Here is a 230,686-nt window from a genome sequence, read left to right as displayed (position 1 = left end):
GAAGGAAAAGATGATGTGTTTGTTGGACGTATTCGTAGAGATTTTACAAGAGATAATGCTGTTAATATGTGGATTGTTGCAGATAATCTTCGCAAGGGGGCAGCAACAAATACAATTCAAATTGCAGAATATCTTGTTGCTAATAAATTAGTATAAATTTATTTTACTTTATAAAAAAAAGACTCTTAGTGTTGTTCGCTAAGAGTCTTTTTTTGTTTTATTAGAATAAGTAGTTAAAAGTTTGTATTTTTAAGGTTAGATTTGCACTGTGTTCTTAATAGAATAAAATAAAAGCTGTAATAAATTTTACAATAAACGGTATTTTAAAAAACAAGTAAAATAATGAGTAGAATACTATTAGTTGACGACCATCCACTTATTGTTGAAGGGTATGTATTAGCTCTTTCTAAAGATTTGGAATATTGGGGAGATATTACTTTCGAGAAGTCTTTTGATTGTACAAGTGCTAAGGAGAATATTGATAAAGCTGTTGATATTGGACTTTTTTATGATTTAGCAATTATTGATTTTTCTTTGCCCAAAAATGAGGTTTCTAAGTGGGAAGATGGAGGAGATATAGTTAAGTACATTCAAAAAGTTATGCCTTCGTGTAAAACAATTATATTAACAGGACATACTGAAGTAATTACTCTTTATAATATTTTTAAAAATATAAAGCCCAATGGGTTGGTAAGTAAGCATGAAATTACACCAGAAAATTTGATTGATATTGTAAGAAAGGTTTGTAGTGGAGAGAGATATCAAAGTGAGATAGTCAAACATTGTTTAAGTGAGATAGTACGCAAAGAAATGATGTATGACGATTTTAATAGAGAAATATTAGTTTTGCTATCAAAAGGATACAAACTTCAAGAGTTAGACAATCATATTCCTCTTTCAAATCCTACTATAAAAAAGCGTTTAGCGAAAATGAAGCAAGTATTTGAAGTGGCAGATACAGCAACCTTAGTTCAAGAAGTTATTAAGCAAGGTTTTGTTTAGTTTATAAGGGGTATATCAAAAAAAAGCCTCCAATAGAATATTCTATTGGAGGCTTTTTTTTGATATAAAAGTTTAAGGATATGTCGTTTAATATAAATAGAAAAGTATTTAGTTAATTAAAAGAAGTGGTTGGTAATAAGGTGGTTATGTGTTGTTTAATATGATAGATATCATTTTATTTTCTTTTAAGGGAATGTAAATTTACTTTTCTAAAAACGACTTATTATGAAAATAGAACAGATTTATACTGGATGTATTGCTCACGCAGCTTATTATATTGAAAGTAATGGTGAAGCAGCGATTTTTGATCCTCTAAGAGATGTACAACCTTATATTGATAGAGCAAATAAAGATAATGCAAAGGTTAAGTATGTATTTGAAACACATTTTCATGCAGATTTTGTTAGTGGACATTTAGATTTAGTTGAAAAAACAGGAGCACAAATTGTTTTTGGGCCTACTGCACTGCCTAATTATCAGGCTATTATTGCTGAGGATAATCAAGTGTTTACTGTTGGTAATATTAAAGTACAAGTACTTCATACTCCTGGACATACAATGGAAAGTACAACTTATTTAATTATTGATGAGGAAGGGAGAAAGAGCGCTATTATGACAGGAGATACGTTGTTTATTGGTGATGTAGGAAGACCTGACTTAGTTCAATTAGTAAAGTCTGAAATTACGGAAGAAATACTTGCTCGTCATTTATTTCAATCTCTTAGAAATAAGATTATGCCATTGCCTGATGATTTAATTGTTTATCCAAACCATGGAGCAGGTAGTGCTTGTGGAAAAAATATGAGCAAAGAGACAACAGATACTTTAGGAAATCAAAAAGCAACGAATTATGCATTAAGAGCTGATATGACAGAGGATGAGTTTGTAAAGGAATTGTTGTCTGGTTTAGCAACGCCTCCACAGTATTTTCCTAAAAATGTTTTAATGAATATTCAAGGTTATGAGCATTTAGAAGATATTTTGAAAAGAGGGAATACTCCTTTTAATTTAGTTGAGTTTCAAAAAATTATTCAAAATGATGAGGTTTTGATATTAGATACACGTGATCCTCAAACTTTTTCAGAAGGATTTATTCCTAATAGTTTAAATATTGGATTAAATGGACCTTTTGCTATGTGGGTCGGTGAAATGATTAGTAATATTAAACAGCCAATAGTTTTAGTTACAGAAAAAGGAAAAGAAGAAGAAAGTATGATTCGTTTATCTCGCGTAGGGTATGATAATACAATCGGTTTCTTAGAAGGAGGATTGTTAGTTTGGAAAAATGCTGGTTTACCAGTAAATACTATTACTCGTATTACTCCAAAACAGATGGATGAGGCATTCTTTAAAAATGATGCCACACTTTTAGACGTAAGAAAAGTTAATGAGTTTAAATCAGAGCATTTAGAAGAGTCGATAAATATTCCATTAAATACTTTAAATACGCAGTCTGAAGATCTTGCAAAACAGAATAAATATATAATTTATTGTGCAGGAGGATATAGAAGTATGATTGCATCTTCTTTATTATATAAAAAAGGAGTAACTAACATTGTGGATGTTATAGGAGGATACAATGCAATTAGTAAAGAAACAACTTTAGATAAAACAGAATTTGTTTGTCCAAGTTCTTTGCTATAAAAGAGTAAAATAGTTATCAACATTGTTTAGCTATATGTTGATAACAAATAAAAAAGTATGTAATGACAAAAACAATAGGTTTTGTAGGAATTGGTTTGATTGGGGGATCAATGGCCTTAGACTTAAAAACAAAAGGTTTTGCTAACAAAGTAATTGGTTTTGATGCATCACCAACAAATGCAGAAAAAGCATTAGAACTAAGTATAATAGACGAAATAGTTTCATTAGATGAATTATTACAACAGTCAGATATTGTAGTAATGGCTACCCCTGTGAATGTAACAATTGAATTGATGGCTTATGCTTTGGACAATATTAGAGAGGGTACATATATTATGGATGTTGGATCTACAAAATCCTTATTATCTAAAAAGATAGATGAACATCCTAATAGGGGGGCTTTTGTAGCGACACACCCTATGGCAGGAACAGAGTATAGTGGGCCAGAGGCTGCTTTTAAGGGATTGTTTAAAGAAAGAGTAGCAATTATCTGTAATCCTGAGAAATCTTCTCCTAAAGCATTAAATCAGATTTCTGAGTTATATTATCATTTAGATACGCGTTTGATTTTAATGGATGCAAATTCACACGATGAACACGTTGGTTATGTGTCTCATTTATCACATGCAATATCTTATGCTTTGGCGGTAGCAGTATTAGATAAAGAAAAAGATGATACGGCTATATTTAATTTGGCAGCAGGAGGATTTGCTTCAACAGTCCGACTTGCTAAAAGTTCTGTTGATATGTGGTTACCTATTTTTGAACAAAATACAGAGCATATTTTACCTATTTTAGATATTTATTTAGAGAAGTTAAATATGTTTAAAACTTATTTAGAAAATAAAGATACAGCTCAATTAGCTGGGTTTATCAAAGAAGCTAATCGTATAAAAGATAAATTAAAAAAATAAAGGAAATACTTCCAGAAGCAAAGGTTTTTTAATAAATTGTTCAGGAAATAAAAAAAGGATATTATGTTAAAACACATCGTGATGTGGCGTCTTAAAGAAGAAAATAAAGAGGCTAATAAAATTGAAATGAAAAATCAATTAATGGCATTAAAAGATAAAATTGAGGCGTTGAAAGCTATTTCTGTAGAGTTTAATCATATAGATGCTACTCAAGCAAATTTTGATGTTATGCTTTATACTGAGTTTTTAAATTTTAATGATTTAGCAATATATGCAAATCATCCAGAACATTTAAAAGTTGTTGATTTTATTAAATCTGTAGTTACAGAAAGAGTAGCAATTGACTATTAGTTTTGTACTGTATTTAATTCAATATAAAATATTGTTATTTATTTATCGGTTTTGTAAAAGGTAGTATTTATAAAAGATGCTACCTTTTTTATTTTAAGAGTTTTTGGAAGAATTAAACGAATTGGACAAAAAAAATTAGTACTAAGTATAAGTATCCTTTTTTCTATAAGTAATAAAACAAAAGAAGATTTTAAATATAATGCATTGAATTCTGCTCGCGATAAAGAGTGTGTCATAGTGTAGTTTTAAACGTACTATGTTCGAGACATCTCCCACTCAAGTCCCACACACTTTCGAAAAAAAGCCTTTTTCCCGAAAGTGTGTGGGAGAAGTGTGGTACTTGTGTCGAACAAGTATCAAAGAAGTGTGTGATGACAATACTGTTTAACTTATATTGTGATAGTAAAAAGGCATATTATTTAGTTGAGGGTTTACGAATAATACATCATTAAAAATGTTGAAAAAAGTAGCAATTACAAAGCTTACTCACTGGTTTTAGAATATTCATATTGCTTCTCTAAAATCTTTTAATATCATTTAAAGACTTTTGAAATTATTAATTGCTTAAATGATAGAAATACGAACACTTATTTTTCCTTTTTAAATATATCTATTAACAATGAAATAACTGTTGTAATGTGAAAAAAGGCTGTCTCTATTTGGAGACAACCTTTTTTAGTTGTTTTATTTTTTATAAACAGGAATACCTTTGTATGCTGCTTTATATTTTTGAGTGTAATCCTGTTTTACCATATTGATATCTATTGTATATTCACTGTCTTTTTTAGTGATTACCATATCTCCATAATCAATATCTTTTATTGTTTCTCCCGTTTTTTTGTTTTTAATATAGAAATCAGATCCTATGCGTTCTACTGTTGGTTTTCCTGGATCTTTGTATGCTGGTAAGGTATATTTTCCTTCAGGAATAACATCGAGTATTGAACTAACATTAGCGATTTCAAACTTAGCTTCCCAATCAGCATTGCTTAATGAAAGCGTGTAGAATGAAATTTTACCCTGTGTAACAGGATCTTTTTCGCTTTGAAATGAAAGTGTAGTGAAGTTCATTATTCCATCTTCAGATGGCTTTTCAGGTAAAGCAGCAGTACGTACTTCTGCATATTTTAATACTTTTGCTCCTGTTGCAGATAATCCAGCTGCGTAAATAATATATTCTGTGTCAGCATCGAAACCTTTCGGTCTTAGATTTGAAGTTACTTTTACATTAAATAACTTGTTTCCTGTTTCTAAAACTTCGTCAGCAGTAAGTTTAGTTCCTTTTTTAACTATTTTGTAATTTGCTTGTACAGCGTCGATAGGTTGAATACTAAACAAGATTTGCTCATGCGTAGCACTTACATTTGATAATATAATAGAAACGTCAATTTTTTGTAATGTTGAAAATACTTCTGGCTTTTCAAGAACAGATATAACATTTTCTGTGTTTTTTGCAGCAGCTACAATAGCATATTCAGTTAGGTTCTCTAATTCAGTTACAATAATTTCTTTGTCAAGATCTTCTATTTTAGTTCCTTGTTTAACTATTTCTTCTCCATCGATTTTTGGAAGTTCACCTTTCACAGGATTTTTAAAAATATAATAGAATACTTCTGTTGCATTCGTAGCTTGAACAGTAAAAGAGACTGATGTATCATCAAATTCGTTAACTGTTAGTTTTACTGTTGCTTTTTCAGCAGGAGTAGTTGGTGTTCCTGGAGTTTCTGGTTTATCTGGAGCTACAGTTATTGGACTACTATCATCATTAGAGCAAGATATAGTTGACAATAATGAAGAGCCAATTAGCAAGCCTAAAAATAATTTTCTGGTTTTTTTTCTCATTTCTATAATTATTTAGTTTTTAGTAATAGTGTAAGTTGTATAATAATAGTTAATATTATGAAAAATTTTAGTATAAAAAAATAACTGATATTGAAATTTATTAATATTTATAGTTTTTGTTTTGATTAAATTTCGTTTTATGATTGTTTCTTGTGAAGATTAAAGGCGAATTAGTGTTGTTGTATTTTGTGAAATATGGTGGTTTAAATGTAATAAGTTGGATTAACTGCTCTCTTTTACCAATTTGAAACAGTATATATAAAAGGACAGAATCTTAAGATTGAGTTGTCTTATGATTAAAAGGATGAATTAGAAGGAATGATTAACGACAATGCAATAGAAGGAAAGCTGCGTAAAAGAGTTTCAGATGTGTATTTAGAGGTGCCTTTTATTGTGTATAAATCAAACGAATCAAGATTTACAGAAGTAGAAATCCTACCACTATTCCACCTGATGGGATATGGAGATTACAATATGATACTTTTAAAGCTTTGAAAAAAGTGATAGTGAAGTAACAGTAAAAAAGATAGACAATATTTTTATTACGCTTATTTTATTAGTTAAGGCATATTTTGAGCATTTATAGTTCTGTGAAAAATAAGTGTAATATAAAAAAAGCTACCTGTTACGGTAGCTTATACGATATGCAGAGGAGAAGGGATTCGAACCCTCGATACATTGCTGTATACACACTTTCCAGGCGTGCGCCTTCGACCGCTCGGCCACCCCTCTAATTCGCCTAATATAGTAATTTAAATCTCCATTTCTCCACAAATAGGAGTTTCAAATGCTTCTTTAAAGTCTACAACATTTTTTTGAGCCAATAAAAACATTAGTTTAGTAATGGCTGCTTCAGTAGTGATATCTTTTCCTGAGATTACACCAATTTCTTTTAATTCAGTACTCGTTTCGTATTTCCCCATATGAACACTACCACTTGAGCATTGTGTAACATTAATTACTTTTAGTCCTTTTGCGATAGCTTCTGCCAGAGTGTGTAAGAACCAAGACTCTGTAGGAGCATTACCAGAACCATAAGTTTCTAATACTATGCCCTCTAAATCTTCAATGTTTAAAATTGCTTTTAGCACTTTTTGTTGAATACCAGGGAAAACTTTTAAGATCATTACATTTCTCGACATTTCTTTATGAACAGTCAAAGGTAACGTCTCATTTTTGTATTCTAACAAAGCTTTGTTTACTCTCAAGTTTACACCCGACTCTGCCAAATGTGGAATATTTGGTGAGGTGAACGCATTAAATAATTCAGAACTCACTTTAGAGGTTCTATTTCCACGATATAATTTATATTCAAAATACAAGCATACTTCTTGAATAACAGGTTTGCTATTTTCTTGTAACGCTGCGATTTGAATAGCCGTAATTAAATTCTCTTTTGCATCAGTACGTAAATCTCCAATAGGCAATTGAGATCCTGTCAAGATAATTGGTTTTCGTGTGTTTTCTAACATAAAACTAAGAGCAGATGCAGAATATGACATCGTATCAGAACCATGTAGAATCACAAAACCGTCAAACTTTTTATAATTTTCTTCAATAACACTTGCCATTTGAACCCACATCTCAGGACGCATATCAGAAGAATCAATCGGCACCTCAAAAGAGTATGTTTCAATAGAACATTCTAATAAGTGTAATTCTGGAATACGTTCAACAAGTTGGTCGAAATTGAAGGCGCGTAATGCCCCTGTCTTAAAATCCTTAACCATACCAATGGTACCACCAGTATAGATAAGCAGAATTGCAGGTTTATTGTTCATTATTCAGTTTTAACTTATTAATTACAGGGTTAGCATACATTGCTAAGAAATTTTCAACCACTACTTTATTTGCTTTATCTACACGTAATTCTAAACGTCTTTCAAAAAGTTGTTTTTCTTTTTCAGTGTATTTATCAGCATATTCATTAGTTTGATTTAATAAATCGTAAGCAATATAATTCGTAGGCCACAGGTGATAATTTTTAATTACAGACTTGTCTATAATTGTAGCAACGGCTTGCATTTGTTTATTGACTTTTTCTGAGCTATTAATTAAACAATCTAATTCTTGGTCTAAAACTTCTCCAACATGAATGTGAATACCTCTCTTTTGGCCAATGATACCACTATATAGATTAATGAAATCTTCATTCTTATCTTTTACATAAACTTCATCATTAGCTTTTGCAAGGATTTGCGGCATTTTTAGTGCATCCGTAGGGTCATATTCATAAGAGATAGAAACTGGTACTATTTTAATCTTTTTTAGATACTCAATAGGATTCATTTCTCCACTTGCCATTGCAAGCATCTTTAAAACTCCTTGGTGAGTAGCATCATTACCGTCTTTAGTACGTCCTTCTCTTTGTGCAATCCACACAGAACGATTTTCTTCTGTTAGTAAGTGCTGAATATATTCAGACATTACTTTTGAACTCTCTAATAATTCACGAGGAGGTAATCCACGTTTTACTAAAAAGTTTCTATTTACTTTTGCTAATGCTAAAAGAAAGGATTTCTGTACGAGATTATCTCCAATAGCAGAAGCCGTCATAATCAAACCATTATCTTTCAGAGCTACGTTTAACAGAGACGTATCCATAAGAATATCACGGTGATTAGATATATATAAATAGGGTGTGTTTTTTTCTAATTTTTCAAAACCTGAAGTTGTCAAGCCACTTGAGCTTTTTTCCAGAATCTTTTGAATAGAATAATAAGCAAAGTTATCTTGAAATTGCTGTATAGATTTTATTTCCCTTAACCTTTCCATCCATTCTTCTTCAGTTTTATTAGGAAAAGTAAAACCCATTAACGCTTTTATCATTGGGTGTTTAGAAATCTGTTGTAAGACTTCGTTTACCTCAAGATCTTTGTAATGGCGTATTGAATCAAACTTAGACATTAGTGTACTTTATTATGTAAACAAATTAATGTTGCTTTCTGTTGTTAAATTCCAAAAACAGCTTGTGAATTGGCTGTTGTTTGTTTTGCTATTTCAGCTAATGAAAGTCCGTAAATATCAGCTAATTTTTCTGCAATATGGACAATGTAGGCACTTTCATTTCTTTTTCCTCTAAATGGAACCGGTGCAAGATACGGAGAATCAGTCTCTAATACGATATCCACAATTGAGATTTTATTTAAGAACTTATCAATTTGGCCATTCTTAAAAGTGGATACTCCACCTATTCCTAATTTAAGGTTGTATGAAATAGCTTTTTCTGCTTGTTCTTGTGTTCCTGTAAAACAATGGAAAATTCCTCTAAGGTCATCACCTTTTTCTTTTTCTAATACTTCAAAAACTTCATCAAAAGCATCTCGACAATGTATATTGATGGGTAGTTTATATTTTTTTGCTAATTGGATTTGGTATTGAAAAGCTTCTTGCTGAATCTGTAAAGTTGATTTATCCCAATATAAGTCAATTCCTATTTCTCCAACAGCATAAAATTTTCTTTTTTCGAATTCTTTTTCTACAAAAGCTAATTCTGATTTATAAGTTTCGGGTTTAACATCTGTAGGGTGTAGTCCCATCATTAAGAAAATATTATCAGGAAATTCTGATTCTAATTCATACATTGCATTTGTATAACTCGAATCAATAGCTGGTATAAAAAAACGCGTCACTCCATTCGCTATTGCGCGACTAATTGTTTCTTTGCGATCATCTGCAAAGGCGTCTGAATAAAGGTGTGTATGCGTATCTGTAAAAATCATTCTAAAGGTGTTTTTTGTATAAAATGCTATTTTAAGATACAAAAGTACCTTATAAAAAGAATTTAAACTATAATTGTTCAATGGAAAAAATAAAAGAAGTACTAAAAAAGGAAGGTTACAAGAGAATTCCTTTCAAAATTTCTAAAACACATCATCTGTTTGTGCGTGCAAAAGTAAATGGTGCAATCGGAGATTTTATTATAGATACAGGTGCTTCGAATAGTTGTATAGATTTTACTCATATTGATTTGTTCAATATTACACCTTTAGAGTCTACGACGAAAGCTTCTGGAGCAGGAGCGAATGGGATGTATACACAAGTAGCCTATAATAACCATTTACAACTGAGTCGTTGGCATAACAAAGAGTTTAATCTTGTGTTATTAGACCTTACTCACGTCAATGTAGCGTTAACTGAATACGGTACAAAAACGGTACATGGTATTATAGGCTCTGATGTATTATTACAAGGTGAAGCAGTTATTGATTATAAAGAAAAAGTACTTTATATCAAGTAGCTTATTTTTTAAATTTAGTATATTCGTCTGCAACTAATTCCAGTTCTTTATACCAATCTTCTCCGTATTTTCGAATTAAGGGGTCTTTTAGAAACTTATATACAGGTACGCCTAATTCTTGTCCTAATGTACAAGCATCTCCACAAATATGCCATTTATGATAGTTAACAGCTTCAAATGATGAGAATTCTTTGATTCTTATAGGGTATAAATGGCAAGAAATAGGTTTTTTCCAGTCAATTAAACCTTCATTATAAGCTTTTTCAATTCCACACAATGCCATTTCGTTTTCGTATATAACATAAGCACATTCTCCTCCTTCAATAAGGGGAGTCTCTAACTCACCATCTTCTCCAATTATTGAAGTACCTTGTGTTTCAATAGCCTCTATTCCTTCAGGACGTAAGAATGGCTTTACGTGTTCATATACCTTATTTAAAATATCAACTTCTCCTTTTTCAACGGGCGCACCAGCATCTCCATCAATACAACATTCACCTTTGCAAGCTGAAAGGTTACAAACAAATTCTTTTTCAAGAACATCCTCTGACACAATCGTTTTTCCTATCTGAAACATAATATTCATAAATTAATGTGTGCAAAACTACAAATCTTTAATCTAATAATTCTGTCTATAAAACTGTTATATGTTTTTTTATACTGATGCTAAATAAACTGATAGTCTTGTATACGTCTTTTTAAGGAAAATAGGAATATTACTTACGCTATTTATAATTGATAGTTTGTTGAAATATAAGCATTTGGAGTCTTTTTTTTTGATAAAAATTATATAGCTAAGTTAGATTAGAAGGAGAATTGTAATTATTAAAGAGAATAGACTTTTGTTTCTTATTAAATCATTAAGATGTAAGTTGTTAGTTTTTATGTATTTATGTAAAAAGTTTTTTTATTTATAGGCTAAAAGAACAAAAAAAAAGGATATTTTTATAGGTATTCTTTTTTAAAAGCCTTGTTATGGATGTAAATGTTAGAGACATTGTTAGTATAACAATGATATTGTTTGCTGTTATTGATATTATGGGGGCAATACCTATTATCGTAGATTTAAGAAATAGAGTAGGATATATAGAGTCTGAAAAGGCAACCTTAGTATCGGGTGTAATTATGATCGCTTTTTTATTTTTAGGAGAGCAAATGTTGAGGTTGATAGGTATTGATGTAAGTTCATTCGCTGTAGCAGGAGCTTTTGTATTATTTTTTTTAGCTTTAGAAATGATATTAGGAATTAGAATTTATCGAGACGATACACCGACAACTGCGTCTATTGTACCTTTAGCGTTCCCTTTAATTGCAGGTACAGGAGTTTTGACAACTATTTTATCGTTGCGTTCACAGTATTCAAATGCGAATATTATCATTGGTATAATTGTTAATCTTGTATTAGTGTTTTTTGTATTAAAGTCATCTGCTAAAATTGAAAAGCTATTAGGAGCTGGAGGATTGAGTGTTATACGTAAAATATTCGGAGTAGTACTACTTGCGATTGCTGTTAAATTATTTAGTACTAATGTTAAAGGCTTGTTTGACTAGGTAATATTTTTGTACTTTCGAAGAGTAAAATTAAATTCTTTATCATTCATAATGAAAATATTTAGCTACGTTATCATTGTATTTGCTGCGGCATTAATGATTTTAAACATAACGATGTTGGATTTTAGCAACTTGTTTCAAGGGGATAGTTTAATCGCTATTATAGGGATTGTTGCACTACTTTGTGCTGTATGTATCGTACTGATTTATCGTACTTCAAAAGTAATAGACGACAAAACTAAATAACAATCATGGCAATTTTTGACATACTTATTATTGGTGGCGGTGTAGCTGGAGTTTCTTGTGCTCAAGTTTTAGGGAGTGCTTTTAAAAAGGACTTTGTAAAAGATAAAAAGGTTGGAATTGTAATGCATCAGAAAGCTTCAATGTTGCAAGATGCTGTTTTTTTCAATGCTTACGGTATTAAATTAGGTACTTTAGGAAGAGATCTTTTAGAGCAATCACAAGAAGATTTAGCTTACTACCAAGAAATTGAACAAATAAAAGGAGAGAAGGTTGTTTCTGTTTATCTAAAAGAAGGGTATTTTGAAGTAACCACGAATAGGGCAAGTTATCAAGCGAAGGCTGTTGTAATTGCTACTAATTCAAGCCCCTCATTCGATATTGATGGTTTAATGGAATATGTAGAGCCTCATAAGAAGTCATTGCCAACTAAAAATCGCATTCAATTAAAGAATGAGGATCATTTAGTAAAAGAAGGATTATATGTAGCGGGAACTTTAGCAGGACACCGTAGTCAGTTAGCAATTGCTGCTGGTAGTGGAGCTGCTGTTGCTACAGATATTTTAACATTGTGGAATGGAGGCGTTGAGACTCATAGCCATGATAGTTTAAGGAAAAAGTAAAATAGAATTGATATAGTATTCATTGCTATTTTAAATAGATAAAAAAAGCGCGTTTAGACATAAACGCGCTTTTTCTTTATGTAGTTTTTTAATAAACTAAACCAACATTGTCAATCCATAATTTACTATCAGTATTTCCAATATAGGCACCTCCATTACTTGAAGAGAACTGAATAATTAAGTGCGTTACTTCATCATCTGCTGTTCCCCATCCTTCTTCTATGATAGGAACCATTTTTCCTTTGCTATTTCTTGTATAGTAAGCATCTTCTCCTTTGCGAAGTGCCATATGTGAACCATAGAATTTTTCTTTACTAATATCACCGTAGTTAACATTTAAACGATGTTTGTTCTGCCAAGTTTTAACGGATTTATCAAAGCGCTCCCATCCAGTACCAACTCTTTTAGCGTGTACATTTCCATTGCTGTCTTCCCATCTCTTTTGAAGTAAAATTTGAATTTCAGCCATGTCATTTCTATTCACTTCAGAACCTTTTCCCATTCCGTTTACTCGACGAGATGGACCTCCTGTAGTTACCTTATAGTCATATTGCATTGCTTTTGGCTTTTTAGTAAAAGGAATACCTGTTACTAATTTACTCTGAGGATTTTTAGTGTCTGTAATTGGTTCTATCATTTCCCCTAAGAAAATTGTACCACTTGCTAATACATTAATATTGATAACTCCAAGAACTTTTACTCGTTCAATACGTGTTTCTAAACGTGCAGCAAATCCCTTGTCTCTTTTTTCTGGATAAACGGTTACACTTCCTTTTGTAATACCACTTACTGTAGCTAATACAGAAGAGGTAGCCCAAGGTGATTTTATATTTTTATAAGGAGTATTGTCTTTTAAAGTGTCTTTCTTTTCTGTAATCTCATACAGGTATTGCGTGTTTCCTCCGATAATAAATGATTCTTTTATTTCGCGAACCATCCAATTATTCATATTTCCTAAAGGTAGTAATTCTACTTTTTCATTTTGTGCTTTGGCAACAAAAGCAAATAAGAAAAGTAATGATGATAAAAGCAATTGCTTATTAAATTTAAACATGATATTTCGTATTATTTTTTGATGTTATTTTTTTTCAACATATTGAAGTCTTGTTTCTTCAAATTCATTTTTACATATGGAATTGCAATGTCATGATCGTTTAAGTACATTCTATCTCTGATTGCAAAATCAGGATTTACTAACGACAAATCTTCTTCTAAATAAGGAGTATGTATCGTAGATGCATCAATCATTGTGTGGAAAACAGCATTTGTTGTGATTGGTTTTACTTTATTCACATTAGCCATTCTGACTTTTTCAGGAAACTCTTGCTTATATGGTTCAGAGAACCACATAACAATTGGAATTCTCAATTGATAGTAAGTTGGGCTTGGTGAAGCATGTAAGAAACGACCTCTTTCATCATCAAATAAATCTTCTCCATGATCAGAAGTATAAAGCATAGCAACTGATGCTTCTGTTCTTTTTAAAGCATCTATAGTCCCTGAAAGGAAGTAATCTGTATATAAGATTGAATTGTCATAAGCGTTTACTAAATGCTCTTTCTCAGATTTACTAACTCCTGCCACTGCATCTGGCATATACTTTTGGAAAGACTCAGGATATCGCTCCATATAATTAAAATGAGAACCATATGTGTGTAGTAAAATGAATAAATCTCCTTCTGTTTCAGCTATTTTATCTTCCATTAGAGCAATTAACTCTTCGTCATAATGATTCTCTGTCATTCCGGTTCCACTATGCGTTTTACGGATTGTTTGATAGATATCAGCTTCTTTGGTGAAGTACTCTATAAAAGAAGAGTTTTCAGCTTGGTTAGAGAGGCATATTGTTGTAAAACCTGCTTCTTTAAAAGCGTGAATAATTCCCTTTCTTTGATAGATTAAATTGTAGTTTTCAGCTTCAGCATCTGAAAGTATAATTGAAACACTTTTATGTGTGGTATTTGATTGAGTTAAAGCATCTTCAAATACCACAAGGTTTTCTTGTTGACTTAGATTAGGGTTAGTTTCTCTTTCATAACCATACAAAGACCAATTATCTGCTCTACTCGTTTCACCAACAATCAACACGTAGATTTGTCTGTTAGTAGTTGTAGTAGTGTCTTTTACAGCTTTGTAAGAGAAGTCTGCAGATGTTAATGGATAACGTTTTACTTTATCCCATTTATTTACGGCAAAACCAAGGTTGTGAATTGCATTTACAGGGTAAACATCTTGGTTAAAAGCAAAGGTGTTTGTATTGTTATTTGCACTGGCAAAAGAAAGAACTAATGAGGCAAGTAATAAAACTAAAGCAGGGAGAACTTTTCTTTTTCTGAATGTTACATCTAAAAAGTTTTTGCGCTTCCATTGTAAAATTGCGAAAATAGTTGGAGGAATGTATAAAACACAAACCAAAACAATTGAAGGAATTAAACTTCCTAATAGCTCGTTGATTTCAGAAGTATTTGTTGTAGCTACGTTTAAAAACATATCTGCAGCAATAACATCCTCTCCAAATAAGTAGAAAAGGACAATCTGAAAGGCGTGTAAAAATAATAAAGGGAAGAATAAGATTTGTAAGAACCCAGTATTCTTAACAACTGAAAATATCAGCATATAGAGTCCTAATGGAAAAATAATAACAACTAATTTTCCGATTATATTAACGGGTTGTGTAAAAGCAAAAAATATAGTTGGAGCCATATTAACTGCAATATAAAACCAGAATAAAATGATAGGATTATTGATGAGTCTTGTTATCAGACCTTTTTTAGCAACTTCATTTTCCATGCTATACAATTAGAATGATTCGTTAATATTAAAATAGAATCCGCTTTGACCTTTTCCTAATCCATAGTCAAGTCGAATATTTACTCTGTTTTTAAATTCCCATCTATAACCGATACCATAAGCTGGTAAGGTATGATTCCAATCAAAGTTTTTAAAGTTTTCGAAAACATTTCCTGCACCTCCCCAAACAGCTATACCGTGTCTGTTATATATTTTTTGACGTAATTCTACTTGAGAGTTAATTTGTTTTCTATCTCTATATTGACCTGTGTAATATCCTCTCATCTGACGTGAACCACCAATTTGAGATAACATTGACCAAGGTACTTCTCCATTGTTGAAAATTCCATTTAGGTCAAAAGCTAACGTTGCATTTGTCCATATTTCTTGGTATGCTCTCGCTGTAAAGTCAATACGTCCAAAATGTTTATTGCTTCCTAATGATTTAGGAAAGAATGTTTGTTCATATTTAAGATATAATCCTCGAGATGGATTTGGGATAAAGTCTCTTGAGTCATAGGTAGCCAAAAAACCACCACCAATAGCTGTGTTTTTAGGGTTTGCTTCTGGTCTCATACTTTCATCTTCAAAGTTTCTACTTTTTATATTCTGAGCAGAGAAAGTTAAACCAACATAAGTATTAGGTAATACTTTTCGCAATAAGTCAAACTTTAAGCCTAACTGGTAGTTGTCATATTTTGTAAAATCTCCTTTGTCTCCTGCTTCATATCCAATACCGTAGAATTTGCTTGGCATATACTGAAAAGCCATGTCATAAAAGATACGGTAGTCGTCATTAGGAAATATTGTTGTGTTTTCAATTCCCACAGAGAAGAAACCACTTGTAGTAAAATTAGTATAGATAGATACGTTAGAAGGATTAAGAGTCATATCTTCTTTGTCTAAACGGTATAAACCTGAAGCAACAATCCCAAGTCCGAGTTTAGTATCAACAGAGTAACTTGGTCCTCCAATAAAAGAAAGGTCAAATTTACTTTGAGATTTATCTTTTTTTGCTTCTTCAAAATAACTTACAATACGATCAAAAAACTTTTGTTTCTCAATGATTGTATCGTGCGGTGTTTCTGCTAATGAAATATTTGTGTTTTCTTGCGAAAAAGATATTGTGCTGAAAAACAGAAAGATAAATAAGGATTTTATTAGTAAGTAATTTTTTATCATATACGGAAAAAATAAGCCGCAAAGATACAAAAAATCTAAGTGTTCATATTTTCAATATTGGTAAATAACAGCCTTTAGAAGAATTGATTAACGTTATTTGGCAGTATTTTGGTTTATATTAAGAATTATTGGTTTTGAACCACGATTAGTTGTGCATATACAATGATCACAGAGAAAATAAAAATCATTGCCAATAAGATATATTGATACAATGGAATTTGAATTTTGTGAAATTTCATTGCCCTTAAATATAAAATGCTCGGTATGATTAGAGCTAAGATAACTCCTGCTATAGCTGCATAACCTAATGCTAAGATAAAACCTTCTGGGTAAAATAAGGCAAACATTAACGGTGGTACAAAAGTTAGTGCTCCTGAAAGAGGTTTGATGAATTGCTTCTGCTTATTTTTAAATAAATCCTTATAGTAATCGTAAAGACCGATACTAACTCCTAAGAATGAAGTTCCTAATGCTGCTGCTGCAAAAAAGCTAAATAAGGTTTCTACAGAAGAGGATTGTGCCATTTCACGAACACTTAATATTAAGCCTTTTAACCCTAAGTTGTCATTTAATATTTGCATAAATGAAGTTTGATCTAAACTTCCTAATACAACTGTTTGCCAGATTAAATAGATAACTAATGGCAATAAGCTTCCTAAGATAAAAGCTTTTTTAAGTAGTTTTTTATCTCCATCTAAATAGGTTACTATACTCGGAATACTTCCGTGAAAACCGAATGAAGTAAAAATAGCAGGGATAGCGGTAACGATTAGGCCTTGTGATAAAGGCATACTTAATAAATTGATTCCTTCGATTAAAGGAGTCATAAGTACCACAAGTAAGAATAAGAAAATAAGTTTTGCAACAAATAATCCTCTTGTAAATAAGTCAACCCATCGCGTTCCAATTAAAACAATACTACTGAAGAGAATAGAGAAAATAAGAATTGCGAATCTACTATCAATATTTGTATCAAAAAGTTGGTCGGCATTAGTTTTAAGAATTGTTCCTCCTCCTGTCATATAAGCAGCAGTTAGTCCATAAATTAAAAACATCAAGCTTAGTCCAGCAATTCGATTAACAGCCATACCAGCATATTTTTTTGTCAATGTGTCAAAACCATCTGTCGGTAAATTAAAATCATATATTCGAACCATTAACAAGGCTGTATAGCACATAGCAAACCAAATTACGAATAGCAATAATAGTGTGCCTAAAAAACCTACTCCTGCAGAAGTAATGGGCATTGCAAGCATTCCTCCTCCAATAGATGATCCTGCAATAATCAATATGCTACCTAAAAGTTTACTATTCATAATTAAATTCTTGTTTGCTTGCAAAGGTAAGAAAGGATTTGGCTTAATCAGAGAATCAATTACTTTCCTTTTTGTAAAAAATTTAGATAAAGTGTAAACTAATTAATTTTCTGTCTATATTTGCCATTATGCAAAGAAAGAAGAACATAGCAAGAATTTTGTTAATGGTGGCGTTTATGTTTACCATTGTTTTTCAATTTGTGCATAGTTATGAGCATATTTTTTCTTCTTCTACTTATGAAAAAGAACATAGTTCTCATGCTCACTTTCATGAAAAGAGAAGTGACAATGGACATACTTTACAATTAAAAGAACACCATGGTCAGCTTGAAAAATGTTTTGCTTGTGACGTAATTATTACGCCATATATACAAGCAGACATTATGGAAGTAGACTTTGTGAATTTTGAACTATCTCAAAAGGTTCAAGATTTAGCAATTCTTGAGTTTATTCCATTATCACATGTTTACTATTCTTTAAGGGCACCTCCTGCAAACGTTTAATTTTCGTTTGGTACGTCTTTGTAGACCTACCGTATTTTTTACGTTTAATTAAATTATTGCAATCAAATGAGAATGCTATTTATTGTGTTTTCACTAATGTTTTCAGTAGTTACTTTTGGCCAAACTTATACAGTTAAAGGTGACGTTTCTAATTTTAATGGAGAAGCATTAGTGGGAAGTACTATATCTTTTAAAGACCAGGCACTTATGTCTGATTTAAAAGGTAGATTTATCTTTAACCCTGTTGTCGAAGGAACTTATCGTTTAAATATATCTTATTTAGGGTATATGCCTATTGATACACTTTTGAATGTGAAGTCTGATGTTACGTTACACTTCCATTTGAAGGAAGACTCAACTCTTTTAGATCAAGTAGTGGTATCTACTGCTGGATTAAAAACAATTAGTAATACAGAAAAAGTGTCTAATGAGAAGTTGGTTGAGAATTTCTCAGGATCTTTTGCAAAGACATTAGCATCAGTGCCTGGTGTGAATGCTATGGAAATTGGAGCAGGAGCTTCTAAGCCAATTATCCGTGGACTTGGATTTAATAGAATTGCTGTTGCTGAAAATGGAGCAAAGCAAGAAGGACAACAATGGGGAGCAGATCACGGATTAGAGATTGATGCTTTTAGTACAGAAGAAGTTGAGATTATTAAAGGAGTTGGAGCTATTGAGTATGGTAGTGATGCAATTGGAGGTGTAATTAAAATTAATAATGAAAAGATACCTCAAGTACACTCATTTACAGGAAATGCTACTGTATTTGGTAAAACTGTCAACGATTCTTATGGAGCGTCTGTACAGCTAAAGGCAAGAGAGGATAAGTTTTTCTATAAGTTTAAAGCAACAGGACAAGAATATGGTGATTACCGTGTTCCGACAGATCGTATAAATTACTTAGATACAACCATTCCTATTTATGGTAGACGTATGAAAAATACGGCAGGAAAAGGGTTTGCGTTGTACGGACAAGTTGGTTATGTATCTAATGACTTTTCTAATATTTTAAGCGTTAGTGATGTTTATGATAAGAGTGGTTTCTTTCCTGGTTCACACGGATTGCCAAATATTGCTTCTGTAGTTGATGATGGAAACCATAGAAATATAGAATTACCAAATCAAAGTGTAAATCACTTTAAGATTGTAAATACATCAACGTTTAATTTATCTGATAGAGAGAAGTTGAGTTTTGTATTGGCTTTTCAAAATAATAAGCGCCAAGAGATGAGTAAATTTCATACTCACTTTGAAGATCAAGTTGCTCCAGAAAAGGACCCTGATTTAGAGTTACAGTTTACTTTAAATACATTTGATGCTTCTGCCAAGTATGAATATATTTCTCCAAACAATCACAAATCTACAATTGGTGTTCAGTATAATTATCAGAACAATGTAATTGATGGATACGGATTCTTACTTCCTAAATTTAATCGTTTTGGAGTAGGTGCTTTTGCAATGCACGAACATTTTGTAAATGATAGATTGTCTTGGGAAGCAGGAGCAAGAGTTGACTATGCAGAAATTCATATAAAACCTTTTTATGATAATGTGTTGTATGATTATTTAGTTGACTTAGGACATTCTCCTAATTTCGCTGGAGATTATGCACAACGCAGTAGTAAGTTAGATAAAAGCTTTACAAGTTTTAACGGAATGATTGGTGCTAAGTACGAACTTACTTCTAAAATTCAATTAGCAAGTACTTTCGGAACAAACTTTAGATTCCCAACTGCAATTGAGTTGGCTTCAAATGGTGTGCATCACGGAGCGTTTAGACACGAAAAGGGATATGCAAATTTAAAACCAGAACAAGGAGTTGCTTTTGATTTTAGAGCAAGTTATGAAACAGAAGGTTTTAATACTTCTGTAAGTCCTTATGCTTATTACTTTACAAATTATATTTTTTTAAGACCTACTGGTACTTTCTCTGTATTACCTGATAGTGGGCAAATTTATCAATATTCACAGTCTAAAGCATTAATTACTGGTTTTGAATGGAAGGTTGAAAAGCAATTCTTGAAGAACTTTACGTTTGAGGGAGTGTTTGAATATATTTATAATCGACAGTTGTCTAATGGTAAAAAAGGAGACTATCCATTGCCTTTTTCTCCTCCAATGAACTTTTATGGGGAGTTGAAATATGCCTTTAACGATTGGAGATTTTTAAAACAACCGGAAGTGCATTTTAATGGGAAGTGGTTTGGAAGACAAGAGAGAATTGCTCAAGGTGAAGCTATAACTCCAAGTTCACAAAGCTTTGGAGCAGGTATTTCTTCGACTTTATTATTCGGTAAGTTTGAAGCGAAAGCAAGCTTAACAGCAACAAATATCTTTGATACTAAGATATTAAATCATATGAGTTTCTATCGCCCATTAGAGATTCCGGAGTTAGGTAGATCAATTCAATTGATGATACAGATTCCGTTTTAATGACAAAAAGAAGCATACGTGTAATTTGGTTCGCCTTTATGTATGTGGTTTTTTTAGTTCCACATATAAGCAATCTTTTACACTATGTCATCATAGAGCACCAATATGGTGTTCGAACTAATAAAACGGAGTGGGTTGATGCAGATACTGTTCATTATTGTGATCAATATCTATATAAAATATCACCAGCTCTTGTTATCGACATTGTTGAATGGGAGCCTTTCTATGTACATCAGTATATTGAAAAAGTTGCCTTTAGAGAATGTCTTATCCTACTGAATACTATTAATTTCTATTGGTTAAGAGGACCTCCAAATGTATTTTACATTTAGGAAACTCAATTATCAAAACAAAGAAATTTTAATAGTAAAAAAGTAAAAAAATGAAAACAGTAAAAAATATATTCGTTTTATCAATTTTAAGTATAGTAGGTTTTAGTTCATGTACTACTGGTGATGACGGTATTGATACAGAAAAACCAGTAGTAATATTAAATGCACCCGTTGAAGGGGCAAAACTTGAAGCGGGAAAAGATATTCACTTTGATATGGAATTATCGGATAATATCGCTTTAGGAAGTTATAAAGTAGATATACATGTTAATGACGGACATGATCATGGAAGCCATAATCATTCTCATTCAATTGTAATATTACACGATGATCATAATCACGATCACGATGAGGAAAATGAAAATCGTAAGGCTTTTAAGTTTCTCCGCGTATGGGATGATATTTTTGGACAGAGAAATGCAAATGTTCATCATCACGAAATTGTTATTCCTGCAGACGTAAAACGTGGAGCATATCATTTTATGGTTCAGGTTCTTGATAAGGCAGGAAACCAAACAATGGTTTTTAGAAACATTGAAATTGTTGGACCAGGTGAAGGTAGTGGTGGACACGATCACGATCACGACCACGACCATGAAGAAGGAGATCACGACCATAATCATTAATAAAATAACAAAGAGCAAGGATATCCTTGCTTTTTGCTTTTGGTATAGTGCCATAAAGATGGGATTACTACCTATATTTATTTATATTTGTTTTATAACTAATTATTACCCTATTTATGAGAAAAACATTTATGACTCTGCTTGTTGCTACAATCGTTATATCGTGTAAACAAGGAGATAGTTCAACTGCTGAGGCATTGAAATACCCAGTAACGAATAAAGGTGAAGTAGTAGATACTTATTTTGGAGTTGATGTTGCTGATCCTTATCGTTGGTTAGAAGATGACCGCTCTGAAGAAACTGCAGCTTGGGTGAAAGCAGAGAATGAGGTTACTTACAATTATTTAGCTCAAATTCCTTTCCGAGATGATTTGAAAAAACAAATGGAGGAAGCGTGGAATTACGAGAAAATAGGTGCTCCTTTTAAAGAAGGAAAATATACTTATTTCTTTAAAAATGATGGTTTACAAAATCAATCTATCTTATATAGAAAAGATGAGGCTGGTAAGGAAGAGGTTTTCTTAGATCCAAATAAGTTTTCTAAAGATGGAACAACTTCTTTAGGTAGTGTTGATTTTTCTGAAGATGGTTCTAAAGTTGCATACGCAATTTCTGAAGGAGGAAGTGATTGGAGAAAGATTATTGTTTTAGATGCTGAAACAAAAAAGGTAATTGGAGATACACTTGTTGATGTAAAGTTTAGTGGTGTTTCTTGGTTTGGTAATGAAGGATTTTATTATTCAAGTTATGACAAGCCTGAAGGAAGTGAATTGTCTGCTAAGACTGACCAACATAAGTTGTATTACCACAAATTAGGTACTGCACAAAAAGAAGACGCACTAATTTTTGGAAAAGATAAAAAGAGAAGATATGTAGGTGGTTATGTTACAGGTGATAATAAATATTTAGTTATTACAGCTGCAAATTCTACTTATGGAAACGAATTGTATATTCAAGACTTAACTAAAACAAATAGCCCAATTATTAACATTGTTAATAACTTTGAGAGTAGTAGTGGTGTTTTAGATAGTAAAGATGGTAAGTTGTTTATAGCAACAGATTATAAAGCACCAAATACGCGTGTTGTAACAGTTGATGCTAATAATGCTGCTCAAGCAAATTGGGTTGACTTTATTCCAGAGACAAAAAATGTTTTAACGCCAACAAAAGGTGCTGGATATATCTTTGCTAACTATCTACAAGATGCTGTATCTGTTGTTAAGCAGTACGATTATACAGGAAAAGAAGTTAGAGTGGTAGAATTACCTGGAATAGGAACTGTAAGTGGTTTTGGAGGTAAAAAAGAGGATATTACGTTGTACTATTCTTTTACAAATTATATTACTCCTGGAACTATTTATGCTTTTGATGCAAAAGAAGGGGCTTCTAAAGTTTACGAGCAACCAAAAGTTAAGTTTGATTCTTCTCAGTATGAGTCTAAACAAGTATTCTATACTTCTAAAGATGGTACTAAAGTTCCGATGATTATTACACATAAGAAGGGTATTGAGTTAAATGGAAAGAATCCTACAATGCTTTATGCTTATGGTGGATTTAATATTAGCTTAACGCCGTCTTTCAGTATTGCTAATGCTATTTGGTTAGAAAACGGAGGTATTTATGCTGTTCCTAACTTAAGAGGTGGAGGAGAATATGGTAAAGAATGGCACGTAGCTGGTACTAAAATGCAGAAACAAAATGTATTTGATGACTTTATTGCTGCTGGACAGTATTTAATTGATAATAAGTATACTTCTTCTGATTTCCTTGCTATTAAAGGAGGTTCAAATGGAGGATTATTAGTTGGAGCTACAATGACTCAACGTCCTGATTTAATGAAAGTAGCTTTACCTGCAGTTGGAGTGTTAGATATGTTGCGTTACCATACATTTACAGCTGGAGCTGGATGGGCGTATGACTATGGAACATCTGAAGATAGCAAAGAAATGTTTGATTATTTAAAAGGATATTCTCCTCTTCATAATGTGAAAGAGATTGCTTATCCTGCAACGATGGTTACTACTGGAGATCACGATGATAGAGTTGTACCTGCACACAGTTTTAAATTTGCTGCTACGTTACAAGAGAAGAACAAAGGAACTAACCCTATGTTAATCCGTATCGAAACAAATGCTGGTCATGGTGCTGGTAAGTCGATAGCGCAACAAATACAAGAGAATGTTGATCTACAAGCGTTCACTTTGTATAGTATGGGAATTAAAAAATTAAAATAATAGTAGATTTATTATAAACAGAAAAGCCGAGTTAATTAACTCGGCTTTTTTTTATTCGTATTTGTAATCTTTTACTCCCGCATTAATATCTGCTTCAATGAAGTTCTGTTCTGGTGGAATAGGACAAGAAAATTTAGGATTATAAACACAATATGGGTTATATGCTAAATTAAAGTTGATGATAATTTTGTCCCCTTCAGGTATTTGTAAATCTATATATCTTCCGCCTCCGTAAGATGTAACTCCAGAAGTTAAGTCTGTAAAAGGAAGAAATAAGTGTTTAGCATATTCTTTCTTTTCACGTAATGCTACATCTTGAAAAACATCAAGCTTGAAATTTTTATTGTTTAATGAAAAGTTTATCTCCCCATATTTTACATAAACAGGTTTTCTGTGCGTTGTAGTTGGCATTTCAAAAGGTTGTTCATCAGGAGTTCTTACTAATGCTCCTTCAATGACGAAGTCTTCAGAGATAGGGAAGTAGTCTAACGATTTAAACTTTTTAAGTGCATCTTTAGGAAGTGGAGATGACTTAGCATCACTAAATTCCTTATTTAAGTTTTTTTGAAATTGTTCAGCACGTGCTTCTTCTGATTGTTCATTGTTTGAGCAAGCTACTCCAACTAAGGCTAACATTGCCATAGCGATGAATTTTTTCATATTACTTTAGTGTTTGTGATTTGTAAATATACTATACTTTATTGAAGTAGGTATAAAGTAAAAGACTTGCCTATATATAGGCAAGTCTTTTATCTTTTTCTTAAGCAATTGTTTATTTTATATGGGCACGTAACATCCACGCTGCTTTTTCGTGTTCTTCCATTAATCCAATTAAGAAGTCAGCTGTTCCAGCATCATTAAGTTCTTCAATTGTTTCAATATTCTCTCTGATAAAGATAATAATGGCCTCGTGGTCTTTCGTTAAGTCTTTTATCCAAGAAGCACTATCATTTCCTTCATTGTCTCTTTCTTCAGTTAAATGAGTCAATCTAAGGTAGTCTTTTAATGAAGAAGGTGCGTAATGACCTAAATGGCGAATTCTTTCTGCTACAGCATCAATTCTTTCTTCTAATTCGTCATATTGTGTTTCAAAGAATAAATGCATCGCGTGAAAGTCGATGCCTTCAACGTTGTAATGTGCATTTCTTGTTTTTGTAAATAGTACAAACTCGTCAGCTAATAATTGTGATAAAATGTCTGTAATTGATTGACGAGCTTCCGGTGTAATTCCAATATTTGTTTTCATAGTTATTCATTTTTTTTGTTGATGTAAAATTACTTATTCAACAAGAAAATAGAAAGTGGTTTTAATCGAATAAAATTATTTAGCTATTGATAATGAATATGATATGATACGTTTTTTGGCATATAAGCAAAAAAAAAGGAGCTAAAATAGCTCCTTTAATTTATAAGGTGTAAACTGATTACTTTTTGAAAGCGTCAGCAGCATTTTTCAATGACTTCTTAGCTTCGTTAGCAGCTTCTTTAGTTTCTTCTACTTTTTTAGCAGCAGCTTCTTTAGTTTCTTCTACAGCTTTTTTAGCGTCTTCTACTTTTTCAGCAGCAGCTTCTTTAGTTTCTTCTACAGCTTTTTTAGCATCTTCTACTTTTTCAGCAGCAGCATCTTTAACGTCTTCTACAGCTTGTTTAGCATCTTCAGTAGCTTCAGTAGCTTTGTTAGCTAATTTTTCAGCTTCTTCTTTTGCAGCTTTAGTAGCGTCTTCTAATTTAGCTTTAGCTTCGTCCCAAGTTTGTTGAGCAGCGTCTAATGCTTTTTGTGCTTCTTCTTTAGCTTTTTCGTCTCCAGCAGTAGCAGCAGCTTCTACAGCTTTTTTAGCTTCTTCTAATTTAGCTTCAGCTTCTTTAGTAGCGTTTTCAAAAGAACTTAAGTCAGCAGTAGCTTCAACTTGAGCTCCTTCTTCTGCTTTAGTGTCTTTACATGATGTAGCAAATAACATCCCAACAACGGCCAATGATAACAATAATTTTTTCATAGTAATTTATTTTAAAATATATATTTGTTCAAAGTTATTAAAAAATATAATTATTATAAAATTTGTATCAAAAAATAATTATACTTCTCTATTTCTCTATTTCTCTATTTTTTAGTGCTTTTCTCTACTTTTTTTAAATTGAGTGGGCCAAATCCATTGACATATCTTGTTATAATTTGTTTTCGTTTAGTGATATATGGCCCTGAATTTGTTGCCTTGTATTTTCGTGGGTTCGGTAAAATAACAGCAATTCCTGCGGCTTCAGTAGGTGTCAATTTGTTTGCATCTTTTTTATACCAGTGTTTAGCTGCTGCTTGTGCACCATAAACTCCATTTCCCATTTCTATGCTATTGAGGTATACCTCTAAGATACGTTCTTTAGACCATAAAAGCTCGATTAAAACTGTAAAATATGCTTCAAAGCCTTTTCTGATATAACTCCTCCCTGGCCATAGAAAAACATTTTTAGCTGTTTGTTGAGAAATAGTACTACCTCCTTTAATACGTTTGCCTTTCTCGTTATTTTTCATTGCTTTTTCAATGGCTTTAAAATCAAAACCATTGTGTTTTAAGAAATGACCATCTTCACTTGCAATTACTGCTTTTTGGAGGTTGACGCTTATTTTGTCAATTGAAACCCATTTGTGTTCAAGTTTAATTTCTTTGTCATCTTTCACTTGTTCATATACTCTAATAAACATTAATGGAGTAAATGGAATTGGAACAAACCTGAAAAAGATTACTGAAAAAATACTAAGTCCGAAAAAAAGAAGTAATATTTTGAAAATGAATCTTGTAAGTCTTCGTAGCATACCTAAATGGGCGTTTTAAAAATCGGACAAAAGTAATTAAAATTACAACTGTTTGATAAAAATACGAATAAAAAAAAACTCACTATAATTAGTGAGTTTTTTCTGTATTTAAAATAAGTAATAAGAGGGAAATAAATTCTCTTTTCTCTCTAAATTATTGAGGATTGGTAGTCCACAGCGATGCTGTTTTAACCATGGCTCTTCTTGGTAATCTCAATGTTGCAACAATTAATTCTGCAAAATCTTCTGGTTGTAAAATGTGGTCAGGATTACCATCTGTTAATCCTAATTCAATAGACATATCTGATGCAATTGTACTTGGTGTCAATGTACATACACGAATATTGTTTTTACGAACCTCTTTCATTAATGATTCAGATAAACCGATAACGGCAAACTTAGAAGCTGAATATGCAGATGTTGTTGCATTTCCATTTAACCCTGCTGTAGAAGCTACGTTAAAGATATCTCCTTCGTTTTTATCTATTAAATGTGGTAATACTTCTCTTGTAACGTTGTAAACTCCCATAACATTTGTTAATAAGATTTCTTCCCAACGTTCTGCTGGCATATCAGTAAATTTACCGAACTCAGAGATACCTGCATTGTTTACTAAAATATCTACACCACCTAATCTTTCGATTACTGCAGCGATTTCACTTTTTACTTTTGCTTTATCTGTTACATCAAAAACGGCATAAGTAGCTTTCACTCCTAATGCTTCAATTTCTTTTACAGTTGCTTGAAGAGTCTTTTCATTTCGTCCTGTAATTGCAACGTCAATTCCTTCTTGTGCAAATGCTATTGCTGTAGCTTTTCCTAGTCCTCTTCCTCCTCCAGTAATAATTGCTTTTTTTCCTTGTAAATTCTTCATATTCGTGCTTTTTGGTAAATATAAATAAAAACCGATGTTTAAAGTGTTTAATAAATGTTAACCTTATTGCAATTGGATAGCATTTTCAATCGCATTCCATAATTTGTAACGTTTTACTAATGCTTGTTTAGATACTCTAACTACATCTTCCCATTTCTGAGTGTCTGTACCACAAAGTTCTACAATCATTTGCATTGCCATTGGTCCGTGCTCATCACCATCAAGTTCAATGTGTCTTTCAAAGTAATAAACAAGTTTTGTTAAGTCTGTTTCTGGGAAGTTCGCTTGGAAACCACGTAAGATTTCAGTGAACATCGCAGGAATTAAATCTTCTCTCCCGAATGTAAAAGCAGCTGCAATTTCGTGTGTTTGCCCTCTTTCAATTACATCAAATGTAAAGTGTAAGAATTCTTTAATATTTTCGTCAAGTGCTGTATTGTCAATTGCCTCTGTGATTGGCATACCTTTTTTAAGAGTAGTAATCAATGCTTCAATAGCTGTTGTATCAGCTTTAGCTGCGTGCATTGAATCTAAATACATTTCAAAATGACTTAAACGACTTCCGTCCATTGCTAAGTCAGATTCTTCAGCAAGTACAATTTCATTAATTAGATAACGCGTTTGTGGATGCTCTGAAGCAAACCAAGGCGTTGTTGTGCAAGTCAACTTTTGTTGAAGTGCTTTTAATAATGACATAAAATCCCAAACTGCATATACGTGTCCTTCCATGAAAGCACATAAGTTCGGAATAGTTTTAATTTTACCATATAATGGATGTTGAAGAAGAGCATTTCTTTCCTCAGCAATCTGTGCGTTAATTTCTTGAATAGTCATTCTGATAATATTTTACGCAAAATTAAAAAAGCTTCTCCATTAAGAGAAGCTCTTTTGATAAACTTTATCTATTTTAATGTTTTTTATTTAAATGCAGGGAAACCAGTTACATCCATTCCTGTTATTAACAAGTGAATATCGTGTGTTCCTTCATAAGTAACTACTGATTCTAAATTCATCATATGACGCATAATTGAGTATTCACCAGTAATTCCCATTCCTCCTAACATCTGACGGGCATCACGTGCAATGTCTAATGCCATGGCTACGTTGTTTCTCTTAGCCATTGATATCTGAGCGGTAGTTGCTCTTCCTTCATTTCTAAGAACACCCAAACGCCAAGTTAGTAATTGTGCTTTTGTGATTTCAGTAATCATTTCAGCTAATTTTTTTTGTTGTAATTGTGTTGCTCCAATCGGTTTGTCAAATTGAACGCGTTCTTGTGAATATCTCAAGGCAGTGTCATAACAATCCATTGCAGCACCAATAGCTCCCCAAGCAATACCATAACGAGCTGAATCAAGACAACCAAGTGGTGCTCCTAATCCAGATTTATTTGGTAATAGGTTTTCTTTTGGAACTTTTACGTTGTCAAAAATTAACTCTCCTGTTGCAGAAGCTCTTAATGACCATTTATTGTGTGTTTCAGGAGTTGAAAAACCTTCCATTCCTCTTTCAACGATTAACCCGTGTATTCTTCCTTCTTCATTTTTAGCCCAAACTACTGCAATATCAGCGAAAGGAGCATTTGAGATCCACATTTTGGCTCCATTTAAAAGATAGTGGTCTCCCATATCTTTAAAATTAGTAATCATACCTCCTGGATTAGAACCATAATCTGGTTCTGTTAATCCAAAACATCCAATGAATTCTCCAGAAGCAAGTTTTGGTAAGTATTTATTGCGTTGGTCTTCATTACCATATTTCCAAATAGGATACATAACTAAAGAAGATTGCACAGATGAAGTTGAACGGATTCCAGAATCTCCTCTTTCAATTTCTTGCATAATTAAACCATAAGAAATTTGGTCTAACCCAGCACCTCCGTACTCTGTTGGTATATAGGGACCAAAACCACCTATTTCTGCTAATCCAGGTACAAGGTGTTTTGGAAATTCAGCTCTTTGAGCAAAGTCTTCTATAACAGGTGAAACTTCTTTTTTTACCCATGCTCTTGCTGTATCACGGATAAGTTTGTGTTCCTCTGTTAATAAATCGTCTAATAAGTAATAGTCAGGTGCTTGAAACAAGTCTGGTCTCATAATGTTTTTTGGTTTATTGGTTGAGAAACAAAAATAACTATATTTTGAATATATGCAACTTTTGTAACGATAACCTATGCTTATGATAAGGTGTTTAATTTGATTTTAGAAGACATTTATTTATTGAGAAATCAAAGGGGGTATATAAAACAACAAGTTTTATCTAAAGAAAAAGGCTGTTTCATTTCATATGAAATGAAACAGCCTAATTTTAATTATAGTTATAAACTTGATTGAATAATTTTTCTAATATTATCTGCTTTCCCCATAGAGTAATAGTGAATAATAGGCAAGCCTGCTTGTATGAGTTCTTTGGACTGTTGAACACACCATTCTATTCCTATTTGACGAATAGCTGCGTTATCTTTTGCTTTTAAAACTTCTGCTACCAACTCGTCTGGTAAGTCAACTTTAAAACGATGAGGTAATAAGTTCAATTGATTTAAAGTTGCCAATGGCTTTAATCCAGGAATGATAGGGGCGTCAATCCCAATTTCTCTACAACGCTTAACAAACTCAAAGAATTTAGCATTGTCAAAAAACATTTGAGTGACAATGTATTCAGCTCCATTGTCTATTTTTTGTTTTAAAAACTTTAAGTCCGTATCAAAGTTAGGTGCCTCCATATGTTTTTCAGGATATCCTGCAACACCAATACAGAAGTCTGTCTTACTTGTGTTTTCAAGCTCTGGGTCTAAGTAAATACCATTGTTCAAATCTGATATTTGAGAAACTAACTCGGAAGCATATTTGTTTCCTTTTGGTTCTGCTTTGAAATAGGTTTCATTTTTTACAGCATCTCCTCTTAACGCAACAACATTGTCAATTCCCAAAAAGTCTAAGTCAATTAAAAAGTTCTCTGTATCTTCTTTTGTAAAACCACCACAAAGAATATGTGGAACAGCATCTATCTTAAACTTATTTTGAATAGCTGAACAAATACCAACGGTACCGGGGCGTTTTCTAACAACTCTTTTTTCCCATAACCCATTGCCCGCATCTTTGTATTCGTACTCTTCTCTGTGATAAGTTACATCTATAAAAGGGGGATTAAACTCCATTAACGGCTCTATAGAATCAAAGATTCCTTTTATGTTTTGACCTTTTAATGGAGGCAATACTTCAAATGAAACTTGTGTTTTTCCTTTTGCGTTTTTTATGTGTTCTGTTACTTTCATAGTTAGTTTGGTATTAAATTCTTGTTTTGGGCTAAGTTGGGGGCAAGCCATTTTTCAGCATCTTCTACTGAGATATTTCTTCTATTTGCATAATCTTGCAATTGATCCTGTTCTATTTTTCCTAAACCAAAGTATCTACTTTGAGGGTGAGCAAAATAGTAACCCGAAACAGCTGCTGCAGGAAACATAGCGTAACTCTCGGTTAGCTTTACACCAATTTCTTGTTCTACTTGTAGCAGTTCCCAAATCGTTCCTTTCTCAAGGTGGTCCGGACAAGCTGGATATCCTGGAGCTGGTCTTATACCTTGGTAGTGTTCTTTGATTAGTTCTTCGTTAGATAACTCCTCTGTTTGAGCATATCCCCAAATTTCCTTTCTTACCTTGTGGTGTAGAAATTCAGCAAATCCTTCAACTAATCTATCGGCTAATGCTTTAACCATAATTGCATTGTAATCATCTAAGTCATTTTCATAAGCTTTGGCAATTTCATCTACTCCAAATCCAGTTGTTACACAAAAAAGACCGATATAATCTTGTAATCCTGTTTCTTTTGGAGCAATAAAGTCTGCTAAAGCAATATTGGGTGCTTTGACATTTTTTAATGACTGCTGGCGCAATGTTAATAGGGTGTTGATAACTTCTCCTTTTTCATTAGACACTTCTATATCATCGTCATTCACTTGGTTTGCTGGAAATATTCCAATAATTCCCTTGGCTTCAAACCAGCGTTCTTGGATGATTTTATCTAACATCACTAAGGCGTCTTCATAGAGTTGTGTGGCTGTTTCTCCAACGACTTCATCTTCTAAAATAGCTGGAAACTTTCCAAATAATTGCCAAGAACGAAAGAAGGGAGCCCAATCTATAAATGGCAATAGCTCATCTAATTCTACAGATACTTGTTGTGTACCTATAAAGTTTGGTTGAACAATATCTTCTTGTTTCCACTCAATTTTAAACTTATTAGCTCTTGCTTGCTTTAAGGTAACATAGCTCTTATCTCTTGCTCTGCCTAAGTAGTCTTGTCGTAGTTTATTATATTCTTCTTTTAAAGAGGATTTAAACTCTTCTTTTATTTCTTTTTGTAGTAATTGATTGACAGTTGTAACTGAACGAGAAGCGTCGTGAACGTGAACAACACAATTGTTATACTCAGGGGCAATCTTTACTGCTGTGTGTACTCTTGAAGTTGTTGCGCCTCCGATCATAATGGGCACGTTACAGTCTATTTTGTTTAATTCTTTTGCCAAGTGAACCATCTCGTCTAAAGAGGGGGTAATAAGGCCGCTTAACCCAATTACATCAACATTTTCTTTTATGGCTGTTTCAATGATTTTTTCTGGAGAGACCATTACACCTAAATCCACAATCTCATAATTGTTACAGGCTAAGACAACAGCTACTATATTCTTTCCAATATCGTGCACATCACCACGTACGGTTGCCATCAGTATTTTCCCTGCGTTACCCGTAGAGGCTGTAGCATTTAAACGTTTACTTTCTTCAATATAGGGAAGGAGGTAAGCCACTGCTTTTTTCATTACTCGAGCAGATTTGACAACTTGAGGTAAAAACATCTTTCCAGCTCCAAATAAATCACCTACTACATTCATTCCGGTCATTAAATAACCTTCAATAACCTTGATAGGTTGGTCAACACTTAATCTTGCTTCTTCAACATCCACTTCAATGTAGGTTTCAACACCTTTCACAAGAGAGTGTGTCAATCGCTCTTGAATAGTACCAGCGCGCCATTCTTCAATTTTTTGAGTTGAGGTATTACTTGTTACATCAGATTTGATGCTTTCTGCAAAGTCTAATAGTCTTTCAGTTGCGTCGTCTTTTCTGTTTAACAATACGTCTTCTACATATCTCATTAAATCAGGATCAACTTCATCGTATATCTCTAACATTTCAGGATTAACGATTCCCATATTCATTCCATTTTGAATAGCGTGGTATAGAAAGGCAGCGTGCATAGCTTCACGTACTTTATTATTACCACGAAAGGAAAAGGAAACGTTACTTACACCACCACTTACATTGGCATAAGGAAGGTTTTCCCGAATCCATTTCGTCGCATTAAAAAAGTCCAATGCATTGTTGTTGTGTTCCTCCATTCCTGTTGCAACCGGGAATATATTAGGGTCAAAGATTATATCCTGAGGGGGAAAGCCTACTTCATTAACCAAGATATCATACGAGCGTTTACAGATTTCAATTCTTCTTTCGTAAGAATCAGCTTGTCCATTTTCATCAAAAGCCATTACGACTGAGGCAGCACCATAACGTCTAATTAATTTAGCGTGTTCAATAAATAATGCTTCTCCTTCTTTTAAGCTAATAGAATTGACAATTGCTTTTCCTTGTACCACTCGCAATCCAGCCTCAATAATCTCCCATTTGGAACTATCAATCATAATTGGAACTTTTGCAATATCAGGTTCTGATGCTATTAAGTTTAGAAAGTTAGTCATACAGTGTACACCGTCTAACAAACCTTCATCCATATTTATGTCTATAATTTGTGCTCCACCTTCTACTTGTTCACGTGCAACAGCAAGTGCTTCGTCAAACTTCTCTTCTTTGATTAAACGAAGAAAACGTCGTGACCCCGTAACATTAGTACGTTCGCCAATATTGATAAAGTTAGCTTCAGCAGTTACGTAGAGTGGTTCAAGTCCAGATAACGCTAAAACTGGTTTAGAGGTGCTTTTAGGAAATGCCTTACGTGCACTTTGATTTTCTTCTACTGCCTCGGCAATTAACTTAATGTGATCTGGTGTAGTACCACAGCATCCACCAATAATTTGTACTAAGTTTTGACTTAGAAAACTATTGATTAACGCTCTCATTTCTTCCGGTGTTTCGTCGTATTCACCAAAAGCATTTGGCAATCCAGCATTTGGATGTGCAGAAATATTTACAGCCGTATGTTGTGATAATTGTTTGACATAGGGCTCTAATTGTTCTGCTCCCAAAGCACAGTTAAATCCGATACTTAATAAAGGAATATGCGAAATTGAGATTAAGAAAGCTTCTACTGTTTGTCCTGATAAAGTACGTCCAGAAGCATCAGTAATTGTTCCCGAAATCATAATCGGAATATCAATATTTCTTTCTGTACGTATCTCGTCTAAAGCAAATAAAGCTGCTTTTGCATTCAGAGTATCAAAGATTGTTTCTACTAATAATAAATCGCAACCTCCATCTAATAAAGCTTCTGCTTGTTGTTTGTAAGCTACACGCAATTCTTCAAAGGTAATTGCACGATAGCCCGGATTATTAACATCGGGTGATAAACTCGCTGTTTTGTTGGTTGGACCAATAGCTCCAGCTACAAAACGTGGTTTGTCAGGAGTTAATGCTTCAACTTCATCAGCAACTTCTCTTGCAATTTTTGCCGACTGATAGTTTAATTCATACACAAGGTCTTCCAAGTGATAATCGGCCATTGCAATGGTTGTGCCTGAGAAAGTATTAGTAGATAGTATGTCCGCTCCGGCTAAAAGATATTTTCGATGAACTTCTTTTACAGCTTCAGGTTGAGTTATAGACAACAAGTCATTGTTTCCTTTAAGAGAATGTGCAAAATCAGCAAAGCGCTCTCCTCTAAAGTCTTCTTCCGTAAACTGATATGCCTGCAACATTGTACCCATTGCTCCATCAAGTACCAATGTTCTTTCTTTTAGCAGTTCTCTAATATCCGTTTTGGTTAGTATTGTTGACATAATTCTTCTTTTTTTTCGTTCTTCATTTGTTCCTTTTTGATTTTACTTTGCACGAAGTGCTTGGTCTAAATCACTGATAATATCTTTTACATTTTCTAATCCCACAGACAGACGAATCAGGTTATCTGTAATACCTGTAGCAATTTTTTCTGCCGGAGGAACCTTACTATGGGTTGTAGAAGCGGGGTGGGTAACAATTGTTCTGCTATCTCCTAAGTTGGCAGAACAACTACATAACTTTACGGCATTGATGAAGTTTCGACCTGCATCTAATCCTCCTTTAATGCCGAAAGCAATAATATTACCTCCTTGTTTCATTTGCTTCTTAGCCATTTCATATTGTGGATGACTTGGAAGAAACGGGTATTTAATAAATTCTACGTTAGGGTTCTTTTCTAAAAATTGTGCAATAGCTAATGCATTTTCACAATGTCTATCTACGCGTACGGCAAGTGTTTCTAAGCTTTTTGATAGTATCCAAGCATTAAAAGGTGAGATTGCTGTTCCAATTGTACGGGCAAATAGATATATCTTTTGGATGAGGTCTTTATTGCCAACTGTTACCCCTCCACAAACTCTCCCTTGTCCATCAATTAACTTTGTTGTTGAATGAACCACAAGATCTGCACCAAAATCAATAGGATTCTGTAGATATGGTGTTGCAAAGGTGTTATCAACAATAAAGATTAAGTTGTGTTTTTTTGCAACTTCTCCTAATAAAGCTAAATCTAAAATATCTACACCAGGGTTAGTTGGACTCTCAGCAAATAGTATTTTAGTATTTGGTTGTATTAAGCTTTCTACAATTGCAACTTCACTGGTATCAAAGTAGCTTGTTGTTACTCCCCATTCTGGAAAAAGGTTACTTAGTAGTGACCTTGTAGAACCAAATATGTTTGAACAAGAAATAACGTGGTCTCCGGTTTTTAGTAAAGGAAACAAACTACAATAAATGGCCGCCATCCCTGTAGCGAAAGCATAACCTGCTTCTGCTTTTTCAAATAAACATATCTTATCTACTAATTCTGTTTGGTTGGGATTAGTAAATCGAGAGTAAGAGTGTTGCACAATTTCATCTGCAAATACGGCTCTCATATTTTCTGCATCATCAAAGACAAAGCTTGATGTCAAGTAAAGTGGGGCAGAGTGCTCGTTAAATTGACTTCTCTCTATTTGGGTCCGGATGGCTTGTGTTTCAAAACAAAACTCATTGTTGGGGGTAGTTGTACTCATTTTTTAGTTTTTGGGGTATGGGGTAGTTTATGAAAAAGGTTTACAGCTGTTAACTATAAACCGTTAGCCGTCTTTTTATTTGTCAGCAAGTCTTAGTATATCTCCAAATACTCCTCTTGCTGTAACTGATGCACCAGCACCAGCACCTTGAATAATAATTGGATTCTCTCCGTAGCTTTCTGTGTAGATTTCAAACAAACTGTCAGAACCTTTTAACTGACCTAAGGCTGAATTAGTAGGTACTTCTACCAATTTAGTTTCTAAAATGCCTTTGTCTTTTTGTAAATCTCCTGATAGTTCTCCTACATATCTCAACACAGTGTTTGGCTTTAGACCTTCTTTTATTTTGTCGAAATAAGGGTTTAGCTTTTCTAAACTTTGTAAGAATGTTGGCGTATCTATTGTTTGTAAATCTGTAGGAATTAGGTTCTGAATGTTTATTTCTTCAAATTCATTTTGTAAGTCTAATTCTCTGGCTAAGATTAATAGTTTACGACCTACATCGTTTCCAGATAAATCTTCTCTTGGATCAGGTTCTGTAAAGCCTTTGTCAATAGCTTCTTTTAATACAGCACTAAAAGGGCGGTCTTCTACAGAATATGTGTTGAATATGTAACTTAAACTACCTGAGAATACACCTTTTATCTTTGTTATGTTTTCGCCTGATAGGTGTAATAACTTAATTGTATCGATTAACGGTAATCCTGCGCCTACGTTGGTTTCGTATAAATACTCTTTGTGATTTGCTTTTAAGGTATCTCGCAATTGTTTGTAAAAATCATAAGAGATGGTATTTCCAATTTTATTAGAAGAGATAAGGTCAAAGCCATTTTCAACTAATGGAATATAGTTTTTTACAAATTCGCCAGAAGCCGTATTGTCAATAGCAATTAAATTCTCTAAGTGATTTTGATTTGCAAAGTCAACAACATCTTTAATTGTGTAAGGAATGCTATTGCTTACAAGTTGATCTCTCCAATTTTCCGTAATTCCATTGTCTGATAATAAGACTTTCTTAGAGTTTCCAATCGCAAAGATGTTCAAGGCAATATTCTTTTTAGCAGCAATTGACTCAGCAGATTGTAGTACTTGGTCAATTAAAGTACCACCTACAAGTCCGTGTCCAAATACAGCAATGTTTATTTTTTTAGCGATACCAAATATTTGTCCGTGAATTACATTGAGTGCTTTCTTAGCTTCTTCTTTTCGAACTACTAAACTCACGTTTTTACCTGTTACTGTATTGTTGAAAAGAATAGGAACAATTTTATTTTTAACTAAGGCTGCATAGGGTTTGTCAAAGGTGCTTAAGTCTTGTCCGATGATTGAAATAACAGCAATGTCTTTTAGGATAGAAATACGGTTTACGTCTTTTGTGTAGAAGTCATTTTGAAACTCTTTCTGTAGTGCTTCAGCTGCTAATTCAGCGTCTTGTGCTTCAACAATAAAACCTAATCCTCTTTCAGAAGAACCTTGTGAAATAACACCAACGCTTATTTCTTCATTAGCTAAGGCTGTAAATACTCTTGCATCTACTCCTGCAATTCCTAATAATCCTCTTCCTTCAAATTGAATTAATGCTACATCAGATTGTACGGAAAGAGATTTAATTCCTTGTATTGTTTGTTTACCAGAAATTAATGTACCTGTACTTTGAGGGTTTAATGTGTTTAATATTCTTAACGGAATATTGTTTTCAACAAGAGGCAATATTGTTTTTGCGTGTAAAATGGAAGCACCAAAATTGGCTAACTCATTAGCTTCATCAAAGTGTAATTCTTCAATTTTCTGAGCACTCTTTACCCAATCTGGATTAGCAGTGTAAATTCCATCTACGTGAGTGTAGTTTTGCAATTCATCAGCGTTAGTGAAATTGGCTAATAATGCAGCAGAGTAATTACTTCCATTTCGTCCTAATGTTACTGTTTCTCCTTTTTCGGTAGAACCAATAAAACCAGTTACAACAGCAATAGTATTTTGATCTAACGATTTAAAATAAGCTTGTGTTTTTTCTTTTGATAGTTCTTCATTGGCTTGTGCGCTTCCGAAATTGTTATCTGTTATAAAAAATTGGCGACTATCAACAGCCAGTGCTTTGAAGCCTCTGTCGATCAATTGTTTCGCCAATATTTTACTTGAAATAACTTCTCCTTGTGCAAGTACTTGGTCTTTAATTTTTAAGTTGTAATCTTCAATTAAAGAAACCCCTTCATATAATTTGTTCAATACATCAAGCTCTGTTTTAATATCTGCTAATTGGTGATAGCTTCTATTTTTAAAAGCTTCAAAGACAGTATTGTAGTCTTGTTGTGTTTTGGCTAATTCTAATATATTTTCCAATGTATCTGTTGTATCTCCAATAGCAGAAACAACAATAGTGATACGTCCTTGGTTTGCTTTGTCTGTAATGATGTTAATTACATTGTCAAAAGCTTGTCCTGATGCAAGGGATTTCCCTCCAAACTTTAATACTTTCATTTTATGCTGATTTAAAATATGTCTGTTAATAAATGGTTTAATTGTTCGTATTCTATCAAAAAGGCATCGTGTCCGTGTATTGATTGAATCTCTTTGAACGCTATATTCTTTTTATGTTTTTTAATGCGTTCTACAATTTGTTTTTGTTCTGTATTGGTGAACATATAGTCACTGTCAACTGCTATACTTAGAATGTTTGTGGAGCTTTGTTTTGCAAACTGTTCTAACGTTTCTTCTGTTAAGTGATGTCCTATTGTTTTTAATAGGTGATTCATTAACTTATAAGAAGACAGAGCAAAGCGATTATTCAATGTTTTTCCGTGGTACTTTAACCAACTTTCTATTGCGTATTGTTCTTCTTGTTCTTTAATCTGATTGTTGAACTTCAACTGAAGAGAAGCAGGTGTACGATATAAAAGCATAGCGTGCATTCTGGCATCTTCAATAGGATTTGCTGAGTTAGTTAGAATACTGTCTTGCACTAAAGCATTGCCAATAAGCCAATCCGATGCTCGTATACTTGTAGCAATAGGAATTAAATGTTGTATTGCATTTGGCTTTTGCAATGCCATTTCCCAAGCGATACTACCACCTAAACTACCACCAACTACAGCGTATAAGTTATCAACACCTATTATTTGTAAACCTTTCCAAAACAGATCAGCTATTAGCTGGGTTGTGATTATTTTATAATCAGTGATTAGATGGGATGGATTTTGATTATAACCATTACCAGGTATGTCAAAAGCAATAACAGTATAGCGGTTTAGGTCAATTACTTGATTTGTTCCCACTAAGCTTTTCCACCAGCCATTTTCACCACTCACATCACTATTTCCTGTCAAAGCGTGGTTTATCACTACAATTGGAGCTGTATGTAGTGGTTGCCCAAAAACTTGGTAGGTTAACGTAAAGTCTTGTGTTCTGGCGTTTGGTAAAACGTAGTTGGTTAATGTTATTTCTTTTAAGCTATTCATTGTAAATGGTCTTTATAGTTTTGCTAATGCTTGCTCTATATCTTTTAATAAGTCTTCTGTTTCTTCTAAGCCGATGGATAATCGGATTAAACTTTTTGATATTCCTGCTTTCTCTTTAATGGCTGTAGGAACAGATCCGTGAGACATTTTATAGGGATAATTACTTAAGCTTTTAATTCCTCCTAAGCCCTCTGTTAAGGTGAATTGTTGTAGGCTTTTAATCAATTTAAACGCAGCTTTTTCTGTGTTTTCTTTTAAATCAAAACTTATAACACCTCCGAAGTATTTCTGTTGTTTTTTAGCTAATTCGTGTCCTTCGTGTGTTGGTAAACCTGGATAATAAATGTTGTTTATTTTTGGATGTGTGCTGAGGTATTCTGCTATTTTTTGAGCATTTTCAGAATATCCTTTGTATCGCAATAGCAAGGTTTCAATGCCGCGAATCGTTAGAAAGCTATCAAATGGACTTAGGATTGCACCTGTGGCGTTTTGGTGAAACTTGATTGTTCTTCCCAACTCTTCTGTTTTGGTTATTACTAATCCTGCAACTACGTCTGAATGTCCTGCGATGTATTTTGTAGCACTGTGAATTACTATGTCAGCTCCTAAGTCAAGAGGCTTCTGTGCGATTGGTGTTGCAAACGTATTGTCAACGCATAGTAACACTTTTGCTTCTGTTGCTATTTTAGCAATTGCCTGAATATCTGAAATGCGCAATGTTGGATTTGTGGGACTTTCAATCCAAATGATTTTGGTATTAGCTGTAATAGCATCTTTTACATTTTGTGCATTTGTCGTATCAACGTAAGTTGTTTTAATCCCAAACTTGGCATATACATCATTTAATAATCTATAAGTGCCCCCATAAATATTAGCTACTGCAATTACTTCGTCATTGGTAGAAAGCGTTTTAAATATGGCATCAATTGCCGCTAAACCACTTCCGAAAGCAAATCCATTTGTACCATTTTCTAAGGATGCAACTAAGTTCTCAAGCACTTGTCTTGTCGGATTATTAGTACGAGAGTAATCAAAACCTTTGTTTACTCCAGGAGCTTCTTGAGCAAATGTTGTTGTTTGATAAATTGGAACCGCAATAGCACCGGTATGAGGATCAATAGGAATATTATTTAATATGTCAGTTTGGGTACTCATAAATTATAGTTTTTTAAATACGTTTTTCAAATCAGTTTTCAGGTCTTCAATATTTTCAATACCAACAGAAAGTCTAATTAAATCAGGAGAAACACCTGTTGCTTTTTGTTCGTTTACGCTTAGTTGTTGGTGAGTAGTAGAAGCAGGGTGAATAATCAATGACTTAGTATCTCCGATATTAGCAAGCAAAGAGAAAAGAACCGTTTCATTTGCTACTTTTTTAGCGGCTTCAAATCCTTTTTTCAATCCGAAAGTAACCACACCACTTTGTCCTTCTGGAAGATATTTCTTTGCTAAGTCGTAATAAGGACTTGATTTTAAACCAGGGTAATTAACCCAAGCTACTTCTTCTTGTTTTTCTAACCATTCAGCTAATTCAAGTGCATTTTCACTGTGTTTTTTAATTCTGATAGGTAAGGTTTCTAATCCTTGAATGATTTGAAAAGCATTGAAAGGACTTAATGCAGCACCCAAATCTCTTAATCCCTCAACTCTTACTTTAGCAATGAATGCGGCATTTCCAAGTGCTTCGTGGTAGATTAATCCGTGGTATCCTGGTGAAGGTTCTGTAAATTCGGGGAATTTACCACTGCTCCAGTCGAATGTTCCAGCGTCAATGATTGCGCCTCCTAAAGATGTCCCGTTTCCAGTAATGTATTTTGTAAGAGAGTGAATCACAATGTTTGCTCCGTGTTCAATAGGTCTAAGTAGAGAAGGTGAAGCAACTGTATTATCAACGATTAACGGAATTTTAAACTCTTTTGCAATTTTAGAAACTGCCTGTATATCGATAATGTCAAGTTTTGGGTTTCCTAAGCTTTCAATGAATATTGCCTTTGTATTTGGCAAAATATTTTTCTTGAAGTTTTCAATGTCAGAAGAATCTACGAAAGTTGTATTGATTCCAAAGCGTGGTAATGTAACATTGAAAAGGTTGTAAGTTCCACCATATAAACTGCTTGATGATACAATGTGGTCGCCTGCTTTTAATAATGTAAGTAGAGCAGTTGAAATTGCCGCTGCTCCCGATGAGGTTACTACAGCTCCGATCCCACCTTCTAAAGCGGCTAATCTTTTTTCAAGAATATCATTCGTCGGATTGTTTAATCTTGTATAGATATAAGCAGGGATTGACAAGTTAAATGCTCCTGCTGCGTGATCTGCGTTTTCAAATACGTAAGATGATGTTTGGTAAATCGGTACAGCTCTTGTTCCTGCTGTTGCTTGTACATCGTGTCCTGCGTGTAATGCCTGTGTTGAAAAATTGAAGTTGCTCATAATTTTGTGTTTTATATGTTTTTTAAAAAAAGTTGTTGTAAAAAAAAAGTCCTTTCAGCAATTGCCGAAAGGACTCAAAGTTTTAGTTATCTATTTGAACGATACTAACTCGGTGACTTTAGGCAATAGGAGGGCGTGAACATCATCATGTTCATCATCATCATTGCCATCATCATTGTGTTAGTATTGAAAATCATTGTATTATATTTATTCTAATTATATACTGTTTGGATTAAATCAAAAAAAAAGCCCTTGTAATTTACAAGGGCTTTTTAATGTTATTATATATTTTGGATTATGCAAATAACAAGCCCTGCGGATTTCTCCACATCATCATCATAGCTTGCATATTTGTTAATCTTAAATTCATATCTTTTTATCTCTATTTGATGGAACAAATATCAAAAAAATAAATTAATAAAAGCAAAGTTTTTTTGTTTTTTTTTACATTTTTAAATAAAAATCTTTCACAAGTGCCGTAAATTCAGGGGTATACACGTGTCTGTCAATTTCGATTATTAACTCATCTAAAGGGATTTTATCAATAAATGTTCTTGAAAAAGCAATAAGACTACGTTTAATTTCGGCGTCTTTATGTCCTCTTACACGCGTAACTTTCATTGGATAAATACCAAACTCTGCTGCTAAGTGTATTAATTTATCTTCTTCTTTAGCAGGAATAATTACACTGAAGATACCTTTTTCAGATAAGAAAAATTCTACTGCCTCTATTAGTAAATCAAAAGGGAGAGCATCTTGAAAACGAGCAGTATCTCTTTGAGCATCGTTAGAAAGTACATCTTCACTAAAGAAAGGAGGATTGGAAATAATTAAATCGTATTCTTCGTCAATTTCAGTAGCGAATTGCTCTAATCCTGCGTGGTAACAGAAAAGTCTATCTCCCCAAGGGCTATTTTCGAAGTTGTTAATAGCTTGTTCGTGAGCAGCTTCATCTATTTCAACACCGTCTATTTGTTCTGCATCCGTACGTTGTGCCATCATTAAAGCAAGTAAGCCTGTACCTGAACCAATATCTAAAATAGCGTAAGGATTATTGTCAACAGGAGTCCATGCGCCAAGTAAAACACCGTCAGTGCCTACTTTCATAGCACATTTATCTTGTTCAATAGTAAATTGTTTGAATTTAAACATTTAGAAGTGATTATAATTATAGTGTCAAAAGTACGAAAAAGGAAGAGGGTATCAATAAAAAAAGCGTCTGTAAAGTACACTTTACAGACGCTTTAGGTATTTTATATCTTTAAAGAAAAGAATATTATTTATTCAAATATAAGTCTAATAATCCATCAGGGATATTAAGTACTAATTTCTTATTCTCACGATCAACAAGTTTGATGAACTGATCAATCATAGGAACTAAAACTTGAGTTCCGAAGTGATCTATTTCAAAAAGAGCTTGATAGTTACTATCGTTAACTCTAATAAGTTTTCCTACATTACCAAGCTTAGTATCTTCTACATCAAACCCTGTAATTTCGTGGTAGTAAAACTTATTTCCTTCAAGTTTTGGCAACATTGAAAGAGGAAGATATAGTTCAGAATTAATTAATTGATCTGCATCCTCTTCAGAATTACAGTCTTCAAATTTAACTCTTAAAAAATCGCTTTTATGCAATGAAGCTTCTTTAATAAAAAAAGGAATCAGTTGTCCGTCGAAGTCGACGAAAACTGATTCCAAATTTTGATATAACTCTGGTTCATCGGTATCCAGGTATGCCAGAACCTCCCCTTTGAAGCTAAATTTTTTCGCGATTTTGCCTAAATAGAAACAATCTTTTTTACGCATATCGCTGAAAAATTATGCTTGAGTTTCTTCGTTGTTTTCTTCAGTTGCTTCAACAGCAGCTTCAGCAGTTGCAGCCTCAGCAGCAGCTTTAGCTTCAGCAGCAGCAGCAGCGCGTTTAGCGTTTACTTCTTTCTCTGCAGCTAATCTTGTTGCTTTGTCAGCAGCTTTAGAAGAAGATAATCCTTCTTTCTTAGCGTTGATTTTGTTTTCTTTCTCTTCTAACCAAGCAGTAAATTTAGCGTCAGCTTGCTCTTGAGTAAGCGCACCTTTTCTAACTCCACCTTGTAAGTGATGTTTCAACATAACTCCTTTGTAAGAAAGTAAAGTTCTTGCAGTATCTGTTGGTTGAGCACCGTTGAATAACCATTGAACAGCAGCATCAACATTGATATCTACAGTTGCAGGGTTAGTGTTAGGATTGTAAGTACCAATTTTTTGTAAGTATTTACCATCTCTTTTCGCGCGTGCATCAGCAGCTACTACCCAGTAAAAAGGTTTCCCTTTTTTACCGTGTCTTTGTAATCTAATTTTTACAGACATAATTAATTTAATTAGTTTGAGGTACCCGACCTCGGTTTTAAAATTTTTGCAAATATAGGGCTTTTTTGTTTAGTATGATTATTTTTTATTAAATAAGATTTTTTGTAAATGCTTAATAAATAGATTAGTAGTTGCCTCCGTTGCTCTTTCATTTTATTAGTCCTTGTAAAAAAGGTCTTTAGATTGTTATCTGAATTAAAGGTGTATTTATTTGTAGACAAATAGGTTTAGTATTAGTGGGGCAATTAAGAATTAATCATAGTAAAATTTTAGTTGTAGTGTATGTATATAGTTTGTAGATCAAATGTATACTGTTTGTATATTTTTACATAGAAAGTATACAACGGGTATACAAGGACTATACATACAGTATACAAACATTCATTATAAAACTGCTAAAATACAGCTGTAGAATGCTATTTTAATCTCTGCGTTTGAATAGTTAATTAACAAGATGTAAAGAGGGGTATTTTTTAAGAAGCTTAATAAATAAAAAAAGAAGTCTTTGCAGTTTTTTAAAGTGTTGATATATAGTAATTTATTATTGTTGTGTTTTGTTGTTAAAAGTTAAAATTTTATTAATTAAAAGCTTTTTTTCTATTTATAAATACTATAATTTTGTGCCTTAGGTTATAATACAAGTTATAAAGAAGAATATGAGAAAGGTTTTAGGGATATTATTGTTAGCAGTTGGATTTTTTTCTTGTGAAAATGAATCAACTACAAGCGATCCAGGTATACAAGCAATGGCAAATAATGAAGAGTTTACAACAGGAGTGAAGTTTGAAACTTGGAGGCCACAATATAATAGAGCAAGCGTTAATCAAGATAATATACTAAGTTTAGTGGCAGAAACAGATTCAACAAGATTTGTACTTCGTGTGCCTTATACTTTATTTAGTAGTGATTCTAAAGAGAAGTTATACTTGGGTGATGTTGGAAAACTTGGAAAACAAGAAGGAATCGAAGGTTTAGCTGGTTATGCTCAATATTATCTTTTAGATAATAATGATAGAAAAGTTTTAGGGAAATATGTTACTCAAGATAGTAATAAAGAAATTACAGATGTTGGAATAGTTGTTTTTGATTCTGAAGAGAAGCAAGTTCCTGGTACTATCTCTGGTACTTTCTATGCTAATTTAAAGAAGATTGAAATGTCTGATGAGGATAAAAGTAAATTAACTCCTGCTCAAAAGATAAGAGTGGAGAAGTTGAGAGATAAAAAGTCATTTCACGATGGAGTATTTTTCAGAATTAAGCTTGAGGCTGCAAAATAATAAAACATCCATTTATTGGTTTAACATACTTAAAAGACTGCTTTGATTTAAAAGCAGTCTTTTTTTTATAACTTTGTTTATCGTACTATAAAGCCTTATTTAAAGGCTACATTTCTTAAAATCAACTATGTATTTAATTTTTGATACCGAAACTACTGGTCTTCCTAAGAGTTGGTCAGCTCCTATTACTGATGTAGATAACTGGCCTCGCTGTGTTCAGATTGCTTGGCAATTGCACGATGAGTATGGGAATTTGATTGAACATCAAGATTATTTAGTAAAGCCTGAGGGGTATAATATTCCTTATGATGCTGAGCGTATTCACGGAATTTCTACTGAGTTGGCAGAAGCGGAAGGAATTCCGTTGAAAGAGGTTTTAGAGAAATTCAATATAGCTCTTTCAAAAACGAAATTTATCGTCGGTCAAAACTTAGGGTTTGATGTTAACATTATGGGGTGTGAATTTCACCGTATGGGTGTTGACAGTATTATGGCTGACCTTCCTGTTTTAGATACTTGTACAGAGGTTACAGCTGAGTTATTGAAATTACCAGGAGGTAGAGGAGGTAGATTTAAACTTCCTACACTGACTGAATTGCATACATATTTGTTTGGAGTTCCTTTTGGTGAAGCGCATAACGCAACTGCCGATGTGGAAGCAACGACTCGTTGTTTCTTAGAGTTGATCAAGTTAGGTGTTTTCTCTAAAGAGGAATTACAGTGTGACGATACTTATATTCAACGCTATAAGGAAGTAAATCCAGAGCCTTTTAAGTTAATTGGATTAAAGCATATTAACTTACAGAAGGCTTCTGAAAATATTCGTAAAAAGTTAGCTAAACTACAAGGGGATACGTCAGAAACGATTTCTGATGAAGCTTTGGAGCGCTTTAACAAAGCTAAGTTTGCCCATTTACACGTACATACACAATTTTCTATTTTACAATCTACTATTTCTATCAAGTCGTTAGTTAAGAAAACAGCGGAGTATAATATGCCTGCTGTTGCAATGACTGACCACGGAAATATGATGGGAGCTTTCTTATTTGTAAAGGAGGTTAGTGATTACAATAAGGGAATTCAAGCTAAGAACAAAGAGTTAGTAGAGCAAGGACAAGAGCCATTAGAACTAATGACTCCAATTGTTGGTTGTGAATTTTTTATTTGTGAGAACCATCAGGATAAAAGTAAAAAGGATAATGGGTATCAGGTTGTGATGCTTGCAAAGAATAAGGAAGGTTATCACAACTTAGCTAAAATGGCATCTATAGCCTATACGGATGGTTTCTATTATGTTCCTCGTATTGATAAAGAAGTTGTAAAACAATATAAAGAAGATGTGATTGTCTTAACGGGTAACTTACAGGGTGAGGTTCCGTCTAAGATATTGAATGTTGGTGAACGCCAAGCAGAGGAGGCTTTGCTCTGGTGGAAAGAACAGTTTGGAGAGGATCTTTATATTGAGATAATGCGACATAATCAGGAAGATGAGAATCGCGTTAACCAAGGTTTAGTTGAATTGTCAAGAAAACACGATGTTAAGTTGATTGCAACGAATAACTCGTATTATCTTGATAAAAAAGATGCAAATGCACACGATATTTTATTGTGTGTGAAAGATGGTGAAAAACAAACTACGCCTATTGGTAGGGGTAGAGGTTATAGATATGGTCTGCCTAATCAGGAATATTATTATAAGTCTGGAGATGAGATGAAAGCTCTTTTTGAGGATTATCCGGATGCAATTTATAATATTCAGGAGATTGTAGATAAGGTGGAGCCTTTTGTGTTACACCGCGATGTATTACTTCCTAAGTTCGATATTCCTGAAGAGTTTCAGGATGCAAGAGATTTGGAAGGAGATGGTACAGGAAAGATAGGAGAGAATAATTTCTTAAAATATCTGACTTATGAGGGAGCGAAGAGAAGGTATCCTGAAGTTACAGAAGAAATAAAGGAGCGATTAGACTTTGAGTTGGCTACAATTGAAAGAACTGGGTATCCTGGTTATTTCTTGATTGTTCAGGATTTCATTGCCGCTGCCAGAGAAATGGGAGTTTCTGTTGGACCAGGTCGTGGATCTGCAGCAGGATCTGCTGTAGCCTATTGTTTAGGGATTACAAACTTAGATCCTATTGAATATGACTTGCTTTTTGAGCGTTTCCTTAATCCTGACCGTGTATCGATGCCCGATATTGATATTGACTTTGATGATGAGGGAAGAAGTAAGGTTATGGATTACGTAATTAATAAGTACGGGTCTAATCAAGTAGCGCAAATTATTACGTATGGTAAGATGGCGACGAAGTCTGCTATTCGTGATACAGCAAGGGTGTTAGATTTACCATTATTTGACGCGGATAGAATTGCTAAGATGATTCCTGCAATGATGCCTTCTAAGTGGAACTTAGCTCGCTTTTTATCGGAAGATGAAAATACAGTAAAGGCTGCTTTGAGAGGAGAGGAGTTTGAAAAAGTGAAGGAGCTTATTGCTGTTGCACAAGAGGATTCGTTGGCAGGACAGACTATTCAGCAAGCAAAAATATTGGAGGGATCAATGCGTAATACAGGGATTCACGCTTGTGGTGTGATTATTACGCCTGATGATATTACGAAATTCGTACCTGTTACTTTAGCCAAAGATTCTGATTTATATGTGACTCAATTTGATAACTCCGTAGCTGAAAGTGCTGGGTTATTGAAGATGGACTTCTTGGGGTTAAAAACGTTAACCCTGATTAAGGATACAATTAAGTTAGTTAAGTATAGAACGGGAATTGAGATAAATCCGGATGAAATTCCGATTGATGATGTCAAGACATATGAGCTTTTCCAACGAGGAGAGACTATTGGGGTGTTCCAGTATGAGTCTGCTGGTATGCAGAAGTATATGCGTGAGCTAAAACCAACTGTCTTTGCCGATTTAATTGCGATGAATGCCTTGTATAGACCTGGTCCGTTGGAGTATATTCCTTCGTTTATTCGCCGTAAGAATGGAGAAGAACCAATTGTATATGATTTAGATGCTTGTGAGGAGTACTTGAATGAGACGTATGGTATTACTGTTTATCAAGAGCAGGTAATGCTACTTTCTCAGAAGTTAGCTGGTTTTACAAAGGGTGAGGCCGACGTTCTGCGTAAAGCAATGGGTAAGAAACAAAAGGATGTACTTGATAAAATGAAGCCAAAGTTTGTTCAACAGGCTTCTGAAAAAGGTCACGATGCAACTGTTTTAGAGAAGATATGGAAAGACTGGGAGGCGTTTGCTTCTTATGCGTTTAACAAATCTCACTCAACGTGTTATGCTTGGATTGCTTATCAAACAGCTTTCTTAAAGGCACATTACCCTGCAGAATATATGGCGGCTGTACTGTCTAATAATATGAATGATATCAAACAGGTTACTTTCTTTATGGAAGAATGTAAGCGTATGGGGTTACAAGTATTAGGACCTGATGTAAACGAGTCGTTTTATAAGTTTACTGTAAACGAGAATTATGAGATTCGCTTTGGTATGGGGGCGATTAAAGGAGTTGGTCAAGGAGCAGTTAATACGATTGTTGAAAATAGAGAAAGCGGACGTTATACATCTATTTTTGATATGGCAAAACGCGTTGATTTGCGTGCAGCTAATAAAAAGGCATTTGAGAATCTTGCATTAGCAGGAGGTTTCGATTGTTTTGAAAATACACACCGCGCTCAGTACTTCCATATGGATCCAAGTGATACAATGTTGTTTTTTGAAAAAGCAATTAAGTATGGCGCTAAGTCTCAAGAGAACGATAATTCTTCTCAATTTAGTTTATTTGGCGATAGTAGTGAAGTTCAAATTCCAGAGCCAGTAATGCCTATTTGTGAAGAGTGGAGCACAATGGTGAAGTTAGCAAAAGAGAAAGAGGTAGTTGGGATTTATATTTCAGGACATCCTTTAGATGACTTTAGGTTTGAAATGAAGTATTTCTGTAATATAACGTTAGACCAATTAAGCAATTTAGAGAAGTTGACAGGACGTACGGTTACATTTGGAGGTATGATAAGTGATGTTCAATTTAGAACCTCTGCAAAGGGGAAAGATTGGGCTATGTTTACTATTGAAGGATATGACGAGAGTTATGAGTTTAGAATGTTTAATGAAGAGTTTTTAAAACTTAGACATTTCTTGTTGGCTAATACTTTTGTTTATGTGAAGCTGATGATTAAAGAAGGGTGGATTAGAAAAGATACAGGAGAAAAGTCAGAGCCACGAATTCAGTTTTTAGAAATGAAGTTGTTGCACGAGGTAATTCCAACATTTGCTAAAGATCTTACTATTTTAATGAATATACGTGATATATATAAAGAGCAAATAGAGCGTTTAAAAGGTGTTTTAGACAAACACCCTGGAGATAAGTTTGTAAATTTTGAAGTGGTTGAATTAGAAAAGGTAATTGTAGCGGCAGAGACACCAATAGTGCCAGTAGCATTACCTAATATTAGTGATGATGATTTAGATGTTGAAATGGATATGGACGCAATAGAAATAGTGCCAGAGCGAGAAGAATATCGCATCGTTAATAAAGTAGAGATGAATAGTAGAAATTCGCGTGTAGATATCACTGCGGAGTTATTAGAGGATTTAGAAAGAATACAAGTAAAATTTCAATTGAATTAGTTTTAGTAATTGATTGATAGAGAAAAATAATTACAGACACTTATATAAGTATAATTATTTTATTAAGTTTGTTGATATAACATAAAAAGAAAAGAAATGGCATTAGAGATAACAGATGCTACTTTTGAAGAAGTAGTATTAAAATCAGAGAAACCAGTAATGGTTGACTTTTGGGCAGTATGGTGTGGACCTTGTAAAATGTTAGGACCAGTTGTAGAAGAAATTAGTACAGAAATGGAAGGGAAAGCTGTAGTAGGAAAAGTGGACGTTGATGCAAATCAAGAGTTCGCTGCTAAATACGGAATTAGAAATATCCCTACTGTATTAATCTTTAAAGATGGTGAAGTAGTAGGTCGCCAAGTAGGAGTTGCTCCTAAAAAGACATATGTTGATGCAATTGAAGCATTATTTTAGTCAGATAATGAACTATAAAATTAAAAGCCCTCGTATTTCGAGGGCTTTTTTTTTGAAAAAGGGTGTCTGTAACCCTTGATGTTTATTGAGTTTTTGTGTTTTTTAGAGTTGTTGCAAGTTTTGTAATAAAAAAAAACAAAAAAAGTTTCGTTTTTATCTTACTGATATTCAGATTGGTTCGCTTTTTGTAAGAAAAAAAACGATTTTTTTTGTTTCCAGGATTTGCAAGTGTAGAAAATGGTTGTATATTTGCATCGCATTACAGCAATAACGACAAAGGTTTGGTAGTTCAGTTGGTTAGAATACATGCCTGTCACGCATGGGGTCGCGGGTTCGAGTCCCGTCCAGACCGCAAAAGGAGAGAGTAAGTGTCTCTTTAAAAAGAGACACTTTTCAATCCACTCTTTAAAAAAAGAGACTTCAAAAAAAAATTAAAAAAAAGTTTTGAAGTTTAAAAAAAAGAGTTATCTTTGTCACCGTTAAGAAAGCAATGCTTTAAAACATTAAATAACTGGTTTGGTAGTTCAGTTGGTTAGAATACATGCCTGTCACGCATGGGGTCGCGGGTTCGAGTCCCGTCCAGACCGCCAGTAAAAAAGGAGCCTCTCACGTAGTTGAGAGGCTTTTTTTGCCCTCTAATAATTACTTATTTGAGGACTTAAAATTTAGTTGTGTTGTTAAGTGCGTAAGCACTAAGGTTTAGTAGTTAGACCAATGAAAAGCTTTCCTAGTGCGGGAGAGCTTTTTTTATGTGGTATAATTATTTTATTTAGTAATAGAGAAGCATTAATCCGTTTGGATTGATGCTTTTTTTGTTTGTAAGAATTAAAAAAGGGTATTCAATTAGAATACCCTTTTGTTTATTATTTATCGATCTTGTTTACGATTAGATTGTCCATTGTAAAGTATAAAGCGGTATTAGGACCATTTTTACCTTTATCGGTTGTTTCTAAGAAGAATACTAAGTATTTTACTTTTCCTAAAGGAGAAAGGTCTACAGTGTTCCAATTTGTATTAATTTCATTTATACCGTCTCTGAAGTCTACAAAGTAATGCGTTACTGGTTGTTCAGATGTAAGCTTTTTATTTTCATCTGCACCATAGATATGAATAGCAAAGAAATCACCTTTTTTGAAAGCACTTGCATAAGCGTCTCCTTCTAAGATACCATAGTATGGCCAAGGACTAATAGCGAAGTCTGCACTAACAGCGTTGTATTCATTGTTGTCATCTTCTAATGTAACAACAGAAGAGAATCTATCAACAGCAAAGGGTTTGCTTGGATCTAACAGTTTTACATTGGGTTTATGATCTGCATAAGATACTAAGAAAGGCGTTCCTTTTCCTGCTACACCACCTTGTGGCATAGTTCCCCATTGGTTTTCTAACCAGCCATCTCCTTTTAATTGATTGCTATTATCAGTACTGTTCGATACTGTGAACCCCATCCAAGTGTAGTAATCAGGGAAACCAAGGTGTTTAAAGTTAAAGATTCCACTTTTTAAAACAGCATCTTCTGTATAGGTGTCCTTCCATATTTTACCCCCTGTAGTTACTTGTCCATCGGATAAGTTAAAATCAGATAGATCTAATTTTACATAATTGTAATCATAGCTTTTAGTAACTACTACCTCATAAGTATAATATTTATACGAATTACCATTTTGTTCAGATAACACTAAGTTATAAGTACCTGGTTTATTAAAGGTATGTTTAAGTACTTGTTGTGATGACAGTACTTGTTGCGTTGTATTATTAGTCCATTTGTAAATAGCATTTACATTATTAACTTCAGGATTAATGGTTACCTCTTCAAAAGTTATTGCTTGAACACTTCCATTAAAGGTTGGTGTTGAATAAGGAGCACTATCATCGTTAGAGCAACTTGTAAATGTTGTAGATGTTAATAAAGTTAATCCTATGAAAAGGAAAGAACTTAGTTTTAAAAAATGTTTTTTCACGTTTGTTGAATAATTTATTGTTTGTTGGCTATCATATTTAGAGTGATAGTTTTTTTGTTATATGACAGAATAGAACTAATGCTATTATAGGTCATTGCGCAAATATATTATTTTATCAACAAGTTTTTTACTTAGTAAATTAAATTATAAACATCTTGAATATGGGGTATAAGTAAAGTGATAGAGGAGTATAGAAATGAAAAAAGCAATCTATAATAGATTGCTTTTTTATTTTGATTGTTGCTTAAATTATTTTTTAGGTAATTTATGAGCTACTAATTTGTTTATTGTAAAGTAAGCAGGGGTATTGATTCCGTAATCTCCTTTATCAGAAGAATCAGCGTAGAATACTAAATATTTAGCTTCTCCAAGTTCTGCAAGATCAATTGATTGCCAAGTTGTATCAATTGCTTCTACTTTTTTAGTGAAATCAACTAAGTATTTTACGATTGGTTTTTCATTAATCACTTCTTTATTTTCATTTAAAGCAAAAATATGAATGTTGTAAAAGTCACCTTCTTTAAATTTCTTACCAAATCCATCACCTTTAGTTACTGAGTAATAAGTATAAGGATTAATTGCAATAAACATTTCCTCTGGTATAAATTTTTGAGCTAAATCTTTAGCATCTGTTAATTCAATTACTGTTAGTGTATTATCAATGTCAATTACAGTTCCTTTTTTAATATCAGCAGGTACTGTTTGAGTATTTGCAACGATAAAAGGATTGTTGATTGTTTTTCCCTCTTTATTTCTACTTACAGTTTCAGCCATTGTACCATACATATTAGTAGCAAAAGCTTCTTTTTGATTTTTCTTATCTGTACTATTAGAAACAGTAAATCCTGACCAATAGTTTACTCCGTCATAATTAGAAACTAAGTGGTTGAAAATAAAAGGAGAAGTTTCAAGTTTTGTATTTGCTGTAAATGTATTACTCCAAATAGAGCCATCTACTGTAGGAAGTGTTAATTCTATTTTTGATAAATCTAAAGTACTATGTAGTTCTTTAGTATAAGCTACTGTTGTTGTATAAGAATACATTTCAACCACACCCGCTTTAGTTGTTTTAAGTGCAATTCTATGAGTTCCAGCTTTGTTAATTTGATATTCTAAAACTGGAGCATTAGAGATTACCTTTTGAGTAGTATTATCAAACCAAGAAAATTGTGTATTTGTAGGATCAATTTTAGGATCAATTGTAAAAGGCTTTCTTGCGTCTTGTTTTAATTTAGTGTCATGAATTTCAATAGTAGTATTCGCTGAATCATCGTTAGAACAACTTGTTACAAGTGGTGCAGTTAAGCTTAGTCCTAAAAAGAATAAGAAACTCGTGCGTAAGAATCTGTTTTTCATCGTAAATAAATTTTGTATGTGTATTTTAATGGTGCAAAATTAGTAATTTTTTTGGTTAATATTTTTAAAATTTAGTATTTAAAACAAAAATACAATACGTGTCATTTCATTTTTATTAAAAATAGTGACATTTTTTAACAAAAAAGCCTTAGTGTAAATACTAAGGCTTTTTGTTTTATTTGTTTGGGATAAATTCTTTGGTAGAATGTAAGTTTACTATTCCACCAAATTCGGTAGACACTTCTCCTAACCATCCTGCTTGTTGACTTACTCCAGTATATACTTTTATAAAATTTATATGTGGTAATTTTACAGGATTACCTTTTTTATCAACAGCCCAACTAATATCTATGGTGCTATTTTTATTATCATTAGGTAGATTATCTGCATATCCGTACTCATAAGAAGGTAATTTCCAGTGACTATTAGTTCCTTGAATCGCGTGATCGGGAAGTTTAGTCCCTTTAAAAGATATAGATTGTTCCTTTACCCATTCAGGGAAATAACTTTGTGTATGATAGTTTAGTTTTGGTTTCCACCCCTTATTTCCTTGGTTGTCCGACCATTCTACATATTCCTCGAAGTCCCCTGTTTTATTATCTTTATCTTTTTCAGGTTTATAGTATGTAATTTCGTAATTCTGGATCGTACCCATTAATGAATGTCCACTTCCTTTAATTTCATACCACTCATCTTCATTAGGAATTCCATCTCCATTTTTGTCATAAGCTACCATAATTATTCCTGGTTCAGCGTTATTTTCAAAAGCGTTTCCTAAAACTCTAAAATCGCGAAAGCCTTCTACATTTAAGATAGGAGAATCAAACCCTACAACAATATAACCACCGAATGCACCTAAGCTTACTACAGAAGGGTTTTTACCTGAGACATAATTCAATGCCTTTTTTATCATATCCTGCTCTGTATCTCCAGGTTCATATTTAGGTAATTTGTTTGTAAATTGCCCGTAAGCAGGTTTAAATTCAAACACTTTAGTAACGTGACTAAAGTTTGTGACAGGAGCTGTAGGATTAATTGGTACAGAAGGATCTGTTGGAGGAAGAATAGTGTTGTTTGAATCATCACTACTTGAGCAACCACTTGTTGCAAGGACAACAAGTGATAAGCTAAGTATTATTTTACTTTTTAATAACATAAATTAGTTTGTTTTTGTTTTTCTATCTTGTAGGAATAGAAGTTCCTTCTAAATGTAAGTCAATAGCACCACTTACTTCAGTAGAAGTTTCTCCTAACCAGCCAGCTTCTTGATTTAATCCAGTGTAAACTTTAATAAAATCAATTCCTGGTAAGTTTACTTTTTTACCATCTTTATCTACTGCCCAAGAAATATCAATTGCTGATTCGTCATCTTTATTCGGAGCATTATCAGCATATCCATAATCAAAGCTATATAATACCCAATAATTTCCTTGACCACTCTCATCAATTGCATTATTTGGCAATAAGGTCCCTTTAAAAGTGATCTTATCATCTTTTACCCATTCTGGGAAATAGCTTTGCTGATGGAAAGTATTCTTGGGTTTATACCCTTTGTTCCCTTGATTATCTTCCCATCTCATATACTCTAAATCTGTAGCCCAAGTAAGAGCCGGATCTTTTACAGGTTCTTTATTCGCTTCAGGTCTATAGAAAGTGATTTCATAATCCTTTACTGTTTTTGGTTTTGAGTGCTCACTTCCTGCGATTTCATACCATTCATCTTCATCAGGAACACCATTACCATTTTTATCATAAGCAACCATTATCACACCTGGTTCACAACTACCACCTCTTCCACTTGCACCTGCATTAGGGTTTGCATTTGCCCAAAAAGCATTTCCTAAAACTCTAAAATCTCGTTTTCCTGGTACATTTACAACTGTGTGATCAAAACCAAATACAACATAACCACCAAAACCACCTAAGCTAATCATACTTGGTTTTGGTACAGCGATTGCTTTTTCCGCTTTTTCAATCATTATTTCTTTAGTATCTCCCTCTTCGTATTTAGGTAATTTATTTGTAAACTGCCCATATGAAGGTAAGAAATCATATATTTTAAAAATATGATTTTTATAAGCTTCTTTTTCTTTCTCTATTTTAATATCAAAACTGTGAGTTATTTGGTTATTATCGTCTTGTACTTGTACGATTAGATTATAACGTCCTTCTTTTAAAGTAACAAAATATAAGTCATTATCATTACTGATAACTGAGTCTTTAGCTATATTATTGAAACCAATAACTTTCCACGTTACTTTTGGTGAAGTGAATTTTTCAAGATTAGGAATAATCGCAATTGATTGACTTCGGTCTGTGGCATATTCTCCAGATAGTTTTAAATCAGAAGATTCTACTGGAATAACTGGTTTTTCTGGAGCTACTGTAAAAGGAGTTCCATCGTCATTTGAACAACTAAAAAAGAATAAACCTCCAAGGCATATTGCAGCTAATGAGGATAATCTTAAATACTTTTTTTTCATAATTTATATAAGTTGGTTTATTTTTTAATAAAGGCAAAGTGTGCAGGTATATTACCTCCAGTAGTTCGCCATTTTAGTTTTCCTTCAGGGGAATAACAATATACAAATCCAGTACCCACATAATCTTGGGCATCTGTCATATATATATCCTTAGTTTCTGGGTTTACTGCAATTCCATAAGGGATTAATATTTGTCTATCTGTCCCATCCGTTATAATGTTATCTGTGATAATTTGCTTCGTATTTGTATTTAAAATACCATATGAAATAGTATTCTGACCCGTATTGTGTTTATATGACGTTGCGTAATAATACAATTTATCATCATCAATTGTCATATTAGAAATAGGGATGTCTAACTTTTGTTTGACTTTGTCTGTATTAGAGTCAATTACATATAAACTTGGTTCTTCATTGTAGTAATCACCACGTGAGCTTACGTATATATCACCATTGCGGTCCATTTGCATACGGTGTAAGTTAATTCCTACATCTATTTTTTTGATTTCAGTAAACGTAGTTAAATCTACTACAGATACAGTAGTGTCATAGTTTGGTACTCTATATCCACCAGAGTTAGCTACATATAGTTTATTGCCTTTTATAACCATTTCCTCAGGTTGGTAACCTACCACTACTTTACGTGTAACCTCTAAGGATAAAGTGTCTATTTCAGCAACAAAGCCAATTTCTGCATTCGGGTTGATTTCAACTTTTCCCGAATAAGAACTCACGTAAGCCTTACCGTCTTTAAATTTTAAATAACGACAATTTGGAACGTGAATTTGTTTGATATGTTTTCCTGTTTCAACATCAAATACTTCTACAAAGTTTGAAACGTTTATCGTAGCATAAACCTTCTTACCATAGATTTGGATGTCATTTCCAACATCTCCTAATTCTTTAGTAATGTTAGGGTTTCTCTCAGAAAATATATCTCGTGTATAAACTCCACTATCATATTCAAATAAGTCAATTGAAGCTCTATTCATCCCCATATTCCCTTCGTTTAACAGATAGAAACCTCTGTATTGGTCTGAAGGAGTAGGGATAGAAACAGTAGAGCTGTCCGATAAGAATATCATTTCATCTTTTCTACAACTCGTTAATAGAATCAAAGAAAAAAGGAGTAAGTATATATTTTTTAATCTCATAATTCAAAGTTTAAAGTAAAACGAAAGTTGCGCCCTGGCATAGGGAAGTTAGTTACAACTTCATAATATTGATTCGCTATATTGTTAGCTTCTATAGATGCTTTAAAACGGTAGTTATTCCATTTAAAGCTTTTTTGCAATGATAAATCGTGTGTGTACCAAGGTTGTATCTCATTGCGTTTAATATTGTTTTTATTACCGTTATAACGTTTTCCAACATAGATAAAGCTATAGTTAAATGCCCAATCTTTATAGTCTAATGACACAATTGAAGACCCTGAATGCCAAGGAGCATAAGGAATTTGGTCACCATAATACGAAGGTTGTCCAAATAGGGTAGTACTTTTGTCTTTAGCAACGGTATATTCGTACGTTAGATTTACACCAAGTGTTAGGTCGTCTATAATATTAACTGTTGTTCCTGCCGAAGATTCAATACCGTAGTTTTCAACCTTACCTAAGTTTGTCATCATCCAACGCATCATACTTGAGGTAGGAGAAGCAATGATTTTATCTGTGATATTCGCATAATAAGACTCTACAGATAAATGTACTTCATCAAAGAAACGTGTGTTTAATGGTTTGCTATAAGTAAAACCTACGTTGAATTGTCTTGATACTTCAGGTCGTAAATTAGACGTTCCCAATTGTGTATAATACAAATCGTTGAAAGTAGGTAGCCTAAAGATGTATTTATAGAAAGCGTGAACTATAAAGTCTTCACTATCCCAAGGTTTGTAGCTCAAGAATAGAGAAGGAGCCCACACAGAACGGTCAGGAGCTTGTAGGTTATGGCGTACTTTTTCTTTAGTGAATGTTCCAAGAATATTCCCTTGAGCTTTTACCTTTCCAAGATTAACAGATGTGGCTAATGATGTCAAGAAAGTATATCTCTCAGGATAAGAAAACAATGTTCCTTGTCCTTTTCGCGTAGCATTTAGTTTGTTGTATTGAATGTCAGTAGCCAAAGATACCTCCCAAATATCGGTTATTTTGTAAAGGTGAGCTGCCGATATATACCAGTCTTGTTGGTAAAAAGTATTGTCGAATTGTGGGTTATACGTAACCTCTTCCCCTTCAAAACCTACTGTTTTACGAGATTTATAATGCATCAAATCATAAGCAAACTTCCCTTTTAATAAAAAAGAGTATTTATCAGTTACAAAGCGTGTCCACTCTGCTTGTGCCATAAAGTTTTTGTCTCCTTGGCGTTCATTGATGTTTTCTGTTTCAATAGTAGTATCACTCTTTTTAATCACAGCACCAGGTAATCCTCTGTCTGATTGGTAGTAATACACATTTGCTTGCCAAGTATTCTTATCGTTTTTACCATACCAAGCGTTTTCAATTCGATAGGCTTCAATGTCACTATTAAGTCTGTGTCCAATTGTATCATAAGCAACCGAACCATCTATGTTGAGTTTTTTTTGTCTGAATTTATAATCCCCATTAGAGTAAATGTACTCAGCACTAATACTGGTACTCACATTGTCATTTACCTTGTATTCCGTTCTAACAGAAGGATTCACTAACTGAATAGACCCTGCTTTGTACTTAGCAGAAAAGTTATAATCTTTTCCCTCTTTAAAGACCGGTTTTTTAGTTTGAATATAGACAGTAGAAGCAGAAGCGTATTCCTTTGCAGATTGAAAAATAGCACTGCGTTGTCCGTTGTATAGTTTTACAGCTTCTACATTATCTAAAGAGAATTTACCTAAATCTACAATACCATTTTGTGCATTTCCAATTTGAACACCATTGTAAAACACACCTACGTGATGCGTACCCATATTGCGGACATCCACTGTTTTTAGTCCACCCATTCCTCCATAGTCTTTGATTTTGATACCCGCAAAATAGCGTAAAGCATCAGCAACACTATGGCTGTTTAATCTTTCAAGTTGTTCTCCTTGTAAAGTTTGTACAGGAATAAGGTCTTTAAAAACTTCTTTTTCAATTACAATCTCATTTAGAGAAGTAATCGTATCTTGTTTTTGTTGTGCGAATAGGGAAGTTCCTATCAAACAACATATTCCTAAAGGGAGTAGTTTTAAGTTCATAGTTTAGTCAGCTAACAAAGTTGATGGAAAAGGGAAGAAAGAAACGCATCTAACCTATCGTTAGCAATAAACGAAGAAGTGCGTTCGCTGTTTTATACCCGAAAACATCAAACAATTAAGATAAAACGGCAGGTATTCTGACTTACTCAAAAACAAACATCCTTCCCATTATACAGAGACAACAGTGGATAACGCGGTTTGTTTTCTGGACGAGTTTACAGCAGCGGGTCTGTTTAGGATTTACACCTAATTCCCTTTTAATATCTCGAAAGACAACCATAGTATCGGTTACAAATATATATAAAATAATATCTTAAAAAAGTAATTTAAACAGCATAGTATCAGAATGCTATACTTTTATTAGGGATATCTCGGAATAATTATAGAATTGTAAAAAAGTCTTTATGTTTTTTCTGTGTGTTAATCGCTTGTTTATTGGTCGGAATATCCCAAGTTGGGTATACGCGCATACCTCTTTTACCTTCCTTATTGGCTGAAGAAATAATGTTTAAGGTGGCCAATACATCTTTTGGGAAGATAAAATAACCTTTGTTGTTGTTTTCAACACAAGAGATAATCATAAAATCAAAGTCGTCAGCAATGTGATAAGGTTCTGTAATCCCGTGTTCATTCCTTTTCCAGATAGCTACAAAAAGTCCTGTTTTCTTGGGTGTAACCTTAGCTTCTCGGTAAATTATCTTGTAGTTATTGATTGAAAAAGAACAAGCATTATACTCATTACTTTCAGGGAATAAACAATAATTGGTTACAAAAGAAGCTGTTTGTAATTCTGAAAAATTATTTAATAAAGGAATAAATTGTTCCAACATTTTGATTTTTGTGTAAATATATTTCAAATGAATTGTTTTCTTTACAAAATCAAATAAATTAAAATCACGCCAATGTTATCAAAACCAAGATTAGCATTATTAATAGGAATCGTGTGTATTTCGATTTTTCCTGTTATCGTAAAATTAGACTTGACACCGCCTCTAATTTCAGCATTTTATCGAATGGCTATTGCAGCTGTATTTGTAGTGCCTTACGCCTTATTTACAAAGCAAATGAAGCTGTACGATTTAAAAACGATGATGCTAATTGTGTTATGTGGTTTTTTCTTTGGTGCAGATATAGGCGTTTGGAACTTTGCTATTCAAGGGTCAACAGCTACTCAAGCTACTTTGCTAACTAATCTTGCACCCGTTTGGGTAGGAATAGGGAGTTATTTCTTCTTGAGTTCAAAACCAAGTATCAATTTTTGGATAGGAACCGTATTCGCTATCACAGGAATGGTTGTTTTAGTTGGTGTAGATGTGTTTATGGATTTGTCTTTTGACTTGCCATTTGCCTTTGGAATTTTGTCAGGTATCTTATATGCGTGTTATATTTTATTCAGTAAAAAGGTTTTAGAAAAAGTAGAGATTATACCATTTATGTCATACAGTTTATTGGTTTCTTCAATCTTTTTAGGAATCACAAACTTTGCAATGGGGTCAGAGTTTTCTGGGTTCAGTAGTATGGGATGGTTAACATTAGTTGTGCAAGGAATTGTATGTCAGTTAATCGCTTGGTTCCTGTTAAGCTTTGCAACAAAGCATATGCGAGCAACGAGAGTTTCACTAAGTTTATTGAGTCAAGCTTTATTAGCAGCCTTTTTAGCTTGGATGTTCTTAAATGAAGAGATTACAATGCAGATGATTTATGGAGGAGCAATTATTCTATTTGGAATTGGGATAACATTTGTTGAAAAGCCAATTATTGGAGGAAAAAAAGAAGTGAGTTTGAAATAGTAAATCACCTGTTAAGAATAAAAAAAACGTCGTATTAGTGATAATACGACGTTTTTTTTTAGAACCATATACTGGCATTCTTCCAAATTATGCTAATTCCAAGGGCTACAAATACAATAGAAACAACTATTTTCATAAAAGTTGATACTAAAAAACCAAGGAAAGAACCAGAAGCAGCTTTCAGTGCTCGGTTGATATTTTTATAGTCAAATAATAACTCGCCTAAAAGTGCCCCAACAAAAGGTCCGATTATAAAACCAAAAGGAATTGGAGCAATTAAACCAACAACCAAACCGATGTTAGTGCCCCATATTCCGTAGTATGAGCCACCAAAACGCTTTGTCCCCTGTGCAGGAATAACGTAGTCTAAAATTGAAATTGCGATGGTAATAACACAAGTAATCCACAAGATATAGTGATTTATTTCAACACCTGTTGTTAGATATAAACACAGTATTCCAAACCAACTTAGGGGTAATCCAGGTAGGGCAGGAAGCACACTTCCGACCACTCCGCCTGCTAATAAAACAAGTGCAACGATTAATAGTAAATATTCCATTCGTATTTTTTGTATTTTTGAGAAATAAAGGTACAATAATCCAAGCTATGAAAAAATCACTGATGTTTATCTTTTTACTGGTTTTAACTGTTTCCTGTCAATTGAAATACAATCAATTGCCAGATGAGGAAGTGTTGCTAAAAGAAGAATTAGATAAAATTGATTGGACTAAAGTTGATACATATCCGACAGTAGATTTGTGTGATTCTTTGTTAGATGACAAGTCTAAAAGGGATTGTTTCTTTTCTTTTATTACCCAGAATTTGCAAGTTCGTTTTAATGCAGATACTATTGAGGGTAATTTTACTCAGCTTGATACCTTAAAAATATTAGTAACAGTTAAGACAGATTCACAGGTAGACTTTGAATTATATGATTTGCCGGAAACGCTAATAGAACAGACAAAAACAATTAATAAGTTCTTACACGAACAAGGGCAAGTATTTTCAGTAGTTCATCCAGCTGTAAAAAGAGGCGTACCAGTTACAAGTCAATTTATTATTCCTGTTGTTTTAAATAAACGATAGTTGTCTTTAAAATAATCTTGGAACTGCTTGTTACGTTATAAATCAGCTTCTTCTTTTTGCTTTACTCTATAAGTCATCACAAATATACTACCGATGCTGATAGGCAATACAATGTTTAGTAACCAAATTAATGTTGCGACCAACGCTACTACCCATTGATTAACTCCCAAAGCGGTGAAAATAAACATAGCAATACTACCTTTTACAGCAAACTCTAAAAACTGAAAGTTAGGAAGTGATGATGCCATTAAATAGATAGCAGAAACTGCACATAACAATTCAAAATAAGGAATGTCAACACCTAATAAGTAGTATAAAATCACATATTGGTGGGTAAAAGAAGCATAGCGAAAGAATGCTAAGATTAAGTTTTTACGATGTTTCTGACGAGGGATTTCATTTATCATTTCGATAAGTGATTTAATAGAATACCCTTTTATCGTAAAATGACGCAGTGAAAACAAGATTAAAATTACAGTTGCAATTACAGCATAGGCAATAAACAAATAGTAATTCGGAATTATTTCGTGGAATTGATTAAGAATACTTAGTCCTATCAATCCAAATACAATGGCATAAATGACTTGAACGCCATTACAGATCATATTTAAAAAGATAACTCTACTTGCGTCTTTTTTCTCAAAATACAATGCCTTTCCTGCATATTCACCAATACCATTAGGGGTAAATATACCCAAAGTAAGCGCACTTAACACTTGCTTAGTTGCCTGCCAAACGCTAACTGGTTTGATTAATGACGAGAGATTCTGCCATTTTAAAATTTCAATAAAGCGATTAGAAAAAGTCAAACACGCTAAAATAAAAAGAGCAAAGTAGTTTTCTTTTTTAGCGATTACCTCTAACAACACTTTAAAATCAAGGGTTTTATCATTTGATAATTGGTTGTAGATATAATAAAAAGCAGAAGCAACAACTAATATTTTAATTAGAAGTACGAGATATTGCTTAGTTTTGTCTGATAGAATTTTCATCACTGCAAAATAAGATAATATTTTGTTGGGCAGGGATATAAAAGTGTAAAAAAATATTAAATTGACAGTAGATAGAATCATATTAGGTATTGACCCTGGAACCACGATTATGGGGTTTGGGTTGATTAGAGTGGTAAATAAGAAGATGGAGTTTATACAGTTGAATGAGTTGCTATTATCCAAATATGAGGATCGCTATACGCGTTTGAAGCTTATTTTTGAACGTACAATTGAATTAATAGAAACACATTTGCCAGATGAAATTGCTATTGAAGCACCCTTCTTAGGAAAAAACCCACAATCGATGTTGAAGTTAGGTAGAGCACAAGGTGTTGCAATGGCAGCTGCTTTGTCTCGCAATATTCCAGTTACAGAATACGAGCCTAAGAAAATCAAGATGGCTATTACTGGAAATGGTAACGCAAGTAAAGAGCAAGTGGCAAAAATGTTACAACAGTTGTTGGGTTTAAAAGAGTTGCCTAAAAATTTAGATAGTACAGATGGTCTTGCCGCTGCGGTTTGTCATTTCTATAATTCAAATAAGATTGTAACTGGAAAAAGTTATTCTGGATGGGATGCATTCATCAAACAAAATCAAGACCGAGTTAAAAAGTAATGGCAGGTATATATATTCACATTCCCTTTTGCAAGCAAGCTTGTCACTATTGTGACTTTCACTTTTCTACTTCCTTAAAGAAGAAAGAAGAGATGTTGCAAAGTTTGAAACAGGAGTTAGTACTTCGAAAAGAGGAATTGCACAATGAGGTGGTAGAAACCATTTACTTTGGAGGAGGAACCCCAAGTATTTTGGAGGTAGATGAAATAAACGATTTGATACAAGCAGTTTATAACTTGTTTCCCGTTTCAGATAATCCCGAAATAACATTAGAGGCAAATCCTGACGATTTAGACTATACTACAATTCACAAGTTGGCAGAGTCTAAAGTAAATCGCTTAAGCATCGGTATTCAGTCTTTTGGAGAAGAAGACCTGAAAATGATGAATCGTGCACACAATTCTTCAGAGGCTATAAGCTGTTTAGAAGAAGCAGTTAAGCATTTTGACAATATTTCAATTGATCTTATTTATGGTATTCCTAATATGAGCAATGAACGTTGGTTAGCTAATGTTCAGCGTATTCTTGATTTGGGAATTCCACATATTTCTTGTTATGCGTTAACAGTTGAGGAACGTACAGCATTGAATAAATTAATCAAAAAAGGTGTAATTCCAAGTCCGAAAGAAGAAGTAGCACATAATCACTTTATGTTGCTAATTGAGACGTTGCGCAAGAATGGCTATATTCATTATGAACTATCCAATTTTGCTAAGCCAGGGTATTATTCAAAGAATAACTCTGCTTATTGGTTAGGTAAAAAGTATTTAGGGATAGGACCGTCTGCTCATAGTTTTGACGGCGTACACCGCAGTTGGAATATCGCTAACAATCCGTTGTACATAAAAGATATTCAATCAGGAAAACTTCCTTTAGAAATAGAAGAGTTGTCTCTTTCTGATCGCTATAATGAGTATATTATGACTGGATTACGCACGATATGGGGTGTTGATGTTAACCGCGTACACCGTGATTTTGGTCAAGATTTCTATGATTACCTAATACAAGAATCAACTCATTTTGTTGCAGATGGCCTAATGCGTCGCGAGGGAGATGTGCTGACGATTACTGATAAAGGAAAATTCTTAAGTGACGGTATTGCATCTGATTTATTTTGGTTAGATTTGAAATAAAACCGTGATAGCAAGTATAACCTTATCCGATTGTGTGTATCAAATTGACTTATCAAAGCCAATAGATATATCTATTCCTCTTGTTAATACAGAAAGCAATCCAATTGCGTGGTATTTAGATAAACCTGATATTTCTCCAGTTGAAATGGGAGATTGGATCGGAAAGGTGAGCGAGGGTAATTCGTCTACTAACTTTAATAATATTACTTTTAATCCTCACGCACACGGTACGCATACAGAATGTTTAGGACATATTACTAAAGCTTTTTACAGTGTAAACGACAGTTTAAAGGAGTTTTTCTTTTTGGGACAGTTGGTTACAATTGAGCCTGAATTACAAGCAAACGGCGACTTTGTAATTACGTTAGAGCAAGTAAAAAAAGTGTGGTTTGAACAAGGTCAGAAAGCAATTGTTTTTAGAACATTCCCCAATTTAAAAGAAAAAAAATCAGCGAAATATTCACATACGAATCCGCCTTACTTATCGTGGGAAGTATGTGTTTTTTTAAGAGCGAAAGGTGTTGAACATTTATTAATTGATTTGCCAAGTGTGGACAAGGAAAAGGATGAAGGAAAATTACTTGCACACAAAGCATTTTGGAATGTAACGAATGTAAGTCAATTAAATGATGATGCTCGTTTAAATGCAACTATTACAGAGATGATTTATGTAGCTAATGAGGTAGAAGATGGCTTTTACTTTTTGAACCTGCAAATAGCTTCTTTTGTCAATGATGCCTCACCAAGTAAGCCTGTTTTATACCAACTAATCAAGTAATTTATGGATATTGGAGTTATTTATGACTACTGTTTACACAAAAAAGGGGTAACAGAGGACTTTCCGTTTGATGAAGAAGTACTTACTTTTAAGGTAGGAGGTAAAATATTCTTATTGCTTAATCTTAAGAAGTGGGAGGAAGGAGAGCACAGTTTAAATCTTAAGTGTAATCCTGATCGTGCGGAAGAACTAAGAGGCGAATATGCTGAGATTACACCAGGTTACCATATGAGTAAGAAACATTGGAATACTATCGCAGTTAGAGGAGCGGTTAATTGGGTGTTTTTAAAAGAGTTGATAGACCATTCGTATGACTTGGTATTTCAGGGACTAACAAAGAAATTGAAAGAAGAGATTTTAAAGTAAATAAAAAAAGAGAAACTAATCATTAGTTTCTCTTTTTTTATGTGAGAAAAATGGAGTGATTTTTACTTTTTTTGACTCTTTTTTTAGTAAAATAGTGGTTAATAATTACGGTTTTTGTTTAAAAAAGCTTTTTTGTCGCTGTTTTTCCCTTTGAAAAAATGTAATTATTAGTGATGTGTAAACCTGTGGTAGGCCTTATGTTTATTGAGGTTATAGTGTTTTTTTTGTTGTAATTTTGATGTAGATATCATTTACTTTTATAAAGAGATTCTCTGACTTATGTGGGACAATCCTCCGAGAATACTGGGATATAGGGTGTTTTGTCGGAGGATTGTCGGAGAATCCTCAGATTAGTGTCTATGTATTCTGATTTTAAGCTATTGTTTGAAAATAAGAAAGTCTTTGTTTTATTAGGATAAGAGAGAGCTTTTATAAGTTTTACATATCTTTTTAATATGTTAATGTTTCTTGATGTTAGTAATGCTTTATTTTTTATTACTTAAACAGTTATAGCTAACAAAAAACGCCTTGAGAACTCTCAAAGCGTTTTAGTATAGATAGTTAAGGCTATTATCTATTAGTTTTCTTTGTCAATTTCTACTTGAAATTTAATTGGTAATGTGTATTGCGATCTAACTTTTCTACCCTTTAGCTCAGCAGGAGACCATTTAGGCATTGTTTTTAAAATTTGGATTACTTGTTGTCCAATTCCATGACCTGGATCTCTGACAACACTTGCATCATAAATAGAACCATCTGCTTCTACAACGAATTGTACGATAGTCGATATAGTTGAATGTGTCAGTCCGTCTGGAACAATAAATCGAGTTATGAAGTGATTCATAAATGCATTCATACCTCCAGGATATTCTGCGGTTTTTTCTACTGCTACATATATTTGATTGCTATACTCTTGTGCTATAGGAGGTGTTTCTTTTACTTCTTGTGCTTGTACTGTATTAATACCTGCTGTTAGAAAAAGTGTAGTCGCAATAATAGAAAAAGCATTTTTATATGGGTTGTTTTTCTTTGTAATCATAATAAAACGTTTTTTGGTTCGAATATCAAGTAATTACCCGTGTATTTGTTCACTGTTTCCGTAGCTTTGAATAAGTTCTCCTTCAAAGTCTAACCATTCTTTCCAACGTTTATCAACATCAACTTTTTCAGTATATTTTTTCGCAAACTTCAGGAAAGTAGTGTAATGATTTGCTTCAGATACCATTAAGTCGTAGTAAAACTTTGCTAACTCTTGGTCTTCGATGTTCTGAGATAATGTTCTAAAACGTTCACAACTTCTCGCTTCAATCATCGCAGCAAATAATAATCTGTCTATAAAAGCGTCATTGCGACTACCATCTTTTTTACAGAACTTACTTAGTTTGTTGACATAGTCATCTTTGCGTTCTCGACCTAAAGTATAACCACGTTTTTTAATGATATCGTGTACCATTTTGAAATGTTCCATTTCTTCAATAGCAATATCAGTCATAGCGGTTACTAAATCCTCATGTTCTGAATTATAAGCAATAATCGTAATTGCATTGCTTGCAGCTTTTTGTTCACACCAGCAGTGGTCTGTTAAAATTTCTTCTAAATTACCTTCTGCAATATTAGCCCAACGAGGGTCCGTTAATAATTTTAATCCAAGCATAATTCCTTTTCGTTTTATGCAAAAATAACAATAATTAGATAGATTAAAAATGAGTCTATTACATTTGTGAGAATGCTTATTTTTGTGGTATGGAAAAGGTATTTCAAAATAAACGAATCGTTGTTATTGGTCAGGTTTGGCCTGAATCTAAATCATCTGCTGCAGGAAAGCGAATGTTGCAATTATTAGCTTGTTTTAACCAGTGGGGTATGGATATTTACTTTAGTAGTGCTGCTAAGAAGAGTAACTATAGTGATGATCTGTCTGCGTTGGGAGTTACAGAGTTTGAGATATGGTTGAATGATGAACGTACAGATGAAGCTTTGAAATCTTTGAATCCTGATATTGTTATGTTCGACCGGTTTATGATTGAAGAGCAGTTCGGTTGGCGTGTTGCAGAGCAATTTCCTTCTGCAATGACTGTGTTGGATACAGAAGACCTACATTTCTTGCGCTATGCGAGACAAGAGTTGATTAAGAAAGCGGTTGGAAGTTTAGATGATTATCTTTATTCAGAGCGTACAAAAAGGGAGTTAGCGAGTATAATGCGTTGTGATTTGACTTTGTTGATTTCTAACTATGAAGAGGAGTTGTTAACACAAACATTTGGCATAAGCGATAAATTATTATTGACGTTACCTTTTTTAGAAGATGAGATTACAGCAGAAGAAAAGTCGAATTGGAAAACTTTTGACAACAGAGAGGGCTTTGTTTTTATTGGTAATTTTATTCATGAACCCAATTGGCAGACGGTACTTCGGTTGAAGAAAGAAGTATGGCCTTTGTTGCGCAAGCGATTACCTAAGGTAAATATGCATATTTATGGAGCCTATCCTTCTCCCAAAGTATTACAATTACACAATGAAAAGGAGCGTTTTCTTGTTCACGGTAGAGCAGAAGATGCTTTGGAGGTAATTAGTGATGCAAGAGTTATGTTGGCTCCGATTACATTTGGAGCGGGAATAAAAGGGAAGTTTGTAGATGCTATTCAAGTGGGAACACCTTCTATTACCACTTCTGTAGGAGTGGAATCAATGAAAGGAGAATTGCCTTGGTGTGGTTTTATCTGTGATGAGGTTGAGGAAATGGTTGAAAAAGCTGTTTTATTGTATTCAGATGAGTCGGTGTGGAAGGACAAGCAGAATTTAGGTGAATCAATCTTACTAACGAATTACGACAAGATACAGTACGGTGAGCTGTTTTTAAAGCGATTAGTAGATTGCTATACGAATCTTGAGATGCATAGACGTAGTAATTTTTTAGGACAAGTATTTAAGCACCATAGTGCACAAAGTTCTAAGTTTTTTGGTATGTGGATAGAGGCAAAGAATAAAAAATAAAAAAAGGCGAGTTAATTAACTAACTCGCCTTTTGTATTGTAGTGAACTACTATTTTACCATTTCAGTGTAATATTTGTAGAACAAAGGAATAGTTTCAATACCTTTTAAGTAGTTGAATACTCCGAAGTGCTCGTCTGGAGAGTGGATAGCATCTGTATCTAATCCGAATCCCATCATAATAGACTTAGAACCTAATTCTTCTTCAAACAAAGCTACAATTGGAATAGAACCTCCTGAACGCACTGGAATTGGTGTAACACCAAAAGTGTGTTCATAAGCTTTAGCAGCAGCTTTATATCCAACAGAGTCGATAGGAGTTACATATCCTTGTCCTCCGTGGTGAGGTTTAACCTCTACACGTACACCAGCAGGAGCAATGCTCTCGAAGTGTTTTTTGAACAATTCAGTGATTTCTTCCCATTCTTGGTTAGGTACTAAACGCATTGATATTTTTGCGAATGCTTTACTTGCGATAACAGTTTTAGCTCCTTCACCAGTATAACCTCCCCAAATACCGTTTACGTCTAAAGTAGGACGGATAGAGTTACGTTCGTTTGTAGTATATCCTGCTTCACCATAAACATCCTCGATGTCTAATTTCTTTTTGTAGTCATCTAAAGAGAAAGGACGTTTAGCCATTTCATCTCTTTCTTCGCGAGAAAGTTCTTCTACTTTGTCATAGAAACCAGGAACTGTGATATGGTTGTTTTCATCGTGTAATGAAGCAATCATCTTAGTTAATACGTTGATTGGGTTTGCAACCGCACCACCATATAAACCAGAGTGAAGATCTCTATTAGGACCAGTTACTTCTACTTCTACATAGCTTAAACCTCTTAAACCTGTAGTAATAGAAGGTTGCTCGTTAGAAATCATTCCAGTATCAGAGATTAAGATAACGTCGTTTTTAAGTTTCTCTTGATTTCTTTTCACAAACCAGCTTAAACTTACAGAACCAACTTCTTCTTCTCCTTCAATCATGAATTTCACGTTACAAGGTAAAGCATTGTTAGCGATCATATATTCAAACGCTTTTACGTGCATAAACATTTGACCTTTGTCATCACAAGCTCCACGAGCGAAGATAGCTCCTTCTGGGTGTATGTCTGTTTTTTTGATTACTGGTTCGAATGGAGGAGATGTCCATAATTCGATTGGATCTGCCGGTTGTACGTCGTAGTGACCGTAAACTAATACCGTTGGTAAGGCAGGATCAATGATTTTTTCTGCATAAACAATAGGGTAACCAGGTGTTTCACATAATTCAACAAGGTCACATCCTGCTTCTTCTAAACTTTTTTTTACGTGTTCTGCAGTATTAATTACATCCTGTGAGAAGGCACTGTCAGCACTGATAGAAGGTTTTTTTAATAGTTCAATTAGCTCATCTAAAAGACGTTGCTTGTTTTCTTGAACAAATTGTTTTGAATCTTTCATAGTATATAGGATACATTTACATTATTCCTTACAAACATAAGAATAAAAAAAAAATAAATTTTTTCTTGCACATTAAAAAATGCGTTGTATATTTGCAACGTCTTAAAGGAACAACAGTGACTAACACTGGTTCCAGCCAACAAGCGGGTATGGTGAAATTGGTAGACACGCCAGACTTAGGATCTGGTGCCGCAAGGTGTGAAGGTTCGAGTCCTTTTACCCGCACAACAAAAACCTCTTCATATTTTTGAAGAGGTTTTTTTATTTCTACTACTTTCCTAATCTTCCTTTTTCGTACTTTTTAATTTGGTATATTTAGGTGATCTTTTGCAAGACAAGTGACTTTTGGTTTGGTTATTGTCTTAAGATAGACTGTTAATCCAATTTTTGAGTTAATAATGAATTTAAGAACAATACTTTCTACACTTTTAGAATACGAATTATACGCAAGTAAATCGCTTACAATAACAATTGGAACAATCTTGTTTATTGTATTCACTTTAATGATTACTAAGTATGGATTACGCTTTTTGAAGAAGACGTTTATCAATATGGCTACACCAGATGTAGCTGCACGCTTAAGTAGTGTGTTTAACTTTGTAAATTACTTTATTTACGTCATTATGTTTTTCTTTATCTTAAATGCGATAGGGATCAATATTAGTATGTTTTTGACTACTTCTGCTGCTTTATTTGTTGGTTTAGGTTTAGCGCTTCAATCGATTTTTAGAGACTTAATAGCTGGTATTTATATTTTGTTAGATAAAACGCTAAACGTTGGTGATGTGATTGAAACAGGAGGACACGTTGCAAGAGTTAAGACAATCAGCTTGCGTTGTACCGTTGTAGAGACACGTAATAGAAAGGATTTAGTTATACCAAATAGAAAGTTAATAGATGATGTAGTTTATAACTGGACACACGAAGATCCGGTTATCCGTGCACGAATTGATGTTGGGGCATATATTGGTACTGATGTAGAATTGGTAAAGGCAGTTTTGTTAACTACTGTTGAAAACAATGTTGATGTGTTGAAACATCCACAACCAATTGTTTTTATTGATGAGTTTGGCGAGTCGTCAGTTCGTTTTATTTTATACTACTTTATAGATAATGCTTTTGATAACGATCGTATAGCAAGTGAAATTCGCTTTGAAATAGACAAGAAGTTTAAACTAAATAATATTCAGTTACCAGTACCTGTTTTACGCTTGGATAATACAGTAAGTAGTTTGTAATTTACTTATATTAAATATCTTTGCCGAACTTTTGAAAGTGCTATGGAACGAACATCAACTAAAAAAAATACATCTAACCCTCGTGAAACCTTAAAACGGTTAAATAAACAACCGAGAAAGGCAACAACATCGAGTAAAAAGAAGAAAGCAAAGAGTTCTTCTTCAAATTGGGCAGGGATTAAATGGATAATCATAATCAATGTTTTATTGGGTGGTGGGATATGGTTAGGTATTCACTTTCAAGATGGATTTAAGTACTTTTTTAGTCAAGATAGAAAGAATGCTCCTGAGAAGTCATTATTTGATTTTAGAACGGCTGAGGTGTTAGCACGACACGATAGTAAAATGATTGGATTTGACGTGTCACATTATCAAGGAGTCATTGATTGGGGGAGAGTAGATTCTGTTGCAAGTAAGTCTGCTTTGGAGTTTGTATTTGTACGTGCAACTATGGGCGTTGATGGCGTTGATAGGGCTTATAAGTTAAACTGGAAAGGGGCAGGAGCAAATCATTTTATCAGAGGCGCATATCACTACTATCGACCAGATGAGAATTCAGTTGAGCAAGCGAATAATTTTATAAAAACAGTAAAATTAGCACCTGGAGATTTACCTCCAGTTTTAGATATTGAAGATTTGCCTAAAAAGCAATCAGTAGAAAGTCTTCGTTTAGGATTAAAACGATGGATTGAATTGGTGGAAGAGCACTACAAGGTTAAGCCAATTTTATATTCAGGAGAACATTATTATACGAATCATTTGAAGCAATGGTTTCCGGATCATATATTGTGGATTGCAAACTATAATTTCTTTGTAGAAGAAATAAAGCCTGAATGGCACTTTTGGCAGTTTACAGAAAAAGGAATTGTTAATGGTATTGAGGGAAAAGTAGATTTGAATATCTATAACGGTAATAAAACAGAAATGCGAAAACTACTATTAAAGTAGTCTTCGCATTTTTTTTATGGAATTAAGTTTGAATACTTATTTTTTAACGTCTAAGGCGTCTCGTAAGGCGTTACCGATTAGCATAAAGCTTATCACAAGGATAAACATAGCAAAGCCTGGTAAAAGGGCTAAATAAGGTTTTCCAAGTAAGATGTAATTATAATTCTCTTTAATCATTGCTCCCCAGCTTGGTGTCGGTACTTGTGTTCCCAATCCTAAAAAGCTTAAACCACTTTCCACTAAGATGGCAGAAGCAAAGTTAGCTGCTGAAATTACAATAACAGGTGCCATACAGTTTGGCAAGATGTGTTTAGTAATGATTCTGTAATTATTGTAACCTAATGCTCTGGCAGCTGTTACATATTGTTGTTCTTTAACACTGATAACTTGTCCTCTCACTACACGAGCTACTTCAACCCACATAGTTAGCCCTACGGCTATAAATACTTGCCAAAAACCCTTTCCTAAAGCCAAGGTAATTGCAATTACTAATAACAAAGTAGGGATAGACCAAAATACATTGATTAACCACAGGATTAGAGCATCTATTTTTCCACCGTAATATCCCGCGATTGCTCCTAAAGTAATTCCGATGACTAAAGAGATTAGAACAGCTACAAAACCGATTGACAGAGATACCCTTGCTCCGATTACTAATCTGCTGAGGTAATCTCTACCTTGGTTATCTGTTCCGAGCCAGTATGTTTTTGTTTGTACAATATCTTTCTCATTAGCACTTTTAAAAAGAGATAGTGGAAGCGCTTTGAATTCTTCTAATTCTGGTTGATTGCTATAAGGTTTATAAAAGATAGAGTCTTGTTGTATATGAAACTCGTTAATTGCGATATGCTGTGTTGCCTGTTCACGTCCAAACCACAATTCACTAAACTTAATCCCTTCGTTTGTAGGAATAACGATAGTTTGTACTTTAAACCCTGGGGATTCAGAACGAAGAGCTAAGTCTCCAGCATTAGCATTTTTTGAATTATCAGGTATAATGAAATAAGCGAAAGCCGCTATAAGAGCAATTACTATAATTATCCAAAAACAGAAAACGCCCCAAAAATCTTTTTTAAATCTTTGGAGCGCAATCTGTGTATATGATTTACTTTTTTGATACATCTTAGTGTTTAGATGATATTCTGTTTTTACTGTCAATTTGTTTATTTGCCGACTTGTTGCCTAAATCTTTAAGGATGTTTACACCTTCTTCGATATACACATCAGAGTTAAGCATTTCGTGCCATCTTTCACGTTTGTTTTCTAAGATAGTATCTTTCTTAATTCTTTCTAATTCACTTGGAAGAGAGCTGAATTTTAAAGTGTTTTTATATTTAGAAATTGCTTTAAATTTCTTAGCCTTTTCCTCCGTTTCTTTTTGTTTGACTTTGTATTTGTCAATATTTAGAGAGAACGTCTTTTCATCTTTTCTTTCGTTAATCCACTTCGCGTTTTCATCAATCAAATTGAATTGCTCATTGTTTACAATACGCTTTTTACTCAATTCAATTACGTTAGAGAAATCGTAAGGATAAGCAACATAAGAAGCTCTGTCAATTTTGTCCCAAGGCATTGCATTGTCCATATCTCTTTCTCCCATATCAATATAAGAATAGCGATCTGGTAAAACGATATCACTTAAAACACCTTCTCTTTGTGTAGATCCACCATTGATACGATAGAACTTTTGAAGTGTAATTTTAAGCGCACCTAAATCTCCAAAAGGCTGTTTTCTCAATAACTCGTTTAAGTCAACAAGGTTTTGAACAGTACCTTTACCATACGTATGTTTACTACCAATAATTACCCCTCTTTTGTAATCTTGAATTGCCGCAGCAAAGATTTCAGAAGCAGAAGCAGAGAAGTTATTAACAAGTACAACAAGTGGACCTTCCCAAACGATAGGAGTACCTTTGTCATCTAATACTTGTTGTTTTCCTCTTGACGATTTTACTTGAACAACAGGTCCTTCTTTAGAGAATAGACCAACCATTTCAACAACAGTTTGCAATGAACCACCACCGTTGTTACGCAAGTCCATTATAATACCGTCAATATTTTGTTTTTTAAGTTCTATAATTTCTTTTTCAACATCTGTAAAAGCATTTCTCTTGTCTTTGTTTTCAAAGTCAATGTAGAACTTAGGTAAATGAATTAATCCGTATTTTTTATCTCCGTTTTGGATAACACTTGATTTAGCATACGTTTCTTCCATCTCAATCACTTCACGTGTAAGAGGAGTAACTTTTATCGTACCATCAATCTTTTTAAGTGTTAAGTAAACAGTAGTTCCTTTTTTACCTTTGATAAGTTTAACTACGTTATCTAAACGCATTCCAACGATATCAACCGGATCTTCATCTTTTGTTTGTCCAACTTTAAGAATGATATCTCCAACTTCGATTTCTTTACCTCTCCAAGCAGGACCACCAGGTACTAATTCATTGATTTCAACCCCTTCAGATTTCTTTCTTAAAACAGCACCGATTCCTTCAAAACTACCACTCATACTTGCATCAAACTTTTCTTTGTCTTCAGGAGCAAAGTAGAATGTATGTGGGTCAAAGCGTTCAACAATAGAGTTGATGTAAATAGAGAACCAATCTTTACGTTCTAAATCCGTTAATAATTCGAAATATTCATCTAAAGATTTACCAGCACTTTCACGAGCTTCTTTCTCTAATTGTTCAAAAGTTTTCTTTTCAACAGGTTTTTTGTCGTTAGCTTTTTTCTTTTTAGTCGAATTTTCAATTGGATCACCAAACTCGTCTAACTCTCCCTCATCTTCAGTAACTTCTTTGCCCTCTTGGATTTTTTGGTTATCTGTAATTGTTGAAAGTACATTAAGTTTTAATTGTTTTCTCCAACGGTCTCTCAATTCGTCCTCATCTTTAGCATATCCTAATTTGTCATAATCAGCATCGAAAATTTCATCTGAATTAAACTCAAAAGGAGTGCTAAGTACATCTGTATAGATTCCTTTAGCTTCTTCCATACGTTTAGTAATACGCTCATAAGTCAAATCAAAGAAAGATAATTCCTTTAACTCGATCATATCGTCGATTAAGTACTCGTATTTAGAAAACTCATCAATATCAGATTGTAAGAAGTATCTTTTCATCGGGTCTAATGCCTTTAGATATTCTTTATAAACTGTAGCTGAGAATTTATCATCAATTTTAGCTGGGTCATAGTGAGTACGTTCCAACAAATAAGTAACCAACTCAAGAAGTAATTGGTCTTTTTCAGGAGTCTCTTTTTCCTTCTTAGGGATAAAGCTCCATAGCAGAGCAGATACTCCGATTAGAAGAAGTATAACCTTATAATTTCTTTTCATAAATAACTTAAAAGTATTCATTAATTAGTTTTCATCTAAAGTAGTTAAAAAAGTGAAGATTTAGATGGTGCCTTCGATAATAATTTGTTAAAACCCTTTTATATAGGGGGTAATGTGTCTTTTTTAGGGTGAAATTGATATTCGAGTATTAATAGAGTTCCCCGAATATTTGTTACTTTAGCGAATGTAAATAAAAAAACGAAATGATGCAAAAACCCTTAATATTAGTTACAAACGATGATGGAATAACTGCTCCAGGTATGAGAGCTTTAATCGCTGTAATGAAAGAAATTGGAGATGTTGTTGTAGTAGCACCAGACAGTGCACAATCAGGAATGGGACACGCTGTAACAATTAATAATACATTGACTTTAGAAAAGGTTACAATAGATAGCGAAATTGAAATGGAATATGCTTGTTCAGGAACACCGGTTGATTGTGTAAAAATAGCGTTAGGCCAAATCTTAGACCGCAAACCAGACTTATGTGTTTCTGGTGTAAATCACGGATCTAATTCATCTATTAATGTTATTTATTCAGGTACGATGAGTGCTGCATTAGAAGCAGGGATGAGTGGAATTCCATCAATTGGTTTTTCATTATTAGACTTTAGTTGGAATGCAGATTTTGAACAAATAAAACCGTTTATAAAGAAAATTACTTTAGAAGCATTAAAGAATGGTATTCCTACTGACGTGGTGTTGAATGTTAACTTCCCAAAATTGGCGACAAAAGACATCAAGGGAATTAGAGTGTGTAGACAGGCAAAAGCTACTTGGATTGAGAATTTTGATAAACGAGTAAGTCCACACGGTAAAGAGTACTATTGGTTAAAAGGAGAGTTTGTTAATCAAGATAAAGGAGAAGATACAGATGAGTGGGCATTACACAATGGATATGTGTCATTAGTACCAGTTCACTTTGATATGACAGCACATCAAGTTATAAAAAGAATTAATAGTTGGGATCTGTAATGGGTGAGAGGTTAAAACATATATTACTCGGTTTCTTATGTGGGGCTATTGTTACTGTAATAGGTACAGAGCTTTATTTAAGGCTGTTTACAAATTATGATTTATTTGTAGACTTTGACTTTATTCGACGAGCGGGAATGTTTGGCAGGGTTACTGCTATAGGTAGTTTACTAAATCTGTTATTGTTCACATTTTTTATTAATCGCAAGTTAGATTTTTTAGCGAGAGGTTGTATTTTAGCCGTAATTATTTTAACAGTGGTAACATATTTGTTGTAGATGAAGTATTATATCATAGCAGGAGAAGCATCAGGAGATTTGCACGGATCTAATTTAATGAAGTCGATTTATAAAAAAGATCCAGAGGCAGATATACGTTTTTGGGGAGGTGAATTGATGCAAAACGTAGGAGGGAAGTTGGTGAAACATTATAAAGACTTAGCTTTTATGGGCTTTGTTGAGGTTTTACAAAACCTTCGTACAATTCTTCGAAATATATCTTTTTGTAAAAATGACATTGAAGCCTTTAATCCAGATATGTTGATTTTTATTGACTACCCTGGATTTAATATGCGTATAGCTGAATGGGCAAAGAAAAAAGGTATATCAACACACTATTATATTTCTCCACAGATTTGGGCATGGAAAGAGAATCGTATTAAAGCGATTAAACGCGATGTTGATTTTATGTATGTAATTCTTCCATTTGAGAAGGACTTTTATGAGAAGAAACATCAGTTTCCTGTAACGTTTGTTGGCCATCCTTTAATTGATGCAATTGAAGCATATAGAGCAGAAGAGCACGTTGACTTTCGCGCTAAGCACAATTTAGATGACCGACCTGTTATAGCACTATTGCCAGGAAGTAGAAAACAAGAAATTAGTAGATTGCTAAATGAGATGTTGTCTGTAATACATCACTATCCACAGTATCAATTTGTGATAGCTGGTGCACCAGGACAAGAAGCGTCTTTTTATGAGCAGTTTATACAAGATAAAAATATATCGTTTGTATTCAACGAAACTTATGCGTTGTTGAATATAGCACACGCAGCATTAGTTACGTCAGGTACAGCAACGTTGGAAACAGCCTTGTTTAGAGTTCCTCAAGTTGTATTGTACAAAGGGAACCAGATTTCTTATGAAATTGCGAAGCGAATTATCAAGTTAAAATACATTTCATTAGTTAATTTAATTATGGATGATGATGTAGTTGTAGAGCTAATTCAGAGCGATTGTAATGCAAAAAGAATCGAGTCAGAATTCAGTAAAATAATAAATGGTAAAAAACGCGAAGAAATTTTATTGAAATATGACAAATTAATTTGTACTTTAGGGGGCGGAGGAGCGAGTGATTATGCAGCAGAAGAAATGATTAAGAATTTTATGAGAAAAAGCAGCTAAAATATTTTGAGTATGAGAAAGTTTACGGTTATACTATTCAGTTTTGTAACGTTTATTAGTTTTAATAAAGTAGAAGGAAAGAACACTAATGTAAAGAACAATAGTGTACTTAATTTGAAGGTGGAAGAAACTTCACCTATTAAAAAGAAAAAAACAGCAGTTATAAACGAAAGTAAAAAAGTAGACGATCAAGTTCAAAATGAATTAGATGCCTTGTTAGACGATTTCATGAAAGAAATGGATAACAACAAATTAGAATTCGATAATTTGACAAGTCAAGTAATCAATACTGCTTTTGATTATGAAGGTGTTAGATATAGATTTGGAGGGATGTCTCGTAAAGGGATGGATTGTTCAGGTTTAGTTCAAACTGCTTTTGGAGATACTGAAATTAGCTTACCTCGTAGTTCAAGTGAAATGGCTCAAGTTGGTGAACGTGTGAAACAGAGAGATGCTCAGAAAGGAGATTTAATATTCTTCAAAACACGAGGAAACAGAATTAGTCATGTTGGAATAGTAACTGAAGTATTTGATGATGAAATCAAATTTATTCATTCTTCAACAAGTAGAGGTGTAATTGTATCTTCAACGAAAGAGAATTATTACCAAAGAACTTTTGCTCAAATCAATAGAGTAGTACAATAAAAAGAAACTTTTTCAAAAATATAGTAAAGAATTTTATTCTTTGGAGAGAATTTTGATGCATTCATTTATAAATGAAGACATTAAAATTCTCTTTTTTGTTTTATACCTTATTCCTAATTATCGGAATATTCCTTTATGACTATATACCATTTGTAATAGCACTCCTGTGTATGGGAGGTGCTATTTTTTTTATAGCGTTAAGCTACAAGAATAAGTTTACGTTTTATCCTACTAAATTTTCTTTTATAAGTGATGTTATTGCAATTGGACTGCTTTTTATTTCATTAGGAGTCAGTATTAAGAAAGGACAAGAGTTTGTTTTTAACAAAGTAAATACGAATGAATTTGTAGCAGGTTTTGTAAAACAATCTGTAAAAGCAGATGTGAGAATAGAAGAGGAAGTGTCTTCAAGTTCAGGAAAGCGTTATATTGTCCAATTACTGCGAATAAACGATTCTGTTGTTCATACAAAAGCGTATTTGACTTTAAAAGAACAGGAGACTTCTTTTATTCCAGGAGATATTATTTCAACCTATACTTTTATTCGTACTATTGAAGCTCCAAGAAATATTGGTCAATTTGATTATCAAAGCTATTCTAAACAGCAAGGTATATACTTTCAACTATATGGGAGTGAGTTTGTACGTGTTGCCCGAGCGAATGGTTTGAAGTATGAGATATTGCGCTGGAGGTTTTATTTAACAGAACAAGTAAAGAATAGTGATGTTTTAAGTAACAATGCTAAAGGTTTGTTGAATGCCTTAATATTAGGAAAGCGGAGTGATATTGATAAAGTTGTTTTAGCCCAGTTTAAAGAACTTGGTGTAATGCATATCTTAGCTATTTCCGGATTACACGTTGGTCTAATCTATCTGATGTTATTAACGGCTTTCGGTTTTCTTAAACCTATTAGTAAACAAGTGGTCGTAGTTTTGTTATTATGGCTTTTCGTCTTTTTATCCGGTTTTTCTCCTTCTGTATTTAGAGCGGTGTTTATGTTTACTATTTTTTCAGTGGCTCGTATAATTCGCAGAGAACAATCGTTAGAGCACAACGTAGGTCTTGCGTTGTTTTTTAGTTTGTTCTTTTATCCTAATTGGGTTACTGATATTGGTTTTCAATTGAGTTATTTAGCTGTAGTAAGCATCGTTTATATCTTGCCTTTGTTTGCAAATTGGTATAGTACTAATCGCATAGTAAAATACATACAAGGCATTGTGTATGTGTCATTAAGTGTTCAAGTAGGTTTAATGGCAATACAACTCTATTATTTTAAGCAGTTTTCTTTGCTTTTTTTAATTGGAAACTTAATCGTGATTCCTTTTGTAACGGTTTTGATTGTTTTAGGCGTTCTTTATTTTATGACGCTTTTTATACCGTTTTTAAATCAGTTGATAGGGATTGTATTTAATTTATTGACAGATATGATGTACAAGAGTGTTTCCCTTTTAGCTCAGTTTGATGAAATGGTTATTAAGAATGTACAGTTTAGTAAAACACAAGTATTTGTTTTGTTAACCTTGCTTACCTGCTTGTTATTATTTTATTATCGAAAATCGCGTGTGTGGGTATTGAGTAGCTTTGTATTGTTTTTTACGTTACAAGTTGTGCCATATCTAACAAGGTATTCAGAAGATAAAAGAAGTGAACTTATTATTCCATATTCACAAAATAGAGAACAAATTAGTTTGTGGTATAAAAAGGGGAGTCACTTGTTGAATGGTGAAAGCGAGCCTCAAGGAAATGGTAGTTACTCAACAGAATTGACTGCTCTGAATAATACAATAAGTAATATGACTATGCAGAGTATAGAATTAAAACCGCTTATGCCTATAGGGGAGCAGTTTTTATTAGTTTTAAGCGACTCACTTACGATTTACGACATTGGGTTTCAAGCGGACGTTATATTGCTTACAAAGCATCCTAAAGTCAATATAGCACGTGTATTGAGTTATCATCAACCTAAAGAAGTAGTGTTACATAATTCAATGCCATTGTGGTTTAAAGAGAAGTGCATTGAAACTTGTATAAAAAACAATATCCCTTTTCACGATATATCAGAAAAGGGATATTGGTCTAAATTATTTAAAAGCGATTAAAGCTGTTCTAACAATTGTTGAGGAGTTTTATATCCAACGATTACATTAGAAACTTCACCTTTAGCATCGAAGATAACCATAGAAGGATATCCTGGGATTCTCAAAAACATAGTAAAGTCGTGTGTAGCATTTCTACCTTTTCTATTGCTATTGTATCCAGGGTTAGTATATTTTTTCCCTTTATAGCTGATTTCTTCATTACCTTCAGAATCAAACTTAACAGCATAATAATTCTTGTTGATATGTTCAATCACCTTACTATCTGTAAAAGTGTTTTTATCTAACATTTTACAAGGACCACACCAATCAGTGAATGCGTCCATAAAGATAGGTTTAGCCTCTTTTTTTTGCGCAGCTACTGCTTCATTAAAAGTCATCCATTTAATTTCTTGAGCATTCATAGAAAAGCTCAATAAAGCGATAGTGAATAAGAAAAACAGTTTTTTCATGTATAAAGTTGTAATTAGATTTTATAAATTATTTTACTCCGTGCATTAATTTCTTCATCAGCGGATTAAGCGCAATAACTAAAATACCTGCAATAATTGGTACAATAGTGAAGATTAAGAAGAAAGTAGACAATGAATACTTCTCTGTAATTACTTCAATTTGTCCTCCAAGTTTTGCAGCTAAGTTGTTACCAATAGCGATTGCAAGATACCACATTCCAAACATAAGTGCAATCATTCTTGCAGGCACTAATTTAGAAACATAAGAAAGTCCCACTGGAGAAGAGAACAACTCTCCGAGTGTATGGAATAAGTAACCAAATACTAACCACATCATAGAAACTCTTGTTCCTTCTGTGATACCGTGTGCTCCATAAGCTAATACTCCAAATCCGATAGCCATAATAATAAGACCTAAACCGTATTTAATAGCAGCAGGAGGATTGTATTTAGAATCCCATAGTTTAGAAACAACAGAAGCAAAAGCAATGATGAAGAAAGAGTTTAAGATTGAGAACCAAGAAGCAGTAATCTCCACTTGATTATCTTTAATTTCTTTTACTTCAGCGTGTACAACGTGAATTTCTTTTTGACTTTCAATGTCTGTAATTTGATTGTATGCTTGTAATTCTCCTTTTAACTTTTCTTCAGCTTTAGCATCAAGGATATTGTATTTACCAAGTTCTTCGTATATTTTTAGTTTAGAACCTTTTTCTAAACTAACCAATTCAGAAATAATAGTTGTTTGTTCCACCACTACATCTCCATCTTTAGCAGGAGCTGATTCTGATACAGGAACGTAAGTAAACATTAAATTATTGTTGTTGTCTTTCTTTTGAGCGCCAGTTTCATCTAATACTGGTTTTTCAATAGCACTATAACGAACCTCATACGCGTGAGAAGACCAGTCTCTGTTTAACATCCAGATAGCAGCTCCCCAAACTCCAATAAACGTAATAGCTAAAACGATATTAGAAACCAATGCCTTTTTATATGTTCTTTTTGCCAATAAAATAAGTACCCAAGAAACAATAAGTAAAGGAATAACAGTCAACAATAAGTTGAATATATTAAACAATAAAGCCTTGTTTCCAGACAAAATTCTTTGCGTATTATCTCTTGCAAAAATCACTAAAGAAGTAGCTCCTTGTTCAAAAGACATCCAGAAGAAAATAGTGAAGAAAGCAAAAATGATTACCGCAATCATTCTATCTCTTACAATCTTCGTATATCTCATAATACGAGAAATAACTAAGTATAAGAAAATAAGAAGACCACCTACAATAACAACAGTTTTACCATCCATTCCAAAAAGAGTAGTTGGGAATAACTGCATATTTCCGATGATTCTAAACGGATCATCAAAAGCATATAAGAATCCAACGATAGTAGAAATAACGATTAAGATATAGTCAACTTTCGTAAAAGGATTAGGTTTTAAAGAATCTTTTTCTTCTTGAGTTAATGTTTGAGCATTTACAATATCCTCAGGTTTAATCTCAATACTCTTGTTAGGAACGTCACCAATATTTCCAAAGATTGGCTTTGCTAACCAGAATTGTAACGTACCTAAAAGCATAAAAATACCAGCTAAACCAAAACCATAGTGCCATCCAATACGCTCACCAATGTAACCACAAAGCATCATTCCAAAGAAAGCACCAGTGTTTACACCCATATAGAAAATAGTATAAGCACCATCTTTCTTTTCAGGGAAAGCCTTGTACATTTCAGATAAGATAGAAGTCATATTAGGTTTAAAGAAACCAGTACCTACAACAAGACAAACAAGTCCTAAGTACATAAAGAATTCGGTTTCAAAAGTCATCGCAGCGTGTCCCAACGTCATAATTAAGGAACCTACTACAACAGCCCATCGGTAACCGATATATTTATCAGCTATGATACCACCGAAGATTGGTGTAATGTAAAGTAGCATAGCATAAGTTGCAAAAATTGCCCCTGCGTTAGCAGTAGTCATCTCCCAGCCTGGGTTTAGTCCAATTACAGACATTGTTAAGAACTGAATTAAAAGAACACGCATTCCGTAAAAAGAGAAGCGTTCCCACATTTCAGTAAAGAACAGAACAAATAACCCCGCCGGGTGTCCCAGGACCTTTGTGTCAAAGAAATTCGGCTGCGCCGTAGTGTCAGTTTTCATTATATTTATAAAGTTTGGTGTTGTCAGTTTATTAATGTTGTGTTTACATAAGCGTTAAAAGTAATAAAATAAAGTCATAAATAATTCCCTTTGAAAAAAAATACTATATATCTGTAGAATGTTTTATCTCTTTGGTTGATTATTAGTAATAATCTAAACCGTGAATTAACTTTAGAATACACGATAAAAAAAGCACTATGGTTTTCTCCATAGTGCTTTTTTGTAATTTATAATTTAATATCAATTATGCTTTTTTATTCTCTAAAGGACGAATAACTAAACGGTCATAAATCACTAAAGTAATAACAGAAAAGATTCCGATACCACATACTACGTACCATATCTTATTAGGATTATATGTGCTCCAAAGCATATCTACCATTTCCCAATGAGACATTCCTAACTTTTGCTCTGCTAAAGTAAAATACTCATTCTTAGAGAAAGGGAAGTGAACTTGGCTAATATCTATATTTTTTGATGTAGCGAAGTCAACAAATGATTGCTTAACAACTGCCCAGTCAACAGAATCTGCTTTTAGATTAAATTGTTTCTCAAAAGCAGACAAAGACATATTTAAGGTCTTAGAACCTTGTTCAATGAACTGTTCGTGACTTACTACTTCAGGCATCGCTATATCTCGTGTAGACATTTCTGTTTTTAACAATGATAATTTGTCTGACCACGCTTGGTATAAGTCTCCAGAGATGTATTTCGTAACAAAGTAACTCGCTGCTACAGGTAAGAAGTATGTACCTTGATAAAGCCCTTCTTTTCCTTTAGGAGTAATTAATGCGATAAAAGATGAAACTGTTGGACTTGACATCATTTCTCCAATAGAGAAAATCATTGTTCCAATAATAGTAAATATTGGGTTATGTGTATAGAAAGTTAATCCAACCCCAATACTTGCAATTACAGCACCTCTAATTACAGCATTGATATGACGCATTTTGGTTACGAAGTACGAGATAGATACTTGACATAAGATAATCATCAAAGAGTCAATATTGGTAAACCACTCTGGTTTTACTTGTCCATCTTGTGTTAGTAAAGGACCTAAAAACGATACGTTTTCATTAATCCAATTACTCAAGACAGAAGAGTTTACCCAATCTTCAATAAAGTTAGGCAAGGTGTTGAACAGCTGATTAAACATTGTCCAGAATCCGATCATTAATAACAACAAAATTCCTAAACGAACATCTTTCAAGGCTTCAAAAATTCCTAATACAGAATCTTTGATTGCTTTTCCAATCGAGTCTTTTGGCTTTTCTACTTTTGGTTCTTTGTAAAACAACAATAAGATTAACAGGTTGATACCAATAACAATTGCTGCTTGTATGAAAATGATTTTCCATCCATAAGTTGTACGTAATCCTGACGACATAGCAGGTCCGATAAACCCACCAATATTCACCATCATATAGAAAATACCGAAACCAAGAGTTCCTGTCGATTCATCTGTATTACGTGCGATTATAGCAGAAGCAACAGGTTTAAAGAAAGCAGCTCCAATAGCTACTAACAAGAATACCGCGTATACATTGTTGTAAGCAGTTACTTCTCCCAACAAATAATATCCGGTAATCATTATGATAAACGCGATAATCAAGGATAGTTTATAACCAATACGGTCAGCAATAACACCAAAGAAAAGCGGTAAGAAGTATAAAATCCCTACAATACCTCCCATGATACTCCCTTTCTGTATGTGATCAAAGCCCAGACCTCCAGTGTCCGTTGAGCCTACTAAGTATAGTCCTAACAGCGTGTAGATACCATACCACGCCCACCGTTCCATAAGCTCCATAAAACTGGCTATCCAAAAGTTTTTATTGAACGATTTTATCGTTTGTCCAAAAGTTTTATTGTTCTGCGACATGGTAATTGGTTATTTATATATTTAAGGAGGTTAAGTTAAGCTGTAAATTTTATTTAGCAATGAATAACAGAAAAATATTTGCAGAAACAGTGTAAATATACTGTTGTTTAACTGCAAGAATCCCTTGTTTAAGTTTAAAGCAAAAAAAAGCGCCTTAGAATCCTAAGGCGCTTTATATTATAATAAGAAGATGAAATTATCTTACATCTTGCATTAACTTTTTAATTACTGGAGAAAGTGCCATTAACACAATACCAGCTACTACAGCATAAAGACCTAAATCTTTGTACCCATCAGTATAAGAAATCAAGGCGTCGTAGTTTGTTGCATTTGCTGTATCAGTAGTTGACATACCAGCACCGATAATACCAGCAACATACTGTCCGTATGCACTTGCTAAGAACCAAAGTCCCATCATCATTCCTTGTAAATTAGGCGTTGCTAATTTTGTCATAATTGAAAGACCAATAGGTGACAAACACAACTCTCCTAATGTGATTATTAATAGGGCAAATGTGAAGAAGTCTAACGAAGTCATCCCTTGTAAGTCAGCGAATAATCTTGTAGCAAATAATGCGTAATATCCAGCACCTAAAAGTACAAACCCTAAACCAAATTTAATAATTGTGTTTGGCTCAATACCTTTTTTAGCTAACCAAATCCAAAGTAACCCTAATACAGGAGCAATGAAGATGATAAAGAAAGCCCCTCCAGAGTTGTTCACTCCATTAGGATCTAAGTGCATACCTAAAAGGTCTGAGTTCAAGTTTTTCGCAGCGAAAATACTCAATGATCCTCCAGCTTGTTCGTAGATACCAAAGAATAGAATAGAGAACAAGATAAAGATTAATGCAGCAATAATTTTCTTACGTTCAGACGAGTTCAATTTAGACATTTCGTAGAACAAGTAAATTAAAGCTAACGGACCAACAGTCATCATGAAATAATCAGTATAAGCTGTATTGTCAATCATTAATACGATCAAAGGAATCATTGCAAAAGTACCTACATACGTAAGGATCTCTTTCCAAAGAGCCATTCTTTTTTCAGTACCATCAGCAGCAACTTCAGTTGGTTGAATACCAATTGGACCTAAGTGTCTTTTTGTAAATGTAAAGTTGATTAAACTCACAAGCATTACAAAAGCAGCAAGACCAAAAGCAACATTCCAACGGTGTGCTTGATCAATCGTTTCAGCGAAGATGTGTCCTTTACCAATAGCAATACATAAGTAACCTCCAATTAAGGCACCTAAGTTAATACCAGCATAGAATAAAGAGAAACCAGCATCCGTACGACTATCTCCTTTTTTGTATAAGTATCCTACCATAGTAGAGATATTTGGTTTAAAGAAACCAGTACCAATTACTGTAAAAGCAATCCCTTCAAAAAAGTAAGTATGAGGTTCGTATGCTAAGATTAAACTTCCCACGATCATCATGGAGCCACCCCAGAATAGAGATTTTCGGAAACCTAAAATTTTATCTGCAAAAATACCTCCTAAGAAAGTGAATGCATAAACGAAAGCTTGAGTAGCTCCGTATTGTAAGTTAGCTTGTGCTTCCGCAAAGTTAAGTTGGTCAATCATAAAGAATACCAACATCCCTCTCATTCCGTAGAAACTGAAACGTTCCCACATTTCTGAGAAGAATAAACTCCAGATTTGTTTCGGGTATTTACCCGAGAAACTCTGAATCTCTTCTAATGTCTGTGTCTGACTCATTTTAATTAAAAATTTTTATTATCGTATAATGCACGATACCTAACGGATACCGTGCATAAATTTTTTCAATATTGGGTTTATTAACATTACCAGTATTCCGGCTGCTGCAGGAATTAATGTGAATAGGAAGAAGAAGTGACTTAATGAGTAGTCATTTTTGATAACTTCAATTTGACCTCCTAAAATAGCAGCGAATTTCTGTGCAATTGCAAGTGCCAAGTACCACATACCAAACATAAATGCAAGCATTTTTCCTGGTACAAGTTTAGATACATAAGACAGACCTACTGGCGAAATAAATAATTCACCTAAGGTATGGAATAAGTATGTTAATATTAGGAATATCATCGACATTTTTACGCCTTCAGAACTTCCCATTGATCCAAGACCAAGAATTAAGAAACCGATAGCTACTAAAATAAGTCCAATTCCGTACTTAAATGCAGCAGGTGGGTTGTATTTAGAATCCCATAGTTTTGACACAGATGAAGCAAAAGAAATGATAAAGAAAGAATTTAAGATTGAGAACCAAGAAACTGTAATTTCTGATGATTCTTTTGAAAATTCATTTGATAACATCCAGATAGCTGCTGCCCAAATTGCCGCAAAACAGATGAATAACATTAAGTTAGATAAAGCAATTTTTTTCCAAGTAGCTTTAGCTAACATAATTAATACTCCAGTAATAATGATTAAAGGAATAATTGTCAAACAAGTATTTACGATATTAAAAATCAATAATGATGTTCCCTCTAAAGATCTATCTACGTAGTCTCTCGCTACCAATACAAGTGAAGTAGCTCCTTGTTCAAAACTCATAAAGAAGAACATTAAGAAGAAAGCTAATAGAATTACAGCAAACATTCTGTCTCTAATAATCTTTCCATAACGTAAAATTCTTGAGATTACTAAGTATAAGAAAGCGATTAAAGCAACAATAGCCATAATGTTTTGACCTCTTAATGCGTCAGTATCTAAGAATTTGAACATATCATAAACCCCATTTTTAGATAAAGGGTCATTGAATGCGTACAATAAACCGATGATAGAAACAAATGCAATTAACACATAGTCGATAGAAGTATAAGGATTTCTTGTTTCCTCTTCTTCTTTAACCTCTTCTTGTGTTTTTTGTACTGCTGTATCAACTTTTTTAAGTTCTCCTACATTACCAAATAAAGGTTTCGCTAACCAGAATTGTACAGTTCCTAAGAACATAAAGATTCCAGCTAAAGTAAATCCAAAATGCCATCCTTGTGTTTCAGCAATATATCCACAAAGCATCATACCAAAGAAAGCTCCTGAGTTTACTCCCATATAGAAGATTGTATATGCAGCATCTTTTTTCTCTGGAAGATATTTGTACATCTCACCAAGCATAGAAGGCATATTAGGTTTAAAGAAACCAGTACCAATAACTAAACAAGCAAGTCCCATAAAGAACATCGCTTTAGAGTCAAATCCCATTGCAGCGTGTCCTATTGTCATGATAATAGCACCAACAATAACCGCCCAACGCGATCCGATATATTTATCAGCGATAACTCCACCAAGAATAGGAGTTAAATAAAGCAACATTGCGTAAGTACCATATAAAGCACCAGCTTGTTCTGCGGACCATCCCCAGCCTGAGAAAGGATCATCAAATAAGACTTTTGCAGTCAAGAATTGAATTAACAATACTCTCATTCCGTAGAAAGAGAATCGTTCCCACATTTCAGTAAAGAATAGAACGAAAAGACCTGCAGGGTGTCCGAGCACCTTTGATTTAAAGAGGTCTGAATTAGTAGCTGTTTCTGCTGCCATTGTAATTTTATTAGTTTGTTTTAAGTTAGTACGTGATTGTATACTGTTGTTTGGTGTAGGTATTATAAATTGTTTAAAATGAAGTTTGTCATTTTAGTGTACAATTGTAATCTTGTGTTTCCGCCGTAAATACCGTGGTTTCTATCTGGATAGATAAGCCAATCAAAATCTTTGTTCTTTTGAACTAAAGTTTCAATCATTGCCATAGCATTTTGTACGTGAACGTTGTCATCTGCCGTACCGTGGATTAATAAGTAACGCCCTTTAAGCTTGTCAGCGTGAGTAAAAGGAGAGTTATCATCATACCCTGTAGGGTTTTCTTGCGGTGTTGTCATATATCTTTCTGTGTAGATACTATCGTAATATCTCCAGTTGATAACTGGGGCAACAGCAATTGCCATTTTGAAAACGTCATTTCCTTTAAGCAATGAATTAGACGACATAAAGCCTCCATAACTCCATCCCCAAATACCAATTCTACTTGCGTCAACATAACTTTGTGCGCCTAAGTATTTAGCAGCAATAATTTGGTCTTCTACCTCGTATTTACCTAATTGAAGTTGGGTTGTTTTCTTAAACTCCGCTCCTCTAAATCCAGTTCCTCTACCGTCAACTGTTACTACAATGTATCCTTTTTGAGTAAGCATTGCGTGCCAGTAATCATTAGAGTCAAACCATTTGTCAGCTACTTGTTGTGAACCTGGTCCGCTGTATTGATACATAAAAACAGGGTATTGTTTATTAGCGTCAAAATCAGCTGGTTTCATCATCCAAGCGTTTAGTTGTAAACCGTTTACTGTAGGAATTTGAATAAACTCTTTTGTCGGTAGTTGGTAAGCTGTTAGTTTTTGTTCTAACTCTTTATTGTTTAAAATCTCTTTTACCACTTTACCATTCTTAGAATTATTTAAAGTGTATGTAGGAGCATTTTTACTTGAAGAGTAGATATTGATAAACAAGTCAAATTGAGGACTAAACACAGCTGTATTAGTTCCTAAATTGTCAGTTAATCTCGTTTTGTTTTTTCCGTTTAAATCAATTGCGTATATATCGCGGTAGATAGATCCTCGTTCTACAGACTGATAAAATAGCTTTTTCGCTTTTGTATCAATTCCGTAATAATCCGTTACTTCCCAGTTACCTTTAGTTACTTGGTTAATTAACTTCCCGTCTTTGTTATAGTAGTATAAGTGATTGAAACCATCGCGTTCGCTTAACCAAACAAAACTATTGTCTTGTAAAAAGTTAACCGTAGCTACATCAACATAAGCTTTATCCGTTTCGTTTAAGATTAGTTTTTTAGTCAATGTTTTACCATCGATAAAGAATAATTTTAAATCATTTTGGTGTCTGTTGATAACCTGAGCACTTAAAAGATTGTTGTCGTTTGTCCACTTAATTCTCGGAATATAGAAATCGTTGAATTCAGACAAATCAACTTGTGCTGTAGAATTTTGTTTTAAATCGTAGATGTGAATAGAAACTAAAGAGTTGTTTTCACCTGCCTTAGGATATTTGAATTTATCTTGCGTAGGGTATAAACCTGTTCCGTAAACATCCATTGAATATTCAGGAACGTCAGTTTCGTCAAACTTAACATAAGCTAATTTATCACCATCTTTATTCCAGTCGAACATACGAACAATGCTGAACTCTTCTTCATAAACCCAATCAGAAATACCATTAATAACGTGATTTTTTTCTCCGTCATTTGTTATTTGCTGTGTTTTTTGAGAAGTGATGTCGTAAATAAACAAGTTGTTTTTGTATGCATAAGCAATTTTAGACCCATCGTTAGAAAAAGTAGGTTCTAAGATTTTGTGGTCTGCAATTTTGACAAGTGTATTTTTTGTAGGATTAAACAAATAATAATCAGCCAAAGCCGAACGGCGATAGATTGGCGTAGAATTCGTTCCGATTAACAATTGTTCCTCTTTATGGTCAAACACATAAGTATCAATAGAAGTTATGTCTTTAAAATCACTTGTAGAGAAGATTGTCTTAACCTTTTGTAGTGTTTGGAAACTGTATAGGTTAATTTCTTGCATATCTTTATTAACGTGCTCAATACGTGAGTATTGGTTGGAGTTTTCCATGGCGTTGACGGATTGCATTACTTTTGTTTTGAAAGAACCGTTCCAAATTTCTTCCTGTTCAATTTGTTTTTGAGCAAACCCAAATTGTGATGCAATAATGCAAAATAGTAGGGTAATCTTAAGGTGTTTCATTATATATTTAATCGAAAAAACTTCCAATTTTAATGAAAAAATATGATTTACACCAATTTATTTTTCGGAATAGGCAATAAAAGCTTAAATCTATTGACGCAATTTTGCCAAAGAAAGTCATAATAAATTAAACAAAAATGAGTGTTTGTTGATTTTTTAGTTTTTTTAACCTTGTAAGAATGAGTTATCTTTGTCGCTTAAATAAAAATTATGAAGGCAGGTAATATTAATGGTTTTTCTAAGTTAAGTAAACGTGACAAAATCAATTGGATAGCTCAGACGTATTTTTCAAACCCTGAAGATGTAGTTGAATTAATCGAGCAATATTGGAATTCAGACGAGGAGTTACAAAAACTTCACGATGAGTTTATCGAGAATACAATTACGAATTTTTATTTACCATTTGGTGTAGCTCCTAACTTTCTTATCAATGACAAGTGGTACACAATTCCTATGGTAATTGAGGAGAGCTCGGTTGTTGCCGCTGCATCTAAAGCTGCAAAGTTTTGGTCTGAAAGAGGTGGGTTTAAAACGACTATTTTAGGTACAGAAAAAATAGGTCAAGTACACTTTATCTACAAAGGAGATAAACAAAAACTGGAAGCATTTATTGCAAATACACAACAAGCATTTTTAGACGATACTTTTTCAATTACTCAGAATATGCAAAAGCGTGGAGGAGGAATTCAAAAAATCGAATTAAGAGATAAGACTTCTGATATTCCGAATTACTATCAACTACACGTTACTTTTGAAACGAAAGATAGTATGGGGGCTAATTTTATCAACTCGTGTTTAGAGCAAATAGCTTCTACTTTAAAAGCAAAAGCAATTGCTAATACAACTTTTACAGAAGAGGAAAAGCAAATAGATGTAGTGATGAGTATTTTATCTAACTACGTTCCTAATTGTGTTGTTCGCGCTGAGGTTAGTTGTCCGGTTGAAGATTTGAAATCGGCGGATATTAAAGACCCTATTTTATTTGCAGAGAAGTTTGTACAAGCTGTTCGCATTGCAGAAGTAGAGCCTTTTAGAGCAGTAACGCATAATAAAGGAGTGATGAATGGTGTAGATGCAGTTGTTGTTGCTACGGGTAATGATTTCCGCGCTATTGAAGCAGGAGTTCACGCCTATGCAGCTCGCAGCGGACAATATAGTAGTTTATCACACGCTTCCTTAGAGAATGGTATTTTTAAATTTTGGATTGATTTACCATTAGCTTTGGGAACAGTAGGAGGATTGACTTCATTACACCCAATGGTGAAAGTTGCTTTACAAATGTTGCAAAAACCTTCAGCTACTGAGTTAATGCAAGTAATTGCAGTTGCCGGAATAGCACAGAACTTTGCAGCTGTTAAATCGCTTACAACTACGGGAATTCAACAAGGACATATGAAAATGCACTTGATGAATATCTTAAATCAATTTAAAGCAACAGATGCTGAGCGTGTAAAAGTAGTAGCACATTTTGAAAAGAATGTTGTTTCACATAGCGCAGTAGTTGAATTATTAGAAAGCCTTAGAAAATAATGCAGACACAAAAGTTTTATAGTAACGGAAAATTACTTCTAACAGGAGAGTACTTGGTTTTAGATGGTGTACGTGCATTCGCTGTGCCTACTCGTTTTGGACAATCTATGGAAGTAACAGAAACATCAACAGGACTAATTCGTTGGACTAATTTTGATGCAGATGGATCAATGTGGATGCAAGAGGAAGTTACTATTAACGAAATAATTAATGCTAATAAACCGGATACTTCCACATTTCGAGGCGTATTGATAGATGTTTTAAGCGCAGCACATAAACAAAATGAGGTGTTGTTAAATAAGGCACAAGGCTTTGATGTTACTTGTGAATTAACTTTTCCTCGTATTTGGGGATTGGGAACATCATCAACGTGGATTAACAATGTTGCACAATGGTTTGGAATTAACGGTTTTCAATTGTTAGAAGAATCGTTTGGAGGTAGTGGCTATGACATAGCGTGTGCACAATATGACAAACCAATTTTTTATAGAAGACAAGGCAACTCGCCAGAAATTACAGCGGTTACTTTTTCGCCAAACTTTACAGAACACTTGTATTTTGTTTACTTAAATCAAAAGAAGAGTAGTAAAGAAGCAATTGCCAATTACCGCAAAAAGAAAAACGCTTTAGGAGATATCGGGAATCGCATTGAAGAATTAGGAAAAGAAATGCAAGCGTGTGTAAGTTTTGAATCTTTTTGCGATTTGATCAAAGAACACGAGTCATTGATGAGTGCTGTACTTGAACAAGAAACCGTGAAACAGCGCTTGTTTGCTGATTTTAATGGAGAAGTTAAAAGTCTTGGTGCTTGGGGAGGAGATTTTGTCTTAGTAGCATCAAAAGAAAACCCATCTACCTATTTTGAAACAAAAGGGTATACGACTATCGTACCATATAAAAAAATGATTGCTTTTTAGTAGATAAAATTCTATTTGTAATCATAATAGAGTATATTGCTTCCGATTAAGAATAACATAGTGCTATGTTATCAAAGTTTTGATAGTTTAGTTTTTTATGAGCAAATTGGGAGATTAAACTATTGTAAAAGGGTGTCCGTAAAGGACACCCTTTTTTGTTTGATGACACGTACTGTTTTTTTACAAATTGAGAACTAATAGTAGTTTCTTTTCAATTGAGTTAAACGTTGGGATAGGGATGTTAAAACAAGGTCATTACACTATTGACCCGTCCTGAAATAACTGTACAGTTTTAAAACAGTTAAAAATGGAAAATAGTAATCAAACAAGACAAAAAAAGACAGAACGTTATCACTTAAAATTTATTGAAAAAGTAATTCAAGAAATAGAAAATGGCGCTACCCAAAGTTCAGTTACTCTCAAGTATGATTTAAGACAACCAACGGTGAGTCGGTGGATTAAGAAATATGGAAGTATAGAATTTGATCAAACACGCAGGAATAAAATTTATTCAGAAAGCTTAAAACGTCAAGTAGTTCATAGTATTACAGAACACAAAATGACTATAAAAGAAGCTTGTATAACGTATGGAATCGAAAGTAAAAGTACAATAACAAATTGGTTATTAGTTAATTACAACAAAAACAAAGATCTTTGTAAAGAAATTAACATTCCAATTCTTATGGAAGAAAAAACAACCAATTTAGAATCTTTAGAAGTAAAAGCTTTAAAAAAGGCTTTAGCTGAAGCACAATTTAAGATAGTAGCATTAAATACTTTGATTGATGTAGCAGAAAAAAAATTGGATATTGATATTAGAAAAAAGTCTGGTTCCAAGCAGTTGAAGAAGTAAAACTCTTATATCCTACCAAGGGAATAGACAAAATATGTAAACTGTTTGGGAAAACACGAAGTGCTTATTATCAGTCAATTAATAAATATGAGCGGCAATCAATAAAAGATGATATCATCTTACAAGAAGTATTGAAAATCAGAACCAGCCTTCCTAAGGTAGGTACTCGAAAACTTCAGTATATGCTCCAAGAACGCTTAGCTACACATAAGATAAGCATAGGCAGAGATTATTTATTTGATTTATTAGATAGTCAAAAAATGTTGATTAGGCAGCGCAAACGAAAAGCATACACAACAGATTCTAGAGCATGGAGAGGTCAATATTTGGACTTGTATAATGGTGTAAAGGTTATTAGACCAGAGCAATTTTGGGTAAGTGATATTACATATATACGACTAAATAATGCTTGGGGATATCTGAGTTTAATCACAGATGCTTATTCACATAAAATAATGGGATATAGTTTTAATCTAGATTTGACTACAAAAGGGTGTTTGAAAGCCTTAACAATGGCGTTAAAAAATAGAATGTATACAGAAAAACTTATTCATCATTCTGATAGAGGATGCCAATACTGTAGCGCTACTTACACTCAGTTATTAATAGATAACGATATATCAATAAGTACTACACAAAGTGGAGAGCCAAGAGATAACGCAGTAGCAGAGCGAGTAAATGGTATAATTAAAGGAGAGTTTAATCTAAACTACTCAAGTTTAGGGTATCAAAAAACTAAGGAAAAAATAGGTAATAGCATAGAAGCTTATAATCAAATTAGACCTCACGATAGTTGTGATAGATTAACTCCTAATCAAGCGCACCTAAAAACAGGGGTGCTTCCTAAAAGATGGAAGAATTATTACAAGAATAAAACAGAGAAAAAAGAACTTGTACAGCAGTAATAGGATTACTGAAATAACTGTACAGTACAAAACAGGATTATCAACTATAGCTGTACAGCTATAGTAGGACGAGACATATTTTTTACAATTCATTTAAAGAGTGCTTGTATACTGTATGTATAGTGTATGTATACCCGTTGTATACTTTTTATGTAAAAATATACAAGCATCCTACATACATTACACATAAAATATACAAACAGACAGCATAAAACTTGTCTATTTCTTCTATAGCTGTACGGTTATAGTTGATAATCCTGTTTTGTATAGAGGAGATGAAGTTGTCGTTGTCAAAAGGGAAGGGAAACTTGATAAAGGAACTTTGAGTAAGCCTATTATAAAGCAAGATGAAGATACTAAACGTGTTTTCGTAAAAGCAGCAGAAGAGGTTTAGAAGACCAATGCAAAAAGATTTTAATAGTAATAGACGTGTCTGCTGTTACGAATTATTTCGTTTTGAAGATAATTAAGTAAAGTGGCTATTAATGTTTGTGTATCTTTAAAGTAAAAAGTTAGTTTTATGAGTAAGACAGAAGAGATAATAGCTCATCAATCGCATCGCCCTTGGGATATGCCAGAAGGTGACTGGGTTTATTATCAAGAGTGGAATAGGTTAATATTTTTACATTTTGAAGTTTCTTTTGAAGAGTTACGTGTCCTTGTACCCAGTTCTATGGAGCTTGATACTTTTGAAGGGAAGTGTTATATTTCTGTTGTGCCTTTCACGATGGAGAAGATTCGACCAAGGATCTTACCTGCAGTTGGTTTTGTTTCTAATTTTGAAGAATTAAATGTACGAACGTATGTAAAAGTAGATGGAAAACCAGGTGTTTATTTTTTAAATATTGAAGCAGGAAATAGCTTGTCAGCTTTTGTATCGCGTACTTTATCAGGATTGCCTTATGAAAAAGCAAGAATGAAGAGAGAGCAGGGATTGTACTATTCATTGAATAAGAAGAAAAAGTTTTTCTTAAAAGCGGAGTTTCAAGTTGGAGCGATAGTTCAGGAGAAAACGGAATTACAAAAATGGTTGACTGAGCGCTACTGCTTATATGTTGACTTAGACGAAGACTTATATCGCTATGAAATTCACCACAAAGAATGGGAGGTTAGAGAGATTTCATTTGACGTGTTAGAATTGGATTATCGCTTTGGAAATATTCATTTGACAGAGGATAAGGTAATATGCCCGAATTACTCGATAGGAATAGAAGTAGTTTCTTGGGGAAGGGAAATAGTAAATAGGTAGTTAGTACGAGTTGTATCATTTTAGTTGGAAATAGATACTTATCATAATAAGATTAATGTACTAAAGTGATGAAGTGAAAAGGGACAAATAATTTATCAAAAGAGAATATAGTTAAAATAAAAAGCCTTTATATTCGATATAAAGGCTTTTATTTATTTGATCAATTCTTCTTTTAGTTGATTTATCTTTTGGATTCTATTCCAGTCAAAGGTTTTTGATTCTTCCGATACGTAGCTAAGTAAGAGGAAAGCTTTTTGTTTGTAGGCTAAGTGTTTTTCTGGATTTATCTTAACGATTTTATTGCTTGTTGTAGTAAGAATATCAGCTAATAATTCCAAGTTATCCAGGTCAAAGTTTTTGGTTTCTTTGAGATACTCAATGGCAGCTTTATCATCTGTCATAGCAATAAAATCATCCAATTGGAGAAGGTTTTCTTCAGAAAGTTTTTTGCTCATTGCTTGGAGCTCATCTTCTGATTCAAACTCTTCAAGAGGGAGTGAATTAAAAACGGCTCTTAGTAACAGAGCCGCTTGTTGTATCATTCGAAGGACCATATCCCTTTTTTCCACTATTTAACAGGTCTTAATGTGTTGCTGAAAGTAACTTTAAAAGGAATTTCTTTATTCGCATTGTTTTTCATTACATAAATGAATTTAAACATTTTAGCGTGATCTGCCTCAATTGTTAACTCACCTCCTGTAAAGCTATCTGCTATAATAACATCTTGTTCGTTTTCAATACGAATAGATTTAGCGATTCCAGATTTCAGGTCACTCATTGTCATTCCTCTAAAAAATGATTTGCTGTCATTCTTGACTGTGATATTCTCTCCTTTGAATCCTTTTGTTAGGATAATAACAGAATATTTATCTTCAGAAGCTCTCATTCCTTTTAGATAGTTGTCTCTTGTTTGGTCAGATACAGAGCGAAAATCATCTCTCACTTGTGCGTATTCTGGTAAGTCAACAACATCTTTTTCGATAGGAAGCCTTTCTTCCTCTTTGATTTTTTCTATCTTTTCTTCAATAGTAAGTTCCTTTTTAGGTGTAAAAACAGACGAACCTGATTTACACATTGAGAACAAAACGATTAATGCTAAGAAGGGTAATTTTTTCATATTCTTAATTTAACGATGATAAGTATGCGATCGTAAGTAAGTATCTTTGTGGCGGTAAAGATAATTTTTTACAATAGAATAAAAAAATTGTAAAAGTTGCGAATAATGTTAAAACTGTATTTTTAAATGAATTACGACGTCATATTAGTAGGAGGAGGAGCCGCTGGATTTTTTACAGCAATCAATCTTGCAGAGAGAAAAAAAGGGCTTAAAATAGCAATATTAGAAAGAGGGAAAGAGGTTCTTTCAAAAGTTAGAATTTCAGGTGGAGGACGTTGTAATGTAACACACGCTTGCTTTGATCCTAAAGAGCTTACACAGTTTTATCCGAGAGGAGCAAAAGAGTTATTAGGACCATTTCACCAGTTTTGTGCAGGAGATACAATAGCTTGGTTTGAAGATCACGGTGTAACTTTAAAGATTGAAGAAGACGGTAGAATGTTTCCTGATACAGATTCATCACAGACTATTATTGACTGTTTTTTAAAGGCAGCAAAACAATTGAAAATTGATGTTTTAACAGGAACAAGTGTACAAAGTGTGTTTAAAAAAGAGAATTCTTGGAAGTTAGATACGACAAATGGAGGGTATGAGTGCTCTCATTTAGTGATGACAACAGGAAGTAATCCAAAAATATGGGGATTAATCAATGAGCTTGGACATAAAATTGTAGAGCCTGTGCCGTCATTGTTTACATTTAATATCAAAGATAAACGCATTAAAGATTTAATGGGAGTAGCAACTCCTGCTGAGGTAAAGGTAAAAGGAACAAAGTTAGAAGCAAGTGGTCCGTTATTGATTACACATTGGGGAATGAGTGGTCCTGGTATTTTGCGTTTGTCAGCTTGGGGAGCTCGTATTTTAGCAGATAAAAATTATCAGTTTCAGATTAATGTGAATTGGTTGCCAAATCACGATTTGGAGTCTGTGATGGAATTATTGCAAACAATACGCAAAGAGCACGCTAAGAAAACTGTAATCAAAAGGGTAGAAATTGATTTGCCTAATCGTTTATGGGAAAGAATTGTTGAGGTATCTGGATTTGCAAACGACGTAAAGTGGGCGGATGTTACTAATAAGCAATTAGAAGTATTAGCTGCTGAACTAACTAAGGCAGAAATGCAGGTTAATGGAAAGAGTACATTTAAAGACGAATTTGTAACCGCTGGAGGAATTGATTTAAAGGAAATTAATTTTAAAACAATGGAGAGTAAAATCAATACAGATTTGTATTTTGCAGGAGAAGTTGTAAACATAGACGCTATTACAGGAGGGTTCAACTTTCAGAATGCGTGGACAACAGGATTTATAGCTGCAAATGCTATTTGTGATAAAATAGAAAACCAATAAGTATGAAGTTTAACTACTACAACGTATCCAGTAGGATATTGCTATTTCTAATTTGTATAGGACCCTTTTTAGGTTCGGCTCTTTTCTTTTTGAGTATAGGAAATGTGTTGACGATTATTTTGAGTGTGGTAATGCTATTCTTATTTGTCGTGTTTTTATACAAAAGTAGCTTTATGAATGTGACTATTGATGAAAAAGGAGTCTTATATAAAAGCTTATTTCAAGAAAAAGCACTGCAATGGGAAGAAATAAAAGATGTTTTAATCGTTGTACGAGAGCGACGTTCTATTCCTGATTACTATAAGTTAGACGAGTGGTTGGAAGCAGGTAAGTTAGGTAAAAGTTATTTTATTTTATTTAGAACAACAGAAGGTTTTCCTGAAAACCCAATGTTTATGTTTAGTGCGCCGGTTGGAAGAGAGTATATAAGTGTACAGTTTAGAAAAGGAGTAGAGCAGGCTATTAGAAAGAATTATTTGAAGCTATAATGTGGGTTTTTATAGGTTGATAATTTAGGAGTTATCTGTAAATTAGAAAAAGGTCTTTTAGATGAAAATTCCTATGATAAGGACATTTAAGATAAAAGATAGTATTTTTGTTTAAAGAAGAAGAAGTAAAAATGACAATAAAAGATTTTATATTTGATAGAGAAGTTGACTTGACAAGTGTTGTTCAAGGAACTTTTTCGTGGAGTTCGCCAAGTAATATTGCTTTGGTGAAATATTGGGGAAAGAAGGATAATCAGATTCCTGCTAATCCATCGTTGAGTTTTACATTGAGTAATTGTAAAACAATTACTTCTTTGGAATATAAAGTAAAGACAAAAAAGGGAATAAGCTTTGATTTGTTGTTTGAAGGAAAACCAAAAGAAGACTTTAAACCGAAAGTGCAAAAGTTCTTTGAGCGAATTTTGTCTTATTGTCCTTATATAGAAGATTATCACTTTGTAATAGATACAGAAAATACTTTTCCGCATAGTTCAGGAATTGCATCATCAGCATCAGGAATGGCGGCTATGGCAGTAAATGTAATGTCGTTAGAGAAAGCATTATTTCCAGAGATGACAGACGAATATTTTGATAAGAAGGCATCTTTCTTAGCCAGATTAGGTTCGGGAAGTGCTTGTAGAAGTATTGTCGGAAGTGTAGTTGTTTGGGGAGAACACAAGGATATTGCAGATAGTTCAGATTTATACGGGGTTGCTTTTCCAGAAGAAGTACACGAAGTATTTAAAGATTACTGTGATGTGATTTTATTAGTTGACAAAGGAGAGAAGAAGGTATCAAGTACAGTAGGACACGATTTGATGCACAATCATCCCTTTGCCAAAGAGAGATTTGCACAAGCTCATACAAACTTAGCTAAGTTGAAAAATATTTTAGTTGAGGGTAATTTAGAAGAATTTATTTCGTTAGTAGAAAGTGAAGCTTTGACATTGCACGCAATGATGATGACTTCAATGCCTTATTTTATTTTAATGAAGCCTAAGACTTTGAAAATTATCGAGAAGATTTGGAACTTTAGAGAGCAGACAAAAATCCCCGTGTGTTTTACATTAGATGCTGGGGCAAATGTCCACTTATTGTTTCCAAAACAAGATAAAGACTTTGTTATGACATTTATTCGTCAAGAATTAGCAGAGCATTGTCAGGGAAAACACTTCATCGAAGATCAAATAGGCTTTGGTTCTGAGAGAATTAAATAAAAAGTTGTAAATTTATAGTATGGTATGCATATTGCATGTTAAACACTTAAAATTTGTAAATATGAAAAAGTTATTATCAATTTTGGGATTAGTATTAAGTAGTTTGTTTGGATTTCAAAGTGCTTATGCTCAAGAATTAGTTGAAGATCAAAACCCTAATTATAAAGCGAGTTTGTCTAAGTATATGGCTGCGAAAGATTCGTTGACTGCAACACTTAGTACAACAGTACAAGACACGTACAAAGCATATGATTGGTATGAAGCAAAACAAGAGCGCAAAGCTCAGAAAAGAGAATATCGCCACGAAGAGCGAATGGCTCGCGCTAAAAACCGTTCATATAATAATGGGTATTACAACAATGGTTACTATGGTAATGGATATTATGGTAGTAGCTATTACAACAACAGTTGGAATTGGTTACCGCGAATTGGATACCGCACAGGAAACTGGATGTTTTCTATCTAATTGATCGCAAAGTAAAATAGAACAAAGTAAAAATAATAAGAGGAAGATTATGCAAATTAAACGTATTGCGTTAGCTACAATATTGGCTGCATCAGGAATATTTATCACGTCATGTGGACGTCAAGTAACAAGAGTAGGAATTGAAGAAACTATTGATATTAGCGGTAGATGGAACAATACAGACTCAAGAGAAGTTGCTGAGCAAATGACAAGCCAAATCTTAAGCGGATCTTGGATTGGAGATCACCAAGAAAGCAATGCTGGAAAAAAACCAGTTGTAATTGTTGGTATGGTTCAAAATAAAAGTCACGAGCATATTGATGCAGAAACATTCGTAAAAGATGTTGAAAGATCTTTTATTCAGTCACAAAGAGTACGTTTAGTTCAAGGAGGTGCAAAAAGAGAAGAATTGAGAGCTGAAAGAGCTGATCAACAAACAAACTCTTCTGTTTCTACGATGAAGAAATTCGGATTAGAGAACGGAGCAGATTACATTCTTCAAGGTTCTATCAACTCAATTGTTGACTCTCACAAAAAGAAAAAAGTAGTTTACTACCAAGTGAATTTAGAATTAACAAACATTCAATCTGGAGAAGTTGTTTGGATTGGAGAGAAGAAAATTGCTAAATACGTAAAGAACTAATTTAAAATATTATAGATGGTTTCATACAAAACCATATATTCTTTCACAAAAACATCAGTGCTATTTGCACTGATGTTTTTCGTGTTTGGATGTGCTTCTTATCACGATAGGATAACAGATTATTATCAGAAACTTGGTTCGTCTCAATTTGAAGAGGCTGAGAAAGCTTTGGACAAAAATGCATTGTTGCAAAAGTCGAGAAACAAGTTGTTGTTTTATATGGAGAAAGGCCGTGTAGCTCATTTGAAAGGAGATTATGCGAGTAGTAATAAGTACCTTAATGAAGCCGATCTATTAGTTGAAGATGGTTTAAAAAGTACTGGTGATGTGGCAGTAGGATTGTTTTTAAACTCAATGTCTCAAAATTACAAAGGAGAGGAGTTTGAAATTTTTATGTTGCATTATTACAAAGCTTTAAACTATTTGTACTTAGGTCAGTTTGATGAAGCTATTGTTGAGGCTCGTCGTATTACACTACAGAATTATGCACAAGGCGACAAGTATAAAGAGAAAAGTACTCGTTATTCAAAAGATGCGTTTTCATTGACCTTACAAGGGTTGATTTATGAAGCAAGTGGAAATTATAACGATGCGTTTATCGCTTATCGAAATGCAGTTGAGGTATATCAGAATGCAAAAGGCGGACTTTACTATGGAGTAGCAATGCCTGAGAATCTTAAATACGATGTTATGAGAATGGCTTCGCGTATGGGATTCAAAAGTGAGTTGGATAAGTTTGAACGCGATTTTAAAATGAAGTTCAAAGATTATCAACCTACTGCAGGAGGAGAATTAGTTGTCTTTTGGGAGAATGGTAGAGCACCAATTAAAGAACAAGAAAACGTATTTTTCTCTTTAGTAAAAGGAGAAGATGGAGGTGTGTTCTTTACGAATGCTTTAGGGATTATGATTCCGATAGATTTTGGAATAGCAGGAAAGACAAGCTTGAATGATGTTCATAGTTTGAATATTGCTTACCCGAAATACATTGTTCAGAAACCACCCTATACCTTTGCGACAATAAAAACAAGTTCAGCTGATAAATATAGATTTGAAAAAGTAGAAGATATTGATGTTTTAGCTGTGAAAACATTAGATGAACGCGCAGGTAAAGAATTAAGTAAGATATTAACTCGTGTAGCTGTAAAGAAATCAGCTGAGTATGCGTTAAAATCAGCTGCTCGTTCAAATGGTAAAAACGGAGATAATAATGCTTTGTTAGAGGGACTTGGTTTAGGAGTGCAATTATTTAATATGTTCTCAGAAAAAGCAGACACTCGTAACTGGCAGACATTACCAGCTCAGATTAACTATGTTCGTGTTCCTCTTCAAACAGGTATGAATAAATTGACAATTGAACTTGAGCGTCCAACAGGTCAACGTACAGAACAAACGATTGAAGTGGAGGCAAACGGTAAGATGAGGTTTTATAATTTTGCAACAATGCGATAAGTTATGACTAAGAACAAAGTATGTACACATTGTAAAGCACCTATTGATTGTAAAACAGAAGATATTGCTCATTGTGCGTGTAGTGAAGTAACAATTTCTAATGCTACAAGAGCTTTTTTGGGAAGTTCATATCATAAATGTCTTTGTAATGATTGTTTAGTTAAGTTTAACGAGATGATTGAACTTGCTAAAGGCAAAGAATTTCCAAAGCGAAGAAGTGAGATGGAGGAAGGAGTGCATTATTATATGGAAAATGAGTATTTTGTATTTACAGAATTGTATCATTTGATGAAAGGACAATGTTGTCAGAATGGTTGTAGACATTGTGTTTATGGCTTTAAAAACAGGTATTTATAAAAAAATATATAGGAAAGAAAGGCCTGTGAGGATATAATATGTATTTTTGCAGGGTGAATTCACTTTTATAGCTATGAAAGGACCATTATTTTATTCGAAGATTCTTCTTTTTGGAGAATATGGAATCATTAGAGATTCAAAAGGTTTATCGATTCCTTATAATTTTTATAAGGGAGCTTTGAAAATTGCAGACAAATTAGAGGGTGTTGCATTAAAATCAAATGAGAGTTTGAGAAATTTTGCTGCTTATTTAAGAGATTTGCAAGAGACAGAACCAACATTAGTACAATTTGATTTAGATCGTTTAAATAACGAGATTGAGGAAGGGTTGTATTTTGACTCGAGTATTCCACAAGGATATGGTGTGGGAAGTAGTGGTGCATTAGTTGCTGCTATTTATGACCAATATGCTTTTGAGAAGATAACAGTATTGGAAAACTTGACAAAAGACAAGTTACTTGTGTTAAAAGGTATCTTTGGAAAGATGGAAGCATTTTTTCACGGTACAAGTTCAGGGTTAGATCCATTAAACAGTTATTTAAGCCTGCCAATATTGATTAATTCAAAAGACAATATTGAACCAGCAGGTATTCCTTCACAAAGTGTAGATGGTAAAGGAGGAGTTTTCTTGATTGATTCAGGTATTGTTGGAGAAACAGCTCCAATGATTACTATATTTATGGAGAACTTAAAAGACCAAGGTTTCCGTCAGATGTTGAAAGAGCAGTTTGTAAAACATACAGATGCTTGTGTTGAAAACTTCTTGAAAGGAGATGTTAAGTCTTTATTTAGTAATACAAAACAATTATCTAAAGTAGTATTGAATCATTTTAAACCAATGATTCCGGAGCAATTCCACAATGTTTGGCAAAAGGGAATTGAGACAAATGATTACTATTTGAAGCTATGTGGATCTGGAGGTGGAGGATACATCTTAGGTTTTACAGCAGATATTGAAAAAGCGAAAGAATCTCTTAAAGATTATAAATTAGAAGTTGTATATCAATTCTAATTAGATAGTAGAAATGTTATAACCTTTCGCTTAGGCGAATAAATTTAGATACAAGAAAGAAATGTTATCTAGGAAAAATAAATTACTCTTAGCTAAGATATTCAGCTTGTTCTCTGTAGTGAGAGGTTATAATATTTTTATCATTGTAATGGCGCAATACTTAGCGTCTATATTTATATTTGCCCCTCAGAAAAGAGCACTTGATGTCGTATTAGATTGGCGTTTGTTTTTGATTATATTCGCTTCTTCGTTAGCCATTGCAGGAGGTTATATTATTAATAACTTCTACGATGCTGAAAAAGATTTGATAAATCGACCTGCGAAGTCTATGTTGGATAAGTTGGTTAGTCAAGCGACAAAGTTACGTGTGTATTTTGCACTTAACTTCTTGTCTGTATTGATTGTACTACCTGTATCTTTCCATGTTTCTTTATTCTTTTCGGGTTATATATTTTTGTTGTGGTTCTATTCACACAAACTAAAGAAATATCCAATTATTGGTAATTTAACAGCATCGTTACTTGCCATATTGCCCTTCTTTAGTATCCTTATGCATTTTAAATTTTTCTACTCAACAATATTTTTGCATGCTTCTTTTTTGTATTTGATTATTCTAATACGCGAGTTGATTAAAGACATGGAAAATATTAAGGGAGATTTTGCTAATAATTACCAAACTATTCCGGTTCGGTTTGGAGAACAGAAAGCAAAACAAATAATCACAGCAGTTACTGTATTAACGCTTGTACCAATCTATTTGATCGTGAGTGATCACGCTTTAGAAGTTGGATATATGGTCTATTACTTTTATATGAGTATAGGTGTATTGATCTTATTTTTGTACAAGTTATGGAAATCAGGTGCCATCAGTGAATACCATAGCCTGCATGTGAGTTTAAAGTTGCTAATACTATTAGGTGTGTTTTCAATTATATTGATTAATCCAGAGGTAGTAGTAAGCGGTAAGATTCTACTTAAAGAATCTTTATAGTAATAAAAGTTTTGTAAACTTTTATTGTAATGTTAATTAAAGCAGAGAATATCTATCTTTGCAAAAATCTTTTTGATATGAATAACGGTAAGTCGAATTCAAGAAATAATAATTCAAGTCGCTCAGGGAGTAAGAGTGGAGCGGGTAAAAAGCCTTTTGGGAAAAGTGGTAATGGTGCTAAGAAATCTTTTAGTAAGAGTGGAGATGGTGCTAAAAAGTCTTTTGCGAAAAGCAATGATGGAAAAAGTACAGATTTAAAGAGAATTCAAGCGAATACTACTGCTTCAAAAGCTTTTGATAAAAAGCCAAAAGCAAAGTCTTCTTCTAAAGATTCTGATGAAATTCGTCTAAATAAATATATTGGTAATTCGGGAGCTTGTTCTCGTCGTGATGCAGATTTATACATTGTGTCTGGTAACGTAAAAGTAAACGGAGAAGTGGTAACTGAATTAGGGTATAGAGTTAAACCTACTGATGTTGTAAACTTTGATGGAACTGTTCTTACACCAGAGAAAAAAATCTATGTGTTATTGAATAAACCTAAAGGTTTTTCAAGTATTAACGAGCCAGTAATTAGTCCAGAAAACATTTTGAGTTTAATTAAAGGATCGTCAAAGTATCCATTAACTCCGATTGGACGTATGGATAAAACAACGATGGGATTAATGTTATTTACAAATGACAGTGATTTAATTCAGAAGTTGAATAAAACAGAACAACGTTCTTCTAAATTATACCACGTTTCTTTAGATAAGAATTTAAAGTATGAAGATTTAGAGAAAATTAAAAAAGGTGTGTACATTGACGAGCGTCGTGTATTTGCAGAAGATGTTGCTTATGTTGATGACCAACCAAAAACAGAGGTGGGTATTAAATTAAAAGCATCAAACGTGAAGTTAGTACGTGCTATTTTTGAGTCATTAAAATACAATGTAATCAAATTAGACCGTGTAATGTACGGAGGATTGACTAAATGGAATTTACCAAGAGGTAAATGGAGATTCTTAACAGAAGAAGAAGTACGTAATTTAAAAAACGGAAATTAATATAAAAGGCTCATCAATTGATGAGCCTTTTTTTTATTGTAAATATTCAGGTAATTCCATCGGAACTTCCATTACTAAGATGTGACTATTTTCGTGTGCGTGAACCGTAAAGTTAGGTTGATTCCAAAAACCGATTGCATCTCTTTTGTCAAGCGTAATATCGTCGATTGTAATTTGTCCTTCTAAGACAAAAAGGAAGATACCATTGCTTTTATCTTTAAGATCATACGTTAATTCTTTTCCAGTATCTAAATCAGCCATGTGAAACCAAGCGTTTTGATTAATCCAAACTCCTTTGTCCTCTTGGTTAGGAGATAAGATTTGGTCCCATTTGTTATGACGATCCTCTTTGTTTATTTGGATCTGGTCATATCTTGGTTTAACGTTTAATTTATTAGGAAATAACCATATTTGTAAGAATTTACTCTCCTCTGTTTCGCTTGGGTTAAACTCACTGTGATGTACACCCGTTCCTGCACTCATTGCTTGTATTTCTCCTTGGCGAATTATAGTGCCATTTCCCATACTATCTTTATGTTCTAAGCTTCCTGATAGCGGAATAGAGATAATCTCCATATTGTCGTGAGGATGCGTTCCAAAGCCCATACCAGCTGCAACATTGTCGTCATTTAAAACGCGTAGTACACCAAAGTGTATTCTATCATTGTTTCTGTAGTTTGCAAAACTAAAAGTATGATGAGATTTTAACCAACCGTTGTTAGCGTATCCTCTTGTATCTGCTTTGTATAAAATTTTATTTTCCATAGTTGTTTCATTTTGATAGTACAAAGATACAACTGAGTAAAGGCGTTATTGCTTAACGTAGGTTAAGAAACACTATAGGTTATTTACCTGTCAGCAAACGTTTTTTCATTTTGCTGAAAAATTCCGGAGTAATGCCTAAATACGAGGCAATTTGTTTTTGAGGTAGATTGTACTTAATCTCAGGGAAACGATTGCAAAAGCGTTCATATCGTTCTTCCGCTGTCAATCTCATATTGTCCATTAATCGTTGTTGGTTAGCAACAAGCGAGCGTTCAATTAAGATTCTAAAATATCGTTCAATTTTAGGTACGCGATCAAATAGCGCTAATTGATGATCTCTGCTAATTGTCATAACAATAGCATCTTCGACCACTTCAATGTATGACTCCCCTGGTTTTTGAGAAAGGAAACTATACATATCAGCAATCCACCAATTGGTCGTTGCAAAACTCATAGTGTGTTCTGTTGTTTGATCATCTAAACAATAGTTTCTCAAGATACCAGAAAGGACAAAACAAGAGTTTACACAAACATCTCCCGCTAAAAGTAATTTAGTCTTTGCTGGATATCGTGTTGTGGTAAAAGATTCTAAAACAATTTGTTGTTCTTCTTTAGTAAGAGAAACGTGCTTAGCGATACTTGAGAGTAATAAGTCCAAAATGTGATATTTTATTGTTGATTTAAAAGTACTTAATTTCAGTAGTGGAAACAAAAAAAGGTTCTATAATTATAGAACCTTTAATATATTTAATGAGTATTAGGCTTATTTTAAAGCTTCTTTTACTCTTCTTAATGCTTCGATTAATTGGTCTTCACTTGTAGCATAAGACATACGAATACAGTTAGGATTACCAAAAGCATCACCTGTTACAGTAGCAACGTGAGCTTTTTCAAGTAGATACATTGATAAATCATCAGCATTGTTTACTTGAACACCTTGGTATGTTTTTCCGAATAAGGCAGATACATCTGGGAAAACGTAAAAAGCACCTTCAGGAACATTAATCTTCATACCAGGAATCTCTTTGATTAATCCAACAACTAAGTCTCTACGTCTTTGGAAAGCTTGAACCATATCTTTTAAAACACTTGGATCAGCTTCAACCGCTGTAATAGTTGCTCTTTGAGCTATACTATTAGCACCAGAAGTTACTTGTCCTTGCATTTTAGTACACGCTTTAGCAATGAACTCAGGAGCACCGATGTATCCAATACGGTAACCAGTCATAGCAAAAGCTTTTGCGATACCATTTACAGTAATAGTACGGTTTTGTAAACTACCAATTGTACCAATACTACAATGAGAACCAGTGAAGTTGATATGTTCGTAAATCTCATCTGATAAGATGAAGATATTAGGGTATTTTTCTAATACAGCTGCAATTGTTTCAAATTCTGATTGACTGTACACAGAACCACTTGGGTTACAAGGTGAACAGAACCATATCATTTTAGTTTTAGGAGTAATTGCGCTTTCAAGTTGCTCAGGAGTAATTTTGAAATCAGTGTCAATAGACGTTGGAACTTCCACAGGAATACCACCAGCTATTTTTACAATTTCAGCATAACTAACCCAATAAGGAGCAGGAATTACTACTTCATCACCAGGATTAATCATTACTTGTGCAACATTATAAAGAGATTGTTTTGCACCTGTAGAAACTACAATTTGGTTTGGAGCATAATTAAGATTGTTATCTCTTTTAAACTTTTTGCTTATAGCCTCTTTTAACTCCATGTATCCGTCTACAGGAGGGTATTTACTGAAGTTATCTTTGATTGCTTGTATAGCAGCTTCTTTGATAAACTCAGGAGCATTAAAGTCAGGTTCTCCTAAACTTAAACTAATCACATCGATTCCTTGAGATTTTAGTTCTCTTGCTTTAGCCGCCATTGCTAAAGTTTGTGATGTTGTTAAACTGTTAATTCTATCAGATAAAAATTGAGAATTCATATTAAAATAATGGTTTACTAATCGGTTATCTCAAAGGTAATTATTAATTGTGGTTTAATCGTTATGAGTTTTCTGTTTTTACCAATAAAAAGGCTACTTTTGTCAAAATTTTAGACATGGAAGAAATCTTAAAATATTTTCCTGATTTGACACCTTTACAGATTAGTCAGTTCGAAAAATTAGAAGAGGTTTATATTGAGTGGAATGCAAAGATTAATGTTATTTCACGTAAGGACATACAAGAGTTATATACAAAACACGTATTGCATTCATTAGGAATAGCTAAGGTAATGGAGTTTTTACCAGGAGCAAAGATTATGGATGTTGGTACAGGTGGTGGTTTTCCTGGAATTCCATTGGCTATTTTGTATCCGGAAACACAGTTTTACTTAATTGACATTATTGCTAAGAAGATTAGAGTAGTTAATGAAGTAGTTCAAGCGTTAGAATTGAAAAATGTTGTAGCAGAACAAAAACGTGCTGAAACAGTAGATGAGAAGTTTGATTTTATTGTAAGCCGTGCCGTTACAAATATGTCTGATTTTGTGAAATGGATAAGACATAAAACAGCGAAAGAAAATAAACACGAGTTTGAGAATGGAATTCTTTATTTAAAAGGAGGAGATTTGACAGAGGAGTTGAAAGATTTTCCAAAGGCAGTTGAATTTGATTTAACGAACATTTTCGACAACGAGTTTTTTGAAACAAAAAAGGTAGTTTATTTACCTTTAAAATATAAAGGTTAATCTCTGTGATTGCCTTCAAGGCCACCTATTTTAGGTGGCCTTTTTTTATTGGTATGTTTTCTGATTTGAGTGAAGAGTATGGCAGAGTAGTTTGTTTTTCATTATTTAAAAATCTACCATATTTATGGTATTTCAGTTTTTAAGGATTCAAAATACATTTGTAACAGGAAAGTAGAGGAAAGATAATCTTTATATGTTAAGTGAATTAGTTGTTTTGGTTCGGGGCCTTTAAACAATTGTAAGGTTATCTGCCTTCTGCTTTTAAAGAATGTGAATCTAAAAATAAATAGTATGAACTCAAATTACTTACAACGGAATGGTGTTTTTCGTATAGTTACTGTTACCGACTCTTTTATTTCTTTGGAAGCATCATCTTTGATGTGTATGTGCTGCTGTATGTAGCCAATCTTTTTATGGGCATTCTTTTCTTCGCCCAATCATTTTTTTAATACCATTAATCTTTAATAATACACAATAGCAGTTAATTGTTGTTGTGAGGATATTTATATGCAAAAAATCTACACTATTTTATTTGTATTTGCGAGTATAATTACGTTGCAAGCACAAGAAAGACTTGTATCCGGTAATGTTAGTGATACAGGAGGAACGCTACCTGGAGTAAGCGTAATAATTCAAGGAACCAATCAAGGTACAATGACTGATCTTGATGGAGGATATTCGATCAAAGTAAATGAAGGACAAGTTTTAGAGTTTTCATTTATTGGTTATCAAACTCAGAAAGTAACTTATAAAGGACAAGATGTAATCAATGTCACATTACAATATGAGTCAAGTGAGTTGTCTGAGGTTGTCATTCAAGTTCCTTATGGTACAGCAAACAAAAAGACTTATACAGGTTCGGTTGGTTTAATTCAAGCGAAGACAATTGAAAAGTCACAAGTGAGCAATGTATCAAAAGCATTAGAAGGTTCTGTTGCAGGGTTACAATCTTTTTCAGCAAGTGGCCAGCCAGGGTCAGAAGCAACAATTCGCATTAGAGGTGTTGGTTCTATCAATGCCAAAAGTGATCCGTTATATGTAGTGGATGGTGTTCCCTATGAAGGAGGATTATCTGCAATTGCAGCATCAGATATTGAGTCTATCTCTGTATTGAAAGACGCAACAGCAGCAACATTATATGGGTCTCGTGCAGCTAATGGGGTGATTATGATTACAACAAAGCAAGGGAAAAGAGAAACAGAACCACAGATTGAAATTACTGCAAAACACGGTATAAGTAATCGTGCCAGAAGTGATTATAAGCAGTTAAGTACAAATCAGTATATGGAGTTGCAATGGGAGGCAATTCGAAACGGACAAATGGACAATTCAAAGATGTCTGCTTCAGAGGCTGCCGCTTATGCTTCAACGAATTTAGTAAACTCTATTGGTATTAATCCTTACGGATTAGATAATCCACGTCCAGTAGGCTTAGACGGAAAACTATTGCCAGGATTGAAACCATTGTGGAATGACGATTGGAGTGATGCATTGTCACAAAATGCAAGATATACAGATGTGAACCTAAGAGTAAGTGGAGGAAGTGCAAAATCACGATACTATGTTTCTGGGGGCTATTTGAATGATCAAGGATATGTTTTAGAATCAGGTTTTAAGCGTTTTAACCTTCGATCTAATATCATTATGGATGCGAAAGATTGGTTAGAAATAGGAATGAATGTTTCAGCTTCTCACTCGATTCAAGATTATCCTAAGCAAGATGATAGCGCGATTACGAATGTAATTGGATTTGCACGTGGTTTACCTTCTTTTTATCCTATCTATGAACGCAATTTGACAACAGGAGAGTATCTGATAGATCCTTCAACAGGAGAGCGTATTTTTGATTATGGGAATTATAGAAAAACCTCTTATAACAAGTATAATTTAGTAGCAACGTTGCCACAAGATAAAAGTGAGATTAAGAAAGACGTGGCTACTTTCCGTACTTATGGTCAGATTAAGTTTTTAGAGAATTTAAAGTTTAAGTCTTCTTTGAACATTGATTACAATAGTACATATAATCACAATGTATCAAATCCAGATTTTGGTCCATCATCGGCCAATGGAGGAAGTGTGTCTCGCAGAAATACACGTACTGTTAGTATGACCTTTAATAACGTTTTGAATTATAACTTAGATATTGATGATAAGAATTCATTGTCATTAATGGCAGGACAAGAATACTATCAGTATGATTCAAATTATTTTGGAGGTGTTCGTCAGCAAATTATTAAGGCAGGGTTTGAAGAGCCTGATGCAGCATCGAGGTTAGTAGATTTTTACGGTAAAGCAGATGCATACAAGATGATGAGTTTCTTTGGTAATGCACAGTATTCATACGATAAGAAATATTATTTATCAGCTTCATATCGTAGAGATGGTTCTTCTCGTTTCTCACCAAAAAATAGATGGGGAGATTTTTGGTCAGTAGGTGCATCTTGGAGAATTATTGATGAAGATTTTATGAGTAACTACCGAGACACTTGGTTGTCAAATGCATTGTTTAAAGCAAGTTATGGGGCGCAAGGGAACGATAATATAGGTTATTATGCTTATCAGTCGTTGTTTTCTATCTATAATAATTTAGGAGAATCGGGATTAGTTGCTTCACGTTTAGAAACTCCAGAATTGTCTTGGGAAACTAATATGAATTTAAACATTGGATTAGATCTTAGTTTCTTTAATAATCGTTTAAATACTTCGATTGAATATTTTGAGCGCAGATCAAAAGATTTATTGTTTGATAAAGCATTAGCACCCTCATTAGGTTTTTCATCAATACAAGAAAATGTAGGAGCTGTTAATAATTATGGATGGGAATTTACAGTAGATGGTTCGCCAATACAAACAGATGACTGGAGATTGCATTTAGGTTTGAATTTAACAACTTATAAAAATAAGATTACTTCACTTCCAACAAAAGAGATGTGGAGTGGTTCTAAGAAGTGGGTAGAAGGAGGATCAATTTACGATTTCTATATGGTAGAATGGGCAGGAGTTAATTCGGCAAATGGAAATCCACAATGGTATATTCAGAATACAGATGGTACAAAAAGGATTACAGAAGACTATTCAGAATTAGACGTAAAGGATAAGGTTTATAAAGGTAATTCACTACCAGATGTAACAGGTGGTTTTCAAGCAGAGTTGGCTTATAAGAATTGGGAATTATCAGCTAATTTCACTTATACTATTGGAGGGAAGATTTACAATAGAGATAAATTAAGTCTATACAGTGAAAGTGGAGATGGAGGTACTTGGAGTCGTGATATGTTAGACCGTTGGACCCCTGAAAATCCGAATACTGATGTTGTAAGATTAACGACAGATCCTAAAAGTTCTTGGACAAGAGAATCAGATCGTTTCTTGGTAGATAGATCATTTTTAAAGTTAAAAAATATAACGCTGACCTATAACTTACCACAAGAGTGGTTAAGAAAAATAAAACTAAATTCAGCGAGCTTGTTCTTTCAAGCAGAAAACTTGTTTACGTTGACAAAAGAGCAAGGTTTAGATCCTGAACAAACTTTTGCAGGAACAACATATTTTCGTTACCCTTCTATGAGAACAATTTCATTAGGGTTGAATGTTAAACTATAATTTACTAAAAGATGAAGAATAGAATTTTTAAATATATAATTGGTGCTTTTGTAATTTCAACGTCTTTGGTGTCTTGTAGTTTAGATACTTCACCAACGGATGCAGTTGAAGAGTCAAAAGTGTTTACAACTACCGCTGATAATGAGAAGGTGTTGATAGGAGCTTGGGGACAATTAATGGAGTCTTTTTACTCTTTTGCTAATCCAGGTTATGGCGCTTTTTTAAGAGCAGGAGATGCTATGGGGAGTGATGTCGTATTGAATGGGAGATATGGTTTTCGCGATCATTATGCTTTTAAGGCTTTATATGGTAGAGGAGGAACGAATACACATAGTTGGGAGTTGACTTATAATACGATTAATAATGTCAACCACGTTATAACAAAAGTAGATGCTTCTGAAGGGAGTGTAAGTGATAAGAAAAGAATAAAAGGGCAAGCGTTAGCATTAAGAGGATTTATGTATTTGCATTTAGCTTCAAATTATTCTTTTGCAATAGACGTAAATCCAAATGCATTAACAGCTCCGATTTATTTAGAACCTACAAGTATAAATAGTAGTCCGAAAGCCTTAGCAAGTGTTAGAGAGCTGTATAATCAAGCTGTACAAGATTTAGAAGAAGCATTGTCTTTAATTCCAGACACACAGACGTACCGACGTGGTAATGCTAAAGGTAAAATAGACCAGGAAGTTGTATTAGGGCTATTGTCAAGAGCAACTTTGTATGCAAGGGATTGGGAGAAAGCTAAAAAATATTCAGATGCTTTGTTAGCGATAAATGATTATTTGATGACAGAGGAGGAGTATAAAAGTGGTTTTAATGACGCTTCAAATAAAGAGTGGATTTGGGGACATCAACAAACGCCGAATCAAAGTGATGCTTCTTATCAGTTTAATTTTTTAGACGTTACTTCAAAAGAGAGTTTTTATTTTAGCTTTAATGCAGATCCTTATTTTAGAGAAATGTTTGATGAAGGAGATTATAGAAAGAAGATGATATATTGGGCTCCAGATCCAGCAAATGACAAACCAAAAGAAGGAGATGAGGCTTATATGCGTTATGCAAAGTTTAAGTTCAAGGCAGGACAAATTGCTGATATTGTTTTAATGCGTACTTCGGAGATTTATTTGATTAATGCAGAGGCAAAAGCACAATTAGGAGATGGGGATGCGTTAAATAGATTGAATGCCCTAAAAGTAGCTCGTGGTGGAAGTCAGATGAATGGATTACAAGGCAAGGCTTTGTTGGAGGCTATTTGGGTAGAGCGTAGGAAAGAACTTTTTGGAGAAGGATTTAGTCTTGTTGATATAATACGCAATCAACAAAGTGTAGTTAGGAAAAGTTATCCACAGACAAAGCTGGTTCCTTTTTCATATGAGGTATTAGATTCAAATGGGAAAGTGAATGTAGTAACAGTAAATCTATTGCCATTAGGTCATCGTATTTTAAACTTTCCAGATCAGAGTGATTTTGCGCCTAATAGTAAATATTATTTGTTTAGAGTGCCATTAGTTGAAGAAAGAGAAAATGGAAATATCTAATATTTTATAGATTAGAGATTGAATTAATTAGCTTTAAATTAGAAGAAGGTTGTTATGTAGAAGAAATGCTACAGACAACCTTTTTCGCTTATATTTGATAGAAATAACGTTGTTAATTTAGATGTCTTATCTTTGTTGACGAAAATAATTACGAGGAAAGATGTTGTATATTGGGGTTTTAGACGGTCAAGATATTATGAGATATGCATTAAAGCATATCATAAGTGAGCTTACAAATTCAGCATTTGAGATTAGCGAATTAGGGGATTTGGCAGAATTACGTCAGTTTTTAGTTTCACATTCAAATGGAGTAGTAATCTTAGATCCTTATTGTTCTACTGTTGATAGTCAAATAGAGCAAGTTGTAAGTATGCGAAATCAATTTGTAACTTCTTCGTGGTTGTTGTGTTTTAAAGAATTGAATGAATCTTGGTTAAGGCAATTTTTAGGAAATAGAAAACCACAATTTAATATTCTTTTTAAAGATGATAGATTAACTGTTATTCAAGAAGGATTATTGAAAACACTTTGTGCAGAGAAATACGTGTCTCCACGAATAACTAATAAAATTTTGGAGCACGAGGAGAGTATTAAAAAAGTTGAGCAAATATTAACTAACTCTGAAAGAGAAATTTTGAAAGAGATTGCATCAGGAAAGATGACAAAAGAGATTGCTTCTGATAGAAGTATAAGTGTACATACTGTAATTACTCATAGAAAAAATATCTTTAAGAAATTAGGAGTAAATAATGTGCACGATGCAACACGCTATGCTATTAGAGCGGGGATAATAACTGTAAATGAATATTACATTTAATTTTTGGTATACATAAAAAAAACTGCTGATTAGCAGTTTTTTTTTATAGAGGTCCTTGATTTTTAAATATATCTTGATTTATCTCATCAATATAGTTTAGCACTTCATCTCTACCTGTTTTGTCTTCAGATGAGGTAACGAAGTAAGGAGGCATTTCTGCCCAATTATTCGCTAACATTTGTTTTTGATATTTGGCAACAAGTTGAGGCACTTTCTGTCTACCTACTTTATCCGCTTTAGTAAAGATAATACTGAAAGGAATTTCAGATTCTCCAAGATACTGCATGAATTCTAAGTCGATTTTTTGAGCATCATGTCTAATATCAATTAAAACAAAAGCACTTACAAGTTGTTGTCTTGTTTCAAAATAGTCAGTAATGAATTTTTGAAAAGTAGACTTTGTTTTTTTAGAAACTTTAGCATATCCATATCCAGGTAAGTCAACTAAGAACCAATTAGAGTTAATCTTAAAGTGGTTTATCAATTGTGTTTTTCCTGGACGAGAAGATGTTTTTGCTAAATATTTTTGATTTGTAAGCATGTTGATAAGTGAAGATTTACCAACGTTCGATCTACCGATAAAAGCATATTCCGGTATTGGTTCGTTAGGACACTTCTTAGATTCAGAATTACTTACAACAAATTCAGCAGTGTTTATTTTCATTATTATTTGATATTTCTTTCATTAAACCAAGCGAACAAAAGTTCGTTGAATTGATCTGGATGTTCCATCATTGCAGCATGACCACATTTTTCTATCCAGAATAAACTTGCATCTGGAAGAAGTTCGTTAAATTCAATAGCAACTTCAGGTGGAGTTACTTTATCATTTTTACCCCAAATTAGACAAGTTGGAATTTGAATATTAGGTAAGTCTTTAGACATATTGTGTCTAATAGCACTTTTAGCAATTGTAATTGTTTTGATAACTTTCATTCGATCATTAACAGTCGAAAAAACTTCATCAACTAATTCTTTTGTTGCTATAGTAGGGTCGTAAAAAACATCTTCTGCTTTTTTCTTGATGTATTCGTAATTTCCTCTTTTAGGGTAGCTATCTCCCATAGCGCTTTCATATAATCCAGAGCTTCCTGTTAAAACCATAGCTTTAAGATATTCAGGATACATTTTCGAAAAATATAACGCAATATGCCCGCCAAGAGAATTTCCAAGCAGGATAACTTTTTCATAGCCTTTTGTATCAATAAAATCTTTTACAAATTTTGCAAAAGCTTTTACGTTTGTTTTCAAAATGCTATTTGTATAAAGAGGAAGTTCTGGTAGAACTACCTTATAACCTTGTTTAGGGAAAAAATTTGTAACACCGTCAAAGTTGCTTAGACCTCCCATTAATCCGTGTAGAATGATAATCGGTGTTCCTTCACCAATTTCAACATAACGGAATTTACCATCTTCTTTTAAAGTTCGCTCCATGTAGTTTCTAAATGCGATTTTTAAATTCCCACAAATATACGCTTTTATAAGTGACAATATTTGTAAATAAAGTAATAATTTATAGCGAGATATGCATTTTACTTGATTTAACTATTTTAAACATAAAATTTGTGAAGAACTTTTGGTAGTAAAAAAGTGTTGAAATACTCTTAAAAAGATATGTAAAACGATTTGTAAGTTGGTAATTAAGGGCTAATTGTCAATAGATTATCATTGCAATCTCAATAAATACAATGCATACGAAAAACTTATCAACAAAGTGGGTAAAAGTGGTAAATTGTGGTAAAAAAATGAGTACATTTGCTAAGATTACAATTATAAGTATGCTTTGACGTCAATAATAGGGACATATGAATGCAAAATAGACACTAAGGGAAGAGTGTTGGTTCCTGCTTCTTTAAAGAAGCAGTTGCCTGCTATTGCCGATGGTTTTGTGTTAAAAAGATCTGTTTTTGAGACCTGTTTAGAGCTTTGGCCTATGCAAGAATGGAATGTTATGATGGGTAAACTAAAAAAGTTAAATCCATTTGATAAGAAAAACGATAAATTTATTCGTCGTTTTATGGCAGGGGTTAAAAATGTAGAAATTGATGATGCTGGACGTTTATTAATAGCAAAAGATTTAATAGAATTTGCTGGTATAAACAAAGAATTGGTCTTCTCGTCGAAGATAGGAATAATTGAAATTTGGGATAAAAAGTTATACGAAGTTAGTTTGATAGATGAAGAAGATGATGATTTTGGAGAATTAGCACAGGATGTAATGAGTAATATTAATTTTGATGAGTAAAGAAGAAGAATACGGATATCACAGACCAGTTTTATTGGCTGAAAGTATAGATGGTTTAATAGTTGATCCGAATGGGATTTATGTAGATGTGACTTTTGGAGGTGGAGGTCATTCGAGAGAAATTATGAAGCGTTTGGGGCCTGATGGAAAACTTTTTGCTTTTGATCAAGATGAGGATGCATTAGAAAACGCAATTGATGATCCGAGATTTACATTGATTAATCAAAACTTTAGACATCTTAAAAGATATTTAAGATTTTATGGAGTTAAAGAGGTTGATGGAGTATTGGGAGATTTAGGAGTTTCGTCTCATCAGTTTGATGTTGCAGAAAGAGGTTTCTCTACAAGATTTGATGCGGAATTAGATATGCGTATGAATCAGTCAGGAGAATTATCTGCTTATCATGTTGTTAATGATTACGATGAAGCAAGCTTGAGACAAATGTTCTTCATGTATGGTGAATTAAAAAATGCAGGATCGATTGCAAATACAATTGTAAATGCAAGACAAGATAATCCAATAAAAAATACGGATGAACTAAAAATTGTATTAGCAAGGTTTTTACCAGCTCATAGAAGTGCAAAGATATTAGCACAAATATATCAAGCGATTCGAATTGAGGTCAACCAAGAAATGGATGTTTTAAAGGAAATGTTAGAACAAAGTTTAGAGGTCTTAAAGCCAGGAGGTCGTTTGAGTATTATTTCATACCATTCTTTAGAGGATCGTTTAGTTAAGCGTTTTATGAAGAACGGAATGTTTGAAGGGGAGCCTGAAAAGGATTTTTATGGAAGATTTGAAGTTCCTATGAAACAATTAGGGAAATTAATAATTCCAACAGATGAAGAGATCGCGATTAATAATAGAGCGCGTTCTGCTAAACTTAGAATTGCTGAAAAGAAATAAGAAATGAAAATAACAAGTCCAAAAGATATAATCAAAGCTAAGATCCTTGTAAATGAAGGTTCTGCTAAGACTTGGGCTTTTATTATCTATGTTATTGTTCTGAGTTTATTGTTAATTGGAAATACGCAATCTTATGAGTCAAAAGTTTTTAAGATAGCTAAGCTTACACACGATGTGAAAATGTTGCGTGCAGAATTTGTTGATACACGATCAGAATTGATGGAATTGAAGATGGAGTCAACAATTACAAAGAATTTGGAAGAGGATGGGATTTTTCCATCAGAAACGCCTCCAATGAAAATTAAAGTTTCAATTGAAAAAGTAAAAAAAAGTTTTTGGAGTAAGCTATGGCAGTAAAAGGTAAAAATATTTACATCAATATTTATCTTGTTTCTGCATTTGTATTACTGATGGCAGGAGGAATTGTCTATCGCTTAGTTCAAATTCAAGGAATTGAAGGAAAAGAATTAAGAGCGAAAGCACAAGATAAAACAAGAATTAAAGAAGTGGATATTCCGGCAAATAGAGGGAATGTTTATTCTTCTGATGGAAGTTTGCTTGCAACTTCTGTACCGGTCTTTGAAATTCGTTTTGATGCTGTAGCACCAGCGGAAAAGGATTTTTATGATAATGTAAAGCCATTATCAGATTCTTTATCTGTAATGTTTAAGAAGCCTTCGAGCTATTATGAAAATATGCTTAGAAAGGCGCGTAAGAATGGAAGCCGATATGTTTTTATAGCAAAAGGGTTGAGTTATACGCAATATGTAAGAGTAAAGGATTTTCCTTTGTTAAGAAGAGGACCTTATAAAGGAGGTTTTATCTCATTACAAAAAACAGTGAGACAACATCCGATAGGGAAGATTGCGCAACGTACGATTGGGTATGAGCGTAAGTTTGAAGACAATACTTTTAGTAGAGTTGGGATCGAAGGAGCATTTACATCTTATTTGAGTGGAGTTGATGGTAGACGTAAGATGCAGAGTTTGGGTAAAGATCAATGGAAGCCTATTAATGATGAAAATGAGATTGAACCAATTGATGGACAAGATATAGTATCGACTATAGATGTATATATACAAGATATTGCGCACCACGCTTTGTTAAAGCAATTGGAATATTACAGTGCAGACCACGGTTGTGTTGTAGTAATGGAAGTGAAGACAGGAGCAATTAGGGCTATTTCTAATTTAGGACGTTCTGAAAGTGGAGATTATTATGAGACAGTGAATTATGCTGTTGGAGAAAAGCACGAACCTGGTTCTACTTTTAAGTTAGCATCATTGTTAGCTTTATTAGAAAAAGGAAAGTCAGATACAGCGCGTATTTATGATACTTATGATGGTGTTGTGAAATTTTATAATGCCCGTGTAAGAGATTCTAAATGGGGTGGATATGGAAAGATATCTTTAGCAAGAGGTATTGAAGTGTCTTCAAATACAGTGATTACACAAGCTGTAAATGAAGGATTTAAAAATAAGCCAAGCGAGTTTACTGATTATATCAGTTCTATTTGGATGGATAGAGCTTTGGATATATCAATAAAAGGAGGAGGAGTACCTTATGTTCCTAAACCAGGAGTTAAGGGATGGAGTGGATTAGCTTTACCGTGGATGGCATTTGGTTATGGATTATCTATTACTCCATTGCATACATTGACATTGTATAATGCTGTTGCAAATAATGGAGAGATGGTTAGACCACAATTTGTCTCTGAAGTAAAAGAGTTCAATAAGACGGTAGTCCAATTTGACAAGGAGGTGTTAAACCCACAAATAGCTTCTCCAGAGGTAATAAAACAAGTGCAGAATGTTTTAGCTAACGTTGTTGTAAAAGGTACAGGACGAAAATTAAGTTCTCCCAACTTTTCAATGGCGGGAAAAACTGGTACAGCACAGGTTAATTATGGAAAAGGAAAAGGGAAGGATATGTATTATTCATCTTCTTTTGCAGGATATTTTCCAGTAGATGATCCTAAGTATTCGTGTATTGTAGTAATTCATAAACCGGATAGAACTAAGAGTTATTATGGAGCAGACGTTTCTGGGCCAGTATTTAAAAGAATTGCTCAAAAGATCTATACGGATGTGCCTACTACAAAGCAATTGAAAAACATCGATGCAGTACCAAATGTGATCGATGCAACATATGAGGATTATTATACTCAAATTAACGACCCTAATGGTGTAATGCCAAATGTACAAGGAATGTATGTTATGGACGCTGTTCCTTTATTAGAGAATTTAGGATTAGAAGTGGTTGTAAAAGGAATTGGAAAAGTGAAAAAGCAATCAATAATTGCTGGAGAAAAAATAAATAAAAAACAAAAAGTAGTATTAGAACTATCGTGAAAAAATTAAAAGATTTACTATATAAAGCAGAATTAAAACTTGTATCAGGATCAGTGGATCTTGAGATAGAAGCAGTTGAATTTGATTCACGTAAGGTGAGCAGTAACTGTTTGTTTGTTGCTATTTCTGGTTCTGTAGTTGATGGACACGAGTTTATTGAACAAGCAATTTCACAAGGGGCTAAGGCTATTGTTTGTGAAGTAATGCCAGAGGAGAAACAAGAAGATATTACTTATATAGTTGTAGAAGATAGCAATAAGGCTTTAGCTGTAATTGCGAGTAATTTATATGATAACCCTTCTACAAAAATAAAATTAGTTGGTGTTACGGGAACTAATGGAAAAACAACAATCGCTACGTTATTATATGACTTATTTAGAAATTTAGGTTATGAAGCAGGGTTGTTATCAACTGTTGTTATCAAGGTAGGTAGTGTTGCACATAAAGCTACACATACTACACCAGACTCATTGACTATTAATAAGTATTTGAATGAGATGGTTAAGGCAGGGTGTGATTATTGTTTCATGGAAGTTAGTTCACATGGAATAGTTCAAATGCGAACATTCGGTCTTGATTTTGATGGAGGGATTTTTACAAACCTGACACATGATCATTTAGATTATCATAAAACATTTGCAGAATATAGAAATGCGAAACAAGCTTTTTTTGACCAATTGTCGAAAAAGGCTTTTGCGATTACAAACGTTGATGATAAGAACGGGTTAGTAATGACTCAGAATTCAAAAGCAAAGTTGAAAACATATGCTTTAAAAACAGTTGCTGATTATAAGGGACTGATTTTAGAAAGTCAGTTTTCAGGAATGTTGATGAAAGTGAATCAGCGAGAAATATGGGTTCAATTGATAGGAGCATTTAATGCATATAACCTATTAGCTGTTTACGCAGCAGCTGTTGAATTAGGGATCTCTGAAGATGATGCTTTGCTTGAAGTAAGTAAATTACACAGTGTAGCAGGTAGATTTCAGTTTATTGTTTCTTCTAAGAAAGTAACAGCAATTGTAGATTATGCTCATACGCCAGATGCGTTGAAAAATGTAATTGAAACAATTAATTCTATCCGAACTTTCAATGAAAAGTTAATTACAGTCGTTGGCTGTGGTGGAAATAGAGATAAAACAAAGCGTCCTGAAATGGCGCAAATAGCATCTGAAATGAGTAACAAAGTGATATTCACTTCAGATAACCCTCGTTTTGAAGATCCTTATATGATTTTAGAGGATATGGAAAAAGGGGTAGAGCCACAAAATACGATGAAGACGATTGTTGTTGAAGATAGAAAGCAAGCCATAAAGCTTGCTTGTCAACAAGCTGAACCTGGAGATATAATTTTAATTGCAGGTAAGGGACATGAGTCTTATCAAGAGATTAAAGGTGTGAGAAGTCATTTTGATGACTTAGAGACGGTAACTGATTTTTTAGAACAATAGATTAGAAGAAGTATTAGGTTATGTTATATTATTTATTTCAGTATTTAGAAGAGTTTTTTAAGATTCCTGGAACAGGGGTGTTTCAGTATATCACATTCCGTTCAGGAATGGCATTGATTATATCTTTATTAATCTCTATTATATACGGAAAGAAGATTATCAAGTTTTTACATAATATGCAGGTTGGAGAAACTGTGCGTGAGTTAGGACTTGAAGGACAAAAAGAAAAAGCTGGTACACCAACAATGGGAGGTGTTATCATTATTATAGCGACACTTATTCCTGTATTATTATTTGCTAAGTTAGATAATATCTATGTGCTATTGTTGATATTAACAACAGTGTGGATGGGGGTTATAGGTTTCTTAGATGATTACATTAAGGTTTTCAAAAAGGATAAAGAAGGATTAAAAGGAAGGTTTAAAGTTATAGGTCAAGTAGGATTAGGTCTAATCGTGGGTGCTGTACTTTATTTTAGTCCAAGTGTTACTGTACGTGAAATGCCAGCCAATAGAACATTAGTGGAAACAGTCGTTAGTAAGTATGATGTTAAATCTACAGCTACAACAATCCCGTTCTTAAAGGATAATGAATTTGACTATAGTGTATTGCTTTCGTGGTTAGGTGATGGATATGAAAAATATGCTTGGTTAATTTTTATACCAATTGTAATTTTTATTGTTACAGCTGTTTCAAATGGAGCAAACTTAACGGATGGTATCGATGGTTTGGCCGCTGGTACTTCCGCAATCTCAACATTAGTATTGGGAATTTTTGCATTTATATCTGGTAACGTTGTATTGTCAACTTATCTAAATGTAATGTACATTCCTAACTCAGGAGAGATGACTGTGTTTATCTCCGCCTTTGTTGGTGCCCTCATAGGTTTCTTGTGGTATAATACTTATCCAGCACAAGTATTTATGGGAGACACAGGAAGTTTAACTATTGGTGGAATTATTGCTGTAATGGCTATTGCTGTTAGAAAAGAATTATTGATTCCTGTACTATGTGGTGTTTTCTTAGCAGAGAACTTATCAGTTGTTTTACAGGTTTCATATTTTAAATATACAAAGAAGAAATATGGTGAGGGACGTAGGATTTTCTTAATGTCACCATTACATCACCATTTTCAAAAGAAAGGGTATCACGAAAGTAAAATAGTTACTCGTTTTTGGATTATAGCAATCCTTTTAGGGGTATTCTGTGTAGTATCTTTAAAACTTAGATAGTATGAAAGTAGTTGTTTTAGGAGCTGGAGAAAGCGGCGTTGGTACAGCTATATTAGCCTTGAGTAAAGGGTATGAAGTGTTTGTTTCAGATTTCGGAAAAATAGCTGATAAATATAAACAGTTATTAGAGGAAAATAAGATTCAATGGGAAGAAGGAAAGCATAGTGAAGATATTATTTTAAATAGTAATATAGTAGTTAAGAGTCCTGGGATACCTGATAAAGTAGCTATTATTCAAAAAATAAAGCAAGCAGATATTGAGATTGTTTCTGAGATTGAGTTTGCTTATGCTTTTAATCCAGAATTATCGGTTGCAATTACTGGTAGTAACGGAAAAACAACAACAACAATGTTGACTTACCATTTGTTAAGTAATGGAGGAGTAAATGTTGGTCTTGCTGGAAATATAGGAGACAGTTATGCTAAACAAGTAGCTGTTGACCCAAATAAATGCTATGTGTTAGAATTGAGTAGCTTCCAATTAGATGGAATTAAGCAATTCAGACCACATATAGCAGTGATCACGAATATTAGTCCTGACCACTTAGATAGATATGATTATAAGTATGAGAATTATATCGATGCTAAGTTTAGGATTACAATGAATCAAACCACCGATGATTATTTGATTTATGATTATGACGATATAGAGATTCAGCGCTGGTTATCAAATCATAAAACTGCTGCTAAAAAAGTGCCATTTTCTATTACAAAGAAATTAGAATATGGAGCTTATTTAGAGGGGCAAAATATTATTGTAGCTATGGATAAGGAAACTATTGTATTGCCTATTAATGAGCTTGGTATTGAAGGGAAGCACAACGTAAAGAATGCTATGGCTGCTACGACTGTTGCACAGTTGAAACGCATAAGAAAGCAAAGTATTCGCGAAAGTTTGTCTGATTTTCAAGGGGTAGAACATAGATTGGAAAAAGTCCAAAAGATTGATAATGTTCAATACATCAATGACTCAAAGGCGACAAATATTAATGCAACTTTTTTTGCTCTTGAAAGTATGAAAACTCCAACTGTTTGGATAGTGGGAGGTGTAGACAAGGGGAATGATTACGATGAGCTTATGCCATTAGTAAGAGAGAAAGTAAAAAGCATTGTTTGTTTAGGTGTAGATAATGAAAAAATTAGAACTGCTTATGCAAATGTAGTTGATGCATTTGTAGAAGTACAAAGTATGAATGATGCTGTAAAAATGGCACAAAGTTTTTCAGAAAGTGGCGATACAGTGTTATTGTCACCAGCTTGTGCAAGTTTTGATTTATTCGCTAACTACGAAGATAGAGGAAGACAATTTAAAGAGGAAGTTAATAATTTATAGAAAAGTAAAATGAAAAAGTTTCTCCCAACATTATATGGAGATAGATACATTTGGACAATATTATTACTATTGGCCTTATTCTCGTTTGTACCTGTATATAGTGCAAGTACTAACTTGGTGTATACCATTGGTACAGGGAAGTCTACTTTTTCATATTTATTAAAACACTTTACTTTTTTAAGTATTGGTTTCGGAGTAATGTGGTTTATACATACTCGTGATTATAGATATTTTAGAGCAGTATCGATTTTTGGTATACCAATTATTATAATTCTTTTACTCGTTACATTATTAAAAGGGCAAACAATTAATGGAGCCAATGCCAGTAGATGGTTAAATCTTGGTTTTGTACAGTTTCAGCCTTCAGCTTTGGCAGCTATTATATTGATTATGTATGTTGCCCAATATTTAGTAAGTATAAAGGATAAAGTTGTTGAGTTTTGGCCATCTGTGTTAGAGTTGTGGGTTCCTGTAATGATAGTTGTAGGACTTATTTTACCAGCCAACTTTTCTACTGCTGGATTGATATTTGGTATGGCAGCCTTGCTTGTGTTTGTAGGACCTTATCCTAAGAAGTATTTGGTAGTTATTTTGATGACTGGATTATTAATGCTTGGGTTATTCGTTTTAGCAGCTAAAGCATTTCCAGGTGCAATGCCTAATAGGGTAGATACATGGATTAGCCGTATCGATAGATTTGCAGGACCAGATGATGGAACAAAAGATTTATATCAAGTTGATAATGCAAAAATAGCTATTGCATCAGGAGGTTTATTTGGAGTTGGTCCAGGAAAGAGTATCCAGAAGAATTTCTTGCCACAATCTTCTTCCGATTTTATTTATGCAATTATTGTTGAAGAATTAGGGTTGGTAGCAGGACTTACGATATTAGGATTGTATTTATGGTTGTTTTATAGATTTTTAATAGCATCACATAAAGCACCTACAATGTTTGGAAAATTATTAGTTATTGGTCTTGGATTTTATATCATCTTTCAAGCCTTAATTAATATGGGAGTGGCAGTATCATTTTTACCCACAACAGGTCAAACATTGCCTTTGATAAGTAGTGGAGGAACTTCTTCAATTATGTTGTGTTTTGCTTTTGGAATTATCTTAAGTGTAACTAAGAAAGAGCAAGAAGTAAAGGCACAGGAGGAAGAGAGGAAAGAAAGAGATGCAGCTATTCAAAAGGAGTTAGAACGATTAGATCTTGAGCGACAAGAATTAGAAAAAAGAGAATTAATATAATTAGATATTACAATGAAAAAAGCACCGAGAGTCATATTGAGTGGTGGTGGAACAGGAGGACATATTTATCCTGCTTTAGCTATCGCAAATGAGATTAAGGCGAGATATGCAGATGCGGAAATATTATTTGTTGGTGCAAAGGGTAAAATGGAAATGCAGAAGATTCCTCAAGCTGGATATAAGATTGAAGGTCTTTGGATTTCTGGAATACAACGTAAGCTAACTTTAGACAATCTTGCTTTTCCTTTCAAATTACTTAGTAGTATTTGGAAGTCTAAAAAGATTATAAAGGAGTTTAAACCAGATGTTGTTATTGGAACAGGTGGTTTCGCAAGTGGAGCAGTCGTAAAAGTTGCTGCTGATAAAGGAATACCTACTGTAGTACAAGAGCAAAACTCTTTTCCAGGAATAACTAATAAGTTATTAGGGAAAAAAGCAAAAGCAATCTGTGTCGCTTATGATAAGTTAGAACGTTTTTTTCCAAGTGATAAAATCTTTAAAACAGGAAATCCTGTTCGAATGGATTTAATTGATGTTAATGCAAAACGTGAAGAAGGTATTTCTTTTTTAGGTTTAGACAACAATAAGAAGACACTATTAGTTCTTGGTGGAAGTTTAGGTGCAAGAAGAATAAATCAACTGATAGAAAAGAATCTTGATTCTTTTAAACAGAGTAATATTCAAGTTATTTGGCAGTGTGGTAAACTATACTTTGAAGAGTATAAAAAATATGAAGGAGATAATATTCAGGTAAAGGCGTTTATTGATAGAATGGATTTAGCATATGCTTCAGCAGATTTTGTTATTTCAAGAGCAGGAGCATCATCAATATCAGAACTTGCTTTAATAGGAAAGCCAGTAATATTTATTCCTTCTCCTAATGTAGCAGAAGACCATCAGACAAAGAATGCAAATAGCATTGTGGAGAAAGATGGAGCGATAATGATAAAAGAAAGTGAGCTTGATGATAAGTTTACTAAAGTTTTTAGTAACTTAATTATTGATGAAGAATACCAAGGAGTATTGGGTAAGAATTTTAAAAAATTAGCCTTACCAAATGCAACTAAAGATATAGTAGACCGAATAGAGTCTTTAATGAAATAAGATTATGGAAATAAGTAAGATAAAGAGCGTTTTTTTTATAGGTATAGGAGGTATTGGAATGAGTGCCTTAGCTCGTTATTTTAAATTCTTAGGAAAGAATGTTGCAGGATATGATCGTACACCAACTCAGTTAACAGATGAGTTAGAAGAAGCGGGAATCGACATTCATTTTGAAGACAATGTTGAATTATTAGAAGAAGAGTATAAAGACAAGGAGAGTACGTTAGTTGTTATAACACCAGCGATTCCTTCAAGTCATAAGCAGTGGGCTTATTTTAAAGATAATGGTTTCGATATCCGCAAGCGTGCAGAGGTATTAGGGTTGATAACAAAAGACACTTATTGCTTTGCTGTAGCAGGTACACACGGAAAAACTACGACAACAAGTATTTTGGGACACTTGTTGTTTCAAGCAAATATTGATGTAACAGCATTTGTGGGAGGAGTAGTAGAGAATTATCAAACGAATCTAATTGGTAGCGGTACAACAGTTACTGTTGTTGAAGCAGATGAGTTTGATAGATCTTTCTTAAAGCTATATCCGAACACTGCATGTATTACATCGACTGAGGCAGACCATTTAGATATTTTTGGTACAGCAGATGAGATGCTAACTGCATTTCAAGATTTTGCTGACAAAGTTGAAGATAAGACAAAAGTTTTTACTGCTGATGGCGTAAGTTTAGAAGGAGTAAGAGTTGGTTTTGCAGAAGATGCTAAATTTAGAGTAGCAAATATTAAAATTGTTGATGGATGGTATGTATTTGATATTATTACACCAACAGAAGAAATAAAAGATGTACGTTTTGGATTACCAGGACATCATAATTTATCAAATGCATTAGTTGCTTTTGCTATGGCATATACTTATGGAGTTGATAAAGATTTATTGGTAAAAGGACTTGAAAGTTTTCAAGGGGTTAGACGTAGATTCTCGTATAAATTGCGTTCAGAGAAATTGATTTATATAGATGATTACGCACATCATCCAACAGAGATTTTAGCCGTTAGTCAAGCAGTGCACGAATTATACGGAGACAAAAAGATAGTGGCAGTATTTCAACCACATTTATTCTCAAGAACAAGAGATTTTATGGGGGAGTTTGCTAAAGCGTTATCAACATTTGACAATATTGTTTTATTAGATATTTATCCTGCAAGAGAGGAGCCTATTGAAGGAATTACATCTGCTGCATTATTAGAAGATATTACTTCAAGTAATAAGGAATTAGTGGCTAAAGAATCATTAATTAATTATTTGAAAGGAATAGATGCAGACGTAATTTTAACTATAGGAGCCGGAGATATTGGTGAGATGGTTAGTGAAATAAAGAGAGAATTAGAAAATTAAGATTAGTTTATAGTGAAAAAGTGGGTAAAAAATATTAAATGGTCAGATATTCGCATATTGTTATTGTGTTTAGTCTTATTATTTATATATTCATTCACGAATAAACGCAATGATTCTCGTGTGATTACGGACATTGAGGTTTTATTTAAGGGAGGAGAAGAACATTTTGTTACAGCTACAGAAGTTCGCGATTTGGTTAAAAATAATTTTCCAAAAATTTCCGAGATAAATAGAACTGTTTTAGATTTGAATAATCTGGAAAAAGGGGTGCTAAATAATGACTTGATCAAGGATGCTGATGTATATTTAACAGTTGATGGAAGGTTATTTGTTGATGTTTGGCAAAAGAAAGCGATAGGTAGAATCATTGAAGATTCTAAAAACTATTACTTAGATGAATATGGACAGAGAATGCCTTTGTCAATTCATTATTCGGATCGAGTTCCTATGGTGCAAGGAAAAGTAAACCAGAGTAATGAAAAAGACCTTAAAGAGATGTTGGAATTGATAAACGAAGACGAATTTTTAAGAAAGGACATTACGGGGATTATTGTAGAATCAGATAGGTCACTTAAGTTGATGAGTCGAACAAATAATTTCGATATTCAGTTTGGGGGATTTGATGAGAAAGAAAAAAAATTGAAGAATTATAAAGCTTTTGTGCAGTATATGGTAAATGAAGATATTGAACAAAATAAGTACAAAGTAGTAAACCTGAAGTTTACCCAGCAAGTGATATGCACTAAATAGTAAAAAGGAGTATGGAAAAAGAAAATATAGCTGTAGGTTTAGACATTGGAACAACTAAGATTGTTGCAATGATTGGTAAAAAGAATGAATATGGCAAACTTGAGATTTTAGGTTTAGGGAAAGCTAAAAGTCTTGGTGTAAAACGTGGGGTTGTAAATAACATTTTACAAACTATTCAGTCTATTTTACACGCAGTTGCTGATGCGGAAGCAGCAGCAGGATATAAAATTAAGAATGTTGTTGTTGGTATCGCAGGACAACATATTAGAAGTATACAACACAGTGACTACATCAGTAGAGAAAATCCTGATGAAGTTATTGGTGACAAAGATATTGAACAGTTAATTAATCAAGTTCAAAAATTAAGTATGTTACCTGGAGAGGAAATAATACATGTTTTACCACAAGAATTTAAAATTGATGGTGAGCCAGGTATTAAAGAGCCGATAGGAATGTATGGAAGTCGTTTAGAAGCAACATTTCATGTTGTTGTAGGACAAGCGGCATTGATTAAAAATGCAGGTAGATGTATTAAAGATGCAGGTTTAGAACTAAGTGGTATCACTTTAGAACCATTAGCATCTGCAGAAGCTGTATTAAGTCAAGAAGAAAAAGAAGCTGGTGTTGCATTAATTGATATAGGTGGTGGTACAACTGACCTTGCAATTTTTAAAGATGGTATCATTCGTCATACAGCTGTAGTTCCATTTGGAGGAAATGTTATTACAGAAGATATAAAAGAAGGATGTGCTATTATTGAACGTCAAGCTGAGATTTTAAAAGTAAGATTTGGATCTGCTTGGCCAGGTGAAAATAAAGACAATGAAATTGTTTCTATTCCTGGATTAAGAGGTAAAGAACCGAAAGAAATCTCTTTAAAGAATTTATCGAAAATTATTCACGCACGTGTAGAGGAAATAATTCAATTGGTATTTTCTGAGATTAAAAGTTATGGATATGAAAATCCACAGAAGAAATTAATTGCTGGTATTGTTTTAACAGGTGGAGGATCTGAATTAAAACACATCAAGCAATTAGTTGAATATATAACAGGAATAGATACTCGTATTGGATATCCAAACGAACATTTAGCAGGAGATTCAAATCCCGAGATATCAAGTCCGTTGTATGCTACTGCTGTTGGTTTAGTGATGGAGAGTAACCGCAATCAGATTAAGGGAGCAATTTCTTTAGTTGAAGAACAAGAAGAGGTTAAAAAAGAAGAAGTGAAACAAGAGGTTGTAGAGCCGATTGTTGTGAAGCCAGTGGCAAGCAATAGAGAACAAACAGAAACAGTTCAGTATAATGAACCAGAAAGAGTTTCTGTAGAATCAAAAGAGCCAAGAGAAATAAAAGATGAGTCTTTAAATAGTCCGATTGCGGAGAAATTTGAAAGCAGTTTCTTTGGTAATTTTTTTAGAAAGATTAAAGAGTTTATTGAAAAGCAAGAATAAAAGCGCTACGTATATGGAGAATACAGATTTTGGAGGAATAAAGTTTGATTTACCAAAAAACCAATCAAACGTTATTAAAGTAATTGGTGTTGGAGGTGGTGGAAGTAACGCCATTAACCACATGTTTAAGCAAGGTATTAAGGGTGTAGATTTTATAGTTTGTAATACTGACTCACAAGCTTTAGAAAATAGTACAGTACCTAATAAAATTCAATTAGGTGTTAACTTGACTGAAGGACTTGGGGCTGGAGCTAATCCAGAAGTAGGACAGCAATCTGCTCTTGAAAGTATAGAAGAAATTGAAAAGATGCTTGATGTAAATACTAAAATGGTATTTATTACAGCAGGTATGGGTGGAGGTACCGGAACAGGTGCAGCTCCAGTAATTGCTCAATTGTCTAAAGAGAGAGATATTCTTACGGTAGGAATTGTAACGATTCCTTTCCAATTTGAAGGAAAAGTAAGACAAGAACAAGCCTTAAAAGGTGTTGAGCGTTTACGTAAGCAAGTAGATTCATTAGTTGTTATCAATAATAATAAATTACGTGAAGTATATGGAAACTTAGGTTTCAAGGCTGGTTTCTCCAAAGCTGATGAAGTCTTATCTACTGCTGCGCGTGGTATTGCTGAAGTTATTACACATCACTATACACAGAATATTGACTTAAAAGATGCTAAGACAGTATTGTCTGATAGTGGTACTGCAATAATGGGATCAGCAACTGCTTCAGGTGAAACAAGAGCTAAAGACGCTATTGTAGATGCTTTAGATTCTCCTTTATTAAATGATAATAAAATTACAGGAGCTAAAAACGTATTATTATTAATCGTTTCTGGTTCAAATGAGATTACTATTGATGAAATTGGAGAAATTAATGATCACATCCAAACTGAAGCTGGTCATAATGCTAATATCATTATGGGAGTTGGTGAAGATGATACATTAGGAGAAGCTATTTCTGTAACAATTATTGCTACAGGTTTCAATATAGAGCAACAAAAGAACATTGTTACTACATCTGAACCAAAGATGATTATTCATACTTTAGATGATGAGCAAAAAGCAGTAAGAAATTTATCTTCAGCTGCGCCATTAAGTTCTTTTAGTTTTTCTACACCAAATGAACCTTTATCAGCTTTAAGTAGTACTGATATCGCTAATACTTTTGGTCAAACAGAAGAAGCAGAAGAGCCTAAAGAAGAAAAAATCACTATCTATAATTTAGAAGATGATTTTGATGAAGACGATAATGACGATGATTATTTAGACGGTGGTGATGATCCTGAAGATGGAGATCCAGTTTTACCAACAGGAGAGAATGATTTTACTATCATTGACAGAACAAATGAAGCTTCAAATTTAGACGTGTTTTTTGAAAATGTAACACCGAAAGAAGAGGTTAAAAAGAATGTTAACTTATCAGTAGAGCAAGTTTCTAATAAAGCTAAGGACATTCGTGATATTAAAGTTGTGGATCCTGAGTTTGTTATAGTAGCTCCAAAAGCTGAACCTTTAACAGTTATTAATACAACTCAAAAGAGAGTGGTTGAGCCAATTGGTTTATCTGTAGAAGAAAAAAACACACAACCTTTTGCGTCACATTTATCTGCAAATGAAGTAACAGTAGGAAATACTCTTGCTCCAAAAGAAGAAGTTATTCGTTTTACTTTAGAAGATTATACTGAAAAAGAAAGTGAATTATCTGCTGCTAAACCTGTAAATAAACATCAAGAAGATATTGCAGAAGAATTCAAATTTTCTGTAAAGTCAGAAGTAAAAGCTGAGCCAATTGTAAACGAAACAGAAATTGTTTTAGATGAAGAATTGGATGAAGTAAACCCAATGGAAATGAGTATTGAAGAGTTTACTTTAAGAAGTCGTGCTGCTGAAAGAAGAAAAAAGATGAAAGACTTTAATTATAAGTTTAATAACACAAATAATCAGTTAACTGAATTAGAGCGTGAACCAGCTTATAAAAGAAGTGGAGTAGATTTGAAAGATACAGATGATGTAACTGGAAAGTCAAGAGTTAGCTTCGGTGTTGATAGTAATAACGATGCTAAATTAAGATCGAATAATTCTTTTTTACATGACAATGTAGATTAATATTAGGACAGACCTTATATATAGAGCCCGAAAAAGTTATACTTTTTTCGGGCTTTTTTATATATTTGCACTTAAATAAAATATTTGATATGAGTTTACAATCTAAGATTATGGATGCAATGAAAAGTGCAATGAAAGCTAAAGATACAGTAGCTTTAGAGGCACTTAGAGCAATTAAGTCTGAGTTATTATTAGCCCAAACTCAATCAGGGGCACAAACTGAGCTAACTGAAGAAGAAGAAATTAAAATTTTACAGAAATTAGTTAAGCAACGAAAGGATAGTGCAAACATATTTTCAGAACAAGGACGTATGGATTTGGTAGAACCAGAGTTAGCACAAGTAGCTGTTATCGAGCAATTCTTACCAGAGCAAATGTCAGAAGAAGATGTGAAGAAAGTTATTAGTGAGATTATTTCTACAGGAGGTTTTAGTGGAATGGCTTCAATGGGACAAGTTATGGGACTTGCATCAAAAGAGTTAGCAGGTAAAGCTGATGGAAAAACAATTTCAACTATAGTAAAGTCTTTATTGACAAACTAAATTATATAGTGTCCGTGTAGTTCAACTGGATAGAATATCAGATTTCGGCTCTGAGGGTTGGGGGTTCGAAACCTCCCACGGACGCAAAATTATATAGATTGAGAAGCGAAGTATTTACTTCGCTTTTTTTATTTGACCAAATATCACAAAGTATGATAAAAATCATATTTTAATGACTAAATGTGAAGTAGTTTTGGGCTATTCTAAAAAGGTGCTGATATGAAACAGAGAGTTCCAGTTTCGAGTATTATGGCTTCTGATATTGTTAAGTTGAATATTACAGATTCGCTTACTTATGCAGAAGGATTGTTTAAAAAACATAAAATCCGCCACTTACCTGTTGTTTCTGGAAACAAACTTGTAGGGATTTTAAGTTATACTGATTTGTTGAAAATTAGTTTAGCAGAAACAGTTGGTGAGAATGATGAAATAATTGATATGACTGTTTATAATATGTTTACTATTGAACAAGTAATGGTGAAGGATGTTATTACAATACAAGCTGATGAAAACGTCAGAGAAGCGGCAGAAATATTAGTTGAAAAAGATTTTAGATCCTTACCTGTTATGGAAGGAGATATGTTAGTAGGGATTTTAACTACAACAGATTTAATTAAGTATTTGCTGAAGCAATACATTTAAGAAAAATAAAATTGCTATAAAAAATAAATAGATTTTGTAGTTTGTGAGTTTGGCTACAAAATTGCATATTGTTGTTTGAGAAAAGCACTAATGTATTTGCATTAGTGCTTTTTTGTTTTTAATACCCCTACAAATAAATCTTCATAATAATATATCAGGCGCCAAAGTTGTGGATTAAGCGTAGACAACTCTTTTTGTCAGAAATAAAATAAACGAAGATTTAAAGTATAATATATTGATATGTTCTTGTGATATAGAACATATCAAAGTGTAGTTTTAAACGTATTATGTTCGAGACATCTCCCACTCAAGTCCCACAGAAGTTCGGAAAAATAGCCTTTTTTCCGAAGGTGTCTGGTACTTGTGTGGTATTTGTGTGAAACAAGTATCAAAGAAGCTTATGATAATAGAGCTTTTATACTGTTTTAAAGACTTTCGAAATACATTCTTAGAAATTATTTACAACTTTAATTATAGAAGTATGTAAACTTCTTCTGAGTTCTTCAATGTGTAAATAAAGTACTTTAGAACGGGCAGAGATAAGGTCTTTTCTCTTTTAGATTAACCAAGTTTTATTTTCAACTTTTGTTGTTGCTCTTGTAGGAGACTTTTTTTATGGAGTATAAAACAGAATTAGATAAAAAATACTTTTGTTAAAAAAACTTTACTAATCTTGTTTTTCTATATTTTTAGAATTCAAAAGTAATTTTAATTGTAGTATGGATTATAAAGTATTATTAGAACAAGCAAAAGATATTATTGTAGATAGTGAGAAAAATAAAGAGCAAAAACTATTGGGGATTTGTCAGTTGTTATTTGACTCTATACCTTATTATGATTGGGTAGGGTTTTATTTTGCAGATCACAATAAAAAGGTATTAGAGTTAGGTCCTTATGTTGGAGATGAAACAGATCACGTTATAATACCTTTTGGAAAAGGAATCTGTGGTCAAGTGGCTAATAGTAATGCAACTTTTTTAGTAGATGATGTTACAGCACAAGATAATTATATAGCTTGTAGTATTACTGTGAAGTCAGAAATTGTGGTGCCTTTATTTGTAAAGGGGGTAAATATTGGTCAGATAGATATTGATTCTCATACCATAGCTGCTTTTACACCTAAAGACCAAGAGTTTTTGGAAAACCTGAATTTAGAAGTAGCCAGTATGTTTTAATTTGATTTGCTGAAAAGTATTTGAGGAGCAATAAAAATCTTTTTAAAAAAAGTCTTCACATAATGCTTTAAATTAAAAAATAAAATTACCTTTGCAATCGAAATATAGATCGTCTATAGTTCATGCATAAAAATCATTTAAAAAGAATATTGGCATGTATTTATCAAAAGAAAAAAAAGCTGAAATCTTCGCTAAACACGGAGGACAAGCTGCAAACACGGGATCAGCTGAAGGACAAATCGCTTTGTTTACTTTCAGAATCTCTCACTTAACTGAGCACTTAAAAAGAAATCGTAAAGATTACAATACTGAGCGTTCATTAGTTCTTTTAGTAGGTAAAAGAAGAAGACTTCTTGACTACTTAAAGAAAACTGAGATCAACAGATATCGTGAGATTATTAAAGAATTGAATATTAGAAAATAATCAATAGTGAAGAGGTGCCCTTGTGCGCCTCTTTTTCTTTTTAGCCTTTTGGCAAAAAAAGACTGGTTTTTCATTGGGTTTCATACAACTACACAACAACACACAACACAACACACAATTATTAATGTCTCTCTTCGGAGAGACAGAAACCCTAAAGTATTAAATTATTATGATTCCTAAGGTAACCAAAGAAATTATCGATCTTGGAGATGGAAGAACTATTTCTATCGAAACAGGAAAATTAGCGAAACAAGCGGATGGATCTGTAGTTGTTCGTATGGGAGACTGTATGCTTTTAGCTACAGCAGTTTCTGCACGTACTTCTAATCCAGGAGTTGATTTTCTACCATTAACTGTAGATTACAGAGAAAAATTTGCTGCTGCTGGACGTTTTCCAGGAGGTTTTTTCAAACGTGAAGCTCGTCCAAGTGACCAAGAAATCTTAACTATGCGTCTTGTTGACCGTGTATTAAGACCATTGTTCCCAGATGACTACCACGCTGAAACACAAGTTATGATTCAGATGATGTCTCATGACGAAAATGTTATGCCTGATGCATTAGCTGGTTTAGCTGCTTCTGCAGCATTAGCTGTGTCTGACATTCCATTTTATAACTACATTTCAGAAGTAAGAGTTGCTCGTATTAACGGACAATTTATCGTTAACCCAAGTAAAGCTCAATTAGAAGAGTCTGACATCGATATGATGATTGGTGCTTCTAAAGATTCTGTTGCTATGGTTGAAGGTGAGATGAAAGAAATTTCTGAAGCTGAAATGGTAGAGGCTATTAAATTTGCACATGAGGCTATCAAATTGCAAATTGAAGCTCAAGAAAAAATGCGTGCTGCATTAAACTTAGAGTATAGAGAATATGAAGGAGAAGAGGAAGATGAAAACATCCAGTCTGCTGTTCATAATGCTGCTTATACTAAGTTATATGAAATCGCATCTCATGCAAGTGCTAAACACGAAAGAAGCGAGAAATTTGCTGAAGTAAAAGAAGAAGTTTTAGCTTTATTTTCTGAAGAAGAAAGAGAAGAGAAAGCTGATTTAATTAGTAAATACTTCAACAAAACTCAAAAAGAGGCTGTTCGTAACTTAATTTTAGATCAAGGTATTCGTTTAGATGGTCGTAAGACTACTGAAATTAGACCTATTTGGTGTGAAGTTGATTACTTACCATCAGCACATGGTTCTTCAATCTTTACTCGTGGTGAAACACAAGCATTGGCAACTGTAACATTAGGTACTTCAAGAGAAGCTAACGTTATTGACTTGCCAAGTGAACAAGGAGAAGAGAAATTCTACTTACACTATAACTTCCCTCCATTCTCAACAGGAGAAGCTAAACCTTTAAGAGGTGTTTCTCGTCGTGAAGTTGGACACGGAAACTTAGCACAACGTGCATTGAAAACTATGATTCCTGCTGATTGTCCTTATACAATTCGTTTGGTTTCTGAGGTTTTAGAATCTAATGGTTCTTCTTCAATGGCAACTGTATGTGCTGGTACATTAGCTTTAATGGATGCTGGTATTCAAATTGAAAAACCAGTTTCTGGTATTGCAATGGGATTAATTTCTGATAGCAAAACTGGACGTTGGGCTGTATTGTCTGATATTTTAGGTGATGAAGATCACTTAGGAGATATGGACTTTAAAGTTACAGGTACTAAAGATGGTATCACTGCTTGTCAGATGGATATCAAAATCGAAGGGTTAGCTTATGATATTATGGTTCAAGCTTTGAAACAAGCTCATGACGGTCGTATCCATATCCTTGGAAAATTAACTGATACAATTGCTACTCCAAATGAAACAGTTAAACCTAAAGCTCCAAAAATTGTTACTGTTAGTATTCCTAAAGAATTTATCGGTGCAATGATCGGACCTGGAGGTAAAAACATTCAAGCTTTACAAGCTGAAACTGGTACTACAATCGTTATTAATGAAGAAGGTGACTTCGGAATTATTGAAGTATTAGGTACAAGCCAAGAAGGTATGGATAAAGCATTATCTTCTATTAGTAATATTACATTCTCTCCAGTAGAAAATGAGGTATATACTGTAAAAGTTGTAAAAATGTTAGACTTCGGTGCTGTTGTAGAATTTGTACCAGGTAAAGAAACTTTATTACACGTATCAGAATTAGATTGGAAACGTGTTGAAAATGTTTCTGATGTATTGAAAATGGGAGAAGAGTTAGAGATTAAATACTTAGGTATTGATCCAAAAACTAAAAAAGCTAAAGTTTCAAGAAAAGCTTTAATGCCTCGTCCACCTCGTGCAGAGAAAAAAGACGAAACTCCAAATAAAGATAACCAAGCGAAATAATTTATATTTCACTTTATCATAAAAAGTAGGGTACCTTGATAAAAGGTACCCTTTTTTTGTTTTAGACCTATTTTTATGGTTTCTATAATTTTATAGGGTGTCAGTTGGGTTATTAATGTTAATTACAGTTTGTGATTTTTTAATTACTAATACTGAGCATTTTTTAATAAAATATCGCCATAGTGTAAAATTGAAAAATCGCTGTGTATTTTTTTAATTGGTTAATATTTAATATATTAGCTATGTTACTAAAGGTAGCGAATACTTTTTTAAAAGGTATTTATGCTTATTTAAGCACCTTTTTTGCTACCTATCTCAAATTGGATTATTATGTAAATCCACCTAATAAGGGCATAAGACGTTATCCCTTTCTGTTTTAACATCCATAGTTTTTTGGATGTCCTATGTAGGATGCTATTTCTGTTAGTATTCTATCTCGGCTGAGTAATCAGTAACAATCTAATTTATTAATTTCTTCGTTTATTGAAAACGAGGACAAACTTATTATGTATTTATGTCAAATTTTAAAGTAGGAATTATTGGTGCTGGTCCGAGTGGATTAGCTATGTTAAGAGCTTTTGAATCAGAACAAAAAAAAGGAAATCCCATACCAGAGATTAAATGTTATGAAAAACAAGATAACTGGGGTGGAATGTGGAACTATACTTGGAGAACTGGTGTAGGGAAATATGGTGAGCCTTTACACGGGAGTATGTACAAGTACTTGTGGTCAAACGGACCAAAAGAGTGTTTAGAGTTTGCTGATTATACTTTTATGGATCACTTCAAGACTCCAATTTCTTCTTACCCTCCAAGAGAGGTTTTGTTTGACTATATAGAAGGAAGAATTAAACAGAGTAAAGCGCGTGATTTTATTAAGTTTAATACGGTTGCAAGATGGGTTGACTATTTAGAAGATAAAAAGCAGTTCAGAGTTGTTTTTGACGATTTAGTTAAGAATGAAACTTTTGAAGAGTTTTTTGATTATTTAGTTGTTGGTACAGGACATTTCTCTACGCCAAACATGCCTTATTTTAAAGGTATTGATAATTTCCCTGGAACAGTAATGCACGCGCACGATTTTAGAGGGGCAGATCAGTTTATAGATAAAGATGTATTGTTAATAGGAAGTAGTTATTCTGCCGAGGATATAGGTGTACAATGTTTTAAACATGGTAGTAAATCAGTAACGATTGCTTATCGTACCAATGCTATTGGAGCTAAGTGGCCAAAAGGAATAGAAGAGAGGTCTTTAGTTACACATTTTGAAGATAATGTAGCTTATTTTAAAGATGGTTCTTCTAAGGCTTTTGATGCGGTTATTTTATGTACAGGTTATCAACATAAATTCCCTTTCTTGCCTGATGAATTACGATTAAAAACAAAGAATAGTTTGTATCCTGATAATTTATATAAAGGAGTTATTTTCAATGAAAATGAAAGATTGTTGTTCTTAGGGATGCAAGACCAATATTATACATTCAATATGTTTGACTCTCAGGCTTGGTTCGCCCGTGATTATATGTTAGGAAGAATTGCATTGCCTGCAAAAGAGAAACGTGATGAAGATATTAATAATTGGTTGAAAGCTGTAAAAGCTGCGAGTACAGGACCAGAGCACGTTGATTTTCAAACAGCATATATTAAAGAGTTAATTGACTTAACTGATTATCCTACATTCGATTTAGACAAAGTAGCAGAGATGTTTAAAAGCTGGATGAATGACAAAGAGGTGAATATTTTACATTACCGTGATAAAGTTTACACTTCAGTTATGACAGGTGTAACAGCTGAAGAACATCACACGCCTTGGATGAAAGAGTTGGATGATAGTTTAGAAAGATACTTAGATGAAGTGGAAGTAGATGAAGAAGAGTTAAGTAAAACAAATAATTACTAAGCTTATTTATTGTAATATAGCATAGTTATTGTAACAAAAAGCTCCAGTTTAGAGTATCTAAATTGGGGCTTTTTTCTTAATTGAGTGTTAAATGTAGGAAAAGAGTAAAACTTTTGTAACCTTTTGTAACGTTTGTACGTATAACAAATGTGACACAAGGATATTAATCGGAAAATAAGGATAGAAATAATATGAGACAACTTAAAATTACCAAGCAGGTAACGAATCGTGAGACGGCATCTCTTGATAAATACTTGCAAGAAATTGGTAAAGTAGATTTGATTACTGCTGATGAGGAAGTAGAATTAGCACAGCGAATTAAAGCTGGTGACCAAAGAGCTCTTGAGAAATTAACGAAAGCGAATTTACGTTTCGTTGTATCTGTTGCAAAACAGTATCAAAATCAAGGTTTAACACTTCCCGATTTGATTAATGAAGGAAACTTAGGATTAATCAAAGCTGCACAACGTTTCGATGAGACGAGAGGTTTTAAGTTCATTTCATATGCTGTATGGTGGATTCGTCAATCAATTTTGTCTGCTCTTGCTGAGCAATCAAGAATTGTACGTCTTCCATTGAACAAGATTGGTTCTATTAATAAAATTAATAAGATGTACGCTTTATTAGAGCAATCTAACGAACGTCCACCTTCTGCAGAAGAAATTGCAGTAGAATTAGATATGACTGTAAATGACGTTAAGGAGAGTATGAAAAACTCTGGGCGTCACTTATCAATGGATGCACCATTAGTAGAAGGAGAAGATTCTAACTTATATGACGTATTGCGTTCTGGTGAATCTCCAAATCCGGATAGAGAGTTGATTCACGAATCTTTAAGAACAGAGATTGAAAGAGCGTTAGATACATTAACTCCACGTGAGGCTGATGTTGTTCGTTTATACTTTGGATTAGGTGATCAACACCCAATGACATTAGAAGAAATAGGAGAAACTTTTGATTTAACAAGAGAGCGTGTTCGTCAAATTAAAGAGAAAGCAATTCGCAGATTAAAACATACATCAAGAAGTAAAATCTTGAAAACTTATTTAGGATAAGAAATTATCAAAGGCGTTACTTCTTTAGTAGCGCCTTTTTTTATGCTTTGTTTCTATCCTTTAGGTATGTATATTTGTGATGTGAAACAGTTTTTATTTATAATCATAACATTAGTTGTCTTTCGTCCGATAGTTCCCTTAATGAACTATTTAGTGGACTATGATTATATTGCTACTGTTTTGTGTATAAATAAAGATAAGCCTGAAATGCAGTGTAACGGAAAATGTTATTTAATGCAGGAGATGGCTAAAGTAGCGGAAGAGCAAAAAGAAAAGGACACAAAGAAGTTGTGTTCAATAGCTTTTTCTTTATTATTTTTTGATACCAATGAAGTTCAACAAAACTCTAAGGTTGATTTTACTTCAGATTGTTTAGCAATAGATGGTTATAAGAATCTATATGCTGGACTTTTTTCTAATGGCGTACTTCGTCCTCCCCTCTACGTTTAATATTATTTTATCGGACTAATTTCATTGCTAAAATTTTAGTGATGAGTACTATTGTATAATATTAAACCAAAATTTCTTATGTCAAGTAAGATAGTAAAGTCTTGTGCTTTAAATTATTTTACTCAAGATCAGTCTTCTTTTTACATGAAAAGTATGAATGCGTTGTTAGTAGATCACCCTATTTTGTGTGAGTACTTCCGCGCTAATAGTTATATGTTGTTAGTGTTGAAAGAAGGAGAGTATAGTTTAAGTGTAAATGACTTTTTGTTAGCAGGTACTTCTTCAAAAGTAATTGTTATTAAACCTGGAGACATTGTAAAATTCAATGTTTTAAAAGATTGTAAGGGAAGTTTTATTTGTTTTGAGGAGTCATTCTTTTCTTTGAGGTATCATGAAAATGTACTTCGTTTTTTTGATTTCTTTCAAGCAGATAGTTCGCCTTCACAACAAATAGAGCCAAGCGTTTTAGGGAAGTTGTCTGTTTTGTTGGAATTGATGGATGTTGAACATGCTTCAGAAAGACCGGATCGCGAAAAGGTTTTGCGTTCTTACTTAAATATTCTTTTGTGCGAATTACAAACTCTAAACAAGGAATGTGTGGTAGATAATTATAAGCAGATAAAGACTGCAGTTAATAATCGTATACTAATGTTTCAAGATTTAGTTGAGCAACACTTTAAAGAAGCAAAAACACCTGCTTTTTACGCAGAAAAACTTTGTGTAACCCCAAATTACCTAAATAAACTTTGCAAGCAGGAAAAGGGCGTTACTGCAGGTCATATAGTAAGACAACGCATAGTAGTAGAAGCAAAACGATTATTGCAGTTTAGTAGTTTCAATATTAATGAGATTGCAAGGGAGTTGTGTTTTGATAGTACTTCTTATTTTGTGACTTTCTTTAAGAAGCAAGAGGGGATAACACCGGAAAACTATCGCAAGAGTTTTACTTAAATTTCAATATTTATTCCTTTTGTTTCACTATTGGTGAATTTCAATAGATTTAAGAGGGATAACTTTAGTATAAGATTTTATACTTAAATATTTTTGGCACGTGAAAAAATTATATATCATCATAGTACTCGTATTTATATTCCGTCCGGTAATGCCGGTAGTGGAGTATATGGTCAATTATGATTATATATCAACCGTTTTATGTGAGAATGTGGATAAACCACAATTAGAGTGTAACGGGAAGTGTCACTTAGCGAAGGAACTTGATAAAACATTAGAAACAAAAGCCCCAGTTCATTTAGAAAAGGCAACTGTTCTTTTAGATTTTATTCCTGTTTTTACTTATAAAACAGAGTTTGACTTCGTTGATTATTCTTTTAAAAAGGATTTTGAACACAGTGGTTATTTAAACTTGTATAACTACTTATATAGTTCATTTGTATTACAACCTCCAATCGTATAAGTTTTAATATTAGCTTTTTAAGGTAGTTCGAGTATATCGAACAGGATACCTATTGACTTTTTTAAACTTATAAATACAATTAAAATGAACAAATTTTTATCATATATCACATTATTTTTATGCGCTTCAATTACTTTAACTTCTTGTACAAGTGATGATGCAACAGATGAAGTATTAGACAGAAAACTTGAAGTATTAGAAGGGAAGAATACTGTTACTTTCAATTTTGATCACAAAATGTTTGGAGAAGCTTTGAAATACGATACTTTTTATAAATCAAATGGAAATAAGGAAGAGTTAAACATTACATTTTTAAAATACATCATTGGTAATTTTCAGCTGACAGATGATAAAGGTGAAGTGTTTACATATCCTAAAAATGAGAGTTACTTTTTTGTAGATTCAGAATCTAACGATTTTAAAGTAGTTCTTAAAGATGTTCCTGCAGGGCGTTATACTGGTATTAAATTTGGTATGGGAGTTGACCAAGAAAAATATCTTAGAGGTTTAGAAGATCAACAAGAGTTCTGGGATTTATGTAGAGAACACAACCTTATTTGGGGATGGCTTACAGGGTATAAATTTATTAACTGCCAAGGTTTCTTCACAAGCGCTGGATCTGAAGCAGATGATTTCCAATTACACATTGGTAGTCACGGAAGTAAGTTAGATAATTATAGAGAAGTTGTATTGACAACAAAAGACGTTGTTAAAGTAAGTGATAAATATGCTGCAACGGTTGAGTTAGATGTAGAGGTGTCTAAGTTGTTAGATGACAAAAACAAAATTTCTTTAGTAGAGAAACAATATATCATGGTGGACAAAGTGCGTGCTCCAAAGATTATGGAGAATGCAGTGAATATGTTCAGTGTGAAAGAAGTAAAAATTACTGAATAGTTGATTATTTGATTTTATCAAGAAGGGAAGATTAGTCAGTCTTCCCTTCACTTATTTCTATGAAAAAGATTATTTTAAGTTTAATAGGAGGTTTTTTGTTGATTAGTTGTTCATCAGATAATTATGAAGAACTTATAGAAGTAGACAATGATATTTTACATTGGGAAAAGCCAAGTAATTTTCCCGCGTTAAAATATACTTTTAAAAACAACGAATTACGACAATCAAGATTTGAATTAGGTAAAAAGTTATTTCATGATGTACGTTTGTCAGAAGATAATACAATATCATGTGCCTCTTGTCATATAAGAGAACTTGCGTTTTCAGATGCAGGCAAGGCATTAAGTATTGGAATAGATGGACTGATAGGAAAGAGGAATGCTCCAGCTATTCAGAATATGGCTTTTTTTGAAGAATACTTTTATGATGGTGCATCAAATAATTTAGAGATGGTTCCAATTGTACCGATTCACAATGAAGTTGAAATGCGTGAAACATTGCCTACCATTTTACAGAAATTGCGTTTAGATTCTGAATACATTGCTATGTTTGCTAAGGCATATAATGATACTAAAATGACTTCTACGAGTATGATGAAAGCATTAGCACAGTATATGACTTTATTAGTGTCTAGTAATTCTAAGTACGATAAGTTCGTTAGAAAAGAAGCTGGTGGTAACTTAACAGTATTAGAAGAAAAGGGATTGTCGTTATTTAAAGAGAATTGTGCTTCTTGTCATAGTACCGATTTATTCTCAGATAGCAGTTTTAGAAACAATGGATTACCATGGGATCCTGTATTACAAGATCAAGGAAGAGTTGATGTATCAGGAGAACCAGAAGATATAGGCAAGTTTAAAGTAAGCTCGCTGCGCAATGTTGCACTTACAGCTCCTTATATGCATGATGGGCGATTTGAAACACTTGATGAAGTGCTTAATTTTTATGTGAATGGAGTAGAAGATAGTGAAACTTTAGATCCATTATTAAAAAGTAACAATGGAAAAGTGGGGATACTGTTATCTAAAGAAGAACAAAGAGCTATTATAGCATTTTTACAAACATTGACGGACTTTGAGTTTATCAATAATTTGAATTTATAAAGAGATATAAAAATAACAAAGGGGCTTTAAAGCCCCTTTGTTTGTATTTGATTAGTGTTGGTACACTACGAATTTTTTGTCATCTTCAGTAACTACTTTTGTTAAGTTATGAGCAGCAAGACCTTTCATTGCCTTATCCCATTTCTTACCACTTAAAGCAGCTTGCTCTTTAAGAGAAGCAATTTCTACTTTGTTTTCATTATTCTCAAGAATTTGAACAATGATTTTTTCTTCATCTGTTAACTCTACAGTAGGAGCAGTTTTCTCTGGTCTCATTTGAGGGAAGAAAAGAACTTCTTGGATAGATGCGTTATTAGTTAAGAACATAATTAATCTGTCCATACCAATACCTAAACCAGATGTAGGAGGCATACCATATTCTAATGCACGTAAGAAGTCTTGGTCAATAAACATAGCTTCATCATCTCCACGATCAGCTAAGTCCATTTGTGCTTCAAAACGCTCTCTTTGATCGATAGGATCATTTAACTCAGAGTAAGCATTAGCAATCTCTTTACCACAAACCATTAATTCGAAACGCTCAGTAAGCTCAGGATTATCTCTATGAGCTTTAGTTAAAGGAGACATCTCTTTTGGATAATCAGTAATGAAAGTAGGTTGGATGTAGTTACCCTCACATTTCTCACCAAAGATTTCATCAATAAGTTTTCCTTTCCCCATAGTTTCATCAACAGGAATACCCATACCTAAAGCAGCTTGACGAATTTCGTCTTCTGATTTACCTGTGATATCAAAACCTGTAAACTCTTTAATAGAGTCTGCCATTGTGATACGTTTGTAAGGAGCTTTAAAGTTGATAGCATGTTCTCCGAAAGTAGCTTCTGTCGTACCATTAACAGCAATAGCACAATGTTCTAATAAACGTTCAGTGAAGTCCATCATCCAGTTATAGTCTTTATAAGCAACGTAAATTTCCATTGCAGTAAACTCTGGGTTGTGCGTTCTGTCCATACCTTCATTACGGAAGTTTTTAGAGAATTCGTAAACTCCGTCAAAACCACCAACGATTAAACGTTTTAAGTACAATTCATTAGCAATTCTCAAGTATAATGGAATATCTAAAGCATTGTGGTGTGTAATAAATGGACGAGCAGCAGCTCCACCAGGGATAGACTGTAATACAGGAGTTTCTACTTCCATATAACCAGAATCGTTAAAGAAATTACGCATTGCACTAAATAATTTAGTACGTTTTACGAAAATATCTTTGTTTAATGGATTAACCACTAAATCAACATAACGCATTCTGTAACGCAATTCTGGATCAGTAAAAGCATCGAAAGTATTTCCTTCAGCATCTGTTTTTGGAAGAGGAAGAGGGCGTAAAGACTTACTTAATAAAGATAAGTTTTTAACACGTACTGTTTTTTCACCAACTTGCGTAGTGAATAACTCTCCTTCAATTCCTATAATATCACCTAAGTCGATTAACTTTTTATAAATCTCGTTATATAAAGTTTTATCTTCTCCAGGACAAAGTTCATCTCTGTTAATGTACAATTGGATTTTTCCTTCACTATCTTGAATAGTAGCAAAAGAAGCCTTTCCTTGAATTCTTGAAGACATAAGTCTTCCAGCCACAACTACCTTCTTACCTTCTTCAAAATCGTTCTTTATCTGCTTAGACGTATGATCCACAGGGAATAGGTTTGCAGGATAGGGATTTACACCAAGCTCTTGTAATTTACTCAGCTTTTCTCTTCTTATGATTTCTTGTTCTGAAAGTTGCATAATAATTGTGAATTAATTTTAAAAGGCAAATATAGCCAATCTTTGAAAATGCGACAATTACTAAGAGTCTTAAAACGCATTATTTTGCTTTTAAATGCTTGTTTTAAAGAAACAAGCAATCAAATTTTGGGGCAGATGACTTTATGTGATAAAAAATCACGAAATTTGTATAACTTTTAATCAATTAGAAATGAGTTTTTGGCGCGTATTATTATCGATTTTTTTACCACCTTTAGCTGTATATGATAAAGGATGTGGGTCTATATTGATTGTTTTGCTATTAACCCTGATGGGGTGGGTTCCTGGTGTAATTGGAGCTTTAGTAATATTGAACAATCCAAAATATAATAACTAAGAATTTAGTGAAATGAACAAAACAGTTAAGCTTATTGATTTAGGCGAAAAGGATTATAAAGATACTTGGGACTACCAAGAAGAGATTTTTCAATCTATATTAGCTACAAAAGTTAAGAATAGAAGAGAAGAAGCTACAGAACCTACTGATAACTATTTTATTTTTGTAGAGCACCCTCACGTTTATACGTTAGGAAAGAGTGGAGATGTTCACAATATGCTTTTGAATGATGAGCAATTAAAAGCAAAAGGAGCTACTTTTTATAAAATTAATAGAGGTGGAGATATTACTTATCACGGGCCAGGTCAGATAGTTGGATACCCAATTATTGATTTAGAAAACTTCTTTACAGATATTCATAAATACCTTCGTTTATTAGAGGAGACTATTATTTTAGTTTTAAAGGATTACGGAATTGAAGCAGGTAGAAGTGAAGGAGAAACAGGTGTGTGGCTTGGAGTAGGAACGCCATTTCCGCGTAAAATATGTGCAATGGGAGTTAGAGCATCACGTTGGGTAACTATGCACGGATTTGCATTAAATGTAAATTCAGACCTTGGTTATTTTGACAATATCATTCCTTGTGGAATCAAAGGAAAAGGAGTTACTTCTTTGAATGTTGAACTTGGAGTTGATTACGTAGATGAAGATGAAATAAGAAATAAGATTATAAAATATTTTTCTGAATTATTTGAAGCAACAGTTGTTGTCGCTGAGTAATTGAAAACAACATAAGAAAACCTAATGGCGTGTGCTGTTAGGTTTTTTTTTATCTTTGTACAAACAACACAATATAATGAAAAACACAATTATTGCGCCGTCTGTATTAGCGGCTGATTTTGGAAATTTACAACGCGACGTTGAAATGATTAATAATAGTGAGGCAGATTGGTTTCATATTGATATTATGGATGGAGTATTTGTTCCTAATATTTCTTATGGGATGCCTGTTTTAGATGCTATTAATAAACACGCTAAAAAAACATTAGACGTACATTTAATGATTGTTGATCCTGATCGTTATATCAAAACATTTAAAGATTTAGGAACTGATATCTTGACAGTGCACTATGAAGCGTGTACACATTTACACAGAACAATTCAAGCTATAAAAGCTGAAGGAATGAAGGCAGGAGTGGCGTTAAATCCACATACGAATGTAAATGTATTAGAAGATGTAATACAAGATTTAGACTTAGTGTTGATTATGAGTGTTAATCCTGGTTTTGGAGGACAAAGTTTTATTGAAAACACTTATGATAAGGTACGCAAGGTAAAAGTAATGATTGAGGCAAAAGGAGCTTCTACAATCATTGAAATTGATGGAGGAGTAACAAGCAAAAATGCAAAAGCTTTAGTAGATGCTGGAGCAGACGCATTAGTAGCAGGAAGTTTCGTATTTAAATCAGAGAATCCTACAGCAACAATAGCAGAATTAAAAGAGATTACTAAATAGTATTCCTTTTATAAATATAAAAAAGGCTGTTCTATCACGATAGAGCAGCCTTTCTTTTTGTATAAAGTTTCTTATACAGATAAAAAAAACATTGAAAAACAAAGGGGTTGTCCAATAAGACAACCCCTTTGTTTTTTCAGACGAGATGTTTATTACATCATTCCAGGCATACCTCCGCCCATTGGCATAGCAGCAGCACTTTCGTCTTTTATTTCAACTAATGCACACTCAGTGATCAAAATCATTCCAGAAACAGAAGCAGCATTTTCTAATGCAACTCTTGTTACTTTCTTAGGATCAATAACCCCAGCTTGTAACATATCAACGTATTCGTTTGTTTTAGCATTGTATCCGAAGTTATCTTTACCTTCTAATACTTTAGCAACAATAACAGATCCTTCAGATCCAGCATTTTCAACAATAGTTCTCAAAGGAGCTTCAATTGCTTTTGCTACGATTTGGATACCTGTTTCTTCGTCAGCGTTTTCAGCTTTAATATTCACTAAAGCCTCTTTAGCTCTTAATAAAGCAACACCACCACCAGCAACGATACCTTCTTCAACAGCAGCTCTTGTTGCGTGTAATGCATCATCAACTCTATCTTTTTTCTCTTTCATTTCTACTTCAGAAGCAGCACCAACATAAAGAACAGCAACACCACCAGCTAATTTAGCTAAACGCTCTTGTAACTTCTCTCTGTCATAGTCAGAAGTAGTAGCTTCCATTTGCGCTTTAATCTGGTTTACTCTGTTTTTGATCATATCAGCTTCACCACTTCCACTAACAATAGTTGTGTTGTCTTTATCAATGCTTACACGTTTACAAGTACCAAGCATTTCTAAAGTAGTGTTTTCTAAAGTATATCCTTGCTCTTCAGAGATAACCACACCACCAGTTAAGATAGCGATATCTTCTAACATTGCTTTTCTTCTATCTCCAAAACCAGGAGCTTTAACAGCAGCAATTTTTAAAGCACCTCTTAATTTATTAACTACTAAAGTAGATAATGCTTCACCATCAACATCTTCAGCGATAATTAATAAAGGTTTACCAGATTGAGCAACTGGTTCTAATACAGGTAAAAGTTCTTTTAAAGAAGAAACTTTTTTGTCATATAATAAGATGTAAGGAGAATCTAATTCTACCTCCATTTTTTCAGAATTAGTCACAAAGTAAGGAGATAAGTAACCTCTATCAAACTGCATACCTTCAACAACGTCAACGAATGTTTCAGTTCCTTTAGCTTCTTCAACAGTGATAACACCTTCTTTTCCTACTTTTTCAAAAGCTTGAGCAATTAATTCACCGATAAAATCATCATTATTAGCAGAGATAGAAGCAACTTGTTTGATTTTGTCCATAGACCCACCAACTTCTTGTGCTTGTTTTTTTAACTCTTCAACGATAATTTCAACAGCTTTATCGATACCACGTTTTAAATCCATTGGATTAGCACCAGCAGCAACGTTTTTAAGACCTTCTTTAACGATAGCTTGAGCTAAAACAGTAGCAGTAGTAGTACCATCACCAGCTAAGTCATTTGTTTTAGACGCAACTTCTTTTACCATTTGCGCCCCCATGTTTTCTAAAGTATCTTCTAACTCAACTTCTTTAGCTACAGAAACACCATCTTTAGTAACTGTTGGAGCACCAAAAGATTTTCCAATAATTACGTTTCTTCCTTTAGGACCTAATGTTACTTTAACTGCATTTGCTAAAGCGTCAACTCCACGTTTCAAACCTTCACGTGCAGCTATGTCGAATTTAATATCTTTTGCCATTTTAAAATTTCTGATTTAGTTGTTAATGATTCAATTTTTTAAACAATTGCAAGAATGTCGTCTTCACGCATGATAAGGTAATCTTTACCTTCAAACTTTAATTCCGTTCCAGCATATTTCCCATAAAGAACAGTATCGCCTACTTTTACAGTCATCTCGTGATCTTTAGTTCCGTTTCCTGCTGCAACTACAATACCTCTTTGAGGTTTTTCTTTTGCTGTGTCTGGAATGAATATACCTGAAGCAGTTTTAGTTTCTGCTGGTAGAGGTTCAATAAGAACTCTGTCTGCAAGTGGTTTAATGTTTAATGCCATAGTCTTATAGTTTATAAATTGAATTTAATTATTTTTAATTAATACAGATAACAAATAGTCATAAAGTATGCCAAAGCAAAAAAGTGACACTCTTAGCAAAAAAAAATGCCAGCTTGACAGCTGGCATTTTTAATATATAAATAATATGTAATTATTATTCTTGAGTTTCAGTCTCTTGAGTAGGTGTCACTGGTTGTTCAGCCGGTGTTTCGTTCTCTTGAGAGATTGGCGCTAATGGCGCTGTAACTGCATTTGGATCTAATAATTTAGAATCTCCTGTAGCACCTCCACTAAAACTAGTAGTAGATAATAAAATTAAGATAATTAATACTGCACCTAAAGTCCAAGTACTTTTATCTAAGAAATCGTTTGTATTTTTAACACCACCAACTACTGTAGATCCTCCGAAAGATGAATCTAAACCTCCTCCTTTTGGATTCTGTACCATAATTACTACGATAAGTAAAAAACATACAATGGCGATTAATACTAAAAATATTGTAAATGTGTTCATGGTGATTAACTATTATGTTGTTGTAACGCTTTTATATCTAATATTTGGTCTGCAAAGAAACTACTTTTTTCTGGATATTTCAAAATTAATATCTCATAAGCTTGTATTGCTTTTTGATATTTTTTTTGCTCTAAGTAAATCTTTGCTAATGTTTCAGTCATTAAACTATTGTTCTCTTGTACTGAGTTCTCAATGTTTACAGGGGCTGAGGTAGGTTTTTTTGTTGGCAAAATTTTAGGATTTGTTTCGATAAATTTATCTATTAAATCTAATTTTTTTTGCTTATCGGTATCAATTATTACCTCAGGATCTGTTAAAACATCCTCTTTTTCTCTATCAATAGGCTTAACTTTGGCTAATTGCAACCACTCTTGGAATGAGAATTTCTCACTCTCAGAGAAAGCAAGTGGTTTTCCTATTTCTAATTTTTCTTCTAATTTTTGATGATTCTCTTTTTCATCAATATTTTCCTGTATTTCTATCACTTCAGACTGTTCTGGTGTTTCTATACAAGTTGTCTCGTCTATAATATTTTCCTCTATCAACTGTTGTTCTTCTACTTGTACACTCTCTTGTTCTTCCTCCTTTTCGTTTTCAAGAAGTGTTATTGATTGAAGTAAGCTTTTAATAGCCGTAGAAGTTTCTTTAGGAGTATTTGGTAATACTTCCTCTTCTATACTTTGATCTTCTGTTTCTTCTTGTGGTATATCAGCTATTTCACTTAGTAGATCAATAGGCTTATAACTAACAAAATCAGGTGAAATGATAAACTCAAAAAGTATATCCCGGTCTAAGGTATATGCAGCTGTTTTTTTTAGCGCTTGATTGTAATCACTACTTTTTTGCAAAAAGAGACTTTTAAGATATAAACTTCTTACCGACTGAAAATAAGGGTAGTCGTGAAGTATATCTTTTAGTTCACTTGCGTCATTAGCAGCAATGCTTTCAGGCTTGTGCAACAATATATCTAAGTTATCTAAATTCACGAGTTCTAAAATTTTTAAATTACCACTTAGCTAAAGATTCATTGAATACGTCTTGTGTTATTCTTTCATAAATAGCATCAAGAGCAGTACTTAAACTTGCGCCCATTAATTGAACGTTAGCATCATAGTCATAGTAGAAAGAGAATCTTTTTTCGAAGTCATCCTCTGGTTTATTCTTGTTAAAGAAACGAACATTGATTGCAATATACAAACGGTTTTGTGCAGCTCTTTGATCTGCTGTTGCAGTCATTGGGCTAATTCTGTAATCTACAATTTCACCTTCATAGATTAGATCACCATCATTATTAGTTAAGCTTAAGCTTGTTTGATTCTGAATCAAATCTTGCAACGCCATTGTAAATGTTCTGTCAATTCCCGGTTCTACTAAACTTGCATTATTCTGAAACGTATTAACCTGAAACGTATTAGCATCTATTTTACCAGTACCAGTAAAGTTATAATATTTACAACTATGAAGTACTATAGAACATAGTAAAATAGAAAATAAGTATTTGATTTTCATAATTATAGGTTGTATTGCTTGATTTTTCTATATAGTGTTCTTTCAGAGATTCCCAGTTCTTCTGCGGCAGCTTTTCTTTTACCTTTGTTTCTTTCCAATGCTTTTTTAATCAACTCTAACTCTTGATCAACTAAATTTAAAGGAATATCCTCTACCGTTTCAGCTAAAAGATAATTGTTGTCGTCTTCATCATCATCAACATGTTCATGAAAAGAATTGTTTTGTGTTTGATGATTCTCCATTGGTAAGATATTAAAACTGCTCGTAGGAGCTGTTTGTATATCTTGAATTTCATTATTTTTTTGGCCGTAGATACGTTGAATTAAATTCTTATTTGATTCTTGAACTTGTCCCTTGTCGTTCTGTAATAACTCCAAAGTTAGTTTTTTAAGATCCGTAAGATCTCCTTTCATATCAAAAAGTACTTTATACAAAATTTCTCTTTCACTACTAAAATCAGAATCTGCTTTTTTAGTATTCACTAAAGACGGTAATTGTCTGTCGTGATTCGGTAGATAAGTTTGAAGAACAGGTAGCGTAATAATTCTATTTGTCTCCAATACAGATATTTGTTCAGCTACATTTCGCAATTGACGAATATTTCCGTCCCAGCGGTATCTCATTAAATAATTAGCAGCTTCCGGTTCAAGTTTGATAGGAGGCATTTTATATTTATGCGAGAAGTCAGAAGCAAATTTTCTAAAGATTAGATGAATATCTTCACCTCTTTCGCGAAGAGGAGGAAGGTTTATTTCTACCGTACTTAAACGGTAATACAAATCTTCTCTAAATTTTCCCTTGTCAATAGCTTCCATCATGTTAACATTCGTAGCAGCGATAATACGGATGTCAGATTTTTGAACTTTAGAAGAACCAACTTTAATAAATTCACCATTTTCAAGTACACGTAATAATCTTACCTGTGTTGTTAGAGGTAACTCTCCAACTTCATCTAAAAAAATAGTTCCTCCATCAGCTTCTTCAAAGTAACCTTCACGAGAGCCAATAGCTCCCGTAAAAGCACCTTTTTCATGTCCGAATAATTCACTGTCAATTGTACCTTCTGGAATAGCTCCACAGTTTACGGCAATATATTTACCGTGTTTTCTGTGTGATAATGAATGTATGATTTTAGGGATACTCTCTTTACCAACCCCGCTTTCTCCTGTCACTAAAACCGAAATGTCAGTAGGAGCTACTTGAATAGCCTTTTCTAACGCACGGTTTAGCTTAATATCGTTTCCGATAATTTCGAAGCGTTGTTTTATAACTTGAAGGTTTTCCATCGTTTGACGTGATAATTATAATAAACTATTCTTGCATAGGAGAATATCCTACAGCTTTTCCAATTAATGTAGCAGAAGTACAATCAGTAACTTCTACCATTACAAAATCTCCTACTTTATAGTTTTCTTTAGGGAAAACAGCAGTAGTATTTTGAGAGTTTCTTCCAGACCATTCTTGTTCAGAACGCTTAGATGTTTTTTCAATCAAGACCTCTACAGTTTGACCAACAAAACGTTGTGTTCTTTCCAAGCTGATTTTATTTTGAACAGCAATAATTTCTGAAAGGCGACGTTTTTTAACCTCTTCAGGTACATCATCTTCTAATTTTCTTGCTGCAAGTGTGCCTGGTCTTTCAGAATAAGCAAACATAAAACCGAAGTCATATCTTACGTGTTCCATTAGTGACAAAGTATCTTTATGATCCTCTTCTGTCTCAGTAGGGAAACCTGTAATCATATCTTGAGAAAGAGAAATACCAGGGATGATTTCGTAAATCTTATCTACCAAGGCAATATATTCTTCTCTTGTATGTTGACGGTTCATTTCTTCTAAAATACGAGTACTTCCTGATTGCACAGGTAAGTGAATGTATTTACAAACATTGTGGTATTTTGCAATTACGTGAAGAACCTCTTCGTGCATATCTTGTGGATTAGACGTTGAGAATCTAAAACGCATTTTAGGGAAAGAAATCGCACATTGCTCTAATAATTGAGCAAAGTCCATTGCTGTTGCCTTTTGCATTTCAGTAGCTTTGTCAAAGTCTTTTTTAAGACCACCACCATACCATAAATAGCTATCAACATTCTGACCTAAAAGAGTAATCTCTTTAAAGCCTCTTTCTTGTAAGTCTTTAATTTCCGTTAAGATACTTTGAGGGTCACGACTTCTTTCTCTACCTCTTGTAAAAGGAACAACACAGAATGTACACATATTGTCACATCCTCTTGTGATTGATACAAAAGCGGTAACACCATTACTTTGTAAACGAACAGGAGAAATATCACCATACGTTTCTTCTTTAGAAAGAATAACGTTAATAGCGTCTCTACCTTCTTCTACATCTCTTAGTAAGTTTGGAATATCTTTGTAAGCATCTGGTCCAACAACCATATCTACAATTTTTTCCTCTTCTAAGAATTTACTTTTTAAACGTTCAGCCATACAACCAAGAACCCCAACTTTCATTCCTGGGTTTTTCTTTTTAATACGGTTGTATTGATCAAGACGTTTACGAACAGTTTGTTCTGCCTTATCTCTAATTGAGCAAGTGTTTACTAACACTAAATCCGCTTCTTCTAAATTATCTGTTGTATTATATCCTTCTTCAGAAAGGATTGAAGCTACAATTTCACTATCTGAAAAGTTCATTTGACAACCATAGCTTTCAATAAAAAGCTTCTTACCGTTGTTCTCTTTTTTCTCTAATTGTAGGCTTGTACCTTGTTTATTTTCGTCAATTACCTTTTCCATAAGATTGCTCTAAGGGTGTTTTACTTATATGGGGCAAAGATACTTTTTTTTAGATAACTGACAAGATGACAGCTATATATTTGACACTATTTTAAAGGAGTGATAGCTGACATATAAATAAGGTGCTTTTAAAGCGAGATTTCGTTAAGTACAAGTGTTCTAAGAGGTTTTGAAGTTTATTTAGTAAGTGATTTTTTCGTTAAAGAAGCGTTTACAAAGTGAGTTGTAGGAGTTTCTATTGTATTATGTTCGAGATAACTTCGAGACAAGTACCAGATTCCTTCGGAAAACAGGGCCTTTTTCCGAAGGAGTGTCGAATTAGTGTCGAATTTGACTGGAACGAGGTCTGATTAAACCTATTCTAAGTGGTTATCTGTAGTAAAGGAATTCTCTTCTTTTGTAAAGAGAAGAAGTGGTTCATTTTTATTAAAAACTACGTTTTAAGAGATTGTGTTTTTAAGGTAAAGTATTAATGGATATCTTATACAGAAAGTAAAATTAAGGATAATATTTAGAACAAAAGAGAGCTATGTTAATATACAAGAATATTGTACCTTTATATAAAGGGGATAAATAATTGTCGTTTTAAGGATGTGAGTGTTATTTAAGATTGAAAAAGAGAGATAAATATTGAAATTTAGAACTTTTTAGGATATAGTTGAAATTTATAAGATTTACTTTGTTTGTTTAGAAAAATATTAAATTTGTTTATATCTCCGTGTAAAGTTGGGGTATTTATAGCAAAATGATCAAGTTATACCGAAATTAGTATGCGCGCATATTACTTAAAAGGACTATTAATAAAGGAGAGAGCAGATATATTCAAAAAAATCATATATTTTTGCTCTACAAAATAATGAAGTATGGCAAAGAATTTAGTGATTGTTGAGTCACCTGCAAAGGCAAAAACCATTGAAAAATTTTTAGGACAAGATTACCAAGTTGAGTCAAGTTATGGACACATAGCTGATTTACCGTCAAAAGAGATAGGAGTAGATGTAGATAATAACTTTAAACCGAAGTATGAGGTTTCAAGTGATAAGAAGGCGGTAGTTAAAAAACTAAAAGATCTTGCAAAGAGAGCAGAGATGGTTTGGTTAGCATCCGATGAGGACCGTGAGGGAGAAGCTATTGCATGGCACTTAGCAGAGGAGCTAAATTTGAAGAATGAGAATACAAAACGTATTGTTTTTCATGAGATTACCAAGACGGCTATTTTAAAAGCAATTGATAATCCGAGACAAATTGATTATAATTTAGTAAATGCACAACAAGCAAGACGTGTACTTGATAGACTTGTTGGGTATGAATTATCTCCTGTTTTATGGAAAAAAGTAAAAGGAGGTTTATCAGCAGGTAGGGTTCAGTCTGTAGCTGTAAGGTTGATAGTAGAACGCGAACGCGATATTAATGAATTCAATGTGAATTCATCTTACCACATTTCTGCCGAGTTTAAAACAGCAGAAGGAAAGGTGTTAAAAGCAAAGTTACCTAAGAACTTTGCAACAGAAAAAGAAGCACACGACTTTTTAGCTCTAAATATTGGAGCAGAATATAGAGTAGGAGATTTAGAGACTAAACCAGCTAAAAAATCTCCAGCGGCTCCCTTTACAACGTCTACGTTACAACAAGAGGCAGCAAGAAAATTGCATTATTCAGTAGGACAAACAATGATGTTAGCACAGCGCTTATATGAAAGTGGATTAATCACTTATATGAGAACGGATAGTGTGAACTTGTCTAATGATGCAATGAGTGCTGCTGCTGCTGAGATTACTAAATCATACGGAGCAGAGTATTCAAAACCTCGTACCTATACTACAAAAAGTAAAGGAGCACAAGAAGCCCACGAAGCAATTCGTCCTACTAATATGGCTTTGCATACTGCACCAGTAGATAGAGATCAAGCAAGATTATACGATTTGATTTGGAAGCGTACTTTAGCTTCTCAAATGAGTGATGCGAAATTAGAACGTACAAACGTGAAAATTGAAGCAAATAAGTTTAAAGATTATTTTGCTGCTTCAGGAGAGGTATTACTTTTTGAAGGATTCTTAAAAGTATATTTAGAAGGACACGATGATGAAGATGAAGAAGTAGAAGGTATTTTACCAGCATTACGCGTAGGTGAGTATTTACAGCAAAATTCTTTGGTTGCTACACAACGTTTTACAAAGCCAGCTGCTCGTTATACAGAAGCTTCTTTAGTTAAGAAGTTAGAAGAGCTTGGTATTGGTCGTCCATCTACTTATGCACCGACAATCTCTACGATTATGGCACGTAATTATGTAGAAAAAGGAGAGACAGAAGGAAAAGAGCGTCCTTATAAAATGATGGTATTAAGAGGTGGAGAAATTAAGCAAAAAGAGTTAGTTGAAAAGACAGGTTCTGATAAAGGGAAGTTAGTACCTACTGATATCGGAATCATTGTAAACGATTTTTTAGTAAAGAATTTCAAAACTATTTTAGATTATAACTTTACAGCAAAAGTAGAGCAAGACTTTGATGAGATTGCTGCAGGGAATGAAGATTGGGCTAAAATGATGAAAGAATTTTATGACCATTTCCACCCAACTGTAAAAGATGTAGAAGAAAATGCAGAACGTGAATCAGGAGAGCGTATTTTAGGAATACACCCTGTGAGTGGAAAAACGGTATTAGTTCGTTTAGCTAAGTTCGGTCCAGTTGCACAAATTGGAGATCCTGAAGATGAGGAAAAACAGTTTGCAAGTTTAGCACCAGACCAAAATATTGGTACAATTACTTTAGAAGAGGCATTAACTCTTTTCTTATTGCCTAAAGTTTTAGGACAGTATAAAGAAGAGGAAGTAGAGGTGAACAATGGGCGTTTTGGTCCGTATGTTCGATTTGGTAAAGTGTTTATTTCATTGCCAAAAGGAGAAGAACCTTTGGATGTTACTTACGAAAGAGCAGTTGAATTAATCAAAGAAAAAGAGCAAGCAGATGCTCCAATTGCAAGCTACCAAGGATTGCCAGTTCAAAAGGGTGTAGGTCGTTTTGGTCCTTACTTAAAGTGGAATGGTATTTTTATTAATGTTAATAAGAAGTATAATTTTGACAATCTTTCAAATGACGATATCAACGAATTAATCGAGGATAAAATCAAAAAAGAGAAGGAAAAAGTTTTACATGATTGGGCAGAAGAAGGAATTCGCGTTGAAAAAGCACGTTGGGGACGTTCGGTGATTCTAAAAGGAAAAGTAAAAATAGAATTAGGCAAGGAAGTTGATGCTGCAGCTTTGACGTTAGATGAAGTAAAAGCAATGATTGAGGCTAAAACACCAGCGAAGAAAACACCAGCGAAGAAAACTGCTGCTAAAAAAACAACAGCTACGAAAAAAGCAACAACGACAAAAAAGGCAACAACAACAAAAACTACCAAAACGAAGTAGAATATGTTATATGAGTTATTAAGACCTATCGGAGATGAGTTAATAAACTATATTGACGGATTGCCAAGTCAATCTTTAGGTAAGAAAATTACTTTTTTTTCTGGTGGTAATTTTGAAAACTACAATAGATATCGAATTGCGATTATAGGAGTAGTAGATAATCGTGGTTTTAATAACGATGATGATATTGTTGATATATCTAAAATTAGAAAAGCCTTTTATGCTTTGTTTCCTGGAAACTGGAGTACAAATATGATTGACTTAGGTGATATTTTGCCTGGAGAACAATTGCAAGACACTTATTTTTTATTAAAAACCTTAGTTGGTGACTTGGTTAAAAATGGTGTTATTCCAATTGTGATTGGAGGTTCACAAGATATGACCTATGCTATTTATAGAGGATATGACAAATTAGAGCAAATGGTCAACTTAGTATCCATTGATGCCAAGTTGGATTTAGCTAAAGAAGGAAGTTTTCCTGCAGAGAGTTTTTTGTCTCGCATTATTATGGAAGAACCTGTTAATTTGTTTAATTTTTCTAATATAGGATATCAGACTTATTTTAATGCCCAAGAAGAAATCGACTTGATAGAAAGTTTATATTTTGAGGCATATAGAGTAGGAGAGATAACAAAGAATATAAAATTAGCAGAGCCTGTTTTGAGAGATGCAGATATCATTAGTATTGATATGGGTGTTGTAAAATCAGGTGATTCAGGTAATTTTGATTTTTTTAATCCCAATGGATTCGACGGAAAAGAGATTTGTTCTTTAGCTCGTTATTCAGGATTAAGTGATAGAGTTTCGTCTTTTGGTATTTTTAATTATAATAATAACAAAAATGAGACGTTATTAATAGCACAGATATTGTGGTATTTTGTTGAAGGTGTAAATTTTAGATCTAACGAATACCCGTTTGTGAGTAAAGAAAGTTACTTAAAATACATTGTGCCTGTTGAAGGTTATGATGATTTGATTTTCTTTAAAAGTGATGTATCAGAGAGATGGTGGGTAGAAGCACCTGTATTCTTTAATAATACGGAGCGAAAGGTATTGTTACCTTGTAGTTATGAAGATTATGAATTGGCTATAAGTCAAAATGTACCCGAAAGATGGTGGCGTACATTGAAAAAAAGTTTGCTATAATTAAAATTTTAACTTTTTTAAGTAATTTAGTTAAATTAATTTTTAGCTTTGTTTTGTGAAAAATAATAAAAGAAATACTCATTAGTTTTTTAAGAGTAATATATAAAAAACCTAAAATTATATGAAGAAGATCATTACATTAGGAGCTATGTTAACCTTGTTAGCCAGTTGTGGAACTGGAGATCGTGGTGAATTGTTAGGCGGAGATCCTGGAAAGAGATGGGATGTTCAAAAACCACAAGGAATGTCAAGAATTCCTGGGGGAACATTTACAATGGGACAAGCAAATGAAGATATCTTGGGTGTTCAAGATGCTCCTATAAAAACAGTAACTGTTGGTTCGTTCTATATGGATGAGACAGAAGTGTCTAATAATCAATATAGAAAATTTGTTAACTGGGTAAAAGATTCTATCATTCGTACAAAATTAGCAATTGCTGCAGATGAAATGGGGATGACAAAAGAATCTGGAGGAATAGGTGCTTATGCATTTGTTGATGCAGAAGAAAATTTAGATAAGATGACTGCTTACCAAAGATATATGTATGAAAACTACTATAGCTTACAAGCATCTGATGATATTTATGCAGGTCGTTTATTAAATAAGAAAGTTAATTTGGTAAATGATGTTAATAGATATCCAGACGAGCATTATGTTGAGGTAATGGATTCATTATATATTTCTGCAAGAGATACATATAATGGATTAACTACTTTTGATGTGTCTAAATTAAAGTTTAAATATACTTACATTGATGTTGATGCTGCGATTAGTGATCGTTCTGCAGACACAAGAGGAAAAAGACAAAGACACCTTAAAACAGAGAATTTATTAATTTATCCTGATACTACACGTTGGATTAAAGAATTTAAGTACTCTTATAATGAGCCAATGCACAACGATTATTTTTGGCACGAAGCTTTTGGAGAGTATCCTGTTGTAGGTGTGAATTGGCACCAAGCTAAAGCATTTGCTGCTTGGAGAACAATGTATAAAAACACACATTTAAAACAAAATAAGCAAGCAGTTGATATTCAAGAATACCGTTTACCAATGGAAAGCGAGTGGGAATATGCTGCAAGAGGAGGTCTTGAAGGAGCTATGTATCCTTGGGGAGGTCCTTATACTGTAGATGAAAAAGGATGTTTTATGGCAAACTTTAAACCTACAAGAAATGATTACGCCGCTGATGGTGCTTTATACACTGCAGATGTACGTGCATATCCTCCAAACGGATATAACTTATATAATATGGCTGGTAACGTGTCTGAGTGGACAAGTTCTACATATGATGTTTCAAGCTATGATTATATGTCAACTTTAAAACCAAGAAATAGAAGAAGTGATAGTCCTTTAAAAGTAGTTAGAGGTGGTTCATGGAGAGATCCTGCTTATTTCTTACAAGTTGCTAAACGTGATAAAGAATATGCTGACTCAGCAAGAAGTTATGTTGGATTCAGAACGGTTCAATCTGTTTCTGGTTCTTTATCAAAAGTGAATGCTGCAAGAATGGCTCGTTAATTATAAGGGAAAAAATAAAAAAAAAGAAAAAAATAGCTATGGCAATACCTAAAAAAGTGATGAACTTCTGTTATGGAATGGGGGCGTCAGTTGTAATCATTGGTGCATTATTTAAAATTACTCATATGGAGTTTGGTCCATTGAATGGTAATAATATGTTAACTGTAGGTTTATTAGTAGAGGCATTTATTTTTGCTATCTCTGCATTTGAACCAGTAGATGACGATTTAGATTGGGCAAAAGTTTTCCCAGAATTAAATGAAGGGGAGTCAAAAGAAATAAGAAAATTTAAAAATGAACAAACTCAAGCAGTAAATCCTGAAGCTACTGAAGTATCACTTTCTAAGAAATTAGATGATATGTTGAAAGAAGCTAAGATTGATGGTGAGTTAATGAAAAGTTTAGGTACAAGCATTCGCAATTTTGAAGCTGCTTCAAGAGAAATGGGACCTGCTGTAGATTCTGTTGCTTCTACTAAGAAATATGCTGAAGAAATGAATTTAGCTGCCAAACAGTTAGAGTCATTAAACGCGATGTATAAAGTACAATTAGACAGTGCAAGTAAAAATGCAGAGATCAATCAAGCAGTTGCAGAAAATAACGTTAAGTTAAAAGAGCAAATGCAAGCATTAACAAATAACTTATCATCTCTTAATACTGTTTATGGTGGAATGCTTTCTGCTATGGGTGGAAATAGAAATGCTAATTAGTTTATAATTCGTAAAAATATTATAAGGTAATGGCAAAACAAAAATTGACTCCAAGGCAGAAGATGATTAACTTGATGTATCTGGTGTTTATCGCAATGATGGCACTTCAGATGTCGAAGGAGGTTCTTTCTGCTTTTGGTATGGTTAACGAGAAGTTTGAGTCTGCTAATAGCGCTGCTATTCTAAGCAATGATGAATTGTTGAATGGTTTGGGTGAAAAAGCAACAGATGATCCAACTCGTTTTAAGGGGCCTTATGAAATTGCCAAGAAAGTTTCTGGTATTACTAAGGAGTTTTATGCATACGTTGATCAGTTGAAATCTGGAATAACTGAAGGTTTTGAAGGAGAAAGAACAGCTGATGGTAAGTTACCAGCTGAGCGTATGGATAAAGGAGATTTGATTGATGCTGCTTGGTTCGCAGGGGATAATTACTCTGAAGAAGGACAAGCTTTTATCAATGCAATAGAAAAGTATAAAACTGATATTAAAACTGTTTTAGCTGATACTAAGTTTCAACCAATCGTTATTGATCTTGATAATAGATTTGATATTAACGATGTGAAAGATAGTCAGGGTATCACTAAACCATATTTGAATTATAATTTCCAAGGTTTCCCTGCAATTGCGACATTGACAAAATTGTCAACAATGCAAAATGATGCAAAGGTAATTGAGCATGAAATTTATAATAGTTTGTTAGGTAATACACTTACACAAGCTGCGTCAATGCGTAACTATGAAGCATTTGTTATTTCTGACAAGTCTACATATTTTGCAGGTGAAGCATTCAAAGGTAAAGTAGTATTAGGTAGATACGATAAATCAACAGTACCTACTAAAGTTACAGTAAACGGACAGACAATCGACTTGAATAAGTCTTTAAGTGAAGGTCAAGTTAACTTAAACTTTAATACAGGAAATGTAGGAGAACACGACATCAAAGGATTGTTTACTTTTATGGAAGAAGGTAGTCCAGTGGAGATTCCAATTAAAGGAAATTACGTTGTTGTACCAAAACCTAACTCTGCTAATATTTCTGCAGATAAAATGAACGTAGTGTATCGTGGTGTTGCTAACCCATTGACTATTTCATTTGCTGGAATTAGTGATGATAAGGTTGTAGCGTCAGCTCCTGGTTTATCTAAAGCTGGAAGAGTTGGAGCGTACATCTTAAATCCTCAAGCAGGACGTGAAGTATCTATTAATGTTTCTGGAACTTTACCTGATGGACAAAGAGTTTCTGATAGCAAAGTTTTCCGTATTAAAGATATTCCTTCTCCAAGAGGAACTGTACGTGGAGAGTATGCAGCTAAGGGACCTAAGTCAAACTTAGAGATAGTTACTGTAGGAGCTAAACTTGATGATTTTGATTTTGATGTGAACTTAACTGTAACAAGTTTTGTACTTCAAGTGCCAGGAGAACCAAGTGTAGTAGTTGCTGGTAATAGAATGAATGATAGAGCTAAAGCAGCGATTAGAAGAGCAAGAATAGGAGATGTTGTTGTGATATCTGATATTAAGGTACGTTTAGAAGGAGCAGGAAATTATGCTTTGAAAAAAACAGCCCCTTGTACTTTCGAAATCAATTAATTTAGCCGAATTTTATACGAATAAATATTAAGAATATGAATTTGAAAAACTTTTCACTATATGCAGTTCTTTCATTGTTTTCAATTGGAAGTTTTGCGCAGACAAACATTTTGAACGCAAAATCTGCCAGTGAGATTGGTATCAAACCAATTGAAGAGATTTTAATCACAGCTGAGGGACCAATTCCTTACGGACATGTTAAGGAAAGTGATATCTTATTTGGTATTAAGGTTTGGGAAAATATTTCTTTAGCTGAAAAATCAAACGAAGCTTACTTATACCCTATTGACGAGTATGATAGTGATGGTAGAAAACCGTTGTTTCAAGTTTTACTTGATGGTATTAAATCAGGGACTATTACAGAAGTTTATGACGATAGTGAATTTAAAGTACACAGAGCTTTAAAAGACATTGAGTCATCATTTGTTAAGGTTGATACTACTGATGTTGGTATTGAGTATTACAACGCAGGAGAAGCTATTCCTGATGAGTACATTCAAAAGGTTGAATTACGTGCTTCAGATGTAAAAGAATATCACATTATGGGTATGTGGTATTTCGATAGAAATGAAGGACAATTAAAATATAGATTATTGGGTATTGCTCCAGTAGTTGCGGATTTATATACTAAAGGGTCAGCAAATGAGAATTATGTAGAGTTATTCTGGATTCTTTTTGCTGATGCTCGTGAAGTATTATTCCAGAATTATGCATTTAATCCTAAGAATCCAATGAATCCGATTAACTTCGACCATTTGTTGAATTCAAGAAGATTTAGTTCTACTATTTATAAGTCTGATAATGTATACGGAAACCGTCGTGTAGATGAATACATTAAAAACAATGAGTTAAAATCACTTATGGAAGGTGAAAGAATCAAAGAATTGATTCGAAACCTTGAAGATGATATGTGGAATTAGTAATTTTGTAATTCTAATTTAGAAAGCTCTTATCTATTAAATTAGATAAGAGCTTTTTTAATGCTTTATGTTATGGTAGATTATATTGTAGTTGGAACTGGTTTAGCTGGTATCTGTTTTACAGAGAAGTTAGCAAGCGAGGGAAAGAGTTTTATTGTTATAGATAACGAAAAACGTTCTTCGTCATTGCAAGCAGGAGGGATGTACAATCCTGTAGTGCTAAAACGCTTTACAGAAGTTTGGAAAGTAGGTGAGCAATTAGCTATAGCAAAGCCTTTCTATGCTAAATTAGAGGAGAAATTGGGTGCTAAATTTATGCACGAAATACCATTGTATCGTAGACTTGTTTCTATTGAGGAACAAAATAATTGGTTTCAAGCAGCAGATCGACCTAATTTAGAGAGTTATTTGTCATCTAATTTAGATCGTCAAGAAATCAAAGGAGTACTTTCTCCTTATGGTTTTGGTGTCGTAAATGAAACTGGTTATGTTGATACAAAAGTATTAATAAGTAAGTATAGGGCTTTATTGCATCAAGAAGGAGTCTATCGTGTAGAAGCTTTTGATTTTGATCAACTAAGTTTTGATAATGAAAAGGTAGTTTATAAGGACATAGAAGCAAAACATATTGTGTTTGCAGAAGGATTTGGAATGTTGAATAACCCATTCTTTAAAGAGTTGCCTTTAGATGGAACTAAGGGGGAGGTTATGGTCGTAAAGATTCCAGATTTGAATATCGATTTTATCTTAAAAGCAAATGTCTTTTTAATTCCTTTGGGAGATAATCACTATAAAGTAGGTGCTACTTATAATTGGGAAGATAAAACAGATGACGTTAGTAAAGAAGGTTTAGAAGAACTTATTGCTGGGTTAAAAGAAGTAGTGGACTTAGATTTTGAAGTAGTACAGCATAGTGCAGGTGTAAGACCAACGGTTAAAGATAGACGACCACTTTTAGGAAGAAGTTTGCAGTCAGATAGAATTCATGTGATGAATGGTCTGGGCACAAGAGGTGTACTTTTAGGACCATTTTTAGCAGATAAATTATATAATAATATTGAAAATAAAATGCCTTTAGAAGAGAATTTGTCAATTCATAGGTATAAAAAATTTAAACTTAAGTAGAATCATAGTATGTTAAATATACATAATCTTTCAGTTTCTTTTTCTGGAGAATTTTTATTCGAGAATGTAACATTCCGTATTGGAGCTGGTGACCGTGTTGGTCTTGTAGGTAAAAACGGAGCTGGAAAATCAACAATGATGAAGTTGTTATCAGGGGATATGGAACCTGATACAGGAAGTTTGGCGATGGAAAAGGATCTTCGCATTGGATTCCTAAGACAGGATATTGAATTTACGCCAGGTCGTACGGTATTAGACGAAGCATATCAGGCATTCGTTGAAATTAAAAAAGTTGAGGCGGAATTAGAGAAAGTGAACAAAGCTTTAGTTGAGCGTACGGATTATGAGTCTGATTCTTATTCTGAATTAATAGAAAAGTTAAGTGACTTAACGCATCGTTTTGAATTAATCGGAGGATATAATTACGTTGGAAATACGGAGCGTATTCTTCAAGGACTTGGATTTAAAAGAGAAGAGTTTAATAATCTTACAGATACTTTTTCTGGAGGTTGGCGTATGCGTATTGAGTTAGCTAAGTTATTACTTCAAAATAATGATGTATTATTACTGGATGAGCCTACTAACCACTTGGATATTGAAAGTATTATTTGGTTAGAACAATTCCTTAGAACTTACCCAGGCGCAGTAGTTATTATTTCTCACGATAAGATGTTCTTAGACAATGTAACGAATCGTACGATTGAGATTTCATTAGGGAAGATATATGATTTTAATAAGCCTTATTCAGAGTATTTAGTATTAAGAGAAGAGCTTAGAGAGATGCAATTGGCAGCTCAGAAGAATCAAGCTAAGAAGATCGAGGAAACAGAGAAGTTAATTGAGAAGTTTCGTTATAAAGCGACTAAAGCATCAATGGCACAATCTTTAATTAAGAAATTAGATAAGGTAGAGCGTATTGAAGTGGATGAAGATGATAATGCTGTAATGAATATTTCTTTCCCTGTAAGTATTGAGCCAGGAAGAGTAGTTCTTGAGATAGATAAGGTTACTAAGAAGTATGGAGAGAAAGTAATCTTTAAAGATATTTCATTGCTTGTTGAACGTGGTTCTAAGATTGCTTTTGTAGGACAAAATGGGCAAGGTAAGTCAACGTTGATAAAAGCTATTATTAACGAGTTTGAGTATGATGGAAGTATTAAGTTAGGTCACAACGTTCAAATAGGATATTTTGCACAAAATCAAGCTGATTATCTTGATGGGGAAAAGACTATTTTGGATACAATGTTAGATGCTGCAACTGATAGCAACCGTGTTAAGGTACGTGATATGCTTGGTTCTTTCTTGTTTAGAGGAGATGACGTTGAGAAAAAAGTAAAAGTATTGTCTGGAGGTGAAAGAAACCGTCTTGCACTATGTAAAATGTTGTTGTCGCCAATTAACGTACTTTTAATGGATGAGCCGACCAATCACTTGGATATTAAATCTAAGAATGTGTTGAAGAATGCTCTTTTAAACTTTAAAGGGACATTAGTGCTTGTATCTCACGACCGTGATTTCTTACAAGGTTTAACGGAATTTGTTTATGAGTTCAAAGATCAACGTATTAGAGAGTATTTAGGAGATATTAATTATTTCTTAGAAGAGAGAAATGCTCAAGATATGCGTGAAATTGAGAAGCGAACAGATGCTCCAGTTAAAGAGAGTAAAGGTGAGGTTAAGAAAGAAAAAACACTTAGCTATGATGAGCAAAAGAAACAGAAGTCTTTGCAAAATAGAATTAGCAAAATAGAGAGTGAGATTAACGAGCTTGAAAAGAAAGTTGCTAAAGATGACGAGCGTTTGGCTGTTGACTATGAAAAGTTAATACAAGACACTGCTTTCTTCAGTGATTATGAGAAAAAGAAAAAAAGAATTAACGATTTAATGGAAGAGTGGGAACAAATCCAAGAAGAGTTAATGTAATAGCATAAGAGTAAAAATAACAAAGGGAGTACTTGTAAAGTACTCCCTTTTGTTGTTAGTAGGCGTTATAAAGCTATTTATTAAAAATAAAAAAGACCACTTCTTTTGAAAGTGGTCTTGCTTAGTAGCGGGAACAGGACTCGAACCTGTGACCTTCGGGTTATGAGCCCGACGAGCTGCCTACTGCTCTATCCCGCGCTATTGTGGTGCAAATGTAGAATAATTATTTGAATTGACAAAATAGGGCTATGCCTGAAGACGGTGTATTGTTCTTGTTGAGTAGTACTTTTAAGAGGTAATGTTGAGTTTAAATTGAAGTAAAGTGTATTGAATCAGATAGATGCTTTTGTACTTGTACTTTTATCTTTTTAAAAATAAAATATAGAATTAGTGTATTTATTTTTAAAAAGGATGAGTATTAATGAGAGCAGTGCAGTTTATTTTGATCTTGAAGCAGGAAGAAAGTAGGTGATATTGTATCAGTCTTTACAATGTATACAAGAAAAGTATAAGCATAAAAAAAGCCACTTCATTTGAAGTGGCTTACTTAGTAGCGGGAACAGGACTCGAACCTGTGACCTTCGGGTTATGAGCCCGACGAGCTGCCTACTGCTCTATCCCGCGATATAGTGGTGCAAATATAGTACGAATAATTGAATTGGCAAGAATTGATAGGAAATATTTTACTTTTTTTTGAGTCGTGTTGTTTTTGAATCAGAGAAAGCTCTTGTTTAAAATGAGTAATTTGTCTTATTTTTAAAAAGGATAGAATTATGTGTTGTTGATTTTTAATTAGTTAAGGTTTGTGAATTTCAAGTTTTGTATTAGAATAGAAAAGATTTGTACTATTTAGTAAGTAGGTTTGCATTGTAACTTGCGCCAAAATAATTTGAATGAGATATTACAGTAAGAAGTTACAAGTAGCACTATCAGTGCTTTTTTTATTTATAGGGTATGTTAGTATTGCTCAAGAAGCAAAAGATAGTCTAAGCGGAGAAAAGAAGTTACTACCTAAAGTTGAACACGCAGAGCCTTTGTTTAATGATTTGATGAGAGATTTAGGTGCTCGAAAGGGAGAGGCAGAGTTCAATATGGGGTTTGGTGTTGCAGATCATAAACATTATAACGAGTATTTTGGATTTATTGAATATGAATGGGCTGTTGCTAATAGGTTAGGAGTAGAAGTAGAGATTCCATTTTCTTTTAATAGTAAAGAAAAGGGGATAGGAAATCAAATGATTCCTAATAATCGAATAGAAGGGATAAAATTAGCTACTCAATATACTTTCTTGGTAAATGAAAAAGCTCAGACTTCGATGGCAGTAGCTTATATTCACGAATTTGAAATGAACTACTTGAAGAAATTAGATGGTGATGGGAAGTTTTTTACAGGAATGCGAATGAATCCTATTTTAGTTGTTGCTAAGAAGTTTAATAATTTCAATGCAATGGTATTTGGTGGACCAGTATTTGAGAATACATTTGATACAGGAGAGACACGTGTGTTAGGTACAATTAATGCGAGTTTACTTTATGTTTTACCTAATTCTAAGAACTTTATTGGTATTGAGAATAATATTGATTTCAGACAAGATAGATTCCAATATGTATTACACCCACAGATAAAAGTTGCTTTATTGCATAATCTTGCGGTAGGTTTTGTTACAGGGATACCATTGTCAAGTTATAAAGAAATGAAGATGGATTTCTTAACTCGTATTATTTGGGAACCGTAGAAAGAAGATAAAGGATATATCCTTTTTGTGTATATAGTTTTAAGTAAAAGCTGTTGTATTTTATATAACAGCTTTTTTTATGGTATATGGTAAAATAAAAAAAGCCACTTCGAATGAAGTGGCTTGCTTAGTAGCGGGAACAGGACTCGAACCTGTGACCTTCGGGTTATGAGCCCGACGAGCTGCCTACTGCTCTATCCCGCGCTATTGTGGTACAAATATAGAATGAATTATTCTAAAAAGAGCAACTAAAGGGGATTAATATTCTGTAATAGTTGAAGTTTAACATTTTTGGTTTTATAAGTTGTTGTATTGTAGTTTGTAAGAGTAATTTTGTTTTTAAATGTTAAAGCTTGTTTTATAAGCTATAGCTGTTCATAAATTGATTTGACGTATAATATTGAATTAGAAGTGATATAAAGTAAGGATAAATGAAGTGATATAAAATCGATAATTTGTAGGGAATACACTTGTATATCTCAGTACGTGATGTAAAGTTTACGCTGTTTTTGAAAAAGTGCGAATTAAGAAAGATGATTTTACTAAGTATAAAAGTATAAGCATAAAAAAAGCCACTTCATTTGAAGTGGCTTACTTAGTAGCGGGAACAGGACTCGAACCTGTGACCTTCGGGTTATGAGCCCGACGAGCTGCCTACTGCTCTATCCCGCGATATAGTGGTGCAAATATAAGATGATTATTTAGAATGACAAATTTATTCTGCTTTTATATTTTTATTTTTCCTATGTCGTTGATATAAACTACCTTTGCGCCAGAAAATAAATTAAATATGACGCATAAAGCAGGTTTTGTAAACATTATAGGTAATCCTAATGTAGGAAAATCAACGTTAATGAACGCATTAGTAGGTGAAAGACTTTCAATTATCACCTCTAAGGCACAGACAACTAGACACAGAATTTTAGGAATTGTAAATGGAGATGATCATCAAATTGTGTTTTCTGATACACCTGGTATAATTAAACCTGCATACGAATTGCAACAGTCTATGATGGACTTTGTGAAGTCTGCATTTGAAGATGCCGATCTATTAATTTATATGGTAGAGATAGGTGAGAAGGAATTGAAAGATGAAGAGTTCTTTAATCGTATCACTAAAACAAGTACGCCAATTCTGTTGTTATTAAACAAAATTGATAGATCTAACCAAGAACAGTTAGAAGAACAAATGCAAATGTGGCAAACTAAGGTTCCTAACGCTGAGATTATTCCAATTTCTGCTTTAGAGAAATTCAATACGCAAACTGTGTTTGATCGTATTGTAGAATTGTTGCCAGTTTCACCTCCTTATTATCCTAAAGATTCATTAACAGATAAATCTGAGCGTTTCTTTGTAAGTGAGATTATCAGAGAGAAAATACTTTTAAACTATGACAAAGAGGTTCCTTATGCTGTAGAAGTAGAAGTGGAAGAGTTTAAAGAAGAGGAAAATATCATCCGCATTAAGTCTGTTATTATGGTTGAACGTGATAGTCAGAAAGGGATTATCATTGGACATAAAGGATCTGCACTTAAAAAAGTAGGTATTGCCGCAAGAGAAGAAATGGAAAAATTCTTTTTGAAAAAGGTACACTTAGAGTTGTTTGTGAAAGTGAATAAAGATTGGAGAACAAACGATTTTCAGTTGCGTCGTTTCGGATACAATCAAAAGAAATAAGGAATAGTAAAATTATAATTAAAATATCGCATTGAAATACTAACTTTGCGACATATTTAGATATTTATGAGTAGTATAGTAGCCATAGTTGGTAGACCAAACGTAGGGAAGTCAACTTTTTTTAATCGTTTGATTCAAAGAAGAGATGCTATCGTAGATTCGGTTAGTGGTGTAACACGTGATAGAAACTACGGCAAGTCAGAATGGAATGGACGTGAATTCTCTGTTATTGATACAGGAGGATACGTAAAAGGTTCTGAGGATATTTTCGAAGGAGAAATTAGACGTCAGGTAAGTCTTGCAATTGACGAGGCAGACGTAATTATATTTGTGGTAGACGTGGAGCAAGGAATTACTCCAATGGATGAAGAAGTTGCACGTTTATTACGTAAAGAAACAAAGCCTATTCTTGTTGCAGTAAACAAAGTTGATAGTGCTAAACGTATGGATGATACTTTCGAATTCTACAATTTAGGATTAGGAGAAATTTATCCATTTGCAAGTATTAGTGGTAGTGGGACAGGAGATTTATTAGATGCTGTTGTTGAGGCATTACCAGTAGAAGAGGAAGTTGAAGCAGAAGAAGATGAGTTACCAAGATTTGCAGTGGTTGGAAGACCTAATGCTGGTAAGTCAAGTTTTATTAATGCTTTAATCGGGGAGGATAGATATATCGTTACAGATATTGCTGGTACTACTCGTGATTCAATTGACACTCGTTTTACACAATTTGGTTTCGATTTTAATATTGTAGATACTGCAGGTATTAGAAGAAAAGCAAAAGTAAAAGAAGATTTAGAGTTTTATTCTGTTATGAGATCTGTACGTGCTATTGAACATAGTGACGTTTGTATCTTAATGATTGATGCTACTCGTGGATTTGAAGGACAAGATCAAAGTATTTTTTGGTTAGCTGAGAAGAATAGAAAAGGAGTTGTTATTTTAGTGAATAAGTGGGATCTTATTGACAAGGATACAATGACTGCTAAACAGTTTGAAGAGAAAATTCGCGAAGAGATTGCTCCATTTACAGATGTGCCAATTATCTTTACTTCTACAATTACAAAACAACGTTTATTAAAAGCGTTGGAAGCAGCTGTTGAGGTTTTTGAAAATAGAAAACAACGTATTTCTACTTCGAAATTTAACGAAGCGATGTTGCCAATTATTGAGCATACTCCACCTCCAGCAATTAAAGGAAAGTATATCAAGATTAAATACTGTATGCAATTGCCTACAGATACGCCTCAGTTCGTATTTTTTGCTAACTTGCCTCAATATATCAAAGATCCTTATAAGAGATATATTGAAAACAAGTTAAGAGAAATGTACAACTTTAGTGGTGTGCCAATCGATATTTATTTCCGTCAGAAATAATAAGTTTCAACTTGAACAATATTCTAAGCGGTCTTTGTGTTAATACAAAGACCGCTTTTTTATTATGAAAAATATATTTTGTTTACTGTTTATACTTACATCTGTAAGTTTATTAGCTCAGAATACTACGTCTATTAAAGGGAGAGTAGTTGATTCGTTAAATAATCCTATTGAAGCCGTTACAATTTTCTTATCTAAGGAGAAGGATTCAACTTTGGTTGAATATACTGTAAGTGATTTAAAAGGCTATTTTGATTTGAAGTTTAATAAGGTAAATACACCTGTTGTATTTAAAGCCTCAATGATTGGTTTTAAAGAGTTCTCTAAAACGTTTAAAGAAGGAATAGAGCAAGAAGTTGATTTAAAAAATATCATCTTAAAAGAGTATGGTCAGAATTTAGATGAGCTTGTAATTGTTGCTGAAGCACCACCAATTCGCATTAAGAAAGACACTTTGGAGTTTAATGCTTCTTCATTTAAGGTAAGACCAGATGCTAATTTAGAGGAGCTATTAAAACAGTTGCCAGGAGTTCAGATAGATGAGAATAAAAAAATCACAGTAAATGGAAAGGCTGTCAACGAAATACTAGTGAATGGGAAACCTTTTTTTAATGAAGATGGGCAGATTGCTCTTGAAAACTTACCATCTGATATCATTAAAAAAGTACAAGTAACAGATAAAAAGTCTAAAAAAGAACGTTTTACAAAAGAAAGAAGTAAGACAAATGATGCGAGTATTAATATCACCATTGACGAGGATAAAAATAAAGGGTATTTTGGGCGAGTATCTGCAGGATATGGGTCAAATGATCGTTATGAAAGTGCTTTGTTCTTAAATAGCTTCAATAAGCGTCGACAAGTAAGTGTCGTAGGATCTGCAAATAACATAAACGCAAGTGGTTTCTCTATGAATGAAGTCTTTGATAATATGCGTACCGGTAGGTCTTCAGGAGGCATTACAGAGTCAAGGATGCTTGGAGTCAATTTTGTTGAGAATGTTTCTGATAAGTTAAATGTAAACGGTAGTTATAATTATAATTTTGCTGAAGTAGAGAATTGGAATAAGTCTATAATTACGAAGTTTCTTCCTTCAGGAGAGTTTACGAATAAATCAAATTCATCAAGCAATAGTGGGAGTGAAGGGCATAGAGGAAATGTGTCTGTAGATTACACAGGTGATAAAGATGCGTTTTATTTTAGTCCTACTTTTAATAAAAGTCATAATTATTCAAATAGTATAAGCGATCAAGTGTCTTTTGATGAAAAGGGAGAATTGTTGAATGAAAGCAATTCACGTTCTTATACTGTAGGAGATTCTTATAATTTTGGAAGTTCTGTACGTTATATTAGAAACTTTAAAAAAACAGGGCAGTTTTTAAGTATTGAATTAACTAATTCTAATAGTAATAGCAACAATGATATTTTGTCAGAATCTGATACGAAGTTTTATCAATCAGAGAAAGAAGATGATGAGCGTAAACAATATCAAAAAAGCATTAATTCCTCAGATAATTATGGAATATCTGTAGAGTATAGTCAACCGATTACAGATTCATTGGTTGTGTCATTCGGTTCTAATTGGAATCGAAATCAATCTATTTCAGATTTAAAGGTTTATGATTTTAGTGAACTTACTGGTGGGTATAGCGAATTAAATACATTACAGACAAATCATTATAATACAGTACAAAATGAGGTTGTACCTTTTGTAAATTTCACTCTTGTTAAGAGTAAGTTTAATGCAAATTTAATGACGCGAACAAAGATTGTGAAGAATTCAGCAAGTGCTTTATATAATGCTAAGACGTATAGTTTAGATAAGTATTATATTGATCCTAATATTAATGCATTGTTTAATTATCAACTTAGTAAAAAGAACAATATTTTTGGATTTTATAATTACAATGTAACATATCAAAGTGCAGCTCAACTGTTAGATATTACAGATATTTCGAATCCCCTTAATACGTCTATAGGTAATCCTGATTTAAAACCAACTGGGACTCATAATATTAATATGAGTTATCGTTCGTATGATTTTCAAACTCGAGCAGGTTATACAATTTCGGCAAGTACAACAATTTATAATAATAGTATTGTAAGTGCTGTAGAGTATGATGAAGATAGAAAGAGTATATCTACTTTTAAAAATATATCAGGTAATTATCAATGGTCTGTTTCAGGTGATTGGTATCGAAGTAATAAGTGGGAAGAGCATAGTTTACGATATGGAGTAGGAGTGCGTTTTAATCAATCAATAAGTAAAGGATATATAGATGGCGAAACTTACGATGCAACTTCAAATACTATTTCGCCAAGAGTCTATTTGACTTATGATTATGGTGATTTTCTTACTTTAAGACCTTCTTATACTTACAATCACTATTCAAGTAGTTATACTAACTTCTCTGTAGATAAAGCAAGTAATTTTACGCACAGGTTTAACTTACAGACGACTTCTTATTGGCCTAAGAGTATTATTTTCGGAAATGATTTTGCATACACTTATAATTCACAAATAGCTAAGGGGTTTAAACGTGATTTCTATATGTGGAATGTAAGTTTAGCTTATGAATTCTTTAAAAAGAAATTTAGAGCAAAAGTTAAAGTGTATGATTTATTAAATCAAAATACTAGTTCAAGAAGAACAATTGATCCGATGCAAATCGTAGATTCAGAGAGTTTAGTATTAAAGAGATATGTAATGTTTTCTTTGACTTATAAATTAAATGAATTTGCAGGTAAAGGAGGAAAAGGAAGAGGAGGTATGCGTTCGATGCGCTCAATGAGAATGTAGTGAAATGATAGATATACTAATATATAAAACAACAAAGGGCAGAATTATCTGCCCTTTGTTGTTTTATATATTGTTTGCAATAATATTATTTGTGTTAGGTTACCAGCTTCCGCTTGATCCTCCACCAGAGAATCCTCCTCCGCCAAAACCACCGAAGCCACCGCCTCCACCACCGCCGAAGCCGCCTCCGCCACCGAAGCCTCCACCCCAGCTACTTCCGCCACTACGTCGGCCCATATTGCTTAATATGATAATATCAGCTAAGTCACTTCCAAAGCTTCTTTTTCCACGACCGCCACCGCCATTTCCTCCCCCATTATTTTTACTGAATATAATGGTTAAGAATATGATAATGATAATTAAAAATAAACAGCCTAATCCACCAACTTCGTTATCACCTTCTAACCGAGTAGGATTGTCATTAGTATATGTTCCTAATAGCATCTCACTTACCCCATCAACGGTCTCATTGATACCTCCGTAGTAATCTCCAGCTTTAAAATTTGGAATTACTCTACTTCTAATAAGGTCTCCTCCTTGACCTGCAGTAATTTTCTCTTCTGCTCCATAACCAGGGTAAATACCGATTTGGCGATCTTTTACTGCCATTAGAATAACTACCCCATTATCTTTTCCTTTTTGACCAACTCCCCATTCATGTCCCCAACGTGGACCAAGCAAACCTATGTTTTCTCCTTGTAGAGATGGGATGACAATAACAAGAATTTGTGTTGAGGTTTCATTGCTATAATCAATTAGTTTTCGCTCAAGTTGTTTTCTTTGTCCTCCATCTAATAAATTAGCATAGTCATAGACTAAAGTTTGTTCAGAGCGAGAAGGCTTAGCAGGGATATCAAATTGAGCATAGTTTACTTGCGATAGTAATAAGAATACTGCCGTAAAAAAGAAATGATATACTTTTTTTGTTAGTTGCATCATAAGTGCTATGCTTTTGAAATTTCGTTTGGTAATTCGTTTTTGTTATCTCCTTGTGAAGGGAAATACACTTTTAATTTACTACCTGCTTTAAGGATGCCATATATAAGTCCTTGTTTATATAATCCCTGTTTAAAGTGATTAATAACAAGTTCTTTAGTTCCTTCCCAAAAGTTTTCGTTTTTGACTTTCTCGTCTATTGCTTTATCTCCTAAGATTACGAAAGCTTTTGAGTTGATACAGATATAAAACAAAACACCATTTTGTTGTGATGTTTTATTCATGTCTAATTCAAAAAATACTTCCTGCGCTCTTTGCATAGCTTCTTTTTTAGTAGAAGTTTCTATGTGAACTCTTATTTCGCCTGAAGTATTTTTTTCTGCTTGCTCTATAGCTTTTATGATTTCATTTTCATCTGCAGTAGATAAAAAATCAGAGATCGTAGCCATAATTAAAATTCAAAGTTAACTTCTACTGGTTTCTCAGCACCTTCAACAGCATTAAAGAAAGATTTTTCTTTATAGCCAAACATACCAGCGAAAACAGAATTAGGGAATCTTAATACATAGTTATTGTAATTCATTACTGCATCGTTAAAACGTATTCTTTGAGTTTGAATAGTATTTTCTGTACTTGCAATTTCATCTTGTAATTTCAAGAAGTTAGTATTTGACTTTAATTCAGGATAGTTTTCAGAAACCACTAATAACTTTGAAAGACTTGAAGATAACTGACTTTGTGCTTTATTGAATTGCTCAAAGTTTTCAGGAGTCATATTTGTTGGGTCAATAGTTACTTTAGTAGCATTAGCACGAGCATTAATAACGCTTTCTAAAGTGCTTTTTTCAAAATTAGCTGCCCCTTGTACAGTTTTCACAAGGTTACCGATAAGGTCGTTTCTTCTTTGGTAAGCTGTTTGAACATCAGCCCATTGTTTTTGTTCTGTTTGTGTTAATTCTAAAGCGTTGTTTTTGATACCAACTCCATAACTAAATAGACCGATAAAGATTACAACTAATACGACGATAGGTACTAAAGCTTTTTTCATTTGTTTTTACTGTTTAAAGTTCATTTTTAATATTAATAAGGGCATTCTTAATTCCCTCTAACTTTTTTATAATTTCGAAATTGTCTGCAATTTCTTTTGGTTTGCTTTTAAGGTAATCTTTTGCACCATCAAGAGTAAATCCTCTTTCTTTCACAAGGTGATAGATTAATTGTAAGTTCTCAACATCTTGAGGAGTGAACATACGGTTTCCCTTAGCATTTTTCTTTGGCTTGATTATATCAAATTCTTTTTCCCAAAAGCGCAATAAGGAAGCATTTACATTAAAAGCTTTTGCAAGCTCTCCAATGCTGTAATAACGTTTGTCAGGTAAATTTAATTCCATTAGTCAAGTGATTGATTTTCTTGGTTAGCCTCTTGTGCCATAAGCTCAAATTCTTTAGCTGAAATTTCGCCGTAATAGTAATTAAGAGGGTTTACTACATTTCCTAAATAATGTACTTCATAGTGTAAGTGTGGTCCTGAACTACGACCACTACTACCTACGTATCCGATTATGTCTCCACGTTTAACGGTTTGTCCAGCTCTTGCATTATATTTGCTTAAGTGGGCATATCTTGTTAAGTATCCATAACCGTGGTCTATTTCAATAAGATTACCATATCCTGATAATTCATTATTAGCTCTAATTATTTTTCCATTTCCTGTTGCGAAAATAGGAGTGCCTATTTCTGCAGAAAAATCCATACCAGCGTGGAATTTTTTAATCTTTGTAAAAGGGTCACTTCGGTATCCATAACCTGAAGCCATTCTTTTCAAATCTTCATTTTTTACAGGTTGAATTGCAGGAATAGAAGCGAGAAATTCTTCTTTCTTTTTAGCTAACTCGATGATGTCATCTAACGATTCAGATTGAATAGCAACTTGTTTTGTTAGCTGATCAATCTTCATATTTGTTTCTGTTAAGAGTTTTTCATTATTTAAGCCAACAAAAGAACGATATCTGTTTATTCCTCCTAAGCCCGATTTTCGTTGTTCTTCAGGAATTGGTGAAGTATTAAAATAAGCACGGTAAATATCGTTGTCTCTAACTTCTAATTCATCAAGAACTTCAGCTACAAGGTCTAATTTTTTATTTAGTAGAACATAATTTGTTTTAAACTCAGCAAGTTCTCTTTCTTGCTTTTTTTCTTTAGGCGTTTGTAATATGTTTGTATTGATCATGACAAATAGGCCTAAAACACCAAAAATAGCTGCAGACAAGATAAATAAGAAAATATTACTTATTTGTTTGAACTTTTTTGGGCGTATTTTTAGGAACGCTAATTTTTCGGGGTCGTAATAATATTTTACCTTAGCCATATTTTAAAAAAACACTATTTTTGCACTAAAATTTTTTAATCCTTCAGTTTTTAAATATCGTTAGCTAACAAATTTAAAAAATGTTTTTGGTTTATTGATGTTTTAAGTCAACAAGGATAGATAAAAGAAAAAGGTTATTCACTAATTTACAAAATGTTTAACAAGTAAAAGAATAGCTTTATATTAACAATAGAATAGATAAATTTAGTTTCCATAGGATATGAAATCACAAGAAATTCGTCAGAAGTTTTTAAGCTTTTTTGAAGAAAGAGAACATTTAATTGTTCCTTCTGCTCCGATCGTTTTGAAAGACGATCCAACTTTAATGTTTAATAACTCTGGGATGGCCCAGTTTAAAGAATATTTCTTAGGGAACGCCAAGCCAAAAAGTAATCGTATCACTGATACTCAAAAATGTTTACGTGTATCAGGAAAACACAATGACTTAGAAGAGGTAGGTATTGATACTTATCACCATACTATGTTTGAGATGTTAGGGAACTGGAGTTTTGGTGATTATTTCAAGAAAGAAGCTATTAATTGGGCATGGGAATTGTTAACAGAGGTATATAAAATACCGAAAGACATTCTTTATGTTACTGTTTTTGAAGGTAGCAAGGAAGAGAATGTTCCATTTGACCAAGAAGCTTATGATATTTGGAAAGGATTAATTTCTGAAGATAGAATTCTTTTGGGTAACAAGAAAGATAATTTCTGGGAAATGGGAGATCAAGGGCCTTGTGGACCATGTTCTGAAATTCACGTAGATATTCGTTCAGCTGAAGAGAAAGCAAAAATAGCAGGTAAAGATTTAGTAAATGCAGACCATCCTCAAGTAGTTGAGATTTGGAATAATGTATTTATGGAGTTTAATCGTAAAGCAGATGGTTCTTTAGAGAAATTACCAGCACAACACGTAGATACAGGTATGGGGTTTGAACGTCTTTGTATGGTTTTACAAGGAGTTCAATCAAACTATGATACAGATGTGTTCACGCCATTAATTGCTAAGGTTTCTGAATTAACTGGAGCTAAATACACTATAAAGGCTGCTAATGAGGAAGAAGATAAGGTAAATATTGCAATTCGTGTTATCGTTGACCACGTAAGAGCAGTTGCTTTTGCAATTGCAGATGGGCAGTTGCCGTCAAATAATGGTGCAGGATATGTAATCCGTCGTATTTTACGTCGTGCTATTCGTTATGCATTCACTTTCTTAAATAAGAAAGAACCATTTATTTACCAATTAGTTGATGTGTTGAGTACTCAAATGGGAGATTTCTTCCCTGAGATTACAAGCCAAAGAGACTTAGTTAAGAATGTAATTAAAGAAGAAGAAGCTTCTTTCTTAAGAACATTAGAACAAGGATTACACTTATTAGACAATGTAATTGCACAAACAGAAGGTAAAGTTGTTTCTGGAGCTAAAGCTTTTGAATTATACGATACTTTTGGTTTTCCAATTGACTTAACAGCATTAATCTTACGTGAAAAAGGATTAGAACTTGATGAAGCTGGTTTTGATGCTGCAATGACAGAACAAAAGAATCGTTCTCGTGCTGCTTCAGAAGTATCTACAGATGACTGGACAATGTTAGTGTCTGGAAATGTTGAGCAGTTCGTTGGATATGATCAATTAGAGAATGACGTTAAGATTACTCGTTATAGAAAAATTGATAGTAAAAAAGATGGTAAGTTATTCCAAATCGTATTAGATGCTACTCCGTTCTATCCAGAAGGAGGAGGACAAGTAGGTGATTGCGGAGTTTTAGTTTCAGCTAATGAAACTATTAAAGTGATTGACACGAAAAAAGAGAATAACTTAATTCTACATATAGTAAAAGAATTACCAAGTAATGTAAATGCAAGTTTAGTAGCAAAAGTTGATGTAGAGGCAAGAAAGCTTTCAATGGCAAATCACTCTGCAACACACTTGTTACACCAGGCATTGCGTACAATATTAGGTACTCACGTTGAGCAAAAAGGTTCGTTAGTATCTCCTTCTCACTTGCGTTTTGACTTTTCACATTTCGCTAAAGTTACAGAAGAAGAGTTACAACAAGTTGAAGATTTTGTAAATGATCGCATTCATGAGCAATTGCCTTTAGTTGAACGTAGAAGTATTCCAATGGCTCAAGCTATTGCAGAAGGAGCTATGGCATTATTTGGAGAGAAATATGGAGATGAGGTTCGTGCTATTCGTTTTGGAGAGAGTATGGAATTATGTGGAGGAACACACGTAAATAATACAGCAGACATTTGGCAGTTTAAAATTGTTAGTGAAGGAGCTGTTGCAGCGGGTATTCGTCGTATTGAAGCTATAACTAACAAGGCAGCACGTAATTTCTATACAGAACAAGAAGATACGTTAAAAGAGCTTAAAATAGTTTTAAAGAATCCACAAGATACTTTGAAAGCAGTAGTTTCTTTGCAAGATGAAAATGCTAAGTTGAAAAAACAAGTAGAGCAGTTGTTGAAAGAAAAAGCTAAAAACCTTAAAGGAGAATTGAAAGGACAAATTCAAGAAGTTGATGGAGTTTCTTTCTTAGCTGTTGAGGTAGATTTAGATGCATCTGGAGCAAAAGATTTAGCTTATGAATTAGGTAATGAATTCACTAATCTGTTTGTGTTATTTGGAAGTGTTAGTAATGATAAACCAATGTTGACTTGTTATGTTTCAAAAGAGATTGTAGAAACAAAAGGATTAAATGCTGGTCAAATAGTACGAGAACTTGGTAAGTATATCCAAGGTGGAGGTGGAGGTCAAGCCTTCTTTGCTACTGCAGGTGGTAAGAATCCAGCAGGAATAGCGGAGGCTGTTTTACATGCTAAAGATTATTTAAAATAAAAACTGATTAAAAAAAGATTCTCATTGAGAATCTTTTTTTATACTTAATTATTTCAACTTATGAAGTTTAGTACAGTAGTTCCTATAAAATCAGTAAAGAAGCCAATAACATATAATGATAAAATAGTGTCATTAGGTTCTTGTTTTGCTGTGAATATGAGTGAGAAGTTTAAATCATTTCAATTTCAAAGTATAGTAAATCCTTTTGGGATCTTATTCCATCCTATTGCTATTGAGCGTATTTTAGAATATGCCAGCAATGGATACGAGTTTACTGAAGATGATGTGTTTTGTCATAATGAAGTTTGGAGTTCTTTTATTGCTCATTCAGATATGAATGAATTAGAACAAGAAGATATTGTTACTAAGTTAAATGTAAAGTTATTTGATTTACAAGTAGCCTTAAAAGAGTCTTCTGTTATAGCTATTACTTTTGGAACCGCTTGGGTTTATGAACATAATGAAACAGGTGTAGTGGTAGCTAATTGTCATAAAATACCACAATCTAATTTTACTAAAAGGTTATTGACTTACCAAGAGTTACTAAATAGTTACTTGAAAATCATTAAATTAGTAAAAGAAATTAATCCAGGGATAGAAATAATCTTTACAATTTCTCCAGTACGTCATTTTAAAGATGGTATTGTTGAAAACCAAAGAAGCAAATCTTTATTGTTTACAGCATTACATGATGCTATAGAACAGGTTGGAGTTAATAGTATTAATTATTTTCCATCTTATGAAATTATGATGGATGAGTTGAGAGATTATCGTTTTTATAAAGCTGATATGTTGCATCCAAATGAACAAGCTGTTGATTACATTTGGGAGCGCTTTGTTAGTACATACATACATCCTGATATGATTACTATTATGCAAAAGGTTCAGGAGGTTCAAAAAGGACTTAATCATAGACCTTTTAATCCTACTGCTGAGCAACATTTAGCTTTTTTAGATACGTTGATTGCTAAGATTGATTATTTGTTAGAAAAATATCCCTTTATGAGTTTTAGATAGTTATGAGAAAAGTACTAAGAGTTATTTATGCACTATTTATAGTGTTGTTTTTTATGTTTTCAGGTGCAATATTATACAATTCTTTTTTTAAAAAGGACAGTGATAATATGCAGTACAATTCTATGTTGATTCAAGAACAATTGAAAAACGTAAGTAAATTAGTTGTTACAGAAGCCCACTACTCTCAAGTAATGACGTACAAAGATCAGCAGAAATATTTTTTAAACTTACTCTCTTTTGATAAGAAAGCTGTAGTCATAGTGAATGCAAAAGCAACAGTAGCATACGATTTAAGTCAATTAAAATATCAAATAGACGAGAAAAGGAAAGTAGTTCAATTGTTATATATTCCAGAAGCAGAAGTTCAAATTTATCCTGATTATAAGATTTACGATGTAGAACAAAGTACATTCAATCCTTTTATAGGAGATGATTACAACAAAATAAACCAAAAGATAAAAAAAGATATTGCAACTAAAATAGAAAAGTCCACTTTAAAAACGAATGCAGAGAATCGTTTAATAAGTGAACTTTCCAAGATATTAATTTTGACTAATACATTAGGTTGGACTTTAGAGTATCAAGGTAATGTAATAAGTACAGATAATGATTTAATGATGGATTTAGCTTTATAAATTATTTAAAATAATATACATACCATCTTTTATTAAGTGAGCTACCTCAGGTCTTTTTAATTGTAAAGACTTCAGGTGGCTCATTGCTTTTTCCGTTAATTCGTTATTGTTGTTAGTATGAGCAAGCTCTAATATTTCTATTGACAATAACCAATCATTAGCATATTCGTTGATAACTATATCTAAAACATTGTTTAAATCACAAGAAGCTTGTTTCTCTCTATATTCTCGAATTGAGGCATACAAGCTTTCTAATTTTATTCTTTGTTCATCTCGTTTAGCTTTAATAGTATGAGATGATGGTACGTGGTTTATTAAATCGAAACTGTGGTAGTCAGCAGGACCTGAGAAAGCTGAGATAATATTGGCTCCTACGGCCATATCGTAAGTTCCCCATTCAGGTTGGAATAATACTTCATCGTAATGTTTAACAGTACAGTCTTTAAAACTAATTAAGATGATTTTACCATGAATATTTCTAATACCTGTAATATTTGTTCCAGAAACAGTAATTCCTCCTTCAAATTCTAAGGTTACAGGTTTGTTTTCATATAGGTTATAAGCTTTTAAGTCACGAGGACTCATATCTTCAATAGCAAGGTTGATTCCTTTTAGTCTACCTAAAGCTGTTCCAAAGCCGTGAGGATGTGTTTCTGTACCGTGGCCTACTAATTCTTTTTCTCTATATGCTAATGCCGTTTTACCTGTTGTTTGTACGTATGCAGGTTTCCCTTCATCCTCTATAACTCTTGTGAAAACTCCAGAAATTTGTATACCAGTATTTAATTCAATAGTCCCTAAAGCTTTAGAATCAATTAGCTTTTTAATTCCCATTAAACCTCCTTTTCTCAAAGCCATTTTATTAGCAAACTCTTCCAAAACTTCACTTAAATAAGCAAAATCAGGTGTAACATATAATTGAGGTTGAGGTTTTGTAATATCAAACCCTTGTTGAGCAGCTTCAATTGAATAAGGGAGCTTTTTTACATTATCTGTCATACACCAAGCGCTCTCTCCAATAGAAGAAAGTAATCCAGCACCATATATTTTAGGGTTGTTAACCTCACCGATTAAACCATATTCAACAGTCCACCAATGAAGATTTCGCACTAAAGCCATTTCAGAAGGTTCTCCTGCATTATTTTGTAAGTACTCAACTCTTTCTTCAGCAGCATCAATTTCTTTTTGATCAACACCTTCTGCTTCCTTTAAAATAGATAATAGACGTATTGCTTCATATATTTCATAGTCGCGACCAGAAGAAATGGCTTTACAACCAATTTCTCCGAAACGTCTTAAATATTCGGCATATTCTGGATTTGCAATAATAGGAGCGTGACCAGCACCTTCATGAATAATATCAGGAGCAGGAGTATATTCTATATTTTCAAGTTGTCTAATGTCTGATGCAATTACAAGAACTTTATATGCTTGAAACTCCATAAATGCATTGGGTGGAATAAAACCGTCAACTGCCACAGCAGCCCATCCTATTTCTTTTAGGATACGATTCATCCCATACATACTTGGAATACTTTCAACTGAAATACCAGTTTTTTCTAAACCTTCAAGATATGATTCGTGAGCAACTTTAGAAAGATAATCAACATTTTTACGCATCACATATCGCCATACAGCTTGATTAATCGGATTATAATCTTCATAATTCTGTGGTTTGATAAATTGCTTTAAATGATTAGGTAATCTTTCAATTAATTCATTGCTTTCATATTCTTGAGGTTTCATATGTGATATTTATTAATGTTAATTGTAAATATAGTAAAAAACAATAGTTAGTACTTTTATTGGTTATTTTTTTTGGCTTGTTGTTAGAATTTAAATTTTTGATTTGCAATAGTTACCAATGATACTATTTTAATATTTTTTGTAATTAAGTTTGTTTGAGACTTTTGAAATGTATTAACTTTAATTAATGAGTTAATTTTTTAATTATATCTTTTATTTAGTGTGTTTATTTTAATGTTTTTACTTTTAATAATGTTTTCTAAAAACTTAATTAAGATATTTTTTAACTTAATATTTTGTAAAAGAAAAAAAGTTTATATCTTGTGATCGAATTAATTAACTAATAAACTAATACTTATGAAGAAATTATTTATGTTTTTAGCTGTAGCAGGGTTAGCTACATTTGGAGCATCTTGTAGTAGTGATGACAATTCAGATGAACCAGTTAAAGTAGAAGCAGGTCAATTAGCGGTTAAAGCTGATAAGACTGAAATTAATGCAGGAGAGTCTGTAAAGTTCTCAGTTACTTTAGATGGTAAAGAAGAAAAAGGATCGGAGCTTTTTATTGGAGATGAGCAAATTTACACACCTCACAAATTTGAGAAAGCTGGTGAATTTGAAGTTGTAGCTAAGAAAAAGGGTGCTAAAGACAGTGCTGCTGTAAAAATTACTGTTAAAGGAGAAGGAGAAGAAGTTCCTGGAGATAAAAAAACGTTGGTATTGACACCAGATAAATTAGAGGTTTTTGTTGGAGGTGAAGTTAAATTTAGTGTAACTGATGGTGAAGCTGCTGTTTCTGGAGTAAAAATTACTCAAGTAGGAGGGGCTGCATTAACATCTGATGTTTGGAAAGCTGACAAAGTTGGTACAGTTAAATTCGTTGCTGAGAAAGAAGGTTATGGAAAAAGTAATGAAGTTAGTGTTGTAGTTGCTGAGGACAAAGCTCCAAACAAATTAGTATTGACAATTGTAAATCTTAATGATTTGAACGAAGGAAATCCAATCATCGTTGAGGTGAAAGATCAAAATGGAAATTTAGTAGAGAATTCTGTTTTTCATATCTTAGGTCAAACTTTTAAAATGAAAACAGGAAGATTAAATCTTAATGGAGCTGGACCAGGTGAATATGAAGTTTATGCAACTTTTGAGGAATTAAAATCTGATGTACAGAAAATCGTTGTTAAGTCTGGAGGAAAACCTGTAGGTAGTGGTAAATTTACGTATGGAGATGTTTCTGAATCTGTTGTTTCTGAGGTGTATGGATTAGAAGAAATTAAAAATATAAATGGACAAAATTTTGCAATTTGGATTTCTCAAACTAAGACTGCTACTTATGTTATTCAACAAAGTTTTGCATCTATGGTAACATTAGACGCGAATGGAAATATCATAAATGACGGATTACAAGATGAAGTAATCAAGTTAGAAATAGGATATTTCTTAGGTGCGGGTGGTGCATTTGATAAATTAGAGAGAGATGAGAAAGGTGTTGTGGACAGTGCTCAGCTGAAAATAAGCTATAAAGTGTTAGGTGCAGGTACATCTAAAGCATATAAAAAAGTTGCTATAAATAGCTCTGCAATCACTGCAAAAGGCAAGGCGACTAGCTTAGTTTTTAACGGAGATGCTAAAGAAGTTAACTGGGAAAAAGGTAGTTCTAAAGGAAATACATTAAGATCTATGAAATCTGCAGTTGTTAAGTTGACTGTAGTAGAATAATTTTTAGGCTTACTATATAAACAAAAAAAACAGTAATGAGCTTTAATGGTTCATTACTGTTTTTTAAGATTTATTTCATTATGTTTTTATAGATGTAATTGAGTATATTATATAAAGAGGGCAATGTAAAAGCTTACATTGCCCTCTTTTGTTGTTTTATTTGGTGACTTTTGTTTTTTATGAGATGAATTTTTTTACAGATTAAATATTTTGGCTGTTGAGAAAGAATAACGCTTTAATTTTAAGTTGTTTTATTGTATAATTAGTTGTGTTTGTTTTAAAATATAATTAACCTTATAAAGCAAAAAGGTCGGTGTAATTATTACACCGACCTTTTTTATTTTAATAGATTACTTCCCTTTAGTTGGAGGGAAATTTTCTAAGATTTTTTGAGCAAACTCTTTAATCTTAGCTTCTTTTTTTTCAGTATTGTAATTTTTACCTAATACCCCGGTACCTATTCCTTGCCAAACAAGGGATTTTTTCTTTGTATCTAAAATATCAATATAAAGTATTCCTTGCGTTGATGTACTTACTGTTGTATTGTTAGGTCCCCAATAAGGTCCCCATCCATAGTAACCCCATGGTGAATAAAAATTGTTGTTATTTGTAATATCAACTCGTTTTTGAGCCTTAGTGAAAATATTGATTAAGAAGTCAGGATTTGCATCTGATTTTTGTAACCCTTTTTCAGTTAAAGTTTGATCTATAGCATTTAGAATACGTTTCTTATCAATGTCGTTTAATTCAACATGATCAATTCCTTCTTTAAAAAAAGCGTAAGTCTTCAAATTATTAAAGTTTACGTCTTTGTCATAATCAGAAGTAACCTGTATACTACTACAAGCGGTTACAAACAGCATTATGAAAGCAACGGGTAATAATTTCAATGTTTTCATAAGATTTATTTTTTTGATATTATAAAAGTTTTTCGTCTACTATATTTGGTAAAGTAACTTTTAATAATGGTTCAGCTTCCATTGCTCTTTTAATAGCAAATATAGCCTCGTCATTTCGTGCCCAACTTCTACGTGCTATACCATTATTAACATCCCAAAACAGCATTGATTTTAATCTGTTCTCAGCATCTTTAGTACCGTCAAGTACCATACCAAAACCTCCGTTAATAACTTCTCCCCAGCCTACACCACCACCATTGTGGATAGAAACCCAGGTAGCACCTCTAAAGCTATCTCCAATTACATTATGGATTGCCATGTCAGCAGTAAATTTAGAACCATCATAGATATTCGAAGTCTCTCTGTAAGGAGAATCTGTTCCTGATACATCATGGTGGTCACGTCCTAAAACAACTGGTCCGATTTTACCTGCCTCAATAGCATCATTAAAAGCCTTTGCAATTTTAATTCTACCTTCAGCGTCGGCATATAATATTCTTGCTTGAGAACCTACAACTAATTTATTTTCTTGAGCTCCTTTTATCCATCGAATATTGTCTGCCATTTGTTGTTGAATCTCTAAAGGAGAGTTAGCCATCATTTCTTCTAAAACTTGACAAGCAATTTCATCTGTTTTAGCTAAATCTTCCGGATTTCCAGATGCACATACCCAACGGAAAGGACCAAAACCATAGTCAAAACACATTGGCCCCATAATATCCTGTACATAACTTGGATATTTAAAGTCAATTCCATTTTCTGCCATTATATCTGCCCCAGCTCTTGAAGCTTCTAATAAAAAGGCATTTCCATAATCAAAGAAGTACGTTCCTTTAGCTGTATGTTTATTAATTGCTGTAGCTTGTCTTCTAAGAGATTCTTGTACGTGTTCTTTAAACTCAACAGGATTGTTTGCCATCATATCATTAGCCTCTTCAAATGACAATCCAACAGGATAATAACCACCTGCCCAAGGGTTGTGTAAAGAAGTTTGGTCAGAACCTAAATCTACATATAAGCCAACTTCATCAAATTTCTCCCATACTTCTACAATATTTCCTTGGTAAGCAATAGAAACAATTTCTTTTGCATCTTGTGCTTTCTTAACTCTTGTTACTAATTCATCAAGATCTGTAATCACTTCATCAACCCATCCTTGAGAATGTCTTGTATGAACTGCTTTAGGATTTACTTCAGCACAAACAGTAATACAGCCAGCAATATTTCCTGCTTTAGGTTGAGCTCCACTCATTCCTCCTAAACCAGAAGTAATAAATAATTTACCAGCTAAGCTTTCGCCATTTTTCGCTATTTTTCTACCTCCGTTTAACACTGTAATGGTTGTTCCGTGTACGATACCTTGAGGTCCAATATACATATAACTACCAGCAGTCATTTGTCCATATTGTGTAACTCCTAATGCATTAAATTTTTCCCAGTCATCTGGTTTTGAATAATTAGGAATCATCATACCATTTGTAACCACAACACGTGGTGCATTTTTATGAGAAGGGAATAATCCCATAGGGTGACCAGAATACATTACTAATGTTTGTTCATCTGTCATTTCAGATAAATATTTCATTGTTAGTAAATATTGAGCCCAGTTTGAGAATACACCTCCATTACCACCATAAGTGATTAATTCGTGTGGATGTTGTGCTACAGCGTAGTCCAAATTATTTTGGATCATTAGCATAATAGCTTTTGCTTGCAATGACTTTCCTGGATATTCATCAATAGGTCTTGCATATATTTTATAGTCAGGACGAAATCTATACATATAAATACGTCCATACTTTTCTAATTCTTCTTTGAACTCTGGCAATAAAGTTGCGTGATGTTCAGGTTCAAAATAACGCAATGCATTTTTTAATGCTAATTTTTTCTCTTCATCAGAAAGAATTTCCTTGCGTTTAGGAGCGTGGTTTATTGTGGCGTCATAATCTTTCTTCGCAGGAAGTACTGTTGGGATGCCCTGCTGAATAAGCTCTTTAAATGTCATTTTATATGTTTTTTGTTCGTTTATGTATTTTATTTGGTAAGTACGCCTATTACAGCAAATCATTAAGTATTTTTGTGTACAAATTTACTGATGTGATTTACTTCATATTTGTGATGGTAATATAGTAATAAAGTTAGAAAAAAAAGCAAGGAGAATTCTTAAATCTAAATTAAAGAAGATGGTTGTTGTATGTCGATTTATGGTGCCTAAGAATTATGATGGAATAACGCTTTTTCCATTTATATTTTTGCGTTCTCAAGAGATGAAGCAGGATGCGGTGTTGTTAAATCACGAGAGGATACATTTAAAACAACAAATAGAACTTTTAGTTGTGTTTTTTTACCTTTGGTATATCCTATCTTTTTTTTGGAACTTAATTAATAAAAAAGATGTCAGAGAAGCTTATAAAGCTATTTGTTTTGAAAAAGAAGCATATAGTTTTGAAAGTGATTTTACATATCTGCAAAGCAGAAAATCATTTGCTTTTTTAAATAAAAATAGAAACAATGTTTGATAATGAAAATGTGTATAACCAACATATAGCAATAGAATTGCCATATGATATTGAGTTATATATTAAGAGAGAAGACTTATTGCATAAAGAGGTTTCTGGAAATAAATTTAGAAAGTTAAAATACAATATAGCTAAAGCAAAAGAGTTAGGATATAATAAACTATTGACATTTGGCGGTGCTTATTCAAATCATATTGCTGCTACAGCTGCAGCAGGTAGAATTTGCGGTATTGATACAATAGGGATTATTAGAGGTGAAGAGTTGGCAACGAAGTACAAGGATAATCATACTTTAAGTAAAGCTGTAGATGACGGAATGGAACTCGGTTTCTTATCGCGTTCAGATTACAGATTAAAAAGCGAAGAAGAAGTGATTAATCGTTTACGTATTCAATATGGCGACTTTTATTTAGTGCCTGAGGGAGGTACAAATAGTGAAGCTATAAGAGGCACCGAAGAAATTTTAAAACCAACAGATTGTGATTTTGATTATGTTTGTACTGCCGTAGGAACAGGGGGTACTATAGCAGGAATTATTAATAGTTCACAAGCACATCAAACTGTATTAGGGTTTCCTGCTTTGAAAGGAGATTTCTTATATAACGATATAAAACTGTATACCGATAGAACAAATTGGGACTTAATATTAGACTATCACTTTGGAGGCTATGCTAAATATACAGATGAGTTAATCAATTTTATAAAGCATTTTCAAGAAGAAACAGGAGTCCTTTTAGATCCTATTTATACTGGGAAAATGATGTTTGGAGTGATTCAGAAAATTAAAGAAGGTTACTTTAAAGAAGGAAGTAAAATACTTGCAATTCACACAGGTGGATTACAAGGGTGGAGTAGTAAAATTAAAAATTAGCAACATTTATTTATGTTAAGAAAAATCGGCTTTTTATTTTGTATTGTTTTATTTGTTAACTGTGGAAGCAAAAAGAGCACATTAACAGGGAAAAAAATTAAAGAGAAGGAATTAGTGTCTAAGACACAGTATAGAACACAACTGAAAAAAGTTGAGGTAGAGCGCAAAAAAGAGGAACGTGAGATTTTAGAAGCTACTTCGAGATTGAGTGTAACAACTGATATGATTAGAGATTATATCATTAAATATAAAGATGTAGCTAAATCAAATATGACTGATCATGGTATTCCAGCGAGTATTACTTTAGCTCAAGGGGTTTTAGAATCAGGATCAGGACAAGGAACATTAAGTAGAAATGCAAATAACCACTTTGGAATTAAATGCCACCAAGGTTGGGAAGGTGAGTCAGTACGTCATACAGACGATGCTCCTGACGAATGTTTTAGAAAATATGCTAATCCAGAAGAATCATATCGAGACCATTCGCTTTTTTTAGTTGGTCGTTCACGTTATAATGATTTATTCAGATTAGAGAAAGATGATTATAAAGGTTGGGCGCATGGACTTAAAAAGGCTGGTTACGCTACTGATCCACGTTATGCAGATAAGTTAATTAGTATAATAGAACGTTATTCTTTATATGATTACGATATTGAAGTGGTTGGTAAAAGATCAACTGCTGCTGCTGTAGTTTCAGAATCAACTACTCCAGTAAAAGAAACAAAGAAACCTACGGTTGCGTCTAAGAGAAACCAACACGTAGTACAAAAAGGAGAAACGTTATATTCTATTTCTAAAAAATATAATATGACAGTAGCTCAAGTACAAAAGATAAATAAGTTATCAAGTACATCACTTTCAATCGGACAAATTTTAAAATTAAAATAATATGTTATACCAAAGAAGTAGTAAGCTTTTTGCAGAGGCTGAAAAAGTAATTCCAGGAGGGGTGAATTCACCTGTAAGAGCTTTTAAATCTGTAGGAGGAACTCCAATTTTTGTAAAAGAAGCTAAAGGTGCTTATTTATACGATGAAGATGGTAACAGGTTAATTGATTATATAAATTCTTGGGGACCTATGATTTTAGGTCATGCTTATGCTCCTGTAGTAGAAGCAGTAATAGAAAAAGCTAAATTGGGTACTTCTTTTGGAATGCCAACAGAAATCGAAACAAAGATTGCTGAGTTAGCTGTTTCTATGGTTCCTAATATTGATAAAATTAGATTTGTGAACTCTGGGACAGAGGCTTGTATGAGTGCTGTTCGTTTAGCAAGAGGATATACAGATCGTGAGAAGATTATTAAGTTTAAAGGATGTTATCACGGACACTCTGATTCTTTTTTGATTTCAGCAGGTAGTGGTGCTGTTACTTTTGGTTCTCCGAATAGTCCTGGTGTAACAGCAGGAACGGCTAAAGATACATTATTAGCTAATTATAACGATTTAGCAAATGTAGAGTCAATCTTAAAAGCTAATGAAGGGGAAGTAGCAGCAATCATTGTAGAACCAGTTGCTGGAAATATGGGGTGTGTGCCTCCTCAAAAAGGATTTTTAGAAGGATTAAGAGCATTATGTAATACATATGGAGCTCTTTTGATTTTTGATGAGGTAATGACAGGATTCCGTTTATCTAAAGGAGGAGCTCAGGAGTTATTTGGTGTAAATGCAGATATTGTTACTTTCGGAAAAGTTATTGGAGGAGGACTTCCAGTAGGTGCTTTTGCGGCAAGAAATGAAATTATGGATTACTTAGCACCAGTAGGACCAGTTTATCAAGCAGGTACATTGTCAGGAAACCCATTAGCTATGGCTGCAGGATTAACAATGTTGCAAGAGATAAATAAAGATGCAGAGTTGTTTAATCGTTTAGAAGAAAAAACAGCTTATCTTGAAAAAGGAATGCGAAAAGTACTTACTGATAATAATGTACCATTTACAATCAACAGAGTAGGATCAATGATTTCTGTTTTCTTTGATGAAAAAGAAGTAGTCGATTTTGAAACAGCAGGTTTTGGAAATAATGACACATTTAAAAAGTTCTTCCATGGCTTATTAGCTGAAGGAGTATATATTGCTCCATCATCATACGAAACTTGGTTTATTACTGATGCATTAACGTATGAAGATTTAGATTATACAATTAATGCTGTAAATAAGATTTTTTCATAATCCTTACAGTTATAAAATACAAAAGCTCCTCTTAATTTAAAGAGGAGCTTTTTTTTTGATATTTATTTTATACAAAGAGTAACATATAGTTGACATAGCTTTATGTGTGATTGGGATTAAGCTCGAGATAAGTTCGACATTCGTTCGGGATATCTTCGGAAAAAAGGCTTATTTCCGAAGGTCTGTGGGAAGAATGTCGAAGGAATGTCGAATTTGGTCTTAATAAAGCTTTTATAATTCTAATTTTAATTGTTCAGGTAGAAGTTTAAAAGACATTCTATGGTATTTACAAGGACCATATTTTCTAATAGCGTCTCTGTGTTCTTTTGTAGGATATCCTTTGTTCTTTTTCCAATTGTACATTGGAAATTCTTCGTGTATTTTATCCATATAATCGTCTCTATATGTTTTAGCAAGAATAGAAGCAGCAGCTAAGCTTAGATACTTCATATCTCCTTTAACAATTGTTTCGTGAGGAATATTTGGAATAGCTGTAAACTTATTTCCATCTACAATTAAGAACTCTGGTTGTGGGTCTAAAGCCAATACAGAATCTTGCATTCCCTTAATTGAAGCGTGTAAAATATTTAGATCTTCAATAATCGCTTCAGAAATATGTGTTACCTTATAGGTAAGTGCTTTTTCTTCAATCAGCTCTCTAAGAGAATAGCGAAGTTTAGCTGTGATTTTTTTAGAGTCATTTACAAATTCATTCTCAAAATCCTTTGGTAATATAACAGCAGCAGCTGTAACTGGACCTGCAATACATCCACGGCCAGCTTCATCGGTTCCGGCTTCAAGTATAAGTCCAGAAAAATTCTTTAATAACATATCTGTAATTTGGAAGAGCAAAGATAAAAGTCTTTATGAAATGTTGTGTAAGGGTACTCGAAGCTTTTGTTGTTAAAATTAAAGGTTGTTTTAGTTTTTTTTATCTTAATGTTAAAAATTGCAACATGAGATTTTTTTTGTTTAGATAAAATTAATTTTTTCATTTGATGAATTGTTTGTTTTAGAATGAGAATATTATATAAAGTGTAACAATTTGTCATTATTTGTATTTTAGTTGGTATTTAGTTATGCTTTGAAAAGTGTCTTAAAGTTAATAAACATAAGGGTTTGTTAGTTTTTAGATTACTTTTTTAAGTTTGTGTACTAACTAATTCAATTTAATAATGATATCAAAGTTTAAGTGGACTTTAGCACTAATCCTGGTGCTATTTGTGCAGATTTCTTTTGCACAAACGAAAACACTATCTGGTGTTGTTACTGACGGTGATTTTCCCTTACCAGGAGTTACTGTTGTAATTAAAGGAACACAAGATGGGTTACAAACAGATTTCGATGGAAAATATTCCATTGTTGTAAAACAAGGACAAATTGTAACATTCTCATTTATTGGAATGGCAGATATTGAGTATAAAGTAGGAGCATCTACTACTCATAATGTTGTTATGAAATCAGATGAAGAGATGTTAGAAGAGGTTGTAGTATTGGCTTATGGTCAAACTAAAACTAAAAATGAAGTTACAGGTAACGTTGTTGCTGTTAAGGGAGATGTAGTAGCTCAAACTCCAGTAGCATCTGTTGACCAAGCTTTACAAGGACGTGTAGCAGGACTTCAAATTGCTACTACTTCTGGTTCTCCAGGAGCGCAACAAAATATTAGAATTCGTGGTCGTAACTCTATGTCTGCGACAAACGAACCATTATATGTAATTGATGGAATGCCTATTATCACTGAGAACTTATCAGGAGATTCTAAAGGAACAAGTTTATCTGCATTATCTGGAATCAACAGTGATGATATTGAGTCTATGACTGTATTGAAAGATGCTGCTGCTACTGCTGCTTATGGTGCACGTGGTGGTAATGGTGTAATTTTAATTACTACTAAAAAAGGAAAAAGAGGTGAACCTTCTTATACTTTTAAATCATCTATCGGTATTCAAAATTTTGCTCGTAAGGGGCCTAAATTTTTAAGTGGTGAACAGAAAAAAGAATTATGGTTAGAGGCTAACTATAATGCTTATGGTGAAGAAGATGGATTTACTAAAGATGAAGCTTTAGACTGGTATGTGGGCGAAAATGGTTATGGACCAAATAACGTTTTGTCTAAATGGGTTGCTAATGGATCTCAAAATTACGATTGGAGAGATGCAGTACAGAATAAAAATGCAATTATGTCTTCAATTAGCTTAGGTGTTAATGGAGGAGATGAGAGAGGTTCTTATTACGCAAGTTTAGGACACGATAAATACGAAGGTGTTGTTATCGGTTCTGATTTTAGAAAAGTAACTGGATCATTTACTATGAATCGTAAATTAAACGAAAAACTTGATTTAACGGTTGGTGCAAATGTTTCTAATATTAAACAAAATGGTATTCCAGAAGGAGGGGCATATTTTTCTAACCCTAACTTAACAGGTATGTTTATGAGTCCTTGGACTGCAATTTATAATGCAGATGGAACACCAAATTTAAGTACTTCAGCAGGTTTACATAACTCAATTTACACTATGGCAAATAATGTAAATGAGAATGATGTAACTCGTGTTATTTCAAACAATAGTTTAGGATATAAAATTTTAGATAACTTAAAGTTCGAGTCAAAAATTGGATTGGATTATACGTTAGCTAACTATAAAACATTTAGTAATCCAGTACACGGAGACGGGAAAGCTTATAAAGGTTCTTCAAGTCAAAACGAAAGAAGAATTTTCAACTACGTTTGGCAAAACTCTTTAGATTATAAATTTTATTTAGGAGATTCTCATCGTTTTAATGTAAAAGCGTTAGTAGAATACCAAAAAAATAAGTTGAACGAATTAGAAGGTCGTGGTGAGGTTCTTCCTCCAGGTATGATTAGTTTAGGTACTGCAGCTGCAAACTATACTGCTCATGCTGATTTCTATGATTGGTCACAGTTTAGTTACTTAGGTATGTTAAACTATGATTACCAAAATCGTTATTTATTAGATGTTACTTTCCGTAGAGAAGGTTCTTCAAGATTCTCTGAAGATGACAGATGGGGTAATTTCTATGCAGTAGGTGGGGCTTGGAATATTAGCTCTGAAACATTTATGCAAAATGCTTTTGCTGTAAGTTTATTGCGTTTAAGAGCTTCTTACGGTACAACTGGTAACTCATCTATCAGCCCTAACTTATTTATGCAACAAATTGCTGCAGGTACCTACAATAATGAGTCAGCTTTATTAGCATCTCGTTACGGAGGACCATTAGGTTGGGAGAAACAAGAGAAATTTGACGCAGGTGTTGAATTCGGATTCTTTAATAATAGATTATCAGGAAGTTTAACTTACTATAAAAGTAAGAGTAAAGACTTATTATATGCAGTACCATTATCTCTAACTTCAGGTTATGATTCACAATGGACTAACATTGGAGATTTATCAAACAGTGGTTTTGAGGCTGAATTAAACGTTGATATTTTCAGAGGAGATGATTTTAACTGGTCTGTAGGTGCAAACGTTGGTACTGTTAAGAACAAAGTTACTCGTATGCCTATCGTTAAAGGTGAGCGTTTAGAAGTGTTATCAAGTTTCACTGGAACTGTTGAAGGAAAACCTTACGGAACTTGGTATTTGCCTGAGTATGCTGGTGTAGATCTTCAATCAGGAAATCCTTTGTGGTATACTGCTGATGGAGGTACAACTTCTACTCATTCAGATGCTGAAAAACGTTTCCAAAATACAAGTGCTTTACCTAAAGTAACTGGAGGTTTTAATACTCACGTTGATTTCAAAGGTTTCTATTTAGATGCTTTATTCTCATTTGCAACTGGATATTCAGTTTATGATTCTTGGGCTGAATTTACAAATTCAAATGCTAAGAACTCAATTTATACTTACAACGGTACAACTGAGTTAATGGATAGATGGCAAAAACCTGGTGATATTACAGATGTACCTAAGTTAAGTACATCGAATTCTTCTACATATACAGCACCAAGTACAAGATGGTTGTATAAAGGAGATCATATCAGATTGAGACAAGTAACATTTGGTTACAATTTAAGCAAACAAGCTGTTAAATCTATCGGAGTTGATGCTATTAATATTTCTATGGCAGCAATGAATCCATTTGTATGGGTTAAAGATAATAGATTGAAATGGGATCCAGAGGTTGATTCATCAGGTTACATTGAGTTAGCTACTCCTCCATTAAAATCAGTAGTGTTTACTTTAAACGTTAAATTTTAAGAAATGAAAAGATTATTTAGAATATTATATATTGCTGGTTTTCTTACGCTTGGAGTAACATCTTTTACTTCTTGTTCGTTAGATCCGAAGCAATCGAATTATCAAGATGGTGAGGAGCCAATTAAGACTGCTGATCAATTATTGGCTACTTTGAATGGTGCTTATGCACGTATGACTAATTCTGCTTATTACGGAAGAGATATTATTGCTTTTTCTGAGGCAAGATCACAGTACATGTATTCAACAAATGCTACAGGACGTTTTGGTTCTGTTTCTGGTGCTACTGTACAGCCAACTCATAACTACTCTGTAGATACTTGGAAACAGATTTACAAAACTATTACTAATGCTAACAGAGTACTTGAAGCAAATCAAGTAGTTGTAGCTAAAAATGGTGATGCTGATTTAATTAACTTCTATAAAGGTCAAGCTTATATTTTAAGAGCTTTAGGACATTTTGATTTGGTTAAAGTTTATGGACAACAATATGTTGAAGATAAAGGACTAAATGGAATGGGAGTTCCTTATAAAACTACAACGAGAGATGCTAATGAATCTATTAGTCGTCCTACAGTTAAGGAAAACTTAGAATTAATTTTTGCTGATTTAGAAAAAGGTATCGCTTTATTAGAAGAAAGTACGCCTAAAGTTAGTGGGAATACTTCATCTGTTCGTGCTCGTATTAATTTAGCATCAGCTTATGGTTTTAAATCTCGTATAGCATTATTTGCATCTCAGTTTGATAAAGGTTATTATGATGTAGTAATTACTGCTTCTGAAAAAGCTATTGATAGTTCAAAAAGACAAGTTGCAACACGTGCTGGATTTATCGACGGATATAAAAGTGAAGAGGTTATGACAAACTCATTGTTTGAATTGACTCAAACAGGAAGTGATAACCAATTTACTGCGAGTTTATTCTATGTATATTTCACAGATGGTTCTTTAGGATATGGAGACTTAATTTGTATGCCTGCAAAGGTTGATGCAATTTTCGATGCTAAAGCTGTTGCTGATGGTAAAAAAGTAGAAGATATTCGTAGAACTGTAATGGAAGAAGACGTTACGAGTGATAAAAGTTTACGTAATATGAAAAAGTATACTGCTCGTACATCTAACATTAGAATTATGCGTATTGAAGAGATTATGCTTAATTACGCAGAAGCTGCTTTAGAAGCGTCTAATGGAGATAAAGCAAAGGCATTAGCTTATGTTAATGAAATTGCTGCAAAACGTTATTTGATTGATGATAAACAAGATGATCAAATCTTCAAAACATTAGATTTAAAAACAGTTCGTTCTGAGCGTACTAAGGAGTTGATGTTTGAAGGATTTAACTTTGAAGACATAATGCGTTGGAGAGGAGCTGTATCAAATCCTGCAATTAAAGGTAATGATGATATAGACGGAGATACTATTTCTTTTGGAAATCCATTGTTGGCATTACCGATTCCTCAAAAGGAAATCAATGTAACAGGTATTGATCAAAATAAAGGTTACTAAACTATAGTATAATTTAGAAAACTGTACAATTATTTATCCCCTTGTAGTAGACGTGAGTCTATTACAAGGGGATTTTTTTTGCCCTATATTTTGTAGAAATAGATTCGTTCAAGTACAGTTTTGTAGTATGTTATAAGTAGTTTATGAGTATTATCACTTGTAATGTGTAAAATTGCTTAGCTTGATTAAGAGCCTTTTGGCAATTTTTCTTAAATATTAATCTATCGCTTCAATAATTAGAACAATTTTAAATAATGTGCTTTATGCGATTATGTAAAGTGAATAGTTTCTTTTTTATTCGCTAATTATGCTTTTATGTTTGTGTAATTATGTATAATGAGATTTATTTTCTGTAATTATGATTTTATTTTTAATTTAATTTAAGATTTTAACTATTTTAATTATTAACATATTGAATGGCTTTGTGATGTTGTTATTTGGTAATGTTTTAAAATATTATTTGTTGTTATTGTAGTGTTTCGGTTGTTTTAATTGTGTTATTTATTGTTTTTTAACTTTTTTGTTTTGCTTGTTGTTGATTTATTGGTATAGTTTTTTCTGTTAATCAGTTTTACTAACTAATCAATTTATATGATGAAATCAAGACTTAATTGGTTTTTGACTATCCTATTTGTACTAAGCCTTCAAATGGGATTTGCTCAAAACAAAACACTTACAGGAGTTGTGAGTGAGGATGGATTGCCATTGCCAGGTGTTTCTGTTGTAATTCAGGGTACGCAAGAGGGTACGCAAACAGATTTGGATGGTAAGTATTCTTTAAATGTTAAAGCAGGAGATGTTCTTGTATTTTCATTTATTGGAATGAATGATGTTACGTATAAAGTAGGCGCTACACCTATTCACAACGTGACAATGATGTCTGAAGACAATATGTTGGACGAAGTAATTGTAGTAGGATATGGTACAGCTACAAAGGAATCATTTACAGGTTCTGCTTCACAAGTAGAAGCAAAGCAAATTGAAAAAAAGAATGTTTCTAATGCTGTTGCTGCATTAGCCGGTGAAGCAGCAGGTGTGCGTGTTATTGCCTCAACAGGACAGCCAGGTGCCGAACCTACTGTTCGTATTCGTGGATTTGGTTCTGTGAATGGTAATAGAAGTCCTCTTTATATTGTAGATGGTGTTCCATACTTTGGAAATATTAGCTCTATTAATCCTGCTGATATTGGTTCTATGACTGTATTGAAAGATGCTACTGCAACTGCAATTTATGGTTCTCGTGGAGCTAATGGTGTTGTTATTATTAATACTAAAACAGGTAAAGGAACTTCAGGTTCATTTATTGAAGTTGACATGAAAACAGGTGTTAACTGGAGAGCATTACCGGATTATGATGTGATAACTTCTCCTGAACAGTATATGGAGTATTCTTATGAAGGATTAACAAACTATGGTAAAATCAAAGGGAATTTTACAGATGATCAAGCTAATGTTTGGGCAGGTAATAATTTATTTGGACAACGTTACGGTATAGATCCTCGATATAATATGTGGAATGTAGCAGATGGAGGGGAATTAATCGATCCTGCTACTGGAAAAATACGTGAAGGAGTTACAAGAAAATATAATCCTGAAAACTGGAGAGACTATGCTTTTCAATCTTCAAGACGTATTGAAGCTAATGTTAATATGGGTGGATCTGCAGAAAAGACATCTTATTTTTCTTCTTTAGGGTATTTAAAAGATGAGGGGTATTCAGTAAATTCTGATTATGAAAGATTAACTGCTCGTTTAAATTTACAGCATAAACCAAAAGAATGGTTAGATGCAAAGATGAACATTGGTTATACACACTCACAAAGTAACAATGCAGGGCAGTCAAGTGATTCAGGAAGTGTATTCTGGTTTACCAATAATATTCCTTCTATATATCCTTTATTCTTACGCGATGAAGATGGAAATTTTGTAAAAGACGTTTATGGAGGTAATCAGTATGATTATGGTACAGACGTGGTTTTGGTGCTTTAACTAACGCTGTAGGAGATGCAACTTATGGTAAAGATAGAACCACGCGAGATGAAGTAAGTGCTAATGCTGCTTTTACTGTAAGTATTGCAGATGGATTAACATTTGAAACTAATGTAGGAGGACAATATTATAATAATACAAGAGATCGATTAAATAATAGATATTATGGTTCTGCTGCTACAATGGGAGGATCAATCTTTAAGGTTAAAACAGAACTATTTACTTATAACTGGTTAAAGTTATTACGTTATAAAAAATCTTTTGGTGCACATGGATTTGAAGTTCTTGCTGCTCATGAAAATAGCTATTACGAGTCAAGATATAACGATATAAGTAAAAATAATTTGGCTGATCCAAATAGTACTGAAATTAATAATGGATCAAGTTCAAGCCCTTCTTCAGGTTACAAAAATAGATATGCTATTGAAAGTTATTTCGGGCAATTGAATTACGATTATGCAGGAAAGTATTTCTTATCAGGAACAATTAGACGTGATGGTTCTTCAAGATTTAAAAATGATAAATGGGGAACTTTTGGTTCTGTCGGTTTGTCTTGGGTTGTTTCAAGGGAAGAGTTTATGCTTAATCAAGATTTGATAAGTAATTTGAAATTGAAAACAAGTTATGGTCTAATAGGAGATCAAGGTGTTGGGAGTAATCATCCAGGAGAGAATTTATGGCAAGTTGGTACTTATGGAGGTGATTTAGCAATTTATGAATCTGTTGTTGGGAATCCTGATTTAACTTGGGAAAAATCAAAAATGTTTCAGACAGGTGTTGAAGTTAGTTTGAAAAAATATTTAGATGTATCGGTTGATTATTATTTAAAAGATACTGATGATTTAATTTTTACCCGTAGAGTAGGTCCATCGGCTGGTTATGCATTGATGACAGTAAATGATGGTAAATTGAGAAATCAGGGGGTAGAATTTAATGTAGTTGGACACGTATTACAAACTAAGGATGCTTATTTTGATATTGCGATCAATGGTGAGTATTTAAAAAATAAGTTAATCAATATGCCAATAGACCCTTCTACAGGACAAGAAAAAGTGCTTGATATTGATGGCTTGTATGGACGTTCAGCGGGACATTCAATTGCTGATTTTTATATGAGAGAATGGGCTGGAGTTGACAGTGAGTCTGGAAGAGCACAATGGTATACATATACTTATACTGACGGAAATGGGAAAAACAATATGTTGCTTCATTAACTGATTTCTTAGTAGCTAATCCAGATAAAGAGGGTCAGTTAACTAAAGAAAAAACTTTTAACTATGCTGAAGGTACACAACAGTATGTTGGTAAATCTGCTATTCCAAAAGTGCGTGGTGGGATAAACTTGAGTGGTGGATTAAAAGGATGGGAGTTATCTGTTCAAATGCTTTATAGTTTAGGAGGTTATTCTTATGATAGTGCTTATGCAAGTTTGATGCATAATGATAAAGTAGGTGGAAATAATTGGCATAAAGACATTGATAATAGATGGCAAAAACCTGGAGATATTACTGATGTACCTCGAATTTCAAGTGATGCTGATGCAAGTGTAAATGGTACCTCTACTCGTTTCTTAACTAAATCTGATTTCTTGAGCATTAATAATATTCGTTTAGGTTATACATTACCTAAATTATTTGTAAAACAATTGGGGTTAGCAGACTTAAGTTTTTATGTTTCAGGAGACAACCTATTCTTATTTGCTAAACGTGATGGATTCAACCCTGCTACATCTGAATTTGGACAATCTTCAACATATCAGTATGCTCCTTTAACTACAATCACAGGGGGAGTGAAAGTTAAATTTTAATCACTAATTAATCGAAAAGACATGAAAAAAATAATATTATTAGCTTTAAGCGTAGGACTTATGTTTGGAGCTTGTTCAAAAGATTTCTTAGAATTGTCAGCAACTGATACTATTTCAAAATCAGATATAGATAAAGTTTCTGAGAACTCACCTCACTTAGGAGCGGCTACTTTAAATGGTTTGTACGCTTATAATGTTAGAGCTTTTTCTGGTGGAACAACTGGACACGATGATTTTGGACAAAAAGGTTTTGACATTTATACAGATATGCTTGCTGGAGATGTAAATCTTAATAGTGCAATTTATGGTTGGTATAGCAGAATTGCTAATTTGCAAAATATAACCAACTTTACAAGTAATGAAAATTATAAGCCTTGGAGGTTTTATTATTATATGGTACGAGGTACAAATAATGTAATTGCACCATATGATGGAAAGGAACTTAAAAATACAGAAAAAAAGGTTTTAGCTGAAGCAAAAGCTTTAAGAGCATATATGTATTATAATCTTGCTGTAATGTATACAAAAGGTTATGATGCAAATGAAAAACTACTTCCTATTTATGAAGCTCCTGTATTAGAAAATTTGGCAGCAAAGACTACTCAAGAAGTTTTTGATTTTATGATTAAAGATTTAAATGAATCGATTCAATTGTTTGAGGAGGCTGGTGCAGTTGGAAAAGAAAAGAACGTAAATTACTTGGTTACAAAAGGAATACTTGCCTATGTTTATGCAGCTAAGGGAACAAACGATGCTTTAATTGAAGCTGGGAAATTAACTGATGACATTATTCTAAGTGGTGCTTATCCTCTTGCTTCTAAAAATGGACTATTAGCAGGTTTTAATAAAATGTCAAGTAACCCTAACTGGATGTGGGGAGCTGTTTTGACTTCAGAGAACAATTTGGATTTGGTTTCTTGGTGGGGCCAAATGGATGTTTATACATACAGCTATGCATATGTTGGTGACACAAAAGGTATGTCAACAGAATTGTATAAAGCAATATCAGATAAAGATGTTCGTAAACAACAATTTGTTAGCAATATTGTAACAGATGTAACAGGAGAAGAAATGAAAATTGGAAAAGAGAATACTGTTCCTGCAAATAAATTTTATTCTGCTAAAGGGAAACTTTTTGGAGGACAACGTATCATTGAATCTGATTATGTATTTATGAGAGTTGAAGAAATGTACTTGTTAAATGCTGAAGTAAAAGCAAGACTTGGACAGGAAGCAGCAGCAAAAGAAATATTAAAAGAATTTTTAGCTGTAAGAGTTGCAGATGTAACATTCGTTGATAATTTAAGTGGTAATAACTTAAAAGAACAGATTTTATTACAAACACGTATTGAACTATGGGGTGAAGGGAAAGCTTATGCTGCTATTAAACGAAATAAGGCAGATTTTAACTATGGAAGCAATCACCTTTATTTTGCAAACACTAATTTTAGTTATGATGATTCAAAGATGACTTTTATGGTTCCGCAAAATGAAATATTGAATAATCCTGTTTATAATAATTAGATATTGAATTAATAATAAAGAAGCCACTCAATTGAGTGGCTTCTTTTGTTTTAGAGGGATTGATTTATTTAATATCAATTTTGTAATGTTTTTTATGTTAAAACCCAATGCTTGTAAGGGATTGGTGTGATTCTCGGTATTGTGTAATTTATATATTTATGATTGTATTATTGTTTTTTTGATACATATGGGTGTTTATCTTTAAACTATATTTATTCTGATTGCTAAAAAAATCTAACAAAAGTTAATGTTATTTAAAATCTTTTGTTAGATTTGTTATACTAACTAATCAAAATAATTATAATGAAATCAAAGTTTACTTGGATCTTTATGTGTATTCTGACCCTATTTGTACAGGTTGGTTTCGCACAAGAAAAGACTCTTAGCGGAGTTGTAAGCGAAGAGGGGCTTCCTCTTCCTGGGGTTTCTGTTGTAATCAGTGGTACTACAAATGGTACACAAACTGATTTAGATGGGAAGTATTCTCTTAAAACAAAAGCAGGAGATGTTCTTGTTTTTTCTTTTGTGGGAATGAAAGACGTTAAACACACTGTCGGTGCTGCATCAATTTTTAATGTTGCAATGGCAAGTGATGAAGAAATGCTTGATGAAGTTGTAGTAACAGCTTTGGGTATTAAGCGTGACAAAAAGAAACTTGGTTATTCTTCTCAAGAAGTTAAAGGAGATGAATTATCAGGAGCTGGACAAACAAATGCTGTAAATGCATTGTCTGGTAATGTTGCTGGTTTACAAGTAACTTCTCCATCTTCAATGGGAGGTTCTGCTCGTATCGTTTTACGTGGTATTAAATCTGTAACAGGAAACAACCAACCTTTAATCGTTGTTGATGGGGTACCTTTGGATAATAGTAACTTTGGGGATACTAATATGCAAAGAGGTGCTGGTGGACGTGATTATGGTGATACTTCTGCGGATATAAATCCAGATGAAATCGAATCTGTAACTGTATTAAAAGGAGGACCTGCTTCTGCTTTATATGGAAATAGAGGAGGTAATGGTGTAATCATTTATACTACTAAGTCTGCAAAGAATGGTCGTACAGATATTGAGGTTAACACTGGAATTACTTTTGAGAGTGTAAACATTATGCCGAAAATGCAAAACTCTTATGGAGGTGGTTCTTCTCCAGAGTGGTCACAAGTTGAGATTGACGGGAAAATGTATAACATCCCAGAATATTCTACTGATGAAAGCTGGGGACCTAAGTTAGATGGTACTATGTATTTACCATGGTATGCTTTTGATCCTGAATTTTCTAACGATTATATGAAAGAAGTACCTTGGGTAAAATCTAAAAATGATGTAAGATCTTTCTTTAGAACAGGTATTACACATAATCAATCTGTAGCTGTAGGTAAGTCTTATAAAGATAGTAATGTAAGAATGTCTTTTAGTAATAATGTTACTGAGGGGGTTGTTCCTAATTCTAAATTACAGAAAAATAACTTTACTGTAAATGCTTCTACTCAGTTAACGGATAAGTTAAAAGCAGAAACAAACATTAGTTATGTTTATACTAAAGGATTTAATAGACCTGAAGTTGGGTATGGAGATAACTCTGTTGCTCAGAAATTCTTCCAGTGGTCTCAAAGACAATTAGACTTTAAAAAGCTTAAAGACTATAAATTAGAAAATGGTAATCAAAGATCTTGGAATAGAAATGATTGGAATGATGCAAGACCTGCATATTCTGATAACCCTTATTGGGTAGTTCATGAAAATACTTCTCAAGATGTTCGTAATAGAACTTATGGAAATGTGAAGTTGACTTATAACTTTAGTGATAAATTATATGCTGTAGGTACTGTGTATGGAGATCGCTATAGTTTTACAGTAGAAGAGCAAGTTGCTGTTGGTTCTCAAGCTACTTCAAGTTATAGTATATTGAAACGTAATATTTCTGAATATAACTATGAAGGTCGTTTACATTATGATGATCATTTTGGTGATTTTGGGTTAAACGCTTTTGTTGGAGTTAATAGAAGTGAGAAAAGAAGAGATTATTTATATGGAACTACAGTAGGAGGTTTAGACTTACCTAACTTGTATAATTTAAGTAATAGTAACTCTCCTGCACAATCTTCAAATGATAAAACTCATATGAGAACAAACAGTGTGTTTGGTTCTGTTAGCTTAAACTATAAGGAGTTTTTATTCTTAGAAGGTACAACACGTACAGATTGGTTCTCTACTGTGAAAAAGTCAGTTACTTATCCTTCTGTAACAGGTACATTTATTTTCTCAACTTTATTACCAGAAGTTGATTGGTTATCGTTTGGTAAATTGAGATTAGGATGGGCACAAGTTGGTAATGATACTGATGCTTATAGAACAAATGATTACTTTAATTTAGATGGGCCTTTCTTAGGTTCTCCTACGTATTCATTAAGTGCTACGGCTAACAATCCTGACTTAAAACCAGAGATGATGACTACTAAAGAAATCGGTTTAGAGGCTGCATTCTTAAATAATAGAGTAGGTTTCGAGGTTTCTTATTACCAAATTGACACTAAGGATCTTATTACAAGAGTACAGTATGACCCAGCTACAGGATTTGCTTATAAATGGTTGAATGCTGGAGATATGAAAAACAAAGGGCTTGAGGCTACAGTTAATTTAGCTCCAATTAGAACACCTGATTTTTCATGGGATATTTCTTGGAACTTCTCTAAAAATAAAAATGAGTTAACAAGATTAGCTGATGGAGTTGAGTCAGTTGAAATAACAAGAGCTCCATTTAACGTTTCTTTACAAGGAAAAGTAGGTGAGGCTTATGGACAAATTTATGGTAAAGATTATGTAAGAGATGCAAATGGTAATAAAGTAGTAGGAGCGAATGGTTTATATAAATCAACAGGAGTACAAGCTTTAGGTTCATATTTACCTGATTATAATATGGGTATTCGTAACAGCTTCCAATACAAAAATTTCCGTTTAGGAGTTTTACTTGATATTCAAAAAGGAGGTAAATATTACTCTACTTCTCATATGTTCGGAATGTACTCTGGTATGTTAGAAGAAACTGCAGTTGATGGTATCCGTGAGAAAGGTGTGATTTTAGATGGTGTTAAAGAAGATGGAACTAAAAATGATAAAGTTGTAGATGCAATTGATTGGGCTAAAGCTCATCAAACTACAGTTGATGCACAGAACATTTTTGATGCAGACTATGTGAAATTACGTGAGATATCTTTAGGATATGATTTACCTACTAAGTGGGTTGGGCCTTTTAAAGGAATTACTATTTCTATGTTTGGTCGTAACTTATTTACTTGGAATCTTGCTTGGAAAGGTATGGATCCTGAAATGGCTTCATACGGAAGTGGAAACATCCAAGCTATTGAAGGAGCTTCTTTACCTTCTACAAGAACATACGGAATGAATGTTAAATTTAAATTCTAAAGAGTATTATGAAAAAGCTTATATATAAATTGTCTTTCATTGCTTGTGTACTTACTTTAGTAAGTTGTGATAAGGATTTAGAAGACATAAATGTAAACCCAAATAAACCAACAGAGGTTCGTACAACGGGAATTTTTAATGGTGCTAACAAGGCTTTAATGACTAATACAAGAGGAGGTTTCCCTTCTGCTCGTATGGCTCTACCTTGGGTGCAGTATTCAGCACAAAGAAACTATACAGCAGAAGATAGATATCAGTTTAGAGTTGGTGTAAATAATAGTTTATACCGTGATATCTTTTTAGCAGTAAAGAAATATAAAACAATTATTGATATTTTAGAAGATCCAGCAAACGAAGCAAAGATTGCAGCATATGGAGATCCAAAAAATCAATTAGCAGCAGCACGTGTTATGATTGCGTATGCTCAGTTACAAGCTTTAGAAATTTATGGAGATATTCCTTACTATTCTTATGGTAGTGATGATCCAGATTTCGAAGGAATGACTATTGGAACTGAAAATGAAAAAGCTACACCAAAGTTTGCTCCTCAAGAAAAAATTTATAAAGATTTGATGAAGGAGTTGAAAGAGGCTGCTGAATCTGTGAATTTACAAGCAAATAATGTGTTCTCAAGTGGAGATAACTTGTTTAGAAGACCAATCGTTTTAAAACGTTTTGCTAATTCATTAAGATTAAAGATTGCTAACCGCGTGAAAAATGTTATTCCAGAAGCTCAGGCTCATATTAATGAGGCTATAGCAAGTGGAGTGATGGAATCAAACGATGATAACGTAATCCAAGTATTTCAAAATGATAAGATAAATCCTGCACCATTCTATACAGCAGCATTTATTGATAATCGTAATGACTTTGCACCGACGAATACATTTGTTGAATTATTGAAAGGAGAGACTAATGTTTTTGCAGGAAAAGTTGATCCACGTTTATTTAGAATGGTTGCTCCTAAAACTAATCTGAAAAAAGATGATGATGGTGTAGAAAATGAAGTAAGAGTATTATTTTATTCTGATCCTGAAGATACAAGTGCTCCAAGCGTTGAGGTTGGAAACTATGTTGATCGTGAAGCAAGTTTCTATACAGGATTCCCTATCGGATTACAAGATAACTTTACTGGATCACAAAGAGGAGCTGCTTCTCAATTTGGTGCAGCAGTTTATAAAGCTGATTATGGTGAAGTTTTAATGGAGTATGCTGAGGTTGCATTTTTAGTTTCTGAAAATAAAAACTGGGATGATGCAGAGTATAAAAAAGGAGTTTCTGCTTCTATGGCTCGTTGGGGTGTGGCTCAAGCTGATATTGATGCTTATGTAAACACATTACCTGCAGCAAGTGAAGAGACGGTTTTAACACAAAAGTACATTGCACTTTATTTACAACCTTACGAAGCTTGGGCAGAGTATAGAAGAACAAAGTATCCTAAAACGCTACTTTTACCAGGTCAATCTCATGATTTGATTGCTAAAGGGCCTAATGGAGAAACGTCTTATACTTTTGTACCTTTAGAAAACTTAACTGATTTACCAGAGAGAATTACTTATCCAAGTGATTTAGATCTTGTGAATAAAGCTAATAAAGATGCTGCTGCTGCTCGAATGGGTGGTGACAAAATGAATTCTAAATTAATATGGGCTAAAAATTAATTAGTCAAAATGAAATAAGAAAGCCATCTTCGGATGGCTTTTTTTATTTAATTAAAAAATAAAATTACCTTTGTCCAAATTTAGTTTGTATGCGAAAGTACTTAGGTGTTTTTCTGTTTCTATTCTGTTTTATAACTTCTTATGGGCAATTCCAAAACTTGGGAGAACAAAGTAGTTATCGTCCAGACGAAGAACAAGATAACAATGGTAAAAAAGAAATAGGGAGTCTAAGAAAGAAAGTCAAGAAAGACTCTGTTGCGCCTATTCGAGATTATAAAATCATTTCAATTAAAAATGATACAATTGCTGTTGACACTGCATTAAGTGTAAAGAAATATTATACGTTTAATTATTTAAGAAAAGATATTTTTGGCTTGTTGCCTTTTGCAAATGAAGGTCAAACTTATAATGTCTTAAAGTATAATTATAAGGAGAACAATGTACTTCCTGGTTTTGGTTTTGAAGCAAAACAATTTGCATACTTAGATGCGGATGATATTAACTATTATTCCTCTCCTACGCCATATACTGATTTGTATTATAGAAGTGTTATGAAACAAGGCCAAAACCTTGATGCATTTATTACTCTAAATACAAGTGAGAATTTAAATTTATTTGTAGGGTACAAAGGATTGAGATCTTTAGGAAAGTATATTAATCAATTGTCTTCTACAGGTAATTTTAGAATAGGGTCAAGTTATATTTCTCCAAATAAAAAATATTTGCTTAGAACGCACTTTACTTTCCAAGATATAATGAATCAAGAAAATGGAGGTATCCGAGATTTAGATTTATTTGAAGAGAGTAAGGCTCCATATAATAAACGTGAACGATTAAATGTTTATTTCCGCGATGTAGAAACTATGTTAAAAGGGAAACGCTTTTATCTTAATCACCAGTATCAGTTAAACAAGTCTTTTAAGAATGGTATATTATTGACTCATGAGTTTACTTATGAAGATAAATTCTTTGAGTATAAACAAGGAAATGTCAATAGTCAGTATGATGATAAAACAAGATTCGGAGATGCTTTTCAAAGTGAAATAAGTAATAAAACACGTTATTATAATTTATTTAATCGTGTTGGAGCTGCCTATCAATCTGATGTTGTTGGACGTTTTCAATTCTTTACAGACTTCTATAAATATCGCTATTATTATAAAAGTATAGCTCATATTGAAGAAGGTATTGTGCCTGATCAAATTGAAAAGAATATTAATATGATTGGGGGTAAGTATACTTATCACAAGAATAATTGGAAAGCAAATCTATTGTTGAGTACCTCTTTGGGAGATGATAATACAAGTAATATAGAAGCTGATGTTTTTTATAAATTATCTGACAATATTTCTTTTGATCTTGGATATCAAAAGTTGAATAGAATGGGTAATTTAAGTTACTATTTATATCAAAGTGACTATGTTGGATACAACTGGTATAAAGAGTTTAATAACGAAAAAATAAATCAATTTGATGCTACTATTAATACGCCTTGGGTTTCTATCTCAGGAAGCTATTCTGTATTAAAAGATAAATTGTATTTTTCAAATGATGCAACGGAGTATAATGATTTTGGAATTGCAAATCAATTGTTAGTTTCTCCTAAACAATATGGGAAAACAATAAACTATTTATCATTACAACTTTCAAAAGATATTCAAGTTGGTAAGTTTGGTTTAGACAATACTTTCTTATACCAAAAGGTAGATCAAGCAGACAATATTTTGAATGTTCCTGATTTTGTAACAAGAAATACATTGTATTACTCTGACGCTTTTTTTGATAAAGCATTAAAGTTTCAAACAGGTATTACTTTTAGTTACTTTACTAAATACTATGGAAATGATTACAACCCTTTGTTAGGAGATTTCTTTGTTCAGGATAAAGTAAAAATTGGTGGTTATCCAGTGTTTGACTTTTTTGTAAATATGAAAGTGCGTACAGCACGTATTTATTTAAAACTTGAACATTTTAATTCAAGTATGAGTGGGTATAATTACTACTCAGCACCAAATAATCCATATCGAGACTTTATGTTTAGATTTGGAATTGCTTGGAACTTCTTTACATAATTATTTCTTTACGTATTGGTAGTAAAAAAATACAAAAAAGGGACTTCATTTATGGAGTCCCTTTTTTTATTCGCTAAATAATACACCTGATATATTCCAGTAACTGAAACTTTTTCCTTCTGGTTTGCCCATTGGAATTTTGATTTGCAAGGTATGTGTCCCTTTTGGGATATCACCTAACGGAATCCAAATAGGTGGAGTAATAGTGCCAGGACACCAGTTTGATCTACTTAAATCAGATGAGGATAGTCCCGTCTCAAAATTACCTGAAGCGGGATTGTAATCTCTGTAAGAACCACAATCTTGTCGCCACGGTAAATAATCAAGAACTTTAGTGTTGTTTAAAAGGATTGTGTTTGGTTTAGGATTAAACTCATCTCCATTTGCCCAACCACCGTGACCTGTTGCAATGTAGCGTAAACGCACATTCTTCATGTCTGTTGTAGCTGTGAATTCTATTTTAAGACCTTCTGAACTTGAAAACATTGTAGGGTAGTTTTGCCCTGCCATCTCCATTACATTTGTTGTATTGAAAAGAGGCATCATATTAATTACCTCACTTTGTTTACTTCCGTTAGGGTGAATTGTTATATCTGCACTTATTTTATGACCTCCTTTGTCGTAGTTTCCAATATATACACCAATATACCATTCACTATTGCTTATAAGTGGAGCAAACTCTGTAATCTCTTGTCTGTAAAAAGCCTTCTCTTGCCATTGGTAATCTAATACTTCAATATGATTAAAACCTTTTACTCCAAAAGGAGTAAAGAATCGCATTAGCTCAATTGGAGGAGTATAGTTGTTTGTAGCAACGACTCCTTGATATTTATTAGAAGACTCTTTGTTTTGATAAACAGGTAAAATATCTAAGCCTCTTTCCAAAGCATCCATCAATGATATTTCATGATAATAAGGTATCAAAAATAGACTACCAGTTCTATCATAAGCATCACCGTTTGATTGTTCTGTAAGGTTTACAAATACTTGATCTGTATTATTTATTTTAGGGAATTTTACTTTAGTTACGAGAAGTGTTCCTTTAGCAAATCGTAGTAAGTTAGGTTTGTTTATTAGAGTGTCAGAATAATTAACAAGGTCATTTTCAAAAAGAGGAATTGTTTTGAATCTACTTTCCCATAATTTCTTTTGGTAAAGCTTTAGGTCTACCATTTCGCTTCCCTCTAATTTTAGATACGGATTGATATCTATAGAAAGGTTTTGAGTTATTTTCTTAGCGGTTATTTTATAAGTACCATTTCTGTCTATTTCCAATACAAGCCCTAAGTTAGCCCCTAATAATAATGGACTCCCTTTAGCTTTAATTACATCAGTATACCATAACGTATACTTGTTGGAGTTTATTTCTATTGTTGCTTTTTTACAAGTGTATCCTGCAATTTTTTTAGTTTCTCTACTCAGTAGAAAATTAGTATAGCTATTAGTTGCTGTTGTTTTGATTCTTGACTTTAAATCAAGTTGAGCAAGGGATAAGTATTCTTGCTTTTTAAAATCAATATAAGTTTGTTCGAACGGATAATTCTCAATACCTACATCAAGGTGCTTTTTCTGATATAAAAAAGCGTAATCTAAATTGCTAATAAGCATAAGTGGATTGTCTTGATTAACAATTTTATTATTTATAAAGCTTTCGTATTCAACTAATATATTTTGGTTAGGTTTTTGTGCAAATAAATTGAATGATAGACAAATAAATAGTATTTGAATAAAACTTAATTGTATTCTCATAATTAGAAGATGTTTGGAATAGTTTTATAAAAGTACCTAAAAGGAATTAGATTAACCATAATAGCCCTTTATTTTATGAAAGAAGCATTCCTTCACTATGTGTGGGCAAATCAACTTTTTAACTCAAATGAGTTGCGCACTGCTAATAATGAGAAGATAATAATATATTCAATAGGAATATTTACGGGATTAGATGGTCCTGATTTTTTTAATGCTAAACTAAAAATAGATGAGCAAGTTTGGGCAGGTAATGTAGAAATTCATAAATGTGCTTCAGAATGGTATGCGCATAATCACGAGAAAGACAATCGTTATAACAATGTTATTCTACACGTAGTTTGGGAGTATGATATGCCTGTTTTTAGGAAAGATGGAACAGAGATTCCTGTTTTGATTTTAGAGAACTATGTAAACGTTAAACTTGTAGAGAAAAGTAATCATTTATTGTTAGGTAGAAAGCCTTTAAAATGTGAGGAATTTATTAAAGAGATTGATGCTTTGAGTTGGATGTCTTGGCGAGATAGATTGTTTATTGAACGGTTAGAGTATAAAGCAAAACCGATAGAGTTGTTGTTAGCAGAGACGAATTATCATTGGGAGCAAGTATTCTTTTGTTTTTTAGCGAGAAGTTTTGGTTTAAATTCTAATGGAGAGGTTTTTTTTGATGCAATGCGTCAATTGCCTGTGACTATAGTATACAAACAAGCTAATTCATTAATACAAATAGAGGCATTGTTTTTTGGTGTGGTTGGTTTATTGCATACAGGTGATGAGGTTGATGATGAGTATGTAAAGCAGTTAAGAAGTGAATGGCAATTTCTAAAGTATAAACATAATTTAAAAGAAAGACCAAGTGGTGAACTTCAGTTTTTTCAATTGCGCCCTCAAAACTTCCCTACTATTCGATTAGCACAATTAGCAAGTTGGTATTATCACCATAAGAGGGTTATTACGCAGATTTTAGAAGTCACTAATATAGAAGAATTATACCGTTACTTTAATGTTGAGATAAGTGATTATTGGCAGAATCATTATGTTTTGAATAAGGAAAGTAAAAGACAGGTAAAGCGGATGACAAGAAGTTTTATAGATCTATTAATAGTAAATGTAATTCTTCCTATGCAGATAGTATATAAGCGGAGTAAAAATATAGAAGATTATGATTTAGCTGAAATAATAGAGATAGGTATGAATATACAGGCTGAGCAAAATAGCATTGTAAGTTTGTTTGTAAAGAATAATATAAAAGTAGAAAATATTGTTGACAGTCAAGCGCTTGTTCATTTGAAGAAAAAGTATTGCGACGAGGGGAGGTGTTTAGAATGTATTGTTGGAAAGAGGTATTTGAAACAATAATTTGTATTTTTGATAAATAATTTAAAAAATAGATATGATAACCAACTTACGTCACTTTTTTGAAAGATATGGATTTAAAGTTTCTACGCGTGTTGCAGATAGACTTGGAATGAGGGCCACAAGTGTTAGATTGTTTTTTATATATCTTTCTTTTTTTACATTAGGTTTAGCTTTTGCATTATATGTTACATTAGCATTCTTCGCTAAAATAAAGGACTTTTTTTACACTAAGAGAACATCCGTTTTTGATTTGTAAAAGATATTTGATTAGTGTATTTTTTTGACAGATAGAATGATTAACTTTCTGTAAAAAGAAACCTATGTTATCTTCTGTCAAACAAAAGTTTTACTATTATTCTAAATCTCAAAAAAGAGGACTAATAATATTGATTGTTTTATTGGTTATTATTCAAAGTAGTTTATTGGTTTTATTCTTGTCTATTAAGAGAAGTGGCAATAGACAAGATGCTACCTTTATTTCATCATCTTATCAATCTAAAGTTCTATTGATAGATAGTTTATATCAATTACAAAGCTTTAAACAAGATACTATATACCCTTTTAATCCTAACTTTATTAGTGATTATAAGGGTTTTTTATTTGGAATGACTAAGGAAGAGATAGATAGATTACATCAGTTTCGAGATAAAAATTTATATGTAAACTCAGTACGGGAGTTTCAGAATGTTACACAGGTATCAGGTGAGTGGTTAGAAAAATATAGTCCTTATTTTAAATTTCCTAAATGGGTTAATCAACAGAAAGGGGAATTAAAGTATGAGAAAAAAGGGGATACTAAAAAGGATAGAGAAGAGATTATTGAGCCAATTTGTATTAATTCTGCTACTAATGATGATTTACAAAAAGTAAGAGGAATTGGTCCTGCCTATGCAGATAGGATATTAAAAGAGAGAGCACGCTTAGGAGGATTTGTGTCAATTGAACAGTTAAAATTTGTAAAAGGTATACCAGAGGAGACAGTGGTAGAATTATCAAAATATTTCATATTAAAGACCTCTCCGGCATACACTTTATTGAATATAAATGAAGCTACAATTAATCAAATCAAAGAATTACCTTATATGAATTACTTTATAGCAAGGGAAGTTGTAAAGTATAGGAGTATGAATGGAGATTTTGTTAATAAACAGGATTTAGTGAAAATTGAGAAATTCCCTATTGACAAAGTAGATATAATTAGTTTATATTTGAAATTCACGAATTAAAACTATCAACTATGAATTTTGAATACAACGAAACTCAAGCAATGATTGCGCAATCAATCAGAGATTTTGCAGAACAACATATTCGTCCAAATATTATGGAATGGGACGAAGCACAAATATTCCCAGTAGACTTGTTTAAGAAATTAGGGGAAATGGGATTTATGGGTGTACTTGTACCAGAAGAATATGGAGGGTCTGGACTTGGGTATCATGAATATATCACGGTAGTTGAAGAGATTTCAAAAGTAGATTCATCAATCGGATTATCTGTAGCGGCGCATAATTCATTATGTACAAATCACATCTTAACTTTTGCCAATGAAGAACAAAAGAAAAGATGGATTCCAAAGTTAGCAACAGGAGAATGGATTGGTGCTTGGGGATTGACAGAACACAATACGGGTTCTGATGCAGGAGGTATGAGTACAACTGCAGTAAAAGATGGAGATCATTGGGTATTAAATGGAGCAAAAAACTTCATTACACACGCAATTTCTGGTAACGTAGCTGTAGTAATTGTACGTACAGGAGAAAAAGGAGATTCACACGGTATGACAGCATTTGTTGTTGAGAAAGGAACTCCAGGTTTTTCAAGCGGTAAAAAAGAGAACAAATTAGGTATGCGTGCTTCAGAAACAGCAGAGCTTATCTTTGATAATTGTCGCGTACCAGATGCTAACCGTTTAGGTGAAGTAGGAGAAGGGTTTATCCAAGCAATGAAAGTATTGGATGGTGGACGTATCTCTATTGGTGCTTTATCTTTAGGTATTGCTAAAGGAGCTTATGAAGCTGCTTTAAAATACTCAAAAGAAAGAGTTCAATTTGGTAAACCTATTAGCTCATTCCAAGCGATTGGATTCAAATTAGCTGATATGGCTACAGAGATTGAAGCTTCTGAGTTATTATTACACAAAGCTGCATTCTTAAAGAATAACAACAAGCCTGTTACTAAATTAGGAGCAATGGCTAAGATGTATGCATCTGAAGTATGTGTGAAAGTTTCTAACGAAGCAGTACAAATTCACGGAGGATACGGTTATACAAAAGACTTCCCAGTTGAGAAGTTCTACCGTGATTCTAAATTATGTACTATTGGTGAGGGAACTACAGAGATTCAAAAATTAGTAATCTCTCGTAATATCTTAAAAGACTAAGTTTATTTTAAACAGCATAAAAAAAGGGAAGCTAATTAGCTTCCCTTTTTTTATGCTGTTTATCGTGAAATGTTGTTACCATTAAACTAAGTGCTCCATCTCCTACAATGTTGCAAGCAGTACCAAAACTATCTTGTAGTGCAAAAATGGTCAGTGTTAAGGCTATTCCTGCATCGTCAAATCCTAATAATTGAGTAATTAACCCGAGAGAAGCCATTAACGCACCTCCTGGTACTCCAGGTGCCCCTAAAGCAAATATTCCTAATAATACTATAAATAGAATTAGTGTAGTTACATCTGGTAGATGGCCGTATAAAACTAAGGAAACTGTCATTACAAAGAATGTTTCTGTTATCATAGCTCCACATAAGTGAATGTTAGAAAAGAAAGGTATTGTAAAGTTAGATACCTCAGGTTTCAATATTTTACTTTTGTGAGCAGATTGTAATGCAACCCCTAAACTGGCCGCAGATGACATTGTTCCTAATGCTGTTAAGTAAGTAGGGCCATAATGCTTTAATACTTCCCAAGGATTTTTACGCGCATATAAGCCTGCTATAGTATATAAGATCGCAATCCAAACAACGTGAGCAACAATAACAATAGCAATTACTTTGATAAAAACAGGTAACTGTGATTGTATTGAGCCTCTATAGCTAAGTAATGCAAAGTTACAGGCGATGTATAGGGGGAGAAGTGGAACAAGAACTCTATTTACAAGTAAAAGAACGATTTCTCTAAAGTGATCAAAGGCTTTTTCTAATTCTTTAGACTGTATCCATAAAATTCCTAAACCAAGCATCAAGGCTAATACCAAAGAAGTCATTACATCGAATATAGGAGGAATGTCTAATTTGAAAAGCATAGCAGGTAATTCATTTAATGTAGAAGTAGATTTAGGAACATCTATCCATGGAAGTATATTATATCCTAAAGAAGCACTAAATAATCCGGCTCCTACGCTTGAAGCGTAAGCAATGATTAATGAAAATCCGATAATGATCGAAGAGTTTTGATCTAATTTAGCAATAGAGGAAACAATAAAACCTAAAATGATTAAGGGGACTAAGAATAAGATTAGCTGGCCTAATATATGTTTTGCTGAAAGAATTATTTGCAGTAATCCATCCGTTAGATAAGGACCTACAATAAGTCCTAATACAACGCCAGTTAATAATCTGAATATGGTATTGTTTAAAAGTTTTTTAATCATTTTATGTCTATTGTAAACCACATAGTAATTTATAGAGACTATGCTGTTTGTTTATTATCACTATATTTTGTTACCATTAAACTAAGTGCCCCATCACCTGCGATATTACAAGCGGTACCAAAGCTATCTTGTAATGCAAAAATAGTCAATGTTAAAGCAATCCCTGCATCATCAAAACCTAAAACAGAAGCGATGATTCCTAATGAAGCCATTACTGTTCCTCCCGGTACACCAGGAGCTCCAATTGCAAATATTCCAAGAAGTACAATAAATAAAATCATTGTACCAATATCAGGTACTGAGCCATATAATACTTGAGATACTGTCATTACAAAGAAAACCTCAGTAAGAACAGAACCACATAAGTGAATATTTGAAAAGAATGGAATAGTAAAGTTAGTGATTTCTGGTTTTAGAACTTTGCTTTTATGGGCAGATTGTAAAGCCATACCTAAAGAAGCCGCAGACGACATTGTTCCTACTGCTGTTAAATAAGCAGGTGGATAATGTTTGATAACTTCCCATGGATTTTGTTTAGAATAGATTCCTGCGATAGTGTATAGAAATGCTAACCACACAAAATGCGCTATAATTACAATAATAATTACTGTTAAAAATACAGGAAGCTGTGATTGAATAGAACCTTCATAACTTAATAGGGCAAAGTTTGCCATAATATAAAAAGGTAAAATAGGAACAAGTACTCTATTTACCAATAGGAGTACAATATCTTTAAAATGATCGAAAGCTTTTTCTAACGGTTTTGATTGAGTCCATAAAATTCCAATACCAATCATAAGTGCTAATGTTAGAGAAGTCATAACTCCAAAAACAGGAGGGATGTCTAATTTGAAAAGCATAGCAGGTAATTCTTTTAAGCTATTCGCTTTATTAGCTATTTCTAAATGAGGGATAATGTTGAATCCTAAAGCCGAGCTAAAGAATCCGGCACCTATGCTCGATAGATAAGCAATAACGATGGAGAATCCAATTACCTTAGTCGAATTAGTATTAAGTTTTGTAATTGATGAAACAACAAAACCTAAGATAATTAATGGCACTAAGAATAAGATAATTTGTCCCAGTACGTGGCGAGAAGATAAGATTACTTGAAGTAAACCATCTGTTAAGTAAGGGCCAATGATTAAGCCAACTATTACTCCTAAAAGTAATCTTACAATTGTATTGTTAAGTAATTTTTTCATTTAAATTTTAAAGTGTTTTATTTTAACGGGGAGTTTCTAATTAATTGCAAAAATAAGTATTGTATCTTTTTTATAGGTAGTAGATAATGAAAATACCATATATATGGTAGAAAACGAAATTTTGTTAATCCATAAAGAGAGATCATAATTTACTGTGATTGAGAGTTATGGTTTGTGATAGGGAAAGAATAAGGTTATTTATAAACAAAAGTATTTTTTATTTGAATGTGCATCCTTGGAGTTTTATTGTTTTGATGAGGTGAATTTGTTTCAAAAGTTAGTGTCATAATACTATTCTTCTTTTGGGTGTTCCCATAGTGCTCCCATAGTGTTCCCATAGTGTAACCATAAAAAGTATGGTGTTTTATGGGTACACTATGGGAGCATTAAGTTTATATTATGGTATCATACAGTATCATATAAGAATGAGATACGTATTGGCTTACTATAGTTATACAGTTATAGTTGATAATCCTATTTTGTACTGTACACTTATTTCAGTAATCCTATTATTGCTGTACAAGTTCTGTTTTCTATTTTTTTGACTTGCGTCATTGCTTTTTTTCATATTTAACTGTTTTAAAAACTTTACAGTTTTTCAGGAGAGGTCAATACAGTTTTTATGAGAAGGTTCCTTTTAGGAGTATTCAAATTATAAATACTCCAATTTTATTTTAAAGTAAATGGTTTTTGGTTTAGGATAGATTGATAACGGTTAAGGCGGTTTTTTAAACAGCTCATGCTTAAAAAATTGATTCCCCTTTAAGAATGGGATTATTTTGAAATAAAAATCATGATAAAACAGTTGGTCTTATTGTTATTGCCATTAGTAATGTCTGCACAAGTAGTAGAAATAAGGGGTATTGTAGTTAATGAAAAAAAAGTACCTATTCACGGGGTTAATGTATTTCTTGAAGGAACTTATGACGGGGCATTGTCTAATCAAAAAGGAGAGTTTGTTTTTCAAACAGAAAAGGAAAGTATAGAAGGCTTGCTTCAATTTAGGCATGCCTTGTATTTAGATAATAGTACGGTGGTAAATCTTTCGGATGATACGAAAGAAATATATGTGCTGTTTTCTAAAAACAATGTATTAGAGAATATACAAATTCAGGTAGGTGGTATAAAAGCCTTAGGGCGTGATAAGGTTACTGCATTTACTTCACTCGATGCTGTTACTACTGCGGGGAGTCCAGGTGATATAATGGCTATTATGAGCACAATGCCAGGTGCTCAAGTGAATAGTGAAGATGGCAGGTTAATGATTCGTGGAGGTAGGGCTGAAGAAACGGGCATTTTTGTCAATGGATTACGAGTAAGGCAACCTTATACTTTCTCGACAGGCGATTTTCCTGTACGAAGCAAGTATTCTCCTTTTTTATTTAAAGGAATGTCTTTTTCTACTGGAGCATATTCTGCAGAATATGGAAATGCTCTTTCGGGAATTTTAGAATTGAATACGAGTGATGATATTGAAAACAATAGAACGGACTTGTCCTTGTCTTCTGTAGGATTGAGTTTAGCAAAGAGCCATCAGTGGAATAAAAATTCTTTAGCGGTTAGCTTAGGGTATTTAGATTTGCGCCCTTATATGAGTATTATTCCACAGAAGTTTGATATGATTAGGCCATATAAGGGTTTGTCAGGAGAGATAAGCTTTAAAAGGGAATTGAAAAAAGGGATTTATAAGTTATATGCATCTATGGACTTATCGAAGACTCAATTTGCAAAAGAGAATAATTTTAATCAGGACATAGATTCAATTGGTTTTACAGGAAAGAATCTTTACTTGAATAGCCATTATAGTACTAAATTAAATCCATTTCTAAAACTTGAAATAGGAACGGGGTTTGGTTATACAGAACTAAAGAATAACTATAGGGATCTCGTTCATCAAGAAAACGGTTGGGATTTACATCAAAAAGTAAAGTTGTACTATAAGTGGAGTAATAAAATTGGGTTTAATGTTGGAATTGAAGGTTTTTTAGAACAAGCAAGTAATGAAGACTCTAATGTAAATAAAACGCGAGAATTTAATACTGTCAATAATACTTATGCTGCTTTTATAGAAAACACCTGGTCGCTTTCATCACGTTTTTCTTTAAGAAGCGGTATTCGTACTAATTGGAATAATCAAGTAAATGAATTCGTCATAGAACCACGGTTTGCCTTTGCTTATCAAATGACGAATAATGCACAGGTGTCTTTGGCTTATGGGAAATTCAATCAAACTAATGATTTGCAGTATTTAAGGTCTATTTCGAAGCCCGACTGGCTTAAGTCTACCCACTATGCTATAAACTATACTTACAACAAAAATAAACAAACGTTTCGTGCTGAGGTGTTTTATAAAAAGTATGCAAATCTTATGCAGTACCATGGTACACTTGATAATATCAAAATAGCAAATACTGGAAGTGGTTATGCAAAAGGAATAGATGTTTTTTGGAAAGATGACAAGTCTATTAAAAATGTTACTTATTGGATTAGTTATTCGTTTTTAGATTCAGAACGAAGGGAGTTTTATTGGGATAAACAGATACAGCCAAGTTATGTGGCTAAGCACAATGTATCGTTTGTTTTAAAATATTGGATTGATGATTGGAAATCAATGGTTGGTATTACCAATACATTTACGACTGGTAGGAGGTTTTATAATCCTTATGAATTAGACTATATACAGCATAAAGCAAATGATGTAAATAAGCTCAGTTTGAGTTGGTCTTATTTGCTATCAAGCCAAAAGATATTATTTTTTTCTGTAGAAAATATATTTGGACAAGATCCTGTTTACGCATATGAATTTTCATCTCAGTATCCATCTGTTCAGCCTGTAGGGATAACATCTGCTGCAAAGCGATTCGTATTCGTAGGATTCTTCTGGACAATTAGTAGTAATAAAAAAATAAATCAATTGGACAATCTGTAATTGCAATTCAAACATTGATATCAACAGTTGGTACATCTTCTTTTTTCTTGCAGTGTAGATGTCAATAGTTTTACTGTATTAATAAAAATAAAAATATGAAAAAATGGATCACAGTTGGCTTACTGCTTGTAGGATTAGTAGTCAACGCACAGGGTAAGTATAGTGCTGCGATGGACAAAGCATTTGGTGAATGGAAACAAGGGAATACTAAAGAAGCTGTAGCGATGTTTGAACGAATAGCTACTACAGAAAAGGATAACTGGATTCCATTTTACTATCAAGTATTTATTCAAGTAACGGAAGGTTTTAATATTAAAGATGCAGAGGAAAAAGAAAAAGTAGTAAAACAAAACGCTATGTTGATTGAAACTCAAGTGGAAAAAAAGAAAGTGCTGAGTGGTTAATTTTAGATGCTTTGAATATGACATTGGATATTACAACTGATCCTATGAGTAAGGGAATGACTCTGTCAAGTAAAGTAAATGCTCTATATGACAAAGCCTTGTTGCTCGAGCCGAACAATCCAAGGGCCTTATTTCAGAAAGCAAACTTTAATCTGCAATCTGCTAAATTTACAGGAATAGATACTGCTCCTTATTGTGAGTTAGTTAATCGTGCTGTAAAGAATTTTGACAGTCTAACTTCAGAGGAACCCTTTTATCCAAGTTGGGGAAATGAACAAGCTATAAAAGTAAAAGAAGCTTGTGGGAAGTGAAGTGTAAGTATTATATCAAAAAAAATTAATATTTCTTTGAGGTGTATTTGCTAATTTAGAGGAGACACTCAAGTTGCGAAAACATCTGCTTTAAGGATCAGTATTGTTAAGGTGCTTATAGTACCGTCTACCTAATAATTAGCAATATATTGTTGAATAAAAAAAATTAGAAAATTTTGAAAGGAATAAAGAATAACCAAGGGGTATCCCTTGGAAAGCACTTACTAATTGCTTTTTGTGTAAGTCTGTGTATTAGTGTTTTTCTTGCTTACATTTTTTATAGTCAAAGTAATAAGGTAACTTCATTCAGTCCCTATTTGTTTTCTACAAATACATTGTTAGGGGTGATATTAAGTTTTGCGATTTATATGACAAATTATGCAGTCGTAAGTTTATTTGATAAAGTATTTTTTCAAAATAAAAAAAAGCAGTTTTGGCAGAGACAAGTTGTTTTTGTTCTTAGTGGGATAACTGTTTCTATTATTTCCTATTATGTTTTTTTGGCACTTTTATTAAAATTGTTTTACAAAGTTAGTTTTATAGATTTTTTCACCTCTGAGCGATTCACTTTTTTGAATTTTCTATATATTATCTTAATCTCTATATTTGTTTTGTTGACGGTATTGGCATTTATCTTATATGATAGAATAAAGAATTTGGCAATTAGAAATGAGCAAATAGAAGTAGCTCTTAAGCAGGCTGAGATTAATAGTTTGAAAGAACAACTTTCTCCTCATTTTTTATTTAATAACTTAAATGTACTTATCAGTATTATACAGGAAGACCCACAGAAGGCAGAGCAATTTGCGCGATCTTTTACAAATATTTATCGCTATGTACTTGAACAAATCGAAAATAGTAAGACTACAGTAGGAGAGGAAATGAGATTTGCTCGTGATTATATGTATTTGATGAATGTTCGTTATGAAAATGCTATAGATTTTGTGGTATCTAAAGAAGTTGAAAGCTTCTATAATTATTCAATGCCTGCTTTAGCAATGCAAACTATTTTAGAAAATATTATAAAACATAATGCAATACCCACACAAGGCAAATTAAACGTTAGTATTAGTATAGTAGATAACGAGTTTTTAGTAATTAAGAATGATAAGCTGAGTAAGGTTGAGGACACCTATTCAAGTAAATTAGGATTGAGGAATTTAAAATCACGCTATGCTTTAGAGTATGATAAAGAAGTTTTAGTAGAAAATAGTGAGAAATATTTTATGATTAAGTTACCTATTGAAATGTTGTGAATATGAGAATTGTTATCATAGAAGATGAAAAACCAGCAGCAAGATTGTTGGTTAGAATATTGGAGGAGTTGGGATACAAAGTAGAACAAGTACTTTATTCTGTAGTTGATGCTATCCAGTGGTTCTCAAAAAATAGTGAGCCTGATTTGATATTAGCAGATGTACAGTTATCAGATGGGGTATCATTTGATGTTTTTGATATAGTAGAAATTAAATGCCCTATTGTGTTTGTAACAGCTTATGATCAATATGCCTTGAAAGCTTTTAAACTCAATAGTATTGATTATTTATTAAAACCAATTGAAAAGGAAGATTTAAAGAGTGCAATTAATAAGCTTCTTACAAGAGGTTTGAATACTATTGCAGGATTGTCAGAAATAAAAAATTACTTTCAAAATGATAACTATATAAAAAGATTTGTAATTAAATTGGGCATGCAAATTAAATTAGTTGCAATTGAAGATGTGGTTTGTGTGTTTCGAGAAGATAGAGGTATTTATATTCATACAAATGAAGGGCGTTCATATTTATTAGATGATTCTTCTATTGAGAATGTCGTTGAAACTCTTGATCCGAAGGTGTTTTATCGTGTAAATCGCAAAGAGGTAGTTGCTTTAAGTTTTATAAAAGAGATTCTGCAACTATCAACATCAAGACTCAAAATCGTGTTAGAATCATATAAAGAAGAAGTGATTGTAAGTAGGGAGCGAGTAATTGAATTTAAAGTTTGGCTAACAAATAATTAAAAAAGGTGTTTTTTTTATTGTGCTGTTTAAAAAAAGGATTACTTTTGCACCACAAACGAGAGGAGGTGTATGAAAACATGTTGATCATTCCAATTAAAGATGGAGAAAATATTGATAGAGCACTTAAGCGCTACAAAAGAAAATTTGACAGAACTGGGACATTACGTCAGTTAAGATCTCGTCAACACTTCTCAAAACCATCTGTTTTAAAAAGAGACAAAATGCAGAAAGCTGCATACGTTCAACACTTACGTGATTCAGTAGAAATCTAGTAATGTGAACAAATTTATACTAAACCGTTATAATAAAGTACTAACTTTGTTGTAACGGTTTTTTTATGGATAAAAATTTAGAAAGATTTATCGAGTATTTGTATAAAGAGAAAAATTATTCTGCTGAAACAATTAAGGCTTATGAATATGATATAGTTACTTATGTGGATTTTTTAGCATTGAAAGATTTAGATTATTTGACTGTTAAGTATGATGGTGTGCGATTGTGGATAGTAGAATTATCTGAGCAGGGAGTTAGTAATCGTTCGATTAATAGAAAAATGAGCTCGTTACGTTCTTATTACAAGTTTTTGCAAAAAATAGAAGAAGTAGAGGTTAGTCCTTTGCAACTTCATCGTTCGTTGAAAGTAGAGAAGAAACTTCAATTACCTTTTTCTGTAAATGAAATTGATGCAGTGAGAGAGATGTTAGATGGGTTAGAGGATTTTAACTCGATTAGAGATTTACTAATTGTAGAAATGCTTTATTGTTTAGGTTTACGTAGAGCAGAGTTGGTAGCATTGAAAATAAGTGATGTGGATTTTTATCAGCATCAAGTTAAAGTTCTTGGAAAGGGAGATAAAGTCCGTGTTATACCTATGGTTCAGGTAGTTGAGAAAATACTAAAAAAATATATTAGTGTTAGAGGCTTGGTTATGAGTAATATGGCTAAAAACGACAGTTTGTTGGTTAATGAAAAAGGTAACAAAATCAATGAAATGTTTGTTTATCGGGTTATAAATCGCTACTTTAGTAATGCAACAACGAAGGAGAAGAAAAGTCCACACGTGTTGCGACATTCATTTGCTACACATTTATTAGAGAATGGAGCAGATATCAATTCGATAAAGGAGTTGATGGGGCACGAGAGTTTGGGAACAACGCAAGGTTATGCGCAAATAAACTTGAAAGAGTTGAAAAAAGTTTACCAAGGGGCTCATCCTCGAATGAAGAAAAAGTAAAATTAACCATTTAATTAGTTATTTATGAAAGTTAACATTCAAGCCATTAATTTTAATGTAGATCGAAAATTAGTAGATTTTGTAAATGAGCGTTTATCTAAACTTGAAAAGTTTTATGATAAGGTAATTTCAGTAGATGTGTTTTTGAAATTAGAAAATACCAATGAGAAAGAAAACAAAGTAGCAGAGATGAAATTACTGGTACCAGGAGATGAAATGGTTGTTAAGAAAACTTGCAAGAGTTTTGAAGAGAGTGTGGATGCAGGAACCGATGCCTTAGAGCGTTTAGTTGTGAAATTCAAGGAGAAAACGAAATCACATTAATGTAAAAAAATAAGTAAATTGTTTTTTTTAATCAATAAAATATATACATTTGCAGTCCGTTAGAAATAGCGGACTTTTTCTATTGAGAAGAAAAAGCCGGTGTAGCTCAGCTGGCTAGAGCAGCTGATTTGTAATCAGCAGGTCGTGGGTTCGAGTCCCTCCACTGGCTCAAAAGAAAAAAAATCAAACAAAATGTTTGAGGGGAGATACTCAAGCGGCCAACGAGGACGGACTGTAAATCCGTTGGGTAACCTTCGCAGGTTCGAATCCTGCTCTCCCCACAGAAATAAGAGGCATTAGCCGGTGTAGCTCAGGGGTAGAGTGCTTCCTTGGTAAGGAAGAGGTCACGGGTTCAAATCCCGTCATTGGCTCAGGTTTTTTTATTATATTTGAACACTAATTATATAACTAAGATTAAATTATTAAATCATGGCAAAGGAAACTTTTGACCGTTCGAAACCGCACTTAAACATCGGTACTATCGGACACGTGGATCACGGTAAAACTACTACTACTGCTGCTATTACTAAAGTTTTAGCTGAAGCAGGATTTTCAGAAGCTCGTTCGTTTGATTCAATTGATAACGCACCAGAAGAAAAAGAGCGTGGTATTACAATTAATACTTCTCACGTTGAATACCAAACAGCTAATCGTCACTACGCGCACGTAGACTGTCCAGGTCACGCGGATTACGTTAAGAACATGGTAACTGGAGCAGCGCAAATGGATGGAGCAATTTTAGTAGTTGCTGCAACTGATGGTCCAATGCCACAAACTCGTGAGCACATCTTATTAGGACGCCAAGTTGGTATTCCAAGAATTGTTGTATTCATGAACAAAGTTGACTTAGTAGATGACGCTGAGTTATTAGAGCTTGTTGAAATGGAAATTAGAGATTTATTATCTTTCTACCAATACGACGGTGATAATGGACCAGTAGTTAAAGGATCTGCTTTAGGAGCTTTAAACGGAGAGCAAAAATGGGTTGATGCATTATTAGAATTAATGGAAGAAGTTGACAAATGGATCGAAGAGCCAGTACGTGACAACGAAAAACCATTCTTAATGCCAGTAGAAGACGTATTTACAATTACAGGACGTGGAACTGTTGCTACAGGACGTATCGAAACTGGAGTTGCTAATACAGGAGATGCTGTTGAAATCATCGGTATGGGAGCTGACAAATTAACTTCTACTATTACAGGAGTTGAGATGTTCCGTAAAATCTTAGACCGTGGAGAAGCTGGAGATAACGTAGGTTTATTATTGAGAGGTATTGACAAAACTGATATCCGTCGTGGTATGGTTATTTGTAAACCAGGTTCAGTTAAACCACACGCTAAATTCAAAGCTGAGGTTTATATCTTGAAAAAAGAAGAAGGTGGACGTCACACTCCATTCCACAATAACTACCGTCCTCAATTCTACGTTCGTACAACTGACGTAACTGGAACAATCCAATTACCAGAAGGAACTGAGATGGTTATGCCTGGAGATAACTTAACTATCACTGTTGAGTTATTAAGCCCAATCGCATTATCAGTAGGTTTACGTTTCGCTATCCGTGAAGGAGGTAGAACAGTAGGTGCTGGTCAGGTTACTGAAATTATTGACTAATCTTTCTGAGATTAAACATAAATTAGAAAGTCAGTGGTTTAGGCCACTGACTTTTATTAACAAACGGGTGTAGTTCAAGGGTAGAATAGCGGTCTCCAAAACCGTTGATGGGGGTTCGAATCCCTCCACCCGTGCAAAAACAATATAATCATGGCAAAAGTTTTTAATTACATATCAGAGGCTTTTACGGAGTTAAAAAGTAATGTTACTTGGTCTCCGTGGTCAGATGTTCAACGATACACTATAATTGTTGCTGTCTTTGCTATCTTATTTTCCCTTGCAACTTGGGGAGTAGATTCAGGGTTTGGTAAAGTTTTAGGAGTGTTTTATAGTTGGGCGAGAGCATAAGGAAATAAAAAAAATATTATGGCTGATACAAGTGTCAAAAAATGGTATGTGGTTCGTGCGGTAAGTGGACAAGAGAATAAGGTTAAAAATTATATTGAATCTGAAATCTCTCGCTTAGGTTTAGCTGATTACTTATCACAAGTTTTAGTACCAACTGAGAAAGTTGTTACAATTAATAAAGATGGTAAAAAGAAAACTACAGATCGTGTTTACTTCCCAGGCTATGTAATGATTGAAGCAAGTTTGACAGGTGAGGTTCCTCACGTTATTAAATCAATCAATGGAGTTATCGGTTTCTTAGGTGAGACCAGAGGTGGAGAACCAGTTCCATTGAGAGAATCAGAAGTAAACAGAATGTTAGGTAGAGTTGATGAGTTAGCTGTTAAAGTTGACAAAGGAGCAATCCCTTACACTGTTGGTGAGTCTGTTAAAGTTACAGATGGACCATTTAATGGATTTGATGGTACAATCGAAAACATTAATGAAGAGAAACGCAAGCTTGAAGTAATGGTTAAGATTTTCGGAAGAAAAACACCATTGGAGTTAAGCTTTACGCAAGTAGAAAAATTATAATGTTACATACATACACATCTTGCTTCCAATTGAGATGTGCCAAATTTTTTAAGAAATGGCAAAAGAAATTAGTAAAGTAGTTAAACTACAAGTTAAGGGAGGTGCTGCGAATCCTTCGCCACCGGTTGGACCTGCTTTGGGGGCTGCTGGAGTTAACATCATGGAGTTCTGTAAACAATTCAATGCAAGAACACAAGATAAACCCGGTAAAGTTTTACCAGTACAAATTACTGTGTACAAAGACAAATCATTTGACTTTGTTGTTAAGACGCCACCTGCTGCTGTTCAATTATTAGAGGCTGCGAAAGTGAAAACTGGATCTGGTGAGCCTAATAGAAAAAAAGTAGCAAGCGTTACTTGGGAACAAGTACGTGCTATTGCGGAAGACAAAATGCCTGATTTAAATGCATTTACTGTTGAAGCGGCTATGAGTATGATAGCTGGTACTGCAAGATCTATGGGAATAACAGTAACAGGAAATGCTCCTTTTTAATTGTAAAAGAAAGAAGAAATGGCAAAATTAACGAAAAAGCAAAAAGAAGCTGCTGCAAAAATTGAAAAGAATACTTTATATTCTTTGAAAAGTGCATCTGTATTATTAAAAGAAGTTGCTTCTGCAAAATTTGACGAATCTGTAGATATCGCTGTACGTTTAGGTGTAGACCCTCGTAAAGCAAATCAAATGGTGCGTGGTGTAGTTACTTTACCTCACGGTACAGGTAAAGATGTTAGAGTGTTAGCATTAGTTACTCCTGATAAAGAAGCTGAAGCTAAAGCTGCTGGTGCTGACTATGTTGGACTAGATGAGTACCTTCAAAAAA

195 protein-coding genes, 13 tRNA genes, 1 pseudogene and 1 riboswitch (2 of these 210 cut by a window edge) are annotated in these 230,686 nt (G+C 33.3%); of the genes and pseudogenes, 131 read left to right on the top strand and 78 right to left on the bottom strand.

The features are described 5' to 3' along the window. The 5 genes from GQS07_RS03305 to GQS07_RS03285 form a co-directional block, all read left to right on the top strand. Positions 1-156, top strand: the final stretch of a protein-coding gene (locus GQS07_RS03305) for an aspartate-semialdehyde dehydrogenase (RefSeq protein WP_158209600.1). The gene continues 834 nt to the left of window position 1, outside the view; 156 of the gene's 990 nt are visible here — the last part of the coding sequence; its start codon lies off the left edge, out of view; its stop codon occupies positions 154-156. A 186-nt stretch (positions 157-342) separates the two neighbouring features. After that, complete coding sequence (locus GQS07_RS03300) at positions 343-1,002, top strand: response regulator (RefSeq protein WP_158209599.1); 660 nt, start codon at positions 343-345, stop codon at positions 1,000-1,002. Positions 1,003-1,227: 225 nt separating this feature from the next. After that, positions 1,228-2,646, top strand: a complete 1,419-nt coding sequence (locus tag GQS07_RS03295; RefSeq protein WP_158209598.1) for an MBL fold metallo-hydrolase — start codon at positions 1,228-1,230, stop codon at positions 2,644-2,646. 62 nt (positions 2,647-2,708) lie between these two features. Continuing rightward, positions 2,709-3,560, top strand: a complete 852-nt coding sequence (locus GQS07_RS03290) for a prephenate dehydrogenase (protein ID WP_158209597.1) — start codon at positions 2,709-2,711, stop codon at positions 3,558-3,560. A 63-nt stretch (positions 3,561-3,623) separates the two neighbouring features. Then, the gene (locus GQS07_RS03285) at positions 3,624-3,911 is read left to right on the top strand and encodes a Dabb family protein (RefSeq protein WP_158209596.1); all 288 of its coding nucleotides are present in this window, start codon (positions 3,624-3,626) and stop codon (positions 3,909-3,911) included. Positions 3,912-4,595: 684 nt separating this feature from the next. On the opposite strand, the gene GQS07_RS03280 is transcribed toward GQS07_RS03285, so the two are convergent. Beyond that, positions 4,596-5,753: a hypothetical protein gene (locus GQS07_RS03280; RefSeq protein WP_158209595.1), complete on the bottom strand. Its 1,158-nt coding sequence runs from the start codon at positions 5,751-5,753 to the stop codon at positions 4,596-4,598. A gap of 318 nt (positions 5,754-6,071) precedes the next feature. Here GQS07_RS03280 and GQS07_RS03275 point away from each other — a divergent pair, with 318 nt between their 5' ends. Beyond that, a complete protein-coding gene (locus tag GQS07_RS03275; RefSeq protein ID WP_158209594.1) occupies positions 6,072-6,248 on the top strand; it encodes a hypothetical protein in 177 nt (58 codons plus the stop codon). A 152-nt stretch (positions 6,249-6,400) separates the two neighbouring features. On the opposite strand, the gene GQS07_RS03270 is transcribed toward GQS07_RS03275, so the two are convergent. From GQS07_RS03270 to GQS07_RS03255, 4 genes are all read right to left on the bottom strand, one after another. Next, a tRNA-Ser gene (locus GQS07_RS03270) sits at positions 6,401-6,485 on the bottom strand. A 20-nt stretch (positions 6,486-6,505) separates the two neighbouring features. Further along, positions 6,506-7,534 carry an asparaginase gene (locus tag GQS07_RS03265; protein WP_158209593.1) on the bottom strand — a complete coding sequence of 343 codons (1,029 nt, stop codon included), beginning with the start codon at positions 7,532-7,534 and terminating at the stop codon, positions 6,506-6,508. Then, a complete protein-coding gene (locus tag GQS07_RS03260; RefSeq protein WP_158209592.1) occupies positions 7,524-8,660 on the bottom strand; it encodes a 1-acyl-sn-glycerol-3-phosphate acyltransferase in 1,137 nt (378 codons plus the stop codon). The genes GQS07_RS03265 and GQS07_RS03260 overlap by 11 nt, the downstream gene beginning before the upstream one ends. Positions 8,661-8,704: 44 nt before the next feature. Next, entirely contained in the window at positions 8,705-9,475 is a 771-nt protein-coding gene (locus GQS07_RS03255; protein ID WP_158209591.1) for a TatD family hydrolase, read from the bottom strand. An 80-nt stretch (positions 9,476-9,555) separates the two neighbouring features. Between GQS07_RS03255 and GQS07_RS03250 the strand changes: the two genes are divergently transcribed. Continuing rightward, the gene (locus GQS07_RS03250) at positions 9,556-9,993 is read left to right on the top strand and encodes a retropepsin-like aspartic protease (protein WP_158209590.1); all 438 of its coding nucleotides are present in this window, start codon (positions 9,556-9,558) and stop codon (positions 9,991-9,993) included. A 1-nt stretch (position 9,994) separates the two neighbouring features. Here GQS07_RS03250 and GQS07_RS03245 read toward each other — a convergent pair whose 3' ends face one another. Beyond that, positions 9,995-10,570: a DUF3109 family protein gene (locus GQS07_RS03245; RefSeq protein ID WP_158211319.1), complete on the bottom strand. Its 576-nt coding sequence runs from the start codon at positions 10,568-10,570 to the stop codon at positions 9,995-9,997. A 398-nt stretch (positions 10,571-10,968) separates the two neighbouring features. On the opposite strand from GQS07_RS03245, the gene GQS07_RS03240 reads away from it, so the two are divergent. From GQS07_RS03240 to GQS07_RS03230, 3 genes are read left to right on the top strand one after another with little or no spacing between them, the layout of a single operon-like run. Continuing rightward, a complete protein-coding gene (locus GQS07_RS03240) occupies positions 10,969-11,544 on the top strand; it encodes a MarC family protein (RefSeq protein WP_158209589.1) in 576 nt (191 codons plus the stop codon). 51 nt (positions 11,545-11,595) lie between these two features. Then, positions 11,596-11,790 (top strand): hypothetical protein, encoded by a 195-nt coding sequence (locus GQS07_RS03235; RefSeq protein WP_090407780.1) that lies wholly within the window; start codon positions 11,596-11,598, stop codon positions 11,788-11,790. A gap of 5 nt (positions 11,791-11,795) precedes the next feature. Next, a complete protein-coding gene (locus GQS07_RS03230; protein WP_158209588.1) occupies positions 11,796-12,410 on the top strand; it encodes an FAD-dependent oxidoreductase in 615 nt (204 codons plus the stop codon). Between the two features lie 88 nt (positions 12,411-12,498). On the opposite strand, the gene GQS07_RS03225 is transcribed toward GQS07_RS03230, so the two are convergent. The 4 genes from GQS07_RS03225 to GQS07_RS03210 all read right to left on the bottom strand — a co-directional run bounded on the left by GQS07_RS03225 (position 12,499) and on the right by GQS07_RS03210 (position 17,698). Continuing rightward, positions 12,499-13,464, bottom strand: a complete 966-nt coding sequence (locus GQS07_RS03225) for a PCMD domain-containing protein (protein WP_158209587.1) — start codon at positions 13,462-13,464, stop codon at positions 12,499-12,501. Positions 13,465-13,475: 11 nt separating this feature from the next. Next, positions 13,476-15,200 carry a sulfatase-like hydrolase/transferase gene (locus GQS07_RS03220; protein WP_158209586.1) on the bottom strand — a complete coding sequence of 575 codons (1,725 nt, stop codon included), beginning with the start codon at positions 15,198-15,200 and terminating at the stop codon, positions 13,476-13,478. A gap of 9 nt (positions 15,201-15,209) precedes the next feature. Next, on the bottom strand, positions 15,210-16,382 hold the full coding sequence (locus GQS07_RS03215; protein WP_158209585.1) for a BamA/TamA family outer membrane protein: 1,173 nt from the start codon (positions 16,380-16,382) through the stop codon (positions 15,210-15,212). Between the two features lie 125 nt (positions 16,383-16,507). Then, positions 16,508-17,698, bottom strand: a complete 1,191-nt coding sequence (locus GQS07_RS03210) for an aromatic amino acid transporter (protein ID WP_158209584.1) — start codon at positions 17,696-17,698, stop codon at positions 16,508-16,510. A gap of 128 nt (positions 17,699-17,826) precedes the next feature. Between GQS07_RS03210 and GQS07_RS03205 the strand changes: the two genes are divergently transcribed. The 5 genes from GQS07_RS03205 (at position 17,827) to GQS07_RS03185 (ending at position 23,826) form a co-directional block, all read left to right on the top strand. After that, the gene (locus tag GQS07_RS03205) at positions 17,827-18,201 is read left to right on the top strand and encodes a hypothetical protein (RefSeq protein WP_158209583.1); all 375 of its coding nucleotides are present in this window, start codon (positions 17,827-17,829) and stop codon (positions 18,199-18,201) included. A gap of 66 nt (positions 18,202-18,267) precedes the next feature. Then, complete coding sequence (locus tag GQS07_RS03200; protein WP_158209582.1) at positions 18,268-20,634, top strand: TonB-dependent receptor; 2,367 nt, start codon at positions 18,268-18,270, stop codon at positions 20,632-20,634. After that, positions 20,634-20,966, top strand: coding sequence for a hypothetical protein (locus GQS07_RS03195; RefSeq protein ID WP_158209581.1), 333 nt, complete (start codon positions 20,634-20,636; stop codon positions 20,964-20,966). Before GQS07_RS03200 ends, GQS07_RS03195 begins: the two co-directional genes overlap by 1 nt. 50 nt (positions 20,967-21,016) lie before the next feature. Continuing rightward, positions 21,017-21,592, top strand: coding sequence for a DUF4625 domain-containing protein (locus tag GQS07_RS03190; RefSeq protein ID WP_158209580.1), 576 nt, complete (start codon positions 21,017-21,019; stop codon positions 21,590-21,592). Between the two features lie 131 nt (positions 21,593-21,723). Then, positions 21,724-23,826, top strand: a complete 2,103-nt coding sequence (locus GQS07_RS03185; RefSeq protein WP_199269113.1) for a prolyl oligopeptidase family serine peptidase — start codon at positions 21,724-21,726, stop codon at positions 23,824-23,826. A gap of 51 nt (positions 23,827-23,877) precedes the next feature. Here GQS07_RS03185 and GQS07_RS03180 read toward each other — a convergent pair whose 3' ends face one another. The 17 genes from GQS07_RS03180 to GQS07_RS03100 all read right to left on the bottom strand — a co-directional run bounded on the left by GQS07_RS03180 (position 23,878) and on the right by GQS07_RS03100 (position 43,979). Continuing rightward, positions 23,878-24,486, bottom strand: coding sequence for a DUF1684 domain-containing protein (locus GQS07_RS03180; RefSeq protein WP_233269304.1), 609 nt, complete (start codon positions 24,484-24,486; stop codon positions 23,878-23,880). Positions 24,487-24,598: 112 nt separating this feature from the next. After that, a complete protein-coding gene (locus tag GQS07_RS03175) occupies positions 24,599-25,072 on the bottom strand; it encodes a Dps family protein (protein WP_158209578.1) in 474 nt (157 codons plus the stop codon). A gap of 178 nt (positions 25,073-25,250) precedes the next feature. Next, positions 25,251-25,820 (bottom strand): hypothetical protein, encoded by a 570-nt coding sequence (locus tag GQS07_RS03170; protein ID WP_158209577.1) that lies wholly within the window; start codon positions 25,818-25,820, stop codon positions 25,251-25,253. A gap of 104 nt (positions 25,821-25,924) precedes the next feature. Beyond that, the gene (gene mtgA, locus GQS07_RS03165) at positions 25,925-26,632 is read right to left on the bottom strand and encodes a monofunctional biosynthetic peptidoglycan transglycosylase (RefSeq protein ID WP_158209576.1); all 708 of its coding nucleotides are present in this window, start codon (positions 26,630-26,632) and stop codon (positions 25,925-25,927) included. A gap of 154 nt (positions 26,633-26,786) precedes the next feature. Next, on the bottom strand, positions 26,787-27,506 hold the full coding sequence (locus tag GQS07_RS03160; RefSeq protein WP_158209575.1) for a 3-ketoacyl-ACP reductase: 720 nt from the start codon (positions 27,504-27,506) through the stop codon (positions 26,787-26,789). A 63-nt stretch (positions 27,507-27,569) separates the two neighbouring features. Next, a complete protein-coding gene (locus GQS07_RS03155) occupies positions 27,570-28,340 on the bottom strand; it encodes a DUF3050 domain-containing protein (protein WP_158209574.1) in 771 nt (256 codons plus the stop codon). A gap of 83 nt (positions 28,341-28,423) precedes the next feature. Continuing rightward, positions 28,424-29,602, bottom strand: a complete 1,179-nt coding sequence (locus tag GQS07_RS03150) for an acyl-CoA dehydrogenase family protein (protein WP_090407735.1) — start codon at positions 29,600-29,602, stop codon at positions 28,424-28,426. Between the two features lie 221 nt (positions 29,603-29,823). Continuing rightward, on the bottom strand, positions 29,824-30,780 hold the full coding sequence (metF, locus tag GQS07_RS03145; protein WP_158209573.1) for a methylenetetrahydrofolate reductase [NAD(P)H]: 957 nt from the start codon (positions 30,778-30,780) through the stop codon (positions 29,824-29,826). A 2-nt stretch (positions 30,781-30,782) separates the two neighbouring features. Then, positions 30,783-34,511: a methionine synthase gene (metH, locus tag GQS07_RS03140; protein WP_158209572.1), complete on the bottom strand. Its 3,729-nt coding sequence runs from the start codon at positions 34,509-34,511 to the stop codon at positions 30,783-30,785. Positions 34,512-34,553: 42 nt separating this feature from the next. Continuing rightward, positions 34,554-35,744, bottom strand: a complete 1,191-nt coding sequence (locus tag GQS07_RS03135; RefSeq protein WP_158209571.1) for a trans-sulfuration enzyme family protein — start codon at positions 35,742-35,744, stop codon at positions 34,554-34,556. Between the two features lie 75 nt (positions 35,745-35,819). Beyond that, complete coding sequence (gene thrA, locus GQS07_RS03130) at positions 35,820-38,222, bottom strand: bifunctional aspartate kinase/homoserine dehydrogenase I (RefSeq protein WP_158209570.1); 2,403 nt, start codon at positions 38,220-38,222, stop codon at positions 35,820-35,822. A gap of 11 nt (positions 38,223-38,233) precedes the next feature. After that, positions 38,234-39,199: an alpha/beta fold hydrolase gene (locus GQS07_RS03125; RefSeq protein WP_158209569.1), complete on the bottom strand. Its 966-nt coding sequence runs from the start codon at positions 39,197-39,199 to the stop codon at positions 38,234-38,236. 12 nt (positions 39,200-39,211) lie between these two features. Beyond that, positions 39,212-40,354: a trans-sulfuration enzyme family protein gene (locus GQS07_RS03120; protein WP_158209568.1), complete on the bottom strand. Its 1,143-nt coding sequence runs from the start codon at positions 40,352-40,354 to the stop codon at positions 39,212-39,214. A gap of 3 nt (positions 40,355-40,357) precedes the next feature. After that, positions 40,358-41,632 (bottom strand): O-acetylhomoserine aminocarboxypropyltransferase/cysteine synthase family protein, encoded by a 1,275-nt coding sequence (locus GQS07_RS03115; RefSeq protein WP_090407714.1) that lies wholly within the window; start codon positions 41,630-41,632, stop codon positions 40,358-40,360. A gap of 444 nt (positions 41,633-42,076) precedes the next feature. Beyond that, positions 42,077-42,784, bottom strand: coding sequence for a tRNA1(Val) (adenine(37)-N6)-methyltransferase (locus GQS07_RS03110; protein WP_158209567.1), 708 nt, complete (start codon positions 42,782-42,784; stop codon positions 42,077-42,079). Positions 42,785-42,908: 124 nt separating this feature from the next. Then, complete coding sequence (rimM, locus tag GQS07_RS03105; protein WP_158209566.1) at positions 42,909-43,439, bottom strand: ribosome maturation factor RimM; 531 nt, start codon at positions 43,437-43,439, stop codon at positions 42,909-42,911. A 12-nt stretch (positions 43,440-43,451) separates the two neighbouring features. Continuing rightward, positions 43,452-43,979 (bottom strand): 30S ribosomal protein S16, encoded by a 528-nt coding sequence (locus GQS07_RS03100; protein ID WP_090407705.1) that lies wholly within the window; start codon positions 43,977-43,979, stop codon positions 43,452-43,454. Between the two features lie 656 nt (positions 43,980-44,635). Here GQS07_RS03100 and GQS07_RS03095 point away from each other — a divergent pair. The 5 genes from GQS07_RS03095 to GQS07_RS03075 all read left to right on the top strand — a co-directional run bounded on the left by GQS07_RS03095 (position 44,636) and on the right by GQS07_RS03075 (position 50,911). After that, complete coding sequence (locus GQS07_RS03095; RefSeq protein ID WP_158209565.1) at positions 44,636-45,256, top strand: DUF6252 family protein; 621 nt, start codon at positions 44,636-44,638, stop codon at positions 45,254-45,256. Between the two features lie 127 nt (positions 45,257-45,383). Continuing rightward, the gene (dnaE, locus tag GQS07_RS03090; RefSeq protein ID WP_158209564.1) at positions 45,384-49,907 is read left to right on the top strand and encodes a DNA polymerase III subunit alpha; all 4,524 of its coding nucleotides are present in this window, start codon (positions 45,384-45,386) and stop codon (positions 49,905-49,907) included. Positions 49,908-50,003: 96 nt separating this feature from the next. Continuing rightward, positions 50,004-50,321, top strand: a complete 318-nt coding sequence (trxA, locus tag GQS07_RS03085; RefSeq protein WP_158209563.1) for a thioredoxin — start codon at positions 50,004-50,006, stop codon at positions 50,319-50,321. Positions 50,322-50,599: 278 nt separating this feature from the next. Then, positions 50,600-50,673: transfer RNA gene (locus GQS07_RS03080), tRNA-Asp, on the top strand. A 161-nt stretch (positions 50,674-50,834) separates the two neighbouring features. Continuing rightward, positions 50,835-50,911 (top strand) — tRNA-Asp (locus GQS07_RS03075). A 273-nt stretch (positions 50,912-51,184) separates the two neighbouring features. Here GQS07_RS03075 and GQS07_RS03070 read toward each other — a convergent pair. From GQS07_RS03070 to GQS07_RS03040, 7 genes are all read right to left on the bottom strand, one after another. After that, the gene (locus GQS07_RS03070; RefSeq protein WP_158209562.1) at positions 51,185-52,282 is read right to left on the bottom strand and encodes a DUF4465 domain-containing protein; all 1,098 of its coding nucleotides are present in this window, start codon (positions 52,280-52,282) and stop codon (positions 51,185-51,187) included. A 249-nt stretch (positions 52,283-52,531) separates the two neighbouring features. Continuing rightward, complete coding sequence (locus GQS07_RS03065; RefSeq protein ID WP_158209561.1) at positions 52,532-53,638, bottom strand: DUF4465 domain-containing protein; 1,107 nt, start codon at positions 53,636-53,638, stop codon at positions 52,532-52,534. 175 nt (positions 53,639-53,813) lie between these two features. Beyond that, on the bottom strand, positions 53,814-54,794 hold the full coding sequence (locus GQS07_RS03060) for a PKD domain-containing protein (RefSeq protein WP_158209560.1): 981 nt from the start codon (positions 54,792-54,794) through the stop codon (positions 53,814-53,816). Between the two features lie 22 nt (positions 54,795-54,816). Then, the gene (locus GQS07_RS03055; protein ID WP_158209559.1) at positions 54,817-56,121 is read right to left on the bottom strand and encodes a cell surface protein; all 1,305 of its coding nucleotides are present in this window, start codon (positions 56,119-56,121) and stop codon (positions 54,817-54,819) included. Positions 56,122-56,138: 17 nt separating this feature from the next. Next, a complete protein-coding gene (locus GQS07_RS03050) occupies positions 56,139-57,275 on the bottom strand; it encodes a YncE family protein (protein WP_158209558.1) in 1,137 nt (378 codons plus the stop codon). Further along, positions 57,272-59,335 carry a TonB-dependent receptor gene (locus GQS07_RS03045; RefSeq protein WP_158209557.1) on the bottom strand — a complete coding sequence of 688 codons (2,064 nt, stop codon included), beginning with the start codon at positions 59,333-59,335 and terminating at the stop codon, positions 57,272-57,274. Before GQS07_RS03045 ends, GQS07_RS03050 begins: the two co-directional genes overlap by 4 nt. Positions 59,336-59,444: 109 nt before the next feature. After that, positions 59,445-59,631: riboswitch (cobalamin riboswitch) on the bottom strand. An 84-nt stretch (positions 59,632-59,715) separates the two neighbouring features. Beyond that, positions 59,716-60,165 carry a MepB family protein gene (locus GQS07_RS03040; RefSeq protein WP_158209556.1) on the bottom strand — a complete coding sequence of 150 codons (450 nt, stop codon included), beginning with the start codon at positions 60,163-60,165 and terminating at the stop codon, positions 59,716-59,718. Between the two features lie 72 nt (positions 60,166-60,237). Between GQS07_RS03040 and GQS07_RS03035 the strand changes: the two genes are divergently transcribed. Continuing rightward, a complete protein-coding gene (locus GQS07_RS03035) occupies positions 60,238-61,125 on the top strand; it encodes a DMT family transporter (RefSeq protein ID WP_158209555.1) in 888 nt (295 codons plus the stop codon). A gap of 58 nt (positions 61,126-61,183) precedes the next feature. On the opposite strand, the gene GQS07_RS03030 is transcribed toward GQS07_RS03035, so the two are convergent. Then, on the bottom strand, positions 61,184-61,684 hold the full coding sequence (locus GQS07_RS03030) for a DUF456 domain-containing protein (RefSeq protein WP_158209554.1): 501 nt from the start codon (positions 61,682-61,684) through the stop codon (positions 61,184-61,186). Positions 61,685-61,731: 47 nt separating this feature from the next. On the opposite strand from GQS07_RS03030, the gene GQS07_RS03025 reads away from it, so the two are divergent. Beyond that, complete coding sequence (locus GQS07_RS03025) at positions 61,732-62,211, top strand: hypothetical protein (protein ID WP_158209553.1); 480 nt, start codon at positions 61,732-61,734, stop codon at positions 62,209-62,211. Between the two features lie 35 nt (positions 62,212-62,246). Here the strand turns inward: GQS07_RS03025 and GQS07_RS03020 are convergent, their stop codons facing one another. After that, positions 62,247-63,203, bottom strand: coding sequence for a hypothetical protein (locus GQS07_RS03020; protein WP_158209552.1), 957 nt, complete (start codon positions 63,201-63,203; stop codon positions 62,247-62,249). Positions 63,204-63,264: 61 nt separating this feature from the next. Between GQS07_RS03020 and ruvC the strand changes: the two genes are divergently transcribed. From ruvC to GQS07_RS03000, 4 genes are read left to right on the top strand one after another with little or no spacing between them, the layout of a single operon-like run. Next, on the top strand, positions 63,265-63,819 hold the full coding sequence (gene ruvC / locus GQS07_RS03015; protein ID WP_090410468.1) for a crossover junction endodeoxyribonuclease RuvC: 555 nt from the start codon (positions 63,265-63,267) through the stop codon (positions 63,817-63,819). Further along, entirely contained in the window at positions 63,819-64,952 is a 1,134-nt protein-coding gene (hemW, locus tag GQS07_RS03010) for a radical SAM family heme chaperone HemW (protein ID WP_158209551.1), read from the top strand. The genes ruvC and hemW overlap by 1 nt, the downstream gene beginning before the upstream one ends. A 4-nt stretch (positions 64,953-64,956) precedes the next feature. Beyond that, positions 64,957-65,730, top strand: a complete 774-nt coding sequence (locus GQS07_RS03005; RefSeq protein WP_158209550.1) for a cyclase family protein — start codon at positions 64,957-64,959, stop codon at positions 65,728-65,730. Between the two features lie 3 nt (positions 65,731-65,733). After that, positions 65,734-66,096, top strand: a complete 363-nt coding sequence (locus tag GQS07_RS03000) for an MmcQ/YjbR family DNA-binding protein (RefSeq protein WP_158209549.1) — start codon at positions 65,734-65,736, stop codon at positions 66,094-66,096. 577 nt (positions 66,097-66,673) lie between these two features. On the opposite strand, the gene GQS07_RS02995 is transcribed toward GQS07_RS03000, so the two are convergent. Both GQS07_RS02995 and GQS07_RS02990 read right to left on the bottom strand, forming a co-directional pair. Continuing rightward, the gene (locus tag GQS07_RS02995; protein ID WP_158209548.1) at positions 66,674-67,135 is read right to left on the bottom strand and encodes an energy transducer TonB; all 462 of its coding nucleotides are present in this window, start codon (positions 67,133-67,135) and stop codon (positions 66,674-66,676) included. A 33-nt stretch (positions 67,136-67,168) separates the two neighbouring features. Beyond that, positions 67,169-67,750 carry a tRNA-(ms[2]io[6]A)-hydroxylase gene (locus GQS07_RS02990; protein WP_158209547.1) on the bottom strand — a complete coding sequence of 194 codons (582 nt, stop codon included), beginning with the start codon at positions 67,748-67,750 and terminating at the stop codon, positions 67,169-67,171. An 89-nt stretch (positions 67,751-67,839) separates the two neighbouring features. Between GQS07_RS02990 and GQS07_RS02985 the strand changes: the two genes are divergently transcribed. Continuing rightward, on the top strand, positions 67,840-69,090 hold the full coding sequence (locus tag GQS07_RS02985; protein WP_158209546.1) for a glycosyltransferase: 1,251 nt from the start codon (positions 67,840-67,842) through the stop codon (positions 69,088-69,090). Positions 69,091-69,139: 49 nt separating this feature from the next. On the opposite strand, the gene GQS07_RS02980 is transcribed toward GQS07_RS02985, so the two are convergent. Further along, complete coding sequence (locus GQS07_RS02980) at positions 69,140-70,528, bottom strand: dipeptidase (RefSeq protein WP_158209545.1); 1,389 nt, start codon at positions 70,526-70,528, stop codon at positions 69,140-69,142. A 143-nt stretch (positions 70,529-70,671) separates the two neighbouring features. On the opposite strand from GQS07_RS02980, the gene GQS07_RS02975 reads away from it, so the two are divergent. The 3 genes from GQS07_RS02975 (at position 70,672) to GQS07_RS02965 (ending at position 72,714) form a co-directional block, all read left to right on the top strand. Next, a tRNA-Leu gene (locus tag GQS07_RS02975) sits at positions 70,672-70,753 on the top strand. 173 nt (positions 70,754-70,926) lie between these two features. After that, positions 70,927-71,766: a mechanosensitive ion channel family protein gene (locus GQS07_RS02970; RefSeq protein ID WP_158209544.1), complete on the top strand. Its 840-nt coding sequence runs from the start codon at positions 70,927-70,929 to the stop codon at positions 71,764-71,766. 42 nt (positions 71,767-71,808) lie between these two features. After that, positions 71,809-72,714, top strand: a complete 906-nt coding sequence (locus GQS07_RS02965) for a glycoside hydrolase family 25 protein (protein ID WP_158209543.1) — start codon at positions 71,809-71,811, stop codon at positions 72,712-72,714. 36 nt (positions 72,715-72,750) lie between these two features. Here GQS07_RS02965 and GQS07_RS02960 read toward each other — a convergent pair whose 3' ends face one another. Both GQS07_RS02960 and GQS07_RS02955 read right to left on the bottom strand, forming a co-directional pair. After that, positions 72,751-73,836, bottom strand: a complete 1,086-nt coding sequence (locus GQS07_RS02960) for an ABC transporter permease (protein ID WP_158209542.1) — start codon at positions 73,834-73,836, stop codon at positions 72,751-72,753. 1 nt (position 73,837) lies between these two features. Then, positions 73,838-76,072 (bottom strand): carboxy terminal-processing peptidase, encoded by a 2,235-nt coding sequence (locus GQS07_RS02955; RefSeq protein WP_158209541.1) that lies wholly within the window; start codon positions 76,070-76,072, stop codon positions 73,838-73,840. A gap of 185 nt (positions 76,073-76,257) precedes the next feature. On the opposite strand from GQS07_RS02955, the gene surE reads away from it, so the two are divergent. From surE to GQS07_RS02930, 4 genes are all read left to right on the top strand, one after another. Next, positions 76,258-77,025: a 5'/3'-nucleotidase SurE gene (surE, locus tag GQS07_RS02950; protein WP_158211317.1), complete on the top strand. Its 768-nt coding sequence runs from the start codon at positions 76,258-76,260 to the stop codon at positions 77,023-77,025. A 278-nt stretch (positions 77,026-77,303) separates the two neighbouring features. After that, the gene (gene lpxB / locus GQS07_RS02940; RefSeq protein ID WP_158209540.1) at positions 77,304-78,428 is read left to right on the top strand and encodes a lipid-A-disaccharide synthase; all 1,125 of its coding nucleotides are present in this window, start codon (positions 77,304-77,306) and stop codon (positions 78,426-78,428) included. Between the two features lie 12 nt (positions 78,429-78,440). Continuing rightward, a complete protein-coding gene (locus GQS07_RS02935; protein ID WP_158209539.1) occupies positions 78,441-79,073 on the top strand; it encodes a C40 family peptidase in 633 nt (210 codons plus the stop codon). Positions 79,074-79,144: 71 nt separating this feature from the next. Then, a complete protein-coding gene (locus tag GQS07_RS02930) occupies positions 79,145-81,172 on the top strand; it encodes a ComEC/Rec2 family competence protein (protein ID WP_158209538.1) in 2,028 nt (675 codons plus the stop codon). Here GQS07_RS02930 and GQS07_RS02925 read toward each other — a convergent pair. The 6 genes from GQS07_RS02925 to GQS07_RS02900 form a co-directional block, all read right to left on the bottom strand. Beyond that, a complete protein-coding gene (locus GQS07_RS02925; RefSeq protein ID WP_158209537.1) occupies positions 81,169-81,621 on the bottom strand; it encodes a thioredoxin family protein in 453 nt (150 codons plus the stop codon). The two genes, GQS07_RS02930 and GQS07_RS02925, sit on opposite strands and share 4 nt — an antisense overlap. Before the next feature lie 28 nt (positions 81,622-81,649). After that, the gene (locus tag GQS07_RS02920; protein ID WP_158209536.1) at positions 81,650-83,782 is read right to left on the bottom strand and encodes a peptide MFS transporter; all 2,133 of its coding nucleotides are present in this window, start codon (positions 83,780-83,782) and stop codon (positions 81,650-81,652) included. Positions 83,783-84,026: 244 nt separating this feature from the next. Further along, positions 84,027-85,664 (bottom strand): MFS transporter, encoded by a 1,638-nt coding sequence (locus tag GQS07_RS02915; RefSeq protein WP_158209535.1) that lies wholly within the window; start codon positions 85,662-85,664, stop codon positions 84,027-84,029. 196 nt (positions 85,665-85,860) lie between these two features. Beyond that, a complete protein-coding gene (locus GQS07_RS02910) occupies positions 85,861-87,387 on the bottom strand; it encodes a peptide MFS transporter (protein WP_158209534.1) in 1,527 nt (508 codons plus the stop codon). Between the two features lie 39 nt (positions 87,388-87,426). Then, entirely contained in the window at positions 87,427-89,193 is a 1,767-nt protein-coding gene (locus GQS07_RS02905) for a peptide MFS transporter (protein WP_158209533.1), read from the bottom strand. Positions 89,194-89,255: 62 nt separating this feature from the next. Next, the gene (locus GQS07_RS02900; protein ID WP_158209532.1) at positions 89,256-91,421 is read right to left on the bottom strand and encodes a S9 family peptidase; all 2,166 of its coding nucleotides are present in this window, start codon (positions 91,419-91,421) and stop codon (positions 89,256-89,258) included. A gap of 210 nt (positions 91,422-91,631) precedes the next feature. Here GQS07_RS02900 and GQS07_RS02895 point away from each other — a divergent pair, with 210 nt between their 5' ends. The 6 genes from GQS07_RS02895 to GQS07_RS02875 all read left to right on the top strand — a co-directional run bounded on the left by GQS07_RS02895 (position 91,632) and on the right by GQS07_RS02875 (position 96,875). Next, positions 91,632-92,951, top strand: a complete 1,320-nt coding sequence (locus GQS07_RS02895) for a hydroxymethylglutaryl-CoA reductase, degradative (RefSeq protein ID WP_158209531.1) — start codon at positions 91,632-91,634, stop codon at positions 92,949-92,951. Beyond that, positions 92,951-93,868, top strand: a complete 918-nt coding sequence (locus tag GQS07_RS02890) for a GYDIA family GHMP kinase (protein WP_158209530.1) — start codon at positions 92,951-92,953, stop codon at positions 93,866-93,868. Before GQS07_RS02895 ends, GQS07_RS02890 begins: the two co-directional genes overlap by 1 nt. Before the next feature lie 307 nt (positions 93,869-94,175). Continuing rightward, positions 94,176-94,721: an IS630 transposase-related protein gene (locus GQS07_RS02885; protein ID WP_158209529.1), complete on the top strand. Its 546-nt coding sequence runs from the start codon at positions 94,176-94,178 to the stop codon at positions 94,719-94,721. Between the two features lie 23 nt (positions 94,722-94,744). After that, positions 94,745-95,626, top strand: coding sequence for an IS3 family transposase (locus GQS07_RS02880; protein WP_158211316.1), 882 nt, complete (start codon positions 94,745-94,747; stop codon positions 95,624-95,626). Positions 95,627-95,888: 262 nt separating this feature from the next. Continuing rightward, positions 95,889-96,020 (top strand): hypothetical protein, encoded by a 132-nt coding sequence (locus GQS07_RS13810; RefSeq protein ID WP_262885454.1) that lies wholly within the window; start codon positions 95,889-95,891, stop codon positions 96,018-96,020. Positions 96,021-96,146: 126 nt separating this feature from the next. Continuing rightward, complete coding sequence (locus tag GQS07_RS02875) at positions 96,147-96,875, top strand: YqjF family protein (protein WP_158209528.1); 729 nt, start codon at positions 96,147-96,149, stop codon at positions 96,873-96,875. 152 nt (positions 96,876-97,027) lie between these two features. On the opposite strand, the gene GQS07_RS02870 is transcribed toward GQS07_RS02875, so the two are convergent. Together GQS07_RS02870 and GQS07_RS02865 are read right to left on the bottom strand one after the other, a co-directional pair. Beyond that, positions 97,028-97,417, bottom strand: a complete 390-nt coding sequence (locus GQS07_RS02870) for a hypothetical protein (RefSeq protein WP_233269303.1) — start codon at positions 97,415-97,417, stop codon at positions 97,028-97,030. A 26-nt stretch (positions 97,418-97,443) separates the two neighbouring features. Then, on the bottom strand, positions 97,444-97,992 hold the full coding sequence (locus tag GQS07_RS02865; RefSeq protein WP_158209526.1) for a hypothetical protein: 549 nt from the start codon (positions 97,990-97,992) through the stop codon (positions 97,444-97,446). Between the two features lie 126 nt (positions 97,993-98,118). Here GQS07_RS02865 and GQS07_RS02860 point away from each other — a divergent pair, with 126 nt between their 5' ends. The 10 genes from GQS07_RS02860 (at position 98,119) to GQS07_RS02815 (ending at position 107,014) form a co-directional block, all read left to right on the top strand. Continuing rightward, positions 98,119-99,342, top strand: a complete 1,224-nt coding sequence (locus tag GQS07_RS02860) for an NAD(P)/FAD-dependent oxidoreductase (protein ID WP_158209525.1) — start codon at positions 98,119-98,121, stop codon at positions 99,340-99,342. Between the two features lie 173 nt (positions 99,343-99,515). Beyond that, positions 99,516-99,830 carry a hypothetical protein gene (locus GQS07_RS13750; protein WP_233269302.1) on the top strand — a complete coding sequence of 105 codons (315 nt, stop codon included), beginning with the start codon at positions 99,516-99,518 and terminating at the stop codon, positions 99,828-99,830. A gap of 131 nt (positions 99,831-99,961) precedes the next feature. Then, positions 99,962-101,047, top strand: a complete 1,086-nt coding sequence (locus GQS07_RS02850) for a diphosphomevalonate/mevalonate 3,5-bisphosphate decarboxylase family protein (protein WP_158211315.1) — start codon at positions 99,962-99,964, stop codon at positions 101,045-101,047. A 61-nt stretch (positions 101,048-101,108) separates the two neighbouring features. After that, the gene (locus GQS07_RS02845) at positions 101,109-101,513 is read left to right on the top strand and encodes a hypothetical protein (protein WP_090404924.1); all 405 of its coding nucleotides are present in this window, start codon (positions 101,109-101,111) and stop codon (positions 101,511-101,513) included. 49 nt (positions 101,514-101,562) lie between these two features. Beyond that, positions 101,563-102,156 (top strand): penicillin-binding protein activator LpoB, encoded by a 594-nt coding sequence (locus GQS07_RS02840; protein WP_090405375.1) that lies wholly within the window; start codon positions 101,563-101,565, stop codon positions 102,154-102,156. Positions 102,157-102,171: 15 nt separating this feature from the next. After that, positions 102,172-103,608, top strand: a complete 1,437-nt coding sequence (locus tag GQS07_RS02835; protein WP_158209523.1) for a COG3014 family protein — start codon at positions 102,172-102,174, stop codon at positions 103,606-103,608. A gap of 3 nt (positions 103,609-103,611) precedes the next feature. Then, entirely contained in the window at positions 103,612-103,965 is a 354-nt protein-coding gene (locus GQS07_RS02830) for a cysteine-rich CWC family protein (protein ID WP_158209522.1), read from the top strand. Positions 103,966-104,038: 73 nt separating this feature from the next. Beyond that, entirely contained in the window at positions 104,039-104,977 is a 939-nt protein-coding gene (locus GQS07_RS02825; protein WP_090404932.1) for a mevalonate kinase, read from the top strand. 61 nt (positions 104,978-105,038) lie between these two features. Then, the gene (locus GQS07_RS02820; RefSeq protein ID WP_158209521.1) at positions 105,039-105,968 is read left to right on the top strand and encodes a geranylgeranylglycerol-phosphate geranylgeranyltransferase; all 930 of its coding nucleotides are present in this window, start codon (positions 105,039-105,041) and stop codon (positions 105,966-105,968) included. 77 nt (positions 105,969-106,045) lie between these two features. Further along, positions 106,046-107,014 (top strand): pseudouridine synthase, encoded by a 969-nt coding sequence (locus GQS07_RS02815; RefSeq protein ID WP_158209520.1) that lies wholly within the window; start codon positions 106,046-106,048, stop codon positions 107,012-107,014. Between the two features lie 33 nt (positions 107,015-107,047). Here GQS07_RS02815 and GQS07_RS02810 read toward each other — a convergent pair whose 3' ends face one another. From GQS07_RS02810 to GQS07_RS02800, 3 genes are all read right to left on the bottom strand, one after another. Continuing rightward, positions 107,048-107,779, bottom strand: a complete 732-nt coding sequence (locus tag GQS07_RS02810; protein ID WP_158209519.1) for a pirin family protein — start codon at positions 107,777-107,779, stop codon at positions 107,048-107,050. A 79-nt stretch (positions 107,780-107,858) separates the two neighbouring features. Next, a complete protein-coding gene (locus tag GQS07_RS02805) occupies positions 107,859-108,437 on the bottom strand; it encodes a Crp/Fnr family transcriptional regulator (protein WP_090404945.1) in 579 nt (192 codons plus the stop codon). 105 nt (positions 108,438-108,542) lie between these two features. Continuing rightward, positions 108,543-109,733 carry a pyridoxal phosphate-dependent aminotransferase gene (locus GQS07_RS02800; protein WP_158209518.1) on the bottom strand — a complete coding sequence of 397 codons (1,191 nt, stop codon included), beginning with the start codon at positions 109,731-109,733 and terminating at the stop codon, positions 108,543-108,545. A gap of 116 nt (positions 109,734-109,849) precedes the next feature. Between GQS07_RS02800 and rsmG the strand changes: the two genes are divergently transcribed. The 4 genes from rsmG to GQS07_RS02780 all read left to right on the top strand — a co-directional run bounded on the left by rsmG (position 109,850) and on the right by GQS07_RS02780 (position 116,440). Then, positions 109,850-110,479 carry a 16S rRNA (guanine(527)-N(7))-methyltransferase RsmG gene (gene rsmG, locus GQS07_RS02795; RefSeq protein ID WP_158209517.1) on the top strand — a complete coding sequence of 210 codons (630 nt, stop codon included), beginning with the start codon at positions 109,850-109,852 and terminating at the stop codon, positions 110,477-110,479. Positions 110,480-110,986: 507 nt separating this feature from the next. Next, a complete protein-coding gene (locus GQS07_RS02790; RefSeq protein ID WP_158209516.1) occupies positions 110,987-114,082 on the top strand; it encodes a SusC/RagA family TonB-linked outer membrane protein in 3,096 nt (1,031 codons plus the stop codon). An 11-nt stretch (positions 114,083-114,093) separates the two neighbouring features. Beyond that, positions 114,094-115,623, top strand: coding sequence for a RagB/SusD family nutrient uptake outer membrane protein (locus tag GQS07_RS02785; protein WP_158209515.1), 1,530 nt, complete (start codon positions 114,094-114,096; stop codon positions 115,621-115,623). A 160-nt stretch (positions 115,624-115,783) separates the two neighbouring features. Beyond that, positions 115,784-116,440, top strand: a complete 657-nt coding sequence (locus GQS07_RS02780) for a response regulator transcription factor (RefSeq protein WP_158209514.1) — start codon at positions 115,784-115,786, stop codon at positions 116,438-116,440. A gap of 43 nt (positions 116,441-116,483) precedes the next feature. On the opposite strand, the gene yihA is transcribed toward GQS07_RS02780, so the two are convergent. Further along, a complete protein-coding gene (gene yihA / locus GQS07_RS02775) occupies positions 116,484-117,104 on the bottom strand; it encodes a ribosome biogenesis GTP-binding protein YihA/YsxC (protein ID WP_090404961.1) in 621 nt (206 codons plus the stop codon). 2 nt (positions 117,105-117,106) lie between these two features. Next, positions 117,107-117,874 (bottom strand): alpha/beta fold hydrolase, encoded by a 768-nt coding sequence (locus GQS07_RS02770; RefSeq protein WP_158209513.1) that lies wholly within the window; start codon positions 117,872-117,874, stop codon positions 117,107-117,109. A 349-nt stretch (positions 117,875-118,223) separates the two neighbouring features. On the opposite strand from GQS07_RS02770, the gene mraZ reads away from it, so the two are divergent. The 26 genes from mraZ (at position 118,224) to GQS07_RS02640 (ending at position 145,910) form a co-directional block, all read left to right on the top strand. After that, entirely contained in the window at positions 118,224-118,685 is a 462-nt protein-coding gene (gene mraZ / locus GQS07_RS02765) for a division/cell wall cluster transcriptional repressor MraZ (protein ID WP_158209512.1), read from the top strand. Beyond that, positions 118,678-119,592: a 16S rRNA (cytosine(1402)-N(4))-methyltransferase RsmH gene (gene rsmH, locus GQS07_RS02760; RefSeq protein ID WP_158209511.1), complete on the top strand. Its 915-nt coding sequence runs from the start codon at positions 118,678-118,680 to the stop codon at positions 119,590-119,592. Before mraZ ends, rsmH begins: the two co-directional genes overlap by 8 nt. Positions 119,593-119,595: 3 nt before the next feature. Beyond that, positions 119,596-119,949, top strand: a complete 354-nt coding sequence (locus GQS07_RS02755) for an FtsL-like putative cell division protein (RefSeq protein WP_158209510.1) — start codon at positions 119,596-119,598, stop codon at positions 119,947-119,949. After that, positions 119,940-121,943: a penicillin-binding protein gene (locus tag GQS07_RS02750; RefSeq protein ID WP_158209509.1), complete on the top strand. Its 2,004-nt coding sequence runs from the start codon at positions 119,940-119,942 to the stop codon at positions 121,941-121,943. Before GQS07_RS02755 ends, GQS07_RS02750 begins: the two co-directional genes overlap by 10 nt. Next, on the top strand, positions 121,940-123,394 hold the full coding sequence (locus tag GQS07_RS02745) for a UDP-N-acetylmuramoyl-L-alanyl-D-glutamate--2,6-diaminopimelate ligase (RefSeq protein WP_158209508.1): 1,455 nt from the start codon (positions 121,940-121,942) through the stop codon (positions 123,392-123,394). Before GQS07_RS02750 ends, GQS07_RS02745 begins: the two co-directional genes overlap by 4 nt. A gap of 20 nt (positions 123,395-123,414) precedes the next feature. Then, a complete protein-coding gene (mraY, locus tag GQS07_RS02740) occupies positions 123,415-124,626 on the top strand; it encodes a phospho-N-acetylmuramoyl-pentapeptide-transferase (RefSeq protein ID WP_158209507.1) in 1,212 nt (403 codons plus the stop codon). 1 nt (position 124,627) lies between these two features. Then, positions 124,628-125,959 carry a UDP-N-acetylmuramoyl-L-alanine--D-glutamate ligase gene (gene murD / locus GQS07_RS02735; protein ID WP_090404986.1) on the top strand — a complete coding sequence of 444 codons (1,332 nt, stop codon included), beginning with the start codon at positions 124,628-124,630 and terminating at the stop codon, positions 125,957-125,959. A gap of 9 nt (positions 125,960-125,968) precedes the next feature. Then, positions 125,969-127,210 (top strand): FtsW/RodA/SpoVE family cell cycle protein, encoded by a 1,242-nt coding sequence (locus tag GQS07_RS02730; RefSeq protein WP_158209506.1) that lies wholly within the window; start codon positions 125,969-125,971, stop codon positions 127,208-127,210. A gap of 12 nt (positions 127,211-127,222) precedes the next feature. Continuing rightward, positions 127,223-128,314 carry an undecaprenyldiphospho-muramoylpentapeptide beta-N-acetylglucosaminyltransferase gene (gene murG / locus GQS07_RS02725; RefSeq protein ID WP_158209505.1) on the top strand — a complete coding sequence of 364 codons (1,092 nt, stop codon included), beginning with the start codon at positions 127,223-127,225 and terminating at the stop codon, positions 128,312-128,314. A 4-nt stretch (positions 128,315-128,318) separates the two neighbouring features. Further along, positions 128,319-129,665 (top strand): UDP-N-acetylmuramate--L-alanine ligase, encoded by a 1,347-nt coding sequence (gene murC / locus GQS07_RS02720; protein WP_158209504.1) that lies wholly within the window; start codon positions 128,319-128,321, stop codon positions 129,663-129,665. A gap of 12 nt (positions 129,666-129,677) precedes the next feature. Then, positions 129,678-130,415: a cell division protein FtsQ/DivIB gene (locus tag GQS07_RS02715; protein WP_158209503.1), complete on the top strand. Its 738-nt coding sequence runs from the start codon at positions 129,678-129,680 to the stop codon at positions 130,413-130,415. A gap of 11 nt (positions 130,416-130,426) precedes the next feature. Continuing rightward, positions 130,427-131,869, top strand: coding sequence for a cell division protein FtsA (gene ftsA / locus GQS07_RS02710; protein ID WP_158209502.1), 1,443 nt, complete (start codon positions 130,427-130,429; stop codon positions 131,867-131,869). Between the two features lie 13 nt (positions 131,870-131,882). Further along, the gene (gene ftsZ, locus GQS07_RS02705; protein ID WP_158209501.1) at positions 131,883-133,976 is read left to right on the top strand and encodes a cell division protein FtsZ; all 2,094 of its coding nucleotides are present in this window, start codon (positions 131,883-131,885) and stop codon (positions 133,974-133,976) included. An 89-nt stretch (positions 133,977-134,065) separates the two neighbouring features. Continuing rightward, positions 134,066-134,518, top strand: coding sequence for a GatB/YqeY domain-containing protein (locus tag GQS07_RS02700; protein WP_158209500.1), 453 nt, complete (start codon positions 134,066-134,068; stop codon positions 134,516-134,518). 10 nt (positions 134,519-134,528) lie between these two features. Further along, positions 134,529-134,602: transfer RNA gene (locus GQS07_RS02695), tRNA-Arg, on the top strand. Positions 134,603-134,737: 135 nt separating this feature from the next. Continuing rightward, a complete protein-coding gene (locus tag GQS07_RS02690) occupies positions 134,738-135,160 on the top strand; it encodes a CBS domain-containing protein (protein ID WP_158209499.1) in 423 nt (140 codons plus the stop codon). A 719-nt stretch (positions 135,161-135,879) separates the two neighbouring features. Further along, entirely contained in the window at positions 135,880-136,335 is a 456-nt protein-coding gene (locus tag GQS07_RS02685) for a GAF domain-containing protein (RefSeq protein WP_158209498.1), read from the top strand. 154 nt (positions 136,336-136,489) lie between these two features. Further along, on the top strand, positions 136,490-136,759 hold the full coding sequence (gene rpsO / locus GQS07_RS02680) for a 30S ribosomal protein S15 (protein ID WP_090405012.1): 270 nt from the start codon (positions 136,490-136,492) through the stop codon (positions 136,757-136,759). A gap of 169 nt (positions 136,760-136,928) precedes the next feature. Further along, on the top strand, positions 136,929-139,091 hold the full coding sequence (locus GQS07_RS02675) for a polyribonucleotide nucleotidyltransferase (protein WP_158209497.1): 2,163 nt from the start codon (positions 136,929-136,931) through the stop codon (positions 139,089-139,091). Positions 139,092-139,605: 514 nt separating this feature from the next. Beyond that, positions 139,606-140,991, top strand: coding sequence for an NAD(P)-binding domain-containing protein (locus GQS07_RS02670; protein WP_158209496.1), 1,386 nt, complete (start codon positions 139,606-139,608; stop codon positions 140,989-140,991). Between the two features lie 191 nt (positions 140,992-141,182). After that, the gene (locus tag GQS07_RS02665; RefSeq protein ID WP_090405022.1) at positions 141,183-142,046 is read left to right on the top strand and encodes an RNA polymerase sigma factor RpoD/SigA; all 864 of its coding nucleotides are present in this window, start codon (positions 141,183-141,185) and stop codon (positions 142,044-142,046) included. A 141-nt stretch (positions 142,047-142,187) separates the two neighbouring features. Beyond that, complete coding sequence (locus tag GQS07_RS02660; RefSeq protein WP_158209495.1) at positions 142,188-142,496, top strand: hypothetical protein; 309 nt, start codon at positions 142,188-142,190, stop codon at positions 142,494-142,496. A 78-nt stretch (positions 142,497-142,574) separates the two neighbouring features. Continuing rightward, positions 142,575-143,447, top strand: a complete 873-nt coding sequence (locus tag GQS07_RS02655) for a helix-turn-helix domain-containing protein (RefSeq protein ID WP_158209494.1) — start codon at positions 142,575-142,577, stop codon at positions 143,445-143,447. 100 nt (positions 143,448-143,547) lie between these two features. Next, complete coding sequence (locus GQS07_RS02650; RefSeq protein WP_158209493.1) at positions 143,548-143,910, top strand: hypothetical protein; 363 nt, start codon at positions 143,548-143,550, stop codon at positions 143,908-143,910. An 84-nt stretch (positions 143,911-143,994) separates the two neighbouring features. Continuing rightward, positions 143,995-144,807, top strand: coding sequence for an MbnP family protein (locus GQS07_RS02645; protein WP_158209492.1), 813 nt, complete (start codon positions 143,995-143,997; stop codon positions 144,805-144,807). A 59-nt stretch (positions 144,808-144,866) separates the two neighbouring features. Further along, the gene (locus tag GQS07_RS02640; protein ID WP_233269301.1) at positions 144,867-145,910 is read left to right on the top strand and encodes a cytochrome-c peroxidase; all 1,044 of its coding nucleotides are present in this window, start codon (positions 144,867-144,869) and stop codon (positions 145,908-145,910) included. 51 nt (positions 145,911-145,961) lie between these two features. On the opposite strand, the gene lysS is transcribed toward GQS07_RS02640, so the two are convergent. Beyond that, complete coding sequence (gene lysS, locus GQS07_RS02635; RefSeq protein WP_158209491.1) at positions 145,962-147,662, bottom strand: lysine--tRNA ligase; 1,701 nt, start codon at positions 147,660-147,662, stop codon at positions 145,962-145,964. 190 nt (positions 147,663-147,852) lie between these two features. Here lysS and GQS07_RS02630 point away from each other — a divergent pair, with 190 nt between their 5' ends. The 3 genes from GQS07_RS02630 to rpe all read left to right on the top strand — a co-directional run bounded on the left by GQS07_RS02630 (position 147,853) and on the right by rpe (position 149,473). After that, on the top strand, positions 147,853-148,017 hold the full coding sequence (locus GQS07_RS02630) for a YqaE/Pmp3 family membrane protein (protein WP_158209490.1): 165 nt from the start codon (positions 147,853-147,855) through the stop codon (positions 148,015-148,017). 12 nt (positions 148,018-148,029) lie between these two features. After that, the gene (lipB, locus tag GQS07_RS02625; RefSeq protein ID WP_158209489.1) at positions 148,030-148,737 is read left to right on the top strand and encodes a lipoyl(octanoyl) transferase LipB; all 708 of its coding nucleotides are present in this window, start codon (positions 148,030-148,032) and stop codon (positions 148,735-148,737) included. A gap of 76 nt (positions 148,738-148,813) precedes the next feature. After that, entirely contained in the window at positions 148,814-149,473 is a 660-nt protein-coding gene (gene rpe / locus GQS07_RS02620; protein ID WP_158209488.1) for a ribulose-phosphate 3-epimerase, read from the top strand. 152 nt (positions 149,474-149,625) lie between these two features. Here the strand turns inward: rpe and groL are convergent, their stop codons facing one another. The 7 genes from groL to miaB all read right to left on the bottom strand — a co-directional run bounded on the left by groL (position 149,626) and on the right by miaB (position 156,351). Continuing rightward, complete coding sequence (gene groL / locus GQS07_RS02615; RefSeq protein WP_158209487.1) at positions 149,626-151,254, bottom strand: chaperonin GroEL; 1,629 nt, start codon at positions 151,252-151,254, stop codon at positions 149,626-149,628. Between the two features lie 38 nt (positions 151,255-151,292). Then, complete coding sequence (gene groES, locus GQS07_RS02610) at positions 151,293-151,568, bottom strand: co-chaperone GroES (protein WP_090405051.1); 276 nt, start codon at positions 151,566-151,568, stop codon at positions 151,293-151,295. 154 nt (positions 151,569-151,722) lie between these two features. Next, positions 151,723-152,082 (bottom strand): preprotein translocase subunit SecG, encoded by a 360-nt coding sequence (gene secG, locus GQS07_RS02605; protein WP_158209486.1) that lies wholly within the window; start codon positions 152,080-152,082, stop codon positions 151,723-151,725. Between the two features lie 5 nt (positions 152,083-152,087). Next, positions 152,088-153,068, bottom strand: a complete 981-nt coding sequence (locus GQS07_RS02600) for a tetratricopeptide repeat protein (protein ID WP_158209485.1) — start codon at positions 153,066-153,068, stop codon at positions 152,088-152,090. Positions 153,069-153,087: 19 nt separating this feature from the next. Further along, positions 153,088-153,591 (bottom strand): LptE family protein, encoded by a 504-nt coding sequence (locus GQS07_RS02595; RefSeq protein WP_090405056.1) that lies wholly within the window; start codon positions 153,589-153,591, stop codon positions 153,088-153,090. A gap of 2 nt (positions 153,592-153,593) precedes the next feature. Beyond that, entirely contained in the window at positions 153,594-154,877 is a 1,284-nt protein-coding gene (locus GQS07_RS02590) for a sigma-54 interaction domain-containing protein (protein WP_158209484.1), read from the bottom strand. Positions 154,878-154,902: 25 nt separating this feature from the next. Beyond that, positions 154,903-156,351 (bottom strand): tRNA (N6-isopentenyl adenosine(37)-C2)-methylthiotransferase MiaB, encoded by a 1,449-nt coding sequence (miaB, locus tag GQS07_RS02585; RefSeq protein WP_158209483.1) that lies wholly within the window; start codon positions 156,349-156,351, stop codon positions 154,903-154,905. An 863-nt stretch (positions 156,352-157,214) separates the two neighbouring features. Between miaB and topA the strand changes: the two genes are divergently transcribed. From topA to GQS07_RS02545, 8 genes are all read left to right on the top strand, one after another. Continuing rightward, entirely contained in the window at positions 157,215-159,764 is a 2,550-nt protein-coding gene (topA, locus tag GQS07_RS02580) for a type I DNA topoisomerase (RefSeq protein WP_158209482.1), read from the top strand. A gap of 3 nt (positions 159,765-159,767) precedes the next feature. Further along, complete coding sequence (locus GQS07_RS02575) at positions 159,768-160,910, top strand: formimidoylglutamase (RefSeq protein WP_158209481.1); 1,143 nt, start codon at positions 159,768-159,770, stop codon at positions 160,908-160,910. A 121-nt stretch (positions 160,911-161,031) separates the two neighbouring features. Further along, positions 161,032-162,432, top strand: coding sequence for a gliding motility lipoprotein GldK (gene gldK, locus GQS07_RS02570; RefSeq protein WP_158209480.1), 1,401 nt, complete (start codon positions 161,032-161,034; stop codon positions 162,430-162,432). Between the two features lie 38 nt (positions 162,433-162,470). Continuing rightward, entirely contained in the window at positions 162,471-163,142 is a 672-nt protein-coding gene (gene gldL / locus GQS07_RS02565) for a gliding motility protein GldL (RefSeq protein ID WP_158209479.1), read from the top strand. A gap of 29 nt (positions 163,143-163,171) precedes the next feature. Then, positions 163,172-164,734, top strand: a complete 1,563-nt coding sequence (gene gldM, locus GQS07_RS02560; protein ID WP_158209478.1) for a gliding motility protein GldM — start codon at positions 163,172-163,174, stop codon at positions 164,732-164,734. 35 nt (positions 164,735-164,769) lie between these two features. After that, positions 164,770-165,654 carry a gliding motility protein GldN gene (gene gldN, locus GQS07_RS02555; RefSeq protein ID WP_158209477.1) on the top strand — a complete coding sequence of 295 codons (885 nt, stop codon included), beginning with the start codon at positions 164,770-164,772 and terminating at the stop codon, positions 165,652-165,654. 60 nt (positions 165,655-165,714) lie between these two features. Then, complete coding sequence (locus tag GQS07_RS02550) at positions 165,715-166,779, top strand: NAD(P)/FAD-dependent oxidoreductase (protein ID WP_090405079.1); 1,065 nt, start codon at positions 165,715-165,717, stop codon at positions 166,777-166,779. 9 nt (positions 166,780-166,788) lie between these two features. Beyond that, a complete protein-coding gene (locus tag GQS07_RS02545) occupies positions 166,789-168,702 on the top strand; it encodes an ABC-F family ATP-binding cassette domain-containing protein (protein ID WP_158209476.1) in 1,914 nt (637 codons plus the stop codon). A 125-nt stretch (positions 168,703-168,827) separates the two neighbouring features. Here the strand turns inward: GQS07_RS02545 and GQS07_RS02540 are convergent. Further along, a tRNA-Met gene (locus tag GQS07_RS02540) sits at positions 168,828-168,900 on the bottom strand. Between the two features lie 353 nt (positions 168,901-169,253). Further along, positions 169,254-169,326, bottom strand: a tRNA-Met gene (locus GQS07_RS02535). 269 nt (positions 169,327-169,595) lie between these two features. Here GQS07_RS02535 and GQS07_RS02530 point away from each other — a divergent pair. Then, complete coding sequence (locus GQS07_RS02530) at positions 169,596-170,438, top strand: HAEPLYID family protein (protein WP_158209475.1); 843 nt, start codon at positions 169,596-169,598, stop codon at positions 170,436-170,438. 131 nt (positions 170,439-170,569) lie between these two features. Here the strand turns inward: GQS07_RS02530 and GQS07_RS02525 are convergent. Both GQS07_RS02525 and GQS07_RS02520 read right to left on the bottom strand, forming a co-directional pair. Beyond that, a tRNA-Met gene (locus tag GQS07_RS02525) sits at positions 170,570-170,642 on the bottom strand. 395 nt (positions 170,643-171,037) lie between these two features. Continuing rightward, positions 171,038-171,110, bottom strand: a tRNA-Met gene (locus GQS07_RS02520). Between the two features lie 118 nt (positions 171,111-171,228). On the opposite strand from GQS07_RS02520, the gene era reads away from it, so the two are divergent. The 3 genes from era to GQS07_RS02505 all read left to right on the top strand — a co-directional run bounded on the left by era (position 171,229) and on the right by GQS07_RS02505 (position 176,290). After that, complete coding sequence (era, locus tag GQS07_RS02515) at positions 171,229-172,116, top strand: GTPase Era (protein ID WP_090405088.1); 888 nt, start codon at positions 171,229-171,231, stop codon at positions 172,114-172,116. A gap of 66 nt (positions 172,117-172,182) precedes the next feature. After that, on the top strand, positions 172,183-173,493 hold the full coding sequence (gene der / locus GQS07_RS02510; protein ID WP_158209474.1) for a ribosome biogenesis GTPase Der: 1,311 nt from the start codon (positions 172,183-172,185) through the stop codon (positions 173,491-173,493). A gap of 64 nt (positions 173,494-173,557) precedes the next feature. Beyond that, positions 173,558-176,290 carry a TonB-dependent receptor gene (locus GQS07_RS02505; protein ID WP_158209473.1) on the top strand — a complete coding sequence of 911 codons (2,733 nt, stop codon included), beginning with the start codon at positions 173,558-173,560 and terminating at the stop codon, positions 176,288-176,290. Positions 176,291-176,389: 99 nt separating this feature from the next. Here GQS07_RS02505 and GQS07_RS02500 read toward each other — a convergent pair whose 3' ends face one another. From GQS07_RS02500 to GQS07_RS02480, 5 genes are read right to left on the bottom strand one after another with little or no spacing between them, the layout of a single operon-like run. Beyond that, on the bottom strand, positions 176,390-177,229 hold the full coding sequence (locus tag GQS07_RS02500) for a TPM domain-containing protein (RefSeq protein ID WP_158209472.1): 840 nt from the start codon (positions 177,227-177,229) through the stop codon (positions 176,390-176,392). 5 nt (positions 177,230-177,234) lie between these two features. Further along, a complete protein-coding gene (locus tag GQS07_RS02495) occupies positions 177,235-177,675 on the bottom strand; it encodes a TPM domain-containing protein (protein ID WP_158209471.1) in 441 nt (146 codons plus the stop codon). A gap of 2 nt (positions 177,676-177,677) precedes the next feature. Then, positions 177,678-178,274 carry a LemA family protein gene (locus GQS07_RS02490; protein WP_090405102.1) on the bottom strand — a complete coding sequence of 199 codons (597 nt, stop codon included), beginning with the start codon at positions 178,272-178,274 and terminating at the stop codon, positions 177,678-177,680. A gap of 13 nt (positions 178,275-178,287) precedes the next feature. Beyond that, a complete protein-coding gene (locus GQS07_RS02485; RefSeq protein WP_090405104.1) occupies positions 178,288-178,617 on the bottom strand; it encodes a MerR family transcriptional regulator in 330 nt (109 codons plus the stop codon). Beyond that, entirely contained in the window at positions 178,617-179,594 is a 978-nt protein-coding gene (locus tag GQS07_RS02480) for a M23 family metallopeptidase (RefSeq protein WP_090405107.1), read from the bottom strand. The genes GQS07_RS02485 and GQS07_RS02480 overlap by 1 nt, the downstream gene beginning before the upstream one ends. Positions 179,595-179,814: 220 nt before the next feature. Between GQS07_RS02480 and alaS the strand changes: the two genes are divergently transcribed. The 3 genes from alaS to GQS07_RS02465 are packed head-to-tail and all read left to right on the top strand — an operon-like array spanning position 179,815 to position 184,094. After that, positions 179,815-182,442 (top strand): alanine--tRNA ligase, encoded by a 2,628-nt coding sequence (gene alaS / locus GQS07_RS02475; RefSeq protein WP_158209470.1) that lies wholly within the window; start codon positions 179,815-179,817, stop codon positions 182,440-182,442. A 60-nt stretch (positions 182,443-182,502) separates the two neighbouring features. Then, on the top strand, positions 182,503-183,459 hold the full coding sequence (locus tag GQS07_RS02470; protein ID WP_158209469.1) for a GSCFA domain-containing protein: 957 nt from the start codon (positions 182,503-182,505) through the stop codon (positions 183,457-183,459). Positions 183,460-183,461: 2 nt separating this feature from the next. Further along, positions 183,462-184,094 (top strand): DUF4230 domain-containing protein, encoded by a 633-nt coding sequence (locus GQS07_RS02465; RefSeq protein WP_158209468.1) that lies wholly within the window; start codon positions 183,462-183,464, stop codon positions 184,092-184,094. Here the strand turns inward: GQS07_RS02465 and GQS07_RS02460 are convergent. Further along, a complete protein-coding gene (locus GQS07_RS02460; protein WP_158209467.1) occupies positions 184,089-185,840 on the bottom strand; it encodes an aromatic amino acid hydroxylase in 1,752 nt (583 codons plus the stop codon). The genes GQS07_RS02465 and GQS07_RS02460 overlap by 6 nt on opposite strands. A gap of 357 nt (positions 185,841-186,197) precedes the next feature. On the opposite strand from GQS07_RS02460, the gene GQS07_RS02455 reads away from it, so the two are divergent. Next, the gene (locus GQS07_RS02455; protein ID WP_158209466.1) at positions 186,198-187,559 is read left to right on the top strand and encodes a hypothetical protein; all 1,362 of its coding nucleotides are present in this window, start codon (positions 186,198-186,200) and stop codon (positions 187,557-187,559) included. A 350-nt stretch (positions 187,560-187,909) separates the two neighbouring features. Here the strand turns inward: GQS07_RS02455 and GQS07_RS02450 are convergent, their stop codons facing one another. After that, the gene (locus tag GQS07_RS02450; RefSeq protein ID WP_158209465.1) at positions 187,910-188,458 is read right to left on the bottom strand and encodes a DUF4136 domain-containing protein; all 549 of its coding nucleotides are present in this window, start codon (positions 188,456-188,458) and stop codon (positions 187,910-187,912) included. Positions 188,459-188,477: 19 nt separating this feature from the next. Then, positions 188,478-190,463, bottom strand: a complete 1,986-nt coding sequence (locus tag GQS07_RS02445) for a urocanate hydratase (RefSeq protein ID WP_158209464.1) — start codon at positions 190,461-190,463, stop codon at positions 188,478-188,480. 178 nt (positions 190,464-190,641) lie between these two features. Here GQS07_RS02445 and GQS07_RS02440 point away from each other — a divergent pair, with 178 nt between their 5' ends. Genes GQS07_RS02440 through hemL form a run of 4 tightly spaced genes read left to right on the top strand, consistent with a single transcriptional unit; the run spans position 190,642 to position 194,018 of the window. Beyond that, positions 190,642-190,977, top strand: coding sequence for a hypothetical protein (locus GQS07_RS02440; RefSeq protein WP_158209463.1), 336 nt, complete (start codon positions 190,642-190,644; stop codon positions 190,975-190,977). Beyond that, positions 190,970-191,848 (top strand): 1-aminocyclopropane-1-carboxylate deaminase/D-cysteine desulfhydrase, encoded by an 879-nt coding sequence (locus GQS07_RS02435; RefSeq protein ID WP_158209462.1) that lies wholly within the window; start codon positions 190,970-190,972, stop codon positions 191,846-191,848. Before GQS07_RS02440 ends, GQS07_RS02435 begins: the two co-directional genes overlap by 8 nt. A 12-nt stretch (positions 191,849-191,860) precedes the next feature. Then, on the top strand, positions 191,861-192,736 hold the full coding sequence (locus GQS07_RS02430) for a glucosaminidase domain-containing protein (RefSeq protein WP_158209461.1): 876 nt from the start codon (positions 191,861-191,863) through the stop codon (positions 192,734-192,736). A 1-nt stretch (position 192,737) separates the two neighbouring features. Further along, positions 192,738-194,018 (top strand): glutamate-1-semialdehyde 2,1-aminomutase, encoded by a 1,281-nt coding sequence (hemL, locus tag GQS07_RS02425; RefSeq protein WP_158209460.1) that lies wholly within the window; start codon positions 192,738-192,740, stop codon positions 194,016-194,018. A 231-nt stretch (positions 194,019-194,249) separates the two neighbouring features. Here hemL and GQS07_RS02420 read toward each other — a convergent pair whose 3' ends face one another. Next, positions 194,250-194,849, bottom strand: a complete 600-nt coding sequence (locus tag GQS07_RS02420; RefSeq protein WP_158209459.1) for a ribonuclease HII — start codon at positions 194,847-194,849, stop codon at positions 194,250-194,252. 344 nt (positions 194,850-195,193) lie between these two features. Between GQS07_RS02420 and GQS07_RS02415 the strand changes: the two genes are divergently transcribed. The 7 genes and pseudogenes from GQS07_RS02415 to GQS07_RS02385 all read left to right on the top strand — a co-directional run bounded on the left by GQS07_RS02415 (position 195,194) and on the right by GQS07_RS02385 (position 212,220). Beyond that, complete coding sequence (locus tag GQS07_RS02415; RefSeq protein WP_158209458.1) at positions 195,194-198,241, top strand: SusC/RagA family TonB-linked outer membrane protein; 3,048 nt, start codon at positions 195,194-195,196, stop codon at positions 198,239-198,241. A gap of 3 nt (positions 198,242-198,244) precedes the next feature. Further along, positions 198,245-199,744 (top strand): RagB/SusD family nutrient uptake outer membrane protein, encoded by a 1,500-nt coding sequence (locus tag GQS07_RS02410; protein WP_158209457.1) that lies wholly within the window; start codon positions 198,245-198,247, stop codon positions 199,742-199,744. A 591-nt stretch (positions 199,745-200,335) separates the two neighbouring features. Beyond that, a pseudogene (locus GQS07_RS02405) lies at positions 200,336-203,540 on the top strand (SusC/RagA family TonB-linked outer membrane protein). Positions 203,541-203,561: 21 nt separating this feature from the next. Then, positions 203,562-205,064 (top strand): RagB/SusD family nutrient uptake outer membrane protein, encoded by a 1,503-nt coding sequence (locus GQS07_RS02400; RefSeq protein ID WP_158209456.1) that lies wholly within the window; start codon positions 203,562-203,564, stop codon positions 205,062-205,064. Between the two features lie 303 nt (positions 205,065-205,367). Continuing rightward, positions 205,368-208,487 (top strand): SusC/RagA family TonB-linked outer membrane protein, encoded by a 3,120-nt coding sequence (locus GQS07_RS02395; RefSeq protein ID WP_158209455.1) that lies wholly within the window; start codon positions 205,368-205,370, stop codon positions 208,485-208,487. 8 nt (positions 208,488-208,495) lie between these two features. Continuing rightward, complete coding sequence (locus GQS07_RS02390) at positions 208,496-210,148, top strand: SusD/RagB family nutrient-binding outer membrane lipoprotein (protein ID WP_158209454.1); 1,653 nt, start codon at positions 208,496-208,498, stop codon at positions 210,146-210,148. A gap of 89 nt (positions 210,149-210,237) precedes the next feature. Continuing rightward, entirely contained in the window at positions 210,238-212,220 is a 1,983-nt protein-coding gene (locus GQS07_RS02385; RefSeq protein ID WP_158209453.1) for a putative porin, read from the top strand. 66 nt (positions 212,221-212,286) lie between these two features. Here the strand turns inward: GQS07_RS02385 and GQS07_RS02380 are convergent, their stop codons facing one another. After that, a complete protein-coding gene (locus tag GQS07_RS02380; RefSeq protein ID WP_158209452.1) occupies positions 212,287-213,969 on the bottom strand; it encodes a GLPGLI family protein in 1,683 nt (560 codons plus the stop codon). A gap of 75 nt (positions 213,970-214,044) precedes the next feature. Here GQS07_RS02380 and GQS07_RS02375 point away from each other — a divergent pair, with 75 nt between their 5' ends. From GQS07_RS02375 to GQS07_RS02360, 4 genes are all read left to right on the top strand, one after another. Continuing rightward, positions 214,045-215,325 carry a DUF2851 family protein gene (locus GQS07_RS02375; protein WP_158209451.1) on the top strand — a complete coding sequence of 427 codons (1,281 nt, stop codon included), beginning with the start codon at positions 214,045-214,047 and terminating at the stop codon, positions 215,323-215,325. Positions 215,326-215,359: 34 nt separating this feature from the next. Beyond that, positions 215,360-215,581 carry a PspC domain-containing protein gene (locus GQS07_RS13745; RefSeq protein WP_158209450.1) on the top strand — a complete coding sequence of 74 codons (222 nt, stop codon included), beginning with the start codon at positions 215,360-215,362 and terminating at the stop codon, positions 215,579-215,581. A 64-nt stretch (positions 215,582-215,645) separates the two neighbouring features. Next, a complete protein-coding gene (locus GQS07_RS02365; protein WP_158209449.1) occupies positions 215,646-216,551 on the top strand; it encodes a ComEA family DNA-binding protein in 906 nt (301 codons plus the stop codon). Positions 216,552-216,562: 11 nt separating this feature from the next. Beyond that, positions 216,563-217,705: an acyl-CoA dehydrogenase gene (locus tag GQS07_RS02360; RefSeq protein WP_090405176.1), complete on the top strand. Its 1,143-nt coding sequence runs from the start codon at positions 216,563-216,565 to the stop codon at positions 217,703-217,705. Between the two features lie 31 nt (positions 217,706-217,736). Here the strand turns inward: GQS07_RS02360 and GQS07_RS02355 are convergent, their stop codons facing one another. Together GQS07_RS02355 and GQS07_RS02350 are read right to left on the bottom strand one after the other, a co-directional pair. Further along, the gene (locus tag GQS07_RS02355; RefSeq protein ID WP_158211313.1) at positions 217,737-218,915 is read right to left on the bottom strand and encodes a dicarboxylate/amino acid:cation symporter; all 1,179 of its coding nucleotides are present in this window, start codon (positions 218,913-218,915) and stop codon (positions 217,737-217,739) included. Positions 218,916-218,956: 41 nt separating this feature from the next. After that, a complete protein-coding gene (locus GQS07_RS02350) occupies positions 218,957-220,123 on the bottom strand; it encodes a dicarboxylate/amino acid:cation symporter (RefSeq protein ID WP_158209448.1) in 1,167 nt (388 codons plus the stop codon). Positions 220,124-220,916: 793 nt separating this feature from the next. Here GQS07_RS02350 and GQS07_RS02345 point away from each other — a divergent pair. From GQS07_RS02345 to rplA, 17 genes are all read left to right on the top strand, one after another. Further along, positions 220,917-223,052, top strand: a complete 2,136-nt coding sequence (locus GQS07_RS02345) for a TonB-dependent receptor (RefSeq protein WP_158209447.1) — start codon at positions 220,917-220,919, stop codon at positions 223,050-223,052. A gap of 95 nt (positions 223,053-223,147) precedes the next feature. Then, positions 223,148-223,456 (top strand): hypothetical protein, encoded by a 309-nt coding sequence (locus tag GQS07_RS02340; protein ID WP_158209446.1) that lies wholly within the window; start codon positions 223,148-223,150, stop codon positions 223,454-223,456. Between the two features lie 17 nt (positions 223,457-223,473). Further along, positions 223,474-223,767, top strand: a complete 294-nt coding sequence (locus tag GQS07_RS02335) for a hypothetical protein (RefSeq protein WP_158209445.1) — start codon at positions 223,474-223,476, stop codon at positions 223,765-223,767. 656 nt (positions 223,768-224,423) lie between these two features. Further along, entirely contained in the window at positions 224,424-225,023 is a 600-nt protein-coding gene (locus GQS07_RS02330; RefSeq protein ID WP_158209444.1) for a sensor histidine kinase, read from the top strand. Positions 225,024-225,025: 2 nt separating this feature from the next. Then, on the top strand, positions 225,026-225,769 hold the full coding sequence (locus GQS07_RS02325; protein WP_158209443.1) for a LytR/AlgR family response regulator transcription factor: 744 nt from the start codon (positions 225,026-225,028) through the stop codon (positions 225,767-225,769). A gap of 77 nt (positions 225,770-225,846) precedes the next feature. Next, positions 225,847-226,041 (top strand): 30S ribosomal protein S21, encoded by a 195-nt coding sequence (gene rpsU, locus GQS07_RS02320; RefSeq protein WP_090405199.1) that lies wholly within the window; start codon positions 225,847-225,849, stop codon positions 226,039-226,041. Positions 226,042-226,106: 65 nt separating this feature from the next. Continuing rightward, on the top strand, positions 226,107-227,003 hold the full coding sequence (locus GQS07_RS02315; RefSeq protein ID WP_158209442.1) for a tyrosine-type recombinase/integrase: 897 nt from the start codon (positions 226,107-226,109) through the stop codon (positions 227,001-227,003). Between the two features lie 24 nt (positions 227,004-227,027). Continuing rightward, the gene (hpf, locus tag GQS07_RS02310; RefSeq protein WP_090405205.1) at positions 227,028-227,327 is read left to right on the top strand and encodes a ribosome hibernation-promoting factor, HPF/YfiA family; all 300 of its coding nucleotides are present in this window, start codon (positions 227,028-227,030) and stop codon (positions 227,325-227,327) included. 95 nt (positions 227,328-227,422) lie between these two features. Beyond that, a tRNA-Thr gene (locus GQS07_RS02305) sits at positions 227,423-227,496 on the top strand. Positions 227,497-227,527: 31 nt separating this feature from the next. Beyond that, positions 227,528-227,608, top strand: a tRNA-Tyr gene (locus tag GQS07_RS02300). Between the two features lie 18 nt (positions 227,609-227,626). Then, a tRNA-Thr gene (locus GQS07_RS02295) sits at positions 227,627-227,698 on the top strand. Between the two features lie 58 nt (positions 227,699-227,756). Further along, positions 227,757-228,944, top strand: coding sequence for an elongation factor Tu (tuf, locus tag GQS07_RS02290; protein ID WP_090405208.1), 1,188 nt, complete (start codon positions 227,757-227,759; stop codon positions 228,942-228,944). Positions 228,945-229,007: 63 nt separating this feature from the next. Beyond that, positions 229,008-229,078, top strand: a tRNA-Trp gene (locus GQS07_RS02285). A 16-nt stretch (positions 229,079-229,094) separates the two neighbouring features. Beyond that, positions 229,095-229,292: a preprotein translocase subunit SecE gene (secE, locus tag GQS07_RS02280; RefSeq protein WP_090405211.1), complete on the top strand. Its 198-nt coding sequence runs from the start codon at positions 229,095-229,097 to the stop codon at positions 229,290-229,292. Positions 229,293-229,310: 18 nt separating this feature from the next. Then, complete coding sequence (gene nusG / locus GQS07_RS02275) at positions 229,311-229,865, top strand: transcription termination/antitermination protein NusG (protein ID WP_158209441.1); 555 nt, start codon at positions 229,311-229,313, stop codon at positions 229,863-229,865. A gap of 55 nt (positions 229,866-229,920) precedes the next feature. Beyond that, positions 229,921-230,358, top strand: a complete 438-nt coding sequence (gene rplK / locus GQS07_RS02270) for a 50S ribosomal protein L11 (RefSeq protein WP_090405216.1) — start codon at positions 229,921-229,923, stop codon at positions 230,356-230,358. A gap of 18 nt (positions 230,359-230,376) precedes the next feature. Beyond that, positions 230,377-230,686: the beginning of a 50S ribosomal protein L1 gene (gene rplA, locus GQS07_RS02265; protein ID WP_090405218.1), read on the top strand. Its footprint extends 380 nt past the window's final position; 310 of the gene's 690 nt are visible here — the first part of the coding sequence; it begins with the start codon at positions 230,377-230,379; its stop codon lies off the right edge, out of view.

This window comes from Myroides phaeus (assembly GCF_009799805.1).
In the GTDB taxonomy this organism is placed as follows: domain Bacteria; phylum Bacteroidota; class Bacteroidia; order Flavobacteriales; family Flavobacteriaceae; genus Flavobacterium; species Flavobacterium phaeum_A.
The sequence above is the reverse complement of the archived record's forward strand: the minus strand, read 5'-3'. Positions and strand labels throughout refer to the sequence as shown.

Bases quoted from the DNA above. Each gene is read 5' to 3' on its own strand.
- GQS07_RS02770 (WP_158209513.1), bottom strand. From the start codon at position 117,874: ATGGAGCGAACTTTAAAAGAAGATGGTAAATTCCGTTATGTTGAAATT.
- GQS07_RS02495 (WP_158209471.1), bottom strand. From the start codon at position 177,675: ATGGCTACGATCTCTGATTTTTTATCTACTGCAGATGAAAATGAAATC.
- GQS07_RS02700 (WP_158209500.1), top strand. From the start codon at position 134,066: ATGAGTTTACAATCTAAGATTATGGATGCAATGAAAAGTGCAATGAAA.
- GQS07_RS02375 (WP_158209451.1), top strand. From the start codon at position 214,045: ATGAAAGAAGCATTCCTTCACTATGTGTGGGCAAATCAACTTTTTAAC.
- GQS07_RS03175 (WP_158209578.1), bottom strand. From the start codon at position 25,072: ATGAAAACAAATATTGGAATTACACCGGAAGCTCGTCAATCAATTACA.
- lpxB (WP_158209540.1), top strand. From the start codon at position 77,304: ATGAAGTATTATATCATAGCAGGAGAAGCATCAGGAGATTTGCACGGA.
- GQS07_RS03235 (WP_090407780.1), top strand. From the start codon at position 11,596: ATGAAAATATTTAGCTACGTTATCATTGTATTTGCTGCGGCATTAATG.
- GQS07_RS03050 (WP_158209558.1), bottom strand. From the start codon at position 57,275: ATGAGATTAAAAAATATATACTTACTCCTTTTTTCTTTGATTCTATTA.
- rpsU (WP_090405199.1), top strand. From the start codon at position 225,847: ATGTTGATCATTCCAATTAAAGATGGAGAAAATATTGATAGAGCACTT.
- GQS07_RS02870 (WP_233269303.1), bottom strand. From the start codon at position 97,417: ATGATACAACAAGCGGCTCTGTTACTAAGAGCCGTTTTTAATTCACTC.
- GQS07_RS02730 (WP_158209506.1), top strand. From the start codon at position 125,969: ATGAAAAAGTTTCTCCCAACATTATATGGAGATAGATACATTTGGACA.
- GQS07_RS03200 (WP_158209582.1), top strand. From the start codon at position 18,268: ATGAGAATGCTATTTATTGTGTTTTCACTAATGTTTTCAGTAGTTACT.
- trxA (WP_158209563.1), top strand. From the start codon at position 50,004: ATGGCATTAGAGATAACAGATGCTACTTTTGAAGAAGTAGTATTAAAA.
- GQS07_RS02590 (WP_158209484.1), bottom strand. From the start codon at position 154,877: ATGGAAAACCTTCAAGTTATAAAACAACGCTTCGAAATTATCGGAAAC.
- GQS07_RS03280 (WP_158209595.1), bottom strand. From the start codon at position 5,753: ATGAGAAAAAAAACCAGAAAATTATTTTTAGGCTTGCTAATTGGCTCT.
- GQS07_RS02445 (WP_158209464.1), bottom strand. From the start codon at position 190,463: ATGACATTTAAAGAGCTTATTCAGCAGGGCATCCCAACAGTACTTCCT.
- GQS07_RS03190 (WP_158209580.1), top strand. From the start codon at position 21,017: ATGAAAACAGTAAAAAATATATTCGTTTTATCAATTTTAAGTATAGTA.
- nusG (WP_158209441.1), top strand. From the start codon at position 229,311: ATGGCTGATACAAGTGTCAAAAAATGGTATGTGGTTCGTGCGGTAAGT.
- GQS07_RS02865 (WP_158209526.1), bottom strand. From the start codon at position 97,992: ATGAAAAAATTACCCTTCTTAGCATTAATCGTTTTGTTCTCAATGTGT.
- GQS07_RS02820 (WP_158209521.1), top strand. From the start codon at position 105,039: ATGTTATCTAGGAAAAATAAATTACTCTTAGCTAAGATATTCAGCTTG.
- rimM (WP_158209566.1), bottom strand. From the start codon at position 43,439: ATGCGTAAAAAAGATTGTTTCTATTTAGGCAAAATCGCGAAAAAATTT.
- tuf (WP_090405208.1), top strand. From the start codon at position 227,757: ATGGCAAAGGAAACTTTTGACCGTTCGAAACCGCACTTAAACATCGGT.
- GQS07_RS02960 (WP_158209542.1), bottom strand. From the start codon at position 73,836: ATGTATCAAAAAAGTAAATCATATACACAGATTGCGCTCCAAAGATTT.
- GQS07_RS02955 (WP_158209541.1), bottom strand. From the start codon at position 76,072: ATGAATACTTTTAAGTTATTTATGAAAAGAAATTATAAGGTTATACTT.
- yihA (WP_090404961.1), bottom strand. From the start codon at position 117,104: ATGAAAATAAACACTGCTGAATTTGTTGTAAGTAATTCTGAATCTAAG.
- GQS07_RS02365 (WP_158209449.1), top strand. From the start codon at position 215,646: ATGTTATCTTCTGTCAAACAAAAGTTTTACTATTATTCTAAATCTCAA.
- hemW (WP_158209551.1), top strand. From the start codon at position 63,819: ATGGCAGGTATATATATTCACATTCCCTTTTGCAAGCAAGCTTGTCAC.
- GQS07_RS02350 (WP_158209448.1), bottom strand. From the start codon at position 220,123: ATGAAAAAATTACTTAACAATACAATTGTAAGATTACTTTTAGGAGTA.
- dnaE (WP_158209564.1), top strand. From the start codon at position 45,384: ATGTATTTAATTTTTGATACCGAAACTACTGGTCTTCCTAAGAGTTGG.
- GQS07_RS03185 (WP_199269113.1), top strand. From the start codon at position 21,724: ATGACTCTGCTTGTTGCTACAATCGTTATATCGTGTAAACAAGGAGAT.
- mtgA (WP_158209576.1), bottom strand. From the start codon at position 26,632: ATGCTACGAAGACTTACAAGATTCATTTTCAAAATATTACTTCTTTTT.
- GQS07_RS02595 (WP_090405056.1), bottom strand. From the start codon at position 153,591: ATGAAAATCAAATACTTATTTTCTATTTTACTATGTTCTATAGTACTT.
- GQS07_RS02815 (WP_158209520.1), top strand. From the start codon at position 106,046: ATGAATAACGGTAAGTCGAATTCAAGAAATAATAATTCAAGTCGCTCA.
- GQS07_RS03065 (WP_158209561.1), bottom strand. From the start codon at position 53,638: ATGAAAAACAGATTCTTACGCACGAGTTTCTTATTCTTTTTAGGACTA.
- GQS07_RS03110 (WP_158209567.1), bottom strand. From the start codon at position 42,784: ATGTTTAAATTCAAACAATTTACTATTGAACAAGATAAATGTGCTATG.
- GQS07_RS03290 (WP_158209597.1), top strand. From the start codon at position 2,709: ATGACAAAAACAATAGGTTTTGTAGGAATTGGTTTGATTGGGGGATCA.
- GQS07_RS03000 (WP_158209549.1), top strand. From the start codon at position 65,734: ATGGATATTGGAGTTATTTATGACTACTGTTTACACAAAAAAGGGGTA.
- GQS07_RS03230 (WP_158209588.1), top strand. From the start codon at position 11,796: ATGGCAATTTTTGACATACTTATTATTGGTGGCGGTGTAGCTGGAGTT.
- GQS07_RS02530 (WP_158209475.1), top strand. From the start codon at position 169,596: ATGAGATATTACAGTAAGAAGTTACAAGTAGCACTATCAGTGCTTTTT.
- GQS07_RS02500 (WP_158209472.1), bottom strand. From the start codon at position 177,229: ATGATGCAACTAACAAAAAAAGTATATCATTTCTTTTTTACGGCAGTA.
- GQS07_RS02930 (WP_158209538.1), top strand. From the start codon at position 79,145: ATGAAGACATTAAAATTCTCTTTTTTGTTTTATACCTTATTCCTAATT.
- GQS07_RS03020 (WP_158209552.1), bottom strand. From the start codon at position 63,203: ATGAAAATTCTATCAGACAAAACTAAGCAATATCTCGTACTTCTAATT.
- GQS07_RS02920 (WP_158209536.1), bottom strand. From the start codon at position 83,782: ATGAAAACTGACACTACGGCGCAGCCGAATTTCTTTGACACAAAGGTC.
- GQS07_RS02435 (WP_158209462.1), top strand. From the start codon at position 190,970: ATGTTTGATAATGAAAATGTGTATAACCAACATATAGCAATAGAATTG.
- GQS07_RS03195 (WP_158209581.1), top strand. From the start codon at position 20,634: ATGACAAAAAGAAGCATACGTGTAATTTGGTTCGCCTTTATGTATGTG.
- GQS07_RS02895 (WP_158209531.1), top strand. From the start codon at position 91,632: ATGAAGGCAGGTAATATTAATGGTTTTTCTAAGTTAAGTAAACGTGAC.
- GQS07_RS03160 (WP_158209575.1), bottom strand. From the start codon at position 27,506: ATGAAGAATTTACAAGGAAAAAAAGCAATTATTACTGGAGGAGGAAGA.
- GQS07_RS02790 (WP_158209516.1), top strand. From the start codon at position 110,987: ATGCAAAAAATCTACACTATTTTATTTGTATTTGCGAGTATAATTACG.
- GQS07_RS03040 (WP_158209556.1), bottom strand. From the start codon at position 60,165: ATGTTGGAACAATTTATTCCTTTATTAAATAATTTTTCAGAATTACAA.
- GQS07_RS03220 (WP_158209586.1), bottom strand. From the start codon at position 15,200: ATGGAAAATGAAGTTGCTAAAAAAGGTCTGATAACAAGACTCATCAAT.
- GQS07_RS03180 (WP_233269304.1), bottom strand. From the start codon at position 24,486: ATGAAAAAATTCATCGCTATGGCAATGTTAGCCTTAGTTGGAGTAGCT.
- GQS07_RS02645 (WP_158209492.1), top strand. From the start codon at position 143,995: ATGAACAAATTTTTATCATATATCACATTATTTTTATGCGCTTCAATT.
- miaB (WP_158209483.1), bottom strand. From the start codon at position 156,351: ATGGAAAAGGTAATTGACGAAAATAAACAAGGTACAAGCCTACAATTA.
- GQS07_RS02750 (WP_158209509.1), top strand. From the start codon at position 119,940: ATGGCAGTAAAAGGTAAAAATATTTACATCAATATTTATCTTGTTTCT.
- groES (WP_090405051.1), bottom strand. From the start codon at position 151,568: ATGGCATTAAACATTAAACCACTTGCAGACAGAGTTCTTATTGAACCT.
- GQS07_RS02455 (WP_158209466.1), top strand. From the start codon at position 186,198: ATGAAGAAATTATTTATGTTTTTAGCTGTAGCAGGGTTAGCTACATTT.
- rpsO (WP_090405012.1), top strand. From the start codon at position 136,490: ATGTATTTATCAAAAGAAAAAAAAGCTGAAATCTTCGCTAAACACGGA.
- alaS (WP_158209470.1), top strand. From the start codon at position 179,815: ATGAAATCACAAGAAATTCGTCAGAAGTTTTTAAGCTTTTTTGAAGAA.
- GQS07_RS02785 (WP_158209515.1), top strand. From the start codon at position 114,094: ATGAAGAATAGAATTTTTAAATATATAATTGGTGCTTTTGTAATTTCA.
- lysS (WP_158209491.1), bottom strand. From the start codon at position 147,662: ATGCAACTTTCAGAACAAGAAATCATAAGAAGAGAAAAGCTGAGTAAA.
- GQS07_RS02850 (WP_158211315.1), top strand. From the start codon at position 99,962: ATGACAATAAAAGATTTTATATTTGATAGAGAAGTTGACTTGACAAGT.
- GQS07_RS02675 (WP_158209497.1), top strand. From the start codon at position 136,929: ATGATTCCTAAGGTAACCAAAGAAATTATCGATCTTGGAGATGGAAGA.
- GQS07_RS03210 (WP_158209584.1), bottom strand. From the start codon at position 17,698: ATGAATAGTAAACTTTTAGGTAGCATATTGATTATTGCAGGATCATCT.
- mraY (WP_158209507.1), top strand. From the start codon at position 123,415: ATGTTATATTATTTATTTCAGTATTTAGAAGAGTTTTTTAAGATTCCT.
- GQS07_RS02410 (WP_158209457.1), top strand. From the start codon at position 198,245: ATGAAAAGATTATTTAGAATATTATATATTGCTGGTTTTCTTACGCTT.
- GQS07_RS03265 (WP_158209593.1), bottom strand. From the start codon at position 7,534: ATGAACAATAAACCTGCAATTCTGCTTATCTATACTGGTGGTACCATT.
- gldK (WP_158209480.1), top strand. From the start codon at position 161,032: ATGAAGAAGATCATTACATTAGGAGCTATGTTAACCTTGTTAGCCAGT.
- GQS07_RS02380 (WP_158209452.1), bottom strand. From the start codon at position 213,969: ATGAGAATACAATTAAGTTTTATTCAAATACTATTTATTTGTCTATCA.
- GQS07_RS02755 (WP_158209510.1), top strand. From the start codon at position 119,596: ATGAAAATAACAAGTCCAAAAGATATAATCAAAGCTAAGATCCTTGTA.
- GQS07_RS02480 (WP_090405107.1), bottom strand. From the start codon at position 179,594: ATGGCTAAGGTAAAATATTATTACGACCCCGAAAAATTAGCGTTCCTA.
- GQS07_RS02440 (WP_158209463.1), top strand. From the start codon at position 190,642: ATGGTTGTTGTATGTCGATTTATGGTGCCTAAGAATTATGATGGAATA.
- gldL (WP_158209479.1), top strand. From the start codon at position 162,471: ATGGCAATACCTAAAAAAGTGATGAACTTCTGTTATGGAATGGGGGCG.
- GQS07_RS02890 (WP_158209530.1), top strand. From the start codon at position 92,951: ATGCAGACACAAAAGTTTTATAGTAACGGAAAATTACTTCTAACAGGA.
- GQS07_RS02630 (WP_158209490.1), top strand. From the start codon at position 147,853: ATGAGTTTTTGGCGCGTATTATTATCGATTTTTTTACCACCTTTAGCT.
- GQS07_RS02690 (WP_158209499.1), top strand. From the start codon at position 134,738: ATGAAACAGAGAGTTCCAGTTTCGAGTATTATGGCTTCTGATATTGTT.
- GQS07_RS03285 (WP_158209596.1), top strand. From the start codon at position 3,624: ATGTTAAAACACATCGTGATGTGGCGTCTTAAAGAAGAAAATAAAGAG.
- GQS07_RS13750 (WP_233269302.1), top strand. From the start codon at position 99,516: ATGAATGTGACTATTGATGAAAAAGGAGTCTTATATAAAAGCTTATTT.
- era (WP_090405088.1), top strand. From the start codon at position 171,229: ATGACGCATAAAGCAGGTTTTGTAAACATTATAGGTAATCCTAATGTA.
- secG (WP_158209486.1), bottom strand. From the start codon at position 152,082: ATGAACACATTTACAATATTTTTAGTATTAATCGCCATTGTATGTTTT.
- GQS07_RS02360 (WP_090405176.1), top strand. From the start codon at position 216,563: ATGAATTTTGAATACAACGAAACTCAAGCAATGATTGCGCAATCAATC.
- GQS07_RS02875 (WP_158209528.1), top strand. From the start codon at position 96,147: ATGAGTAAGACAGAAGAGATAATAGCTCATCAATCGCATCGCCCTTGG.
- GQS07_RS02910 (WP_158209534.1), bottom strand. From the start codon at position 87,387: ATGAGTCAGACACAGACATTAGAAGAGATTCAGAGTTTCTCGGGTAAA.
- metH (WP_158209572.1), bottom strand. From the start codon at position 34,511: ATGTCAACAATACTAACCAAAACGGATATTAGAGAACTGCTAAAAGAA.
- GQS07_RS02390 (WP_158209454.1), top strand. From the start codon at position 208,496: ATGAAAAAGCTTATATATAAATTGTCTTTCATTGCTTGTGTACTTACT.
- GQS07_RS02315 (WP_158209442.1), top strand. From the start codon at position 226,107: ATGGATAAAAATTTAGAAAGATTTATCGAGTATTTGTATAAAGAGAAA.
- GQS07_RS03255 (WP_158209591.1), bottom strand. From the start codon at position 9,475: ATGATTTTTACAGATACGCATACACACCTTTATTCAGACGCCTTTGCA.
- gldM (WP_158209478.1), top strand. From the start codon at position 163,172: ATGGCAAAACAAAAATTGACTCCAAGGCAGAAGATGATTAACTTGATG.
- GQS07_RS02665 (WP_090405022.1), top strand. From the start codon at position 141,183: ATGAGACAACTTAAAATTACCAAGCAGGTAACGAATCGTGAGACGGCA.
- GQS07_RS03215 (WP_158209585.1), bottom strand. From the start codon at position 16,382: ATGATAAAAAATTACTTACTAATAAAATCCTTATTTATCTTTCTGTTT.
- GQS07_RS03245 (WP_158211319.1), bottom strand. From the start codon at position 10,570: ATGTTTCAGATAGGAAAAACGATTGTGTCAGAGGATGTTCTTGAAAAA.
- GQS07_RS02900 (WP_158209532.1), bottom strand. From the start codon at position 91,421: ATGAAACACCTTAAGATTACCCTACTATTTTGCATTATTGCATCACAA.
- topA (WP_158209482.1), top strand. From the start codon at position 157,215: ATGGCAAAGAATTTAGTGATTGTTGAGTCACCTGCAAAGGCAAAAACC.
- GQS07_RS03060 (WP_158209560.1), bottom strand. From the start codon at position 54,794: ATGTTATTAAAAAGTAAAATAATACTTAGCTTATCACTTGTTGTCCTT.
- GQS07_RS02550 (WP_090405079.1), top strand. From the start codon at position 165,715: ATGCTTTATGTTATGGTAGATTATATTGTAGTTGGAACTGGTTTAGCT.
- GQS07_RS02905 (WP_158209533.1), bottom strand. From the start codon at position 89,193: ATGGCAGCAGAAACAGCTACTAATTCAGACCTCTTTAAATCAAAGGTG.
- gldN (WP_158209477.1), top strand. From the start codon at position 164,770: ATGAATTTGAAAAACTTTTCACTATATGCAGTTCTTTCATTGTTTTCA.
- GQS07_RS02420 (WP_158209459.1), bottom strand. From the start codon at position 194,849: ATGTTATTAAAGAATTTTTCTGGACTTATACTTGAAGCCGGAACCGAT.
- GQS07_RS03240 (WP_158209589.1), top strand. From the start codon at position 10,969: ATGGATGTAAATGTTAGAGACATTGTTAGTATAACAATGATATTGTTT.
- GQS07_RS02885 (WP_158209529.1), top strand. From the start codon at position 94,176: ATGGAAAATAGTAATCAAACAAGACAAAAAAAGACAGAACGTTATCAC.
- GQS07_RS02935 (WP_158209539.1), top strand. From the start codon at position 78,441: ATGAGAAAGTTTACGGTTATACTATTCAGTTTTGTAACGTTTATTAGT.
- GQS07_RS03225 (WP_158209587.1), bottom strand. From the start codon at position 13,464: ATGTTTAAATTTAATAAGCAATTGCTTTTATCATCATTACTTTTCTTA.
- GQS07_RS02860 (WP_158209525.1), top strand. From the start codon at position 98,119: ATGAATTACGACGTCATATTAGTAGGAGGAGGAGCCGCTGGATTTTTT.
- GQS07_RS03300 (WP_158209599.1), top strand. From the start codon at position 343: ATGAGTAGAATACTATTAGTTGACGACCATCCACTTATTGTTGAAGGG.
- GQS07_RS02485 (WP_090405104.1), bottom strand. From the start codon at position 178,617: ATGGAATTAAATTTACCTGACAAACGTTATTACAGCATTGGAGAGCTT.
- GQS07_RS02575 (WP_158209481.1), top strand. From the start codon at position 159,768: ATGTTATATGAGTTATTAAGACCTATCGGAGATGAGTTAATAAACTAT.
- rpe (WP_158209488.1), top strand. From the start codon at position 148,814: ATGAAAAACACAATTATTGCGCCGTCTGTATTAGCGGCTGATTTTGGA.
- GQS07_RS02985 (WP_158209546.1), top strand. From the start codon at position 67,840: ATGGAAAAGGTATTTCAAAATAAACGAATCGTTGTTATTGGTCAGGTT.
- GQS07_RS03155 (WP_158209574.1), bottom strand. From the start codon at position 28,340: ATGACTATTCAAGAAATTAACGCACAGATTGCTGAGGAAAGAAATGCT.
- GQS07_RS02925 (WP_158209537.1), bottom strand. From the start codon at position 81,621: ATGAAAAAACTGTTTTTCTTATTCACTATCGCTTTATTGAGCTTTTCT.
- GQS07_RS02845 (WP_090404924.1), top strand. From the start codon at position 101,109: ATGAAAAAGTTATTATCAATTTTGGGATTAGTATTAAGTAGTTTGTTT.
- GQS07_RS02640 (WP_233269301.1), top strand. From the start codon at position 144,867: ATGAAAAAGATTATTTTAAGTTTAATAGGAGGTTTTTTGTTGATTAGT.
- surE (WP_158211317.1), top strand. From the start codon at position 76,258: ATGCAAAAACCCTTAATATTAGTTACAAACGATGATGGAATAACTGCT.
- GQS07_RS02335 (WP_158209445.1), top strand. From the start codon at position 223,474: ATGACATTGGATATTACAACTGATCCTATGAGTAAGGGAATGACTCTG.
- GQS07_RS02670 (WP_158209496.1), top strand. From the start codon at position 139,606: ATGTCAAATTTTAAAGTAGGAATTATTGGTGCTGGTCCGAGTGGATTA.
- GQS07_RS02660 (WP_158209495.1), top strand. From the start codon at position 142,188: ATGAACTATTTAGTGGACTATGATTATATTGCTACTGTTTTGTGTATA.
- der (WP_158209474.1), top strand. From the start codon at position 172,183: ATGAGTAGTATAGTAGCCATAGTTGGTAGACCAAACGTAGGGAAGTCA.
- rsmH (WP_158209511.1), top strand. From the start codon at position 118,678: ATGAGTAAAGAAGAAGAATACGGATATCACAGACCAGTTTTATTGGCT.
- GQS07_RS03120 (WP_158209568.1), bottom strand. From the start codon at position 40,354: ATGAGTACCCAAACTGACATATTAAATAATATTCCTATTGATCCTCAT.
- GQS07_RS02470 (WP_158209469.1), top strand. From the start codon at position 182,503: ATGAAGTTTAGTACAGTAGTTCCTATAAAATCAGTAAAGAAGCCAATA.
- GQS07_RS03170 (WP_158209577.1), bottom strand. From the start codon at position 25,820: ATGAAAAAATTATTGTTATCATTGGCCGTTGTTGGGATGTTATTTGCT.
- GQS07_RS03030 (WP_158209554.1), bottom strand. From the start codon at position 61,684: ATGGAATATTTACTATTAATCGTTGCACTTGTTTTATTAGCAGGCGGA.
- GQS07_RS03125 (WP_158209569.1), bottom strand. From the start codon at position 39,199: ATGAATAGCTTAAAAGAAATAACATTAACCAACTACGTTTTACCAAAC.
- groL (WP_158209487.1), bottom strand. From the start codon at position 151,254: ATGGCAAAAGATATTAAATTCGACATAGCTGCACGTGAAGGTTTGAAA.
- GQS07_RS03100 (WP_090407705.1), bottom strand. From the start codon at position 43,979: ATGTCTGTAAAAATTAGATTACAAAGACACGGTAAAAAAGGGAAACCT.
- GQS07_RS02545 (WP_158209476.1), top strand. From the start codon at position 166,789: ATGTTAAATATACATAATCTTTCAGTTTCTTTTTCTGGAGAATTTTTA.
- murG (WP_158209505.1), top strand. From the start codon at position 127,223: ATGAAAAAAGCACCGAGAGTCATATTGAGTGGTGGTGGAACAGGAGGA.
- GQS07_RS02505 (WP_158209473.1), top strand. From the start codon at position 173,558: ATGAAAAATATATTTTGTTTACTGTTTATACTTACATCTGTAAGTTTA.
- GQS07_RS02990 (WP_158209547.1), bottom strand. From the start codon at position 67,750: ATGCTTGGATTAAAATTATTAACGGACCCTCGTTGGGCTAATATTGCA.
- GQS07_RS03115 (WP_090407714.1), bottom strand. From the start codon at position 41,632: ATGAGCAACTTCAATTTTTCAACACAGGCATTACACGCAGGACACGAT.
- GQS07_RS02465 (WP_158209468.1), top strand. From the start codon at position 183,462: ATGAGAAAAGTACTAAGAGTTATTTATGCACTATTTATAGTGTTGTTT.
- GQS07_RS03275 (WP_158209594.1), top strand. From the start codon at position 6,072: ATGATTAACGACAATGCAATAGAAGGAAAGCTGCGTAAAAGAGTTTCA.
- GQS07_RS13745 (WP_158209450.1), top strand. From the start codon at position 215,360: ATGATAACCAACTTACGTCACTTTTTTGAAAGATATGGATTTAAAGTT.
- GQS07_RS02685 (WP_158209498.1), top strand. From the start codon at position 135,880: ATGGATTATAAAGTATTATTAGAACAAGCAAAAGATATTATTGTAGAT.
- GQS07_RS03095 (WP_158209565.1), top strand. From the start codon at position 44,636: ATGAGAAAGGTTTTAGGGATATTATTGTTAGCAGTTGGATTTTTTTCT.
- GQS07_RS02915 (WP_158209535.1), bottom strand. From the start codon at position 85,664: ATGTCGCAGAACAATAAAACTTTTGGACAAACGATAAAATCGTTCAAT.
- GQS07_RS02995 (WP_158209548.1), bottom strand. From the start codon at position 67,135: ATGATTACAAAGAAAAACAACCCATATAAAAATGCTTTTTCTATTATT.
- GQS07_RS03055 (WP_158209559.1), bottom strand. From the start codon at position 56,121: ATGAAAAAAAAGTATTTAAGATTATCCTCATTAGCTGCAATATGCCTT.
- GQS07_RS02810 (WP_158209519.1), bottom strand. From the start codon at position 107,779: ATGGAAAATAAAATTTTATACAAAGCAGATACAAGAGGATACGCTAAC.
- GQS07_RS03205 (WP_158209583.1), top strand. From the start codon at position 17,827: ATGCAAAGAAAGAAGAACATAGCAAGAATTTTGTTAATGGTGGCGTTT.
- GQS07_RS02965 (WP_158209543.1), top strand. From the start codon at position 71,809: ATGGAACGAACATCAACTAAAAAAAATACATCTAACCCTCGTGAAACC.
- lipB (WP_158209489.1), top strand. From the start codon at position 148,030: ATGAACAAAACAGTTAAGCTTATTGATTTAGGCGAAAAGGATTATAAA.
- GQS07_RS03045 (WP_158209557.1), bottom strand. From the start codon at position 59,335: ATGAACTTAAAACTACTCCCTTTAGGAATATGTTGTTTGATAGGAACT.
- GQS07_RS02385 (WP_158209453.1), top strand. From the start codon at position 210,238: ATGCGAAAGTACTTAGGTGTTTTTCTGTTTCTATTCTGTTTTATAACT.
- GQS07_RS03295 (WP_158209598.1), top strand. From the start codon at position 1,228: ATGAAAATAGAACAGATTTATACTGGATGTATTGCTCACGCAGCTTAT.
- secE (WP_090405211.1), top strand. From the start codon at position 229,095: ATGGCAAAAGTTTTTAATTACATATCAGAGGCTTTTACGGAGTTAAAA.
- GQS07_RS03260 (WP_158209592.1), bottom strand. From the start codon at position 8,660: ATGTCTAAGTTTGATTCAATACGCCATTACAAAGATCTTGAGGTAAAC.
- ftsZ (WP_158209501.1), top strand. From the start codon at position 131,883: ATGGAGAATACAGATTTTGGAGGAATAAAGTTTGATTTACCAAAAAAC.
- GQS07_RS02345 (WP_158209447.1), top strand. From the start codon at position 220,917: ATGATAAAACAGTTGGTCTTATTGTTATTGCCATTAGTAATGTCTGCA.
- murC (WP_158209504.1), top strand. From the start codon at position 128,319: ATGGAAATAAGTAAGATAAAGAGCGTTTTTTTTATAGGTATAGGAGGT.
- hpf (WP_090405205.1), top strand. From the start codon at position 227,028: ATGAAAGTTAACATTCAAGCCATTAATTTTAATGTAGATCGAAAATTA.
- GQS07_RS02325 (WP_158209443.1), top strand. From the start codon at position 225,026: ATGAGAATTGTTATCATAGAAGATGAAAAACCAGCAGCAAGATTGTTG.
- GQS07_RS02415 (WP_158209458.1), top strand. From the start codon at position 195,194: ATGATATCAAAGTTTAAGTGGACTTTAGCACTAATCCTGGTGCTATTT.
- GQS07_RS03035 (WP_158209555.1), top strand. From the start codon at position 60,238: ATGTTATCAAAACCAAGATTAGCATTATTAATAGGAATCGTGTGTATT.
- ftsA (WP_158209502.1), top strand. From the start codon at position 130,427: ATGGAAAAAGAAAATATAGCTGTAGGTTTAGACATTGGAACAACTAAG.
- GQS07_RS03135 (WP_158209571.1), bottom strand. From the start codon at position 35,744: ATGAGTACAACTACCCCCAACAATGAGTTTTGTTTTGAAACACAAGCC.
- GQS07_RS02980 (WP_158209545.1), bottom strand. From the start codon at position 70,528: ATGAAAGATTCAAAACAATTTGTTCAAGAAAACAAGCAACGTCTTTTA.
- GQS07_RS02400 (WP_158209456.1), top strand. From the start codon at position 203,562: ATGAAAAAAATAATATTATTAGCTTTAAGCGTAGGACTTATGTTTGGA.
- GQS07_RS02800 (WP_158209518.1), bottom strand. From the start codon at position 109,733: ATGAATTCTCAATTTTTATCTGATAGAATTAACAGTTTAACAACATCA.
- GQS07_RS02450 (WP_158209465.1), bottom strand. From the start codon at position 188,458: ATGAAAACATTGAAATTATTACCCGTTGCTTTCATAATGCTGTTTGTA.
- rplK (WP_090405216.1), top strand. From the start codon at position 229,921: ATGGCAAAAGAAATTAGTAAAGTAGTTAAACTACAAGTTAAGGGAGGT.
- GQS07_RS02970 (WP_158209544.1), top strand. From the start codon at position 70,927: ATGAATTTAAGAACAATACTTTCTACACTTTTAGAATACGAATTATAC.
- GQS07_RS02430 (WP_158209461.1), top strand. From the start codon at position 191,861: ATGTTAAGAAAAATCGGCTTTTTATTTTGTATTGTTTTATTTGTTAAC.
- GQS07_RS02490 (WP_090405102.1), bottom strand. From the start codon at position 178,274: ATGAAAAAAGCTTTAGTACCTATCGTCGTATTAGTTGTAATCTTTATC.
- GQS07_RS02340 (WP_158209446.1), top strand. From the start codon at position 223,148: ATGAAAAAATGGATCACAGTTGGCTTACTGCTTGTAGGATTAGTAGTC.
- GQS07_RS02830 (WP_158209522.1), top strand. From the start codon at position 103,612: ATGACTAAGAACAAAGTATGTACACATTGTAAAGCACCTATTGATTGT.
- GQS07_RS02395 (WP_158209455.1), top strand. From the start codon at position 205,368: ATGAAATCAAAGTTTACTTGGATCTTTATGTGTATTCTGACCCTATTT.
- metF (WP_158209573.1), bottom strand. From the start codon at position 30,780: ATGAAAGTAACAGAACACATAAAAAACGCAAAAGGAAAAACACAAGTT.
- GQS07_RS02655 (WP_158209494.1), top strand. From the start codon at position 142,575: ATGTCAAGTAAGATAGTAAAGTCTTGTGCTTTAAATTATTTTACTCAA.
- GQS07_RS02780 (WP_158209514.1), top strand. From the start codon at position 115,784: ATGTTGTATATTGGGGTTTTAGACGGTCAAGATATTATGAGATATGCA.
- GQS07_RS02835 (WP_158209523.1), top strand. From the start codon at position 102,172: ATGGTTTCATACAAAACCATATATTCTTTCACAAAAACATCAGTGCTA.
- GQS07_RS02825 (WP_090404932.1), top strand. From the start codon at position 104,039: ATGAAAGGACCATTATTTTATTCGAAGATTCTTCTTTTTGGAGAATAT.
- GQS07_RS03250 (WP_158209590.1), top strand. From the start codon at position 9,556: ATGGAAAAAATAAAAGAAGTACTAAAAAAGGAAGGTTACAAGAGAATT.
- rsmG (WP_158209517.1), top strand. From the start codon at position 109,850: ATGGAAGAAATCTTAAAATATTTTCCTGATTTGACACCTTTACAGATT.
- GQS07_RS03025 (WP_158209553.1), top strand. From the start codon at position 61,732: ATGAAAAAATCACTGATGTTTATCTTTTTACTGGTTTTAACTGTTTCC.
- GQS07_RS02460 (WP_158209467.1), bottom strand. From the start codon at position 185,840: ATGAAACCTCAAGAATATGAAAGCAATGAATTAATTGAAAGATTACCT.
- hemL (WP_158209460.1), top strand. From the start codon at position 192,738: ATGTTATACCAAAGAAGTAGTAAGCTTTTTGCAGAGGCTGAAAAAGTA.
- GQS07_RS02840 (WP_090405375.1), top strand. From the start codon at position 101,563: ATGCAAATTAAACGTATTGCGTTAGCTACAATATTGGCTGCATCAGGA.
- thrA (WP_158209570.1), bottom strand. From the start codon at position 38,222: ATGAAAGTATTAAAGTTTGGAGGGAAATCCCTTGCATCAGGACAAGCT.
- GQS07_RS03150 (WP_090407735.1), bottom strand. From the start codon at position 29,602: ATGAGACCAGACTTGTTTCAAGCACCTGACTATTACTTATTAGACGAT.
- murD (WP_090404986.1), top strand. From the start codon at position 124,628: ATGAAAGTAGTTGTTTTAGGAGCTGGAGAAAGCGGCGTTGGTACAGCT.